The organism is Leisingera sp. ANG59 (genome assembly GCF_013317235.1).
Classification (GTDB): domain Bacteria; phylum Pseudomonadota; class Alphaproteobacteria; order Rhodobacterales; family Rhodobacteraceae; genus Leisingera.
Window position 1 is genome coordinate 166,606 of the sequence record NZ_WLCM01000004.1, and the last position, 228,116, is coordinate 394,721.

196 protein-coding genes, 3 tRNA genes, 3 pseudogenes and 1 riboswitch (1 of these 203 running past the window's edge) are annotated in these 228,116 nt (G+C 62.7%); of the genes and pseudogenes, 116 read left to right on the forward strand and 86 right to left on the reverse strand.

Translation table 11 applies throughout. The annotated features are described in order from the left end of the window. Positions 1–11 precede the first annotated feature (11 nt). The 4 genes from GKC28_RS05185 to GKC28_RS05200 all read right to left on the reverse strand — a co-directional run bounded on the left by GKC28_RS05185 (position 12) and on the right by GKC28_RS05200 (position 3,767). Positions 12–572, reverse strand: a complete 561-nt coding sequence (locus GKC28_RS05185) for a GNAT family N-acetyltransferase (RefSeq protein WP_174145671.1) — start codon at positions 570–572, stop codon at positions 12–14. Then, a complete protein-coding gene (locus GKC28_RS05190; protein WP_174145673.1) occupies positions 547–2,367 on the reverse strand; it encodes a M3 family oligoendopeptidase in 1,821 nt (606 codons plus the stop codon). The genes GKC28_RS05185 and GKC28_RS05190 overlap by 26 nt, the downstream gene beginning before the upstream one ends. A gap of 147 nt (positions 2,368–2,514) precedes the next feature. Beyond that, positions 2,515–3,477 (reverse strand): alpha/beta hydrolase, encoded by a 963-nt coding sequence (locus GKC28_RS05195; protein ID WP_174145675.1) that lies wholly within the window; start codon positions 3,475–3,477, stop codon positions 2,515–2,517. Further along, the gene (locus tag GKC28_RS05200; protein ID WP_174145677.1) at positions 3,477–3,767 is read right to left on the reverse strand and encodes an SCP2 sterol-binding domain-containing protein; all 291 of its coding nucleotides are present in this window, start codon (positions 3,765–3,767) and stop codon (positions 3,477–3,479) included. Before GKC28_RS05200 ends, GKC28_RS05195 begins: the two co-directional genes overlap by 1 nt. 100 nt (positions 3,768–3,867) lie before the next feature. Between GKC28_RS05200 and GKC28_RS05205 the strand changes: the two genes are divergently transcribed. The 5 genes from GKC28_RS05205 to GKC28_RS05225 all read left to right on the forward strand — a co-directional run bounded on the left by GKC28_RS05205 (position 3,868) and on the right by GKC28_RS05225 (position 8,913). Further along, a complete protein-coding gene (locus GKC28_RS05205; RefSeq protein WP_174145679.1) occupies positions 3,868–4,434 on the forward strand; it encodes a tetratricopeptide repeat protein in 567 nt (188 codons plus the stop codon). A gap of 28 nt (positions 4,435–4,462) precedes the next feature. Then, the gene (locus GKC28_RS05210; protein ID WP_174145681.1) at positions 4,463–7,321 is read left to right on the forward strand and encodes a helicase-related protein; all 2,859 of its coding nucleotides are present in this window, start codon (positions 4,463–4,465) and stop codon (positions 7,319–7,321) included. 7 nt (positions 7,322–7,328) lie between these two features. Then, the gene (locus GKC28_RS05215) at positions 7,329–7,703 is read left to right on the forward strand and encodes an RNA-binding S4 domain-containing protein (protein ID WP_174145683.1); all 375 of its coding nucleotides are present in this window, start codon (positions 7,329–7,331) and stop codon (positions 7,701–7,703) included. Positions 7,704–7,765: 62 nt separating this feature from the next. Beyond that, complete coding sequence (gene fdxA, locus GKC28_RS05220; protein ID WP_019294695.1) at positions 7,766–8,104, forward strand: ferredoxin FdxA; 339 nt, start codon at positions 7,766–7,768, stop codon at positions 8,102–8,104. A 299-nt stretch (positions 8,105–8,403) separates the two neighbouring features. Beyond that, positions 8,404–8,913, forward strand: coding sequence for a CarD family transcriptional regulator (locus GKC28_RS05225; RefSeq protein ID WP_019294694.1), 510 nt, complete (start codon positions 8,404–8,406; stop codon positions 8,911–8,913). 70 nt (positions 8,914–8,983) lie between these two features. On the opposite strand, the gene GKC28_RS05230 is transcribed toward GKC28_RS05225, so the two are convergent. Beyond that, positions 8,984–9,742, reverse strand: coding sequence for an adenosylcobinamide-GDP ribazoletransferase (locus GKC28_RS05230; protein WP_174145685.1), 759 nt, complete (start codon positions 9,740–9,742; stop codon positions 8,984–8,986). A 100-nt stretch (positions 9,743–9,842) separates the two neighbouring features. On the opposite strand from GKC28_RS05230, the gene cobT reads away from it, so the two are divergent. After that, positions 9,843–10,859 (forward strand): nicotinate-nucleotide--dimethylbenzimidazole phosphoribosyltransferase, encoded by a 1,017-nt coding sequence (gene cobT, locus GKC28_RS05235; protein ID WP_174145687.1) that lies wholly within the window; start codon positions 9,843–9,845, stop codon positions 10,857–10,859. Positions 10,860–10,916: 57 nt separating this feature from the next. On the opposite strand, the gene GKC28_RS05240 is transcribed toward cobT, so the two are convergent. From GKC28_RS05240 to GKC28_RS05250, 3 genes are all read right to left on the reverse strand, one after another. Continuing rightward, entirely contained in the window at positions 10,917–12,809 is a 1,893-nt protein-coding gene (locus GKC28_RS05240) for a cation:proton antiporter (RefSeq protein WP_174145689.1), read from the reverse strand. A gap of 89 nt (positions 12,810–12,898) precedes the next feature. After that, on the reverse strand, positions 12,899–14,119 hold the full coding sequence (locus GKC28_RS05245; protein WP_174145691.1) for a PAS domain-containing protein: 1,221 nt from the start codon (positions 14,117–14,119) through the stop codon (positions 12,899–12,901). A gap of 66 nt (positions 14,120–14,185) precedes the next feature. Then, complete coding sequence (locus GKC28_RS05250) at positions 14,186–14,641, reverse strand: Lrp/AsnC family transcriptional regulator (RefSeq protein WP_174145693.1); 456 nt, start codon at positions 14,639–14,641, stop codon at positions 14,186–14,188. Between the two features lie 151 nt (positions 14,642–14,792). On the opposite strand from GKC28_RS05250, the gene hppD reads away from it, so the two are divergent. Next, positions 14,793–15,893, forward strand: coding sequence for a 4-hydroxyphenylpyruvate dioxygenase (hppD, locus tag GKC28_RS05255; RefSeq protein WP_174145695.1), 1,101 nt, complete (start codon positions 14,793–14,795; stop codon positions 15,891–15,893). A gap of 172 nt (positions 15,894–16,065) precedes the next feature. On the opposite strand, the gene GKC28_RS05260 is transcribed toward hppD, so the two are convergent. Next, positions 16,066–18,543: a hypothetical protein gene (locus tag GKC28_RS05260; protein ID WP_174145697.1), complete on the reverse strand. Its 2,478-nt coding sequence runs from the start codon at positions 18,541–18,543 to the stop codon at positions 16,066–16,068. A 176-nt stretch (positions 18,544–18,719) separates the two neighbouring features. On the opposite strand from GKC28_RS05260, the gene GKC28_RS05265 reads away from it, so the two are divergent. Next, positions 18,720–19,439: an SIMPL domain-containing protein gene (locus tag GKC28_RS05265; protein WP_174145699.1), complete on the forward strand. Its 720-nt coding sequence runs from the start codon at positions 18,720–18,722 to the stop codon at positions 19,437–19,439. A 59-nt stretch (positions 19,440–19,498) separates the two neighbouring features. Here GKC28_RS05265 and GKC28_RS05270 read toward each other — a convergent pair whose 3' ends face one another. The 4 genes from GKC28_RS05270 to GKC28_RS05285 all read right to left on the reverse strand — a co-directional run bounded on the left by GKC28_RS05270 (position 19,499) and on the right by GKC28_RS05285 (position 24,022). Continuing rightward, the gene (locus tag GKC28_RS05270) at positions 19,499–20,791 is read right to left on the reverse strand and encodes an O-acetylhomoserine aminocarboxypropyltransferase/cysteine synthase family protein (protein ID WP_174145701.1); all 1,293 of its coding nucleotides are present in this window, start codon (positions 20,789–20,791) and stop codon (positions 19,499–19,501) included. Positions 20,792–20,929: 138 nt separating this feature from the next. Then, entirely contained in the window at positions 20,930–21,970 is a 1,041-nt protein-coding gene (locus GKC28_RS05275) for an ABC transporter substrate-binding protein (protein ID WP_174145703.1), read from the reverse strand. Beyond that, complete coding sequence (locus GKC28_RS05280) at positions 21,967–23,358, reverse strand: sensor histidine kinase (protein WP_174145705.1); 1,392 nt, start codon at positions 23,356–23,358, stop codon at positions 21,967–21,969. Before GKC28_RS05280 ends, GKC28_RS05275 begins: the two co-directional genes overlap by 4 nt. After that, entirely contained in the window at positions 23,351–24,022 is a 672-nt protein-coding gene (locus GKC28_RS05285; protein WP_174145707.1) for a response regulator transcription factor, read from the reverse strand. The genes GKC28_RS05280 and GKC28_RS05285 overlap by 8 nt, the downstream gene beginning before the upstream one ends. A gap of 157 nt (positions 24,023–24,179) precedes the next feature. Here GKC28_RS05285 and GKC28_RS05290 point away from each other — a divergent pair, with 157 nt between their 5' ends. The 3 genes from GKC28_RS05290 (at position 24,180) to GKC28_RS05300 (ending at position 27,230) form a co-directional block, all read left to right on the forward strand. Continuing rightward, a complete protein-coding gene (locus GKC28_RS05290) occupies positions 24,180–25,157 on the forward strand; it encodes a tripartite tricarboxylate transporter substrate binding protein (protein ID WP_174145709.1) in 978 nt (325 codons plus the stop codon). Positions 25,158–25,247: 90 nt separating this feature from the next. After that, positions 25,248–25,679 carry a tripartite tricarboxylate transporter TctB family protein gene (locus tag GKC28_RS05295; protein ID WP_174145711.1) on the forward strand — a complete coding sequence of 144 codons (432 nt, stop codon included), beginning with the start codon at positions 25,248–25,250 and terminating at the stop codon, positions 25,677–25,679. 12 nt (positions 25,680–25,691) lie between these two features. Beyond that, on the forward strand, positions 25,692–27,230 hold the full coding sequence (locus tag GKC28_RS05300) for a tripartite tricarboxylate transporter permease (protein WP_174145713.1): 1,539 nt from the start codon (positions 25,692–25,694) through the stop codon (positions 27,228–27,230). Between the two features lie 131 nt (positions 27,231–27,361). Here the strand turns inward: GKC28_RS05300 and GKC28_RS05305 are convergent, their stop codons facing one another. The 5 genes from GKC28_RS05305 to GKC28_RS05325 form a co-directional block, all read right to left on the reverse strand. Further along, positions 27,362–28,870, reverse strand: a complete 1,509-nt coding sequence (locus GKC28_RS05305; RefSeq protein ID WP_174145715.1) for an AMP-binding protein — start codon at positions 28,868–28,870, stop codon at positions 27,362–27,364. Further along, positions 28,867–30,288, reverse strand: a complete 1,422-nt coding sequence (locus GKC28_RS05310; protein ID WP_174145716.1) for an aldehyde dehydrogenase family protein — start codon at positions 30,286–30,288, stop codon at positions 28,867–28,869. Before GKC28_RS05310 ends, GKC28_RS05305 begins: the two co-directional genes overlap by 4 nt. A 68-nt stretch (positions 30,289–30,356) precedes the next feature. Further along, entirely contained in the window at positions 30,357–31,316 is a 960-nt protein-coding gene (locus tag GKC28_RS05315) for a tripartite tricarboxylate transporter substrate binding protein (protein WP_174145717.1), read from the reverse strand. Positions 31,317–31,357: 41 nt separating this feature from the next. Further along, positions 31,358–31,813 carry a tripartite tricarboxylate transporter TctB family protein gene (locus tag GKC28_RS05320; protein ID WP_174145719.1) on the reverse strand — a complete coding sequence of 152 codons (456 nt, stop codon included), beginning with the start codon at positions 31,811–31,813 and terminating at the stop codon, positions 31,358–31,360. Continuing rightward, entirely contained in the window at positions 31,810–33,321 is a 1,512-nt protein-coding gene (locus tag GKC28_RS05325) for a tripartite tricarboxylate transporter permease (RefSeq protein ID WP_174145721.1), read from the reverse strand. Before GKC28_RS05325 ends, GKC28_RS05320 begins: the two co-directional genes overlap by 4 nt. 113 nt (positions 33,322–33,434) lie before the next feature. On the opposite strand from GKC28_RS05325, the gene GKC28_RS05330 reads away from it, so the two are divergent. The 3 genes from GKC28_RS05330 to GKC28_RS05340 all read left to right on the forward strand — a co-directional run bounded on the left by GKC28_RS05330 (position 33,435) and on the right by GKC28_RS05340 (position 35,495). Next, positions 33,435–34,460: a LacI family DNA-binding transcriptional regulator gene (locus GKC28_RS05330; protein WP_174145723.1), complete on the forward strand. Its 1,026-nt coding sequence runs from the start codon at positions 33,435–33,437 to the stop codon at positions 34,458–34,460. Positions 34,461–35,012: 552 nt separating this feature from the next. Continuing rightward, on the forward strand, positions 35,013–35,207 hold the full coding sequence (locus GKC28_RS05335) for a DUF6429 family protein (protein WP_174145725.1): 195 nt from the start codon (positions 35,013–35,015) through the stop codon (positions 35,205–35,207). A 54-nt stretch (positions 35,208–35,261) separates the two neighbouring features. After that, the gene (locus GKC28_RS05340) at positions 35,262–35,495 is read left to right on the forward strand and encodes a DUF6429 family protein (RefSeq protein ID WP_174145726.1); all 234 of its coding nucleotides are present in this window, start codon (positions 35,262–35,264) and stop codon (positions 35,493–35,495) included. Here GKC28_RS05340 and GKC28_RS05345 read toward each other — a convergent pair. The 4 genes from GKC28_RS05345 to GKC28_RS05360 are packed head-to-tail and all read right to left on the reverse strand — an operon-like array spanning position 35,476 to position 38,174. Beyond that, positions 35,476–37,113, reverse strand: coding sequence for an IS66 family transposase (locus tag GKC28_RS05345; RefSeq protein WP_174145728.1), 1,638 nt, complete (start codon positions 37,111–37,113; stop codon positions 35,476–35,478). The two genes, GKC28_RS05340 and GKC28_RS05345, sit on opposite strands and share 20 nt — an antisense overlap. Before the next feature lie 60 nt (positions 37,114–37,173). Further along, positions 37,174–37,524 (reverse strand): IS66 family insertion sequence element accessory protein TnpB, encoded by a 351-nt coding sequence (gene tnpB, locus GKC28_RS05350; protein WP_039133247.1) that lies wholly within the window; start codon positions 37,522–37,524, stop codon positions 37,174–37,176. Next, entirely contained in the window at positions 37,521–37,928 is a 408-nt protein-coding gene (locus GKC28_RS05355; protein WP_174145730.1) for a transposase, read from the reverse strand. The genes tnpB and GKC28_RS05355 overlap by 4 nt, the downstream gene beginning before the upstream one ends. Positions 37,929–37,961: 33 nt before the next feature. After that, the gene (locus GKC28_RS05360; RefSeq protein ID WP_254604151.1) at positions 37,962–38,174 is read right to left on the reverse strand and encodes a transposase; all 213 of its coding nucleotides are present in this window, start codon (positions 38,172–38,174) and stop codon (positions 37,962–37,964) included. Between the two features lie 1,069 nt (positions 38,175–39,243). Here GKC28_RS05360 and GKC28_RS05365 point away from each other — a divergent pair. The 4 genes from GKC28_RS05365 to GKC28_RS05380 all read left to right on the forward strand — a co-directional run bounded on the left by GKC28_RS05365 (position 39,244) and on the right by GKC28_RS05380 (position 44,132). After that, positions 39,244–40,449, forward strand: coding sequence for a YcaO-like family protein (locus GKC28_RS05365; RefSeq protein ID WP_174145732.1), 1,206 nt, complete (start codon positions 39,244–39,246; stop codon positions 40,447–40,449). 2 nt (positions 40,450–40,451) lie between these two features. Continuing rightward, positions 40,452–41,810: a TfuA-like protein gene (locus GKC28_RS05370; protein WP_368041098.1), complete on the forward strand. Its 1,359-nt coding sequence runs from the start codon at positions 40,452–40,454 to the stop codon at positions 41,808–41,810. Positions 41,811–41,834: 24 nt separating this feature from the next. Further along, a complete protein-coding gene (locus GKC28_RS05375; RefSeq protein ID WP_174145736.1) occupies positions 41,835–43,133 on the forward strand; it encodes a hypothetical protein in 1,299 nt (432 codons plus the stop codon). A 147-nt stretch (positions 43,134–43,280) separates the two neighbouring features. Then, positions 43,281–44,132 (forward strand): hypothetical protein, encoded by an 852-nt coding sequence (locus tag GKC28_RS05380; RefSeq protein WP_174145738.1) that lies wholly within the window; start codon positions 43,281–43,283, stop codon positions 44,130–44,132. A 62-nt stretch (positions 44,133–44,194) separates the two neighbouring features. On the opposite strand, the gene GKC28_RS05385 is transcribed toward GKC28_RS05380, so the two are convergent. Then, positions 44,195–45,964, reverse strand: coding sequence for an adenylate/guanylate cyclase domain-containing protein (locus GKC28_RS05385; RefSeq protein WP_368041090.1), 1,770 nt, complete (start codon positions 45,962–45,964; stop codon positions 44,195–44,197). An 84-nt stretch (positions 45,965–46,048) separates the two neighbouring features. Further along, entirely contained in the window at positions 46,049–46,699 is a 651-nt protein-coding gene (locus GKC28_RS05390) for a GNAT family N-acetyltransferase (protein WP_174145740.1), read from the reverse strand. A 292-nt stretch (positions 46,700–46,991) separates the two neighbouring features. Here GKC28_RS05390 and GKC28_RS05395 point away from each other — a divergent pair. The 7 genes and pseudogenes from GKC28_RS05395 to GKC28_RS05425 all read left to right on the forward strand — a co-directional run bounded on the left by GKC28_RS05395 (position 46,992) and on the right by GKC28_RS05425 (position 52,852). Then, positions 46,992–47,068: transfer RNA gene (locus tag GKC28_RS05395), tRNA-Arg, on the forward strand. Between the two features lie 936 nt (positions 47,069–48,004). Further along, positions 48,005–48,835, forward strand: a complete 831-nt coding sequence (locus GKC28_RS05400) for a helix-turn-helix domain-containing protein (protein ID WP_174145742.1) — start codon at positions 48,005–48,007, stop codon at positions 48,833–48,835. A 41-nt stretch (positions 48,836–48,876) separates the two neighbouring features. Beyond that, positions 48,877–49,875 (forward strand): ArsJ-associated glyceraldehyde-3-phosphate dehydrogenase, encoded by a 999-nt coding sequence (locus GKC28_RS05405; protein ID WP_174145744.1) that lies wholly within the window; start codon positions 48,877–48,879, stop codon positions 49,873–49,875. Next, a complete protein-coding gene (arsJ, locus tag GKC28_RS05410) occupies positions 49,872–51,167 on the forward strand; it encodes an organoarsenical effux MFS transporter ArsJ (protein WP_174145753.1) in 1,296 nt (431 codons plus the stop codon). The genes GKC28_RS05405 and arsJ overlap by 4 nt, the downstream gene beginning before the upstream one ends. Further along, entirely contained in the window at positions 51,164–52,183 is a 1,020-nt protein-coding gene (gene arsB / locus GKC28_RS05415; protein WP_174145755.1) for an ACR3 family arsenite efflux transporter, read from the forward strand. Before arsJ ends, arsB begins: the two co-directional genes overlap by 4 nt. Continuing rightward, positions 52,180–52,481, forward strand: a pseudogene (locus GKC28_RS05420) (arsenate reductase family protein); the annotation flags it as partial. The gene arsB and the pseudogene GKC28_RS05420, both read left to right, overlap by 4 nt. Before the next feature lie 8 nt (positions 52,482–52,489). Continuing rightward, on the forward strand, positions 52,490–52,852 hold the full coding sequence (locus GKC28_RS05425; RefSeq protein ID WP_174146056.1) for an ArsC/Spx/MgsR family protein: 363 nt from the start codon (positions 52,490–52,492) through the stop codon (positions 52,850–52,852). Between the two features lie 569 nt (positions 52,853–53,421). On the opposite strand, the pseudogene GKC28_RS05430 reads toward GKC28_RS05425, so the two are convergent. Then, positions 53,422–53,910 (reverse strand): annotated as a pseudogene (locus tag GKC28_RS05430) (tyrosine-type recombinase/integrase); the annotation flags it as partial. Between the two features lie 446 nt (positions 53,911–54,356). Here GKC28_RS05430 and GKC28_RS05435 point away from each other — a divergent pair. From GKC28_RS05435 to GKC28_RS05470, 8 genes and pseudogenes are all read left to right on the forward strand, one after another. Further along, on the forward strand, positions 54,357–55,175 hold the full coding sequence (locus GKC28_RS05435; protein WP_174145759.1) for a hypothetical protein: 819 nt from the start codon (positions 54,357–54,359) through the stop codon (positions 55,173–55,175). Between the two features lie 340 nt (positions 55,176–55,515). Continuing rightward, entirely contained in the window at positions 55,516–55,905 is a 390-nt protein-coding gene (locus GKC28_RS05440) for a hypothetical protein (protein WP_174145761.1), read from the forward strand. A gap of 308 nt (positions 55,906–56,213) precedes the next feature. Beyond that, a complete protein-coding gene (locus GKC28_RS05445; protein WP_174145763.1) occupies positions 56,214–57,674 on the forward strand; it encodes a TolC family protein in 1,461 nt (486 codons plus the stop codon). Between the two features lie 14 nt (positions 57,675–57,688). Beyond that, the gene (locus GKC28_RS05450) at positions 57,689–59,047 is read left to right on the forward strand and encodes a multicopper oxidase family protein (protein ID WP_174145764.1); all 1,359 of its coding nucleotides are present in this window, start codon (positions 57,689–57,691) and stop codon (positions 59,045–59,047) included. Positions 59,048–59,095: 48 nt separating this feature from the next. Next, positions 59,096–59,791, forward strand: coding sequence for a copper-binding protein (locus GKC28_RS05455; RefSeq protein ID WP_174145766.1), 696 nt, complete (start codon positions 59,096–59,098; stop codon positions 59,789–59,791). 101 nt (positions 59,792–59,892) lie between these two features. Continuing rightward, a complete protein-coding gene (locus GKC28_RS05460) occupies positions 59,893–61,188 on the forward strand; it encodes an ABC transporter ATP-binding protein (protein WP_174145768.1) in 1,296 nt (431 codons plus the stop codon). Beyond that, positions 61,185–61,625 carry a cytochrome c gene (locus tag GKC28_RS05465; RefSeq protein ID WP_174145770.1) on the forward strand — a complete coding sequence of 147 codons (441 nt, stop codon included), beginning with the start codon at positions 61,185–61,187 and terminating at the stop codon, positions 61,623–61,625. Before GKC28_RS05460 ends, GKC28_RS05465 begins: the two co-directional genes overlap by 4 nt. Before the next feature lie 402 nt (positions 61,626–62,027). Then, positions 62,028–62,386, forward strand: a pseudogene (locus GKC28_RS05470) (transposase); the annotation flags it as partial. Between the two features lie 106 nt (positions 62,387–62,492). On the opposite strand, the gene GKC28_RS05475 reads toward GKC28_RS05470, so the two are convergent. From GKC28_RS05475 to GKC28_RS05515, 9 genes are all read right to left on the reverse strand, one after another. After that, the gene (locus GKC28_RS05475; protein WP_368041091.1) at positions 62,493–63,428 is read right to left on the reverse strand and encodes a phosphotransferase enzyme family protein; all 936 of its coding nucleotides are present in this window, start codon (positions 63,426–63,428) and stop codon (positions 62,493–62,495) included. Next, the gene (locus GKC28_RS05480; RefSeq protein ID WP_217433992.1) at positions 63,425–64,714 is read right to left on the reverse strand and encodes an aspartate aminotransferase family protein; all 1,290 of its coding nucleotides are present in this window, start codon (positions 64,712–64,714) and stop codon (positions 63,425–63,427) included. Before GKC28_RS05480 ends, GKC28_RS05475 begins: the two co-directional genes overlap by 4 nt. Positions 64,715–64,735: 21 nt before the next feature. After that, entirely contained in the window at positions 64,736–66,223 is a 1,488-nt protein-coding gene (locus GKC28_RS05485; protein ID WP_174145774.1) for an aldehyde dehydrogenase, read from the reverse strand. A 4-nt stretch (positions 66,224–66,227) separates the two neighbouring features. Beyond that, entirely contained in the window at positions 66,228–67,754 is a 1,527-nt protein-coding gene (locus tag GKC28_RS05490; protein ID WP_174145776.1) for a tripartite tricarboxylate transporter permease, read from the reverse strand. Positions 67,755–67,761: 7 nt separating this feature from the next. Further along, a complete protein-coding gene (locus tag GKC28_RS05495) occupies positions 67,762–68,301 on the reverse strand; it encodes a tripartite tricarboxylate transporter TctB family protein (RefSeq protein ID WP_174145778.1) in 540 nt (179 codons plus the stop codon). 60 nt (positions 68,302–68,361) lie between these two features. Next, a complete protein-coding gene (locus GKC28_RS05500) occupies positions 68,362–69,291 on the reverse strand; it encodes a tripartite tricarboxylate transporter substrate-binding protein (protein WP_174145780.1) in 930 nt (309 codons plus the stop codon). Between the two features lie 37 nt (positions 69,292–69,328). After that, positions 69,329–70,570 carry a Tm-1-like ATP-binding domain-containing protein gene (locus GKC28_RS05505; protein WP_174145782.1) on the reverse strand — a complete coding sequence of 414 codons (1,242 nt, stop codon included), beginning with the start codon at positions 70,568–70,570 and terminating at the stop codon, positions 69,329–69,331. Positions 70,571–70,594: 24 nt separating this feature from the next. Beyond that, a complete protein-coding gene (locus tag GKC28_RS05510) occupies positions 70,595–73,057 on the reverse strand; it encodes an FAD-dependent oxidoreductase (RefSeq protein WP_174145784.1) in 2,463 nt (820 codons plus the stop codon). A gap of 152 nt (positions 73,058–73,209) precedes the next feature. Further along, on the reverse strand, positions 73,210–73,989 hold the full coding sequence (locus GKC28_RS05515) for an IclR family transcriptional regulator (RefSeq protein WP_174145786.1): 780 nt from the start codon (positions 73,987–73,989) through the stop codon (positions 73,210–73,212). A gap of 696 nt (positions 73,990–74,685) precedes the next feature. Between GKC28_RS05515 and GKC28_RS05520 the strand changes: the two genes are divergently transcribed. Continuing rightward, positions 74,686–75,156, forward strand: coding sequence for a sigma-70 family RNA polymerase sigma factor (locus GKC28_RS05520; protein ID WP_368041092.1), 471 nt, complete (start codon positions 74,686–74,688; stop codon positions 75,154–75,156). Then, positions 75,157–75,792 (forward strand): ChrR family anti-sigma-E factor, encoded by a 636-nt coding sequence (locus GKC28_RS05525; protein WP_174145789.1) that lies wholly within the window; start codon positions 75,157–75,159, stop codon positions 75,790–75,792. A gap of 37 nt (positions 75,793–75,829) precedes the next feature. On the opposite strand, the gene GKC28_RS05530 is transcribed toward GKC28_RS05525, so the two are convergent. Together GKC28_RS05530 and GKC28_RS05535 are read right to left on the reverse strand one after the other, a co-directional pair. After that, on the reverse strand, positions 75,830–76,555 hold the full coding sequence (locus tag GKC28_RS05530; RefSeq protein WP_174145790.1) for an SDR family oxidoreductase: 726 nt from the start codon (positions 76,553–76,555) through the stop codon (positions 75,830–75,832). Next, positions 76,552–77,322 carry a DUF1365 domain-containing protein gene (locus tag GKC28_RS05535; RefSeq protein WP_174145792.1) on the reverse strand — a complete coding sequence of 257 codons (771 nt, stop codon included), beginning with the start codon at positions 77,320–77,322 and terminating at the stop codon, positions 76,552–76,554. The genes GKC28_RS05530 and GKC28_RS05535 overlap by 4 nt, the downstream gene beginning before the upstream one ends. Positions 77,323–77,443: 121 nt before the next feature. Here GKC28_RS05535 and GKC28_RS05540 point away from each other — a divergent pair, with 121 nt between their 5' ends. Genes GKC28_RS05540 through GKC28_RS05565 form a run of 6 tightly spaced genes read left to right on the forward strand, consistent with a single transcriptional unit; the run spans position 77,444 to position 83,717 of the window. Then, the gene (locus GKC28_RS05540) at positions 77,444–78,793 is read left to right on the forward strand and encodes an NAD(P)/FAD-dependent oxidoreductase (protein ID WP_174145794.1); all 1,350 of its coding nucleotides are present in this window, start codon (positions 77,444–77,446) and stop codon (positions 78,791–78,793) included. After that, complete coding sequence (locus tag GKC28_RS05545) at positions 78,732–79,889, forward strand: cyclopropane-fatty-acyl-phospholipid synthase family protein (protein ID WP_174145795.1); 1,158 nt, start codon at positions 78,732–78,734, stop codon at positions 79,887–79,889. The genes GKC28_RS05540 and GKC28_RS05545 overlap by 62 nt, the downstream gene beginning before the upstream one ends. After that, on the forward strand, positions 79,882–80,373 hold the full coding sequence (locus GKC28_RS05550) for a hypothetical protein (protein ID WP_174145797.1): 492 nt from the start codon (positions 79,882–79,884) through the stop codon (positions 80,371–80,373). The genes GKC28_RS05545 and GKC28_RS05550 overlap by 8 nt, the downstream gene beginning before the upstream one ends. A 2-nt stretch (positions 80,374–80,375) precedes the next feature. Then, the gene (locus tag GKC28_RS05555) at positions 80,376–81,602 is read left to right on the forward strand and encodes an MFS transporter (RefSeq protein WP_174145799.1); all 1,227 of its coding nucleotides are present in this window, start codon (positions 80,376–80,378) and stop codon (positions 81,600–81,602) included. Then, positions 81,599–82,147 carry a DUF3833 family protein gene (locus GKC28_RS05560; protein ID WP_174145801.1) on the forward strand — a complete coding sequence of 183 codons (549 nt, stop codon included), beginning with the start codon at positions 81,599–81,601 and terminating at the stop codon, positions 82,145–82,147. The genes GKC28_RS05555 and GKC28_RS05560 overlap by 4 nt, the downstream gene beginning before the upstream one ends. A 19-nt stretch (positions 82,148–82,166) precedes the next feature. Then, complete coding sequence (locus GKC28_RS05565) at positions 82,167–83,717, forward strand: cryptochrome/photolyase family protein (RefSeq protein WP_174145803.1); 1,551 nt, start codon at positions 82,167–82,169, stop codon at positions 83,715–83,717. A 239-nt stretch (positions 83,718–83,956) separates the two neighbouring features. On the opposite strand, the gene GKC28_RS05570 is transcribed toward GKC28_RS05565, so the two are convergent. The 4 genes from GKC28_RS05570 to GKC28_RS05585 are packed head-to-tail and all read right to left on the reverse strand — an operon-like array spanning position 83,957 to position 88,173. Next, entirely contained in the window at positions 83,957–84,739 is a 783-nt protein-coding gene (locus GKC28_RS05570; RefSeq protein ID WP_174145805.1) for an arginine deiminase family protein, read from the reverse strand. 4 nt (positions 84,740–84,743) lie between these two features. Further along, entirely contained in the window at positions 84,744–86,348 is a 1,605-nt protein-coding gene (locus GKC28_RS05575) for a 5-guanidino-2-oxopentanoate decarboxylase (protein ID WP_174145807.1), read from the reverse strand. Then, positions 86,345–87,529 (reverse strand): pyridoxal phosphate-dependent aminotransferase, encoded by a 1,185-nt coding sequence (locus GKC28_RS05580; protein ID WP_174145808.1) that lies wholly within the window; start codon positions 87,527–87,529, stop codon positions 86,345–86,347. The genes GKC28_RS05575 and GKC28_RS05580 overlap by 4 nt, the downstream gene beginning before the upstream one ends. Then, entirely contained in the window at positions 87,526–88,173 is a 648-nt protein-coding gene (locus GKC28_RS05585) for a TetR/AcrR family transcriptional regulator (protein ID WP_368041093.1), read from the reverse strand. Before GKC28_RS05585 ends, GKC28_RS05580 begins: the two co-directional genes overlap by 4 nt. Positions 88,174–88,270: 97 nt before the next feature. Between GKC28_RS05585 and GKC28_RS05590 the strand changes: the two genes are divergently transcribed. The 4 genes from GKC28_RS05590 to GKC28_RS05605 are packed head-to-tail and all read left to right on the forward strand — an operon-like array spanning position 88,271 to position 91,386. After that, on the forward strand, positions 88,271–89,068 hold the full coding sequence (locus GKC28_RS05590; RefSeq protein WP_174145810.1) for an ABC transporter ATP-binding protein: 798 nt from the start codon (positions 88,271–88,273) through the stop codon (positions 89,066–89,068). A gap of 39 nt (positions 89,069–89,107) precedes the next feature. After that, positions 89,108–89,872 carry a transporter substrate-binding domain-containing protein gene (locus GKC28_RS05595; RefSeq protein WP_174145811.1) on the forward strand — a complete coding sequence of 255 codons (765 nt, stop codon included), beginning with the start codon at positions 89,108–89,110 and terminating at the stop codon, positions 89,870–89,872. 9 nt (positions 89,873–89,881) lie between these two features. Further along, complete coding sequence (locus GKC28_RS05600) at positions 89,882–90,628, forward strand: ABC transporter permease subunit (RefSeq protein WP_174145812.1); 747 nt, start codon at positions 89,882–89,884, stop codon at positions 90,626–90,628. Then, entirely contained in the window at positions 90,625–91,386 is a 762-nt protein-coding gene (locus GKC28_RS05605; RefSeq protein WP_174145813.1) for an ABC transporter permease, read from the forward strand. Before GKC28_RS05600 ends, GKC28_RS05605 begins: the two co-directional genes overlap by 4 nt. A gap of 72 nt (positions 91,387–91,458) precedes the next feature. On the opposite strand, the gene GKC28_RS05610 is transcribed toward GKC28_RS05605, so the two are convergent. After that, positions 91,459–91,800, reverse strand: coding sequence for a hypothetical protein (locus GKC28_RS05610; protein WP_174145814.1), 342 nt, complete (start codon positions 91,798–91,800; stop codon positions 91,459–91,461). A 179-nt stretch (positions 91,801–91,979) separates the two neighbouring features. Between GKC28_RS05610 and GKC28_RS05615 the strand changes: the two genes are divergently transcribed. Genes GKC28_RS05615 through GKC28_RS05640 form a run of 6 tightly spaced genes read left to right on the forward strand, consistent with a single transcriptional unit; the run spans position 91,980 to position 99,581 of the window. Continuing rightward, positions 91,980–94,169, forward strand: coding sequence for a NosR/NirI family protein (locus GKC28_RS05615; protein WP_174145815.1), 2,190 nt, complete (start codon positions 91,980–91,982; stop codon positions 94,167–94,169). 11 nt (positions 94,170–94,180) lie between these two features. Further along, the gene (gene nosZ, locus GKC28_RS05620) at positions 94,181–96,088 is read left to right on the forward strand and encodes a TAT-dependent nitrous-oxide reductase (RefSeq protein WP_174145816.1); all 1,908 of its coding nucleotides are present in this window, start codon (positions 94,181–94,183) and stop codon (positions 96,086–96,088) included. 2 nt (positions 96,089–96,090) lie between these two features. Next, positions 96,091–97,359: a nitrous oxide reductase family maturation protein NosD gene (locus tag GKC28_RS05625; RefSeq protein ID WP_174145818.1), complete on the forward strand. Its 1,269-nt coding sequence runs from the start codon at positions 96,091–96,093 to the stop codon at positions 97,357–97,359. Next, positions 97,352–98,248, forward strand: a complete 897-nt coding sequence (locus tag GKC28_RS05630) for an ABC transporter ATP-binding protein (RefSeq protein ID WP_174145820.1) — start codon at positions 97,352–97,354, stop codon at positions 98,246–98,248. The genes GKC28_RS05625 and GKC28_RS05630 overlap by 8 nt, the downstream gene beginning before the upstream one ends. Continuing rightward, the gene (locus GKC28_RS05635) at positions 98,245–99,066 is read left to right on the forward strand and encodes an ABC transporter permease (protein ID WP_174145822.1); all 822 of its coding nucleotides are present in this window, start codon (positions 98,245–98,247) and stop codon (positions 99,064–99,066) included. Before GKC28_RS05630 ends, GKC28_RS05635 begins: the two co-directional genes overlap by 4 nt. Beyond that, on the forward strand, positions 99,063–99,581 hold the full coding sequence (locus GKC28_RS05640) for a nitrous oxide reductase accessory protein NosL (protein WP_174145824.1): 519 nt from the start codon (positions 99,063–99,065) through the stop codon (positions 99,579–99,581). Before GKC28_RS05635 ends, GKC28_RS05640 begins: the two co-directional genes overlap by 4 nt. Before the next feature lie 13 nt (positions 99,582–99,594). Here GKC28_RS05640 and hisD read toward each other — a convergent pair whose 3' ends face one another. Together hisD and GKC28_RS05650 are read right to left on the reverse strand one after the other, a co-directional pair. Further along, the gene (gene hisD / locus GKC28_RS05645) at positions 99,595–100,872 is read right to left on the reverse strand and encodes a histidinol dehydrogenase (protein ID WP_174145826.1); all 1,278 of its coding nucleotides are present in this window, start codon (positions 100,870–100,872) and stop codon (positions 99,595–99,597) included. A gap of 147 nt (positions 100,873–101,019) precedes the next feature. Next, positions 101,020–101,991: a LysR family transcriptional regulator gene (locus GKC28_RS05650; RefSeq protein ID WP_174145828.1), complete on the reverse strand. Its 972-nt coding sequence runs from the start codon at positions 101,989–101,991 to the stop codon at positions 101,020–101,022. Between the two features lie 207 nt (positions 101,992–102,198). On the opposite strand from GKC28_RS05650, the gene GKC28_RS05655 reads away from it, so the two are divergent. The 3 genes from GKC28_RS05655 to GKC28_RS05665 all read left to right on the forward strand — a co-directional run bounded on the left by GKC28_RS05655 (position 102,199) and on the right by GKC28_RS05665 (position 105,363). Further along, positions 102,199–103,194: an ABC transporter substrate-binding protein gene (locus GKC28_RS05655; RefSeq protein ID WP_174145830.1), complete on the forward strand. Its 996-nt coding sequence runs from the start codon at positions 102,199–102,201 to the stop codon at positions 103,192–103,194. A 100-nt stretch (positions 103,195–103,294) separates the two neighbouring features. Beyond that, positions 103,295–104,101, forward strand: a complete 807-nt coding sequence (locus tag GKC28_RS05660; RefSeq protein WP_174145832.1) for a taurine ABC transporter ATP-binding protein — start codon at positions 103,295–103,297, stop codon at positions 104,099–104,101. Then, positions 104,098–105,363, forward strand: coding sequence for an ABC transporter permease (locus tag GKC28_RS05665; RefSeq protein ID WP_174145834.1), 1,266 nt, complete (start codon positions 104,098–104,100; stop codon positions 105,361–105,363). Before GKC28_RS05660 ends, GKC28_RS05665 begins: the two co-directional genes overlap by 4 nt. Before the next feature lie 67 nt (positions 105,364–105,430). On the opposite strand, the gene GKC28_RS05670 is transcribed toward GKC28_RS05665, so the two are convergent. Beyond that, positions 105,431–107,866: an FAD-dependent oxidoreductase gene (locus tag GKC28_RS05670; protein ID WP_174145836.1), complete on the reverse strand. Its 2,436-nt coding sequence runs from the start codon at positions 107,864–107,866 to the stop codon at positions 105,431–105,433. Between the two features lie 504 nt (positions 107,867–108,370). Here GKC28_RS05670 and GKC28_RS05675 point away from each other — a divergent pair. From GKC28_RS05675 to GKC28_RS05690, 4 genes are all read left to right on the forward strand, one after another. Then, positions 108,371–109,495 carry an extracellular solute-binding protein gene (locus GKC28_RS05675; RefSeq protein WP_174145838.1) on the forward strand — a complete coding sequence of 375 codons (1,125 nt, stop codon included), beginning with the start codon at positions 108,371–108,373 and terminating at the stop codon, positions 109,493–109,495. Positions 109,496–109,647: 152 nt separating this feature from the next. After that, entirely contained in the window at positions 109,648–110,760 is a 1,113-nt protein-coding gene (locus GKC28_RS05680; protein WP_174145840.1) for an ABC transporter ATP-binding protein, read from the forward strand. A gap of 13 nt (positions 110,761–110,773) precedes the next feature. Next, positions 110,774–111,694 carry an ABC transporter permease gene (locus tag GKC28_RS05685; RefSeq protein ID WP_174145842.1) on the forward strand — a complete coding sequence of 307 codons (921 nt, stop codon included), beginning with the start codon at positions 110,774–110,776 and terminating at the stop codon, positions 111,692–111,694. Next, entirely contained in the window at positions 111,691–112,986 is a 1,296-nt protein-coding gene (locus GKC28_RS05690; RefSeq protein WP_174145844.1) for an ABC transporter permease, read from the forward strand. The genes GKC28_RS05685 and GKC28_RS05690 overlap by 4 nt, the downstream gene beginning before the upstream one ends. Positions 112,987–113,056: 70 nt before the next feature. Here the strand turns inward: GKC28_RS05690 and GKC28_RS05695 are convergent, their stop codons facing one another. The 7 genes from GKC28_RS05695 to lpdA form a co-directional block, all read right to left on the reverse strand. After that, entirely contained in the window at positions 113,057–114,061 is a 1,005-nt protein-coding gene (locus GKC28_RS05695) for a helix-turn-helix domain-containing protein (protein ID WP_254604152.1), read from the reverse strand. Between the two features lie 107 nt (positions 114,062–114,168). Beyond that, a complete protein-coding gene (gcvP, locus tag GKC28_RS05700) occupies positions 114,169–117,021 on the reverse strand; it encodes an aminomethyl-transferring glycine dehydrogenase (RefSeq protein WP_174145848.1) in 2,853 nt (950 codons plus the stop codon). Between the two features lie 61 nt (positions 117,022–117,082). After that, a complete protein-coding gene (gcvH, locus tag GKC28_RS05705; RefSeq protein ID WP_174145850.1) occupies positions 117,083–117,448 on the reverse strand; it encodes a glycine cleavage system protein GcvH in 366 nt (121 codons plus the stop codon). Positions 117,449–117,469: 21 nt separating this feature from the next. After that, complete coding sequence (gcvT, locus tag GKC28_RS05710; protein WP_174145852.1) at positions 117,470–118,567, reverse strand: glycine cleavage system aminomethyltransferase GcvT; 1,098 nt, start codon at positions 118,565–118,567, stop codon at positions 117,470–117,472. 69 nt (positions 118,568–118,636) lie between these two features. Continuing rightward, positions 118,637–120,007 carry a sodium:alanine symporter family protein gene (locus tag GKC28_RS05715; RefSeq protein WP_174145854.1) on the reverse strand — a complete coding sequence of 457 codons (1,371 nt, stop codon included), beginning with the start codon at positions 120,005–120,007 and terminating at the stop codon, positions 118,637–118,639. Positions 120,008–120,032: 25 nt separating this feature from the next. After that, positions 120,033–120,977: a lipoyl synthase gene (lipA, locus tag GKC28_RS05720; protein WP_174145856.1), complete on the reverse strand. Its 945-nt coding sequence runs from the start codon at positions 120,975–120,977 to the stop codon at positions 120,033–120,035. Positions 120,978–120,993: 16 nt separating this feature from the next. Continuing rightward, complete coding sequence (gene lpdA / locus GKC28_RS05725) at positions 120,994–122,376, reverse strand: dihydrolipoyl dehydrogenase (protein ID WP_174145858.1); 1,383 nt, start codon at positions 122,374–122,376, stop codon at positions 120,994–120,996. A gap of 173 nt (positions 122,377–122,549) precedes the next feature. Here lpdA and GKC28_RS05730 point away from each other — a divergent pair, with 173 nt between their 5' ends. Continuing rightward, complete coding sequence (locus GKC28_RS05730; protein ID WP_174145860.1) at positions 122,550–123,164, forward strand: helix-turn-helix domain-containing protein; 615 nt, start codon at positions 122,550–122,552, stop codon at positions 123,162–123,164. Positions 123,165–123,287: 123 nt separating this feature from the next. Here the strand turns inward: GKC28_RS05730 and GKC28_RS05735 are convergent, their stop codons facing one another. The 5 genes from GKC28_RS05735 to GKC28_RS05755 all read right to left on the reverse strand — a co-directional run bounded on the left by GKC28_RS05735 (position 123,288) and on the right by GKC28_RS05755 (position 128,740). Further along, on the reverse strand, positions 123,288–124,379 hold the full coding sequence (locus GKC28_RS05735) for an ATP-binding protein (RefSeq protein ID WP_174145861.1): 1,092 nt from the start codon (positions 124,377–124,379) through the stop codon (positions 123,288–123,290). Further along, complete coding sequence (locus tag GKC28_RS05740) at positions 124,351–124,836, reverse strand: response regulator (protein ID WP_174145864.1); 486 nt, start codon at positions 124,834–124,836, stop codon at positions 124,351–124,353. Before GKC28_RS05740 ends, GKC28_RS05735 begins: the two co-directional genes overlap by 29 nt. 93 nt (positions 124,837–124,929) lie before the next feature. Further along, positions 124,930–125,661 (reverse strand): response regulator, encoded by a 732-nt coding sequence (locus tag GKC28_RS05745; protein WP_174145866.1) that lies wholly within the window; start codon positions 125,659–125,661, stop codon positions 124,930–124,932. Positions 125,662–126,135: 474 nt separating this feature from the next. After that, positions 126,136–126,873, reverse strand: a complete 738-nt coding sequence (locus GKC28_RS26340; RefSeq protein WP_368041099.1) for a methyl-accepting chemotaxis protein — start codon at positions 126,871–126,873, stop codon at positions 126,136–126,138. Between the two features lie 121 nt (positions 126,874–126,994). After that, on the reverse strand, positions 126,995–128,740 hold the full coding sequence (locus tag GKC28_RS05755) for a HAMP domain-containing protein (protein WP_254604153.1): 1,746 nt from the start codon (positions 128,738–128,740) through the stop codon (positions 126,995–126,997). Positions 128,741–129,318: 578 nt separating this feature from the next. Here GKC28_RS05755 and GKC28_RS05760 point away from each other — a divergent pair. Beyond that, on the forward strand, positions 129,319–130,032 hold the full coding sequence (locus GKC28_RS05760; protein ID WP_174145870.1) for a serine protease: 714 nt from the start codon (positions 129,319–129,321) through the stop codon (positions 130,030–130,032). Positions 130,033–130,095: 63 nt separating this feature from the next. Here GKC28_RS05760 and GKC28_RS05765 read toward each other — a convergent pair whose 3' ends face one another. From GKC28_RS05765 to GKC28_RS05780, 4 genes are all read right to left on the reverse strand, one after another. Next, entirely contained in the window at positions 130,096–131,274 is a 1,179-nt protein-coding gene (locus GKC28_RS05765; protein WP_174145872.1) for an HlyD family type I secretion periplasmic adaptor subunit, read from the reverse strand. Then, positions 131,271–133,568, reverse strand: a complete 2,298-nt coding sequence (locus tag GKC28_RS05770) for an ATP-binding cassette domain-containing protein (protein WP_174146059.1) — start codon at positions 133,566–133,568, stop codon at positions 131,271–131,273. The genes GKC28_RS05765 and GKC28_RS05770 overlap by 4 nt, the downstream gene beginning before the upstream one ends. A 29-nt stretch (positions 133,569–133,597) precedes the next feature. Then, the gene (locus GKC28_RS05775) at positions 133,598–134,878 is read right to left on the reverse strand and encodes a TolC family protein (protein ID WP_174145874.1); all 1,281 of its coding nucleotides are present in this window, start codon (positions 134,876–134,878) and stop codon (positions 133,598–133,600) included. 72 nt (positions 134,879–134,950) lie between these two features. Continuing rightward, positions 134,951–137,488 (reverse strand): Ig-like domain-containing protein, encoded by a 2,538-nt coding sequence (locus GKC28_RS05780; RefSeq protein WP_174145876.1) that lies wholly within the window; start codon positions 137,486–137,488, stop codon positions 134,951–134,953. Positions 137,489–138,218: 730 nt separating this feature from the next. On the opposite strand from GKC28_RS05780, the gene GKC28_RS05785 reads away from it, so the two are divergent. The 3 genes from GKC28_RS05785 to GKC28_RS05795 are packed head-to-tail and all read left to right on the forward strand — an operon-like array spanning position 138,219 to position 143,010. Next, positions 138,219–140,153 (forward strand): PrkA family serine protein kinase, encoded by a 1,935-nt coding sequence (locus tag GKC28_RS05785; protein WP_174145878.1) that lies wholly within the window; start codon positions 138,219–138,221, stop codon positions 140,151–140,153. An 18-nt stretch (positions 140,154–140,171) separates the two neighbouring features. Beyond that, on the forward strand, positions 140,172–141,509 hold the full coding sequence (locus tag GKC28_RS05790) for a YeaH/YhbH family protein (RefSeq protein WP_174145880.1): 1,338 nt from the start codon (positions 140,172–140,174) through the stop codon (positions 141,507–141,509). After that, positions 141,496–143,010: a SpoVR family protein gene (locus GKC28_RS05795; RefSeq protein ID WP_174145881.1), complete on the forward strand. Its 1,515-nt coding sequence runs from the start codon at positions 141,496–141,498 to the stop codon at positions 143,008–143,010. The genes GKC28_RS05790 and GKC28_RS05795 overlap by 14 nt, the downstream gene beginning before the upstream one ends. Before the next feature lie 84 nt (positions 143,011–143,094). Here the strand turns inward: GKC28_RS05795 and GKC28_RS05800 are convergent, their stop codons facing one another. Further along, complete coding sequence (locus GKC28_RS05800; RefSeq protein ID WP_174146060.1) at positions 143,095–144,207, reverse strand: S-(hydroxymethyl)glutathione dehydrogenase/class III alcohol dehydrogenase; 1,113 nt, start codon at positions 144,205–144,207, stop codon at positions 143,095–143,097. Between the two features lie 356 nt (positions 144,208–144,563). Here GKC28_RS05800 and GKC28_RS05805 point away from each other — a divergent pair, with 356 nt between their 5' ends. Then, positions 144,564–147,071 carry a heavy metal translocating P-type ATPase gene (locus GKC28_RS05805; RefSeq protein ID WP_174145883.1) on the forward strand — a complete coding sequence of 836 codons (2,508 nt, stop codon included), beginning with the start codon at positions 144,564–144,566 and terminating at the stop codon, positions 147,069–147,071. Then, complete coding sequence (gene cueR / locus GKC28_RS05810) at positions 147,068–147,457, forward strand: Cu(I)-responsive transcriptional regulator (protein ID WP_039181103.1); 390 nt, start codon at positions 147,068–147,070, stop codon at positions 147,455–147,457. The genes GKC28_RS05805 and cueR overlap by 4 nt, the downstream gene beginning before the upstream one ends. 109 nt (positions 147,458–147,566) lie before the next feature. On the opposite strand, the gene GKC28_RS05815 is transcribed toward cueR, so the two are convergent. The 4 genes from GKC28_RS05815 to pcaC are packed head-to-tail and all read right to left on the reverse strand — an operon-like array spanning position 147,567 to position 150,158. Then, positions 147,567–148,397 (reverse strand): 3-keto-5-aminohexanoate cleavage protein, encoded by an 831-nt coding sequence (locus GKC28_RS05815; RefSeq protein WP_174145885.1) that lies wholly within the window; start codon positions 148,395–148,397, stop codon positions 147,567–147,569. A gap of 11 nt (positions 148,398–148,408) precedes the next feature. Then, entirely contained in the window at positions 148,409–149,029 is a 621-nt protein-coding gene (gene pcaG / locus GKC28_RS05820) for a protocatechuate 3,4-dioxygenase subunit alpha (protein WP_174145887.1), read from the reverse strand. Next, complete coding sequence (gene pcaH, locus GKC28_RS05825) at positions 149,029–149,766, reverse strand: protocatechuate 3,4-dioxygenase subunit beta (protein WP_174145889.1); 738 nt, start codon at positions 149,764–149,766, stop codon at positions 149,029–149,031. The genes pcaG and pcaH overlap by 1 nt, the downstream gene beginning before the upstream one ends. Then, complete coding sequence (gene pcaC, locus GKC28_RS05830) at positions 149,763–150,158, reverse strand: 4-carboxymuconolactone decarboxylase (RefSeq protein WP_174145891.1); 396 nt, start codon at positions 150,156–150,158, stop codon at positions 149,763–149,765. The genes pcaH and pcaC overlap by 4 nt, the downstream gene beginning before the upstream one ends. A gap of 87 nt (positions 150,159–150,245) precedes the next feature. Between pcaC and pcaQ the strand changes: the two genes are divergently transcribed. The 3 genes from pcaQ to GKC28_RS05845 all read left to right on the forward strand — a co-directional run bounded on the left by pcaQ (position 150,246) and on the right by GKC28_RS05845 (position 156,045). Further along, a complete protein-coding gene (gene pcaQ / locus GKC28_RS05835) occupies positions 150,246–151,172 on the forward strand; it encodes a pca operon transcription factor PcaQ (RefSeq protein ID WP_174145894.1) in 927 nt (308 codons plus the stop codon). 305 nt (positions 151,173–151,477) lie between these two features. After that, a complete protein-coding gene (locus GKC28_RS05840) occupies positions 151,478–153,136 on the forward strand; it encodes a transcriptional regulator (RefSeq protein ID WP_174145896.1) in 1,659 nt (552 codons plus the stop codon). A gap of 254 nt (positions 153,137–153,390) precedes the next feature. Next, on the forward strand, positions 153,391–156,045 hold the full coding sequence (locus GKC28_RS05845; protein WP_174145898.1) for a methyl-accepting chemotaxis protein: 2,655 nt from the start codon (positions 153,391–153,393) through the stop codon (positions 156,043–156,045). Positions 156,046–156,178: 133 nt separating this feature from the next. On the opposite strand, the gene GKC28_RS05850 is transcribed toward GKC28_RS05845, so the two are convergent. After that, a tRNA-Ala gene (locus GKC28_RS05850) sits at positions 156,179–156,254 on the reverse strand. A 185-nt stretch (positions 156,255–156,439) separates the two neighbouring features. Continuing rightward, positions 156,440–156,766, reverse strand: coding sequence for a TIGR02300 family protein (locus GKC28_RS05855; RefSeq protein WP_174145900.1), 327 nt, complete (start codon positions 156,764–156,766; stop codon positions 156,440–156,442). Between the two features lie 101 nt (positions 156,767–156,867). On the opposite strand from GKC28_RS05855, the gene GKC28_RS05860 reads away from it, so the two are divergent. From GKC28_RS05860 to GKC28_RS05905, 10 genes are all read left to right on the forward strand, one after another. Next, the gene (locus GKC28_RS05860; protein ID WP_174145902.1) at positions 156,868–157,554 is read left to right on the forward strand and encodes a M48 family metallopeptidase; all 687 of its coding nucleotides are present in this window, start codon (positions 156,868–156,870) and stop codon (positions 157,552–157,554) included. Positions 157,555–157,636: 82 nt separating this feature from the next. Further along, on the forward strand, positions 157,637–159,496 hold the full coding sequence (locus GKC28_RS05865) for an adenylate/guanylate cyclase domain-containing protein (RefSeq protein ID WP_174145903.1): 1,860 nt from the start codon (positions 157,637–157,639) through the stop codon (positions 159,494–159,496). Positions 159,497–159,550: 54 nt separating this feature from the next. Continuing rightward, a complete protein-coding gene (locus tag GKC28_RS05870; protein WP_174145905.1) occupies positions 159,551–160,207 on the forward strand; it encodes a GntR family transcriptional regulator in 657 nt (218 codons plus the stop codon). Positions 160,208–160,384: 177 nt separating this feature from the next. Further along, entirely contained in the window at positions 160,385–162,493 is a 2,109-nt protein-coding gene (locus GKC28_RS05875; RefSeq protein ID WP_368041094.1) for an adenylate/guanylate cyclase domain-containing protein, read from the forward strand. A 504-nt stretch (positions 162,494–162,997) separates the two neighbouring features. Beyond that, on the forward strand, positions 162,998–164,557 hold the full coding sequence (locus GKC28_RS05880; protein WP_174145907.1) for an ABC transporter substrate-binding protein: 1,560 nt from the start codon (positions 162,998–163,000) through the stop codon (positions 164,555–164,557). Between the two features lie 145 nt (positions 164,558–164,702). Beyond that, positions 164,703–165,683, forward strand: coding sequence for an ABC transporter permease (locus GKC28_RS05885; protein WP_174145909.1), 981 nt, complete (start codon positions 164,703–164,705; stop codon positions 165,681–165,683). Further along, positions 165,680–166,630: an ABC transporter permease gene (locus GKC28_RS05890; RefSeq protein WP_174145911.1), complete on the forward strand. Its 951-nt coding sequence runs from the start codon at positions 165,680–165,682 to the stop codon at positions 166,628–166,630. The genes GKC28_RS05885 and GKC28_RS05890 overlap by 4 nt, the downstream gene beginning before the upstream one ends. Positions 166,631–166,634: 4 nt before the next feature. Then, positions 166,635–167,630, forward strand: a complete 996-nt coding sequence (locus tag GKC28_RS05895; protein ID WP_174145913.1) for an ABC transporter ATP-binding protein — start codon at positions 166,635–166,637, stop codon at positions 167,628–167,630. Continuing rightward, a complete protein-coding gene (locus tag GKC28_RS05900) occupies positions 167,627–168,670 on the forward strand; it encodes an ABC transporter ATP-binding protein (RefSeq protein WP_174145915.1) in 1,044 nt (347 codons plus the stop codon). Before GKC28_RS05895 ends, GKC28_RS05900 begins: the two co-directional genes overlap by 4 nt. Before the next feature lie 14 nt (positions 168,671–168,684). Continuing rightward, positions 168,685–169,605 carry a LysR family transcriptional regulator gene (locus GKC28_RS05905; RefSeq protein ID WP_174145917.1) on the forward strand — a complete coding sequence of 307 codons (921 nt, stop codon included), beginning with the start codon at positions 168,685–168,687 and terminating at the stop codon, positions 169,603–169,605. A 91-nt stretch (positions 169,606–169,696) separates the two neighbouring features. Here the strand turns inward: GKC28_RS05905 and GKC28_RS05910 are convergent. The 7 genes from GKC28_RS05910 to GKC28_RS05940 form a co-directional block, all read right to left on the reverse strand. Further along, positions 169,697–169,773: transfer RNA gene (locus GKC28_RS05910), tRNA-Pro, on the reverse strand. A gap of 174 nt (positions 169,774–169,947) precedes the next feature. Beyond that, on the reverse strand, positions 169,948–171,051 hold the full coding sequence (gene leuB / locus GKC28_RS05915) for a 3-isopropylmalate dehydrogenase (RefSeq protein WP_174145919.1): 1,104 nt from the start codon (positions 171,049–171,051) through the stop codon (positions 169,948–169,950). Positions 171,052–171,174: 123 nt separating this feature from the next. Beyond that, a complete protein-coding gene (locus GKC28_RS05920; protein WP_174145921.1) occupies positions 171,175–172,218 on the reverse strand; it encodes an endonuclease/exonuclease/phosphatase family protein in 1,044 nt (347 codons plus the stop codon). Then, positions 172,215–173,051, reverse strand: a complete 837-nt coding sequence (locus GKC28_RS05925) for a hypothetical protein (protein ID WP_174145923.1) — start codon at positions 173,049–173,051, stop codon at positions 172,215–172,217. Before GKC28_RS05925 ends, GKC28_RS05920 begins: the two co-directional genes overlap by 4 nt. A 374-nt stretch (positions 173,052–173,425) precedes the next feature. After that, positions 173,426–174,031, reverse strand: coding sequence for a 3-isopropylmalate dehydratase small subunit (leuD, locus tag GKC28_RS05930; protein WP_174145925.1), 606 nt, complete (start codon positions 174,029–174,031; stop codon positions 173,426–173,428). 12 nt (positions 174,032–174,043) lie between these two features. Next, positions 174,044–175,447 carry a 3-isopropylmalate dehydratase large subunit gene (leuC, locus tag GKC28_RS05935; RefSeq protein WP_174145927.1) on the reverse strand — a complete coding sequence of 468 codons (1,404 nt, stop codon included), beginning with the start codon at positions 175,445–175,447 and terminating at the stop codon, positions 174,044–174,046. A 53-nt stretch (positions 175,448–175,500) separates the two neighbouring features. Beyond that, positions 175,501–175,599 carry an isopropylmalate isomerase gene (locus tag GKC28_RS05940; RefSeq protein ID WP_226429013.1) on the reverse strand — a complete coding sequence of 33 codons (99 nt, stop codon included), beginning with the start codon at positions 175,597–175,599 and terminating at the stop codon, positions 175,501–175,503. 224 nt (positions 175,600–175,823) lie between these two features. On the opposite strand from GKC28_RS05940, the gene GKC28_RS05945 reads away from it, so the two are divergent. The 3 genes from GKC28_RS05945 to rlmH all read left to right on the forward strand — a co-directional run bounded on the left by GKC28_RS05945 (position 175,824) and on the right by rlmH (position 178,286). Beyond that, entirely contained in the window at positions 175,824–177,200 is a 1,377-nt protein-coding gene (locus GKC28_RS05945) for a mechanosensitive ion channel family protein (protein WP_174145929.1), read from the forward strand. Positions 177,201–177,367: 167 nt separating this feature from the next. Then, entirely contained in the window at positions 177,368–177,739 is a 372-nt protein-coding gene (rsfS, locus tag GKC28_RS05950; protein ID WP_174145931.1) for a ribosome silencing factor, read from the forward strand. A gap of 76 nt (positions 177,740–177,815) precedes the next feature. After that, positions 177,816–178,286 (forward strand): 23S rRNA (pseudouridine(1915)-N(3))-methyltransferase RlmH, encoded by a 471-nt coding sequence (gene rlmH, locus GKC28_RS05955; protein ID WP_174145933.1) that lies wholly within the window; start codon positions 177,816–177,818, stop codon positions 178,284–178,286. 52 nt (positions 178,287–178,338) lie between these two features. Here the strand turns inward: rlmH and GKC28_RS05960 are convergent, their stop codons facing one another. Together GKC28_RS05960 and GKC28_RS05965 are read right to left on the reverse strand one after the other, a co-directional pair. Next, positions 178,339–178,695: a hypothetical protein gene (locus GKC28_RS05960; protein WP_174146061.1), complete on the reverse strand. Its 357-nt coding sequence runs from the start codon at positions 178,693–178,695 to the stop codon at positions 178,339–178,341. Positions 178,696–178,730: 35 nt separating this feature from the next. Then, positions 178,731–179,453, reverse strand: a complete 723-nt coding sequence (locus GKC28_RS05965; RefSeq protein WP_174145935.1) for a DUF599 domain-containing protein — start codon at positions 179,451–179,453, stop codon at positions 178,731–178,733. A gap of 80 nt (positions 179,454–179,533) precedes the next feature. Between GKC28_RS05965 and GKC28_RS05970 the strand changes: the two genes are divergently transcribed. The 7 genes from GKC28_RS05970 to GKC28_RS06000 all read left to right on the forward strand — a co-directional run bounded on the left by GKC28_RS05970 (position 179,534) and on the right by GKC28_RS06000 (position 186,416). Then, a complete protein-coding gene (locus GKC28_RS05970; RefSeq protein WP_174145937.1) occupies positions 179,534–180,982 on the forward strand; it encodes an FAD-linked oxidase C-terminal domain-containing protein in 1,449 nt (482 codons plus the stop codon). A gap of 50 nt (positions 180,983–181,032) precedes the next feature. Then, positions 181,033–182,130 (forward strand): FAD-binding protein, encoded by a 1,098-nt coding sequence (locus tag GKC28_RS05975; protein WP_174145939.1) that lies wholly within the window; start codon positions 181,033–181,035, stop codon positions 182,128–182,130. Between the two features lie 3 nt (positions 182,131–182,133). Continuing rightward, positions 182,134–183,456, forward strand: a complete 1,323-nt coding sequence (gene glcF, locus GKC28_RS05980; protein WP_174145941.1) for a glycolate oxidase subunit GlcF — start codon at positions 182,134–182,136, stop codon at positions 183,454–183,456. A gap of 153 nt (positions 183,457–183,609) precedes the next feature. After that, positions 183,610–184,368 carry a serine protease gene (locus GKC28_RS05985; protein ID WP_217433995.1) on the forward strand — a complete coding sequence of 253 codons (759 nt, stop codon included), beginning with the start codon at positions 183,610–183,612 and terminating at the stop codon, positions 184,366–184,368. Then, positions 184,365–185,180: a serine protease gene (locus tag GKC28_RS05990; RefSeq protein ID WP_174145945.1), complete on the forward strand. Its 816-nt coding sequence runs from the start codon at positions 184,365–184,367 to the stop codon at positions 185,178–185,180. The genes GKC28_RS05985 and GKC28_RS05990 overlap by 4 nt, the downstream gene beginning before the upstream one ends. 134 nt (positions 185,181–185,314) lie before the next feature. Beyond that, on the forward strand, positions 185,315–185,779 hold the full coding sequence (locus GKC28_RS05995) for an Hsp20 family protein (RefSeq protein ID WP_065265735.1): 465 nt from the start codon (positions 185,315–185,317) through the stop codon (positions 185,777–185,779). A gap of 244 nt (positions 185,780–186,023) precedes the next feature. Continuing rightward, positions 186,024–186,416 carry a globin domain-containing protein gene (locus tag GKC28_RS06000; RefSeq protein ID WP_174145948.1) on the forward strand — a complete coding sequence of 131 codons (393 nt, stop codon included), beginning with the start codon at positions 186,024–186,026 and terminating at the stop codon, positions 186,414–186,416. An 8-nt stretch (positions 186,417–186,424) separates the two neighbouring features. Here the strand turns inward: GKC28_RS06000 and GKC28_RS06005 are convergent, their stop codons facing one another. Further along, positions 186,425–187,897 carry an NAD-dependent succinate-semialdehyde dehydrogenase gene (locus GKC28_RS06005; RefSeq protein WP_174145949.1) on the reverse strand — a complete coding sequence of 491 codons (1,473 nt, stop codon included), beginning with the start codon at positions 187,895–187,897 and terminating at the stop codon, positions 186,425–186,427. Between the two features lie 183 nt (positions 187,898–188,080). On the opposite strand from GKC28_RS06005, the gene GKC28_RS06010 reads away from it, so the two are divergent. Together GKC28_RS06010 and GKC28_RS06015 are read left to right on the forward strand one after the other, a co-directional pair. Beyond that, a complete protein-coding gene (locus GKC28_RS06010) occupies positions 188,081–188,866 on the forward strand; it encodes an alpha/beta hydrolase (RefSeq protein WP_174145951.1) in 786 nt (261 codons plus the stop codon). Between the two features lie 190 nt (positions 188,867–189,056). Beyond that, complete coding sequence (locus tag GKC28_RS06015) at positions 189,057–190,265, forward strand: aminopeptidase P family protein (RefSeq protein ID WP_174145953.1); 1,209 nt, start codon at positions 189,057–189,059, stop codon at positions 190,263–190,265. Between the two features lie 79 nt (positions 190,266–190,344). Here GKC28_RS06015 and GKC28_RS06020 read toward each other — a convergent pair whose 3' ends face one another. Beyond that, positions 190,345–191,574 (reverse strand): 50S ribosomal protein L11 methyltransferase, encoded by a 1,230-nt coding sequence (locus tag GKC28_RS06020; protein WP_174145955.1) that lies wholly within the window; start codon positions 191,572–191,574, stop codon positions 190,345–190,347. Positions 191,575–191,890: 316 nt separating this feature from the next. Between GKC28_RS06020 and GKC28_RS06025 the strand changes: the two genes are divergently transcribed. The 13 genes from GKC28_RS06025 (at position 191,891) to rpiB (ending at position 204,846) form a co-directional block, all read left to right on the forward strand. Continuing rightward, on the forward strand, positions 191,891–192,637 hold the full coding sequence (locus GKC28_RS06025; RefSeq protein WP_174145957.1) for a phosphatidylcholine/phosphatidylserine synthase: 747 nt from the start codon (positions 191,891–191,893) through the stop codon (positions 192,635–192,637). Between the two features lie 25 nt (positions 192,638–192,662). After that, a complete protein-coding gene (locus tag GKC28_RS06030; RefSeq protein ID WP_174145959.1) occupies positions 192,663–193,286 on the forward strand; it encodes a class I SAM-dependent methyltransferase in 624 nt (207 codons plus the stop codon). Positions 193,287–193,458: 172 nt separating this feature from the next. After that, entirely contained in the window at positions 193,459–194,541 is a 1,083-nt protein-coding gene (locus tag GKC28_RS06035; RefSeq protein ID WP_174145961.1) for a hypothetical protein, read from the forward strand. 451 nt (positions 194,542–194,992) lie between these two features. Then, positions 194,993–196,114, forward strand: a complete 1,122-nt coding sequence (locus GKC28_RS06040) for a hypothetical protein (protein WP_174145963.1) — start codon at positions 194,993–194,995, stop codon at positions 196,112–196,114. 80 nt (positions 196,115–196,194) lie between these two features. Beyond that, complete coding sequence (locus GKC28_RS06045; RefSeq protein WP_174145965.1) at positions 196,195–196,530, forward strand: hypothetical protein; 336 nt, start codon at positions 196,195–196,197, stop codon at positions 196,528–196,530. Between the two features lie 11 nt (positions 196,531–196,541). Beyond that, on the forward strand, positions 196,542–198,479 hold the full coding sequence (locus tag GKC28_RS06050; RefSeq protein ID WP_174145966.1) for an ATP-binding protein: 1,938 nt from the start codon (positions 196,542–196,544) through the stop codon (positions 198,477–198,479). Beyond that, positions 198,479–198,697 (forward strand): hypothetical protein, encoded by a 219-nt coding sequence (locus GKC28_RS06055; protein ID WP_174145968.1) that lies wholly within the window; start codon positions 198,479–198,481, stop codon positions 198,695–198,697. The genes GKC28_RS06050 and GKC28_RS06055 overlap by 1 nt, the downstream gene beginning before the upstream one ends. Positions 198,698–198,868: 171 nt before the next feature. Further along, entirely contained in the window at positions 198,869–200,230 is a 1,362-nt protein-coding gene (locus tag GKC28_RS06060; RefSeq protein ID WP_174145970.1) for a DUF6638 family protein, read from the forward strand. Between the two features lie 174 nt (positions 200,231–200,404). Then, positions 200,405–200,671, forward strand: a complete 267-nt coding sequence (locus GKC28_RS06065; protein ID WP_174145972.1) for a hypothetical protein — start codon at positions 200,405–200,407, stop codon at positions 200,669–200,671. An 11-nt stretch (positions 200,672–200,682) separates the two neighbouring features. Beyond that, a complete protein-coding gene (locus GKC28_RS06070; protein ID WP_174145974.1) occupies positions 200,683–201,327 on the forward strand; it encodes a DUF1523 family protein in 645 nt (214 codons plus the stop codon). Positions 201,328–201,626: 299 nt separating this feature from the next. Next, positions 201,627–201,826, forward strand: a riboswitch (cobalamin riboswitch). A gap of 104 nt (positions 201,827–201,930) precedes the next feature. Beyond that, the gene (locus GKC28_RS06075) at positions 201,931–203,166 is read left to right on the forward strand and encodes an aromatic ring-hydroxylating dioxygenase subunit alpha (protein WP_174145976.1); all 1,236 of its coding nucleotides are present in this window, start codon (positions 201,931–201,933) and stop codon (positions 203,164–203,166) included. Positions 203,167–203,170: 4 nt separating this feature from the next. Then, positions 203,171–204,256, forward strand: coding sequence for a hybrid-cluster NAD(P)-dependent oxidoreductase (locus GKC28_RS06080; RefSeq protein WP_174145978.1), 1,086 nt, complete (start codon positions 203,171–203,173; stop codon positions 204,254–204,256). A gap of 140 nt (positions 204,257–204,396) precedes the next feature. Continuing rightward, complete coding sequence (gene rpiB / locus GKC28_RS06085; protein WP_174145980.1) at positions 204,397–204,846, forward strand: ribose 5-phosphate isomerase B; 450 nt, start codon at positions 204,397–204,399, stop codon at positions 204,844–204,846. A gap of 30 nt (positions 204,847–204,876) precedes the next feature. Here rpiB and GKC28_RS06090 read toward each other — a convergent pair whose 3' ends face one another. Continuing rightward, entirely contained in the window at positions 204,877–206,454 is a 1,578-nt protein-coding gene (locus tag GKC28_RS06090; protein WP_174145982.1) for a DUF5928 domain-containing protein, read from the reverse strand. Positions 206,455–206,596: 142 nt separating this feature from the next. Between GKC28_RS06090 and GKC28_RS06095 the strand changes: the two genes are divergently transcribed. Further along, complete coding sequence (locus GKC28_RS06095) at positions 206,597–207,415, forward strand: sulfotransferase family protein (RefSeq protein ID WP_174145984.1); 819 nt, start codon at positions 206,597–206,599, stop codon at positions 207,413–207,415. A 340-nt stretch (positions 207,416–207,755) separates the two neighbouring features. On the opposite strand, the gene ilvD is transcribed toward GKC28_RS06095, so the two are convergent. Together ilvD and GKC28_RS06105 are read right to left on the reverse strand one after the other, a co-directional pair. Further along, positions 207,756–209,600, reverse strand: coding sequence for a dihydroxy-acid dehydratase (ilvD, locus tag GKC28_RS06100; protein WP_174145986.1), 1,845 nt, complete (start codon positions 209,598–209,600; stop codon positions 207,756–207,758). A 133-nt stretch (positions 209,601–209,733) separates the two neighbouring features. Continuing rightward, the gene (locus tag GKC28_RS06105) at positions 209,734–210,912 is read right to left on the reverse strand and encodes a benzoate/H(+) symporter BenE family transporter (protein ID WP_174145988.1); all 1,179 of its coding nucleotides are present in this window, start codon (positions 210,910–210,912) and stop codon (positions 209,734–209,736) included. A gap of 105 nt (positions 210,913–211,017) precedes the next feature. On the opposite strand from GKC28_RS06105, the gene GKC28_RS06110 reads away from it, so the two are divergent. The 3 genes from GKC28_RS06110 (at position 211,018) to smpB (ending at position 213,042) form a co-directional block, all read left to right on the forward strand. Then, positions 211,018–211,578: a helix-turn-helix domain-containing protein gene (locus GKC28_RS06110; RefSeq protein WP_174145990.1), complete on the forward strand. Its 561-nt coding sequence runs from the start codon at positions 211,018–211,020 to the stop codon at positions 211,576–211,578. An 81-nt stretch (positions 211,579–211,659) separates the two neighbouring features. Beyond that, positions 211,660–212,514 carry a DMT family transporter gene (locus GKC28_RS06115; RefSeq protein ID WP_174145992.1) on the forward strand — a complete coding sequence of 285 codons (855 nt, stop codon included), beginning with the start codon at positions 211,660–211,662 and terminating at the stop codon, positions 212,512–212,514. Between the two features lie 45 nt (positions 212,515–212,559). Then, on the forward strand, positions 212,560–213,042 hold the full coding sequence (gene smpB / locus GKC28_RS06120) for an SsrA-binding protein SmpB (RefSeq protein ID WP_174145994.1): 483 nt from the start codon (positions 212,560–212,562) through the stop codon (positions 213,040–213,042). Positions 213,043–213,044: 2 nt separating this feature from the next. Here smpB and GKC28_RS06125 read toward each other — a convergent pair whose 3' ends face one another. After that, entirely contained in the window at positions 213,045–214,388 is a 1,344-nt protein-coding gene (locus GKC28_RS06125; RefSeq protein ID WP_254604154.1) for a leucine-rich repeat domain-containing protein, read from the reverse strand. A gap of 30 nt (positions 214,389–214,418) precedes the next feature. Here GKC28_RS06125 and sseA point away from each other — a divergent pair, with 30 nt between their 5' ends. The 3 genes from sseA to GKC28_RS06140 all read left to right on the forward strand — a co-directional run bounded on the left by sseA (position 214,419) and on the right by GKC28_RS06140 (position 216,886). After that, positions 214,419–215,273, forward strand: a complete 855-nt coding sequence (gene sseA / locus GKC28_RS06130) for a 3-mercaptopyruvate sulfurtransferase (protein WP_174145996.1) — start codon at positions 214,419–214,421, stop codon at positions 215,271–215,273. Continuing rightward, the gene (locus tag GKC28_RS06135) at positions 215,273–216,457 is read left to right on the forward strand and encodes an amino acid aminotransferase (protein WP_174145998.1); all 1,185 of its coding nucleotides are present in this window, start codon (positions 215,273–215,275) and stop codon (positions 216,455–216,457) included. Before sseA ends, GKC28_RS06135 begins: the two co-directional genes overlap by 1 nt. Positions 216,458–216,628: 171 nt before the next feature. Next, entirely contained in the window at positions 216,629–216,886 is a 258-nt protein-coding gene (locus GKC28_RS06140; RefSeq protein ID WP_174146000.1) for a hypothetical protein, read from the forward strand. 145 nt (positions 216,887–217,031) lie between these two features. On the opposite strand, the gene GKC28_RS06145 is transcribed toward GKC28_RS06140, so the two are convergent. Together GKC28_RS06145 and GKC28_RS06150 are read right to left on the reverse strand one after the other, a co-directional pair. Then, positions 217,032–218,366, reverse strand: a complete 1,335-nt coding sequence (locus GKC28_RS06145; protein WP_174146002.1) for an ammonium transporter — start codon at positions 218,364–218,366, stop codon at positions 217,032–217,034. A gap of 26 nt (positions 218,367–218,392) precedes the next feature. Further along, the gene (locus GKC28_RS06150) at positions 218,393–218,731 is read right to left on the reverse strand and encodes a P-II family nitrogen regulator (RefSeq protein WP_174146003.1); all 339 of its coding nucleotides are present in this window, start codon (positions 218,729–218,731) and stop codon (positions 218,393–218,395) included. A gap of 272 nt (positions 218,732–219,003) precedes the next feature. On the opposite strand from GKC28_RS06150, the gene GKC28_RS06155 reads away from it, so the two are divergent. Then, complete coding sequence (locus tag GKC28_RS06155; protein WP_174146005.1) at positions 219,004–221,217, forward strand: transglycosylase domain-containing protein; 2,214 nt, start codon at positions 219,004–219,006, stop codon at positions 221,215–221,217. Between the two features lie 218 nt (positions 221,218–221,435). On the opposite strand, the gene GKC28_RS06160 is transcribed toward GKC28_RS06155, so the two are convergent. Together GKC28_RS06160 and GKC28_RS06165 are read right to left on the reverse strand one after the other, a co-directional pair. Further along, a complete protein-coding gene (locus GKC28_RS06160) occupies positions 221,436–222,032 on the reverse strand; it encodes a phospholipid-binding protein MlaC (RefSeq protein WP_174146007.1) in 597 nt (198 codons plus the stop codon). A 2-nt stretch (positions 222,033–222,034) separates the two neighbouring features. After that, complete coding sequence (locus tag GKC28_RS06165) at positions 222,035–222,787, reverse strand: VacJ family lipoprotein (RefSeq protein WP_254604155.1); 753 nt, start codon at positions 222,785–222,787, stop codon at positions 222,035–222,037. 171 nt (positions 222,788–222,958) lie between these two features. Between GKC28_RS06165 and GKC28_RS06170 the strand changes: the two genes are divergently transcribed. From GKC28_RS06170 to GKC28_RS06190, 5 genes are all read left to right on the forward strand, one after another. After that, positions 222,959–224,692, forward strand: a complete 1,734-nt coding sequence (locus GKC28_RS06170; RefSeq protein ID WP_174146011.1) for a type I secretion system permease/ATPase — start codon at positions 222,959–222,961, stop codon at positions 224,690–224,692. Next, positions 224,689–225,993 carry an HlyD family type I secretion periplasmic adaptor subunit gene (locus GKC28_RS06175; RefSeq protein ID WP_174146013.1) on the forward strand — a complete coding sequence of 435 codons (1,305 nt, stop codon included), beginning with the start codon at positions 224,689–224,691 and terminating at the stop codon, positions 225,991–225,993. The genes GKC28_RS06170 and GKC28_RS06175 overlap by 4 nt, the downstream gene beginning before the upstream one ends. A 197-nt stretch (positions 225,994–226,190) precedes the next feature. After that, a complete protein-coding gene (locus GKC28_RS06180) occupies positions 226,191–226,649 on the forward strand; it encodes a RidA family protein (protein WP_019297302.1) in 459 nt (152 codons plus the stop codon). Then, positions 226,646–227,419 carry a glycerophosphodiester phosphodiesterase family protein gene (locus GKC28_RS06185; RefSeq protein ID WP_174146015.1) on the forward strand — a complete coding sequence of 258 codons (774 nt, stop codon included), beginning with the start codon at positions 226,646–226,648 and terminating at the stop codon, positions 227,417–227,419. Before GKC28_RS06180 ends, GKC28_RS06185 begins: the two co-directional genes overlap by 4 nt. Positions 227,420–227,466: 47 nt before the next feature. Further along, positions 227,467–228,116, forward strand: partial view of a GNAT family N-acetyltransferase gene (locus tag GKC28_RS06190; protein ID WP_174146017.1) — the 5' portion only. Its footprint extends 538 nt past the window's final position; only the first 650 of its 1,188 coding nucleotides appear in the window; its start codon is at positions 227,467–227,469; its stop codon lies beyond the right edge, outside the window.

The following is a 228,116-nucleotide window of genomic DNA, read 5'->3' on the forward strand; positions in this document are numbered from 1 at the left end:
GGCGGTCGCGGTCAGTCGTGCTGGAAGCCCCGGCGCAGGATGTGCTGCGGCCCGGCGACGCCATGCGGGTATATGCTGCGGGTGTCGGTGAAGCCGCCTTTCAGGTAGCAGCGGATTGCGGCCGGGTTTTGCAGGTTCACAGTCAGCACCACAGCGTTGCGATCGGGATGCAGCTCGGCCAGATAGGCGGGCAGGGCGGTCACCGCGGCGGTGGCCATGCCGCGGCCCTGAATCCTGTGGTCGATCATGAACGCGCGCAGGCCTAGCTCATCCTGGCGGGCGAATTCATAGGTTTCATGATACAGACGGTCGATTTTGAAGAAGCCAACGACGCTGGAGCCGTCGAGGATGGCATGGAAATCCACACCATCCTCCTGTTCCTGAAAGGCCTGCGCGACGGTGCCGGAGAAGCGGACCTGATCCGGTTCCACGTGGATATGGGCGACCAGATCAAATTCCTCGCGGGCCACAGGGCGCAGGGTAAGGTCTAGGGCTCCGCCCGTTCGCGGGAGAAACGCTCCACAGGAGCGTTTCCGGGACACCCGCTCACTCCTCCATCGCCTCCAGCTCATCAATGAAGCCGGAGATCATGGACAGGCCCTTGTCCCAGAACTTGGGGTCGGTAGCGTCGAGGCCGAAGGGCGCCAGAAGTTCCTTGTGGTGCTTGGAACCGCCCGCCTTCAGCATCTCGAAATACTTGTCCTCGAAGCCTTCGGCACCCGAGGCGTAGACCGAGTAAAGCGCGTTCACCAGGCCGTCGCCGAAGGCATAGGCGTAGACGTAGAAGGGCGAGTGCACGAAGTGCGGGATGTAGGCCCAGAAGGTCTCGTAACCGTCCATGTATTCAAAGGCTTCGCCCAAGGATTCCGCCTGCACCGACATCCAGATGGCGTTGATGTCATCCGGCGTCAGTTCACCCGAGGCGCGGGCGGCGTGCAGTTTGCATTCGAAGTCATAGAAGGCGATCTGGCGGACCACCGTGTTGATCATGTCCTCAACCTTGCCCGCCAGAAGCACCTTGCGCTGCTCCTTGGTTTCGGCCTTGTCCAGCATCTTGCGGAAGGTCAGCATTTCGCCAAAGACAGACGCGGTTTCCGCCAGTGTCAGCGGGGTGGAGGAGAGCATCTCGCCCTGTTCCGCCGCCAGCACCTGGTGCACGCCGTGGCCCAGCTCATGCGCCAGGGTCATCACGTCGCGCGGCTTGCCCAGGTAGTTGAGCATCACATAGGGGTGCACGTTGGTGACGGTCGGATGGGCAAAGGCGCCGGGCGCCTTGCCCGGTTTCACGCCCGCGTCGATCCAGCCGTCCGAGAAGAACGGTGCCGCGATCTCGCCCATGCGGGGATCAAAGGCGTTGTAGGCCTCCATCACGGTCCTTTCAGCCTCTTCCCAGCCAATGGTGCGGGTGTCTTCCAGCGGCAGCGGCGCGTTGCGGTCCCAGACCTGCATCACATCCAGCCCCAGCCATTTGCGCTTCAGCTCGTAGTAGCGGTGGCTGAGCTTGGGGTAGGCGGCAACCACCGCCTCGCGCAGGGCCTCGACGACCTCGGGCTCGACGTCGTTGGACAGGTGGCGGCCGGTCTGCGGGCTGGGCATGCCGCGCCAGCGGTCGATGATTTCCTTTTCCTTGGCCTGGGTGTTGTGAACACGGGCAAAAGTCTTGATGTTCTCAGCAAAGACGCGGGCCAGTTCTCGGGCGGCGGCCTCGCGTTTGCTGCGGTCCTGTTCGGTCAGCAGGTTCAAGGTGCCTTCGATGTTCAGCTCTTCGCCGTTCACGGTGAAGGTGAGGCCGGCGATAGTCTCGTCGAACAGCTTCTCCCAGGCGTCGCCGACGATGCCGAGATCGTGCATGAATTTCTCCAGCTCGTCCGACAGCTGGTAAGGCTTCATTGCGCGGATGCGGCGGAACACGCTGTCATAGCGCGCCAATTCCGCGTTGGCGGCCAGATGCGCGTCCATCACACTGTTTTCGATGCGGTTCAGCTCCAGCGTGAAGAACACCAGCGGAGTTGTGGCAATGGTCACCTTTTCCTGGCAGTCGGACAGGAAGGCGGCACGGTCCGCGTCGGTGGTCAGCTGATAGTAGCGCAGGCCCGCGAAGGACATGAGGCGCCCGGCGATGTTGTTGATCTTCTCGTTGCGCTGCACGCAGGTCAGCAGCCCGTCTGCATCCAGATCCGTTAGCTTGCCCTCGTAATCGGCGGCAAAGGCGGCGCATTCCTGCTCCAGCCACTCCAGGTCGCGGGCCAGTTCAGGGGCGTCCTCGGAGGTGTAGAGGTCGCTGAGGTCCCATTCCGGCAGGTCGCCGAGGCCGCCGGAACCGGCAGAGGCGTTTGCGTCGCGGACGGGGAAGGGAAGCTGGAACATGGGGGCTCCTGTCATGAGAAATGCATTGACCCAACATCTAAGGGCGGGCATGCGGGATCACAAGCAGCCGGATGCCGGGCCGCAAGAGAATGGCATATTCAGGTAAGGAGCACGTAAACGGGGCGTACGCAGCCCGGGCAACGGGGGTTAGCGGCTGTACTGATCAAACAAGCGGCACATGCGGGAAAACACATGGGCGCGGATTTTCGGAGTTTCCATCATAACCTCGTGCTGGGCCCCCTTGATCAGGTCCAGTTCACCGCCGGGCCAGCGGTCCATGCGGCTGCGGATCGCTGCCGGGCTGACGATCTGTTCATCGGTGCCGAGGAAGGTGATGCAGGGCAGGGCGGGGGAGGGCATCTGTTCCAGTTCCGAGCATTCCTCCAGGCTGACCCGCAGCCATTGGATGGTGGGGCCTCCCAGCGCCAGATCTGGCTGTGCGGACAGTTGGGCGTGCATCAGCTTGTACATCTCGGGATCGGTGGTCAGCGTGTTGCCCTCGAACGGGGTAATCTGCACGTATTGCTCCAACGCGGTGGTCGGCAGCAGCCGTTCGTCCAAGCGCAGCAGCGGTGCGATACCGCCAAGTGCGTGAACGAGCGGGCGTAGCAGCGGCGGGATCTGGATACCCCACATCGGGCCGGTGAAGGCGCAGGAATTGACCTCCAGCCCTTCGATCAGCGCCCGCAGGCCGATGGCGCCGCCCATCGAATGGCCAACCAGGTGCCAGGGCCGGGGCAGATCCAATTGCGCGGCCAGTGCGGCCAGCGCCTGCACGTCTTTCTGGAAGTCGGTGAAATGGCCGACATGGCCCAGCCGGCGTTCGGCCAGCATCCGTCCCGCAAGCCCCTGGCCGCGCCAGTCCACGGTCAGCGTGGCATAGCCCCGGGCGGCGAACTCAGCCGCGGCAGGGCCGTATTTCTCTATGTATTCCGTGCGTCCGGGGAACAGCAGGACCGTGCCCTTTGCCTTCCCTTCAGGACGCCAGTGGCCCGCACGGATGCGCAGGCCATCGCAGGTGTGCACCCAGTGGGCTTCCCCGCCTGCCGGTCCCTGCGCGATTTCCGCAAACAGGGGGGCAGGCTGGAGGTCCACCTGGGTGCCGTCCATCAGGCGAGCGCCGAGGCGAGCTGCATTGCCGTGCCCATGTCGCCGTCAATGGTCAGCTTGCCGGACATGAAGGCCGCGGTGGGGTTCAGGTCGCCCTCCAGGATCGACTGGAAAGTGTCGGCATCCGCGCTCATGGTGACATCGGCCTCTTCGTCGGCGACGCGGGCACCGGAGCTGTCCAGCATGATGGCGCCCAGGCCTTCGATCTGGAACTTGGCGGTGGACGCGAACTCGCCTGCATCCAGTTTGCCGTTCAGGGCCTCAGCCGCCTGCTCAAGGGTAACGCTCATCTTGATCCTCAATCTGTTGGGCGCGTGTATAGCACAAACCTGTGAAGCCATAGCAGCTAATACTGGTAAATGCAGCGCGCAGGATTACACTGGGGGCATCATGGTGGCAAATTTCCCAAAGCTCAAAGCTATCGTGGCGGCAACGGCGGCTGCAATCACGCTGGGCCTGCCCGCGGTTTGCGCGGCACAGCAGCTTTCCGCAGATGTGCTGCTGCAGGATCTGGCGCAGTCCGAAGCGTCAGAGGCGGCGGCGATCGACCGCGAACTGCAGGCGCTGTGGGCCAAGAGCGGCTCTCCGGCGATGGACCTGCTGCTGCGGCGCGGGCGCGACGCGATGGAACGCGGTGACCTGCAGGAGGCGGTGGAGCATCTGACCGCGCTGACAGATCATGCACCGGAGTTCGCCCGCGGCTGGTACGAGCGCGCGCGGGTTTATTTCGAAATCGGGCTTTACGGGCCGTCGATTGCGGATCTGGAGCGGTCACTTGCGCTGAATCCCCAGGACTACAACGCGATCTATGCGCTGGGCGTGGTGTTTGAGCAGTTCCGCCAGCCGGAGCGCGCCTATCAGGCCTACCAGCGCGCCAAGACTATACATCCGCACCACGAGGAAGTAAGCAGCGCCCTCGAACGTCTGAAGCCCTCGATCGAGGGCAGGGAACTGTAAGCCCCTTTGGGGCGCGGGGGCTGAAGATATGGCAAGCGCATCACGGATCGTGGCCGTCCTGGGCCCGACCAATACCGGTAAAACCCATTACGCCATCGAGCGGATGCTGGGCTACCGCACCGGGGTGGTGGGGTTCCCGCTGCGCCTGCTGGCGCGCGAGGTCTATGACAAGGTGGTGGCAGCGCGCGGGCCGTCGGTGGTTGCGCTGGTCACCGGCGAGGAGCGGATCGTGCCGCCGCGGGCGCAGTACTGGATCTGCACGGTGGAGGCGATGCCGGAGGGCATGGGCTGTGACTTCCTGGCCATTGACGAGATCCAGCTCTGCGCCGACCCGGAGCGCGGCCATGTGTTCACTGACCGGCTGCTGCGCGCCCGCGGCACTCATGAGACGCTTTTCTTGGGCGCTGACACCATGCGCGGGCCGATCTCCACCCTGGTGCCGGGCGTTGAGTTCGTCCGGCGCGAGCGGATGTCCGATCTGGCCTATGCGGGTTCGAAAAAGATAAGCCGGATGCCGCCCCGGACCGCAATCGTCGGGTTTTCGGTTGATAATGTCTATGCCATTGCCGAACTGATCCGCCGCCAGAAGGGCGGTGCGGCAGTGGTGATGGGGGCGCTGAGCCCGCGGACACGCAACGCGCAGGTGGAGCTTTATCAGAATGGCGAGGTCGACTATCTGGTCGCCACCGATGCCATCGGCATGGGCCTCAACCTCGACATCGACCATGTGGCGTTCTCCTCCACCGTCAAGTTCGACGGCCGCCGGATGCGTCCCTTGGCTCCCAATGAGCTGGCGCAGATCGCAGGCCGCGCGGGCCGCGGCATGAGCCACGGCACCTTCGGTGTCACCGGCGGCGCACGGCCGCTGGATGAGGGCACCGCCTCGGCGATCATGAACCATCAATTCACACCGCTGAAGAAACTGAACTGGCGGTCTGCGGACTTGCAGTTCGGCACCGTTGAGGCGCTGATCAACGCACTCGAATCAAGCCCGTCGAACGAGCACCTGACCAAGGCGCGCGAGGCGGATGATCTGGGGGCGCTGAAAATGCTGTCGCGGGAATCCGCCGTTATTGCCCGCACCACCAACGCGCAATCGGTGAAACTGCTGTGGGATGTCTGCCGGATTCCGGATTTCCGCGGCATCAGCCACGCCGAACATGCCTCGCTTCTAGGGGTGATTTTCGAGCATCTGCACGGCGGCGGGGTGGTGCCGGACGACTGGATGGCCCGCCAGATAAAGCGGATTGACCGCACCGACGGAAACATCGACACATTGTCCAAACGTCTGGCATTTATCCGGACGTGGACATATGTCGCGCAGCGGAATGGCTGGCTGCGTGACGAAAGCCATTGGCGCGGGGAGACGCGCGCTGTAGAAGACAGGTTGTCGGATGCTCTGCACGAGCGTTTGACTCAGCGATTTGTGGACCGGCGCACGTCTGTGCTGTTGCGGCGGCTCAAACAGAAGGAGGCCCTTTTGGCCGAAGTGAATGACAAGGGTGAAGTGACGGTCGAAGGCGAATTCGTCGGCCGTCTGGAGGGGTTCCGGTTCAGCCCGGACAAAGCTGCGCAAGGCACTGAGGCGAAGGCCCTCAAGGCGGCATCGCTGCAGGCTTTGGCGCCGCAATTCCATCTGCGTGCGGACCGGTTCTATAACGCGCCCGACACCGAGATCGATTTTACCGAGCAGGGCGGCCTGATGTGGGGCGAGCATGCGGTGGGCAAGCTGGTTGCCGGCGCCGACGCGCTGAACCCGCAGATCGAGGTTTTTGTGGATGAGGCCGCAGGACCGGATGTCGCCCAGAAGGTCGAACGCCGCCTGCTGCATTTCATCACCCGCAAGATCAATGCGCTGTTCGAGCCGCTGTTGAACCTGCAGAAGGACGAAGAGCTGACCGGCCTGGCGCGCGGCTTTGCCTTCCGCATGGTCGAAAACCTTGGCGTGCTGCCGCGTGCAGGCGTGGCGCAAGAGGTCAAGGACCTGGACCAGGACGCCCGGGGCGCGCTGCGCAAGCATGGCATCCGGTTCGGCCAGTTCACCATTTTCATGCCGCTTCTGCTGAAGCCCGCGCCGACCCGCCTGCGCTTGGTGCTATGGTCGCTGGCCAACGGTCTGCAGGACTTCCCCGAGGCACCGCCCCCGGGTCTGGTCACCGTGCCCTCCATCAAGGACGCGCCCGAAGGCTATGACACCATGTCCGGCTACCGCGCCGCCGGCGAGCGGATGATCCGGATCGACATGCTGGAGCGCCTGGCCGATATGCTGCGCAGCGAAGACAGCCGCGGCGGCTTTGAAGCCAAGGCCGACATGCTGTCGATCACCGGCATGACGCTGGAGCAGTTCGCTGACCTGATGCAGGGCCTGGGCTATAAGGCCGAGAAGGGCGAGCGGCAGAAGGTGAAGGCGGCGGAAGCGAAGCCCGCAGAGGCGGCTGAAGAGGCGCCCGTTGCGGAAGAGGCCGCTGCAGAAGCGCCTGCGGCAGAAGCATCGGAAACACCGGTAGAAGAATCTGCTGGCGAAGCTCCTGCAGCCGAGGTCGCGCCCGCGGCACAGGCCGAGGAAGCCGAAGCCGAAGCGGCTGCTGATGCAGAACCCGAGGTCGAGGTCTTCTTTACCTTCACCTGGGGCGGCAACCGCGGCGGACGCCAAGGCGGCGGCCAGCGCCAGCAGAACCGCCGTCCGCAGGGCGAAGGCAAGCCTGGCGGCAAGGGCAAGCCGCGTGGCGCCAAGGGCGGCGACCGCGGCAAGCCGGGACGCAAGGGCGGCCCGCGCCAGGATCAGGGAGCCAAGACCTACTCCTCGCGTCCTGCCAAGAAGGAAAAGCAGATCGACCCGGACAACCCCTTTGCCGCAGCGCTGATGGGGCTGAAGCAGGGCGATTGATCCTGCCATGGCCGAAGGGGCGCCGAAAATCCGCATCGACAAGTGGCTGTGGCATGCGCGGTTTTTCAAAACCCGCAGCCTGGCCGCCAAACAGGTCAGCGCGGGCCATGTGCGCCTCAACGGCACCAAGGCACTGAAACCGGCTCAGAACGTCGCCCCGGGGGATGTTCTGACCTTCGCGCAAGGCAAAGTGATCCGCGTGGTGCGAGTGGAGGCCATCGGCGAACGCCGCGGCCCGGCCCCGGAGGCCCAGGCGCTGTACTTCGACATGACGGAAAAGCAGGAAAAAGTTCCGGCCAATCCAAAGTTCGAGGGAAAAGGCCGCCCGGACAAAAAAGCCCGCAGGGCGCTTGATCTTACCCGCAAGCCCGAGGGCTTTTGACGCCTTGAAGTGCAGCCGCGTCTGGATTAGCTAGGCGCAAACGGAAAACAGGACTCGGTACAATGACCTATGTCGTGACGGAAAACTGCATCGCCTGCAAATACACCGACTGCGTCGAGGTATGCCCGGTGGACTGTTTCTACGAGGGTGAGAACACGCTGGTCATTCACCCGGACGAATGCATCGACTGCGGCGTCTGCGAACCGGAATGCCCGGCGGACGCAATCCGCCCGGATACCGAGCCGGATATGGATAAATGGGTCGAGTTCAACCGCAAATATGCCGAGCTGTGGCCGGTGATCGTGTCCAAGAAGGATCCGATGCCGGGCTACGAGGAGCGCGACGGCGAAGAGGGCAAGATGGAGAAGTATTTCTCCGAGGCGCCCGGCGAAGGCGGCTGATTCCCTGCCGCACGCGGTGATGCCGCATTTGTGCGGAAAACCGCCGTATTGCTTCGGATTTTCACGGAGCCTTGCCAGCAGGCCGCCTTTCGGGCGGCCCTTTTTTATGATATACTTAGCGGACAATAGACATAAACAATCGGAGTCCGCCCCCGGTGCGCCGTAGCAGTGGCGCGCGTAATGGGCGGAATTTCTGCGGAGAGAATGTCCTGGGGGCTGGTCAAACTGAACTGACCGGAACCGGGAATTTTTTCGCGATAGTGCCGGTGCCGCCCGGCCATGAGTGAGGAAGAACCTGAATGACCAAGTCGAAGAAGCTCGAATTCCGCCCCAATGATTATGTGGTCTATCCGGCGCATGGCGTCGGACAGATCATCTCGATCGAGGAGCAGGAAGTGGCGGGCTTTGCGCTGGAGCTTTTCGTGATCACCTTTGAAAAGGACAAGATGACCCTGCGGGTGCCGACCAACAAGGCAACTGAAGTGGGCATGCGCTCTCTGAGCTCGCCGGATGTGATTGCCCAGGCGATGAAGACGCTCAAGGGCAAGGCCAAGGTGAAGCGCGCCATGTGGTCGCGCCGTGCCCAGGAGTATGAGCAGAAGATCAACTCTGGCGATCTGATCTCAATCGCAGAGGTGGTGCGCGACCTGCACCGCACTGACGACCAGCGCGAGCAGAGCTATTCCGAGCGCCAGCTGTACGAAGCCGCGCTGGAGCGCCTGACCCGCGAAGTGGCCGCGGTCTCCGGAAACGACGAAATCGCGGCTGCCAAGCAGGTGGACGAGGTACTGACCTCCCGCGCTGCGTGACGCCTGCGTTGAACTAGGATTGAGGGGCCGTGCCTGAAGGGGCGCGGCCCTTTTGGTGTTTGAAAGTTTCTTAGCTGTAAATTGCAAGCAAGGTAAGCAAGCCGGTGATCTCGGCCGCTTGCTGTGAGGCGCCAAGGATGTCACCGGTCTGGCCTCCGATTTTGGCCTTGGCCAGCGCGCCCAGCCCGGAAGCGGCGGTCCCCATCGCCAGGGCTGCACCAAAGGCCGCACCGCCGATCAGCAGCAGCGACAGGGAAATGGCCAGCCCGGCGGCGAGCAGGCAGGGCAGGGCGCGGGGGCGGCCCACGGTCTGCGACAAGCCTGCGGACCGGGCGTTCGGCAACGCGGCCATCAGTGCGGGCATCACCGCCCGGCTCAGCATTGCCAGCGCCAGCAGCGGCCAGACGCCGGCAACCGCAAACAGCGCTGTCAGAGCGCTCCAGCGCAAGCCGAAGCCCAGAATCAGCGCAATCACCCCATAGGCGCCAATGCGGCTGTCCTTCATGATTTCCAGCCGCTGCTCGCGGCTGAAGCCGCCCCAGAGGCCGTCTGCGGTGTCGGCCAGCCCGTCCTCATGCATCGCGCCGGTCAGCATCACCTGAACCGCCAGCGCCAGCCCAGCGGCCACCGTTTCGGGCAGGCCGGCTGCAAGTGCCAGCGCGGCCAGCAGCGCTGCGGGAAGGGCAACTGCCAGCCCCGCCAGCGGAAACGCCCAGACCGCCTTGGCCTGGCGCTGGAATGCCTTTGGCGGCAGAGCTGGCAGCGGCAGCCGGGTGAGGAGCACCAGTGCCAGCAGGATGTCTTTTGCCTGGATGTCGTTTTTTCGCATTTGCGGGCCTATTGCAGTGCTTGCGGCGAAGCGGTCAGCGGTTAAACAGGGTCAATCCGCTTTATCCGCGTCCACCACTCAGATGCAACGAGGCTTTCACATGCTGCCAGAGCTTTCCTCCCTTGATGATTTCCGCGCCGCACTTGCTCGCGCGCCTGCCCAGGACCAGACGGCTGCGGCTGGCGCGGCGGCACGCAATGGCCAGCTGACGAAACCGCCGGGAGCGCTGGGGCGGCTGGAGGATCTGGCGATCTGGTACGGCGGCTGGCGCGGCAGCGACCGGCCTGAAATCACCGCGCCCCAGTTGATTGTCTTTGCGGGCAACCATGGCGTCATGGCGCAGGGGGTTTCCGCCTTCCCGGCAGAAGTGACCGAGCAGATGGTGATCAATTTCGAACACGGGGGCGCCGCGGTCAATCAGCTGGCCAAACTGGCAGGCGCCCGCATGGATGTGCATGCGCTGGAGCTGGACCGCCCGACCGCTGATTTCACCCAAGAGCCGGCGATGAGCCAGGACGACCTGCTGGCGGCGCTGAAGGCCGGCTGGGATGCGGTCGACCCGAGCGCGGATCTGCTGGTGGTTGGCGAAATGGGCATCGGCAACACCACGCCCGCTGCGGCGCTGGCCTGTGCCCTGTTCGGCGGTGATGCAGGGGATTGGACCGGCCGCGGCACCGGCGTCGATGATGCGGGGCTGGCAAACAAGACCCGGGTGGTGGGCGAAGGCGTGGCACTGCACCGGAAGGCGATCCGCGACGGGCTGGACGCGCTGGCCTGCCTGGGCGGACGTGAGATTGCTGCCATGGCCGGAGCGATTGCTGCCGCCCGTGTGCTGCGCATTCCGGTCATTCTGGACGGTTACATCTGCTGCGCAGCGGCAGCTTGCCTGCTGCAAACCGCAGACGGGGCGCTGGACCACACGGTCGCGGGCCACCAGAGCGCCGAAAGCGCCCATCCGGCTCTGCTGGCGAAACTGGGCAAGGAGCCGCTTTTGTCGCTGGGGCTCCGCTTGGGGGAAGGGTCCGGCGCGGCGCTGGCGATTCAGGTGCTGAAAGGCGCTGTTGCCTGCCATAGTGGCATGGCCACCTTCGCTGAGGCAGGGGTATCGGACGGCTGACCCCCCGGCGTTCAGGCGCTAAAGGTAAGTTAGCCCCGGCTTGTGCCGGGGCATTTTTTATTCTGCGGCTTCCGAGGATCTCTTGCGCTTGCGTTCGGCCATCTCGAAGATCGCGCTTTCGATGGCTTTCTCCAGCTCCCGCGCCCGCTCGATATAGGCCTGGTTCTGGCTGGCGGGTACGCCAGGCATCCAGTGCTGCGCGAGGTCACGCAGGTTCTGGCGGTCATGGTTGTAGAAAGTTTGCGCCGCCTGCGCAGCCTCATATTCACTGAGGCCGACATTTTCGAGCACATAGCGGCCTGCGCGAACAGAGCTGTCGAACAGCTCGCGCACGATATCGTCGGCACCGGCCTGGTACAGTTCATAGACGTGGTTGCGGTCCTTGGCGCGGGCGATGATGTGCAGGTCGGGATAGGCGCGGCGCACATAGGATACCATCTTGACCACGCCCTCAGGATCATCCAGCGCCACCACAAACACCTTTGCCTTGGCGATGCCCGCGGCCTTCAGCAGCTCGGGCCGGGTCGGGTCGCCCAGGAAGCTTTTGACCCCGAAGCGGCGCATCAGCTGCACCGCCTCCATATCGTGGTCCAGCACCACGGTCTTGAAGCCGCTGGCCTGCACCAGCCGGTTGACGATCTGCCCGAACCGGCCGATGCCCGCGATAATCACCGGGCCTTCCTCGTCGATCTCGTCGGGTTCAGGTTCTTGAAGCGGTTCGCCCATGCGCTTGGACAGCAAGTCATAGGCGATGAACAGCAGCGGGGTGATCAGCATCGACAGGGCGATCACCAGCAGCAGTTTTTCCGACAGCGCCGCCGGCAGGACGTTGAGCTGGGTGGAAAACGCCAGGAGCACGAAGCCGAATTCACCGGCCTGCGCCAGGCTGAGGGTGAACAGCCACAGCCGGCGCCGGCGCAGGCCGAAGGCACGGCCAACAATAAACAGCACCACACCCTTGGCGAAGATCACCAAGAGGGCCAGCCCGATCAGGTCGCCGGGATCGGCCAGGAACTGGCGGTAGTTGATGCCGGCGCCCACGGTGATGAAGAACAGTCCGAGCAGAAGCCCCTTGAAAGGGTTGAGGTCGCTCTCCATCTCGTGCCGGAATTCTGAGTTAGCAAGCACCACACCCGCCAGGAAGGCACCAAGCGCCGGAGATAGGCCGACAAGGGTCATCACGAAGGAGATGCCAACCACGATCATCAGCGCCAGCGCAGTGTACATTTCGCGCAGGTTGGAGGCGTGGATGAAGCGGAACAGGGGCCGGGTCAGATAGATGCCTGCCAGAATGATGAAGGCGATCGCAGCCAGGGTCACCAGCGCCACGGCCCAGCCGGGCAGCCCGTCGACCAGTGACAGCGAGCCATGGCCGCCGCCGTGCCCGCCCACCCCCTCACGGCTGATCGAACCGTCGGCAGAGAATTGCGGGATGGCGTATGTGCCCAGAAGCGGCAGGAAGGCGAGAATCGGAATCACCGCGATATCCTGCGTCAGCAGCACCGAGAATGCCGCGCGGCCGCCACCGGTCTGCATCAGCCCCTTTTCCGAAAGCGTCTGCAGCACAATTGCAGTGGAGGAGAGAGACAGCGCCAGGCCGATAGCTAGGCTGACATGCCAGTTTTCGCCGGCCAGCATGGCTGCGCCCATCAGGACGACGGTCGAGGCCGCAACCTGCATGCCGCCGAGGCCGATCAGCTTGTCCCGCATCGCCCAAAGCGCGCGCGGCTCCAGCTCCAGCCCGATCAGGAACAGCATCATCACCACGCCGAACTCGGCAAAATGGCGCAGATCTTCGGTTTCGGCGCCGGTCAAGCCGAGCACAGGGCCAATCGCGATGCCGGCCGCGAGGTAGCCCAGAACCGAGCCCAGCCCAAGACGTGCCGCCAGCGGCACCGCGATGACCGCGGCACCCAGGTAAATTGTCGCCTGATAGAAAAACTCTTCCATAAAACAGGTATCGCAAGCCTGCCGGTGCCTTGGCAATGGCTTTGCAGCCGCGGGGCAGGCTGTTATGGCAATAGAGCGCCTGCGTGGCGCTACTGCTCCAGCATACGGATGTCTTCGCTGAGCTTTGCGATCCGGTCCAGCCGCCGCGAAATACGTTCCTGGAAGCCGCCAAGCTGGTCGATGATGTCAGCTAGGGTTTCGCCGGAGTCAGTCAGCCGCGCGCTTTCAATCTTGAGCAGCACCCGCGTAGAGCTGAGCCCCAGGAAGTGGCGGTGCATGATCTGGCAGGCGCCAGTGATGCGCGCGGCTTCCTCGTCCACTTCCTTCATGCCGTCCTCAGACCGTTTCACCTGCTCCTTCACCAGGTCACTCAGAATCTTGCGCTCGGATTCCATGTCGGCGTTGCCGAGTTCGCGACGTTCCTTCTGAAGCTGGTTGTCGCATTCTATAAGTACGCGTGCCATGCCTTCGACAAACAGGCTGTCGTTCACCGACGACTTGATCTTGGCGAAGTTGCTGTTCTCTCCCATCACATGGGCGCCGAACCAATCGGACATCTGCCGAGACATGGCGCCATAGTTCTGGGACAGGACTGTCACAGGGCCGCCCGAAGGTTCGATGCGTGAGGCCAGCACCCGCAGGTTATGCGGGATGGTGTGCATGGCATCGAAATCGGCAATCAGCCCATCGGTTTCCTCTGCCAGTTTTTCGGCATCCTGCAGCATGCCTGTCAGCTCTTGAATCCGGGCATGCGGCTGGTTTCCCAGCCCTTGATCCCGCGCGATCAGTTCCTGGCTGAGAGCATGGGCTGCAAATTGATGATAGTTCTCATAGCCTCGGCCTTTGAGCCAGTTGAGCAGGTACTGGGCGCTTTCCTCAGGCTTGACGCCTTCTTCCTTTTCACGCTTCAGCATTTTGGCGTAAAGGCCGCGCACATCATCGAACAGTTTGCTGCTCGGTTTGATGCGGGCAGACAGATAGCCGTCCTGACAGGGGACCACCACGGCGAACACCCAGTAATACAGTCCGTCCTTGGCCTTGTTCTTGACGTAGGCGCCAATGCTTTCACCGCGCTGGATCGTCTCCCAGAATAGCGAGAATACACCCTTGGGCATGTCCGGGTGGCGGATCACCTTGTGCGGCGCACCAGTCAGCTCTTCCCAGGAATAGGCGCCGACGCGGCGGAACACATAGTTTCCGGCCCGGATCACCCCCCGGCTGTCGGTTCGGGAGAAAAACACCTCATTGAGGCCAAATGGGGCCTCGCCGCTGGTTGGGCGGGTTTCAACGCGGCGGTCGACAAAGGACACGGAAGGTTCCACTTTGGGTTACAATAGTCGTTGCCGCATCTTTAGGATCAAATCCTTCCCAGCTGGTTAAGTCGGCAGCGGCGCGTCGCGTTTTAACTGTGCCATCACGATCTGGCTCTGAACCCTCGCAACGCCGGGATGAGGCAGCAGAATCTCGTGTATCAGCGTATTCAGTGCCTGCAAGTCGGTACAGTAGACGCGCAGCAGGTAATCGGCCTCGCCGGTCATCGTCCAGGCTGAAGTGATTTCCGGCTGGCTGGCCACCAGCCTGGCGAATCCCTTTGACTGTTCCGGTCCGTGGCTGCTGAGGTGCACCTGCACGAACCCTTGTACGGCGAGTCCCAGTTTGGTTGGGTTCAGCCGGGCGGCGTAGCCCTCGATGTAGCCTTCTACTTCCAGCCTCTGCCGCCGCCGGCCGGCTTGACTGGGTGACAGGTTCAGCAATTCGCCCAACTCCTGCGCGGTCAGGTGGGCATTTTTCTGCAGCGCTGCGAGCAGCTTGGTATCGGTTGGGTCCAGCATGCGTGTTTTCACCTCTTTTTTGCATAATGGTGCGGAAATCGCGCTTATTTCAAGTTCCTGGCGCGAAAGTATGCGGAAAACCTGCAGCCGATATGCGGTATTCTTGATTCAAGAATTCACATTGTCCTGAATGGCATGAAGGAGACGCGCTATGGGTCCGTTCCCGCACAACGCCCCGAAATCCGAGATCACTCCGGAAAACCCGGCTGGCACAGATGGCTTTGAATTTGTTGAGTTTGCCAGCCCGGAGCCGGAAGAACTGCGCGCACTGTTTGCTCGCATGGGATACGAACTGGTGGGCCGCCGTAAGGGCCAGCCTTTGGTGGAGCTGTGGCAGCAGGGGGATGTCACCTACATCCTGAATGCTGATCCGGAGAGCTTTGCCGCGAAATTCGTGGATGAACACGGCCCCTGCGCCCCGGCGATGGGCTGGCGGGTTGCCGATGCGCAGAAAGCCTTCGAACATGCAGTGTCCAAGGGCGCGGAGGCATATGAGGGCCCGGGAAAGGTCATGGATGTGCCCGCGATCAAGGGTATCGGCGGTTCGCTGATTTACTTCATCGACCAGTATTACGACACCTCGCCCTACAATACCGGTTTCGAATGGCTGAAGCAGTCCAAGCCGCGCGGCGACGGCTTCTATTACCTCGATCACCTGACCCACAATGTCTACAAGGGCAACATGGACAAGTGGTTCAAGTTTTATGAGGAACTGTTCAATTTCAAGGAGATCCGCTTCTTTGATATCCAGGGTAAATACACCGGCCTGTTCAGCCGCGCGCTGACCTCGCCCTGCGGCCGCATCCGGATCCCGATCAACGAGGACCGCGGCGAGACCGGGCAGATCGTGTCCTACCTCAAGAAGTACAACGGCGAAGGCATCCAGCATATCGCGGTCGGCACCGAGGACATCTATGCCAGCACCGATGCGATTGCCGAAAAGGGCCTGAAGTTCATGCCCGGCCCGAACGATGCATACTACGAAATGTCCAGGGAGCGGGTGCACGGCCATGATGAGCCGATTGACCGCATGAAGAAGCACGGCATCCTGATCGACGGCGAAGGCGTGGTGGATGGCGGCGAGACCCGCATCCTGCTGCAGATTTTCTCGAAAACAGTCATCGGCCCGATCTTCTTCGAGTTCATCCAGCGCAAGGGCGACGACGGCTTCGGCGAAGGCAACTTCAAGGCGCTGTTTGAATCGATCGAGCGCGAGCAGATCGAAAGCGGCGAGATCCACGCAGCGGAATAAGCGCTGGCTGACAAACTGGCTAAGCCGGGCCTGTCATGCAGGCCCGGCTTTTTTACGGCTTGGTTATCCGGCTAGAAATTGCAGGCGGGCAACAGTGCTGATGCTTGCCATGCAGCAGGCATTCCTGGAATGCCCATCGCCGTAAGATTCCGAAGGCACTTGTTTTGCGCCCTTAGCCCTTGGGCATTGTAAGGGTGCGGTTGCGGCCGCCCTTCTGATATTGCAGCTGGCTTTCACCAATGGCAATCACCCGGCCGCCGTCGATGCGGTCGCCAACCTGCACTTTCTTGTAGCGGCCCGAGGGCAGGCGCACCAGGGCGCGGCGGTTGGCTGCTGTGCCATAGACTCCGATCAGGTTCAGCTTGCGCAGGTTGATCGCGTTGTTGACGGTGGCGCGGCGTGCGACGGAGGCGCTTGTCGGTATACGCGGCGCCGCCGCGGCTGCGGCCGCAGGCACGGCAGCGGCAATCTGGACCTGGTTCTGCGCATTGCGGCGGGCGCGGTCGACCAGATTAGCGAAATTGGCAGGACGGCCGCGCGGCACAACCGAAGACGCGATGGCCTGTGCCGTGACCGGCAGCTCTTCCTCTTCTGCCGGTTTCAGGCTTGCGGGACGCTGGCGCGGGCGCAGGCTGGCCAGTTCGGCGCGGCTGAGGCCGCCGTTCTGGGCCCGCTCCACCTGTTCCGCCAGATCAGCAGGCCGGGCCTTGGGCCGCTTGCGCGACAGCACCTGATTTCGGGCGGCTTCTTCTGCCAGCGCTTCGGCTGCCGGGTCGCTGCGGTCCGGTGCAGGCGGCGGCGCCTTATTGGGGCGGCCAAGGTAAACGGTGATGCCGTCTGGATTCACCGCCCCTTCCGGTGTTGCCTTGACCAGTCCGCGTTCATCCAAATCAAAGGCTGACCCTGCCGCAGCAGGAGACGCAACGGCGGACGGCACGTCATCCTGATCATAGGACCGAGGATCTGGCAGTGCCACGGCGTCAGCGGCGAATTCGGTCGGGTCGACAGACGCCGTGTATAGCTCATCCAGACCGGGAGCCGCCGGGATGCCGTCGAGCTCCGGCGCCACGGGCCAGATCCCCGTCGCTGCATAGCGCGCGGCCAGGGCCAGTTCATCCATGTGGGGGGATTCGGGGGGGCGCGCGGCGCCAGACTGCAGGGCTTCCGGATCGAGGAAAGCAGTATCGGTTCCTTCCTCCGGCGGTTCGGCACCGTCGGCAGCGGCCTCATCCTCGGCTGTGGGTTCCTCATCTGCGCTGCTGAGTTCGGGGAACCCAGCATTGTTGAGGCCAGGGTCAGGCTGATCCGCCAGCACACTGACCTGCGGTGCGATATCCTCAGCAGGCCCAGAGGCGCTGGAAAGCGGCGCTGAAGCGGTTTCGCCAGTGCTGATGGCAGGGGCAGGCGGAAGGTCGCTGTCGGATTCGGTCAGCGCGGCAAGAAAACTGTCCTCGCGGAACAGCGTCCAAGCGGCAATAGCCGCCAGGACCAGCGCCGCTGCGAGGGCGAAGCCAAGCGAGCGCCGCTTGCCGCCAGCTGCAGCCTTGCGGTCCGGCGCAGTTTCCGGTGGCCGGGCGTGCGCGGCAGGGGACGGCGCGCGCAAGGCGGCTGGAGCGGGCGGAATCGTCCCAGGCAGTCCGGCCTTTTCCTCCCCGGAGGCGGCACTTGCCGGCCCCAGCGGTTTTACCGCTGCAGGCTTCGCCGCGCTGGAACTTCTGTCAGTCAGGACAAAAGGTGCTGGTTTCGCTGCAGGGGGAGACCCGGCGGGAGAACTCCCTTCTGTGCGCTGCCTTTGTCCCGGCACCGGGGAGCTGGTGGTTTCTGGTGCGTCCGGCTTGGTCATTTCCGGAGAAGGAGCGGGCGGCGCAGGCGGGAGCGGCCGGCTTGCGGTTTTTGCAGCAGGCATTTGCTGTTCGGAGTTCGCGTCAGTGGCAGCTTCCAGCGGGGGCTGCGGGTCCGGCGCGTCCGCGCAGTCCGGCTCCGCGCCGGTTTCAGGTGTTTCTTCCGCTTCTGACGTTTCCTCGGCAGGTGCGGTTGGACTGGGCGCGTGTTCAGGCTCAACCGCGGCAGCAATCTGGTCTTCGGCGCCGTTGTCTGGCACAGGACCGGGCAGCTGGACCGCACCGATTACCTTGATCGCGTTGCTGTCGGGTTCAACCTCGGTTCCCCGGATTGCTCGGGTGGTGCCAAAGAACGGTTCTCCCTGAAACCCCCCGTCCTCCGGCACAGCCACGAAACTTGCAGGTCCGAAGCCATGCTCAACCGCAAAGGTCTCTGCCTCATCCAGAGTTTCCAGCGCCACTGCGGCCACATGGGTTACATCGCCGTCAGCGCAAATATCAAAGGCCAGTTCATCCACCGGATAAGGCGTGGCGCCTTCCAGCGCCTGCCGCGCCGCTTCAATCCGTTCTCCGGCGTGCAGGCTGCCGGTTTCAATGCTCAGAAAACGGATCTGGTCATTGGGCAGGATCAGCTTGCTGTAAATCCCTTCCGGTGCCAGCCGCAGAGCGTCGGCGCGCATTGCAGCCAGTGCTGCGGGAAGGTCCTCGGTGTCAAACGGTGTGCTGGCGACACTCCTCCAGCCGTCCTTGGCGCGGTAGATCAGTGCGATCCCGTCGGCGGAAAGCGAAAGAGCAAAGGCCGGTTTCATGCTTTGGGTCAATCCATCCGAATCCATACTGCCCGGCCGCGCCTGGCGCGTCCGGTGTTTTGCCGCGGACCTTAAAGCAGGAACCTGCCGAGTAAAAGGAAAAGACAATTCCAGGCTCTTGCGGGCGGCGGTTTGCCGTCCCCATGTAAGGGCATTGGGAAAAGGAGCTTTTCAGTATGAAGGCAAAGAAACTTCTGGCAGCCGCACTTATGCTGTCGATGAGCACAGGCGCCCTGGCCGCCAGCGAAACGGTGCCGCCGCGTCAGATCACTGTAATCGGTGAAAGCACCCTGAACGTGTCGCCCGAGCTGGCAATGATCACCCTGGGCGTGACGGAGGAGGCCGAGGAGGCTGCCGCCGCCATGGCTGCCGTTTCAGAGGCTATGGCAGCAGTTATTACCCGGCTCAAGGAGGCTGGCATCGCCGCTGAGGACCTGCAGACCCAGCAGATTTCCATGCGCCCCGTCTGGTCGCAGGACCGCTCTTATGACAGCGGCGGGCGGCGCGAGATTACCGGTTTTGAGGCCTCGAACACTCTGATGGTACGGGTGCGCGATCTGGACGGTCTTGGGCCGGTTCTGGACAAGGTTCTGGCTGCAGGCGCGAACCGGTTCCAGGGCTTGAGCTTCGGTGTGTCTGATCCCGCCGCCGTGATTGACCGGATCCGCGGCGAGGCGGTCAAAGATGCCATCCAAAAGGCTCAGCAGCTGGCGGACGCTGCGGGCATGGAGCTGGGACCGGTGCGCACGATCACAGAGCACGGCGGTGGCGGCGGTCGTCCGATGATGGCAATGGAAATGGCCCGCAGCGACGCGATGCCGATCGAGGCCGGGGAGCTGAGTTTTACCCACAATGTCTCGGTTGTCTTCGACATGGCGGTGCCGGGCGGCGAGTAACATAAGAAACAAAAAAGGCCGGGCAGGGGCCCGGCCTTTCTATTGGGATGGAACAGGCCTCAGCCGCAGGCTTTGGCCAACGCTTGATCCAGGTCACGGATCAGATCGTCCGAATCTTCGATGCCGATGGAGACGCGGACCACATTCGGGCCGGCGCCTGCCGCTTCCTGCTGTTCCGGGGTCAGCTGCCGGTGAGTGGTCGAGGCAGAGTGGATGATCAGCGAGCGGGTATCGCCGAGGTTGGCCACATGGCTGAAGATCTCCAGCGAATCCACCAGCTTGACGCAGGCCTCATAGCCGCCCTTGACCGCAAAGGTGAAAAGGCCGCCGGTGCCCTTGGGATAGCAGGCCTGGGCGCGCTCGAAATAGGGAGAGGACGGCAGACCGGCATAAGTGACATACTCGACGCGGCTGTCGTTCTCCAGCCATTCGGCCACCTTGCGGGCGTTCTCGCAGTGCTTTTGCATCCGCAAGCTGAGGGTCTCGATGCCCATCAGCGTGTAATGCGCCGCCTGCGGGTTCATCGTCATGCCGAGGTCACGCAGCCCGATGGCGATGCCGTGGAAAGTATAGGCCAGCGGCCCGAAAGTCTCATGGAACTTGAGCCCGTGATAGGCGGTTTCCGGCTCCGACAGGGAGGGGAATTTGTTATTTGCAGACCAGTCGAACTTGCCGCTGTCGACAATGCAGCCGCCGGTCACGGTGCCATTGCCGGTCAGGTACTTGGTAGTGGAATGCACCACCAGCGTCGCGCCATGCTCGATCGGGCGGCACAGGTAGGGGGTGGCAGAGGTGTTGTCAACGATCAGCGGGATGCCGGCGCCGTCGGTGATATCAGCCAGCGAACGGATATCGGTCACATAGCCGCCGGGGTTGGCCACGGATTCGCAGAACACCGCGCGGGTGTTTTCGTCAATAGCTGCCTTAACCGCCTCCAGATCATCGGTATCGACGAATTTCGCTGACCAGCCGAAGCGCTTGATGGTCTGGCTGAACTGGGTCACCGTGCCGCCGTAAAGCCGGGTCGAAGCCACCACGTTGCAGCCCGGAGCCATCAGCGGGAACAGCGCCATGATCTGCGCCGCGTGGCCGGAGGAGCAGCAGACCGCACCGACGCCGCCCTCAAGCGTCGCCAGGCGTTCCTGCAGCACTGCGACGGTGGGGTTGGTCAGCCGCGAATAGATGAAGCCGACTTCCTGAAGATTGAACAATGCCGCAGCGTGTTCGGCATCGCGGAACACATAGGCGGTGGTCTGGTAGATCGGCGTCTGCCGCGCGCCGGTAGCCGGGTCCGGCTTGGCGCCAGCGTGAATTTGCAAGGTGTCAAAACCATAGGACGGGGCGTCGGTCATCTGTATGTCTCCGTGAAGGGTCTTTTGTTGCGCGCACCTCAGCATGGCTGCACGCGGAAGGCAATCGCACGAATGCCGCAGCGGAAGCCTGCTGCGAATTTCCGGCCGTCTTGCACCGCTGTGACCCTTGGAGGTTGTTCAAGGGCCGGCTCCTTGGCCAAAGGTATCGCTCCAGAACTTGAGCAGCAGCGCGCGCCGGTTGGCATCAAGCGCTACCAGCAGGGATGGTGACAGGGGGATGTTTCTGCGGGCGCTGGCGGTAAGCCCGGATTCGGCGTCTGCGATCTGGGTGACAAGTCCAGCCTGGGCCAGCAGATCCTGCGCCTCTGTGCTCAGCAGGAAATCGAGAAAGTCAGCAGCTGTTTTCTTATGCTTGGCATGCCGCGGGATCATGTAGGCGCGGGACAGGACCAGCGTGTAGTCCTCGGGCAGGATGAGGCCGACCTCCGGTGCGGATGCATTTGCGACGTAGGATCCTAAGACGTTGTAGGCAATCAGAAACCGGCCTTCCGCCACGCCTGAGATAATTTCGGCAGAACAGCAGGTGGCAACGGCATCAACCCGGGCGAAACCTTCCATCAGAGCGCCGAATGTTGTCGCCTCGAGGCTGTCGCTGAAAGCAAACAGATAGCCGAGCCCTGAAACAGCGATGTCATAGGTGGCGATCCTGCCGCGGTAGAGGCCGGGTTCGGCGCGCAGCGCGTCGAGCAGGGCAAAGCGGCTGCGCGGCACCTCGGCGCCGTCAAGCAGCCGCTTGTTGTAGACGATCACCGCCGGTTCTGTGGTAATACCCCACAGCTCGTCGCGCCAGCGCCGCGACGGCGGCAGCGCCAGTGCCGCGGGTGAGCGGTGCGGCTGCGCACAGGCCGCGTTGACCAGCCAGACCATCTGCTGCACGGCCGAGGACAGCACCGCATCGGCAGGCTGGCTGCCATCCCGGCAATCGGCGCGGCTCCGGGCAAAAAGCGCGTTTGAGCCCCATTGCTCGTAGGTGATTGTCAGGTCCGGGTTCAAATCCGCAAAGCGTTTCATGACCGGTTGAATGATGCTGTTGTCGGTGGTGGAGCGGATCAGAAAAGGCACCGGGCCGCTGCCATACCGCACGGTCGCCTCCTGCGCGGCGGCCGAAACAGGCAGCAGCGCGGCAATGAGCGACAGCATCTGCCAGGCCCGCATCATGTTCCAGCCTCCGCGGCGGGCAGGACCAGCGCAGCGCGGAAGCCGCCTCCCTCGTGTCCCATCTCTACCCGGCCGCCAAAGGCAGCGGCCACGGAGTTCACGATCGACAAGCCGATGCCGGTGCTGTTTTCCTGGGCGTCGGCACTGCGGTTGAAGCGGCTGCCAAGCTGCGCGGTGACCTCAGGCGCCGGGCCGGGGCCGGCATCGCGCACCCACAGGATGGCATCGCCGCCGCGTTGCTCTGCACCTATGGCCACTGGCGGAGTGCCGTGCCTGAGCGCATTGACCAGCAGGTTGCCGGCCGCCTCGCCAAGTGAAAATGCATCGGCGCGCACCATCACCGGGTCCACGCCGATCTCCAGCCGCAGATCGCTGCCTGGGGACAGCAGTGCGTGGTCGTTGCGCTCCATGATCTCCAGTGCAACTTCGCGCAGGTCGACGGGCAGGCGCGGCGCACTGTCAGTGCGATGCACCACCAGCGCGCGGCTGAGGAGCTGATCCAAAAGGCTGCCCAGAGACCGGGTGCGGGCAAGCAGCCGGTCCAATGCGCGGCGGCGGGCGGCTTCGCTGGGCTCGGCAATCGCGGTTTCCGCCTGCACGCGCATTGCAGCGACCGGGGTGCGCAGCTGGTGCGCGGTGTCGGAGATCAGGTTGCGCATCGCCTCGACCTGGCCGTCCAGCCGCCCCATGAACCTATTCATGGAACCCAGCACGACCTGCAGCTCTTGCGGCAGTCGGCCGGTGGCAATCGGAGTCAGGTCGTAGGGGTCACGGCGGGCCAGGTCTTCGGTGATGGCATCCAGCGGCCGCAGGGCGGTGCGGATGACCAGCCAGGCCATAATCACCAACGCCAGCCCGGCCACTGCCATGGGCAAAAGCGCGTCCAGCATCAGGTCCGCTATCATCGCCTTGCGCGCCCGGAGTGTCTGTCCGACCACAACCTCGACTGGACCGGAGAAGCTGCGCTCCGCAAAACGGCGGGTGATCCGTACGAAACGCGCGGGTTCGCCGCTGAGCGCGGCTTCGAAGAAATCCGGCCCGCCGGCTCCGGGCTCTGGCAGCTGGACTTCACTCTCGGGATCGACACCGGTTATGAGCATCTGCCCCGGGCCATGAACGGCATAATAAATGCGGTCGTCGGGTGCCTGTGCAAGCAGCTGGAAAGCTGAGACCGGCAAGTCGGCGACAGGGACCCCCTCCTCGATGCGGACCGACTCGGCAATATCTCTGGCGGCCCCCAGCAGGATGCGGTCATAGGCCTGACGCGCGGCCTGCCGGCCGTTCAGCCAGGCGGAGCCGGACACCAGCATCCCGCCCAAGAGCAGGATCAGCAGCACTGCCCCCAGCACCCGGGCCGCCAGCGTGAGCGGCGCGCGCGGCTCAGTCATTCAGATGCAGCCGGTAACCGACCCCCCGCTGGGTGGCGATGCTGACATCGCTGCCCGCGATCTTCTTGCGCAGGCGCGCGATATAAAGCTCGATCGCGTTTTCGCCAACGTCGGCATCGTCGAAACCATAAAGCGAGTCATAGAGCCGGGACTTGGAGAGGTAGCGGCCCTGGTGGCGGATCAGCATATCCAAAAGCGCCGCCTCCCGCCGGGTCAGCTCCAGCAGACGCCCGTTCAGCCGGGCGCTGCGGTCGCTGGGGGAAAAGGCCAGCGAACCGAGGATGACCTGCTCTTCTTTGCGCTCTGCCTGCCTGCGCACCAGCGCCCGCAGCCGCGCCTCCAGTTCCCGCTGGTCGAAAGGCTTGCCCAGGTAATCATCCGCTCCCTGGTCCAGTGCCGCCACCCGGTCGTCCACAGAGGTCAGCGCGGTCAGCATAAGCACCGGTGCCGGGTCGCCCGCCAGGCGCATTTCGCGCAGCAGCGACAAGCCGGAACCGTCCGGCAGGTTGATGTCGAGGATCACCGCATCATAGCGCTGCACGGCGCGGCAGTCTCGGGCGCTTTCGATGTCCGGCGCCAGATCGCAGACAATGCCGCAGCGGGCCAGGTGTGCAATCACGCCCTCGGCCAGATCCTCTGCATCCTCGACCATCAGGACCCGCATCTTATGGCTCTCCGCTTTGCTGAAACCGGCGACAGGTTGGTGACAGCTTCAATGGGTAAACATGTCTAACCCGCAGGAAAGGGGCTGCCAAAGCGATTTCTTGCAGGGGGATTTCCGGCGCTTGGGAGTGCGCCGGCCATGACCTGAGGAGGAACATATGAAATTCACCGTCACCCGCGGCCTGGTTGCCGCTGCCGCCCTGTCACTGTCTGCCCTTGCCGCCGGCGCGCAGGAAAACCCCGAGTGCATCGCCCCGGCCAACCCGGGCGGCGGCTGGGACTTCACCTGCCGCCAGGTCGGCAAGTCGCTGCAGGATCTAGGGCTGATAGACAAGACCATGCAGGTCGTGAACCTGGCCGGCGGCGGCGGCGGCGTGGCCTTTGCCGAGGTGGTCAACAAGCGCGTGGACGATGGCAACCTGATCGTCGCCGCCTCCAGCGCCACCGCAACCCGCCTGGCGCAGGGCGCCTATCCGGGCAACAGCATGGACCAGGTGCGCTGGCTGGCCTCCATCGGCGCCGACTACGGTGTGATCGCGGTTGCCGCTGACAGCGGCATCGAGACGCTGCCGCAGCTCTTGGACACCATCAAGGCCGATCCGTCCTCGGTCTCTGTCGCCGGCGGCTCTGCGGTTGGCGGCTGGGATCACCTGAAGGTGCTGATCGCGGCCAGTGCCTATGGCATCGAAGATGTGCGCACCGTGAAATACATCGCCTTTGACGGCGGCGGCGAGGCCGTGACCCAGCTGCTGGCCGGGTCGGTGCAGGCCTTTACCGGCGACATTTCCGAAGCCAAGGGATTCGTGGATTCCGGTGATATCAAGGTGATCGCGGTGCTGTCGCCAGAGCGCCTGCCGGGTGAGTTCGCGGATTTCCCGACCGCCAAGGAACAGGGCGTTGATGCCATCGGCGCCAACTGGCGCGGCTTTTATGCGCCGGGCGGCATGTCGGACGAGGCCTATGATGCCTGGGTTTCCAAAATCGGCGATCTCTATGCCTCTGACGAGTGGAAAGACGTAATGGCCGCCAACGGCCTGGCGCCGCTGGACCTGCAGGGCGCCGCGTTCCAGGATTTCGTGGCCGGTTCGGTTGCGCAGATCCAGTCGATTTCCAAAGAGATCGGCATCATCAAGTAACCTGCGCCGGGCCAGCCCGGGAGGAAGCCGCGCAGCCATGCGGCCCCTTCGGCGGGCTGGTCCCGCCTGACACCTGAACTGGAGACCGCCATGAGCGATCGTATCTTCGGTGTCTTCGGCATGATCCTTGCTGCCGGCTATGTCTTTGCCGCGCTTGCGATCGAGGAAAGCTTTCTTTCCGATGCCGTCGGCCCCAAGGCCTTTCCCCTGATCATTGCTGCCATCCTCGGTCTGTCGAGCGCCGTGATCGCGCTGCGCCCGGACCCGGAACCGCATTGGCCCGCCCTGGGACGGCTGGCGGAAGTGGCTGCCGCGGTGGTGGTGCTGATCCTCTATGCCGAGATGCTGCCCGTCGCGGGTTTTGTCATCGCCACCGCCTTTGCCGCCGCCTATCTGGCCTGGCGGCTGGGGTCGGGACCGCTGGAGGCGGCAGCCGTGGGCGCGGGCACTTCCGTTGGCATCTATGTCACCTTTCACCTGATCCTGGGCCTGTCGCTGGCCAAGGGTCCGCTTGGCTTCTGAGGAGGGCGGAACATGGAGCTTCTCGCAAATCTTGGCGACGGTTTTGCCATCGCGCTCAGTTGGCAGAACATAGGCCTGGCGCTGCTGGGGTGTTTCCTGGGAACCATCATGGGCGCGCTGCCCGGGCTGGGGCCGTCGAACGGGGTCGCCATCCTGATCCCGCTGGCCTTTACCATGGGGCTGGGGGCGACGCCCTCGCTGATCCTGCTGACCAGTGTCTACTATGGCGCCATGTACGGCGGGCGCATCAGCTCGATCCTGCTGAATATTCCCGGGGATGAGCCGGCCATGATGACATGCCTGGACGGCCACCCGATGGCCAAGAAGGGGCTGGCGGGCGAAGCCCTGTCGCTGTCGGGCATCGCGTCCTTCGTCGGTGCGTTCCTGGCCACCTGGGGGCTGATCCTGCTGGCACCGCAGCTGGTGAAGATCGCTCTGCTGTTCGGCCCGGCCGAGTATTTCGCCCTGTTCGCGCTGGCTTTCATGACGCTGGGCGGCGTGTCCTCTACCAACCAGGCGAAATCGGCCTTTGCCGCGGCGCTGGGGCTGGGACTGGCAACCATCGGCGTCGATACCCAGACCGGCGTGCCGCGCTTCACCTTCGGTGAGGTGCATCTCTATGACGGGCTTGACTTCCTGGTCGCCATCGTTGGCCTGTTTGCCCTGTCCGAGGTCTTCATCTTCCTGGAAACCCGGCACGGCGGATCGGACGCGGCAGGGCGCAAGCTGACCATCGGCAAGCTCTACCCGCCAATGGCGATGATCCGGCAGACCACCCCGACCATGCTGCGGACGTCCTTCCTCGGGTTCATTGCCGGGGTGCTGCCCGGCGCCGGGGCTTCGCTGGGATCGTTCATCTCCTACTCGATGGAAAAGAAGCTGGTCGACAAGGAGGGCACTTTCGGCACCGGCGATCCGCGCGGCGTGGCAGCGCCCGAGGCCGGCAATAACGCGGCTGCCGGCGGCGCGCTGGTGCCGATGCTGGCACTTGGGGTGCCCGGCTCGGGGACAACCGCAGTTCTGCTGGCGGTGCTGCTGGCACTCAACATCACGCCCGGGCCACTGCTGTTCAGCCAGAACCCGGACGTGGTCTGGGGCCTGATAGCGGCGCTGTTCATTGCCAACTTCATGCTGCTGGCGATGAATATCCCGATGGTTGGGCTGTTCACCCGCGTGCTGATGATCCCGTCTCGGATCCTGATGCCGATTGTGGCGATGGTGAGCTTCGTCGGCATCTACGGCATTTCCGGCAGCACCTTCGATCTGTTGGTGATGATCGGCTTCGGTGTGTTGGGCTGGGTGCTGCGCAAGCTGGATGTGCCGCTGGTGCCGGTCATCCTGGGCACGCTCTTGGGCAACGCGATGGAGAACAACCTGCGCCGTGCGGTGACCATCGACAACGGCAACTGGTGGACCCTTGTGGACAGCCCGCTGTCCATCGCGCTTTGGGCGATAGCGATCATCGGGTTTGTGCTGCCGCTGATCGTCGGTGCGCGAGTAAGGGCCAAGATGCACCAGCGCCAGGACGAGGAAGGCGCGATCAGCGACTGACCAAGCGAGCAGCCATTGCAGGGCGCTCTCTGGAATGGCTGCTAGTTTTCTTGAAGCTCGACGGATTCACCCCTTCAGCACTTGGCGACCGCGCCTCATCCCGGGATTTCGGGAGCGCCGGACAAGGTAGCTCAGTCGGAACGGGCTGCGTTGGGAATCGCCGCCAGAATCTTGTTCCGCTGTATTTTTCCTGACGGGCCTTTGGGCAAATCGTTCAGGAAATACACCTCGTCAGGGGACTTGAACTTCCCAAGCTGGGACTGGCAGAGTTCGATCAGTTCCAGCGGCGTCAGTTCCGATCCGCCGCGGATTTTCACGGCGGCTTCAACTGTTTCACCATAGCTTTTGCAGGGGCGCCCGAAGGCGGCGGCCTCGATCACGTCCGGGTGGGAATAGAGCGCCTCGTCGATCTCGCGCGGGGCGATGTTTTCGCCGCCTTTGATGATCAGCTCCTTCAGGCGCCCGGTGACGAAGACATAGCCGTCGCCGTCGATCCGCCCCAGATCGCCGGTGCGCAGCCAGCCGTCGGGTGTGAAGGTTGCGGCTGTGGCTTCCGGGTTGTTCAGGTATTCCAGCATCACGTTGGGGCCGCGCACCGCCAGCTCGCCTGCGCTGCCATTGGTGACGGGCTGAAGGTTTGCATCCAGGATCGTCACTTCGTTGCCAAAGGCGATGCCGGGGGAGCCGATCTTGCGGATGCCCGGGGGCAGGGGGTTCGACAGGATCTGGGCTGCCGTCTCTGTCAGGCCCATGGTTTCGATCACCGGCATGCCGAAGCGGTCTTCAAACGCGCGCTGCACATCCGGGGCCAAGGCAGATGAGGCAGAACGGCCGAAGCGGAGGCGCGCCCTGGTGCTTTCGACGGGGTCCAGGTCCGAATGCAGCAAATGCGAGATGATGGTGGGCACCACCGAGAACCAGGTCGCCTGCGACCAGCCGGCATGAGCCCAGAAACGGCTCGCAGAGAACCGCGTGCACATCGCGAGCGAACCGCCGGAGATCAGCGCGCCCATCACGGTCACGCACAGCCCGTTGATGTGGTAGATGGGCAGCACGCAGAGGCCGCGGTCCTGCGGTGTCAGCTCATGCGCCACGGCGGTGGTCCAGCCGCCCGCCAGCAGGCTGGCGTGGCTGTGCACCACGCCCTTGGGGCGGCCGGTAGTGCCGGAGGTGTACATCAGCAGGGCGTGGTCACCGGCGGAGAGCGGGTGCAGCTCTGCCGGTGACCCGCCAGTTGCTGCCGCCTGGTCCAAAGGGGAGAGAAATGGCAGGCTGGCAGTCTCGTGAAACAGGTCCGTCTGGCTGGGGTGGACAAAGGCAAAGCGGGCGCCGCTGTGCTGCAGGGCGTAGGACACCGCGCTGTTGCCGGCAACCAGGTTGATCATGGTGGCGCGGAAACCGCCGTAAAGCACGCCGAACAGGCATTCAAGCGCTTCGCGCCCGTTGGGGTGCAGGATGGCGATGCTTTCGCCCTTGGCGATTCCCTTGCCGGTCAGGTAGCCGGCGATTGCCTTTGCCGTCTTGCGCAGCTCCTGCCAGCTCAGATCGGGGCCGCCGTCTGGAAAGACAAAGCCGGTGCCGCCCTCTGCGGCGCGTGTGTCGAGCCAGTCGCGGATGGTTCCCTTGGGCGGTTCCCTCATTGCCCCGCCTCCGCCCAGTAGCTGGCAAAGATGTCCTGGAGCGCGGGTTCGCGGGCAGGGATTTCGCGCACGATCCTGGTGGTTTGCACGAAGTGGCGCCAGTTGAGGTTGGTGTCGATGGAATTTCCGCCCCAGCTGCCGCAGCCCATTGACAGGGAGAACGGCATTCCGTTGGTGAAGGCACCACCGGTGGCGAAGGTATGGGCCTGGTTGACGATCACCCGGCAGGCCGGCATCTCGCGGCCCAGTCCGACGGCGCGTTCGTCCTTGGCGGTGTGGATGCCGATCGAGTGGCCCGCGCCCTGGTAGGTGAGGATGCGGGCGGCGATGGCCTTGGCATCCGCGTAATCCGCAGCCCGGTAGACGGCGAGGATGCGGCTCAGCTTCTCGCCGGACAGCGGGTGGTCCGGGCCGATGCCCTTGGTTTCCACCGCCAGGAATTTGGTCTCTGGGGGGACTTTGCCGGTCATGTCCAGCGCGGCCAGCATCCTGCCCGCGTCCTGGGCGATGACCTCGCGGTTCAGATGGCCGTCCGGCCAGAGTCTGGCGATGATGCCATCTGCCTCGGCCTCGGGCACCAGCGCGCCGCCTTCCCGGGCGAGCGCTGCAATGAACTGGTCATAGATGGCATCCACCACCACGACGGAATTTTCCGAGGAACAGGAGGTGGCATTGTCGAAACACTTGGAGGCGGCGATCTTGGCCGCGGCCTCCGCCAGATCCGCGGTTTCATCCACGATCACCGTGACATTGCCGGCGCCGACAGCCACGGCAGGCGTGCCGCAGGACTGGGCGCGGTGGACGTTGTTCTGGCTGCCGGTGCAGATCACCCGGTCAGCGGCCTCCATCAGCGCCTGGGTCTTGGCCTTGGAGCCGGGGGCCGGGATCATCTGCACCAGATCAGGATTGAGACCCAGCTTGGCAAACTCGGCGTGGATATAGGCCAGCAGCAGCTCGCAGGAGGCGACGCCCTTGGGGGAGGGAGCCACGACGATGGCATTGCCGCCCTTCAGCGCGTTGATGATGTTGTTGGCAGGCGTCGCCGCCGGGTTGGTCGAGGGGACAACGGCGCCGATCACGCCGATGGGGCGCATGATTTCGGTTATGCCGGTATCAGGGTTGTCGCTGATGATGCCGTGGGTCCGGGCACCCGCAATGTCGCGCAGCAGGCCCAGCGTCTTGCGGTGGTTCTTGGTGATCTTATCCGGCACGTTGCCGAGGCCGGTGGTTTCCACCGCAAGTTCAGCCAGGGCGCGGTTGCGGGCGGGCTCCATGATGGCCCATCCGGCCGCCAGGGCAGCCTTGTCATAGAGAGCCTGGCTTCCCCTGGCTTCAAAGTCCTGTTGGGCGGTGCGGGCGCGCACCACGATCTGTTCCACCTCGGCGGCGCCGGAGGCGAGTGCGTCCTGAGCGTTCATGTCTTACCTCGATTTCTAGGCCGGGGCGCGCTGCGGCTGTGCGCGCCCCGGAGGAGTTCCGGCTGGGATCAGAGCCCTGCCAGAAGCTCTTTCAGTGTCTGTTCGCGGGCGGCCCACATCTCCTTGACCTCGTCGCGGGTCATGATGTGCATGGGCGAGCCGCCGGCCGCCATCTTCTTGGAGACCCGGTCATTGGCGAACATCGCAGGCACGGTTGCGGCGAGCTTGTCGATCACCTCTTGCGGAGTGCCCTTGGGCACCATCACGCCGCGGAAATTGACGGAGGAGTTGTCGACCTCCAGACCTTGCTCTTGCATGGTGGGCACGTCGGGCAGGAAATCGGAGCGCTGCAGGTCGGCAACCCCCAGGATCCTGACGTTGCCGGCCTCCTGCGCACGGTAGGCATCCGACAGGTTGTTGATGCCGCCCATAACCTCACCGGCGATCACTGCCTTCATCGCAGCGGCGCCGCCGCCCTTGGTCGGGATGTAGGCCATTTTCACGCCAGCGGCCTTTTCGATCTGCAGCGCCGCGATGTGGTGGCCGACAAACAGGCCGGCGCCGGAAAATGTCAGCTTGCCCGGGTTCCCCTGAGCGTAGGCGACCACATCGGCCATCGAGTTGAACGGGCTGTCAGCACCCACGACAAACACTGCCGGGTCGGCGCCCCAGTTGGCGATCGGTTCGAAACTCTCCGCGGAATACTGCACGCCGCCCTTGATCGACTGGGCGATGAAATGGGGCACGTTGTAGGCCGCGAGCGTATAGCCGTCGGCATCGGCCTGGGTCGCAAACCAGTTCCAGCCGACACGGCCGCCGGCGCCGGGCTTGTTGATGATGGCGATGGGCATTCCCAGCGCATCCTCGTTGCCGGCGGTCATGGTGACGATCCGGGCCTGAAAATCAGTTGCCCCGCCAGCCCCGTAGGAGACCATCATCATGATCGGGCGTTCCGGGTATTCCTCGGACATGGCAGCGCCTGCCAGTCCCATCAGCGCGATGGCAGCGCCTGCAATCAGTTTCTTCATTTTCTTCTCCTCCCTATTGGTTTCGGACCGCGTTCCGGCGGTCAGAACAGAATTTCCCGCGGCGTGTAGACGCTCAGCAGTTTGGCAAAGAGGCCGTACATCACCGCCACGAAGACGGCGGTGATCAGCACGCGTTTGACCCAGGTCTTGCCTTCGGAATGCGGCGCCGGGTCGTAGAGCGACAGCAGGATGAAAAACCCGATGGCGGTAGCGGTGTAGAACCCCAGCGCCTTGGCGGCCCAGAAGACATAGACCAGCATCAACGACAGACCCGGAACCATGTTCAGGAACATTGTCCGGGACACGCCGGAGCCGACCTTGCTGAGTCCGAGGGCGGCCTTGCCGAAGGTCCAGCCCGCCAGCACCACAAAGACGGATGCGATCAGGCGGGGAAACAGGAAGGCCTCGGCAGGCTGCTGGGTGTAACTGACCCAGGCGACCCAGATGCCGACGGCAAAGACCAGACCGGAGCCAAGGATGTGCTGAGACCGGTTCATGCCTGGGCCTCCTCTTTGGTGGTGTAGCGGCGGCTGCGCAGCTCCATCCAGGCCGAGTAAGCGATGGAGGCGACAACCACGGCGATCAGGAAGATGTTCAGCCCGCCGGTCAGGAAGTAGGCGGACTTGCCGACGGTGGCGTCGGCGATCATGCCGCCCTGAATGAAGTTCGACTCCGCGATCGGGCCCAGGATCAGGCCCAGCACCAGCGGCGCGGCGGAGAAGCCGAAACGTTCCAGGAAGTACATGCCGATGCCGAGGCAGGCCATCACGTAGACGTCGCCCATCGAGCTTTGCACCGAGTAGGCACCGAAGACGGAGAGGGCGAGCACGATGGCGGCCATCACCGATTGCGGCACCTGGGCGACGCGGGCGGCGAGGCCTGCCACATAGAGGCCGAAGAGGCACATCAGGACCTGGCCCACCAGCATTGAGTTGATGAAGGTCCAGGCCACGTCGGGGTGATTGTCAAAGAGATCGGAGCCCGGGAAAATGCCGTGGATCAGCAGGCCGCCCAGCAGCACCGCGGCGGTGGGGCTGCCTGGGATCGACAGCGTCAGGAGCGGCACCAGCGACGGGCCGACCATGGCGTTGTTGGCGGATTCCGCTGCGATCACGCCTTCGCTGTGGCCGTGGCCGAATTTCTCCTTCTCGGAGGAGAACTTCTTGGTCTGGTCATAGGCCACAAGCCCGGCGATCTGACCGCCGACGCCGGGGATCAGCCCGATGATGGAGCCGGTGATGGTGCCGATGCCAAGGGCGCGCGGGCGGCGCAGCAGTTCGCGGGTGGCGTCAAGCACGGAATGCTTCTGCACTTCGATCACCTCGGCGCCGTCCGCGCGGCGGCCCTTGGCGAACATGGTGAGCACCTGCGGGATGGCAAAGAGGCCGATCAGCGCCGCGATGATGTTGATGCCGCCGCCAAGCGACGGGTGGAAGATGAACCGCTGGGCGCCCATGATGTCGTCGAACCCGATGGTGGCCAGCCACAAGCCGATGCAGCCGGACAGCAGCCCCTTGACCACGGAGGCCGAGTCCAGCGAGCCGATCACCGTGACGCCCAGGATCGCCAGCCAAAACAGATGCGAGGGGCCGAAGGCCAGCGCCCACTGGGCCAGCAGCGGGGTCAGGAAGATCAGCAGCAGCACGCCGAAGATGCCGCCGACCGCGGAGGCCAGGAACGACAGCTGCAGCGCCTTGGCGCCCTGGCCCTGTTTGGCCATCTTGTGGCCGTCCAGCGTGGTGGCGATATTGGCGGGCGCGCCGGGGATCTTCAGCAGGATCGCGCTGACCGCGCCGCCCGCCACGGTGGAGGTATAGGCAGCCCCCAGCAGGATCAGGCCCTGCACCGCCTCCAGATGGAAGGTGAAAGGGATCAGCAGCGCCACGGCCATGGTGGGGGAAAGCCCCGGGGTCGCCCCCAGGATCAGGCCGCCGATGGTGCCGCCCAAAAGCAGCAGGAATGACAGCGGTGAGAAAACTTCTCCGAAGTAAAATATGAAGTCCATTCGGGGCCTCCCAACCCGGCTGATCGCGCTTTTACTTTTGTTGACAAAACAGGTTAGGCCATGAAAATAGTATTGCAAACGTTTTCATTAATCTTGCCGGGGGAGGGGAGATTATGGCGCCGAAACAGAAGGGTAACGTGGATATCGTTGCGGTGGCAAAGGCTGCAAAAGTGTCGCCCTCAACGGTGTCGCGCACCTTCAATCACCCCGATCTGGTAAGCCCGGCGACTCGCAAGAAGATCACCCGTGCGGTGCAGAAACTGGGCTATGTCCGGAACCGCGCGGCGCAGATGATGCACGGCAAGCGGTCGGGCACCATCGGGCTGGTGGTGCCGACCATCAACCACGCGATTTTCGCCGAGGTGATCCAGGCGTTTTCAGACGCCATCGATCAGGCCGGGTTTACCCTGCTGCTGGCGTCGCATGGCTACGACCTCGAACGCGAATACGAAATGGTGCGCAAGCTGATGGAGCACCGGGTGGACGGGGTGGCGCTGATCGGGCTGGAGCATTCCGAGGCCACCTCGCGGCTGATTGCGCAGCAGGAAACACCTGCAATGGCGATTTGGAATTATGCTGAGGATTCCGAATTGCCCTGTGTCGGCGCGGATAATCGCCTGGCCGGGCGGATGGCGGCGGAGCACTTGCTGGAACTGGGGCACCGGGACATCGGCCTGATCTTTCCCGACACCCGCGGCAATGACAGGGCGCAATACAGGTTATCGTCGGTAATGGAGACACTGCAGGAAAATGGCGTATCTGTTCCGGAATACCGCATGTCTGAGGCCCCCTACAGTGTCGCGCAGGCCAAGCTGGCGGCGATCAGCCTGCTTTCGGCGAGAGCCAGGCCGACAGCACTGTTGTGCGGTAATGATGTGATCGCCCAAGGCGCTCTGTACGGCGCGCAAAGCCGCGGCTTGCGGGTGCCCGAGGATGTATCAATTATTGGAATTGGGGATTTCAAGGGGTCAGCGGATATCGAACCGGGGCTGACCACCATACGCATTCCGGCCGAAACCATCGGATCGCTTGCCGGGAAACGATTTACGGCTTACATCACATCGGACACACGCGAACCGTTCAGGCTGCGCTGCGGGCTGGAAAGCATCGTCCGGGGGACAACTGGTTCGGCCGCCTGACGGCAAATCAGAAGATGAGCGGCCGAATGCAGCAGGCTGTTACCGGCGATAGCATTTGGACTTCCGTCCAAACCCGCTGGGAGAACAGACGTAAGTCCCTTTTGCCAGCGTGGTTTCTCCGGAGACGCGTTTGCCGCCCTGAGCGCTTGCGCTGCTCAGGCTGACGGTGAGGCTTAGAGCCACCGCGCAGGCAAATTTGAGCGAATGAAAAAATACCGGCATGCGCCGGGGGGCCGCAGATACTGCGTTCATAAACTGCACCTCGTCCTCATCGGCCCCGGGCTGCTCTTTTGTGCCGGAACGGCACTCGGCAACCAAACGGCCATGTCACTCACTGCGCGGTCTGCGCAGCAACCTTTTTCTAGGTGCATTGACGCTTCTTTTCAATGTGGCTGTGCGAAAATCCGCTCATAACCCTCAACCCTGTGCAGGCCTGCACAGGGAACGGATTTAAACTCAAAGAGTTCTGAACTGCACCTCAGGCGCAGTTCTCCGTAAGGCTCCGGCGAAGACCGCGGTCCCATTGGCGCTGTGATGTGATACCCGTTGTTCATGGAGATCGACGAGGACAAGATCGACGACGCGGTTCTGGGACTGCTCTGGTTGACGCTGCATGATGAGCGTCGCGCCTGGAAGGGAATGGACTGGTCGGCACTGGATCGATTGCATCGGAAGGGTTTGATCCATGACCCGGTTAACCGGGCCAAATCTGTCGTGCTGACTGATGAAGGGCTACAGCGCTNGTAAGGCTCCGGCGAAGACCGCGGTCCCATTGGCGCTGTGATGTGATACCCGTTGTTCATGGAGATCGACGAGGACAAGATCGACGACGCGGTTCTGGGACTGCTCTGGTTGACGCTGCATGATGAGCGTCGCGCCTGGAAGGGAATGGACTGGTCGGCACTGGATCGATTGCATCGGAAGGGTTTGATCCATGACCCGGTTAACCGGGCCAAATCTGTCGTGCTGACTGATGAAGGGCTACAGCGCTCAAAGGCCCTGTTTCAACGGTTGTTCACGCGGCCGCCGCAGTAACGCCCTCACGGGCTTTCCAGTTCCAGGGCAGAAGTTCCGGCACGCGCGAGACGGGCATGTCGGGCAGCCGGGCGAGGACATCGGCCAGCCAGGCCTGCGGATCGATGTCGTTCATTTTGGCCGTGACGATAAGGGTGTACATGGCGGCGGCCCGCTCACCGCCGCGCTCGGAGCCGGCAAAGAGCCATGACTTCCGGCCCAGGGCCACGCCGCGCAGGGCGCGTTCGGCCGCATTGTTCGTCAGACAGATGCGTCCGTCATCGAGGAATGCGGTAAAGGCCTGCCAACGGTCCTTTTTCTCGAACATATAGTTGATCGCCTTGGCCACCTTGTTGTGCCTGGACAGTTTCGCGCGCTCTTCCTGCAGCCAGTCATGGAGATTATCGACCAGGGGACGGGAGAGTTCCTGACGGGCGGCAATCCGGGCATCGGCATCCAGCCCATTGATCTCGCGCTCGATATCGAAGATGGCGTCGATCCGTTTCACCGCTTCCAGCGCGGCCGGCGAGATCTGATGGGCCGGTTTGCCCTTGCGGACATTCCCGGCAATATCCGCAAGTTCGAAGAACTTCCGGCGCGCATGCGACCAGCACAGCGCGCTGGTCACGGGACCCGCATCACGGTCAGCGCGGTAAAGATCGTTGTATCCGCCATAGGCGTCGGCCTGCAGCACGCCTTGCCATCCGGCGAGATGCTGATTGGGATTGGTTGCCGCGCGATCGCGGGAGAAGCGGAAGAACGCGGCCGGTGGCGCGCCACCATTCCAGGGCTGGTCATCGCGCACATAGGTCCAGAGACGGGCCTTTTTTGCACCGCCCCGCGCCAGGAGCGGCACGGTCGTGTCGTCGCCATGCAAGCGGTGGGCGGCAAGCACGTGGGTCTCGATCAGGGCATGGATCGGCTGCAACGCGGCAGTGGCATGCCCGACCAGATCGGCCAGGGTCGACAAGCTCAACTCGACGCCTTCACGGGCGAAGCGTTCGGCCTGCCGGTTCAGCGGCTGGTGCTGTCCATATTTCTCGAAGACCAGCATGGCGATCAGGCTGGGCCCGGCCCATCCGCGCGGGATCGCATGGAACGGGGCTGGCGGCTGGCTGATCTTTTCGCAGGCCCGGCAGGTGAACTTCTCGCGCACGGTCTGGATCACCTTCCACTGCCGCGGGATCACCTCCAGCGTCTCGGTGACATCTTCGCCCATCTTCACGATCCGATCCGAACCACAGCAGGTGCAGGCGGCAGGTGCCTCGACAACAACCCGCTCGCGCGGCAGGTGATCGGGAAACGGCTTGCGCACAGGGTGGCGGCGCGTGAAGGCGCGCACCTTGGTGGCCTTTTCAGCCGCCTGTTCAGCGGCCAGGGCATCCTCGGTTGCCGCCGTTTCCAGTTCTTCAAGCTGCAGTTCCAGTTGATCAATCAGCCGGGCCCGCCGTTCCGACGAGATGCCGTATTTGTCGCGGCGCAGCTTGGCAATCTCAAGCTTGAGTTCCTGGATCATCGCTTCCGAGCAGGACACGACGGCACGGGTCTGTGCCAGCTCGCTTTCCGCAACCTCTGCGCGGGCCTCCGCTGCGGCCAGGGCAGCGCGTAATCTTGCGAGCTCGGAAGCGGTATTCGACATGGCGGATGTCTATCACCCGGGCTCGTGACGCGCCAATCAAAACAGGCCTGTCAGCGCAATTTATCCAGCCTTAGCAGGGCGTTGCGTCCAGCGTGGATTGCGCCAGTCGATCCCCTCCAGAAGATAGCCCAGCTGCGCCGCAGAGATCTGCACCGCCTCGCCGGACCGGCTCACCGGCCAGATGAACTTGCCCGCCTCCAGGCGCTTCAGATACAGCGACATACCCACGCCATCATGCCACAGGATCTTCACCAGATCGCCCTTGCGGCCCCGGAAGCAGAAGAGCTCACCCGCATGGGGATCGCGGCCGAGCCCTTCTTGCACCTGCAGCGCCAGCGTGTTCATGCCCCGCCTCATGTCGGTGACGCCGCCCGCAATCCACACCTTCACGCCTGCCGGAAACGCGATCATTGTCGATCCACCACTGCCAGAATCCGGGCAAGTGCTTCGGGCTCCACGCCCACCGGCACGATGAGCCGGCGCCCGTTCGGCAGGGCTATCTCAACCTGACAGTCCGGAGGCGGACAGGGGTCAACCGGATTGGCCTGCGAAGCGGGAGCTCCCTTTGCCACGGTCACCGGCGCGAACGGCACCGGGCGAGAAGATCCAAGCTCACCGTTTCGATACTGCCGCCGCCAGGTGGTCAGCAGCGACCGGCAAATGCCATGCCGCCGCGCTGTGGCAGCCGCTTGTCGGTGGCCGATAAAGCTCTCCTCCACGATGCGCAGTTTATCATCATCTGACCAATACCGGCGGCGATCACCATCGGCAGCGGAAAGAACTTCGATTTGAGGGCGGTTATTGAAGTCGGACATAAGGCCGGACTTACCATCGGATCGATCCCGGGATCAGGCGGCCGCCGCCGGAGCCTTACCCCGCCGCCAGGTGGTCAGCAGCGACCGGCAAATGCCATGCCGCCGCGCTGTGGCAGCCGCTTGTCGGTGGCCGATAAAGCTCTCCTCCACGATGCGCAGTTTATCATCATCTGACCAATACCGGCGGCGATCACCATCGGCAGCGGAAAGAACTTCGATTTGAGGGCGGTTATTGAAGTCGGACATAAGGCCGGACTTACCATCGGATCGATCCCGGGATCAGGCGGCCGCCGCCGGAGCCTTACGGCATAGCCAACAGAATGAGTGTTGTCTGAGATTCCGTCCCATGAAATGCGTACTATCTGCCTGGCGGTCTTAAGGCGCTCGCGGCGATAGTAAGGGCTAGCGCTGAGGCCTGTGGCGGTGCTGATCAATCCCACCTGAGCGGTCCAGTTTGATCGTAAGTTCATGACCGGCCTTTGATCCACCTGAACGATGGCTTCCGCCGCCGGCAGGCTTTACCCCAGAGCTCTGTGTGGCCGCTTGGTGGTGTAGTTCTAGCGGAAGGTGTCGAGCTTCTGCCTGAGGTCGCCCGGTAGGTATTAATTCTGCAGCAGGACGCGGTTCTTCAAGGTCTAATGCCACCGCTCGATCTTGCTTTGAATTTGCGGATGATATGGCGCACCGTGAACGTGAGGCATCTGCTGTAAACAAAATGGGGGATGAGGCTGGCAGGATCATTGCCGCGCGTCATCCAAAGGGAGCGCCTGAGGGCAAGTCTGCCTAGATTTCGAGGCTGAAGAAGCGTGCTGGGTGGCATTTGTCAAGCAAGGTTTCCGCACGGCTCTTGCAATAGAGGCCGCAGTGCCGGTACTGCGCGCCCTAGGCATACAGTGGCAGGTTAAGTTTGTGTCAGATTGCATGACACATGTGGTTTACCGCGAGGGCTTTCGCGTCCGCATCGTTGCTGTGTTAGGGGATTTTCCCGTACTTCAGCAACGGTTGCCGATTGAAAGGCGGTGCGCGCAACCGAAGGCAAATTGCGTTCCAAACACTCCGGGCCCGCCATCAGGACTTTCGACCGCAGCACGGTGGCAGATCACCTGCTGGGTTAGACCCTGGCCCCCGCAAGTTTCTTGCCTGTTTTCGATTTTCAGCCGCACCTGTAGGTTCGAGGCGGCCAGGTCTACATACTTCTCGCTGCCCCGCTGTTGACCGCTGGCTTGCCGCCGGCCATCCTTCGCCTATGTCTGCCAGCCGCTGTTTTGGACAGCGGCAGACTTTCCGTGGCGGTCATGACAGAGAGGCCCGCCAGATGCCCGAAGCACAGCAGAAAGGCTATCTGCACGACACCCACCGGCTGTGTGATCCAGCGCAGACGCTGGCAACGGTGCGTCCGCACCTGGCGGAAATGGGCATTACCCGGATTGCCAATCTGACCGGGCTTGACAGGGTGGGCCTGCCCACGGTGATGGTCACACGGCCAACCTCCCGGTCGGTTGCCGTGTCGCTGGGCAAGGGGCTGACGCTGGAGGCCGCACAGGCCTCTGGCGTGATGGAAGCTGTCGAGTCCTGGCATGCAGAGCGGATTATGTTGCCGCTGCGCTCCGCCAGTTACCATGATTTGCAAGTGGAGGCCGTGGTTGCGGATGTGACGCGGTTGCCGCGTGTGACTGGCGCCAGTTTTGACCCGCGACGACGGAATTTATGGATTGAAGGAACCGACCTAATAACTGGCGGCCGCCATTGGGTGCCATATGAAATGGTGGACACCGATTATACGGCTCCACCCAGCGGCGGGCAGGGTGCGTTCCCGCGCACGACAAACGGATTGGCGTCGGGCAACAGCCTCGCGGAGGCTTCCTGCCATGCGATTTGCGAACTGATTGAACGCGATGCGATCACCCTGTGGCACCATGCGGCGCCGGGCCCGCGAATTGATCCGACCACAATAGATGACGCACGCTGCCAAGAAGCGCTGGACCGGTTTGTCTCGGCGGGGCTTGACACCGGGATATGGAACATCACTTCTGACATTGGGGTTCCGGCGTTTCTTTGCATGATTTGCGAGGCAGGCAGCCGCCCCGGCCATATCGGCATTGGCAGCGGCTGTCATCCGGACCGGGCTATTGCTTTGCTTAGGGCGCTGACAGAAGCGGCCCAGACCCGGCTGACCTATATTTCCGGCGCACGTGATGATCTGAACCCTGAGGAGTTTACACCAGCTGCTTCCGCTGAGCGAGCATCCTACGTGCGCCGCTTGCTCTCCCGGTCAACGGCCGCCGTCCGGTTTCAGGATTGCCCGGCTTTTTCCTCCCCTACTTTCGAAGCGGATCAGTCCTGGCTTCTGGTCAGGCTGGAAGAAGTCGGACTGAAGCAGGTGCTGACGGTGGACCTGTCGCGTCCAGGCGTGGGGGTATCCGTGGTGCGTGCAGTGATCCCAGGGTTGGAAGCGCCGCACGACGATCCTGATTTCATCGCTGGCGCGCGGGCGCAACGGGCAGCGGAGGCAAGCCATTGAAGGTGGCGGTGTTTGCAGGGCCGACCATCGGGGCGGACGAAGTGCAAGAATTGCTGCCGGGTGCCGTGTTGCTGCCGCCTGCGGGTCAGGGCGATGTCTATCGGGCGGCCCGTCAGGGGATTGATGCTATCGGGCTAATCGACGGCTATTTCGAAGGGGTTCCCTCGGTCTGGCACAAAGAAATCCTGTGGGCGATGGAACAGGGCATTGCCGTGTTCGGAAGCGCCAGCATGGGGGCCTTGAGGGCGGCAGAGCTGTCGGCCTTTGGTATGATTGGCGTTGGCAGGATCTATGAGGCCTACGCCTCTGGCGCGATTATTGATGATGACGAAGTTGCGGTTCTGCACAGTCCCGCTGAACTGGGCTATACGCCGCTAAGCGAGCCAATGGTCTCGATCCGCGCGACGGTGGAACGCGCTGCGGGCGGCTCGGTTCTGGACACGGCGCAGGCGACGGCTGTCTTGCAGGCCGCCAAGACACGTTTCTATCAGCAGCGAACCTGGAAACAGATACTGGCGGATCTTCCAGCGTCTTCCTGGCGGGACCGGTTCGCGGCCTGGCTGACGACGGGGGCGGTAGATGCCAAGCGCGAGGATGCGCAAGAGATGCTTGCGCGGATGGCCACCTTTCCTGACACCGGAAAGGCGACTGATGCTGAATGGCGTGAACAGGTGGAGCAGACCCTAGCCTGGCAAGGTCTGGTGCGCCTTGCTGAGGCGCAGGAGTGCAGCTTGCAGGACGCGGACCGCAGGGTGCTGGACGAATTGCGGCTGGTTCCGGAACGCTATGCTGCGTTCCGGAACCGGGCGGCGCTGCGCTTCCTGGCGCTGAAAGAGGCGCGCAGGTCGGGTATTCAGCTTGGGCAGGAAGTGTTATTGGCGCAGTTGAACAGCCACCGGCAGGCGCACAGCCTGTTCCGTAGCAGGAACCTGCTGATGTGGCTGCAAGCGAATGGGCTGACTGCAGCGCAATACGAGGCGGAATTGGGGAAGGCAGCCCAATCCGCCGCGGTTGTCAGCGCGATGCAGCCCGAATTGGAACCAAGCCTGCTTTCGGAGCTCCGATTGGCAGGTGCTTATGCCGGGTTGAAAGTGCGGGCCGATGCCAAGGAGGAAAAGACAGCGGGTGGGGGTCAGCCGGACATTCCCATGCAGCAGGCGGAACGGTTGCAGATGGTGGCCTGGTATTTCGAAAACTGCCTCCATCAGAACATTCCGGAGGATCTGGAGGCACACGCGGCGGATCTTGGAATTGGCACCGAAGAATTCTTTGAGCTGATCCGGCGTGAATTCCTATATCATCAAGGGTGCAAAACACGACCAGCATCAGGCAGCAGTGATGAGGCAGGACAGGACAAGTGAAACCTCCGCAGGATTGGAGGCGCTATGGACGACACTTTTGAGGCGGCGGAGGAAGCGCCGGGAACGCGGTTCCTGCTGTTTCCGCAATCGCCGTTCCGAACTGACAACCCGGTGCTGGAGCTTGTCGAGATTTCCGCGCCGCCGGGTGCCATCGGCCCTGGACCGTCAGGGCCGAGGATGTACACGGTCAACGCGCTGGGCAAGACAATCCCCTATGGCGCAATTGTTCAAGGGGCTGACGGGCCGGGCATGTACCTGCCGCCATGGCATGGGGACCTGCATGCGCCGCCGCAGCCGGATGAGAACGGGCATTTTCTTCACGTTCTGCCGTCTGACCCGGGGTTTGAGGCCGCGCACCTTTTTGCCGCGGCGCATTTCACCCTGGATGTATGGGAAGCCTACTTCGGTCATGAGATCCCCTGGCATTTCGCTCGTGACTACGACCGGCTGGAACTGTCGCTGCTGCCGAGCCTGGACAATGCCCATATCGGCTGGGGGTTTCTGGAAACCGGCGGCACCAGTGAGTACGGCGGCGAGTATCGTGCCTACAGTCTGAACTTTGATGTGGTCGCGCATGAGATCGGCCACGCCATTATCTACAGCGTCGCCGGGATGCCGGTCTCGGAAGATGTTCCCGGTGAATACTATGGGTTTCATGAATCCGCGGCGGATATGGTAGCGCTGATTGCCTCACTGCATTTCGGCTCGGTGGTTGAGGAGCTGCTAGAAAACACCCGGGGCAATCTGTACACCTTCAACCAGCTGAACCGTTTTGCAGAATTGGCCGGGAACGCGCAAATCCGGATGGCGGCGAACACACGCCTGCTGGACGATTTTGTCTGCGGCTGGAGCAGTGAGCACGCGCTGTCGGAACCTTTGACCGGGGCGATGTTCGACATTCTGGTGGATATCTTCCACGAGCGGCTGCTGGTTCACGATCTTATCACGCCTGAAATGGAAGATCTTTCCGATCAGCTGGAGGAAAGCCCTTATTATGGTGAGGTCATGCAGGCGCTGTTTGACACCCGTTATGATGCTGATCCTGAAGGGTTCCGCCGGGCTCTGCTAGAGGCTCGGGATATCCTGGGCTCCTATCTGGCAGCGGCATGGAGCATGCTGGATGCGGAGACTCTGACCTATGCAGCGGTTGAGCAGGCGCTGTTGCTGATTGACCGAAAATCAACCGGCGGAGCCTTCCACGCGATCATCGAAGGTAACTTTCGGATGCGCGGTATTGGCTTGGTTCAGGCCGGGCCGCGTCAAGACGCAGCGGACGAAGACAGCCATGCGCATTCGGTGCGGACACGGGTGCCGGACGTTTAAGCTGTGTATTAGCTGTAAAATTTATCCAATTTGTGCTACTTTCATCCTGAGGGAGAGTTTTAGGGAAACCGGCAGTTCCAGTTTGCTGCCGGGGCCGCTGCAAAAAGACCTTCTGGTGTTGTTTCAATAGCCACGGGAGTGTGTGCGGTGGCCGAGTCTTTACTGAGTTTTTCTGAAGTGCTGTTATTTGGACGCGTCCTGAAAGATCTGCAGATCGTCAGATCCGATATCAAGATGACGGTCCGTTTGGCGACTGTCGAGAAGGTCAATCTCAATAATATCGACGCTGAGCTGGATGGGGTAGAGATTGCCGAGAACGATATGGTTCTGGTGCGGCGCAACAACGCAAATGAGAATGGCATATATAAAGTCACCGCTGGGGCCGGCAACACGCTGAAACTGGTCTCAGAGATGAAGATATCAGCTGAAGAGCGGGTTGCGGTTCTAGAGGGAACTGAGTTCGGGGACACGGTTTGGACCCAGATCAAAGACATTCCAAAACAAATCTATAAACAAGCGGGGCTTCGCGGCCGCGGCAGGAACAATCTGCTGGATTCCCAGCTCAGCCTGCATGCCAAGTTCGCCCGGATTTACGGGTTTGCCTACGAAGGAACCTATTTTGAACTGCCGGAGCCGACGCTGTTTCTGGTGCACGGTAACGGCAAAAGCGCAACAGATAACTTGCCTGCCAACCAAGGTGCCCGCGCACCGTTGGACCCATCTGTGACCGGGGTGGCTTCCGCTGAGTACCAGTTCTCAAATGACATCGTGGTCTGGGAATATGACAAGGCCGATTACTCCATCCGCATGGATGTGATGACTGGCATGCTGGAGCAGGTGTTGCTGGATGTTTATTTCGGCGGCGGGCCTTACGTCAGCGGCGCCAAGGTGAGCGGCGCGAAAGTCAGTGGTGCCAAGGTTAGCGGCGCGAAAGTCAGCGGTGCCAAAGTCAGCGGCGCCAAGGTGAGCGGGGCAAAGGCACGCGGCTCCGGCGACTGAACCGGCTGGCAAGGGAATGGTGAAGAGCGCTGCCGCTGCTGAACTGTCGGCGCCGCTCTGCTTCAGAACCCTGCCTTCTTCAACCCTTCGACAAAATGCTGGGTGTCTGCCGCCAGACGGTCGGGCTGCACCTTGGCCCAGCGGTCCAGTGAGAAATTCGGGTGGGCTTCGCGGTGCCTGGCGGTCATGTCCTGCGCCAGTTCCATCTTGCCCAGCTGGGCATAACTGGCGGCCAGCATGCGCTGTCCTTCGGTCGGGTTGTTCATCTGGGTCAGCGTGTCGATCACCGCATCATATTCCTTGAGGTTGTAATAGGCGCCGCCCAAGTGCCACAGATACTGATCCGGGAAGTAGGGGTTGAGGCGCATGGCCTGCTTCAGGTTTCTGATCGCTGTTTCATTATCGCCGGAATGGGCCAGAGCATCCGCGTAGTCAGACAGCAGATCGGCGTCATTTGGGTTCAGCGTAAGGGCGCGCTGGTAAGCGCCGATTGCGGCATCGTGCTCTTTGCGGTACAGATGCACGAAACCCAATTCGCCGAAGCCGCGGGCGTCGACCGGATCCAGTTCCACCGCTCTTTGCGCAAACGCCAGAGCTGTATCCAGCGCGTGGTCCGCATCCTTGGCCCAGGAATACCGCCAATCGATATTCATCGTGCGGGAAATTGCTGCCGATGCCCGGGCATAGTCCTGGTCCCGCGCCAAGGCCCTTTCATACAGGTTTTGGGCTTGGTGGTTGTCCTGCCGGGTGTAACGGAAGATGTACTGCTGGCCGCGCAAAACATAGCCATAGGCGGCGAGGTCGGCAGGCGCCGTCTGCGACATCCGTTTGCGCTCCTGTGCTTCGATCAGCACCGCGGTGGCTGCGACAATGGCGTCGGTGACCTCATCCTGTATGGCAAAGATGTCATCAATATCCCGGTCGTAACGTTCCCCCCAGATGGTGCGGCCGGAATCCGCGTCGATCAGCTCAATCGCGATGCGGATCCGGGAGGCTGCCCGCCGGACGCTTCCCCGCGCAACATAGCGCACGCCAAGCTCGCGCGCGGCATCCTGGGGCGGCATTGACCGCGCCTTGAAGAAGAAGGCGGAGTTGCGGGCGATGACAAAGAGGTTCTTGAACTTGGACAGGTTCCGGATGATGTCTTCTGTCAGCCCGTCAGCAAACCAGCTGTCGGTCGGGTCTCCGCCGAGCCTTGTAAAGGGCAACACGGCAACCGAGGGAATGTCTGGCTGTTGCGGCTGCACGAGGTGGTTCGCCGGGCGCAGGGTGGCCGCCATGGCCGCACCCTCGATTTCGCTTCGGACGCAATAAGCCGGAACCGGTTCCGCAATATTCTTGAGCCGCCGCGGACCCAGAAATTCGAAGCCGAATCGCAGCCGGTTGCGGATCTGCTCATAGACAGAGGCACTGACATAGACGCGGCCCGGCTCTGCGATTTCCTGCAGCCGGGCGGCAATATTGACGTTGTCACCGTGGATGCCGCGGTCGTCGACCAGGATTTCGCCCATATGCACACCTGCACGGAACCGCAGCTGCTGATCCTCTGCCCGGCTGCGATTGTTCTGATCCGCGATCCGGTGCAGCTCGACCCCGAATTTGACTGCATCAGTGGCGGTTTCGAACAAGGCCAGTACGCCATCTCCCCGGACTGCAACAACCTGCCCGTCATGCGCTTGGCAGGCGGCTTCCAGCTGCTCCAGCAGCGACTTCAGCGCGCTGTAGGTGTCAATCTCGTTATTTCCCATTAGCCGGGCATAGCCGACCACATCCGCAAACAGCACCGCGCCAAGCTGACGCCGGAAATGCCGTTCCTTGTCTTGGCCGCTCACAAGCTGTCCTCCCCTCGTGAGAATGGCTTAAACCGGCTGCTTGCCGGATCCGGTGCTGTGCGGCGCCAGGCAGACTGAAATTGTTTAGCCGTCTGGCGGATCCTGTGGTCCTGGCGGCCAGGCCCAGCCGGAGTTTCCTGATCCGCGGAAACCGGCTGTGCGGGAGGTTTCTAGCTCCCGGGCGAGGGCCTCGCGGCAGGTGTTCCATTCGCTGCGCAACAAACCAACGCAGATCATGTCATAATACCGGCCGTTTGCGAACCAGGCTTCCCGCATGGTGCCTTCAGTTGTGAACCCGGTCCGTGATGTGATCTGCTGGCTGCGCGGGTTGTCGGCCCGATAGTACGATGTAACGCGATTTAGCCCGATCTGCCGGAAGGCAAAGTCCAGAACCAGCGCCATGGAACGGATGCCGATACCTTGCCGGCGCCGGCTTTCCTCTATGAACAGCGCGATCACAGCATCGCGGTTAACAGCGGATACGCATTCCAGTCCGGTAATACCGCAAAGTTCGCCGGTTTCCGCTGTGATAGCAAACCATTGCCTGCCGGGTTCTTTTGCAGCCCCTGCAGCTTGGCCCCAAGAAGCCTCCATGTCTGCTGAATTGAAAGGAAACCGGACGGAGCGGTCAAAGCGGGCCAGATCGGTGACGTTCTGAAACCAGTCGGCCATCGGGGAGAAGTCACCTTTTTCCAGCGGCCGGAGCCAGAAAGCTTCTGATCGCCGTTGCGGCATTTGCTTTCCCTCTCTTTGCTTTCGGATCCCGTCGGTTGCCCATGCACCCGGAGGACGAGTCCTGAACCAATAATACCACATTCTTTCCCACGTGTGGACGATCACTGCAGGCGTGTTTGCCGTCATCGCTATTCCGCGCCGGCCGCAGGACAAGAACGGGTGACTACTCCGATAAAGCTCCCCCGGTGTTGCAACAAGCGAGTAGGAGGTCCGAGAAGCGCAAAATTTGTTGAAAGCGCTGTCTCTTTTGGGGTTGCGGCACTGCGGCGGTAAGATTACACCCCGCCGCAGTGGACCGATAGCTCAGCTGGATAGAGTACTTGACTACGAATCAAGGGGTCGGGGGTTCGAATCCTCCTCGGTCCGCCACTTCCCAAATTGTCGGGCGACACATAGTTTTGCCATTTGCGACAGAACCTTTCCTTTTTCGTGTCTCCAACATCCCCGCTCGCGCCTCCTGTTCCGCCAGTGGCGAAGCCTTCCCTGATTTTCACTTCGGAAGACCTCGTGTCTTCCGGAGGGCAAAGCAGGGTGGGCGCAGCCCGGACTGCGGCCGGGCGGTGATCTGACACACGGGGCCGGAGCGGTGAAATTGGGAGGGGCCCGCGCCTGGCGCGGGAGGAACCGGATTTCTCCGTGGAGGCTGACGCGCAGCGGCATCAGAACCCGTGTTCAGATTGCCGGCCGGATGGCAGGCGGACCAATCAAACGGAAAATGCCGGGGCAGGGTGGAGCGGGCGCAGCCCGTCGACGCCCTGCCACGACACCTGGGATATGCAATCCGCGCGCCCCGCGCGGATTTCTACTCTTTCTTTCTGAAGCCGCAGCTGCCCAGCTGCCAGACAGTCCAGCCTTGTCCCGCAAAAGGGATCGTTACCTTCTGAGGCGGGAACTGGGTAGTGCAAACGACTTGTGGCCGCGGTGGAAAGTGGCTCGGAACGAGACGCGTTCCGCCGCTCCCGGGCCGCAGGGAGATTGAGCTATCCAGGTTCCGTCCGGATGCCGATGCAGTCGGTATCCGGATAGAGCGCGGTCACGAGCTGAAAGCTCGGGATTTGCCGACCCAAGAAAAGGCGTTCAAGAGTAGCGCAGCCAAGGCCAGGAACCAGCCCGAATGGCAGGAGGAAAGCAGCCGACGAGATCTTCCTCTGCCATTTGCCACGCGGATCGTGAACTCACATATCGCCGGACACAGCCGCCTTTTGCTCGCGCGACTATTGCTTACGCAGAAAATGCTCGCGGGCGCGGCACGGTTCTCGCTGACTGCCTCTTGCGCGGCCCTATTGTTTTGATAAAACCCGAAATATGGAAAAATCGATTCCCCTCCGCCTCTCCGTCTTGGGGCACCCCAAGCGCCTTTCGGTTTTCCGGTTGCTGATGCGCCGGTATCCTGACCTGGTGCCAGCTGGGGAAATCGCTTCGGCGCTGGACGTGAAGTCCAGTACATTGTCGTCCTATCTTTCTGCTTTGATGCAGGCAGGATTGGTGACGCAGACCCGCGAAGGCACCTGGCTTTATTACCGGGCTGAAATAGCCGGCATCCGGGAAACACTGGATGCGCTTCTGCTTGATTGCTGCCGGGGCCGTCCCGAACTGTGCCTGTCTATCCAGCCCAGCCCGACACCAAAGGRCCGATCCATGACAGAYCCGCGATATAACGTGCTGTTCATCTGCACCGGTAATTCTGCCCGCTCGATCTTTGCCGAAACGCTGCTGCGCAGTGTCGGCGGCGAGCGGTTCAATGTAMACTCYGCTGGCACAAAGCCCTCTTCCGAACTCAACCCGTTTGCCATCGAAGTCCTGCGCGGCAAGGGACATGACGTGGACAGCCTGCGCGCAAAGAACGTCAGAGAGTTCATCGGCGACACTGCACCCAAATTCGACTTCGTATTCACTGTCTGCGATCAGGCTGCAAACGAGGAATGCCCRGCTTGGGAAGGGCAGCCGATTTCCGGTCATTGGGGCATGCCGGACCCGGTCAAGGCCGAAGGCAGCGATGCCGAGAAGAGCCTCGCCTTTCAACAGGCYTATGGCTTGCTCAAGAACCGGATCCAGGCCTTTGCGGCTTTGCCCATCGCCGAACTCGACCGCGTYTCGCTGCAAAAGGCTGTGGACGACATCGCACTGAACCACTGAACGGCCTTCTAAGCTGGCGCCCTATAAACAAAGGAAAGACCATGACTGTATACGCATTGAACGGCCTTGGCCGAATGGGGAAGCTTGCCCTAAAACCCCTGCTGGAGAGCGGTGCAAAAATCGCTTGGATCAATGATGCGGTGGGCTCGCCCGAGATGCACGCCCATCTGCTGGAGTTCGATACGGTCCACGGCCGCTGGCAAGCTGATTTTGCCTTTGATGAGAACAGTGTCACCATCGACGGCACCCGCTTGCCGGTTCATTGCGAAAGCCGGATCGAGGATCTTCCGCTGGAAGGCGTGGATGYGGTGATTGACTGTACCGGCGTTTTCAAAACCGAAGCCAAGCTGGCCCCCTATTTCAGCGCCGGCGTAAAAAAAGTGGTCGTCTCAGCGCCGGTCAAGGACGGCGACGCAGCCAACATCGTCTATGGTGTGAATCAGGGCATCTACGAGCCGGAACGCCACCGTATCGTGACTGCCGCCAGCTGCACCACCAACTGTCTGGCCCCGGTGGTCAAGGTTCTGCACGAGGAAATCGGCATCAAGCATGGCTCCATCACTACGATCCATGATGTGACCAACACCCAGACCATCGTGGATCGCCCGGCGAAGGATCTGCGCCGGGCGCGGTCGGCGCTGAACTCTCTGATCCCCACGACCACGGGCAGCGCCACGGCGATCACGCTGATCTATCCCGAGCTGAAGGGCAAGCTGAACGGCCATGCCGTACGGGTTCCGCTTCTGAATTCCTCGATCACTGATTGCGTGTTCGAGCTSGAGCGCGAAACCACTGCGGAAGAGGTGAACGCCCTGTTTAAAACTGCCGCCGAAGGCACGATGTCCGGTATCCTCGGCTATGAGGAGCGGCCGCTGGTCTCCGCTGACTACACCAACGACACGCGGTCGGTTATCGTGGATGCGCCCTCAACCATGGTTGTGAACGGCACCCAGGTGAAGGTCTACGCCTGGTACGACAACGAAATGGGCTATGCGCACCGGCTGGTGGATGTTGCCCGCATGGTGGGTGAAAGCCTGTGACACCTCCCGGCCCGAAAACCGAAGGCAGCCCGCCGGGCGGGGGGCTGCGTGCCTATGCTGCGGTTACGGCGTCGTATTGGGCCTTTATGCTGACCGACGGCGCTCTGCGGATGCTGGTGCTGCTGCATTTCCACACGCTAGGCTTCAGCCCTGTGCAGCTGGCCTATCTGTTTGTACTGTACGAGATCGCAGGGATGGCCACCAACCTGTCCGCCGGCTGGATCGCAGCCAGGTTCGGACTGACTGCGACGCTCTATGCTGGTCTTGGCCTGCAAGTGGCGGCGCTGGTGGCACTGGCGCAGCTGGACCCCAACTGGCAAATCGCCGCATCGGTGGCGTTTGTCATGGCCGTGCAGGGGCTCTCGGGCGTGGCTAAGGATTTGGCCAAGATGGCCTCTAAGTCCGCCGTCAAGCTGCTGGCCCCTAAGGAGGGCGACGGGTTATTCCGCTGGGTTGCGGTGCTGACGGGTTCCAAGAACGCGGTCAAGGGCATCGGCTTCCTGCTGGGTGCGGGCCTTTTGGCGGTGGCGGGATTTACCTGGGCCACTCTTGGCATGGCTGCGGTGCTGGCGGTGATCCTTGCAGCGGTCCTGGTTTCGATGCCTCGGAGCCTGCCGCGGGGACGGAAGGGCGCGAAGTTTTCTGAAGTGTTCTCCAAGTCCGCCAATATCAACTGGCTCTCGGCGGCACGGGTGTTTCTGTTCGGCGCCCGGGACGTCTGGTTCGTGGTCGGAATTCCGGTCTATTTCTACGCCGTTTTCTCGGACGGCAGCGAAGAGGGGAACCGGGCTGCCTTTTTCCTGATCGGCACCTTCATGGCGGTCTGGATCATTTTCTACGGCGCCATCCAAGCTTCCGCTCCGCGCCTCCTGAAGTCTGCATCCCGCAGCGAGGGAGAACTGATCGCGACCGCCCGATCATGGGCCGCAATGCTGGCTGTCCTGCCCGCCGTTCTGGCCGTGGCCGTTCTGGCCGCGGGCCAGCCCGCGCCCTGGCTCACGGTCGTGCTGATTGTCGGGCTCCTGGTCTTTGGCGGGCTGTTCGCCATCAATTCCTCGCTGCACTCCTACCTGATCCTTGCTTTTTCGAAGGATGAGCGGGTCACCATGGACGTGGGCTTTTACTACATGGCCAATGCGGGCGGGCGCCTGTTGGGCACCGTGCTTTCCGGCCTCACCTATCAACTGGGCGGTGTGGCCGCCTGCCTGGGAACCGCAGCAGTGATGGTGGCGCTCAGTGCGCTGGCCGCCGGACGGCTTACTTCCAATCCAGAACATGAGGCCCTGTCATGAGCATATTCGAGAAATACCTCACCCTTTGGGTGGCCTTGGCCATGGTGGCGGGCGTCGCCCTTGGCAATGCCGCGCCCGCGGTGGTTGATGCCATCGCGGCGGCCGAGGTTGCCAGCGTTAACCTGGTGGTGGCGGTGCTGATTTGGGCCATGGTTTATCCGATGATGATCGGAGTAAAACCCTCCAGCCTCAAGGACGTGGCCCGCCAGCCCAAGGGCTTGGCTATTACGCTGGTGGTGAATTGGCTGATCAAGCCCTTCTCCATGGCGGCGCTTGGTGTGTTGTTCTTCGAAGTGGTCTTTGCCCCATTCGTGCAGCCCGCCGATGCGCAACAGTATATCGCGGGCCTGATCCTTTTGGGCGCCGCCCCCTGCACGGCAATGGTCTTTGTCTGGTCTCAGCTTACCAAGGGGGACGAAAACTACACGCTGCTGCAGGTTTCGGTGAACGACMTGATCATGGTGTTTGCCTTTGCACCGATCGTTGCCTTCCTGCTTGGTGTCACCGATATCGAAGTGCCCTGGAGCACGCTGATCCTGTCCGCGGTTCTGTTTGTCGCGCTGCCGCTGGCGGCGGGCCTTTGGACCCGCTCCCGCCTGGCTAGCGAGGCGCGGATCACGGATTTTCTGGCCCGGATCAAACCCCTTTCGGTTATCGGGCTGATTGCGACGGTGGTCATCCTGTTCGGTCTTCAGGGGCAAGTKATCCTGGACCGGCCGGCAGTGATCGCAATGATTGCAGTTCCGATCCTGATCCAGAGCTATGCYATCTTCTTCACCGCCTATGCTGCTGCTTACGCCATGCGGGTTCCGCACAGGATTGCAGCCCCCTGCGCCCTGATCGGAACCTCGAATTTCTTTGAATTGGCTGTGGCTGTGGCAATCAGCCTCTTTGGCCTCCACTCCGGTGCGGCGCTTGCAACAGTGGTGGGTGTTTTGGTCGAGGTGCCGGTGATGCTGACGCTGGTGGCCTTTGCAAACCAGACCCGGACACGCTTTCCGCAGGCAGTATCATGACCCTAATAATTTACCACAATCCCAATTGCGGCACGTCGCGAAATGTCCTGGCCTTCATCCGCGCCGCGGGTGAGGAGCCGGTTGTCGTCGATTATCTCGAAGCTGGTTGGACACGTCCGCAGCTCCTAGGTCTCTTCGCAGCAGCGGGCTTGACCGCTCGGGAGGCGTTGCGCATCAACCGCTCGCCAGCAGAAGAACTCGGCCTCTGCGATGCTGCCGTGGACGAAAGCGCGCTGCTTGACGCCATGGTTGAGCATCCGATTTTGGTGAACCGGCCCCTAGTCTGCAGTCCCAAAGGNGGCCTTCATCCGCGCCGCGGGTGAGGAGCCGGTTGTCGTCGATTATCTCGAAGCTGGTTGGACACGTCCGCAGCTCCTAGGTCTCTTCGCAGCAGCGGGCTTGACCGCTCGGGAGGCGTTGCGCATCAACCGCTCGCCAGCAGAAGAACTCGGCCTCTGCGATGCTGCCGTGGACGAAAGCGCGCTGCTTGACGCCATGGTTGAGCATCCGATTTTGGTGAACCGGCCCCTAGTCTGCAGTCCCAAAGGGGTTCGCCTTTGCCGCCCTTCGGAAACGGTTCTAGATCTCCTGGATCACCTGCCGCCAGGTCCGCTTTTAAAAGAGGACGGCGAAATGGTGATGGACAAGAATGGAAAGCTGCTCGCGTAATCAGTCCAACAACAGCGATATTCGTTTCCTTTCGTCAGGCCTAACACCGCTTGGCCCTTAACGGCAGAATTGTCTGCGCACCCCGTGCATTGCCCACCAATACATCGACGCTCCGCGCTTGAACGTCCGCATTTCCTTCTGCCGTGCAGCGGGTGGTCTTGGGCAATGCAGCGAGTCAACGTGCTGCGAGTGCATGCAGCGAAAAAATGGCTCTTCCGGGTTGGGCTCGGAGCACGATTTCGCCGCGTGCGGCATGAAAGTCTGCTTCAGCCGAAGGAAAACCTATGAGTCGCAAAAGGAAAGACTCGTGCGAACGTAAGTTTTTCATTGTCCTAAAATCAATGTCTTAGCGGCGCCTGGCTGGAAGAACTATGTGTCGCCCGACACAAATTGTCGGGCGACACATAGTATTGCCGTTTGCGACAGAACCTTTCCTTTTTTCGTGTCTCCAACATCCCCGCTCGCGCCTCCTGTTCCGCCGGTGGCGAAGCCTTCCCTGATCTTCACTTCGGAAGACCTCGTGTCTTCCGGATGGCAGGCGGACCAATCAAACGGAAAATGCCGGGGCTGCCCTGTTCGACATGGATCAGCATCCGGTCGCTGTCGATATCGCTGACCTTGAGATTGCAGACTTCAGATGCCCTGAGCCCGGCCCCATAGGAAATGCTGAGCGCCGCCCGGTACTTCAGCCCAGGTCCAGGCGCGACCCGCAGCAGCGCCGCTACTTCCTCGGCGCTGAACACTACGGGGAGCTTGCGCGGCTGGGTGCGGAACTGCATGTGCCGCTTCATCTCGCCCCGCCCGCAGGTCGTCTCGAAGAAGAACCTCAGTGCGATGATGCGGGCGTTGTAGGTCGGCGGCGTGATACCGCGGTCGGTCATGTGAAGCTGGTAGGCGCGCAGATCATCCGGCGTCGCGGTGTCCGGCGACCGTCCCAGAAACGCTGCGAAGTCCTTGATTGCCCGGATGTGCGACTTCTGAGATTTGTCACCCAGTCCCTTGATCCGCATGTCCTCGATCATCCGCGCGCGCAGCGGCGTTGTTCTCTCCTCTGTCATGGGAGCCTCCTGTCTTTCGATTGAGAGGTCCCAATCGTCAGATAGCCGCGCCCATTCCCAAATGCACAGGGGTCAGATCAATGCAAAACGCCTGCCACTGGCGCCAGTGCCGCGCGAGCGGCTTCGTCCTTGTCCGGCATCTTGCCCATTTCTCATCCCGTTCTGAAGGTCTGGTTTGGATCAGAAATGCTTGACAATTGGGGTGGAAATGCCTGGCGGGTGTAAGCAACTTTCCCCAGAAAATGGCTCGCATCGAGTCAGTTTTGCCTGACGTTTGACACCAAATGTCGAATGCCAGGCAAAACTGACCTTTCTGTCAGATTGCTGACCCAATTCCCGTTTTCGGCTCGCGCGGTCTGTTACGTTTGATCTGACTTCCTTCTGGAAAATCAGGGTTGATTTGCAGGCTCAGTCGGCGAAGCCGCCTGTTCCTGCTGATTTGCCACGTGGCGAACGCGGGAGCCCTGCGCGAGTTCCATCTGCGCGGCCATGAAACCCATGTTGAAATCAAAGCCGACCTTAATAACCTTGGGTGGATCTTGGTTCAGATCGGGCAGGAGTGGTTTGTGGCCAAGGCGCTTCAGAATTGTTTCGACGGCATCTCATATGATCAATGGGAAGCGACGGCGCGAGAATTGAGGTTGAGGCATCGTGCGGAGGCGGCCATTCACGAGCAAAACATCTCGGAGGCGCACAACGCAATCCTGGAAATCAATACGGTCGAGCAGAAGCGTTTCGGTGCAGCCCTGAAACGTTTGATACTTGGCGGCCTCCGGAAGGCTAAAGAGGATCTGTTTCTGGGGCTGACAATCCTGCCGGAAGAACATGAGGCATTCGGTTTGCCTGTTGGAGAGGGCCTGGTGGGTCACGTTATTTGCCCTGCTTCCGGAAAACGGACGGTTCAACGCATTCTGACGATGAGCCGGGTTCGGACGAATCTTAAAACCAGCCACGCAAGAAACGTTGGAGGTTTGACGATAAATATTCTGTGCTCAGGCCCAGCCAGTCAAGTCGACGAATTGATTGCCTCGCTGCGCTGCCAGATCATCTATTATGAGGTCTATGTGCTTGCAAAGCTTTTCGAACTGGAAGCCGAGGATCATAGCGGCAACAGCGCGATGCAAAGCCTGCTTTCGATCTTTCGTAGCTGGGCGCCCCAGATCTCTGCCAATGTCGAGCAGCGGATTGCAGTCTTGGATCTATTGGTGAAGCTCTACCCAGGGGTCGGATGCGCTACTAATAGTCAAAGCGACGCTTCGGAGTGATGCGCAATATGTTTATTGGCCGCTATAGGGCAGCTGCGTCCCAGCCTTCAGCTATGATTAAAAGGCAGCAATGGGCCGAAAGGTCTCCTAGGGTTGCGAGTTCTCAGAAGCTGGTATTGCCGGTGCAGAAGGATTGCCCGCTGTGCTGGTCTGTTCACCCCCGAATCACCCTCTCCGGCTGACCTCGACCCTCCTGCACAGGAAGGTTAGCGAGGCTATGAAGCGGGCTGCGATCAGGCCGGAAAACTCAGGAAAAACACCTCTGAAAGACCGAACTTTGTGTATGGAATGCATGATTGCCGCCTTGACGCGGGCCGGTCCTGTCAGGAGAAATACCCGCATGGTGTTTCTGGCACATATCTTCCGGCTGATCAGGGTCGCTGCTGCCTGTGCAGTGATCCTTGCGCTGGGCTTTTCGCTGCCATCCGCGGCGCATGCCATCACCGGCCATCATGGCAACGCCGCGGTCTCGCATCTCGGGGAGAACCATGCCGGTGCAGCCATGCCAGGCGCACCGTTTCACGTCTCCCCGACCGATGCACACGATGGCCAGGATGCGCCCCATAACGCAGACACAGGGAATTGCTGTTCAGGCGCCTGTATGGCGGTTGCGGTACTGTCTTTGCAGCCGGAAGAAATCTCCCTGACGCAGCCTGTACGCTGGAAGCAAGAGAATTCTCAGCTGCCGTCCCTGGAACAGATCGCGCTTCTGAGGCCGCCGAAAATCTGAGGTATCTGAGCCGTTAATACGGCTTCCAACTCTCTCCTGCATCCGCATGCGGGAGCTGTGCAGATATTTCTCAGGAAAAAACACATGAAGTCTCTCTTTCTGGCCGGGGCGGGCGCCCTGCTGCTGGGGGCATGCGCCAAATCGCCGGCGGCGCTGCCCGATACCGCGGCCTTGCAGCATGCTGCGGCGCCATCCGGCCCCTACCGGTCCCTGAATTACCAGTCTCCCTTCAGGGGATTTGAAAACCACACCCCCGGTGGTCCTGGTTCTTGGCGCGGAGCCAACGAACAGCAGCGGGGAGGCCACTGATGAGTCAGAAGATTTGGCGCGTCCTGCTGGCGTCGCCGGTGGTGCTTGCGGCCTGCTCGGCCGAGGTGCCGAGCGCATATACGAGCCCGCAGGCCGGGTTTCAGCAGATTTCCAGCCGGACCTCGGCCGCTATCGGCAAGCGCACGGCCTTCGCCCAAACAAGGGCCCAGAACGAGGCGCTGGCTCAGGAAGTCCGGAAGATGGTGCAGGGAAAGACGATCTCTGCCGATACCGCCGTTCAGGCGGCGCTTCTGAACAACAAGGGACTGCAGGCATCTTACGCCGCAGTTGGTATCTCGGCGGCTGAGGCCTGGCAGCAGATGACGCCGGAGAACCCGGTGGTTGCGATCGGCCTCATGGGGATCGGAGCGCCGGAACTGGGCCTGTACCGGGCGCTGGAATCCACCATCGCCGTGAACCTGCTGGACGTGAAGACCCGCAGGCAGCGCGCCGCGGTGGCGGAGACGCAGTTCCAGCAGGCGCAGCTGAACGCGGTGAACGATACGCTGGCGCTGGCCGGGCAGACCCGGCAGGCCTGGATCAATACGGTGGCCGCTTTCGAGCGGCTGAGCTATCTGCGCCAGGCCGGAGAGACTGCCGCAGCCGGGGCAGAGCTGGCCAGCCAGCTGGGCAAGACCGGCGCGCTGAACAAGGCGGGACAGGCTCGCGAGTTTGCCTTCAACGCGGAGCTTGCTGGCCAAGTCGCCCGTGCCCGGCTGGAAGCGCAGCTTGCCAAGGAGGAACTCACCCGGCTGATGGGGCTGTGGGGCAGCGATGCCGAATATTACGTGCCCGATGCGCTGCCGCCGCTGCCAAAGTCTCTGAGCAGGTTGCCGGCAATCGAGAAGGCGGCGCTGCAGAACCGGGTTGACTTGCAAGTTGCCAAGCTGGGGCTGGAAGCACAGGCCCGGGCCTTTGGCCTGACTGACCGGACCCGGCTTGTCACCGACCTGGAACTGATCGCCGGGGTAGAGTCCGAGCGTGAGCGGGAGGACGGGGAGACCCACACCGAAACCCTGCCGCAGCTGGAACTGGAATTCGCCATCCCGGTGTTCGACACCGGCAAGGCGCGGATGCGCAAGGCGGAGCTTTCCTACATGCAGGCCGCCAACGCGCTGGCGGAACGGGCGGTGAATGTCCGCTCCGAGGCCCGCAGCGCAGAGCTGGCCTACTACTCCTCATATGAAATCGCCCGCCACTACCGTGACGTGCTGGTGCCGCTGCGCCGGACAATCGAGGAGGAAGGGCTGCAGAGCTATAATGGCATGATCACCAGCACCTTCGAACTGCTGACCGATGTGCGTGAAAAACTGGCGGGCTCGCTGGAAGCGGCCAACGCCAAGCGCGACTTCTGGCTGGCTCAGGCAAATGTCAGCGCCGCGATTTACGGCGGCGGTTCCGGCTCAGCCCCGCAGGGCGGCAGCGCGGAAATCGCCGCTGGCGGCGGCGCAGGCCATTGAAAGGATCAAATATCATGATGAACAGACGTCAAATGCTTGGGGCCGGCGCCGCGGGTGCGGCGCTGGTGTCCAGCCAGGCCTGGGGCAAGACCGTGAACATGGGCCTGCCCGAAGCCGCCAGCATGGACAGCGCGGCGACCCAGCCGCCGCTGGCCCCCTCCACCGGGCCGGACTACAACCCGGTGGTCACCCTGAACGGCTGGACCCTGCCGTTCCGGATGAACAACGGCGTGAAGGAGTTCCACCTGGTCGCCGAACCGGTCGAGCGGGAGCTGGCCGACGGCATGATCGCGCATCTGTGGGGCTATAACGGCCAATCCACCGGCCCCACCATCGAGGCGGTGGAGGGAGACCGGGTGCGGATCTTCGTGACCAACAAGCTGCCCGAACATACCTCGGTGCATTGGCACGGAATGATCCTGCCCTCGGGCATGGACGGGGTTGGCGGCCTCAGCCATCCGGGCATCCCGCCGGGCAAGACCTTTGTCTATGAGTTCGACCTGATCAAATCCGGCACCTTCATGTACCACCCGCACGCGGATGAGATGGTGCAGATGGCGATGGGGATGATGGGCATGTTCATTGTGCATCCCAAGGATCCGGCCTTCATGCGCGTCGACCGGGACTTTTTGATCATGCTCAACGCCTTTGATATCGACCCCGGCTCCTATGTGCCGCGGGTGATGGAGATGACCGACTTCAACCTATGGTGCTGGAACAGCCGGATCTTTCCGGACATCGACCCGCTGGTGGTGAACCAGGGCGACCGGGTGCGGGTCAGGACCGGCAACCTGACCATGACCAACCACCCGATCCACATGCACGGCTACGACTTCGAGGTCACCTGCACCGACGGCGGCTGGGTGCCGGAAACCGCCCGCTGGCCGGAGGTGTCGATCGACATTCCCGTCGGTGCCATGCGCGCCTATGAGTTCGACGCGGTGCATCCGGGCGACTGGGCGATCCACTGCCACAAGTCGCACCACACGATGAACGCCATGGGGCACGACATTCCAACCTTCATCGGCACCGACAAGCGCAAGCTGACGGGCCAGATCCGCGAGCTGCAGCCCGAATACATGCCGATGGGCACCGCAGGGATGGCCGACATGGGCGAGATGTCCATGCCGCTGCCCGACAACACCGTGCCGATGATGGCCGGCTGGGGCCCGCACGGCCCGCTGGAGATGGGCGGCATGTTTTCGGTGGTGAAGGTGCGCGAGGGCATCGATGCGAACGACTACAGCGATCCCGGCTGGTACGAAAACCCGCCCGGCACCCAGGCCTATGAGTGGACCGGCGAACTGCCGGACTTTGCCCGCGCAGAAGATGCGAAGACCCGCATTACCCCAAAACCAGCCGCCAAGGGCTGATCCCTTGGCACCAAACTAAATTCATCCAAACCTGACGAGGAGACAGACATGAACAAGATTCTTTCGGCAGCCCTGATTGGCGCTCTTTCCACTGCCCCGGCCCTGGCCGGCGGCAGCCACGGCGGCGGCCACCATGACGAGATGGAAGTGGGCAAACCCGGCGACGCTGCCCTGGTGAACCGGGAAATCGCCGTCACCATGAAGGAGACCGATGACGGTGAAATGCTGTTCGAGCCGTCCAGCTTTTCCTTTGCCAAGGGCGAGACGGTCAAATTCGTGATCACCAACGCCGGTGAGCTAGAGCATGAATTCGTGCTGGGTACGCCCGAGCGCAACGTCCATCACAAGGAGCTGATGGCCAAGATGGACATGGAGCACGACGACCCGAACTCGGTGCGCCTGGATCCGGGCGCAACCGGTGAAATCGTCTGGACCTTCTCGAACCTCGGCACTTTCGAGTTCGCCTGCCTGATCCCCGGCCATTACGAATCCGGCATGAGCGGGCCGGTGGCGGTGCTCGAAGCCGGCGCCACCTTCACTGCGGGTACGGTCAAGAAGGTCGACCCCAAGTCCGGCAAGGTCACCATCAAGCACGAGGAGCTGGTCGATCTGGAAATGCCCGCCATGACCATGGTGTTCCGCGTCGCCGATGACGCGATGCTGGATCAGCTGAAGGTCGGCGACGCGATTGAGTTCGTCGCAGAACGGGTCAAAGGCAAACTGACCCTGACCGCCCTGAAATAACCGGCAGCGGAGGCCGGAATGCCGGCCTCCGCCTTTGTCAAACCCCAGCGGTCCCAGCCAGCGCCCAGGAGCAGAAGAACACTTACTTTTCGGTGCAGCTGGTGAACATCAGACAACAGGCAATCTTTCCCGCGATGCTGGATCTGCATACTCTCACACACGACGCCGCGGGCGCTTTCGGGTTCTGGTATGATGATACCGCACCCGGATGGCTGCACCCGGTGATGCATCTGGTTCTGGTGCTGGCGCCCGCGCTGCTTGTGCTGACCCTGGCAGGCCAGGCCGCCTGGCTGCTGCGTCAGCGTTCCCTGCGGCGGGCGGCACCATTTGCGCCGCCCCAGCTTCCGGCAGGCGGTCTGGAGCCGGGACTGCCACGCCATATCCTGCGCACGACCGGGCAGCAGCAAAAGATTCTGATCCTGTTCAGCCTGACCGCAATGCCGATCCTCTATCTGACACTTGAACTGCCCAAGCAGATAGTGAACCGCGTGTTTGAGGGCGACAGCGGCCCGGTTGTGCTGCTTGATTCCGAGCTTTCGCAAGTTTCGCTGCTGTTTCTGCTCTGCGGCGCCTATCTGGCGGCCATAACGCTCAACGGCCTTAACAAATACTGGTTGAACATCTGCAAGGGGCGGGTAGCCGAAAGCTTTGCGCGCCGGCTGCGGCTGGCCGTCTACCGCCAGTGGCGGAAAGATCAGCCCGCGCGGCGCCAGCCGGCCATCATGCCGGTTATTGGACCCGAGGTTGAACCTGTCGGCGGCTTTGCCTCAGAACTGCTGACCGTCCCGCTGCTGCAGGGCGGCACGCTGGCGACGGTCCTTCTGTTCATGTTTGTGCAGGACCCGATCCTTGCGGCGGCCGCCCTGACGGTGCTTCCGCTGCAACTGATCATCGTGCCGCAGCTGCAGCGGCGGGTGAATGCCGTGTCCCGCAAACGGATCCGCGAGATGCGCCTGCTGGGTGAAAATCTGGACCGGGACATGCGGGCTTCGGGGCAGGGCGCGCTGCCGGTTGCGCGAAGTTTCCGGCAGCTGCAGGACCTGCGCCTGCAAATCCACCGGCTGAAATTCCTGGCCAAGGCGATCAACAACTTCCTGACCGCCCTGACACCCTTCCTGTTCTATTCCCTGGGCGGCTATTTCGTGCTGCAGGAGCGGGTCTCGCTGGGCGCGCTTGTGGCGATGCTGTCGGCACATAAGGAGTTTTCTTCGCCGCTAAAGGATCTTTTCCGTTTCTATCAGCAAAGCGAGGATGTGCGGATCCGCTACCAGGAGATCCGCGCCTTCGCATCCGGCTCCCGCGGGGAGCCCGGACCGGCGGAGGCCAGCCAGCATCAGTATGGCCCGAACCCGGTTCACTTCAATTCATTCACCTATGAAAGAAAGAGACCCTCATGAATAAGATTCTCGCCATCCTCGCGGCCGCAGCCGTGGCAGCGGCGGCGGCCTATTTCGTCTACAGCAGCGCCGGCGGCAACGATGCAACTCCGCAGCGCGCCGTTCCGGAGCCCGGCGCCCCGCTCGCCGAGGTTCAGCTGCCACCGGACCTGAGTGAGGCCGCAAAGATCGGCAAGCGCGCCTTTGACGCGGTCTGCGCCGACTGCCATGGTGACAATGCCGCGGGCCGCAACGGCATGGGGCCGCCGCTGGTCCACAAGATCTATGAACCTTCGCACCATGGCGACGCCGCCTTCTTGCTCGCAGTCCGCAACGGCGTGCGCGCGCATCACTGGGATTTCGGAAGCATGCCTGCTCAGCAGGGGCTGACCGATGGCGACGTCAAAGGCATCACCCAGTACGTGCGGGAACTGCAGAAGGCAAATGGGATCGAATAGCCTGCGGGCTGGAAGCAGGGCCCTGCCGCCCGTTCATGGCACCTACCGCGAACGGGGCGCGGCCGCACTCCGGGGTCAATTCTCGCAGAAATCTATGTCATGCTACCGTTCCAGTGGTTCTCCAAAGGTAAAAAAGCAGTTCCGGAAAATGTGCGGCTTGCAGCAAAAGCTCGCTTTGTGCCGCGAAGTGTGAGTTTGAATCGCTCTCTATGTTGCACTCGCTGCGAATAGCCGGATCGCGGGCTGCAACCGCAGCGTCAGGATACTGTTAGCAAGGTCGGGATTGCGCCGAGAGCGGAATTAGTTAGGCCCGGGCCCCATTGATTTCCTTCTGGCAGCGTGATTCACGGTTCGAAAAACGAGCGGTGAGCGCCTGATCTCTTCCGGCTTACCGACGCGCAGGTGGCGCGCCTGAAGCCCTGTTCGCCAAAGTCCCACGGCAAGCCGCGTGCCGATGAGCGTCGCGTGCTGAGCGGGATTAAGTTCATCAATCGAAATGGGTTGCGAAGACGCGACGCTCCTGCTGAACACGGCCCCCGCAGGACGTTGCGTAAACTCTGGAAGCGGTGGCGCGACAAGGGCATCTTCGCTCAGATGAAGGCTGGATTGGCTGCCGGGCATGGCGAAGAGAAGACCGTGACGATGGGCGCGGCCTGCCGCAAGGCCCACCGGGCAGAGACCAGCATGGGCGTGAAAAAGGGCGGCGCTGCCGCCTGATTGGCCGGACCAAGGGGGGCATGAACACGAAGCTGCACGCGATCTGCGGCAGCCACGGCTGTGTTCAGGCTGGCCTGTACCGCAGTGCCCCGAACCGCGCCGCTGTTCCTATAAGGGTGCCAAAGCCGCCGGCATCGCAAACCAATAAGTTTAGACCGCCAGATAACTTCGGGCCAGCAGACGGGTGGTTTCAACAAAGCGCTGCTGCCGGGCCTTGGAGCCGGGCTCACCCGCGCGGGGGATGATCCAGCCGATATAAGTTGCCGCCCGCAGCAGAAGAAATAGGTCCAGCGCCGCGAGGTCTATCGCGCGCACCGACAGATATCCGGCGATCAGTGCGTCACGCAGCGCCGGGTAGTCCTTTTCCCGCATGTTCTTGAGCAGTGTGGTGGCCAGATCGAACAGCCGGAATCCAAAGCCGCTGTCGTCGAAATCAATGAACTGAAGCTTGTCCCCGTCGGCCATCACGTTTTCGCGCACAAGATCGGCGTGGATCAGGCCGTAGTCCAGACCGCCTTCGATCTGCCGCAGTTCTTTGTCCGCCGTCATGCGGACCGCAGCGAATAGCTCCCGATCTTCGCTTACCAAGGAGGGGTTCTCCCAGAAACGCCCCCAGACAGGATTGCTGCCCAGCAGCCCCTCACGGTCCCAGGAGCAGCGGCTGAAGCCCTTTGGCGGGGTCCAGTGGTCGGAGACTGCGTGCAGGCGGGCCATTTCGCGGCCGATGCCGTGGAAGAGGCTGGTGCGGTCGGCGGTATCCAGATCCTCGCCTGTCCGGCCGATCGGGGCGCCGGAGAGCCAGGTCAGCACATCCACTTGGATCCCGTCAGCCACGTGCAGGAAGCCGCCCGATGCAGAGGGAACCGGGACGGGCACAAGCAGGCCGCCCGCAGCCGCGGCATTCATCCATTGCAGTTCCGACCAAAGCTCAGCATCCGTCCGGTAGCCGGGGCGGTGCAAGCGCAGCGCATAAGACCGGCTGCCGTGATCCACCCGGTAAACCTGGTTTTCGCGGGTGGCAATCAGGCGGGCAGCCGCGCCCTCCATTCCCCAGAGCGCCAGGGATTTCTCCACTGCGGCGGTCACGGCTGTACCGGGATTTCGGCCAGAATTTCGTCCAGCGTGTCGAACAGCAGGTCGGCGTTATCCCTGGAGAAAGGCATCGGCGGGCGGATTTTCAGCGTGTTCTTGTGACGGCCCAGCTTGGAATGGATGATGCCCCGGTGCCGCATGGCGTTGATCACCCGGTCGGTGAAGGCAACGGCCGGTTCTTTGGAGGACCGGTCCAGCACCATTTCAGCGCCGAAAACCAAGCCGGAACCGCGCACATTGCCAATGACATCATATTTCTCCTGCAGCGCTGCCAGCCGGGCGCGGGCATGGGCGCCAACGGTCTCGGCATGGGCCAGCAGGTTCTTGTCCTCGATTTCCTCCAGCACCGCCATCGCCGCGGCACAGGACACAGGGTTGCCGCCGAAGGTGTTGAAATAGCGGTAGCCAGAGCGGAAGGTGGCCAGAATTTCGCTGCGGGTGACGACGCCGCCGACCGGGTGGCCGTTGGCCATCGGTTTGCCCAATGTCATCACATCTGGCACCACGCCCATCTTCTGATGCGCCCACATATGAGTGCCGGTGCGGCCGAAGCCGGACTGCACTTCGTCGCAGATCAGGAGGCCGCCCGCCTTGCGCACCACCTCTGCCGCGGGTTTCAGCCAGCCGTCCGGATTGTTTGGGAAGCCCTCGTTCAGGAAGAAGGGGCAGATCACCAGCGCGGCAAAGCCGGTGCCGGTCTCCTCATGCGCGGCGATCTGTTCGGCCACCGCAGCGGCAAATTTGGTGCCGTCCGGGTCCGGGTTGCGGTAGCTGTCGGGCGCTTCGGCAAAACGGAAATACTGCTCCAGCCCGAAGCCCGCTGTTGGCGTGTTCGAGGAACTGAGCTGGCTGACCAGCGCGGTGTTTCCGTGGTAAGTGGCGTCGGTTGCCACGATGCCGCGCTTGCCGGTCATTGCCTCGGCCATGCGCAGGGCAATGTCGTTGGCCTCCGATCCGGTGCAGGTCAGGATGGCCGTGCCGAGTGACGCATCCATGGTGGCGGTCAGCTTCTCCGTGTAGTCGAGAATGCCATCGTGCAGGTAGCGCGTGTGGGTGTTGAGCGTGGCCGTTTGGCGGCAGATCGCCTCCACCACCCGCGGGTTGCAGTGGCCCACATGCGGCACGTTGTTGTAGCAGTCCAGGTATTTGCGCCCCTCTGCATCCCACAGCCAGACGCCCTCACCCCTGACGATATGCAGCGGCTCATCATAGAAGGTGGAGACATTCGGCCCCAGCAGCCGGGCGCGCCGGTTGATGAGATCCTGGGATCTGGGAGACAGTGTCATGGCGATTCCTTGGGGTTACAGCTGAATCCAGGCGGATTTCAGGTCTGAGTATTTTTCCAGGGCGTGCAGGGACTTGTCATGTCCGTTGCCGGACTGCTTGACGCCGCCCAGTGGCACGGTCAGATCGGAACCGCCGTAAGTGTTCACATGCACGATGCCGGCGCGGATGCCTGCCACCATGCGGTGCGCCCGGCTGAGGTTTGCGGTCCAGACCCCGGCTGAGAGGCCGTAGGTGGTGGCATTGGCAAGGCGGATTGCCTCTTCTTCATCCTTGAAGGTGGTGACGGAGAGCACCGGGCCGAACACCTCGTTCTGGAACAGGTTGTCCTGCGGTTTTACGCCCGCCATGATGGTTGGCTGCATGTAGAAACCGCCGGTTTCCTGCAGGATGCGCTTGCCGCCGCTGCGCAGCTCGGCGCCCTCGGCCTCGGCGCGGGCGGAAAACTCAAGGTTGACTTCCAGTTCAGCCAGCGAGTGCACCGCACCGATCTGGCTGGCGAGGTCGAGCGGGTCGCCAACGCGGAAGGCCTCTGCGTGGCGAGCCATTTCGGTGATGAAATCCTCGGCGATGTCCTCCTGCACCAGCAGCCGCGACCCGGCCACGCAGACCTGGCCAGAATTGCGGAAGATGCCCGTTGCCGAAACCTTGGCCGCCTCGGCCAGGTCCGGCGCATCGCTGAAGACGATGTTGGGGGATTTGCCGCCCAGCTCCAGATAGCAGCGCTTGAGGTTGGAGCGGGCCGAGTATTCAAGCAGCCGCCGCCCGGTGGCGCCGGAGCCGGTGAAGACCATGATGTCTACGTCCATGCTGAGCGCCAGGGTTTCGCCAACCACGCTGCCCTTGCCGGTGACCACATTGAAGACGCCCGGCGGCAGGCCGGCCTCGACCGCCAGTTCGGCGATCTTCAACAGGCTGAGCGAGGCGCTTTCAGCAGGTTTCAGGACAATCGAGTTGCCCGCCGCCAGCGCCGGGGCGATTTTCCAGGCGCCGATCATCAGCGGAAAATTCCAGGGCACGATGGCCCCCACCACCCCGACCGGTGCGTGATGCACCAGGGCCAGCACGTTCTCTGCCGTGGGGGCAACCTGGCCATAGACCTTGTCGATCGCCTCGCCGTAGTAGCGGAAGGTGGCGGCGGCCGAGAGCGCCTCGGCCTTGAGCGCCATGCTGATTTCGGTGCCGTTGTCGCGAACCCCCAGAACAGCCAGGTCCAGCGCCCGGTCCTCGATCAGGTCGCCCAGCTTCATCAGCACCTTCTTGCGGGCGGCAGGGGCCATGCGGGACCAGCGGCCGGCCTCAAAGGACGCCCGGGCGGAGGCGACGGCGCGCTCCATATCGGCAGGGGTTCCTTCGGCCAGGCGGGTCAGCGGCCGGCCGTCAATCGGGGAAATCACCTCCAGCGTGCCGCCGGTCAGAGAAGCCTGCGGCCCGCCATCGATGAAATGGCCCTGCGCCGGCACCTCCAGCTGGCGGAGGGCGTTGATATCGTTCTGGTTCAGCATGCTGTTACCCTTGCTGGCTGGAATGTTCGTAGTTAGGCCCGACGGGCTCCGGCTTTTGCTTGGCCTTCTGCTCGCGGATCAGGGTGCGCACGTGCAGCACCAGGATCCCGATGATCATCACAAAGATGACCGCGGCGATGGGGCGGCTGATGAAATCGATGGGGGTTTTCACCGCCGCCATCGCGGCGCGCAGCTTGACCTCCATGATGCCGCCCAGGACCATGCCCAGGATAATCGGCACGATCGGCAGGTTCAGCCGCTTGAGGATCAGCCCGAACACGCCGAAGCCCGCGGCGATGGCGCAATCGGTGATCGAATTGCGCAGCGAATAGACGCCGATGAAGGACAGCGTCAGGATCATCATGCCCAGGAAACGGGTCGGGATCTGAATGATCTTCAGCAGCAGGTTGGTGGAGAACAGCAGAAACACAAGCACGATCACATTGAGCAGGATCAGCGCCAGATACAGTGCCATCACGAAATCCAGCTGGGTTTCGAACAGCTGCGGCCCCGGGATCACGTTGTGCACATAGAACACCGACAGCATCATTGCGGTCAGCGCCTCGCCGGGGATGCCCAGCGCCAGAAGCGGGATCATTGCCGCACCTGGAACAGCGTTGTTTGCTGCCTCAGATGCGACAAGGCCTTCGGGAGAGCCGTCGCCGAAGGCGTCCGGGTTTTTCGAGGTTTTCTGCGCGTAGGTGTAGGAAAGGAACTGCGCGGTGAACTCGCCGACGCCGGGGATCATGCCCATCAGCACACCAAGGGAGGAGGAGACGGTGGCAATGCGCTTGATCCCCAGCAGCTCTTTCATGCCTGCAAGCATGCTGCCCTGCACATGGGCATCGCCGGGGGCATGGTCTTTTTCGATCAGCAGCAGGAACGCCTGGCTGAGGGCAAAGAGACCCAGCACCACGACAATCAGGTCAAATCCGGAGGACAGCCAGGACTGGTCGAAGGTGAAGCGTTTGGTGTATTTCACCGGCTCCAGCCCGACGGTGTTCAGGAAAATGCCGAAACAGGCCAGCATGCCGGCGGCAAAGGTCTGGCCGCGGTGCGCAACCACCACCAGCAGGATGCCCATGAACGCGGCGAGAAAGATCTCGCGGCTGCCGAAATGCGGGGCAATCACCGCCAGCAGCGGCGACAGCAGGATCAGGCAGATGACAGAGAAGATGCCGCCGAAGAAGGACGCCGTATAGGCCAGCGACAGCGCCCTGTGGCCCTCCTTGCGCCTGGTCATCGGGTAGCCGTCATAGGTCGTCAGTGCATTGACCGGCGTGCCCGGGGTATTGATCAGAATGGCGGGAATGGCGCCGCCGTACATTGAGCTGCCGTAGATACCCAGCAGCAGGGTCAGCCCGACGATGGGCTCAAAGGCAAAGGTGGCGGGCAGCAGGATGGCAATGGCGACTGCGGGTCCGACCCCCGGCAGCGCGCCGATGATGACGCCACCGATGGAGCCGATGGCCAGCGCCATCAGGACTTCCCATTGGGCCAGGATCTGAAAACCGGAAAGAAGCGTGTCCATGGCGGCCTCACAAATAGGTCAGCGCAAAGGCGCGGATCGCCTCCGGCAGATACTGGTAGATTTCGCCTGCGGGGATCTTCACCTGCAGGAACCCGCGGAAGATCAGCGCGACGCAGACAGCAAACAGCGCAGCAAGCGTCAGGTGCAGCGGGCGGCGGAAGCCTGCGCGCAGCGTCAGGAACAGGGCAAACAGGATCGTTGACGGCAGGTAGCCGCAAAGCGGGACAATGGCGACATAGGCCAGAAAGTACAGGACGTACTCAAGCGATCGCAGCCAGAACACGACTTCCTTCAGCCGGCCGTAAATGCGCGGTGAAACGATCGAGCCCAGCAGATGGAAGGCGCCGAAGATCACCATGCCCCAGACCGCAATGCTGGGCCACAGCGACGGCTGTCCGAACCATTTGGTGCGTTTCACCCATTTGGTCTGCTCGCCAAGCTGGCTCAGCAGGAACAGCGCGAACAGCAGGAACACCACGGCAAAGACCAGGTCGCCGGGCCGCCGGTAACGCTGAAACAGCTCCTGAAAATACTTGATGCGTGTCATCGCAGCGCCCTCCTCAAGCCGCGGCGGATGCCGGGGCGCAGCGCGGCGCCCCGGTCCCTGTTATTCGCCGACCAGCGCGTTGACCTCGGCCAGGTCGGTGATGTCCTTCTCGATCTGGCTGGCAGAGGCCTCGGCGTCCTTCCAGTAGAGCAGCACACCGGTTTCCTTCATCAGGTTCTGCGCGGCTTCGGTCTCCAGCGCGGCCTGGGCAGCGGCGGCGATTTTCTCGCGCGCATCCGCCGGGGTGTCCTTGTGCACGAACAGTCCGTTCCACAGCGACAGCTCCAGGCCCGGAACAACCTCGGCCATGGTCGGGACATCTGGGGTGAGCGCAGTGCGCTCGGAACCGATGCTGGCCAGGATCTTGATGCTGTCCATACAGGGCAACAGGGTCTGCAGGGTGCCGTTCACCACATCCACGTCGCCCGAGGCCAGCACGTTGCAGTCCAACAGGTCGTAGGCCGCTTCGCTGGTGAAATCGAAGCCGGATTTGATAGCCGCGGCAAAGGTCACCTTGGTCGGTGCCAGGAAGGAGCCGTAGTGGCCCAGCGAGACGTCATTCTCCGCGCCGTAGGCCGACAGCTCTTCCCAGGTGTCATAGGGTTTGTCCGCCAGGGTCGCGACCACAAACGGATAGGTCAGGAAGATGCCGACCGGATCAAAGGGGTTCGGGCTCAGCTCCGGAATGCCGATCTCAGGGCCGACCACGGGCACCCCGATCACGAAGGAGCCGACCGTATAGCCGTCCGCCGGTGCGTTGGCCACTTCGACAGCGCCGGGGAACGGGCCGCCGCCGCCGCCAGGCTTGTTCACCACCGCCGCAGGAACGCCGTACATTTCCTGGAACTTGTCGGCGATCATCCGGGTCAGCACGTCCTCGAGGTCGCCCGGCGGCCAGGGCACCACGAAGGAAACCGGTTTTTCCGGATACTCCGCCATGGCGGCGGTAGCACTGAGTAAGGCCGCAGCGGCTGCTAGTTTGAGTTTCATTTGGTCCTCCCTTTTGATGTTTATTTTGTTCGGCCGGTTATGCCTTGCCCGGCGGGACAGTCCCTTCCGCCACCCAGCGGTCGAGGATCTCCAGCGCTGTATGCGCGAAGGCAGTGTCGTTGATGTGGGCATCCAATCCGGTTGCCTGAACAGAGGGCGCCACAGTGGCGCTCAGCTCGCTGATGAAGGCTGCCAGCCCTTCAGGGTCGTGGCAGTCGCCGCCGGGGCGGTCCCATTCCTCGATCCCGCCCTTGGGGATGATCAGATGCGTGGGGGATTTGCTTTCGCCCAGCCGGCGGTTCAGTTCGCGGGCGATCTCGCGGCGCTCTTCGGCATTGTAAAACGTGTTCTTGACCAGCTTGTTATGGGTGTGGATCGGGCGGCCCTCGAACTGGGCCGGGATTTCCTGCCAGCCGGCAAAGTCGATCAGGTCCATGCAGCCTGGCGCAACGATTTGCGGGATGCCTGCACGGCCTGCCGACAGGTGCCGGTCACGGCCGGCGTTGACCACCGAACCGGCCATCAGGTTGCCCAGCTCGCAGCCCGCAAAATCCATCACGCAGACAAAGCCGTTCTGCGCCGCAATCTGCTCGAACGCCATGCCGCCCATGCCCATGGCATGGAACACTGCCACCTCGTAGCCCCGCTGCTCCAGTTCCGGTTTCAGCGTCTTGATGTATTTGAGGCAGGAGGTGCCCAGCGATGTGACGCCGATCACCGGCCGCCCGCTGACCGCAGGTTCGGCAGCCCGTGCAGCACCCAGCACGGCGCCCGCCGCCTGGGCAAGAGAGGACCGGCAAATGCTGTTCAGCCCGTAGAGACCGCCCGCCCAGAGGATCATCTGGATATCCGGCGACAGCCGTTCCGCCGGGATCAGCGTCGAGAAGGAGACGGTGGAAACCACATATTTCGGCACCCCGACCGGCAGCGCCTGGCAGACATCCAGCGCCAGGTCGGTGCCCATGGTGCCGCCCAGGATGATCACCCCGTCGATGCCGCCTTCACCGTGCAGCTCCCGGGCCAGCGCGCAGGCGCCCGCCGACATGATGTTCATCGCCACATGCTCGCTGCCGCTGTCGATCGCAGCCTGGATAGAGCTGCCGCCGGCCCTGGCCACATCATGCTTGGAGAAGTCGGTGGGCTGCTCCGGGTCGCCCAGCACGCTGACATCCAGGGTCAGAACCCCGCCGCCCAGGACGCGGATCTTCTGTGCCAGAAATTCCAGCTCGGCGTTCTTGGTATCATAAGTGCCGATGACCATAATGGTCTTGTTGGTCATGTTGTCTTCCCTCCCAGTCGCGGCTCAACCCCGCATGAACTCGCTCTTAGGGTCGTAGAAAGGTGTCAATTGCACCTTAAGCGGGTACATCCTGCCAGCGATCTGCACTTCGAATCCACCTTCGTCGATCCAGGACCTGCTAACGCCGCCCTCACGGTGGAGGCTCGCCAGCCCCACCATTGCCTGCAGACGGAACCCCCAGTCGCCCGAGGTAACATGGCCCACGATCCCGCCATCCTTCCACACAGGTTCATTGTGGATCAGATAGGGCCCGTCCTTGGCGCCGACACCTTCGGCGATGCAGGAGACGGTCCGGTAAGGCGTTGCCGGGCCGGCTGCCTTCTGCGCGGCGAGCCTGGCTTTGCCGAGGAAATCGTCGTCCTTACCAAGCGCCACTGCAAAACCGAGCCCGGTTTCATAGGGGGTGTCGTCCTCGCCGATGTCGTGCCCGAAGTGGCGGAAGCCCTTTTCCAGCCGGCAGGCGTTCATCGCAAACATGCCCATGTGCCGCAGGCCCAGCGGTTCACCCGCCTCCATCAGCGCCTCATAAACGCCGGCTACAAATTCGGTCGGCATCATCAGCTCATAGCCCAGCTCGCCCAGGAACGACCGGCGGATGGCCCAGCCGCGGGCATAGCCCATGTCGATTTCCTGCGCCGCGCCAAAGGGGAACGCCGCGCTCGACAGATCGTCGCCAGAAATCGCGGACAGGATTTCACGCGACTTCGGCCCGTGGATTGAGATCAGGCCATAAGCAGAGGTGGCGTCGAAGATCTCAAACCGCCACTCCGGGTCGGCGTGGTCGCGGATCCAGGCCTGGTCGCGGATCTGGCTGGGGTGGCCGGTGATCACCATGAAGCTCTCCGGCGCAGTGCGGGTGATGGTGACATCGGCCTCAATACCGCCGCGGCTGTTCAGGAACTGGGTATAGACAGAGGTGCCGGTATCCACGTCCATCTCGGCGCCGCAGACCCGGTTCAGAGCGCGCACCGCATCGGGCCCCTGGACCAGGATCTTGGCGTACATCGACTGGTCGATCAGCACTGCCGCGTCCCGCGCCGCCAGGCATTCCGCCTCGACATGCGGCGACCAGTCCTTCCACCACAGGTTCGGCTCTTCGTTCCAGCCCTTCTGGTCCGGATCGTAATACATGGGCATTTCCCAGCCGATCCGTTCGGCAAACGTGGCGCCGGCGGCCTGCAGGCGGTCATGCAGCGGCACCCGGCGCACGCCGCGGGCGCTGTAGACCTGGCGCCCCGCCCAGGAGACACCGTAGTGAAAGCCCACCGATTCCGCGCTGCGGTCGCGGTTGTATTTCGTGTTGCGCTGGAACGGATGCGCCCGCCGCGCCAGCATCGGCCCCATGCCGCGGGACGGCTCGCCGCCGGTCATCCATTCCGCCATCGTCAACCCGACGCCGCCGGAATTGAGGATACCGTTGGAGTTCATCCCGGCGGCCACATACAGCCCTTTTATCTCGCTGGCCGGCCCCAGGTAGGGGCGGCCGTCGGGGGTGAAGCTTTCGGGGCCATTAAAGAAGGTCTGGATACCCATCCCGCCCAGCGCCGGCATCCGCTCGAACATCTTCTCCAGGTTCGGCTCCACATGCTCCATGTCGAAAGGCAGCTCGTCGAATTCGAAATCCTCGGGGATGCCGTCAGCGCCATAGGGCTTGCCGTGTTTCTCGAAAGAGCCGATCAGAAGCTTGCCGGTGTCCTCCTTCCAATAGGTCCGCTCCTCGGCGATGTTCAGGATCGGCTGATCCTTCGGCAGCCCGTCGACCGGCTCGGTCACGATGTAGAAATGCTCGGTTGCGTGCAGCGGCACGGTGACACCATGAGCTTTGGCAAACAGGTGGCTCCACATGCCGCCGGCCAAAAGCACCTTGTCCGTGGTTATCACGCCCTGATCGGTTTCAACGCCTGCGACCTTGCCGCCGCGGACAACCAGCTGCGTGACCTTGGTGTCCTCGAACAGCCGGGCGCCCAGCACCTTGGCGCCCTTGACCATGGCAACGGTCACGTCCAGCGGGTTCACCTGGCCGTTGGACGGCACGAAGAACGCGGATTTCACGTCTCCGGTTTCGATCCAGGGCCATTTCTCCTGCAGCTCCCCGCGGGACAGCAGGAAGCTTTCGATCCCCATGCGGACGGCGTGGTCGTGGCTGCGCAGCAGCTGCTCGTGCCGGACGTCACCGATGGCCAGGTTGATGGTGCCGTTGGGCTTGTAGCCGGTGGCCTGGCCGGTTTCCTCCTCCAACTCGCGGAACAGCCGGGCGGTGTATTTGCCCAGCTCAGTCTGCGCGGTGCTGTCGCGCAGCTGGCCGACAATCCCTGCCGCGTGCCAGGTGGTGCCGCTGGCGACCTTGCGCCGTTCGATCAGAACAGCCGGCACTCCGCGTTTCGCCAGGTGGTACAGCGTCGAGACGCCGATGATACCGCCGCCGATGATCACCACAGGGGCTTGTTCCGGGAGATTGTGAGCCATCAAATTGTTCCTTCAGCCCGCTTGTGCAGGCGATCTGCAGGTTTCAGACCCGGTGCGGAGAGGCGCAGAGGGGCGCAGGTTTCAGCCGCTCAGATGCAGACCTTGTGGCAGAAAGATTCGATTCACAGAAATATTTCGCACCAAAGGTGCGTTTATTGCACCGCCAGTGAAGCCGGGCTGCGCGGCGAGGGCGCACCAGTCAGAGCGGTTTCCAGCTGCCGGATAGCGGCCCCCAGCAGCGCTGCCAGTTCTGCCTGGCGTGCCGCATCTAGGTTCAGGTCCGGAACCGCGATTGCTATGGTGCCTGCCGGATCTTTGCCATCGGTGAAAAACGGCATCGCCACGCTGGCGACCCCAATCTCAACCGTGTTGCGGGCGCAGGAATAGCCGCGATTGCGGGTTTCGCGGAGGACCTCACTCAGCTCAGCTTCATCTGTCACGGTGAAGCGCGTCAGTTTCTCCCGTTTCAGATTCAGCAGCCGCTCCCGGGTGTTGTCAGAACAGAATGCCAGAAACGCCAGTCCGGAAGAAGAAGAGTGGTAGGGGTAGGTTTCCGCAGGCTGTAGATTGATCACATTGCCCCGTGCAGGCAGGGTGAACGACGCGGTCCCCAAGCCCACGGCGCCAGGAATGCCGACATGCACGGTTTCATTTGCCTGCGCGGACAGCCACTGTGTCACTACCTGGGTTGCCTTTACCATCGGTACCGTGGCCTCACGCAGCCGCGCCAGAGACAGGAAGGCGTGGCCCAACCGGTACTTCCGGGTTTCCGGGTTCTGTTCGATGAAACCGTGCTTGATGAGGGACAGAAGCAGTCTGCGCGTCACGGCTTTGTCTTGATCCGTAGCACGGGCCAAATCATTCAAGCCGATTTCAAGGTTCTCCAGCGAAAACTGGCGCAACAGGAGCATCGCTTTGTCCACGGTTTTCATTTGGTTTCCCTCGTGTAGCCCGCTTCCGGAAGTTTCGCTGGTGTCGGGCGTTCACCGCAAACATACCATATGGCTGCAACAGCTGCTGAAATTCTGCACTCCAAGTGCGATTAAAGCACTTGTTAAAAAGCGATCACCAGATCAAGAGCACCAGTTTCAATTCAACTTCGGCTTTGGCGCAGTGCTTTTGCTTTGCCAAACATACTGGCAAGTGGCGCAGTCAGAGGCAGAATGACCTAATGACGATGAATCCCAGAAGGTTTTCAGTGGTCTCGTCGTAGCGGGTTGCGAGAATGACCCCTTCAGAGACGGCTCTTTCCTAATTCGGCATCAGATCTCGTGCCAAGCTGGTTTCCGTCGCAGGTGCCGGTTTGAAACACGCCCTGAAACAGATGCAGCTCCCTTTGGTCAACACGGCTCAGACCTAAGCAGTTGCATTAGGAAGTCTGACGCTACGGAGCGCCCGGATGGTCTGCTTAGGCATTCAAAAATTCCCTGCCCGGTGATCCGGCTTCACCATCGGGTCGTATTCAGATTATGGTGACATTGAACTTGGATAGGCCGCCGGAAGAAACAATTGTGCTTCGGGCAACCCCTGAGGACAAAGCAGCTGTGCCAAAAGATCAATCGTTGTCGCAACTTACCCTATGGCTGCTTGCCGTGCGCGACCAGCGTGACAGAGGGGCATTCGCGGACATGTTCGATTATCTGGCGCCGCGGCTAAAGGGGTTTATAATCCGGAGCGGCTCAAGCCCTGCGCTGGCGGAAGAGATCGTCCAGGACGTCATGCTGACCGTCTGGCGCAAGGCAGCACTGTTTGATCCGCACAAGGCGCAGGCCTCAGCCTGGATATATCAGATCGCCCGCAATCGTCATATCGACATTGTACGCAAGGAAAGCCGGCCAGTGCCGGATGAACTGGGTGAAGATCCCGCCACCGAGCCCGACGCCAGTCAAATCCTGGCCCTGGAGCAGGAAACGGTGCGGTTGAAGCACGCCATTGCGCAACTGCATCCCGACCAGAAAGAGATGATCGTCAAGGCCTATATGGGGCACCTGACGCACCAGGAGATCAGCAGTCAGACCGGCCTGCCCCTGGGAACTGTAAAATCGCGTATCCGGCTGGGACTCGGGCGGCTGCGCAAGGAGCTAAAAGGATTGCGTTGAATGCCTGCAATCACCCACCACATCCCCGATGAAATGATTGCTGCCTATGTCTCCGGCAGCCTGCCGCACGCCTTTTCCATGGTGGTCGCGTCCCACTTGTCCTATTGCCGCGACTGCCAGGCGGCGCTGGGCGCACATCAGGCTGCTGGCGGTGCGCTGCTTGAGACGGGAGACGCCGTGGCGGTTGAAGCGGGTTTGAAATCGAGGGTTCTGGCTGCGCTTGATTCCCATGTTGTGCCGGAACCGGTGTTCGAGGCAAAGGGGATCTATCCGGGACCGGTCATACAAAGACTGAAGGGGAGGCCGCCGCGTTGGAAGTCTCTTGGAATGGGCGTGAAGCAGGACATTCTTTTTGAGGACAGCGAAGGCTCTGCTCGGCTGCTGTTCATCCCGGCCGGGCAAGCGGTGCCCGATCACAGCCACAATGGGCTGGAGTTGACACTGGTACTGCAGGGCAGCTTCAGCGACGAGACCGGGCAATTCGGTGTCGGCGATGTGGAGATAGGCGACGAGAACCTGGAACATACGCCAGTCGCAGATGCGGGCGATCCGTGCATCTGCCTAGCCGCCACTGATGCGCCATTGCGCTTCAGGGCCTTTATGCCGCGACTGCTGCAGCCGCTGTTCCGGATTTGAGGCTTGCTTGAACTGTGTGAGATTTCGGGCGTGCCGCTCATTTCCCGCGGTAGACGATCCAGTCGGGCAGCAGATGCAGCGCCTTGATTGCATAGGAAAAGGGGCGCGGGAAATCGGTGCGGAAGCGGCGCGATCGCATCGCGCCTATCACATGGCGGGCCGCATCCCCAGGCTCCATCAGCTGCGGCATAAGGAAGCTGTTCTTGTCCGTCAGCCGGGTCTTGATGAAGCCGGGATTGACAAGGCGGACGTTAACCCCGCTGCCCTTCAGGTCATGGCGCATGGTTTCCGCCAGGCTGATCAGAGCCGCCTTGCTGGCGCCATAGCCGATTGATGCCGGCAAGCCCCGATATCCGGCCAGAGAGCCGACCAGGGTGATTTCCCCGCGCCTTTGCTTGACAAAGCCGGGCACCACTTCCCCTAGAATACGCAGCGCGCCGACGAAATTCACATCGCTCATCTGCAGTGCGGCGGCGCTGTCCCAGTCCTGGGTCCGCATCGGTTCATATGCGCCTGCGTTGTAGATGACACCATCCAGCGCCCCGGCAGCGCGGGCAGCCTCTGCAACCGAATTCATATCTGACACATCCACAGGAACCGCTTTCGCATGGCGCAACTCCTGTGCCAGATCCTGCAACGAATCTTCGGAGCGCGCCGACAGGATCAGCCGGGCATCTTCACGATCCAGCCGCCGTGCGATTTCGCGCCCGAGGCCTTGGCTCGCACCCACCAGCCAGTAGGTCTTGCCGGCAAACGGCGTCATGCCTCTTTCCCCGAGAATGTGGCGCTGTTGGAAATCAGCGGTTCCGGCGGCTTTGGTTTCTTCAGGAACGGTGCGCGCTTGACCCAGAGCCGCAGCGCCTGCCAGTAGATCAGCGCAACGACGCGGGCCGCCCCGAGCGGCCTGCGCAGGGCAGCGCGCAGCAGTCCTCCAGCAGTGACGGGGCGGCGCAGTCCATTCAGCGTCGCCAGTACCCCCTCTTCGCCATTGGTGTAGGAAATCCGGATGTTGAAGGCTTTATCCGTCATGCCGAAATTGAAGCGGTAGCGCCCTGCAACTTGCTGAAACGGCGAGACATGCATCAGCTTTTCCGCCTCGATCACCTCGCTGCGCCGGATTGGCCGGAAGTCCGGGTGGGCCGCGAAGTAGCAATGGCGGTGGCCGAACGTGTTGTTCACCTCGGCGATGAAGGCGCGCGGGCTGCCGTCCCTCACCGCGATCCAGAAGCTGACCGGATTGAAATGGAACCACAGGAAGCTGGGCTGGGTCAGCAGCAACAGCTCTGCGCCCTCCAGCGCAAAGCCGCGCCGTTCCAGCTCCGCGCGGAACCAGGCGATGCCGCGCCCCTTGCCGCGGGGGCCGCCGTGGCGGCGGTCATGGACCGAGAACAGGTTGAAGCGGTTGCGCGACAGCAGCGGCGGCGCGCCGTCGGTCATGTCGGTCAGGATAAAGTCGACACCGTAGCGGAAGGCGTTTTTCAAACGGCCCCTTCGCGCATGAAATGTCTGGGCTGCCACGTGTTCTATCATGGTTCGGGTACGCTTGCTTTGCCGTCCCGGATCACTTCCTTTGCAGTTTTTTGCGCACGGAGTGATCCGGTTTCTTGCTTGCGGCGTATCCAGTCCGAACAACAGCAAGGAAAGCAGACACATGCTGGACCAGACGCAGGGACGCCGCCGCAGGATTGCCATTGCTGGCGGAGGGATATCGGGGCTTTCCGCAGCATATTACCTGTCCGCCTCGCACGATGTGACCTTGTATGAAGCCGCGCCCAGGCTGGGTGGCCACGCGCGCACCGTTCTGGCGGGCCGGAACGGCGATCAGCCTGTCGATACCGGCTTCATCGTGTTCAACTATGCCACCTATCCCTATCTGACACGGTTGTTTCGCGACCTGGATGTTCCGGTGATCAAGAGCGACATGAGCTTTTGCGCCAGCATCGACGGCGGTCGTCTGGAATACGGGCTGAACAGCCTGCGGATGCTGACTGCCCAAAAACGCAACCTCATTCGCCCGCAGTTTCACAAGATGGTCGCGGATATCCTGCGGTTCGGCAAACAGGCCGAAGCTGCTGCCACCGATGATGACAAGACAATCGGTGAATTGGTGGAGGAGCTGGGACTGGGCAGTTGGTTCCGCAACCACTACCTGATGCCGATGTGCGGCGCGATCTGGTCAACCCCGGTCACCGATGTGGACGCTTTTCCGGCCCGGTCTCTGGTCCGCTTTTTCCGAAACCACGCGCTGCTGGCAGGCTCCGGCAAGCACCAATGGTGGACCGTCAAGGGCGGCAGCATCGAATATGTCCGCCGCCTGGAGGCGGCGCTTGTGGCCCGCGGCTGCGGGATCCACACGTCCAGCCCGGTAAAAAGCGTTGTCCGGCATTCGGACGGGGTTCTGCTGCAGATCCAGCGCGAAGCGCCGCGCCTTTTTGACGACGTCATCTTTGCCTGCCATTCCGATCAGGCATTGGCCATTCTGGGCGCGGATGCCCGGCCTGCAGAGACGGCAGCGCTGGGCGCAATCCGCTATCAGCCGAACACAGCTGTTTTGCACTGCCACGAAGGGCAGATGCCCAAACGGCGCAAATGCTGGTCCAGCTGGGCTTACCGCAGCCAGGAGGGCAGGGTTGGCGTCACCTACTGGATGAACCGGCTGCAAAACATACCGGACAGCGATCCGCTGTTTGTGACGCTGAACCCCACCCAGCCCATTCCGGCGGAGAAGGTCTATGATCAGGTGCAGTTTTCACACCCCGTTTTCGACAAGGCTGCCTTGCGTGCCCAGCACCAGATCCAAGCGATGCAGGGCCAGAACAACACTTGGTTTGCCGGTGCCTACAACCGTCACGGCTTCCACGAAGACGGCATCGCCAGCGCCATGCGGATTGTCCGCATGATGAATGCTTTCACATTCTCCCCGGCCAAAGGAACAGATCATGGCATTGACAGACAAAGCCCTTCAGTCGGAATTTCTGGAAGCCTGCGCGCAATTGCGTGAGGGGCGGCTGACGCTTCGAACGCCGGACGGTGCGCGTTATGAATTCGGCGGAACAGGCCCTGAGGCCGAAATGCAGATCAACGACTGGGCTGCGGTTTCTGCGATGGCGGCGCATGGTCAGGTCGGCCTTGGCGAGGCCTATGTGCAGGGCCTCTGGGACACGCCGTCGGTCGAGGGGCTGATGCGGCTGGCGATGCAGAACCGCGAGCATCTGGGAAGCTACGATCAGGCCAGCCCGCTGAACCGGGCCAAGTTCCGCATCGTCGACACGCTGCTGCGCGCCAACTCCAAGCGCGGTGCCCGCCGCAACATCCGCGCGCATTACGATGTCGGCAACGAATTCTACCAGTTGTGGCTGGACGACGGCATGACCTATTCCTCCGGCCTGTTCGGCGCGGAGGGCGATGATCTGGCGCAGGCCCAAAGCCGAAAGAACGCCCGCATCCTGTCGCGACTGGGGAGCGGCGAGCGGGTGCTGGAGATCGGCTGCGGCTGGGGCGGCTTTGCCGAGCAGGCCTGCGCCGAAGGCCGCGACGTGACCGGTGTCACCATTTCGCGCAACCAGCACAGCTATGCCGAAAGCCGCCTGGACGGGCGCGCCGACATCCAGCTGCGCGACTACCGCGACATTGGCGGCAAATTCGACAACATCGTCTCGATCGAGATGATTGAGGCGGTGGGCGAGCGCTACTGGCCCAGCTATTTCGCCAAGCTGAAGGACAGCCTGGCCGAAGGCGGCCGGGTGCTGCTGCAGGCGATCACGGTGCGGGATGATTTCTTTCAGACCTACCGGACCTCTTCGGATTACATACGCCAATATGTCTTTCCCGGCGGCATGCTGCTGTCCGACCAGGTGATCGCGCAGCAGGCCAGGTCGGCGGGGCTGCAGGTGGCCGATAGTTTTGCCTTCGGAGAGGATTACGCCCGCACCTGCCGGATCTGGGCCGAGCGTCTGGCGGCGCAAAAGCGGCGGATCACGGACCTTGGCTATGGCGAGGCCTTCTTCCGCAACTGGCAGTACTACCTGGAGATCTGCGCCGCTTCCTTTGCGATCGGCCACACCAATGTCGTGCAGGTGGAGCTGGCCCATGCGTAAGCTGCTCCTGGCCCTGTGCCTGCTCGCGGCTCCCTCAGCGGGCTTTACCTCTGCGGTGCAATCGCTGCTGCCGGGGGCCGATCAGCGCGGCGCGGCGACGTTCCGGCTGCTGGGTGTGCCGGTCTATCAGGCGCGGCTGTTCACGCGCGGTGGCGCGCCGCTGGACTGGGGCCAGGATTTCGCGCTTGAGCTGACCTATCAGCGACAGCTGAGCCAGACCGATCTTGTCGAGGCCACCCTGCGCGAAATGCGGCGGCTCGGTCAGGCCGCGCCGGGCCGCGCCCGGTTTGAGGCCTGCTTTCAGGGCGTTGCCCCCGGCGACCGCTATCTTGCGGTGAGCGAAGGTCCGGACCGGATCCGCTTCCTGCGCAATGGCCGCAGCGCCTGCACCCTGTCCCAGCCGGGGATCAAGCGCAGCTTCATGTCGATCTTTGTGGGCGAAAACACTCGCTCTGCCCGCTTCACCCGCGCGCTGCTGGGCTGAGGATGCTGTATCCCCGGGTCAGCCTCTATGCGATGATGCTCGCCTCGGCGGGGATCCCGCTGTACATCCACCTGCCGCAGTTTGCCTCGGTGAACCTCGGGATCGGGCTGGGCGCGCTTGGCGGCATCCTGCTGGCCATCCGGCTGTTCGACCTTGTGCAGGATCCGCTAATTGGCTGGGCCATCGACCGCTGGCCGCAGATGCAGCCGTGGTTCGCGCTGGCGGCCGCTGGCGGGCTGGCGATCGGATTTCCGCTGCTGTTCGGGCTGACGACCGGGCCGCTGGCGGTGGCGAAGCTGGTGCTGGTGCTGCTTCTGCTGTTCTCGGCCTACAGTCTGGGCATGATCCTGCTGTACGGCCGCAGCGCCACGCTGGCCAAGCAATCCACCCCGCGGGAGCTTCTGACGCTGGCGGCCTTCCGCGAAGCCGGGATGTTGAGCGGCGTGATCTTTGCCGCCATCGCACCCGCGATGCTGGCGGGAATGGGGGCCGCGGGGAAGGGCTATGGCGCCTTCGGGTTCGTGCTGGGCGGCCTTGCCCTGTTAACCGCTGCGGCAACCGTGCGGCTCTGGAGGCGCCCGGCGGTCTCCGGCCAGCCGTTGTCAGCCATGGCCCTCGCACAGGCCGGGGCGCTGCGGCTGCTGACGCTCGCGGTGCTGAACAGCCTGCCGGTGGCGCTAACCTCCACCCTGTTCCTGTTCTTTGTCGAAGACCACCTGCAGCTTGCGGGCTACGCCGGGCCGCTGCTGGTGCTGTTTTTCCTCTGCGCCGGCTTGAGCGTGCCGCTGTGGGCGCGCCTCAGCCAGCGGATCGGAGCAAAGCAGACGCTGCTGATCGCCATGCCGTTGGCAATCGCCAGCTTTGCCGGCGCCGCGGCGCTGGGTCCGGGCAGCCTGCCGGGATTTGCCCTGATCTGCGCGGTCTCGGGTGCCACGCTTGGCGCTGACATGGTGCTGCTGCCCGCGATGTTCAGCATCGCGCTGACCCGCGCGGGCCTCAATGCCTCCGCCGCCTTCGGCATCTGGTCCTTTGCGGGCAAGCTGGCGCTGGCGCTGGCCGCCGCGCTGGCGCTACCGCTTTTGCAGCAGCAGGGGTTCCGACCCGGAGCGGACAATAGCCCGCAGGCGCTGCGCGCCCTAGCCCTGTCCTACGCGGTTCTGCCCTGTGTCCTGAAAACCGCCGCCTTCGCCTTTGCCCTGACCCTGCCATCAGAAAGAGCAACAGCATGAAACTCCTGACCCTCTGCCTCGCGATCGCGCTTCTTGCGATGATTGCAAAGACCTATGTGTTCAGCTTCCGCTTTCAGTCGCCGCAGGAATATGAGGGCACCGGCCCGCAGTTTGTTCTGACTGAACACTTGTCCGGCGAGATCCTGTCTGAAGGGGTGATTTTTGGCCCGGCAGGCAAGATGGCAAGCAGCTTTACCGCCCGGATGGTCGGGAATTGGGAGGGTGATACGGGCACCCTCAGCGAAGAGTTCACCTTTTCCAACGGTGCCAGCCAAAGCCGCAAGTGGCACCTTAAGCTGGGTCCCGGAAACACCTTCACGGCAACCGCGGATGACCTGGACGGCGTGGCGCAGGGTGTAGTGTCCGGCTCAACTGTGCGGCTTACCTACAACATTATCCTGCCCGAAAACTCAGGCGGTTACACATTGCAGGCCACAGACTGGCTGTATCTGACCGAGGACGGCGTCATCATGAACCGGGCCGAGATGCGAAAGTTCGGCGTCAAGGTTGCCGAGCTGGTCGCCACCATGCGGCCCGCGCAATGAACCGCCCGGGCGCCGCGGCATGACCGACGAACGCGAACCCGTTGCCGATGGCAACCTCATCCTCATCCTGGGTGATCAGCTCAGCCGCAATATTCCTTCGCTGACGGACGCGGACCCGTCGCGTGACATCCTTCTGATGGCCGAAGTGATGGAAGAGGCCTCCTATGTCCGCCACCACAAGAAGAAGATCGCCTTTGTGTTTTCGGCCATGCGCCATTTCTCCCAGGAGCTGGAAGCCGGCGGCTGGCGGCTGCGCTATGTGCGGCTGGACGATCCCGGCAACTCCGGCAGCCTGACCGGCGAGATCGGCCGGCTGCGCACGGACCATCCGCAGGCGCGGGTGGTGGTTACGGAGCCCGGAGAATACCGGCTGAAGTCCGCGCTGCTGGATTGGGTGGAACAGGCGGGCGTCGAACTGGACATGCGGCAGGACAGCCGCTTTCTCTGCTCCCACCAGCGGTTCCAGCAATGGGCCGAGGGGCGCAAGCAGCTGCGGATGGAGTATTTTTACCGCGAGATGCGCCGCGAGACCGGGTTGCTGATGAATGGCGATCAGCCGGAGGGCGGCAAGTGGAACTTTGACGATGAGAACCGCAAGCCTGCGAGCGGTGGAATGTTCCTGCCGCGCCCGCTGCAAACCACGCCCGACAGCATCACCGAGGAGGTTCTGGACCTGGTTGACGCCCGCTTTGGCGGCAATTTCGGCACCCTGCGCCCGTTCTGGTTCGCAGTGACGCGGACCGGCGCGCTGGAGGCGCTTGAAGGCTTCGTGGAACAGGCGCTGCCGGATTTCGGCGACTATCAGGACGCCATGCTGGAGGGCGAGCGGTTCCTCTACCACTCGGTCCTGTCGCATTACATCAACGCAGGCCTGCTGGAGCCGCTGGAGGTCTGCCGCCGGGTCGAGCGCGCCTATTACGAAGGCCACGCGCCGCTGAACGCGGCGGAGGGGTTCATCCGCCAGATCATCGGTTGGCGCGAGTACATGCGCGGGATCTACTGGCTCAACATGCCGGGCTATACCGAACAGAATTTCCTTAAGGCCACCCGCCCCCTGCCGGAATTCTACTGGACCGGCGAGACCGACATGGCCTGCCTGGCCGCCGCCATCACCCAGACCCGAGAAGAGGCCTATGCGCATCACATCCAGCGCCTGATGGTGACAGGAAACTTTGCCATGCTTGCGGCGGTTGACCCTCGCGAGGTGCATGAATGGTATCTGGCGGTCTATGCCGACGCTTATGAGTGGGTCGAGGCGCCGAATGTGATTGGCATGAGCCAGTTTGCCGATGGCGGTCTGCTGGGGTCAAAACCCTATGCTGCCAGCGGCAACTACATCAACAAGATGTCGGATCATTGCGCAGGCTGCAGCTATGATGTGAAACGCAGGACAGGCAAGGGGGCTTGCCCTTTCAACCCGTTGTACTGGGATTTCCTAGTGCGCAACGCTGACAAGCTGCGCGAAAATCCCCGCCTGCATCAGGTTTACCGGACTTGGGACAGGATGAGCTCTGAACGGCAAAACGCTTATTTGGAAACGGCCCGGCAGCTTCTGGAACGGTATTTTTAAGAATAAATCTCCGTGATTTCACTTTGCTTCACGGCGGGCGCAATGGGGGGGACCGCGTGGCAATTCCCAGATAAGCAAATAAAGGCTGCCAATCTTTGGTGTCTGCGACATGGGAACCGGCGTTCGAGAAATTCCGAGGCTTCCAGACAAGCCGCGCCGATTGCCGGTCGGCGGCCAGGCGGCCCTTGTCTTCATTATTCGAGACCGTCAGGCAAGGGCCGGGGCCAAGAGGCCTGTGATCAGAACCTCAACGACAGGCAGGACATGCCGCCGTCCAGCTTGGCACAGTCTGCGTTATCGATCTCGACGATCTCGTATCCGGCCGTGGCAAGCATCTCCGCCGTGCGCGGAAAACCGGCTGCCATCAGCACCAGATTATTGAAGCGGATGGCGTTCGCCGCAGCTTCCTCGCCGTCGGCCACGTGCAGAACGCGGTAGCCTGCGAAGCAGCCTGAGGCGTCCAGGCGCCTGGTCGAGAGGATCGTCTCAGCGTCCATCAGCGAACAATCAGTTTTGAAATGCAGAACGCCTTCGGGGGTGAACACCTCGCGCAGAGTATGGCCCCATTCCGCGGCGATTTCAGCCAGTTCGGCAACTCCGGCGGCATCCGTGCGGTCGGAACGGCCGACCAGGATCTCCTTGCCGGTCACCAGGATGTCGCCGCCTTCGATATGGCCGGGGCCGGTGATTTCGCGAACGTCGTCGTAGCAGGCGCTCAGGGTGGGAGCCATTTCCGCCACCTCGCCAAGCCGCGACGGCGCGCCGGGGCGCATCAGGATGGTGCCCTGCGGCAGGCAGAGGGCCGTGTCCTCCACGAATTGAGCGTCGGGGAAAGCTTCCAGCGGGTCCAGTTCGATCACTTCGGCGCCGGTGCTGCGCAGCGCGGCGACATAGGCTGCGTGGGCCTTTAGCATTCCGTCGAGGCTGGGGTTGCCAATGTCCTCGGCACGCAGGCCAGCGGTGATGGTGGCGGCAGGGCGGCGGGTGATGGCGCGGGTGAATTCAAAAGTGGGGTTTCGCATGGGGTTACTCCTGGCCCGGAGCGGATCCGGTGATTTCGATTTCGACGATGGAAGGGGTACCGCTGCGGCTGGCCTCGCTGACGGCTGCTGCAACCGCCTGCGGTTCCATCGGGACGCGGGTGTAGGGAATGCCGAAGGAGGCAGCGGCGGGGCCGAACTCCGGCGGAGCAGGGTCGCAACCGACCACTGGGACGTCCACGGCCTCCATTGAGGAAGCGATCTCTCCGTAACCGCGGTTGTTCCAGATGATGAAGGTGATGGGCAGGTTTTCATCCGCCGCGGCCATCATCTCTGGCAGGGAAAACTGTGCGCCGCCATCGCCGGCGATGCAGAGGACATGCGCGGAAGGATCGGCAATCGAGGCGCCGATGGCGGCGGGGATGCCATAGCCCAACGCACCGTAGCCGGTGGCTGCGTTGAACCAGCCGCCGGGGCGGTCGTGGTCATAGAAGAGATTGCCGGCATAGATCGGCTGGGTGGAGTCGCCCACCATCAGGGCATTGGGCACCGCATCGCGCATTGCGTTTAGAACTGCCACTTGCTGGCGGTAGTCCGGGCCGATTTCTTCAAGGGCGGCGGTGCGTGTGCTTGCGGCGCGCTGAGGACCCCGGCTTTGCTTAGTTGCTGACGGGAGAGAGGAGAGCAATGCAGCCACCGCGTCCGCGCTGCGGGCGTGGATGGAAAGCTCAGTCTCGTGGCGAGCCAGCTGGTCTTTGCAGATGTCGACCCGGATCAGCCCGGCCATGGCTGCCATGCTGCCAGTGGTGTACATATCGTAGTCCGTCGGCCCCAGCTCCGTTCCCAAAGCCAGCACGCAATCGGCCTCCTCGATGAGCGCCCGGACGGCTTGCAGGCTGGGGCTGGCCGGAACGGTCAGCGGGTGGGCGTGCATCAACCCGCGGGCGTTGACGGTTTGCACTACCGGGGCGTCAAGGCGTTCCGCGAGCGTCTGGAGGCTCGCGCTGGCATTCTTGGCACCGCCGCCGGCCAGGATCACCACTTTGCCCGCTTTGGACAGGCGGTCCGCGGCGTCGGAGATCTGGCCAGGGTCAAGCTGTGGCCGGGCGGCGGCGGGGGATGCCGGTCCGTCCTGAGACGCAGTGCCCGCCACGTCCAGCGGGATCTCGATGTGGGTTGGGCCGGGACGGCCGGCCGAGAAAGGGGTAAAAACGCGGTCCAACGCGGCTTCCAGCACCTCAGGCCGGGCGACGTGTTCGGAAGCCAGCGCCACGGTCTTGGCTAGCGCGTGCTGGTCGGGCAGCTCATGCAGGTGGCCGTGGCCCTTGCCGAGCGTATTGCTTGCGTTGACACCGGACACCACCAGCATCGGCACCGAATCCGCGCGGGCCTGGGCCATCGGGGTCAGCGTGTTGGTGAGGCCGGGGCCGGTGATGACAAAGGCCACACCCGGCTGGCCGGACACCCTGGCATAGCCGTCGGCCATGAAGCCCGCGCCCTGCTCGTGACGGGGTGTAACGTGGCGAATGCCGGAGGCGGCCAGGCCGCGGTAAAGCTCTACCGTGTGCACGCCGGGGATGCCAAACACGCAGGAAACGCCGCGCGCCTCCAGCCCAGCGACCAGGGCTTCGCCAACTGTCTTGCGGGTCATGCTGCGCCTCGTGCCTTGGAGTTCGCGTGCGCCACGATCCGGTCGAGGGCGGCCGCAAAGCTGGTGTCATCAATTGTCAGGGCAACGCGCACCCAGTCCTTGAGGCCTTCGCCGAAGGCGGAGCCGGGCATTACGGCAACGCCGCTGTTCAGCAGGTCCCAGGCATAGGCGTCGCCGTCCATGCCGGTTGCGGATACATTGATCAGGGCAAACATCCCGGCCTTGGGGCGGTGGACGTGCAGCCGGGTCTCGCCATGCAGGCGCTGTTCCAGCAGGGCGGCACGGGCGGCAAAGCGGGACGCCATGCCCGCGGCCACCGACGAGCCCTCGCGCACCGCCCTTTCGGTCATGTCGGCGATGAAGGGCTGGTTGCCGAACAGCATGGTTTCCGACACCGGCAGCAGGGCGGTGCAGAAGGCCTCCGGCCCGGCGCACCAGCCGCTGCGGAAACCCGGTGCGGCGTGGGATTTTGAGATCGAGGAGACCGAGATGACCCGGTCGGCCAGTGCTGGATCGGAGAGCGGCGAGACAAATTCCGCACCTTCAAACACCAAGTGCTCATAGACCTCGTCGGAGATGATCCAGAGGTCATGCCGCACTGCCAGCTCGCCGATTTCGCGCAAGTCCTGCGGCGTCAGGATGGCGCCGGTCGGGTTGTGCGGGGTGGTGAGCAGGATGGCGCGGCTGCGCGGGGTGATGCGGGCGGCAATATCGCTGGCCTGCATCCGGAACCCGGCTTCCGGGCGCAGCGGAACCGGCACCATGTCCGCCCCAGAGGCGCGGATCACGCCCTCGTAGGTGGCATACATCGGATCGCCTACTAGCACTTCGGTACCGGGTTCGGCAACGCCCTGCAGCACTGCGTACAGTGCGGTCTGGGTGCCGGGGAAGCAGAGGATATTTTCCGGCCCGAAATCCCGCCCGCGGCTGGCGCTGTAGGATTCAGCCAATGCGGCGCGCAGATGCGCCTCGCCGCGGCCGTCGGAATAGCCGGTGCGGCCTGCGTGCATCGCCTGCGCAGCGGCTTCGACCAGTTCCGGCGGAGTGGGCACGTCCGGCTCGCCGATGGTCATCTCCACCAAGTCGGCACCGGCTGCGGCCATCTGCCGGGCCTTTGCGTGCACTTCCCATTTGCCGCCGCCCAGTCCGGCCAGCCGTTCAGTGATTGCTGTCAGCCTCATGTCTTTTCAGCCTCCTGCTCCAAATTCAAACCTGTGATTGCGGCAACCGACTGCCGTCCGATGTCTGCCAGTTCACCCGGCGCAAAGGCGTCCGGAAGGGCGCCGCCCTCCAGCCACAGCCCGTCGATCACCGCGTTGCAGGCAATCGCCAGCTGCCGCAGCCGGGCCGGAGCGGCGGGGCGGCCAGCTTCTTCCAGCGCGGCGGCGATCAGCCCCTCCAGAAAGTCGCGGAAATAGGCATAGGTGCGTTCGTGCGTGGCCTTCATCTGCGGGTCTTGCTGCACCTTGTTGAGGAAACTGGCCCAGAGCGCGATGGACCGCGGATCCACAACCGGCGGCGTCAGCGAGGCATTCACAAAGGCGGTGAGCCTGGCCAGTGCTGTACCGTCCACCCCCGCCGCGGGGGCAAATGTCTGATCGGTCATGGCGGTCATGTGGTGCTCGTAGGCGGCGATGATCAGCTCTTCCTTGGAGCTGAAGTAATGCCGGATCAGCCCCTGGGTGACGTCGGCGCGCTGGGCAATGCCCCGCACCGTGGCGCCGCGCACGCCGTTCTCCGCCACCAGTTCCAGCGTGGCGAGAATCAGCGCTTCCTTCCGCGCCTTGGCGGATTCGCGTTTGAATTTGCGGCGCTCGTCGGTCACCTCAGCTCCTGTTTTTGTGCTGGCGGAAAAATTATACACTTGCATAATTACTCGAGTCGCGGCTTACTGCAATCGGAAAATTCGGGAAGACGCAAAGATGGACACAGCCGCAGCAGCCGCATCAGCTCCGGAAGCCGATACGCGCCGGGAGGCGATCCGGGTCGAGGATCTGCACAAGTCGTTCGGCAATCTGGAAGTGCTGAAGGGCGTGGATCTGACTGCGCATCAGGGGGATGTGGTGGCGATCATCGGCGGCTCCGGTTCCGGCAAATCCACCATGCTGCGCTGCATCAATTTCCTGGAGACACCGAGTTCCGGCAAGATCGTGATCGGCGGTGAGGAAGTTGCGATGCGGAGTGACGGCAGCCCGGCAAATCAGAAGCAGATCGAGCGCATCCGGACCAAGCTGGCGATGGTGTTCCAGCAGTTCAACCTGTGGACACACCGCACGCTGCTGGAAAACGTGATCGAGGTGCCGGTGCATGTGCTGAAAGTGCCCAAGGCCGAGGCCGTCGCGCGGGCGCATGAGCTGCTGAACCGGGTGGGTCTGGGCGGCAAGGAGGGCACTTATCCTGCCTATCTGTCCGGCGGCCAGCAGCAGCGGGCGGCGATTGCCCGCGCGCTGGCGGTGGACCCGTCGGCGATGTTGTTTGATGAACCGACCTCCGCGCTGGACCCGGAACTGGTGGGCGAGGTGCTGACGGTGATCCGCGATCTGGCCGCCGAGGGGCGCACCATGCTGCTGGTGACCCATGAGATGAAATTCGCCCGCGAAGTCGCGAACCACGTTGTCTACCTTTACCAGGGCCGCATCGAAGAGCAGGGGCCGCCTGCCGAGGTCTTTGGCAATCCGCAATCAGACCGGCTGAAGCAATTCCTGAGCTCGGTCGCCTGATCCACTACCACCAAAATAAAAACCAACTGGGAGAAGAAGATGAAACTGAAAGCATTGCTTGCCGCGGCAACCGCGGCTGCCGCTCTGTCCGCTGGCGCGGCTGCTGCTGAACAGGTGAAAATCGGCATCGCTGCCGAACCCTATCCGCCGTTTGCGTCGCTCGACAACTCCGGCAACTGGGTCGGCTGGGAGGTCGAGGTGATTGGCGCTGTCTGCGCCGCGGCTGAACTGGACTGCGTGATCACGCCGGTGGCCTGGGACGGCATCATTCCGTCGCTGACCGGCCAGCAGATCGACGCCATTATGGCCTCCATGTCGATCACCGAGGAACGGATGAAGACAATCGATTTCTCCGATCCCTATTACAACACCCCGGCGGTGATCGTGGCGGACAAGTCGATGGACATTGCGCCGACGCCGGAATCTCTGGCGGGCAAGATTGTCGGCATCCAGGCCTCGACCATCCACCAAGCCTATGCGCAGGAATACTTCAAGGATGCCGAGCTGAAGGTCTATCAGACCCAGGATGAGGCAAACCAGGACCTGTTTGCCGGCCGCATTGACGCGACCCAGGCGGACAGCATCGCGATGGCGGATTTCGTCAACTCCGGCAACGGCGGCTGCTGTGAGATCAAGGGCGCGGTGGCGGATGACCCGGCAATTCTGGGCCGCGGGGTCGGCGCTGGCGTGCGCAAGGGCGACGACGCACTGCGCGAGGCGTTGAACAAGGGCATCGCGGCGATCCTGGCCGACGGCACCCATGAGAAGATCACTGCCAAATACTTCACCACCAGCATCTACTAAGGCGCTGACGTGACCGGACTGCTTGAACTACTGGGCCTCGGCGCCAGCGCGGAGCTGCTGTCGCTGTCGGGCTGGGGAGGCAACCTGCTGCGCGGGCTTGCCAACTCCCTGCAGATCGCCTTCGGCGCCTTTGGGCTGGGGCTGGTGATCGGGCTGTTCGGAGCCTATGGCAAACTCTACGGCGGGAAGGTCACGCGTGATCTTCTCGCCATCTACACCACGGTGATCCGGGCGGTGCCGGAACTGGTGCTGATCCTGATCCTCTATTACGTGGGCAGCGATATCATCAACAAGATCTCCGCCGCTATGGGCGGCGGCCGGGTCGAGATCAACGGCGTTGCGGCCGGCATCTGGGTGCTGGGCGTGGTGCAGGGGGCCTATGCCACCGAAGTGCTGCGCGGCGCCATCAAGGCGGTGCCGACGGGCCAGATCGAGGCGGCGAAATCCTATGGCATGCCGGCCTTCATGATCATGCGCCGGGTGACGATCCCGGCGATGATGAGCTTTGCGGTGCCGGGGCTGGCGAACCTGTGGCTGATCGCCACCAAGGACACCGCGCTTTTGGCGGTGGTCGGCTTCAATGAGCTGACGTTGGAAACCCGCCAGGCAGCCAGCAGCACGCGGGCCTATTTCACCTTTTTTCTGGCGGCCGGGTTCCTGTACCTGATGGTGACGCTGTGCTCCGGCGCGGTCTTTGCCCGGGTTGAGAAATGGGCACGGCGCGGCCAGCCCTCGCTGAAGGGGGGGGCGCGATGATCAGCCTGAAAGACCTGATGCAGCCGCACCGCGTCGTGATGATGCTGGTGTTCGCGGGTATCGTGATCTGGTGCGCCATTGCGCTGCGCTGGGACTGGATACCGAAATACGCGCCGCTGGCGCTGGAGGGCCTGTGGGCCACAGTGTGGATCCTGGCCGTCTCGACTTTCCTCGGCTTCCTGCTGGCGGTGCCGCTGGGATTGGCGCAGGCGGTGGGACCCTGGTACCTGTCGATCCCGGCGCGCACCTTCTGCACCATCATCCGCGGCACGCCGCTGCTACTGCAGATCTGGCTGCTCTATTACGGGCTGGGGTCTCTGTTTCCGCAGTTTCCCTGGATCCGCTCCTCTGAGCTGTGGCCCTACCTGCGGCAGGCCTGGCCCTACGCGGTGCTGGCGCTGACCCTGTCTTATGCGGGCTATGAGGGGGAGGTGATGCGCGGCGCATTTTCCGGCGTGGCCAAAGGGCAGCTGGAGGCCGCGAAATCCTTTGGCATGCCGCGCTTCACTATGTTCCGGCGGATCTGGCTACCGCAGGCGGTGCGCAACGTGCTGCCGACCCTGGGCGGCGAAACCATACTGCAACTGAAAGCGACGCCGCTGGTTGCGACGATCACGGTGATGGAAATCTACGCGGTTTCCTCACGCGTCCGGGCCGATACATTCATCGTTTATGAGCCGCTGTTGCTTCTGGCGCTTGTCTATATGGGCATCGCAGGCGTGATTTCCCTGGCCTTCCGGCGTCTGGAGAAAGGCTGAAACGGCGGGTGTTTAGCTTGTGTTCCGGTCCAAAGGAAGTTGGTCCGGAATTTCCGATTTATCTGACATACATCAAATAACGGCACTGATGTTCCCAGTAGTGTCGGCGGCGAATGCAGCAAGAGAATCTTGTAACAGATGCCGCGCACCCTTTTCATATCTTCCGCTTGCCGCGCCGGCCTTTTCCGGCGGCTGGCGGGGCTGTGCGCGGTTTTCTTGCTGGCACTGCAAGTGGCCTTTCCCGGTGCGGGGCAGGCGGCGAGCGGTGGTGAGTGGATAGAGATCTGCGGCGAGTTTGGGGTAGTAGAAATCCAGATCGCTGGCGAAGACAGCGACGAGGGGCAGGGTTGCCCCAAATGCAGCACCTGCGCCCTTTGCGCGGCTGAGACTGGGGCCGAGGCGGCAGGCATTCATTCAGCTGGCGTGAGCCGGGCGGCAGACTGCTCTGTGCTGCTGCCTGCGGGCACCGCGGTGCAGCCTAACCCGGCACAATACTGGCACGATGGCCGCGGGCCCCCGCTGGTCAAAGAGATAGAATCCGAACGCGCATTTCGCGCGTCCGTGGCAGCCACTCAGAATAAGGGAGAGGCGCCATGGTCCTGACACGCGCCTTCCGGGGCTGGCTGACAGCCCTTGTGATAACCATCGCCGCTGCAATTGCCGCGGCGGCTGAGGCCGACAGCCTCGATTCCTTCCTGACAGAATTGACACCTGCTGACCTAGTGCCCGGCGCCGAGGCGTTTGGCCCGGTGCGCACGGATGTGCCGGTGGCACCGGTGCTGAAGGCGGGCGAGACCGTTGCCTTTGCCTTCCTGACCTCAGATTTTGTCGGGACCACCGGCTACAGCGGGAAGCCGATCCATGTGGTGGCCGCAATTGACACCGATGCGGTGCTGACAGGCGTGAAGCTGGTTAAGCACTCTGAGCCGATCGTGCTGATCGGGATTCCCAATTCCAAGATGGTCAAGCTGACCGAGAGCTATGCGGGTCTCGACCTGAAGGCCGAGGCGGCGGCGGGCGGCGATGCCCATGACCTCGACATCATCTCGGGCGCGACGGTGACGATCATGGTGATCGACGACAGCCTGGTGCGGGCAGGCATCAAGGTCGCCCGCGCGCTGGGCCTGGGCGGTCTGTCACCGGTGCAGGCGGACGGTCCGAAACGCGAGGTGGATATGACCCGCGAGGAAGTCGCGGACTGGACTACGCTGGCGGGCGACGGCTCTGTGCGGCGGATGACGCTGGACGTGGGACAGATCAACGCGGCCTTTGAGGCCAGTGGCGACCAGCGCGCGATCAAGCGGCCAGAGCCGGGAGCGCCGGACGACACTTTCGTCGACATGCATATGGCGCTGGTTTCTGTGCCCTCCATAGGCAAGTCGCTGCTGGGCGAAGCGGAGTACCAGAACCTCAAGGCCTGGCTGGACAAGGACGAGCACGCCATCCTGGTGCTGGGGCGCGGCAGCTACAGCTTCAAGGGTTCGGGCTATGTGCGCGGCGGCATTTTCGACCGCATCCAGATGATCCAGGGCGATGCCTCGGTGCGCTTCTTCGACCGCCAGCACAAGCGGCTGGGCGGGTTGGCGACGGCGGACAGCCCGAGTTTCGCTGAGCTGGACCTGTTCAAGATCCCGGCCGATGCGGAGTTCGACCCGGCCGAACCCTTCCGCCTGCAATTGCTGGTGCAGCGGTCGGTGGGTGCGCTGGAGCGGGCGTTCCTGACCTTTGATCTGGGCTACAAGCTGCCGGAGCAATATCTGCTGCCCGCCGCGCCTGCGCCCAAGGTGGTGGAGGATGACACGAGCGAGGCCGCCGCCAAGGCCGCCCTGTGGCAGCGGATCTGGAAAGACCGCACTGTCGAGATCGGAGTGCTGGGCGTGATGCTGCTGGTGCTGACGGGGGTGTTCTTCTTCCAGTTCCAGGCGACTGTGAATGCGCGCAGCTTCTACTGGTTCCGGATCGGCTATCTGACGGTCACCCTGCTGTTCCTGGGCTGGTACGCCAATGCGCAACTGAGCGTGGTGAACCTGATGGCGCTGGCGGGATCCTTGCGCAGCGGCTTTTCCTGGGATGCGTTCCTGCTGGACCCGCTGGTGTTCATCCAATGGTTTGCCGTTGCCGCCGCGCTGCTGTTCTGGGGCCGCGGTGCCTATTGCGGCTGGCTGTGCCCGTTCGGCGCGCTGCAGGAGCTGACCAACAAGATCGCCCGCGCATTCAAGGTGCCGCAGATCACCTTGCCGTGGGGCCTGCATGAACGCCTGTGGCCTGCGAAATACATGATCTTCCTTGGTCTGTTCGGCGTCTCGATAGTGTCGATCCCGCTGGCCGAAACTTATGCCGAGGTGGAGCCGTTCAAGACCGCGATCATCCTGAAGTTCGTGCGCGACTGGCCGTTTGTGGTCTTTGCAGTGCTGCTGCTGCTGGCCGGGCTGTTCATCGAGCGTTTCTACTGCCGCTACATGTGCCCGCTGGGCGCGGCGCTGGCGATCCCGGCGCGGGTGCGCATGTTCGACTGGCTGAAGCGCTACCACGAATGCGGCCACCCCTGCCAGACCTGTGCCAACGAGTGCCCGGTTCAGGCCATCCACCCCACCGGTGAGATCAACCCGAACGAATGCGTGAACTGCCTGCATTGCCAGGTTCTCTATCAATCCGAAGCCAAATGCCCGGTTGTCATCAAACAGCTGAAACGCCGGGCCAAGACCGGCAGCCCGGCCTCGGACGTCACTCTGGGCCGCCCGCCTGCCAATCACCCCAACGCGAACAGGACAAAAGTTTCCTGAAGGAGGACATCATGTCTGAAGACCTGAAAAACAAACTGCCCGTCACCCGCCGCGGACTTCTGGGGGCCACTGCCTCCGGTGCCGTTCTGGCGGCAACTGGCGTCGGATCCGCACTGCTGGGCGCGAAGCCCGCTCAGGCTGCCGGTTTCGGCCTGGAGCCGGGCGAACTGGATGAATACTACGGCTTCTGGTCCTCGGGCCAGACCGGCGAACTGCGGATCATGGGCGTTCCGTCCATGCGCGAGCTGATGCGCGTGCCGGTGTTCAACCGCTGCTCTGCCACCGGCTGGGGCCAGACCAATGAGTCCCTGAAAATCTTGACCGAAGGCCTGCTGCCGGAGACCAAGGAATTCCTGGCCGCCAACGGCAAGGTCACCTATGACAACGGCGACCTGCACCACCCGCATATGTCGTTCACCGACGGCACCTACGACGGCCGCTACCTGTTCATGAACGACAAGGCCAACACCCGCGTTGCCCGCGTGCGCTGCGACGTGATGAAGTGCGACAAGATCATCGAGATCCCCAACGCCAAAGACATCCACGGCCTGCGTCCGCAGAAGTTCCCGCGCACCGGTTATGTCTTTGCCAACGGCGAGCACGAGGCGCCGCTGACCAACGACGGCCAGATCCTGGATGATCCGTCGCAGTATGTGAACATCTTCTCAGCCATCGATGGCGACACCATGGAAGTCGCCTGGCAGGTGATTGTCTCGGGCAACCTGGACAACACCGACTGCGACTATCAGGGCAAATACGCCTACTCGACTTCCTACAACTCGGAAATGGGCATGACCCTGGCCGAAATGACCGAGAACGAACTGGACCACGTGGTTGTCTTCAACATTGCAGCCATTGAGGCGGCGATCGAGGCCGGTGAGTACGAGGAACTGAATGGCGCCAAGGTGGTTGACGGCCGCAAGGGCGCGCCAGGCAAGCTGACCCGCTACATTCCGATCCCGAACTCGCCGCACGGCATCAACACCGCACCGGACAAGAAGCACGTCTGCGTAAACGGCAAGCTGTCGCCGACCGTTTCTGTGATCGACGTTGAGAAGCTGGACGCGCTGTTTGATGCGGATGCCGACCCGCGCTCGGCCATCGTAGCTGAGCCGCAGCTGGGTCTTGGCCCGCTCCACACCGCCTTTGACAACCGCGGCTATGCCTACACCACCCTGTTCCTCGACAGCCAGGTGGTGAAATGGGACATCGCCAAGGCGATCGAGGCCTATGCGGGTGCCGACGTGGACCCGATTCTCGACAAGGTCGATGTGCAGTACCAGCCGGGCCACAACTCCACCTCGATGGGTGAGACCGCCGAGGCGGACGGCAAGTGGCTGATCTCGATGAACAAGTTCTCCAAGGACCGGTTCCTGAACGTGGGCCCGCTGAAGCCCGAGAACGAGCAGCTGATCGATATCTCCGGCGACAAGATGAAGGTGGTGCACGACGGCCCGACCTTTGCAGAGCCGCATGACTCGATCATCGTGCACCGTTCCAAGGTGAACCCGGCCAGCATCTGGGACCGCAACGACCCGATGTGGGAAGATGCGCGTAAGCAGGCCGAGGCGGATGGCGTCGATCTGGACGACTGGCAGGACACCATCATCCGTGACGGCGACAAGGTGCGGGTCTACATGTCGAGCCAGGCACCGAACTTCAGCCTTGAGAAGTTCACTGTCAAGCAGGGCGACGAGGTCACTGTCTATGTCACCAACTTGGATGATATCGACGATCTGACTCACGGCTTCTGCCTGTCGAACTTCGGCATCGCGATGGAGGTCGGGCCGCTGGCTACCGCTTCGGTCACCTTCATCGCCGAGCGTCCGGGCGTGCATTGGTATTACTGCCAGTGGTTCTGCCACGCGCTGCACATGGAGATGCGCGGCCGGATGCTGGTCGAGCCGCGGAGCGCGTAACTATGAAGCGGCTCCTGCCCAAATCCCTGGTTATGGCCCTCGCCGGCCTGGCGCCCGTTTGGGCGGCGGATTGGGATGTGCCTAACCGGGCAGGAGCCATCGCTGAAACACTGGCGCAGGCGGCGGATGGCGACACCCTCCGCCTCGCCGCCGGCGAATATGCCGAAACCCTGGTGCTGGACCGGCCTGTCATTCTGGACGGGCAGGGCCAGGCCACATTGGAAGGGCAGGGCAAGGGATCGGTGATCACCGTGACCGGGCCGGGCGTTACTGTTCGGAACCTGACCGTTGTTGGCTCCGGCTCCTCGCATCAGGAGATCGACAGCGGCATCAAGCTGACCAAGACCGCGAAGGCACCGCGGATCCTGAACAATGTGCTGCTGGGCAACCTTTACGGCGTGGACATACACGGCGCCAAGGACAGCCTGGTGCAGGGCAACCGGATCGAGGGCCGCCTGGACCGGCACATGAATGCCCGCGGCAACGGGGTCTATGTCTGGAACGCACCGGGCGCAGTGGTGGACGGCAATGACATCCGCTTTGGCCGCGACGGGATCTTTGTGAACAGCTCCAAGAAGAACACGTTTACGAACAACACCTTCCGCGACCTGCGCTTTGCCGTGCATTACATGTATGCCGACAATTCCGAGGTTTCGGGCAATGTCTCGATCGGCAATCACCTGGGCTATGCCGTGATGTTCTCCAAACGGGTCAAGGTGACCGGGAATGTCTCGCTGAATGACCGCGATCACGGGGTGATGCTGAACTACGCCAACCAGGGCGAGGTGCGCGGCAATTATGTGAAGGGGGCCAAGGACAAGTGCACCTTCCTATATAACGCGCACAAGAATGATTTCTCCGGCAACTGGTTCGAGGGCTGCGGGATCGGTATCCATTTCACCGCCGGCAGCGATGGGAACCGGATGGTTGGGAACGCCTTTGTCGGCAACCGGCATCAGGTGAAATTCGTCTCCACCAAATGGGTGGAATGGAGCGAGGAGGGCCGGGGCAATTACTGGTCCGACTTCGCAGGTTTTGATGTGGACGGAAATGGCATCGCCGATGCGCCCTACCGTCCGAATGACAGCATGGACCATGTGCTGTGGACCCAGCCAGCGGCGAAACTCTTGATGGGTTCGCCCGCGGTGCAGCTGGTGCGCTGGTCGCAGTCGGCGTTCCCGGCGTTGCTGCCCGGCGGGGTGATTGACAGCCACCCGCTGATGCGGCCGGAGCGGCCCGGGGCCGCCAGAAAGGTTGAACAGGATGGATAACTCTCCGCTGCAGATCCGCGCGCTGGACAAGTTCCGTGGCAAGACACAGGTGCTGCATGGCATCGACCTGGACATCGCGCCGGGCGAGCGTCTAGCTCTCTTGGGTCACAACGGCGCGGGTAAGTCGACGCTGATCAAGGCAGTACTGGGCCTGATCCGGCATGAGGGCGGAAGCATACGCATCTGCGGTGCAGCCCCCGGCAGTGCTGCGGCGCGGGCCGCCACCGCCTTTCTACCGGAGGCCGTCAGCTTCCACCCGGCGTTGACCGGGCATGAGCAGCTGTCGCTGTTTGCCTGCCTGGCCGGCGAACGCGCGGAGATTGACGGCCTGTTGCAACGGGTTGGTCTGGGCGAGGCGATGCACCGCCGCATTGGCGCCTATTCCAAAGGGATGCGGCAGCGGCTGGGCTTGGCGCAGGTGCTGCTGGGGCGCCCGAAGCTGGCGCTGCTGGATGAACCTACCAGCGGCCTGGACCCGATCTCGCGCCAGGACCTCTATGCCATCATCAATGAGCTGGCCGAACAGGGCGCGGCGGTGCTGATCGCCTCCCACGCGCTGACAGAGGTGGAGGCGCGCACCGACCGCATCGCCATCTTGCGCAAGGGCGTCAAGGTGGCGGATGATACGCTCGCAGGCCTGTCGGCGCAGGCCGGGCTGCCGGTCAAGCTGCGGGTGCAGGCTAGCGGCACGCACGCTGACCGGATCGCAACGGAAACCGGCGGGCGGCGGATCAACGGCGCCTCGGTCGAGATCCTGTGCTCGCCGCAGGACAAGATGGCCGAGCTGCGCAAGATCGCCGCCATGGGCGATGCAGTGGCCGATTTCGATATGGTGCCGCCGCGGCTGGAAGACCTCTATCGCCATTACTCCGGGGAGGACAGCAAATGAGACGTGCCTTTGCCATTGCCCGCGCCGAGATGCTGATCCTGCGCCGCAACCTCTGGTTATTCATGGCGACGCTGATCATGCTCGCCTTTGCGCTGGCGCTGTCCTTTGCCGGATCAGCGCCGACCGGGACGCTGGGGGTGGACATGCTGACGGTCTCCGTGGCCTCGATGACCACGCTGTCGGTTTATTTGGCACCGCTTCTGGCGCTGATGATGGGGTTTGATGCAGTTGCGGGCGACCGCGACCGGGGCAGCCTCGCTTTGCTTTTGGCCTATCCTGCGGGGAGAGCTGAGATCCTCTTGGGTAAGCTGATGGCGCATCTGGCAGCCCTGGCCGTTGCCATGTGCATCGGCTTTGGCGCGGCGGGTGCCGTCGCCGCTTGGTTCGGCGGCGCCGGGGCTGAGAGCCTGCTCGCACTGGGGCGGCTGGTGCTGACCTCGATCCTGCTGGGGGCGGTGTTCCTCGTGCTGGGCTATGCGCTGTCGGCGCTCAGCAGCGGGGCAACAGCCGCGGCGGGTCTGTCTGCGGGTGTGTGGCTGGTGTTTGTAGTTCTTTACGACCTGGGCCTCTTGGGGGCCGTGGTGATGGACAGCGGCGGGGTGTTCACTCAGAAGATCTTCCCCTGGGTGATGGTTGCCAACCCGGCAGATGCGTTCCGGCTGTGGAATGTCGCAGCCTCGGAAAGCGTGGCGCTGTCCAGCGGCATGGCTGGCGCAGCCAGTGCGTTGCCCGGTTGGGCCGCACCGCTGTCGCTCCTCTTATGGCCTGCGCTGGGATTCTTGCTGGCCTGCGCTGCATTCCGGAGGGTGGAGCCATGAAACGCCTGATCCTTGCTGCCGCATTGGTCTTGTCTGCTTGCCAGGAGGAGGAGGCCAAGGCGCCGCCTGCGCCGGTGGAGTTGACGGAGGCGGCGCTCAGCTACTTCTGCCAGATGAATGTCGCTGAACATGGCGGGCCGAAGGGGCAAATCCATCTGGACGGCTTCGCGGCACCTCTGTTCTTTGCCCAGGTGCGCGATCTGGCGGCCTACGTGAAAAGCCCGGAGCGCGATGCGGAAATCACCGCCATCTACGTGAGCGACATGGGCGCAGCGGCAAGTTGGGAACATCCCGGCACTGACAACTGGATTAACGCAAAAGAAGCGCATTTCGTGGTCGGCTCCAACGTCGCGGGCGGCATGGGCGCGCCGGAGGTTGTGCCGTTCGCTTCGCCCGAGGCGGCCGCGCGGTTTACGCAGCGCTATGGCGGCACCGTCGCCGGCTTCGAGGGTATACCTGACGAGGCCGTGCTGGGGCCGGTTGATTTGGGCCAGCAGCTGGAGACCCCGTCCTGAGCGTGAAGCAGCTTCAGACAGTTTCGGGTTGCAGACGCATCTCGGCGGCGATGGCGTGGCCTTCCATCCCCTCCATCCGGCTGATGCGGGCGGTGCGCTGGGCCAGTTCATGCGAGGCGGCGGCATTGCAGCGCTGCCAGGTCACGGTCTTGGTAAACTTGTGCACCGAAAGCCCGCCAGTATAACGCGCGGCGCCGCTGGTGGGCAGCACGTGGTTGGGGCCGGAGGTCTTGTCGCCGAAGGAGACCGTGGTCTCCTTGCCCAGAAACAGCGAGCCGTAGGCGGTGAGGCGGTCCAGCCACCAGTCGAGATCCTTGGCCTGCACCTGCAGATGCTCGGGAGCATAGCGGTCAGCCACTTGTGCGGCTTCTTCACGGCTATCGCACAGGACCACTTCGGCGCGTTCGTGCCAGGCGCGGTGGGCGGCGGAGAGGTTGGGTTCGGGAAGCTGATCAATCAGCGCCTGCGCGCGGGCCATCACACCCTTGGCCAGCGCTTCGCTGGTGGTGACCAGCCAGACCGGGCTGTCAGCGCCGTGTTCGGCCTGGCTGACCAGATCCCAGGCGACGGTTTCCACATCGGCGGTGTCGTCGGCGATGACCAGAGAGTCGGTGGGGCCTGCAAACATGTCGATGCCGACCTCGCCGAACAGCATCCGCTTGGCCTCTGCCACATAGGAATTGCCGGGGCCGACCAGGATGTCGGCTGGCTGGGCGCCAAACAGGCCCCGGGCCATGGCGGCAATGCCTTGCACCCCGCCGAGGTTCAGGATCAGATCAGCACCGCACAGGTCCATGGCATAGACGATGGCGTCGGGAATGCCGCTGCCGGGGCGCGGCGGGGAGACCGCGGTGATATGCGGCACGCCGGCCACCTTGGCGGTGGTGATGGTCATCAGCGCGCTGGCGATATGACTGTAGCGGCCGCCCGGTACATAGCAGCCGGCACTGGACACCGGAATCAGCTTCTGGCCCGCGATCAGGCCGGGGATCACTTCCACTTCGCATTCACCCATCGTGGCCTTCTGCGCCTCGGCGAAGCGGCGGATATTGGCGTGTGCGAACTGGATGTCTTCCTTGGTCTGCTGCGAAACTCGGTTGCAGGCGGCCCGGCGCTGGGCGTCTGTCACCACGATCGGGCCGGTCCAGCCGTCCAGCTTTTCCGCATAGCGGCGCACCGCTTCCTCGCCTTCGCGCTGGATGTTGGCGAGCATCACGGCGACGGTGTCACGGATGTCGCTGCTTTCAGCGGCGGGGCGCGCCGGTGCCTGTTTCAGATAGGTGATTGCCATGGGTCCAAGCTCCTCGAACAGCCGCCGGATGCGCGGGAAGCGCACGGCGCGGTTTGCGCCTAAGACAGCGGCTGGCGGGCCGGACGGTCAAGCCGTGACCCAAGGGTTTCGAAAAACACGGATGTTTGTTTCTAATTGCCCTAGCGGTCAGCCTGCGCCTGAGGGCAGAGTCCGGAACTCCTCGCCCAGCCAAGGAAAGCGCTGGATGATCGGATCGGTAAAGTGATGCCGCAGGGACTTCTGCAGGGCCTCGTGAATCAGCTGCGACGTGGCAGCGGGATAGACGCTGGTGGTGAACAGAGACACTGTTCGGGCAAAGCTTTTCCCCGGAAAGCGCACCACTTTGACTTTTTCGTGGAAGCGCTGGGCGCGGTGGTAGCTGGCGGCGGTGGTGACGGTCCAGCCGCTTCCCTCGGACACCAGGCCGATGATCGACTGGTTGCATTCCAGCTCAAACCTGTTGGGCAGCGCGATTTTGAGCCGGGTCAGCTGGGTCTCGATCTGTTTGCCGATGGTGTGATCGCGGGAATAGCGTAAGAAGGGCAACGGTGCTCCGTGTTTGGTCAGTTCATCGACGCTGCCTGTGTAGCCTGCCGGCACCACTAGAATGAACGGGTCGCGCATCAGCGGGTATTCGATCAGATCGGGCAGCAGCCCTGACGGGCGGGTGGCAACGCCTGCGTCCAGCTTCTGCGCCTGCAGCTTTTCGATGATCTCGTGGCTGGGGCGTGTGTAGTGCCGGAAACTGCAGCGCGGCAGAGCTGTGGAGAGAAACTGGAACAGTTCCGGGCCGACCTCATTGTCAAAATCATCCAGCAGCGCCATGCGCAGGTCGGTAGCATGCTGCCAGCTGCCGGAACGCATTTCCGCCTCGCCGCGCCTGAGCGTCATCAGCCCGTCGTAGACATAACGGGCAAAGACAACCCCTGCGGGGGTCAACCCCATCGGGCGCCGGGTGTGGTCCACCAAGTCTACGCCAAGCGCGTTTTCAAGACTGCGAAGATGGTTGGACACAGTACTGATCGAGAGCCCGGTTTCCGCCGCGACCTTCTGTATCGACCCGGACTTCGAGATCAGCTGGAAAACTTCCAGCCAGCGCAGACTCAGCGTCTTTTGCATTTTCAGCCCTCCCTAGCGGTTTGCATATGCTATCCACAGAAATGCGCCAATACATGCGAAAAAATCGCAACTGAGTTTTACTTTCTCTGCAAGAGTAATTTTATTCTACAGCGAATTCTCTTCCCGGATAAGGTTTGCCGTGCAAAAATCAGAGCCTTAAGGCCCGCATAGAACGAGCCAGGCGTGACAACTGGGAGAACAATTAATATGATCAAAAAGCATCTGCTTTCAACAGCCTGCGCAGCCGCTGCTGCGCTTTCAGCGACACAGGCCTCGGCCCTGGATGAAATCACAGTGGCCTATTTCCTGGAATGGCCGATGCCGTTCCAGTTTGCCAAGGCCAATGGCACTTATGAAGAAGAAATGGGGGTCAAGATCAACTGGGTCTCCTTTGACACCGGTACCGCGATGTCCGCGGCAATGGCCTCGGGCGATGTGCAGATTGCGGTAAGCCAAGGTGTGCCACCCTTTGTGGTTGCGACCTCTGCCGGGCAGGACATCCAGACGGTGGATGTGGCGGTTAGCTACTCCGACAACGACAACTGCGTGGTGGCTGAAGCGCTGGAAATCGACAAGGACAACGCCGGCGAGCTGAACGGTAAGAAGGTCGGCGTGCCGATCGGCACGGCCGCGCATTACGGCTTCCTGTCGCAGATGGCGCACTTCGATGTTGATGTCGGGTCGATGGAGATAGTCGACATGGCGCCTGCCGATGGCGCAGCGGCATTTGCCCAGGGCAACCTGGACATGGTCTGCGGCTGGGGCGGTGCGCTGCGGCGGATGCTGGAGCACGGCAATGTGCTGCTGACAGGCGCCGAGAAGGAAGAGCTGGGCATTCTGGTGTTCGATGTGACCAGCGCACCGGCGGGCTTTATCGCCGATGAGGGCGCCCTTCTGAGCAAGTTCCTGAAGGTGACCGCAGATGCCAACGCAATGTGGAATGCAGGCGACAGCAAGGACGAGATGCTGCCGGTAATTGCCAAGGATGCGGGCATGGATCTGGCTGATGCCGAGGCCACCATCGCCACCTTCAGCTTCCCCTCCGCTGAGGACCAGCTGTCCGAGAAATGGCTGGGCGGCGGCGCTCAGAGCTTCATGAAAGGCGTGGCGGATGTGTTCGTGAACGCAGGAAGCATCGAGGCTGCGCTGGATTCCTATGACGGCGCTGTGGACAGCGGACCGCTGGCTGCCGCGTTGAACTGAGCCAGAACGAACTGGCAAAGACGGACGGCCCGGATTCCGGGCCGTTCGCATCCGCCGTTGCAGGCCGGCTGCATACGGGCGCTAACAGGAAGGGGAAGCGATGTCGGGACTGGACATCAAGAGTGTCTCCATGCGTTTTGACCTGCCCAACGGCAGTTCGGTTCAGGCGCTGAAAGACGTTTCATTGAATTTGCAGGCGGGGGAGCTGCTGTCGGTGCTGGGCCCGTCGGGCTGCGGCAAGACCACGCTGCTGAATATTCTGGCCGGGTTCCTGGCCCCTACCGAAGGCGCGGTGGAGCTGAATGGCCATGTAGTGACCGGCCCCGATGCCGAACGCGGCATGGTGTTCCAGAAGGGCGCCTTGTTTGAATGGATGAACGTCCGCGACAATGTGGAATTCGGCCCCCGGATGAAGGGTATGGGCAAGGCGGAGCGGGAAAAAATCTCGGACCACTTGCTAGAAATCGTCGGGTTGCAGGACTTCAAGGAAAAGGCGGTTTATGAGCTGTCGGGCGGTATGCAGCAGCGTGTTGCGCTGGCCCGCTGCCTGGCGAATGAGCCGGACGTGATCCTGATGGACGAGCCGCTGGGCGCGCTTGACGCGCTGACACGGGAGAAAATGCAAGGCCTGGTGCTGAAGCTGTGGAAGGAGACCGGCAAGACTATCATCCTGATCACCCACTCGGTGGAGGAAGCGCTTCTGCTGGGCGAGCGGCTGATCGTGATGGCACCGCGCCCGGGCCGCATTCACCGCGAATACCAGCTACCCTTTGCTGAGCGCGGCGTGAATGCGGACCTGCGCGACGTCAAGAAATCCGAAGGCTTTGCCGAGACCCGCGATGAGATCCTCTCGATGATCTGGGAGATGGAGGAGGAGATCATGGGCCGGACGGAGCAAGTGGCATGAGCGTACTTCTGTTTTACATCGCGCTGTTTGCCGGCGCCTTTTTCCTGGTCCAGGTTATCCGCAAAGGGATGCAGTCGCGGCAGGACTTCACCAGCCTCAAGACCGTGACCTTCGGCGACGAAAGCGCGGTTACCCCGGACCGGGCGGCGTCGATCATATCGGTTCTGGTGATTTTCGTGATCTGGGCGGCATTCACCGGCTCCAAACTGTTCCCGATCCACGTCCCAGGGCCATTCACCGGTGAGACCACCTTCACCTACACGCTGGAAAACGCCGATGGCGCCACGGATGACGCGGATGTCACCGTGCGGGTCTTCGGGTTTGGCGAGGACGTCCAGAAGTTCGAGGTCGAGGGCGGCGGCGGCTTTGCCGCAAATGACGCGCTGGCGGCGCAAGCGGGGCGTTCGACCACGCTGCTGTTTGACAAGAACGACGAGGCCAAGCGCCGGGACGGCGCAAAGATCGTGGCGATCAACGGAGAGCCGATTGCAATTGGCGGCGCTGTCGACACCGGTGACGGCACCGTGACGCTGACCGGAAAGGGCGCGATCAGTTTTACCCCTGACAGCGGCATGCAGATGAACCCGATCTGGCTGCCGGCCCCGGAAACCGTGATGTCGCGGTTCTTTGAGATCGCCAATGAGGGCTATCAGAACTTCTCGCTGTGGCAGCACCTGGGCTGGTCGCTGCTCAGGGTTGTGGCGGGCTTTGTGACTGGCGCCATCGTGGGCATCCCGCTGGGGTATGCCATGGGCCTGTCCGGCTGGTTCCGCGGCTGGTTCGACCCGATTGTCGAGTTCATGCGCCCGGTGCCTCCGCTGGCGCTGATCCCGCTGGTGATCATCTGGTTCGGCATTTGGGAAACCGGCAAGATCGTTCTCTTGTTCCTTGCGGCGCTGTGGATCATGACCATTGCGGCGCGGGCCGGAGTGTCAGGAGTGAACATCTCAAAGATCCACGCAGCTTATTCACTGGGCGCCTCCAAGTGGCAGATCATGCGCCATGTGATCGTGCCGAACTCGCTGCCGGAAATCTTTACCGGCGCGCGGGTGGCAATGGGGGTCTGCTGGGGGACGGTTGTGGCTGCCGAACTGGTCGCCGCGCAGAAGGGCGCGGGCATGATGATCATCGCCGCGTCCAAGTTCCAGCTGACCGATATCGTGATCATGGGCATCGTGCTGATCGGGATCATCGGCTATGGCATCGACATCCTGATGCGCAAGGCCGAGAACTGGCTGGTGCCGTGGAAAGGCCGCAGCTGATCCTAGCTGCAAGACAAATGAAAACGCCCGGGGAAATCTCCGGGCGTTTTGCTGTTTGGGGAAGGCATCAGCCGCGGATGCGGTCGAAGCCGGGATCATAGGGCGATGGGGCGATAACTGTTGCTGCAACCAGATCGCCGCAGAGGTCGAGCTGCATGCTGCTGCCCTCTGCCGCCAGGTCCGGTTCAACAAATGCATAGGCCAGGTTCATCCCCACCCGGTGCCCCCAATCGCCGGAGGTCACGGTGCCCACGACCTTGTTCCCCTGCATCAGCGAGGCGCCGCCATGAGCCGGGGCGTTGGTGGCACCAACCTGCAATGTGACCAGCTTCTTGCGGTCGCCTTCGGATTGGCGTTTCAGCAAGGCTTCGCGCCCGATGAAATCGCCTTTCTCCAGCTTCACGAAACGGTCCAGCCCGGTCTCGAACGGATCGAATTCGGTAATCAGGTCGGCTTTCCAGTGCAGGAAGCCTTTCTCCATCCTCATCGACTCGACTGCGCGGGCACCGAAAAGTTTGAGCCCGTGCTCCTCACCCGCCTTCCGCAGCGCCAGATAGGCGGCAAGGAGTGAGGCGTTGGGGACATGGATCTCATACGCCAGTTCGCCAGAGAAGCTGACCCCCATCACTGTGGCAGGCGCAAAACCGATGAAGCATTCTCGCACCGACAGCCAGGGGAAGGCCGCTGCCGACCAGTCGCCCCGGGCGCAGGCTGCGAGCACGTTCCGTGCCCGGGGGCCGGCCAGGACCAGGATGGTCTGGTCATTGGTGAGGGAGCGGATCTGCACGTCTTCGCCGGGCCGGATGTGGCTTTGCAGCCAGTCCATGTCGTGGAATTCGCTGGCGGCGGCGGAGCCATACCAGACACGTTCGGGGCCTCTGTCAGAGGCGGGGAGGTTAGCAACGGTGGCCTCGCCCTTGACCATGCCATGGTGGTTCAGCAGGTAGCCAAGCCCGACGCGGCCCGCGCGTTTAGTGACCGTGCCGCAAAACATGCGGTCGACGAAGCTGTGCCGGTCGGCACCGGTGATCTCGAGCCGGTTGAAGCCATTGACCTCGGCCAGGCCCACGTTTTCCTGGACGTTTTTCACTTCCGCCGCGACCACGTCGAATGCCTCGTCAAAGTTGAAGGTGAGCGAGGGGTGGAAATCCGGCGAGGGCTTGATGTACTCGACCCGCTCCCAGCCGTTCACCACGGTGAACTCGGCGCCCTCGGCGGCCAGCACCGGCGTCAGCGGCGTTGTCTTGGCCGACCGGCCTGCCGGGCGGTGCTCATGCGGGAAGTGGAAGCGGAACTCGTTCTGGTAGTCCTCAATGGCCTTCAGCGCGGTCAGCTCCACATTGGCGTGGGTGGTGAAGCGGCGCGGGTCGATGCACCAGGTGTCATAGCAGGCCTCGCCTTGCACGATCATCTGCGCCAGCAGCCAGCCGTGGCCGCCGCCTTCGCCGAGCCCTGCGCGCAACCCGATGGCGCAGAAGGCGTTGCGCTTGCCCGGGATTGGGCCAATCAGCGGCGCACCGTCGATGGTATAGGTGATCGGGCCATTTACAATCGAGCGGATGCCGGTTTCGCGAAGCGCGGGCATCCTCTCGAATGCGCCCTCCAGCACGTCCATCACCCGTTCCAGGTCATCAGGGCAAAGGGCGTTCACAAAGTTCGGGTCGATCCCGTCCATGCCCCAGGTCTTGCAGTCCTGCTCATAGAAGCCGATCAGCAGCCCGTTCTTTTCCTGGCGGCAGTAGTAGTCGGAGATCGGGCAGCGGATCAGCGGCATCCTATGGCCGGCCTTTATGATGCCGGGGATGTCTTCGGTCAGGAAATACTGATGCTCCATCGAAGCGACCGGGTGGTGCACCCCCATCATCGCACCAACCTCGTTCACCCGGTAGCCGCAGGCGTTGACCACGATATCGCAGTCGATGTCGCCGTGTTCCGTATGCACGGTCCAGGTGTCGTCCTTGTGCTGGGTAAGGGCGGTGACCGGCGTGTTGCGGTAGACCTCGGCTCCTGCTATGCGAGCGTGGTGGGCCAGCGCCTGGCACAGTTGCGCCGGGTCGATGTCGCCGTCCAGCGGGTCCCACAGGCCGCCCACCAGGTTATCAGTGGAGATCAGCGGATGGCGGCGGGCGCATTCCTCGGCGTCGATCACTTCGAAATGCACATCCATGCCGCGGGCCATCGAGGCGAAATGACGGTAGCCCTGCATCTGCGCCTCGGTATTGGCGAGCCTGATGCCGCCGTCGCCGTGGTGGTAGTTGATCGGGTATTCCGGGTTATCCGCCAGCGCTTTGTAGAGATTGATCGAGTGGGTTTTCAGCCCGACCATGGTTTGATTCATGCCGAAGTTCGTCACCTGTGCCGCGGAATGCCAGGTGGTACCGCTGGTCAGTTCGTTGCGTTCTACCAGAACGACGTCGCTCCAGCCTTCCTGGGTGAGGTGGTAGAGGGTGGAGCATCCGGCAATGCCGCCGCCAATGACCACAACCTTGGTGCGCGATTTCATGAAACGGGCCTCCTGACAGTTCCCTATTGACTAAGCTGCGGGTCGGCATCGGCGGCAAGACGGTGGAACGCACTTCGCATAAAAACGAAAGAGCGATTGAGCGGTTTGGGAGGATGCCGCAAAAAGGGAACGGCAGCGGAGCGCCTGCGCGCTGCGGCCTCCCGATTTGCCATTGCCTGGCGCTTCTGTTGCTAACTCTTGGCTGTGTCACGATGTTTTTACTTGCCTGGGTCATACAGCTTTTTGCTGGCTGAAGACGCAGGAGCGTTGACGGCCCGCCTTGCGACGCGCACACTGCGACTACAGCGGTAGTTTCTCATCGCAGTTCTGTCGCGGGTGTCCTCAAACCGTGCCGAAACTGGCACCATGTTGCGCAGGTTGACGGGTAATCTGGTCTTATTGTTTTCTAAAACTGTCACTGTTGGAGGCGGGCAAGCCTTCGCAAGGTTTCATCGTTGAAACAACAAAAACAACAAATAGCAGTCCAAAGGGAGAATTGGAAAAATGGCAAACACTGGTAAGTTAACGCGGCGAAGCCTTCTGAAGAGTGCTGGCGCCGCAGCCCTCGCGGCACCGCTCTATTCGAAAAGCGCGCTGGCATCTTCCGGCGAGATCAACATTCTGATGTGGTCGGATTATCTGCCGCCTGAATTCATTTCGGGCTTTGAAGCCAAGACCGGCATCAAGGTGAACTACACCGGCATTGGGTCGAACGAAGAAATCATCAACAAGATGAAGGCCACCAAGGGCCAGGGCTTCGACATCGTTTCACCAACTAACAACCGCTCGCTGCAGTGGGGGCCGCTGGAGCTGTTGAAACCCTTCGACATGAGCAAGGTCAACATCGACGCGGTGAACCCGGCGATGGCCAAAATCGGCACCGATGCCTGGAACTTTGGAGGCAGCGGCGTGCACTGGCTGCCGCACATCTGGGGCACCGAGGGCATCGCCTACCGCACAGACCTGTGGCTGCCGGAAGGCGACGCGCCGTCCTATGGAGACGTCTGGTCGGAAGAAAATGCCGGCAAAACCATGGGCCGCGCACATTCGATGATGCTGGGCGCGGGCCTGTACATGGAGCGAGTCGGCGAGATGGAGCCGGGTTCGATCTGGGCTGCCTATGACGACGAGGAAACCATGCGCAAGGTCTGGGGTCAGGTCACCGATTGGTGTGTGGCGCGTAAGGACCGGATCAAGCTGATCTGGAACGACGCCGATACCCAGAAGAACGGCCTGCTGAACGAAGGCGTGGTGGTCGGCCAGACCTGGGACGGCCCGCCACTCGCACTGAAGTCTGCAGGCGAGCCGGTGCATTACCAGGCGCCGGTCGAAGGCGCGATGGCCTGGGTCGACGGCATGTCGATGCCAGTGGGCGCGCAGAATGAAGAACAGGTTTATGCCTTTATCGATTATGCCTACCAGCAAGAGCCTGCGGGCAAGGCGATCGACAGCCACGGCTATAACTCGCCGGTGCTGGGCGCCGACAGCTTCTCGGGCGATGTCTATAAGAAGAACTTTGCCGAGGCCTATCCAGGCAACTCGCTGGCCAACTTGAACCCATGGCCGGCAGAGGCGCCCTGGTACGCTGACGTGCGCACCGAGTTCGTCAACAAATTCAAGAGCGCTTAAGCCAAGCGCTTAAAGAATCTGGCCCCCGGAACCCTTGGGGGCCAGCCACGTGCCGAGCGGCGCAATCACAAAAGAATAGAAACAGGAAGCAGGCCTTGCGGGGCCGGTGGCGTGCCACCGGAATGGGGACCTGTACCCTGGGGAGAAGCCAAATGAGTGCTGGGGTCGGCGTTGATCTCGAGAACCTCTGGATCCGCTTCGGTGACTTTGTCGCCGTGCGCGATGCCAATGTGAACATCAATGGGGGAGACTTCTTCTCCTTCCTGGGCCCGTCGGGCTGCGGTAAGACCACCATTCTGCGCGCGGTCTCGGGCTTCCTGGAACCAAGCGACGGCAAGGTGCTGATCGGCGGTAACGACATGAAGGGGATCGGCCCGAACAAGCGCCCCACCGCGCTGATCTTTCAGAACCTGGCGCTTTTCCCGCTGATGAAGATTTGGGAAAACATCACCTTTTCCATGGAAATCAAGGGCGCCTCTGCCAAGGAACGCCGTAAGCGCGCAGATGAGCTCTTGGACATGATCGCGCTGCCGGGGCAGGGCGACAAGCTGCCCTCCGAACTTTCCGGCGGCCAGCGCCAGCGGGTGGCCATTGCGCGGGCGCTCTGTGCGGAGCCGGATGTGCTTCTTCTTGATGAACCTCTGTCCGCGCTTGATCTGAAGCTGCGCCAGCACATGCGCACCGAACTGAGGGATATCCAGCAGCGGGTCGGGATTACCTTCATCTACATCACCCACGACCAGGGCGAAGCACTGACCATGTCCGACAACATCGCGGTGATGAAGGCGGGCGTGATCGACCAGATTGGCGACGGTAAGACCATCTACAATGACCCTTCCACCGCGTTTGCAGCGTCCTTCGTGGGGGAAAACAATGTCTTCCGCGGTAAGGTCAAGCGGATCACGGGCGATGAGGCGCTGATAGCAACCAACCGTTCGGGTGAGCTTGTTGCGCGCATTTCCACCGCCAATCAGGGCAAGATGAAGGAAGGCGACGATGCGATGATGTTCATTCGCCCCGAGGCCTTCACACTGGCACCCAAGGGAGCCACGGGTAACCATTTCGTGACCGCCAAGGTTAACCACGAAGAGTTCGAGGGCAATGTCTTCAACATCTTCATGCAAGGTGACGGCGGCAAGGAACTGAAGGTTTCGATCCCCAACCTGGGCCAGTCGTTTGACGACCACACCGGCCAGAACATCACCCTGGAATACAAGACGAAAAACGCCGTCGTCGTGCCTGCCGGTGAGCTGGCCGCGGAATAAGGAGGCCCAAGCCATGCCAAACTTCCTGAGGGAGTTTTTCAAACGTAACGGCACAGGCATGGGCAGCTTGATGCTGGGCTTGGTCCTGTTCTGGACCATTGGCCTCATAATTTTGCCACAGCTGTCGATGCTAGACTTCTCGTTCCGTCCCAACCTGCCGCCGCCGGAAATCGGCGGTCCCAAAGACGTTTATACGCTGGAGAATTACAAATACCTGGTCTACGGCCCCGAAGGCGGCAGCCAGGACTATAACGCGGTCGACCTCAAGGTGTTCTTCCGTACACTGGTGGCCGCGGTCTGCGTCACCATCTTCAACCTGATCCTGTGTTACCCGATCGCCTATTACCTGGCCCAGACCAAGGGCAATCACATCCGTATCTTTGCGCTGATGCTGATCATCCCCTACTGGATCAACGAAATCTTGCGCGCCTTTGCGCTGCGCATCATCTTCGGCGAGACCGGTGTGCTGAACAACATGCTGGTGGGACTGGGTATTTTCGATACGCCCTTCGATTTCATCCGCAACGATATCGCGCTCTATGCCGGTCTGGGCTACGCTTATATCCTGCTGATGATCTTTCCGATCTACAATGTGATCGAGAGCCTGGACCGCAACCAGATTGAGGCGGCGCGGGACATGGGGGCAAGCTGGACCAAGATCCATCGCCGCGTGGTTATCCCCTATGCCAAGCCGGGCATATCGTCGGGCTGCACCATGGTGTTTATGCTGTCGGCCGGCGCTCTTGCGGCCCCGCAGATTCTGGGCGGCCCGTCGTCCTTGTGGTTCACCCAGCTGATCTACCAGCAGTTCAATGACAACTCGGACTGGCCGCAGGGCGCTGCCTATGCGGTGGTACTGCTCGTCACCTGTATCCTGCTGGTGCTGGCCGTCATGCGCCTGTTCAAGGTGAACATGGGGGATATCGGCAAATGAAGAACTTCACCTTTATGCGCCTGAGCCTCTGGGTTTATTTGGCGATCTTCTTTGCCTATCTGCTGGGCCCGCTGGTGATTATGTCGGCAACTGCCTTCAACTCGCCTTCGTTCCCGCGGATGACCCCCTGGGAGTGCCTGACGTTCGAGTGGTTCTCAGCCCTGTTCCAGGACGAGCGGATATTGAACGGCATCTGGAATTCGGTCCTGGTGGGAGCGGGCACGGTAGTGCTGTCGGTGGCGATGGGCCTGGCGGGGGCGCTGATGCTCACCCAGATCTGGCCTAAGCTTCGGGCGACCTACTATACCGTTATCATCGCACCGATCCTGATCCCGGGCGTTGTGCTCGGTATCTCGACCCTTGTGTTCTGGGACCGGATCAACCGGATGCTGGGCCTTGGTGCCGACAGCTTCCTGTCGAACGGCCTGTTCCTGACCATCATCGGCCAGTCCACCTTTATCGCCAGCTATTGCATGCTGGTGCTGGTGGCGCGCTTGCAGCGCTATGACATTGCACTGACGGAAGCGGCGCTGGACTTGGGAGCAACCCATGCCCAAGCTTTCCGCAAGGTGCTGTTGCCGTTCATGCGGCCGGCCATTGCCTCGGCGGCGGTGCTGGCCTTCCTGGCAAGCTTCGAGAACTACAACACCACAACCTTCACCTTCGGCGAGTACCCGACGCTGACCATCGAGCTGGCGCAGAAGGTCCGCTACGGCATCACCCCGGCGATCTCGGCCCTCGCATTTATCATCGTGGTACTTACGGTCTTTGCGGCGCTGTTCAACGAGGCCAGCATCCGCCGTAAGCAGCTGGTGGCCGAGGCGCGCAAGAAAGCCACGGTGGAGGAACTGGAGAGCGGCAAGCTGCGGCTGCCGGGCTTTCTCAGCTCCAACATGGCGGCGGTGGCGCTGGTGGTTGTGGCCTGTGCGACGGTGGCGGTGGTCGGCACCGCGTCGGTCTACAGCCCGCAGCAGTGCATTGCTGATGTGCAAGAACAGAAGCGTCTGGAGACCGAGGAGCGCATCAAGGAACTGCGCCGCCTGCGTGAGCTGCGACGGCAGCAACAGCTGGAAAAGCAGGGCGACGCCGCGCCGGCGCAAACTGCCCCCTCCACCAGCTCCGGCAACAACTCTGGCTTCGGCGGCGTGTTTGCCCCGGGCAGCCTGTCGGGTGAGGGCGAAGCTGAGACCGAGGCAGGGCAGGAGCCGCAGGGCAACAGTTCCGGGTTCGGCAATGTCTTTGACCCGAACGCTTTGTCTGGTGACGGCGGGGACAGCGGTTCCGGCAACTGAACGGTAGCGTTCTGATAAAACAAATGCGGCCCGAGAGGGCCGCCTTTTGCGTTTCTGGGACCTGCAGGTATCAGGCCATAGAGCCTGCCGGGTGCCGATCAGCGTAATACTGTTTTCGGAAGGCCTGCGGGCTCGTCTTGTATTCGCGCTTGAACCATTCCGTCAGGCTGCTGCGGGAGCCGAAACCGGTGGCGGCGACGATCTCTGCTAGCGGCAGAGTGGTGTGCAGCAACAACTGTCGTGCCTTCTCAATCCGCAGCTTGCGGTAGGCCGCCAGCGGGCTGGTCTGCGCCTTCTGCTGGAACCGGCGCTCCAGTTTGCGCGGCGACACTCCGGCCTGCTGGGCGATGTCGCGGATCAACAGGGGCTCTTCCAGGTTCTGTTGCATCAGGTCGAGGATCTTGACCACCAGCGCGTCGCCGCCGGCGGTCTGGCGCAGCTGCAAGGAGACCTTCGACTGTTCCGAGGCCGGGCCAAAGGCGAGGCCCAGGTAATCGCAGACCGCATCGGCAATAAAGGCACCGCGGTCGGCGCGCAGGAAATTGGCCAGCAGCCGCAGGGCGGCAAAGCTGCTGACGGCGGTGCTGATGCGGCCCGATGTGGTGGTCAGAGTGCCAGCCGGGGCGCAGATCATATGTTCTTCTTCGGCTGCTGCGGCAAAATTCGCGTGCACAGCGGTTTCAACCGCGGCATTCAGGCCGGTTTCCGGCAGCAGGAAAATGGCGCTGCCGGCAAACAGGCAGCGCTGCGCCTGGCGGCAGATCCGTTGCAGGCTGGCCTTCTCGCCGGAGTTCAGCGGCCAGCGGCTGGAGATGCCGCCGAGGAAAATGACGGTCTGCGGCTTCCAGCCGTCCGGCACGGCGCGCATCTGCAACGCCAGATTGCGCACCGCGGTGCGGTAGCCGCTGTCGGGGAACAGATCGTTGGCGGCGCGGAAGACTTCGCAGATCATCTGGGCCGCGGCGGGCGAGTCCGGCTGCGGCAGAATGATTTCGACATCGTGAAAGCGGGCCAGGGCGGCGCCGTCAGCGGTTTGCCGGGAAGCTGGCACGGTCAGCGGTTCGAGACGGGACATCATTCTCTCCTCTGAGCGGGACATGCATGGATGCAGCGGTGCAAAAGGGGCTGCGGGGATGCCCCGCCGGACACACCGGCGGGGCAGCAAGCCAGGAAGTTCTGGTCTTACTCTTCTTCGTAGTCCGACATCGGCGGGCAAGTGCAGACCAAGTGACGGTCGCCATAGGCGTTGTCCACCCGGTTCACCACTGGCCAGTATTTGTCGACGCCGAGGTTGCCCGGCGGGAAGCAGGCCTGCTCGCGGCTGTAGGGACGATCCCATTCGCCGACCAGGTCGCGCACCGTGTGCGGCGCGTGCTTGAGCGGGTTGTTCTGCGCATCGATTTTGCCCTCGATGATATCCTGCGCCTCCTGACGGATCGACAGCATGGCATCGCAGAAGCGGTCCAGTTCGTCCTTGGGCTCGGACTCGGTTGGCTCCACCATCAGCGTGCCGGCCACTGGCCAGGACATGGTCGGAGCGTGGAAGCCCGAGTCGACCAGGCGCTTGGCGATGTCGTCCACGGTGACGTGGCCTTCTTCGTCCAGCGGGCGGGTGTCCAGGATGCACTCATGCGCCACACGGCCCGTTTCCGACGTGTATAGGATCTTGTAGGCATCCTTGAGGCGGGCTGCGATGTAATTGGCATTCAGGATCGCAACTTTGGTCGCCTGGGTCAGGCCCGCGCCGCCCATCAGCAGGCAGTAGGCCCAGCTGACCGGCAGGATCGAGGGCGAGCCGAACGGAGCCGCCGAAACCGGACCCACTGCGGTGCCGTATTCCGGGTGGCCCGGCAGGTGCTCTTCCAGATGCGCCTTGACGCCGATTGGACCCATGCCGGGGCCGCCGCCGCCATGCGGAATGCAGAAGGTCTTGTGCAGGTTCAAGTGCGAAACGTCGCCGCCGATCTTGCCTGGCTGCGCGAGGCCCACCATGGCGTTCATGTTGGCGCCGTCGATATAAACCTGGCCGCCATGCTCATGAGTGATCTGGCAGACTTCCTGCACGGTTTCCTCGAACACGCCGTGGGTCGACGGGTAGGTGATCATGCAGGCCGCGAGGTTGGCAGAGTGCTCTTCTGCCTTGGCGCGGAAGTCAGCGACGTCGATGTTGCCGCTGTCGTCCGATTTCACCGGAACCACCTTGTAGCCCACCATCTGTGCCGACGCCGGGTTGGTGCCGTGCGCGGAGGTCGGGATCAGACAGATGTTGCGGTGTGCTTCACCCCGGGCCGCGTGATAGTTGCGGATGGTCAAGAGGCCCGCGTATTCGCCCTGCGCACCGGAGTTCGGCTGCTGGGAGATCGCGTCATAGCCGGTGATCTGGCAGAGCTTGTCGTTCAGATCAGCGATCATCTGGTGGTAGCCCTGCGCCTGGTCTTCCGGGCAGAAGGGGTGCAAGTTGCCGAATTCCGGCCAGGTGACCGGGATCATTTCGATGGTCGCGTTCAGCTTCATGGTGCAGGACCCCAGCGGGATCATTGCACGGTCCAGCGCCAGGTCGCGGTCGGCCAGGCGGCGCATGTAGCGGGTGATTTCTGCCTCGGCCCGGTTCTTGTGGAAGATCGGGTGGGTCAGATACTCGCTTTCACGCAGCGCATAGTCGGGCAGGCGGTAGGCGCGGTTCTTGACGCTGTCGTCCTTCTTCTCGATGCCGAAGGCACCCCAGACCGCTTCAATGGTTTCCGGGCGGGTCTGCTCGTCCAGCGAGATGCCGATGTGGCTGTCGCCGATCTTGCGCAGGTTCACACCGCGGGCAACGGCTGCTTCCATGACGGTTTTCTGCAGCGGGCCAACTTCGACGGTGATGGTGTCGAAGAAGACTTCCGGCTGCACCTTGAAGCCGTGCTCTTCCAACCCGGCGGCCAGGCGCGAGGTCTTGCGGTGCACAGACTGGGCAATAGCCTTGATGCCGTCCGGGCCGTGGTAGACCGCGTACATCGACGCGATGACAGCCAGCAGCGCCTGTGCGGTACAGACGTTGGAGTTGGCCTTTTCGCGGCGAATGTGCTGTTCGCGGGTCTGCAGCGCCAGCCGGTAGGCCTTATTGCCGCGGGCGTCGACCGACACGCCGATGATGCGGCCGGGCATGGCGCGCTTCAGCTTGTCGGTGGTTGCCATATAAGCCGCGTGCGGGCCGCCATATCCCATCGGAACTCCGAAACGCTGGGTGGAGCCGATGGCAATGTCAGCGCCCATCTCGCCGGGCGACTTCAGCAGCGCCAGCGCCAGGATGTCGGCGGCCACAACGGCAATGCCCTTGTGCTCGTGGATGGCTTCGATTTCCTTGGTGAAATCGCGCACATGGCCGTAGGTGCCGGGGTACTGGAAGATCGCGCCGAAGACTGCGCCCGGATCCAAATCGTCGGGATCTGCAACCACAACGTCGATCCCCAGGGGCTCTGCACGGGTCTGGATCACGGCAACGGTCTGCGGGTGGCAGTTCTTGTCGACGAAGAAGGCCGCGTTGTTCGCCTTGGAGCGCGAGCCGCGGTGCGCCATTGCCATAGCTTCGGCAGCGGCGGTGGCTTCATCCAGCAGCGAAGCGTTGGCGATGTCCAGGCCGGTCAGGTCGCTGACCATGGTCTGGAAGTTCAGGAGCGCCTCAAGACGGCCCTGGGAGATTTCGGGCTGATAGGGGGTATAGGCGGTGTACCAGGCCGGGTTTTCCAGGATGTTGCGCAGGATCGGCGCCGGGGTGGTGGTGCCATAGTAGCCCTGGCCGATCAGCGAGGTCAGCACCTTGTTCTTGGAGGCCACCTGCTTCATGTGGAAGAGGGCGTCGCGCTCGGTCATTGCCGGGCCCCAGTCCAGCGCCTCTTTCTGGCGGATGGCGGGCGGCACGGTGGCGTCGATCAGCTCGTCCAGGGTCTTGAAGCCGATCACCTGCAGCATATCCCGCATCTCGGTCGGAGACGGGCCGATATGGCGCCGGTTGGCGAAGTCATAGGCTTCGTAATCGGTAAGTTTGAAGGCCATTACATGGGTCCTTGTCTGGGGCAATGGACCCCGCCGGGCAGTTCCGGCGGGGAAGGGGTGCTTAGCCGATCAGGGCTTTGTAGCCGTCCAGATCCATCAGATCTTCCAGCTGGGAGGCGTCGGAGATCTTGATCTTGTAGATCCAGGCGTCACCTTCCGGGCTTTCGTTCAGGGCACCGGGGTTGTCGGCCAGGGCTTCGTTCACCTCGACCACTTCGCCGTCCAGCGGCGCGTAGATTTCGGAGGCTGCTTTCACCGACTCGATGACGCCGATCTCGCCGCCCTTTTCGAACTCCTCACCCGCTTCGCGCTGTTCAACGAAGACAACTTCGCCCAGCTGGTCGGCGGCATGCTGGGTGATGCCCAGGGTTGCCACGTCACCTTCGACGGTGATCCATTCATGCTCTTCAGAGTAATAGGTGGCCATGTTGACTCTCCTGATGATGTCTTAGCGTTTGTAGTTCTGAGTAACGAAGGGCAGGGCGACAATTTCAGCCGGCTGCGCCTTGCCGCGGATGATGAGATTCACCTTGGTGCCAGCCGCGCTTTGATCTGCCGCAACATAGCCCATGGCAACCGGGCCGCCGACCGTGGGGCCGAAGCTGCCAGAGGTGATGGCGCCCAAAGTATCGCCGTTTTCGTTTTGAATTTCCACGCCTTGACGGGCGGGGGCGCGGCCTTCGGGCTTGATGCCGACCAGTTTCTTGGCGGCGCCTTCGGCCAGTTCCTTCTGGATCCGGTCGGCACCGGGGAAGCCGCCCTCTTCCTTGCGGCGCTTCTGGATTGCCCAGGAAAGCGACGCTTCGATCGGCGATGTCGACTGGTCGATGTCGTTGCCATAGAGGCAGAGGCCTGCCTCCAGGCGCAGGCTGTCGCGGGCGCCAAGGCCTGCGGGCTCGCAGTCGTCATGGGCCAGGAAAAGTTTGGATACGCGGATCGCGTCGGTTTCCGGGATCGAGATCTCGTAGCCGTCCTCGCCGGTGTAGCCCAGGCGCGAGATGCGGCATTCGACGCCGCCGATCTCGGCAAGGGTGGTTTCCATGAACTTCAGCTCACGGGCGGCAGGGCACAGCTCGCCGACAACGTCCTCGGCCTTGGGGCCTTGCACGGCAACCAGCGCGCGGTCGAAGATCTCGGTCACTTCAACGCCGTCCAGATTGGTCTGCATGTGCGGAATGTCCTGGTGGCGCAGGGCGGCATTCACCACGACAAAGTAATGGTCACCGGCGTTGGAGACGATCAGGTCGTCCATGATGCCGCCTTCTTCGTTGGTGAAGAAGCCGTAGCGGGCCTTGCCTTCCTTCAGGGTGGCATAGGCCTGCGGGCAGAGCGTTTCCAGCTTCTCGCCCACGTTTTCACCGCACAAGATCACCTGGCCCATGTGGGAGACATCGAACAGTGCAGCCTTCTCGCGGCACTGCTTGTGCTCGCCCATGATGCCCATGGGATACTGGACCGGCATTTCCCAGCCGGCGAAGTCGACCATCTTGCCGCCAAGTTCGACGTGCAGGTCATAAAGCGGGGTGCGTTTGGGTGCGTCGGTCATCCTGTGCAGCCTTTGAATTACTAGGGTTTCGGGGTGGGGGAGGGCGCAGGGAGCGCCCTCCCTAAGAGCTTACTCGGCAGCGTGGCCGGCTTCTTCCGATTTGCCGCCGGTGGCAAAGAACTCTTTCGTCACTTTGAAGACGATCGGGCTCAGCAGCGCCAGGGCAATCAGGTTCGGGATGGCCATCATCGCGTTCAGCGTGTCAGCCAGCAGCCAGATGAAGCCCAGGTCGGCGGTGGCACCGAAGTAGATCGCGATGATCCACAGGATGCGGTAGGGCAGCATGACTTTCACGCCGAACAGGAATTCCATGCACTTCTCGCCATAATAGGACCAACCCAGGATGGTGGTGAAGGCAAAGATCGACAGCGCGATGGCGATCAGGTAGCCGCCGAAGCCCGGCAGCGAGGTTTCAAACGCCAGCGAGGTCAGTGCCGCGCCGCTTTCGCCCGAGGTCCAGGCACCGGAGGCGATGATCGCCAGGCCGGTGATCGAGCAGACGATGATGGTGTCGATGAAGGTGCCCAGCATCGCGATCAGGCCCTGGTTGACCGGACCTTTGGTTTCCGCCGCCGCGTGGGCGATCGGGGCCGAGCCGAGGCCTGCCTCGTTCGAGAACACGCCGCGCGCCACGCCAAAGCGGATCGCCGCCCAGACCGCCGCACCGGCAAAGCCGCCTTCGGCTGCCGACGGGGTGAAGGCATAGGTAAAGACCATCGCAAAGGCGTCGCCGATGGCATCCGCATTGATGATCAGCACGATCAGGCCCGCAACGATGTAGCTGACGGCCATGAAGGGCACCAGCTTGCCGGCCACCGCGCCGATGCGGGTGATGCCGCCGAGGATCACAGCGCCGGTCAGCACCATCAGCACGATGCCGGTGATCGACGGGTTGAAGCCGAAGTTGGTTTCCAGAACCTGTGCAACGCCGTTGGCTTGCACGCCGTTACCGATGCCGAAGGCCGCAATGGAGCCGAACACGGCAAAGGCAACGCCCAGCCAGGCCCATTTCGCGCCGAGGCCGTTCTTGATGTAATACATCGGGCCGCCGACATAGTTGCCTTCTTCGTCGCGCTCGCGGAATTTCACAGCGCAGACCGCTTCAGAGTATTTGGTGGCCATGCCGACCAGCGCGGTCATCCACATCCAGAACAGTGCGCCGGGGCCGCCGAGGAAGACGGCGGTCGCAACGCCTGCGATGTTGCCGGTACCGATGGTGGCCGACAGCGCGGTCATCAGCGCGTTGAACGGGGTGATCTGGCCTTCGCCAGTGCCTTCACGGCCTTTGAACATCAGGCCAAAGCCCATGCCCAGCTTCCGGATCGGCATGAACTTCAGGCCGACCTGAAGGAAAAAGCCGACGCCCAGAATGAGAACCAGCATCATTGGCCCCCAAACCACGCCGTTTACGGCTCCTACGATTGAATTTAACGCTTCCATGGGTCTCCTCCCGCTTGCGTTAAGGTTAAATGCCCTTTGCCAAGGCCATCTGACGGGCCTCTTGCAGGGCGGCAAAATCTTCATCCGCGTGGAACGAAGAGCGGGTCAGCGGTGTCGCTGACACATGCAAAAAGCCCTTGGAACGCGCGATCTGTTCCAGCTGCGCAAATTCCTCCGGCGACCAGAAGCGGTCGATCGGGTGGTGTTTGGCTGTGGGCTGCAGGTACTGGCCCACGGTCAGGAAATCGACCTGGGCTGCGCGCAGATCGTCCATCACCTGGCGTACGTCGTCCAAAGTCTCGCCCAGGCCGACCATGATGCCGGACTTGGTGAACAACTGCGGGTTGGCGCGCTTGGCGTCATCTAAGAGCCGTAGCGAGGTGTAATAACGCGCGCCGGGGCGCACGCGCGGGTACAGCCGCGGCACGGTTTCCAAATTGTGGTTGAACACATCGGGCTCGGCCTCGAACACAATCTGCGCTGCCTCGCCCTTACCCAGGAAGTCCGGGGTCAGCACCTCGATGGTGGTGCCGGGGTTCTGGTGGCGGGTGGCGCGGATGGTCTGGGCGATATGCCCGGCACCGCCGTCATCCAGATCGTCCCGGTCAACCGAGGTGATCACCACGTGGCGCAGGCCCAGTTTCTTCACCGCTGCTGCAACCCGGCCCGGCTCAAACGCATCGAGCGTGTCCGGCTTGCCGGTGGTCACGTTGCAGAAGGAGCAGCCGCGCGTGCAGACTTCGCCCATGATCATCATGGTGGCGTGGCGCTTGGACCAGCATTCACCGATATTCGGGCAGGCGGCCTCTTCGCAGACGGTGGCCAGATCATGCTCCCGCATCAGCTTGCGGGTCTCGTAATACTCAGCGCTTTCGATCTTCTTCTTGCGGATCCACTGGGGTTTGCGCGGAATGGCGCTGTCGGCCTTGTGTGCCTTTTCCGGGTGGCGGGGGCGCAGCTGGATCGTCATTTGGCAAAACTCCGGATCAGGCGTGAATGGCGCGGCCAAGCGCGTCGAGGCAGGCTTCCTTCACCGCCTCACCCATTGCCGGGTGCGCGTGGCAGGTACGGGCAACCTCTTGAACGGTGGCGCTCTTGGCCATTGCCAACACCAGTTCAGCGATCAGGTCACCGCCATGCGCGCCGCAAATATGGGCGCCAAGGATCTTGCCCTCTGGCGTTGCCAGCACCTTTACTGCGCCGTCGGTTTCACCGGTGGAGCGGGCGCGGGAGTTGGCCATGAAGGCAAATTTGCCGGCGATGTAGTCCGTGCTTGCCTCTTTCAGCGCTTCCTCGGTCTGACCGACGGAGGCAACCTCCGGGTCGGTGTAAACCACGCTTGGGATGGTGTTGTAATCCACATGGCCGTGTTCGCCTGCCAGCATCTCGACACAGGCAGCGCCGTCTTCCTCGGCCTTGTGTGCCAGCATCGGGCCGGGCACGCAGTCGCCGATGGCAAAGATGCCCGGGACGGAGGTGGAGAAGCGCTCGTCCACTTCGATGAAGCCGCGAGAATTGATGGAAACGCCCAGGCCTTCCAGGCCCAGTCCGCGGGTCACCGGGCGGCGGCCGATGGCAACCAGCACCTTGTCCGCTTCGATCTGTTCTTCCTTGTCCTTGCCGACGCGGTCCAGCGTCAGGGTCAGGCCGTTATCGCCCTTCTCGACGGTTTTCAGCGCGCGGCCCAGCTGGAACTTCAGTCCACGCTTGCTCAGCGCCCGCTGGGACAGCTTGGCGATCTCGCCGTCAATGCCGGGAAGGATACGGTCGAGGTATTCCACAACCGTCACCTTGGAACCGAGGCGTGACCAGACCTGACCGAGTTCAAGCCCGATCACGCCGGCGCCGATCACCACCAGATGCTCAGGCGCGGCTTCAAGCGCCAGCGCACCAGTGCTGCTCATCACGTCCACCTCGTCGATCTCCACGCCAGGGAGGGGGCTGGGTTCCGAACCGGTGGCAATCAGAATGTTCTTTGCGGTGTAGCTGTTCTCGCCCACCTGCACCTGGCCGGGCGCCGGAATGCTGGCCCAGCCTTCGATGTGGTCAACGCCGTTCTTTTTGAATAGGAAAGCGATGCCCTTGGTCAGGTCGCCGACAATCTTGTCCTTGCGTGCCATCAGCGCACCCAGATCCAGGCTGGCGCCCTCGACGGCGATGCCATGCGCGGCCAAGTGGGACAGATCCGCATATTTTCCGGAGGAGGTCAGCAGCGCCTTGGAGGGGATGCAGCCAACGTTGAGGCAGGTGCCGCCTAGGGAGCCGCGGCCTTCGACGCAGGCCACCTTCATGCCTAGCTGCGCGGCGCGGATTGCTGCGACATAACCGCCCGGGCCAGCTCCGATCACAATCAGATCATATGCGCTCATGTGGTGTCTCCTCCGAAAAGCGGTTCAGGACCGGCACGTATTCAGTCGTATACGACGTTGCGTCTCCTATAGGAAACTTTTTCCCTATTGCAAACAAAAAGTGCGGTCTCGGAAATTTTGACCCGCAGATACATCAAAGCTAAGCTGTTTGCGGATCAGGAGAATTCGCAGAAATGGAACCAATTCCCTCAGAAGAAACAGGGCTCGGCCCCGATGTGGTAGAAGCCCCGGACGGGGAAGTGCTGGGTAAAATGATTCGGGATGCCCGCAAGGAAAAGGGGCTGACGCTGGAGGAAGCGGCCAAGGCTGCGGCCATCGGCAGGTCTACTTTGTCCAAGATCGAGAACAACCAGACCCGGCCCAGTTTCGAGATCATCCGCCGTCTGATGCAGACCCTGGAACTGGAAACGCCGCAGCTGTTTGTGCAGTCCAGCCAAAGCGGTGTGACCGGGCGCCGGGACTTCACCCGCACGGGAGAGGGCGAGCACAAGGAAACCTCGACCTACGATCACGAGCTCTTGTGCAGCGAGCTGACCAGCAAGCGCATGGTTCCTTATATCAGCACCATCAAGGCGCGCGATGTGACCGAGTTCGACAATTGGGTGCGCCATCAGGGCGAGGAGTTTATGTTTGTGCTGAGCGGTGAACTGGTCCTTTATACTGAGCATTATCGGCCGCTGCGCATGGGGGCGGGTGACTCTGTGTATTACGACAGCGGCATGGGTCATGGCTGCGTCTCGATCAGCGAAGAAGATGCCAGAGTCCTTTGGGTGTCGCTGGAAGGGTAGCGCCCCTGCAGGGCCAATCAGCGAAATTTCATCGGAGGCGGCACGTCCAGCGGACCGGTAGCCACAACAAAACTCCGTAGAGCTAGACTGAAGAAAGCGGTTCTTCCCTGAGAGCACGTGCTGTTAAGTCGTATCGCCGGCAGGCAGGGGGCCCAGGTTGACCGTAAAGCGGATTGTGGTGCCGGTTTCCGTTTGCGGATCGCACCAGATCAGGCCCTTGTGGCGCTTGGCGATTTTGGCGCAGGTCGCCAGGCCCAGACCGGTGCCGGGCTGCTCGCTGCCGCGCTGCAGCCGCTTGAAGGGTTCAAAGATATTCTCCCGGTACTCCGGCGGCACGCCAATACCATTGTCGGCAACAGAAATCATCAGTCCGGATTCGGCAGGTTCGGCAACTACAGATATTTCAGGCGTTTTGCCGCCGCTGTATTTTATAGAGTTGCCGATCAGGTTTTGCAGCAGCTGCACGATGTCTGGCGGGAAACACAGCACGCTCAATCCACTCGACTGCCAGTTTAGCCGGGCGCCCGATTCCGCAAGATCCTGAGCCAACACTGCTCGCAAGCTGTCAAACAGACTTTCAACGGTGACATGTTCCGCTCGGCCTTCGCTGTGGGGATTGATATGGCTGGCCAGCCGTTCAATCAGTTCGGACGTTTTGTTTACTGATTTCTTCATCAGGTCGAACTGCCTGGCAACTTCGTCCAGGTCACCGTTCTCGTATTCCTCCTGGATCTGTTCGCTCAGAAACTTAATGGCCCGCAGGGGGGCTCGCATGTCATGGACCAGCACATCCGAGAACAACCTCAACTCGTTTTGCTGCTCTTGGATACGCCAACGCATGTCTGAGACCTTCAGCCCGTTCGATATCATCCGATTGAGCGCTTCCGCGCTGAGAGCTGATTTGGGAATGTAGTCGCTGGCCCCGGCCAGAATGACGCTTTTGGCGATTTCTTCGTCTCCGTGGCCTGTGGTCATAAACAGCACGGCCCGCGGCCAGGCCTCGTTCAGCCGCGCGATCAGATCCAGACCGGTCCCATCGGGAAGCAGGTAATCCAGGAAAATCACATCTGTTGGACGCCCGGCGTGTTCCAGCGCTTTTTCGCCGCTTTCGGCTTCGGTGATACTGGCGCCGGGGTGTGTTTGCGTCAGAAGCCGACGTAACATCTTCCTGTCTCCGGCGTCATCGTCAATGAGCAGGATATTCAGAACTGTCATCAGCCACCTTTCTGGTTCGATCCTCGGGTAGTACGTCAATGCGCCAAAAATTGCCGACCGTTGCCATGAGACCGGCAAACATGCCGCCAGCTTTAGACTTCAGAAGGTACCCTGCGACGTTTTTGGTATAAGCTTCGAAGATGTCGCGCTTGTCATCCGAGGTTGTTAGCACAATGGAAAGGGTCTTATGCAGCAACGGGTCGGCTCGGACTTCCCGCAATGGCTCAATCCCGTTCCAGTGCGGCATTCTGATATCATTCAGGACCAGGAAATGAGGCGGTGGCACGTGGTTTATCTTGCTGCTTAGGAAAGCCAAAATGTCAAAGCCGTTCGCAACCCGTATAACCGTATTGGCGCTTTTTGCCTTTTCGTAAGCCCGGTGCAGTGCCTTGGCGTCATCGTCCTCCGCAAGGATAATGTTCAGGGCCGGGCGATTGGGAGTAGAGGGACACTGCAATCTACAGTTACTCCTTTAGCCTAGGGGTTCTGACAAATGAACCAGAGACAGAAACAACGGTTCCTCCGATCGGACTTCGGCGTACAAATGTTCCTATTGCAGGAGGTTAGGAGATACCCGGGCGGTCACTTCCCGGGTGGCGTCAATAACGCTGTCCAAATCATCCATGAATGCCACCAGATCTTTGCAGCTGCGCTCAAGCATCGTCACATCCGCCAGAATAGAGGGAGAAACACTATCGCCCTGACGAGCTTGAGATTTCACAACCCTGACCCCCGCAAGTGTCCGGCTCAGTAACAGCCGGAGATCGGGACCGCAGCCGACAATGAAGCGTTGGAAAATCCGCCTCAGCTCCTTTTCCGAAGCCCGCGCGCTGGACAGCTGGCCATAAAGCGCCCGCCGTTCGATGGCGGAGGCAATCGACTTGATCAGAGCGTCCACCGACAGCTCTTCTTTTACGATGTAGTCCGCACAGCCGCGGCGCATTGCTTCGACGGCGGTCTGATAGCTGGTGACGCTCGTCAGCATAATAGGTACAGCTTGCACCTGATCTTCGTGGGTCAGCAGTAGCTTCAGGGCATCAAGGCCTGTGTCCATGCCCAGGTTATGGTCGAGAAACACCAGGTCATACTGTTCCGCGTCCAGCTGCCGGCTCATCTCGTCCAGATTTGCAGCCTCAAAGAACTCCGCCTCCATTCCGGCCTTGCGGCACAGTTTCTTCAAGCGCAGCCTGTCAATCTCGTCATCATCAACTGAAAGGATGTTGAGGATCACGGGTTGCAAAAATGGTGGCGCAGTCACCTCGGGAAGACCATTGTTACTCATCCTGTACCCCTTAAAATTGACATGGTCCTTGGGGCAAATGGTGCCCAAGTATAATCACTCATAAGTTGAACGTATCATATTTGATCGCGCTCGGGGTCATTATCTAAAGAGATTTGTTAAAGAAAACTGAGTGGAACAAAGGGGCTGGAGGATTTTGCGTTTCTTCTACGAGGGGCGATGAGATTTTCTGAAAATTTCATAGAGCCTAGCCGCAAACTGACCGCTTCAGATTTGCCGGAAATTTTGGACTGATGGCGGCAATCACAACGCTGCGGCTATGCGTTGTTCAAAGGCGATCGATCAGGATGGCGGCTGCGGTAAGGGCGGGGCGACAAGCTCTCGGATCACTTCTCCACCTCGACAGAATCTAGGGCAGCCAGTAGCCCCAAGGCTATTCCTTTTCGGCAGAGTGCCTGCCGCTACTGGACAGTCTGAAGGCGCCGCGGATTTTTGCGCGGCGCCTCCGTTGAGTTGTCAGAAGTCCTGCCAGAGATCGCGGGAGGCATTGCCGCTGCTGGCGGCTGCGGGTGCCGGGCTGGCTTCGACCTCCCAGTCGCCCTCGCCATGCGCCGAAGGCGCGGGCTTGGCGGCCGGGGCGGCAGCGGGCGCCGCTGCCGGAGCCGGGCGGGCGGGGGCCGCGCCGCCGGAGACCCGGAAATGCGCCACCAGCTCGGCCAGCTTGCCGGCATCGGTGTTCAGCATGTGGCCCGCCGCGGTGGCCTCTTCCACCATCGCCGCGTTCTGCTGGGTGACCTGGTCCAGCTGGGTGACGCCGGTATTGATCTCATTGAGGCCGGTGGACTGCTCCGCCGCGCCTTCGGCAATGCCGGAGACCAGCTGCGAGATATGGGTCACCTGCTCGACGATGCTCTGCAGCGCCTCGCCCGCCTTGCCGACAAGATCCACGCCGCGCTCCACCTGTTTGGAGCTGTCGGAGATCAGCGTCTTGATCTCCATCGCCGCATCCGAGGAGCGCTGCGCCAGCGCCCGCACCTCGCTGGCGACCACCGCAAAGCCCTTGCCGGCCTCGCCCGCCCGCGCCGCCTCGACGCCGGCGTTCAGCGCCAGCAGGTTGGTCTGGAAGGCGATGTCGTCGATCACGCTGATGATCTGGCTGATGTGGTTCGAAGACTGCTCGATCTCGGTCATCGCCGAAACCGCGCTTTGCACCACCTCGCGGTTGTTCTCCGCCTCGGTGCGGGCCTCGGCCATGGTGGCCTCGACGCTGCGGGCGCCGTCGGCGGCGGATTTCACGCTCGCGGTCAGCTCATCCAGCGCCGCAGCGGTCTGCTCCAGCGTCGCCGCCTGGCTTTCGGTGCGGTGCGACAGGTCGTCAGAGGCCTGGCTGATCTCGGCAGCGCCGTTGCGGATGCTGCCGGAGGCCTCGATCACCTGCTGCACGGTGGTGCTGAGGTTGCTGACGGTGCTGTTGAAGTTCTGCCGCAGCTGCTCGTATTCCTCCGGGAAGGCAGAGCTGATCGGCTGCGAGAAGTCGCCATCGGCGAGCTGCATCAGGCCGGCGCTCAGGCTTTCGACCACCTGCTGCTGCTGGCGCTGCATCTCGGCGCGTTCTTCCTCGGCNGTCAGAGGCCTGGCTGATCTCGGCAGCGCCGTTGCGGATGCTGCCGGAGGCCTCGATCACCTGCTGCACGGTGGTGCTGAGGTTGCTGACGGTGCTGTTGAAGTTCTGCCGCAGCTGCTCGTATTCCTCCGGGAAGGCAGAGCTGATCGGCTGCGAGAAGTCGCCATCGGCGAGCTGCATCAGGCCGGCGCTCAGGCTTTCGACCACCTGCTGCTGCTGGCGCTGCATCTCGGCGCGTTCTTCCTCGGCGGCGCGGGCCAGCTTCAGGTCGTCCTGCATGGAGACCAGCGTCTTGCCGATCTTGCCGATCTCGTCGCCGCGGTTGGCGGCCTCGACCTCGGTCTCCAGGTCGCCGGAGGAAACCGCCTCCATGTCGGCGCAGATCCGGTCGATCGGCTTGGTGATCGACCGCGCGAACAGCCAGCCGAAGAAGGACACCAGGGCGGCGCAGGCGAGGGAGATCAGGATCATGATCCGCTGCTGGACGCCGGCTGGAGCAAGAACCTCCGCCCGGTCAAGTTCCGCGACCAAGCCCCACTGCACATTACGGAAGCTGACTGGTGAGGACACTGCTGTGACTTCACGACCGCCATCCTTGGTGATGAAGGGATAGAAGGTCGCCGCTGTGTTAGCCTCCGTGCCTCTTGGCGCGGCCGAGGGAGATACAAGGGCACCTTGGATATGAGGCAGTGCCGGCAAGTCTTCCAGCAGTCCATGGCCGCCTTCGAGGCGTGATGGAGTGCGAGCCTTGAGGTCTTGCCCGGCAAGGTACATGTCAAGCGTTTGCAGATCGCCTTTGAAGCTGGAGGTAATTGCAGCGATTTCGTCGATCGCAACCTGCAGCGCGAAAATGCCTATGTAGCGTCCCCCGCTGTCCAAAATACGGGTTGCCGCGAAGGCTGCAGGGGCGTTTGCACTGGGAGCATAGGAGGCGATGTCGGAGAAGTATACGTGTTCCTTCTCTCCCTCCGAAGCCAGGCGGAAGGCCTGGGCCAGACCGGTCTCCGCGTAAGGCCCGGTTTTGAGGCTGGTAGCGTAGTCTGCCTCTTTGGCGACAGAGAAGATCACGTCGCCCTCCGGGCTGATCAGGAAGATGTCGTAAAACCCTAGGCGCTCCATCATTTTTTCGAAGGCCGGGTGATTGCGTTCGAAATGGATGTCATAGGGCGATGCGGCAGAGGCAAACATCGACAGGTTCTCTACGTTTTCTTGGCCGCTGCCGCCACGGCTGTCCCATGTAATGCCCATGTCTTTCATCGCCTTGGCGGTGGAAGGGACAGAAGAGACCGTCAAGACTGCGGCTTCTATCGACTTTAGATATGCTTCCAGCGCTGCTTCCCGGTCGCGGACAAGGGATTGCAGGACAACCTCCGCGTTATGAACAACGCTACGGCGGAAATAGTTGCTGCTGAAAGCAATGAGAGCGATTGTTACCGTTAGCGCAGTGCCGACGATCAGCAGGGGCAGTTTGTGTGCCAATTTCAGATTGCGGATCATTTTGAACTTAATACCTCCGGCAGGCGTCCGCCGCTCAGATGATGCGGACGAAGAACAGGAATATTGCCTGATACAACGTCAGATTGATTTTTGTTCCGTTAATACGGGATAGAAGGGATAAAAAATATCACAATGATTGTATTTTCCAGACGGCCTGCCCTCCCTAGACAGTCATTGGCTGAGCCCGCGTTATGGATTTGATCTGATCAGAAAGCGCAGGACTGGTTAACGGCCGAAGGCAAGTGCTCGGCGGGAAGGGGCGGTGGCGTTGCGCTTTTGCCGCCGGGGTGACTTCGAATCGCGGCAAACAGGGGCGTCCCTGGCTGGACTTGGCACTTTATTTGCTTCCGAATTTTCTTTTTTTGTTAACAGGTTGGAAAAAACATTAACGTTTTGTTTACTTTTTCTGGCCAAGCGGCAGGCTTTTTTGCCATGGTTAAGCATCAATAACCGGGGGGTTAGGGAATTGTTAACGCTGCCGCATTCTGTCCACCTTTTGGTCTCAGCCCGGCTACTTTGGGTCTCATTCCAGCCGCACGCCTGAATGACGATGCCGATGTGGGAAGCTGGAGTGGGTTATGAGACTGACTATTGCTGCAATTGCGGCATGCCTGTCCCTGGGCATGCCCATAGGCGTGGCTGCGGATGAGCCGCTTGCTCGCGCCGAATCGATACAGGGGCTGGAGGCCGTCGGACGGCTGAACATCGCCAACAAGAGCATGTGCACCGGGGCGCTGGTGGCACCCAATCTGGTGCTGACTGCCGCGCATTGCCTGTACGATCCCAGGACAGGCGCCAGGGTTGATCCGCAGAGCATCTGGTTTGAGGCCGGCCTGTCCGGGCGCCGGGCTGTTGCGCTGCGGCAAGTGGCGAAGGCTGTTGTGCATCCGCAATATCAGTACCACCCGTCCGGTACTCATCAAATCGGCAGCGACCTGGCGGTTCTGAGGCTGGACCGGCCGATCAGCAGCCAACAGATAGCACCGCTGGCCATGGATTGGGGGGCTGCGCGGGGCGATACCCTGGACGTGCTGTCCTATACGCAGCATCACGCGACACGGCCCAGGCTAAAACGCTCCTGCAGCGTTCTCGCCCGCAAAAGCCGTACTTTGGTGATGTCCTGCCTGGTGGATTTCGGTGCCTCGGGATCGCCGGTGCTGGAACTGAGCCCGGGCCAAGCGCCGCGGCTTGTTTCGGTGATTTCGGCCAAGGCTGCCATAGGCAGCCGCCGGGTGTCGATCGGCACCGCTCTGGATTCGACGCTCAGCGACCTGATCCGCCGGGCGGGCTGACCCGCTGCTTCCCGGTTGCGAATTCCGAGGGGGTGTTCCAAACTGGAGCGGCCTCTTGTTTCATCAGGGCTCGCGCAGCGCCTCGCGGGATTTGTAGAGCGGTTTCAGCAAGTATTGCAGCACAGTCTTGGCACCGGTCTGAAGTTCAGCCGCGGCCCGCATGCCGGGGCGGATCTCGATCGACTGCTGGCGTTCGGTGAAACCGGATTTGTCGACCCGCACCGTTACCCGGTAGTAGGGCTCGGCGCGCGGGTTGCGCTCATCTTCGAATGTATCGGCCGAGACGAAATCCACCTTGCCGCGCAGCGAGCCGTAGATGGTATAGTCATAGGCCGAGAGCTTAATGGTGGCGTCCTGGCCAGGCTGCACGCTGGCGATGTCTTCCGGCTTCACCCGCGCCTCGACAAATAGTTCCTCACCCAGCGGGATGATTTCCAGGATCTCCTCACCCGGGCGGATGACGCCGCCGATCGTGGTGACCGCTAGGCTATTGACGATCCCCGCCATGGGCGAAGTGATGATGGTGCGGTTCAGCTGATCCACGGCCAGCCTCTGCTCCTGCCGCAGGGTGGTTATCTCCCGCAGCGTCTGGGCGTATTCTTCGGCTTGTTCCAGCTCCGCCTGGGTGCCGATTTCGGTGTATTTGGCGCGCGCATCGGTGGCCGCCTTGCGGGCCTTGTTCACCTCGATCAGCGCCACGATCTTCTGCTTGTAGAGCTTCTCCATATTCGCCAGTTCGGCGTTCAGCTGATCCATGATCTGCCGGGCGCTGTCGCGACGGCTGGCAAAGTCTGTCTGCCGCGCGGTCAGCAGGCCGCGTTCAGAGGCCAGAATACCGGCGGAACGCTGTGCCAGCATATCCGGCACAATGAATTCAAATGCGCCTTTCATTTGCGCCTCCAGCCGGTGGCGCCTGATCTCCAGCGCGTCGATCTGGTTTTGCAGCTCATCGGCAGCGGTGCGGAACTTGGTGTCCTGCAGCTTGGCCAGCACCTGGCCCGCAGTCACGATGTCACCCTGGCGCACATGCAGCTCCGCGAGGATACCGCCCTCCAGGTTCTGCACGATCTGCGCGCGGGAGGAGGAGACCACCTGACCCTCGCCGCGTACGATCTCGTCGATGGAGGCAAAGGCGGCCCAGATAAGAAAGGTCAGCACCACGGCGAGAACCAGATAGATGATGCGGCTGGCGCTGCGCGGTGTCTGGGCATCGCCGTAAGGGTCGTTCAGCGCCGTGCTCATTTGCCTTCTCCTGCGGCCAGATGCGCCAGAACCTGGTCGCGCGGGCCGTCCACCACCATCCGGCCGGACTGCAGGATCAGGGTGCGGTTGGTCAGTGACAGGATCGGCATCCGGTGGGTGGCGATCACCGCCGTGCGGCCCTCCAGCCAGTTTTCCAGGCGGCTGACCAGAGTGCGTTCCAGCGTCTGGTCCAGCGCCGCGGTGGGTTCATCCAGCAGCACGACAGAGGGGTTTTGCAGCCACAGCCGTGCCCAGCCGATCGACTGGCGCTGCCCAATCGACAGCCCGTGGCCGCCGTCGCTGATCTCCAGGTCCAGACCCTTGTGGTGGTTGCGGACATGGGCGCCGAGGCCGGCAAATTCCAGCGCCTCCATCAGCCGGTCGTCGTCGCGTTCCAGCTGGTTGAGGTTCAGGTTGTCGCGCAAGGAGCCGGCAAACAGCCGCACGTCCTGGCTGAGGTAGCCGATGTTCGCCCGCAGGTCGCGCGGGTCGATCTGCGCCATGTCGGTTCCGTCCAGCAGGATGCGGCCCCGGTCGGGGGCATAGAGGCCGGACAGCAGCTTAAGCAGGGTGGATTTACCAGAGCCGTTGACGCCCAGCACCGCAACCCGCTGGCCCGGAGTGACCGCCACCACCTGCACATCCAGTGTCGGTGCCGCGTCATCCTCATAGCGGAACAGGATCTCGCGCAGCTCAAACCGGCCCTCGATCTTCTGGCGGCGCAGGTAGGTGCGTTCCTTCTCTTTTTCCTGCGGTGCCTGGGCGATTGCATCCAGCCCCTCCAATGCAGCCTTGACGTTGCTCCAGCGTGCCAGGGTTGCTGCGAACTGTGTCAGTGGTGCCAGCGTGCGGCTGGTCAGGATACCGGTTGCGATGATGGTGCCGACAGTGAATTCACCGGCAAACACCAGCAGTGTACCCAGCACTACCGCGGTAATATAGGTGGCCTGCTGTACCCCCTGAGACCAGTAGGTCAGGGCGCTGGACAGCTTGCGCTGCTCGGTTGCGGAATGCGACGACAACGTGTTCAGTTCATCCCACAGCCGCAGCACCCGCTCCTCGCCGCGCTGGGTCTTCACGGTGTCGAGCTCGGTCACCACCTCATGCAGCAGCCGCCCGGCTTTGGCATTCGCGCCTTGGGTCTGGCGGGTATAGGCGATCATCTTTTTCTGCATGAAATAGGCAGGCAGCAGCATCAGGATGCCGCCGGCAATGATCACCCAGACCACCGGCCCGGCGATGGAGGCAACAAGCAGCAGGAACACCGCGATAAACGGGATATCGGCCAGCGTCGAAATCGTGGAAGAGGTAAAGAATTCCCGCACCGAGCCGAAGTCGCGCATCGCGGCAAACAGACCCGATGGCGGCAGCGGCTTCTTGTCAGAGCGCATGCCGATCAGGCGGCGCATCAGGTTGTGCTGCACCGACAGCTCGATTTGGCGTCCGGCCGCGTCAGTAAGCCGGGCGCGGGCCAGTTTCAGCATCGCTTCCAGTGCAATTGCCAGAAAGGCGCCGACGGCAAGCACCCACAAAGTGGCGTGCGATTGGTGCGGCACCACCCGGTCATAGACCTGAAGGGAGAACAGCGCGACGGACACTGCCAGGATGTTTGCCACCAGCGAGCCCAGCATGATCTCTCCCACCTGACGGCGGTACTTGGGAAACTCGCTCCAAAACCAATGGCCCGGGTCTATTTGCGGCGTATGCTTGGCCGCCATCTGGCCGAGCGAAGGGCGGGCCGACAGCACGGTGCCGGTAAAATAAGGGCTGAACTCTTCCAGCGGCACTTCGGTGCGGTTTTCCGGACAGGAAGTGTCATAGATCGTCAGCCCATCATCGGCCTGGCTCAGCACCAGCACGCATTGGCCGCCGGACATGATCGCCAGCGCGGGCCAAAGGGTAGGGGCAAGCCGCTGCTTTTCGAGGATTTTGGGCAGCAGCCCGGTGGATTGCAGCGCCTTGGTCAGCGTGTGGAGGGACAGGTCCCCCGGCGTTTCCTTCCACAGGAAGGCTGCGACGTCGCTGACTGCCACCTCGCTGCCCTTCAGCGCGGCAAGGGTCGCAATCAGGCTGGCCCGGTGCTGGATGCGGGCTGCCGCCCCTTCCAGCAGCGAGCCGACTTCGGGCTGGGGATCCTGGGGCTTGGGCCGGTTGTTTGTCTTTGGCTTCAGCTTGGCACTGGGGCTGGGTGCCGGGGCAGGGGTGTTGGCCTGCTGCATCCTGCCTTGCGGTGCGGCCTGCGGGCCGGAAACAGGCACGGCCCGCAGCACCGGCTTCATGCCGGCGGCGGGCATCGGGTGGGGCGGCTTTTGCGTGGTGTCGGTCAAATCTTGTCCCCATCAGCCAGAAGCCCAAGGTCGCGTGCCAGTGCCAGCTGGATCAGCACCACCTCGTATTTTGCGTCGATATAGGCCTGCTCGCGGCGTACCAGTTCTTCATAGACCTGGATCACTTCCATTACCGGGCGCTGGCCTGCCTCGAATTGCTTCTGGAACAGTTCATATGTCTCGCGGCTGCGGCGCACCAGCGCGGCAGTCTCGCCCTCCTGCCGCTGGTAGGAGGCGATTTGCTGCATCTGGCGGCTGTAGGCGCGCCGCGCGGCTTCCTCTGCCTCGGCCACCTGACGCTGGGCGGCCACCTTGGAGGCTTCCAGAGCCTGGATCGCGGCAGGAGTGCCTAGCCCCAGCGGTTGCCCGGCGCCCAGAGTAATCCCGGCACCGGAGCCATCTGTGGTTACATTTCCAGCCGCAGAAATTTGCGGCAGCAACCCGGCGCGCCCGGATTTGGCCTGGGCAATGGTGCGCTCCGCTTCGGCGCCGGCCTTGAGCACTGACAGGAACTGCCCCTGTTCAGGCGGTGTGCCGATCGACAGTTGCGAAGGTTTCTGGTCGAAACTCTGCCCCGTCATTGCCTGCAATTCGGCGCGTGCGGTGGCGGCAGCGTCCCGGGCAGTGGCGGTCGCAGTGCGGATGCCGCTGATCTTGCTGTCCACCACGTTGAGGTCGGCGCGGTTGGAGACGCCACCATCGACCCGGCCCTGCACGATGCGGCGGAACTCTTGCATCCGGCGCAGTGCGCGGTCGCCATAGGCAGCCTTCTCATCGCCGCGCAGGGCAGCGGCATAAAGCCCGACGGCGGTTTCCACCCGGCTGTTCATGTCCTGAGACAGGCTTACGGCGGCGACCTCAACATCGGCGGCGGCAAACTCGCGCTCTGCCTTGCGGCGGCCGTTGTCGAACAGCACCTGCTCGATCAGCAGCCCGGCCACCAGATCGCCCAGGTCAGTCAGGCTGACAGAAGGCCCCAGCGTCGGAAACCAATTCTTGGACGCAGCCTCCGCCCGCAGCTTGGCGCTGACCAGTTCTGCCTCGGCTGCGCGGGAGGAGGCGGCAATGGCGGCTGCGGCCACCTGTCCGTAGGCGCTGTCCTCCGCCAGCAGCGAGCGGCGCTCCATCAGGGCGCTGATCACTTCGGAGGTGGTCTCGCCCGTTTGTGTGAAATTGCTGTGCGGGCCGCTGGCTTCCGCATCGCCAAAGGGTGCCGGTGCGCAGGCCGAAAGGCTGCACATCGTTGCGATGGCGCAAAGAAAGCGTCCCGGTTGCATCCTGCCCTTTGCCCTTTTGTTCCAGGCTTTTGATATTTTGGACCCGGCAGCAGAAGCCGCCAGGCCGGTAGATCAGATCACGGTGTTGACGTCTTCATCGACCAGGATCGTAGTGCCGTCGTCGCCCAGAGTGTAAACGTCGTAGGTCTCGCCGTCGACCGTCTGGGTGCCGCTGGCCGTCGCTCCGGTGATGGTCAGCGTGTCGTCCGAGCCGCCATGCACGGTCAAGGTATCGGAGTTTCCTGAAAGCGCGTTGATGTCGGCCTCGGTCAGGGTGAGGTTGACGTTGTCCGCATGCACCAGGTTCAGCTCGTCGATGTTGAATTGCGACAAGCCTGCGTGGTCGAGAACCGTGGCATCTGCACCGTCTTCAAAAACAACCATGGTGCCGGAACTGTTGCCTGCATCATCGACGCGGTTCACCACCAGGTTCGACCCGTCCGGCACCGTCTCGTCAAAGCTGAACAGGGTGCTGCCGCCGCCGAGGTCCGTGGAGGTTCCGGTAACCTCCTCCACCGCGCCGCCGCTGGTCAGCTCGTGCGCGGTATCGCTGTCCTTATAGTCATCGCTGAAGAAACCAGTGACTCCAGCCCCCGTGTCGATGATATTACCGACATTCGGTGCATCGTAATCAGTATCGACTTCAAAGGTCTCAGTCAGAGTTGCGGTATTGCCTGCCGGGTCCGTCGCCGTGATAACCGCGCTGCTGCTGTAGGTTCCTTCGGGCAAATCCTCTACGTCGAATTCCACGCTCCAATTGCCATCGGCATCTACGCTTGCACTGCGCGTCAGGCCTTCAATGGTGACATCGACCGAGGAGCCGGGCTCGACTGTTCCGGTCAGGGTCAACCCCGCAGCGCGTTCGGCGATGTTGACGATGTCGTCGTCGGTGATGCTGTCTGCCTCAAACGGCACAACTTCCGTGTCGATGGTCAGGGTGTCAGTGATTTCTGCAGTGTTGCCTACAGCATCCGTGGCTGTGACGGTGACATCTGCTTCATAGCTGCCTTCCGGGATGTCGGAGTCGGCGAAATCCACGGTCCAGTTGCCGCTGCTGTCAACGGTTGCAGTTTCGGTTGCGCTGCCCAGCTGCACAACCACGGTGGAACCCGGCTCCACGGTGCCTGTCAGGGTCACGCCGTCGCTGTGCTCGTTTTCATTGACGATACCGTCGCCTTCGACGCTGGATGTATCCACGGTGAGGGGATCAACCAGAGTGTCCACGCGCAGATCGGCAGTGGCCGTCGCTGTATTGCCTGCTGCATCGGTGGAGGTGACGCTGACAGTGGTGTCATATTCACCGGTGGGCAGGGAGCCCGCTTCGAACTCTGCGGCCCAGTTGCCGCTGGAGTCCGCGGTTGTTGTGCGGGTCACGCCTTCGACGGTGACACTGACCGCGGCACCCACTTCGGCAGTGCCGGTCAGGGTTACCCCGTCGCTGGCCTCTGCATTGTTCACAATGTCGTCGCCGCCGGCCTGGTTCGCATCAATCGCCACCGATGTGATGGTGTCCACCCGTACCGTTCCGGTGACGGTTTCGGTGTTGCCATAGGCATCGGTCGCCGTGGCGGTCACGTCAGCGTCGTATTCACCCGACAGGATCTCGGACGCTGCAAAATCGGCGCTCCAAGTGCCATCGCTTGCGGCTGTAACCGTGCGTGTCACCCCTTGGAAGGTGACGTCAACAGTTGCGCCAGCTTCAGCGGTGCCTGTCAGGGTCACCCCGTTCGCGGCCTCTGCGCCATTGATCATGTCATCGCCGCCGGCTTGGCCATCATCAATTGCAACAGCAGTCTCGGTATCGATACGGATGGTGGAATTGGCCGTTGCCGTGTCGCCGGAGGTGTTTGTCGATGTGACGCTGACCGGTGCATCGTACTCGCCGCCGGTAATTTCAGAAGCCGCGAAGTCCGCGCTCCAGATACCGTCATCGGTGGCGGTCACAGTCCGGGTTACTCCCTGAAAGGTCACTTCCACGGTGGAACCGGCTTCCGCGGTGCCTGTCAGAGTCACCCCGGATGCAGCTTCGGCACCGCTGATTGCATCATCGCCGCCAGCCTGGCCGCTGTCGATGGTTACAAAGGTGTTGCCGTTGGAGCCACCTCCGCCGCCACCGCCACCGCCGCCTCCGACAATGGCTGCGGCGCCAGCTACACCTGCTGCAGCGCCGGCCGCGCCAAGGCCACCGAATAATGGAGCAGCCAGCGGCGCAACCACTGGTTCGATCCGGTCGACGTCCAGAAAGACCATGTCGTCATAGGCGCTCCACTTGCCGGCCAGATCGAGCGGCTCGTAGGTGGCAAACAGCATACCGCCGGATTTGTCCTCCAGCACGACTTCTATGAACTCGCCTTCCTGGCTAAGGAACAGGTTTTTGCTGCCCGTTGCACCGAAGGAGTAATAATTCTCGAGTACCAGCTCCTGGCCGTTTGCCAGCATGATATGAAGGTTGTTGCCCTGCCGGGAGTAGCTCTCAACATCAGCGGGTCTTAGATTCAGAGAGAAATCCTTGGAATGAGACGCGTCAAGACTTGCCGGCGTTCCCTCGGAAAAATTTCCATGCTGCGTAGTGCCCGCCATATCGCGGGTGATATATGCGACCGTGCTCATAAATTTACCGCCCATCTATAAGCGCCGCGGCCCGGAATTCGGCCATCGGCGTGTGGTTTCGTTTGCCTGTATTTTGCCCAGCTGCCGTCTTTTGCGGCCATTTTGAGCCTACAATGTGACAATTTTCTCAGGCCTGTCCAGTGTATGCGCAGTGCATTTGAGGACATTTGGTCGCCGACCGTGTCCTGTCTGCCGCAGATTTTCTACGGTTTTCCACGCTTGAGTGATGCCGCTCCGGTCGCTTTCACGCGCTGAAGAAGGGCGGAGGCCAGCCGCGGATGCCCGGCGGGGCAGCTTTTGAAGGGGCTGCAAATGCTGGGGCGACATCTTCGTGAGGCTGGTTTCAGGAGGGGAGTATGGCGCGGAAACCGTTGAAGTGCCGCGATTCAAAAGGGGTGTTTGCCGACAGTGATCGCTGCGATGTGATGTAAATTTCCCGCAAAAGTTTCTGGCAATTAATTAAAAGTACACCACTTTCAGATAGTAAGAAGTTCGTAATTGGTGTAAGCTCGAGAGTAAGTAACACGACGCCGATAGCCCTGGTTTCCGGGCGCAGGCCGCCGCCAAGAGCGGCCAGCCGGACGTAACACCGCCAGTAACGGCGCCGAGCAGAAATCAGAACTCAACACTGACGCGGACATCCATGCCCACGTGCGGGGCACTCTCTGTCCGTGCGCGATCTTAAACGCCAGGAGGAACGGCGCCAGTTAACCAGGAGGCTTGATCCAAGATGAAAGACATTGCCGAACTTTTTGCAGAGCAGTACGGCGAAACGCGCGAGCAGGAAATGCCGCTGCAGGAGTATTTGAACGCCTGCCGTGACGATCAAAGCCTGTACGCAAACGTCGCCGAGAGGATGCTGAAGGCAATTGGCGAAGAGGAACTGGTGGACACGTCCAAGGACGCGCGGCTCGGGCCGATCTTTCAGAACCGGACGATCAAACGCTACAGCGCCTTCTACGATTTCTTCGGCATGGAAGACACGATCGAGCGGATCGTCGGCTACTTCCGCCACGCGGCGCAGGGATTGGAAGAGCGCAAGCAGATCCTCTACCTGCTCGGCCCGGTCGGCGGTGGCAAATCCTCGCTGGCGGAACGTCTGAAGCGCCTCGTAGAAGATCAGCCCATTTATGTGTTGAAGGCCGGCGACCAGATTTCGCCGATCTTCGAAAGCCCGCTGGGCCTGTTCGACCCGGTCCGCATGGGCAAGGTTCTGGAAGAGGAATACGGCATTGCCCAGCATCGGCTGCCGGGGCTCATGTCGCCGTGGGCGGTGCAGCGGCTGGATGAATTTGACGGCGATATCAACAAGTTCTCGGTTGTCCGCCTGTATCCGTCGCGTCTGCGCCGGATCTGTGTGGCCAAGGTGGAGCCGGGTGATGAGAACAACCAGGACATTTCCACTCTGGTTGGCAAGGTCGACATCCGCCAGCTGGAGCATTTCAGCCAGGACAATCCGGACGCCTACAGCTTCTCGGGAGGTTTGAACCGGGCGACCCAGGGTATCCTGGAGTTTGTCGAGATGTTCAAGGCGCCGATCAAGATGCTTCACCCGTTGCTGACTGCGACCCAGGAAGGCAACTACATGGGCACCGAAAGCTTCGGAGCGATTCCGTTCAACGGTCTGATCCTTGCGCATTCGAACGAAAGCGAATGGCAGTCGTTCAAGAACAACAAGAACAACGAGGCCTTCATCGACCGGGTGTCTATCGTCAAGGTGCCCTACTGCCTGCGCGTCTCGGATGAGACCTCAATCTATAAAAAGCTGATTGAGCACAGCGAATTGCGCGATGCACCCTGCGCGCCGGAGACGCTGAAGATCCTGAGCCGCTTTTCTGTGCTGACCCGCCTGAAACCGCATGAGAACTCCAACCTCTATTCCAAGATGCGGGTCTATGATGGTGAAAGCCTGAAGGACACCGACCCCAAGGCCAAGACGGTTCAAGAGTACCAGGACCGTGCAGGTGTCGATGAGGGCATGAACGGCATCTCCACCCGTTTCGCTTTCAAGGTGCTTTCCACCACCTTCAATTTCGATACCAACGAGGTGGCGGCGGACCCGGTGCATCTGATGTATGTGCTGGAGCAGATGATCAAGCGCGAGCAATTTCCTCAGGAGACGGAGCAGAAGTACCTGGAGTTCATCAAGACCGAGCTGGCGCCCCGTTACGAGGAGTTCATCGGCAATGAAATCCAGAAGGCGTACCTCGAAAGCTATACCGAATACGGGCAGAACGTTTTTGACCGCTATATTTCATACGCTGACGCCTGGATCGAAGAGCAGGACTACAAGGATCCTGACACCGGCCAGCTCTATAACCGCGAGGTGCTGGATGCGGAGCTCAGCAAGATTGAGAAGCCGGTCGGTATCGCCAACCCCAAGGACTTCCGCAACGAGGTGGTCAAGTTCGCCTTGCGCCACCGTGCCAACACCGGCTCGAACCCGGCCTGGAACTCCTATGAGAAGCTGCGCGACGTGATCGAGAAGCACATGTTCAGCCAGGTCGAGGAACTGCTGCCGGTAATCTCCTTCGGCTCGAAGAAGGACAGCAAGACCGAAAGCAAGCACCAGGAGTTCGTCGAGCGGATGCGCGGCCACGGCTATACCGACCGCCAAGTGAGGCGCTTGGTCGAATGGTACATGCGGGTCAACAAGGCGGGCTAAAGAGGAGCGCTGTGCAACATGCATCATTTCATCGACAGGCGCGCCAACCCAAAGGGCAAGAGCCTCGGGAACCGCCAGCGGTTTCTGCGTCGGGCCCGGGAGAATATTAAGGAGCGCGTCGATCAGTCGGTCCGGGGGAAGTCGATCCAAGGCGGCAGCGGTGTTCCGGACGAAGGCGAAAAGGTCACCATCCCGACCCGGGGGCTGAAGGAGCCGCGGTTCTTCCATTCTTCTAAGGGCGGAATGCGCCGCCATGTGCTGCCCGGCAACAAGGAATTTGTTGTCGGCGACACCATCAAACGGCCGCAGGGCGGCGCCGGACAGGGCGGCCGCCAGGCATCAGAAGACGGGGATGGCGAGGATGAGTTTTCCTTCACCCTGACCCAGGAGGAGTACCTGGAAATCCTGTTCGAGGGGCTGGAGCTGCCGGATCTGGTGGAAAAGGCCACAGTGGAAACCGAGACCATCGGCACCCGCCGCGCTGGCCTGACCACTGCAGGCACCCCCAACAACCTGAACCTGGTACGCACCATGCGCAACTCGCTGGGCCGCCGCATCGCCCTGCAGCGTCCCACCGCTAAATCCCAGCGCGCACTGGAGGAACAGATCGCCGAACTGGAGGCGCTGGATGAGCGCACCCCGCCGCAGGAGGAATTCCTGGAGGCACTGAAAAAACGGCTGGAAGGCATCATCCGCAAGCGCAAGGTGGTCGGCTACATCGACCCGCTGGATCTGCGTTACGACACCTTCGTGCCGGAAAAGATCCGCAACTCCCGAGCCGTGGTATTCTGCCTGATGGATGTATCCGGCTCCATGCAGGAGCGCGAAAAAGACTTGGCCAAGCGCTTTTTCCTATTGCTGCATCTGTTTTTGGAACGCTGCTATGAACACACGGAGCTGGTGTTCGTGCGCCATACACACCACGCTCAGGAAGTGGATGAGGAAACTTTCTTCTATGCTCGCGAGACCGGCGGCACCATCGTCTCTACCGCGCTGGAGAAGATGAAGGAGATCATCGAGGAACGCTACCCGCCGGACGAGTGGAACATCTATGGCGCCCAGGCCTCAGACGGTGAAAACTTCGGCAATGACTCTGTGCGCTGCAAGAACCTGCTGTTGAACGACCTGTTGCCGGTCAGCCAGTTCTACGCCTATGTGGAAATCGTCGATGAAGCGGCGGAGATGCTGCTGAACAACCCCGAAGCAGGCGAAGATCTGTGGCAGAACTATCGCGAGGTGAAGGCGCAGGCGCAGCATTTCGAAATGCAGCGGGTCTCGCAGCCGGGCCACATCTATCCGATTTTCCGGGAATTCTTCCTCCCCAAGGTGAAAGGGATGCAGCATGCGGGCAGCTGAAACGGCGCGCGAGCCGCTGTTTGACGGGCCGGAATGGACCTTTGAACTGATGGAAAAGGCGCGCGACGCGATCGAAGAGATCGCGCTCAAGGACCTTGGACTGGACGTCTATCCCAACCAGATCGAGATCATCTCGGCTGAGCAGATGCTGGACGCCTATTCCTGCGTCGGCCTGCCGCTAATGTATCAGCACTGGTCTTTTGGCAAGCATTTCGCCCGCGACGAGGCGCTTTACCGCACTGGCCGTCAAGGGCTGGCCTACGAGATCGTCATCAATTCCAATCCCTGCATCAGCTACAACATGGAAGAAAACACCATGGCGATGCAGACGCTGGTGATGGCGCATGCGGCTTTCGGGCACAATCATTTCTTCAAGAACAACTACCTGTTCCAGCAATGGACAGATGCCGAGGGTATTCACGACTACCTGGCGTTCGCCAAGAACTACATCGCCGCCTGCGAGGAGCGTTATGGCCCGATGGCCGTGGAAGAAGTGCTGGACGCCGCACATGCGATGCAGTCGCAGGGCGTATTCCGTTACGGCCGCCCGCCCAAGCCCACCAGTGAGGAACTGGTAGCGATGCAGAAAGTGCGCGAGGGGTATGAAAGCGGCCAGAGCGTGCTGGACATCTGGACCGACTCGACACTTGGCCGGGACAAGCTGGAACTGGTCGAGGACGCCGACTACAGCGCGCGGCGCAAGATGATGAACCTGCCGCAGGAGAACATCCTGTATTTCCTGGAGAAACACAGCCCGGTGCTGGAGCCCTGGCAGTGCGAAATTCTGCGCATCGTGCGGATGCTGGCGCAGTATCTTTACCCGCAGAAACAGACCAAGGTGATGAACGAAGGCTGTGCGACCTTCGTGCATTACTACATCATCAGCAAACTGTATGAGCAGGGCCAGATCACGCAAGGTGCCTATATGGAGATGCTGCACAGCCACACCAATGTGGTGATGCAGCCGGAGTATGACGATCCGCGGTTTTCCGGCATCAATCCCTATGCGCTGGGCTTTGCGATGATGGACGACATCCGGCGCATCTGCCAGAACCCGACCGACGAGGACCGGGAGTGGTTCCCGGACTTTGCCGGCAACCCGGATTGGCGCAGGGTGCTGCGGGATGCCTGGGCTAACTACCGCGACGAAAGCTTCATCCAGCAGTTCCTGTCACCGAACCTGATCCGAAAGTTCAAGCTTTTCACCCTGACCAACGATGCGGAGCTGCCCAATCTTGTGGTCAGTCAGATCCACAACCGGGCCGGCTACAAGGCAATCCGCCGCGATTTGGCGAAACAGTATGACCTCGCCTATCTGGAGCCGGACATCCAGGTCACCGATGCCGACCTGCGCGGCGACCGGGAGCTAAAGCTGACCCACACCGTGCGCGATGGCATCCATCTGGACGAGGATGATCAGGAAGAGGTGCTGAAGCATCTGCGCAGGCTCTGGGGTTATGACGTCCGGCTTGACGCAGTGGAGGCCACCACCGAAAACTGACGGCAGGGCCATTCCTGACCATTGTTCAAATGAAAACGCAGGCCCGAGGGCCTGCGTTTCATCTGTTTCGCATGAATCCCGGGATCAGAACTCGACCACCGCGCGGATCGACTTGCCTTCGTGCATCAGGTCAAAGCCTTCGTTGATCTGATCCAGCGTCAGCTTGTGGGTAATCATCGGGTCGATCTCGATCTTGCCGTCCATGTACCAGTCGACGATCTTCGGCACGTCGGTGCGGCCCGATGCGCCGCCGAACGCGGTGCCGCGCCAGCTGCGGCCGGTGACCAGCTGGAATGGGCGGGTGGAAATCTCGGCCCCGGCAGGCGCCACGCCGATGATGATCGACTCGCCCCAGCCCTTGTGGGCGCATTCCAGCGCGGTGCGCATCACGTTCACGTTGCCGGTTGCGTCAAAGGTATAATCCGCACCGCCGCCGGTGAGCTCGACCAGATGCGCCACCAGATCGCCCTCGACCTCGGCCGGGTTGACGAAATCGGTCATGCCGAAGTGTTTCGCCATCTCCACCTTGCCCGGGTTCAGGTCGACGCCTACGATCTGGTCGGCGCCGGCCAACCGCAGGCCCTGGATCACGTTCAGGCCGATGCCGCCGAGACCGAAAACCACCGCGCGGGAGCCAATTTCCACCTTGGCGGTGTTGATCACAGCGCCAATGCCGGTGGTGACGCCGCAGCCGATGTAGCAGACCTTGTCGAACGGTGCGTCATCACGGATTTTCGCCAGCGCAATTTCCGGAACCACAGTGTGGTTGGCAAAGGTCGAGCAGCCCATGTAGTGGTGGATCGGGGTGCCGTCCTGCATCGAGAAGCGGGTGGTGCCGTCCGGCAGCAGGCCTTGTCCTTGCGTCGAGCGGATCGCCTGGCACAGGTTTGTCTTGGGGTTGAGGCAGTATTCGCACTCGCGGCACTCAGGCGTGTAGAGCGGGATCACGTGGTCGCCGGGCTTCAGGCTGGTCACGCCTTCGCCGACCTCGATCACGACGCCCGCGCCCTCATGGCCCAGGATCGCTGGAAAGATGCCTTCCGGGTCATCGCCGGAGCGGGTGAATTCATCGGTGTGGCACAGGCCGGTTGCCTTGATTTCCACCAGAACCTCGCCCGCCTTGGGGCCTTCGAGGTTCACCTCCATGATTTCCAGCGGTTTGCCGGGGGCAACCGCAACAGCGGCGCGGGTCTTGATCATGTGACTGGTCCTTCGTCCATATTCTCCGGGGCCGGGCCGCCGCAGGGCGGGTCCGGGGTGAATGCGTTGCCAGCGGCAGGGCCGCGGGTCGGAATGACCCAGCGTTACATTTGCAGACTGGCGCGCGCAAGCATTGCCTCAGCACCCTAGCAGTCCCTGTGTGCATAGCTTTGCCCCGAATGCGACAGCTGAGCGGCGGTCCGCGCCATCTGTTTAGGAAGAAAAAACTGCGTATTCCAGCAGCTTGCCTGCAGGCTTCCAGTTTTGGGAAGGAATCTTGCCGCGGGGCCTTGACCTTCCACTGACTGGAACCCTCATATGGCCTAACATAGGACAAAACCCGCAGGTCTCCCATGTCAGAAAACACCCGTATTTCACTGCAAATCACCAATCTGAGCTGCGCAGGCTGTGCCGGACGCGCCGAACGTGCCCTGGCTGCGGTCGAAGGGGTTGAGACGGCCTCGGTGAACCTTGCAAACGCAACTGGCCAGGTCGAGGCCGCGCCGCAGGTGCAACTGGTTCAGCTGACGGATGCGCTCAAATCCGCGGGCTACCCGGCGGCGGAGTCGGATGTTACCCTGGCGCTCAGCGGTATGACCTGTGCGTCCTGTGTGGGGCGGGTGGAGCGGGCGCTGCTGGCGGTGCCAGGCGTGCTGGAGGCGCGCGTCAACCTGGCCAGCGAAAGCGCGCAAGTCCGGTTTCTGACCGGGGTGGTCCGTGCCGCGGATCTGGCCCGCATGGTTACAGAGGCAGGCTATCCCGCCCGTCGCAGCGGCGCGGCGGAGGATGAGGCGGAACAGGCCAGTCAGCGCAAGGCGGATGAGATTGCTGTGCTGGGCCGCCAAGTGCTGATCGCCGCATTGCTGACGCTGCCGGTGTTTCTGATCGAGATGGGCGGCCATATGCTGCCGGCGCTTCACCACTGGGTGGCGGCAAACATCGGCATGCAGAACAGCTATATGCTGCAGTTTGCCCTGACCACCGCGGTGCTGGCGGGGCCAGGGCGGCAGTTCTATACTAAGGGGATCCCGGCACTGTTCCGGGGGGCGCCGGATATGAACGCGCTGGTGGCGCTGGGCACCTCGGCCGCTTACGGGTTCTCGGTGATCTCCACCTTTGCGCCCGCGCTGCTGCCCGCGGGCACCGCCAATGTCTATTACGAGGCCGCGGCGGTCATCGTGGTGCTGATCCTCACGGGCCGCTTTCTGGAGGCCCGCGCCAAAGGCCGCACCGGTGCCGCGATCCGCAAACTCGCGGGATTGCAGCCCAAGACCGCCATGGTGGTCTCCGGCGGTGAAGCCACTGAAACCCCGGTGGAAGAAATCGGCACCGGCTACCTGATCCGCGTCCGCCCAGGCGAGCGGATCGCGGTGGACGGCGAGATCACCTCCGGCAATTCCTATGTCGATGAAAGCATGATCTCCGGAGAGCCTGTGCCGGTTGCCAAGTCGCGCGGTGACGAGGTGACGGCGGGCACGATCAACGGCAATGCGTCGCTGGAGTTACGTGCGACCCGTGTGGGGCGCGACACAGTTCTAGCTCAGATTATCCGCATGGTGGAGCAGGCGCAGGGCGCCAAGCTGCCGGTGCAGGGGCTGGTCGACCGGATCACCCTGTGGTTCGTGCCTGCCGTCATTGCTGTGGCTGCGCTGACCGTGCTGGCCTGGTCGCTGTTCGGCCCGGCGCCGTCGCTGCCGCTGGCGCTGGTGGCCGGCGTCTCTGTGCTGATCATCGCCTGCCCCTGCGCGATGGGGCTGGCCACGCCGACCTCGATCATGGTGGGCATCGGCCGCGCCGCCCAGATGGGGGTGCTGTTCCGCAAGGGCGACGCGCTGCAGCGGCTGCAGGAGATCAATTTGGTGGCGCTCGACAAGACCGGCACCCTGACCGAAGGCCGCCCGGCGCTGACTGAGCTGATCTGCGCCGAGGGATTCACCCGCGAGGAGGTCCTGCGCCTGGCCGGTGCGGCTGAGGCGCAGTCCGAACACCCCATTGCCCGCGCCATCACGGCAGCGGCCGGCAAGGGGCTGCCCAAGGCGGACGCCTTTGAGGCGATCCCGGGCTACGGCCTGCGGGCAGAGGCAGAGGGGCGCGAGGTTCTGGTGGGCGCTGCCCGGCTGATGGTGCGCGAAGGCATTGCGCTTGGCGCGCTGGCGGCGGAAGGCGCGCGGCTGGCGGAACGCGGTGAAACTCCGCTGTACGCAGCCATTGACGGGCAGGCGGCGGCGGTGATCGCGGTGGCCGACCCGATCAAGCCGGGCACCCCTGCGGCGATCAAGGCGTTTCACGATCAGGGGCTGAAGGTGGCGATGATCACCGGCGATGCGGCCGCGACGGCGCAAGCGATTGCCAGGCGGCTGGGCATTGACGCGGTGAAAGCCGAATGCCTGCCGGCGGACAAGGTCAAGACGCTGCAGGAGCTGCAGGCGGAGCATGGGGCGCTGGCTTTTGTCGGCGATGGCATCAATGACGCGCCGGCGCTGGCAGCGGCGGATGCCGGCATCGCCATCGGCACCGGCACCGATGTGGCCATTGAGGCGGCAGACGTGGTGCTGGTTTCCGGCGATCTGCGCGGGGTGGTCAATGCGCTGACCGTCAGCCGCGCCACCATGCGCAACATCCGCCAGAATTTGGGCTGGGCCTTTGGCTATAACGTGCTGCTGATCCCGGTGGCCGCCGGGGTGCTCTATCCCTTTGGCGGGCCGTTGCTGTCGCCGGCATTGGCTGCGGGCGCGATGGCGCTGTCGAGCGTGTTTGTGCTGTCCAATGCCCTGCGCTTGCGCCGCCTGAAACCTGCCATAGATGAGGAGCAGGCCGCATTCGCGGCCAAGGATGCCGGCAAGCAGGAGGCGCGCGCATGAACATCGGGGACGTATCCAGCCGCTCAGGCCTGCCCGCCAAGACGATCCGCTACTATGAGGATATCGGCCTGATCAAGCCGCACCGAAGCGCCAACGGCTACCGCTGCTTTGCCGAGACCGATCTGCACAAGCTGGCGTTTCTGGGCCGGGCCCGGGCGCTGGGTTTCACCATCGAGGACTGCCGCACCCTGATGGCGCTGTACGAGGACGAAAGCCGCGCGAGCGCCGATGTGAAACAGCTGGCGCAGGAGCATCTGGCCAAGATCGAGGAGAAGATCGCGGATCTTCAAGCGATGCACGACACGCTTGGCGAGCTGGTCAACAGCTGCGCGGGCGACAGCCGCCCGGACTGCCCGATCCTCAAGGACCTGTCCGGCGAGGGGTGATCCTTCCGGCGGGGGAGGCGTGGTGTACTCCCGCGCCCTCGGCTGCCCTGGCGGGCCGCCTGGCGGCCTTGGGCATGGCTTCGGGCCTTACGACCCGAAGCGGGCGTCCTTAGGCGGGTCGCAGCTCCAGGATCTCGCGGGCCTGCTGCCAGGTGGCGACGGGGCGCTCGTATTTTTCACACAGCTCTGCTGCGCGTTTCACCAGCGCAGCGTTCGAGGGCGCCAGGGTGTCCCGGTCCAGCCGCATGTTGTCCTCCAGCCCGGTGCGGGTATGGCCGCCCGCGGCGATGGACCATTCGTTGACCAGGATTTGCCCCGGCCCGACGCCGGCGCCGCACCACTGGGCCTCTGGCGCCAGCCGCTGCATGGTTTTGACGTAGTAATCGAACACGTCCTTGTCGACCGGCATCGCGTTCTTCACCCCCATCACGAACTGCACGTAAAGCGTGCCGGGGATGCGCCCCTCGCGGTTCATCTTCACCGCCTGGTGAATGTGCGACAGGTCGAAGGCCTCGATTTCCGGTTTCACCTCATAAGTGCGCATCTCCGATGCCAGCCAGTCCACCAGGTCCGGGGAGTTTTCGTAGACCCTGGTTGGGAAATTGTTGGACCCCACCGACAGCGACGCCATGTCTGGACGCAGGGGCAGCATGCCGCCGCGCTCCCGGCCCGCGCCGGAGCGGCCGCCGGTCGACAGCTGGATGATCATGCCAGGGCAATGTTTCTGCAGTCCCTCCATCAGACGCGCGAATTTCTCTGGGTCGGAGGTTGGCGTCTGGTCGTCGTTGCGCACGTGGCAATGGGCAATCGAGGCGCCAGCCTCAAACGCCTCATGGGTGCTTTCGATCTGCTCTTCGATGGTGACCGGCACCGCCGGGTTGTTCTCCTTGGTCGGCACCGAGCCGGTGATGGCGACACAGATGATGCAGGGTTTGCTCATGGAATTCCCCTTCAGATGTCAAAGAACACGGTCTCATCTTCGCCCTGCAGGCGGATGTCGAAACGGTAGACAGGTTTGCCGCCGCGCAGCGCACGCTTGGCGATCAGGGTGGCGCGGCGGCGCTCCCACTCTATCACATTCAGCACCGGGTCGGCAGCGTTGGCCTCGGGCTCATCCTCGAAATAGAGCCGTGTGTTCAGCCCCACGTTGATGCCGCGGGCGACGATCCACAGGCTGATATGCGGTGCCATCATCTGGCCGCTCCGGCCCGCGACAGCCCCGGGTTTCACGGTGTCAAAGCCCCATTCGCCGGTCTCAAAGTCGGTAATCACCCGGCCCCAGCCGCGGAAACCCTCCTCCACCCCGCCTGAATGCTCGGGGTGGGCATAGACGCCATCCGCATTGGCCTGCCAGGCCTCCAGCAGCACGTCCTTGACCGGCGAGCCGGTACCGTCCGTCACCATGCCTTCGACCCGGATCCGCTCACCCTTGGCGTTGGGGCCGGCAATGTCCCGGCCAAGCTCCTGATCGTAGATTTCGAACCCTGCTGCGCCGGGTGCGAGGCCGATATGGACATAAGGCCCGGCGGTCTGCGAGGGTGTTTCTTTCAAATAGTCCAGCTTCTGGCGCATCAGTTCCCCTCCAGCCGGTTTTCGAACAGCGTGGACCGCCGCCCGCGCAGCACGATGTCAAAGCGGTAGGCGATGGTGTCGAGCGGGATGGTCGCGTTCATGTCGAGCCGGGCCACCAGCATCTCCACCGCCTCTGGATCCGGGATGGTGTTCACGATCGGGCAGCGGGCAATCAGCGGGTCGCCCTCGAAGTACAGCTGGGTGATCAGCCTCTGGGCAAAGCCGCTGCCAAAGACCGAGACATGGATGTGCGCAGGCCGCCAGTCGTTCACCCAGTTGCGCCAGGGGTAGGCGCCGGGCTTCACGGTGCGGAAATGGTAGCGACCGTTTTCATCCGTCAGGGTCCGGCCGCAACCGCCGAAATTCAGGTCCAGCGCGCCGAGGTAGGTGTCCTTCTTGTGCCGGTAGCGGCCGGAGGCATTGGCCTGCCAGACCTCCACCAGCGTGTTCGGCACGGGACGCGCGTTTTCGTCCAGCACCCGGCCATGCACGATGATGCGCTCGCCGATCGGACTTTGGCCGGGTTGGGCGAAATTCGTCAGCAAGTCATTGTCGGCGGGGGCAATGTCGTCGTGGCCGAACACCGGTCCGGTGATCTCGCTGGCGGTGTTTTCCAGGCTGATCAGCGGGAACTGCGGTGAGCGGGTGACTGAGGTCTTGTAATTCTGCGACAGGGCAGCGGGATGCCAGCGGCGGTCCCTTTGGTAGAACTCTCCTGGCTGTGGTGGCTTGGTCATGGGGTTTCCCCTCCCTCGCTGTCCATTTCGGCGTAGGTCTGTTTGGCTAGTTTCAGCGCGCGGTTGGCCCGCGGCACCCCGGCATAGATGGCTACATGCTGGAAGGCCTCAAGCACGTCCTCCCGGCTGGCACCGGTTCGGGCGGTGGCGCGGATGTGCATCGGAATTTCGTCAAAATTGCCGGTAGCTGCCAGCAGCGCCAGCGTCAGCATCGAGCGTTCTCGTAAGGAAATCCGATCTGAGGCCCAGACCGTGCCCCAGGCAGCCTCAGAAATCAGCTCCTGAAACGGCTGGTCCAGCGCGGTCTTGGCTGCCTCCGCCCGGTCCACATGAGCATCGCCCAGTACTTGGCGGCGCACCTGCATGCCGCGGGTGTAGCGGTCTTGCGTCATTCCGGCCTCCCTGTTCCGAAACAATATCGCATACCGCAAGTGGTCTGTATAATCTTCAATTAGGCATGAAATGATAACTGTAGAGATATGCGCCTTTCCTCATCCTTGAAGCTGCGCCATTTGGAGGTTTTCGTTGAAGTGGCCCGCAAGATGAGTGTCACCCAGGCGGCGGATGCGCTGGGCATGACCCAGCCCGCAGTCACCCGGGCGCTGCGCGAGCTGGAGGCGGTCTGCGGCAAGCCGCTGGTGGAAAAGCATGGCCGCGGCATCCGGCTCAGCAGCTATGGTGAGTTGTTTCGCGATCACGCCGGCCGCAGCCTGGCGCTGGCCCGTGACGGTGTTGCGCTGCTGCGCGGCCTGGATGAGGCGGAAGGGCCGCTGGTCGCAATTGGCGCCCTGCCAACGGTGGAGGCGGATCTGGTGCCGGACACGTTATCCGGGCTGCGCAACAGCGGTGCGCCGGGGCGCTTCATGGTGATGTCCGGTGATAACCAGTACCTCGTCGACCAGTTGCGCCGGGGCAGCCTGGATCTGGTTGTAGGCCGGATGCCAGCTCCGGAAGCTATGGCTGGGATCGGGTTTGATCCTCTTTATCGCGAGCGTGTGGTTGCAGTTACTGCAAAAAATCATCCGCTGGCCGGAGCCAGTCGCCTGCCATTCTCCGCCTTCGAGGACTACCCGGTGCTGATACCGTCTGAGGGCTCGGTCATCCGGCCGCTGGTGGAGCAGATGTTTCTGGAGCAGGGACTGGAGTTGCCGCGCTATCCGGTAGAAACTGTCTCCTCAGCCTTTGGACGGCGTTTTGTGCTGGAGCATCAGGCGATCTGGATCATCAGTAAGGGTGTGGTGCGGCCGGATCTTGCTGCGGGCACGATGGTGGCCTTGCCCATGGACACCGGCGGCACTGTTGGGCCGGTGGGCCTTTGTGTCCGGCTGGAGCACCAGCTGTCGCCGGCCGCTGCCCGGTTCTGCGAGGCGCTGCGAAGCACTTGCGTAAGGCTGGGGCTGGCCTGAACCGGTACCGGTCTGAGGCAGATTGGCAGAAATTGTTAAAAAAATACACTTTTTGTGTGGTTTTTGATGACGCGGAGCTGAAGTGGAAGTTGAGTGCAGTTCTCGCACACCGCTCATGTTGAGGTTGCCGGGAGGCGTATGTGCATGTTTTTTAGCGATTAAGTGAGCTTTTTTGCCCATCGCAGGCTTATGTGCGGCAATGCAATTCATTAACAACTTTAATCAGTAATTGCAAAACAACCTAAAGGCGTGCATTATAACGATACTTTAATATTGAATGTATCACGCGTTGTGTGGGGGTGCGAATGACTGTCCTTTTGAAAATCCGCCGCTTCGGAGCTTTTGGGGTGTTCCACTCGGATGGTGCGGGCGTGCAGCTCGGCGCCAAGCACCAAGCTCTTGTGGCTTTGCTGTCCACCGCCGAGGGCGGAATCCGGACCCGGGCCTTTCTCGAAAAGACATTGTGGTGCCTGGCACAGCCGGAACAGGCCAAGGCCAGCCTGCGTACCGCTCTGTCGACGCTAAGGCGGCACCTTGGGCCGGAAGCGGCCAAGCTGCTTTATGCCAACCGGGAGCGAGTCATTCTGGATCTGACACGGGTGGAGCTGGACACTTGCACGGGCGGAACTGAATTCATGGAAGGCTTTGAATTACCGCATGAGTCCGTGTTTAACGCTTGGCTGCAAGAGGCGCGGGCAGAATTGACCCGCAGGCCTGCAGCCCCCTCAGCGCGAACGGGCACGCCGCCAGGCCGGGTCATTCTGGACGGGCTGTTGCCTTCAATTGCGGTGCTGCCCTTCGCGCACCGGCACCCAGGCCAGTCATCTGCCCCCTTAGGCTCACTGGTGTCAGAGGAACTTTCCCGCTGTCTGTCGCGCAGTTGGGCGTTTTCCGTTACCTCGTATTTGGCGTCGCGCCAGTTTAAGCCTGAAACCGTGCGTCCGGCTGAAGTCTCATCAGTGGCCGGAGCCGATTATCTGGTGTCGGGCGCTGTAACCTGCGGCGGCGACCGGTTTCACGCCGAGATAGATTTGCATGACGCTTTGCGGGAGAAGGTGATCTGGTCGCGCAGTTTCGAAGGCTCACTGGCCAGTCTTATGGAGGGCCGCAGTTCGGTCCTGCGAAACGCCACTTTGCAAATTGGTCAAACTGCTGCCGGAGAGGCCGTGCGGTTGGCGGACTTCAAGCCTCTGCAGGATCTGGAAAGTCATACTCTGCTGATGGCGTCCATTTCCTTGATTCAGGAAATGGACGTGCAGAAGTTCCAGCAGGCTTACAGTATCCTTTCGCACCTGCTGGAACGGGAGCCGGGCCACGCGCTGCCCCTGACCTGGATGGGGTTCTGGCATGTGATGCGGGTTGAACGGGGGTTGTCGCACGACCGCTTGGAAGACAGCCGTCTGGCGAGTCAGCTGGCCGAGGCAGCAATTGAGGCGGCGCCGGGCTTTTCCTTGGCTCATACTCTTAAAGGGTTGATCTTCAGCCATCTCACTTTCCGGTTCGATCAAGCTCTTGATGCCTATGATCTTGCTCTGCGCGACAATCCAAACGAGGCACTGGCACTGCTCCTCAAGGGGGCCACGCTGGCCTATCAGGATATGGCCGACGAGGCAGTGCAGATGACCGACGCTGCGCGGCGGCTGACGCCCTTGGGGCCGCAATGCTATTACTTTGATGCGTTGTCTGCCCTGGCGAATTTGTCAGCGCGTAAATATGGCCGCGCCATTGAATTGGCGGACCGCTCGCTGCAGGCCAAGCGCGCGTTTCCTGTGCCGCTGCGTTCCAAGGCGATTGCGCTGCAGCTGTCGGGCCAGGATCAGGAAGCCCGCCACACGGTCCAAAAGCTGCTTGAGGCAGCTCCGGAATTCTGCCTGTCGCAGTTCCAGCGCGACAACCCGGCCGCAATGAGCCCGGCGGGCCAGGAATGGGCATGTGCCCTGCGGCAGGCAGGAGTGCCGGAATAAGCTCTCCGGAAACCGTTTGCGGCATCACGCCCCACGGTTTGATGCCCCTGCGCGCGCCACGCAAAGCGCGGGGGGCTTCTTGTCCGGGCAGGCAGATCGCTAAAATCCGTAGCAACTTGTGCGGCACTCTCACCCTTTTTTTACGTCTTGCGGCCCTTCTGTAGAGGATATGCGGGTCTCCTGCCCACCGGCTGGGCCCGTGCCGCATGAATTGCCCGGGGCGCGGAATACGGGCGGAAGACTTGGGTGATAGAATGAGTTCGAAGAAAGACCTCTTGGCGAAACGCAGGTTCCGGCCGTTTTCAAGCATTGGTGCCAAGATCACGCTTATCCTGATGGCGATGGGCGGGACCGCCGCGGTCGGAGGCATTCTTGTCACCTTGGTGTTCGCCCAGACAGGCCGCCAGATGGAGGTTCTGACTGGCGAGAAGGTGCCGCAACTGGAGCTCAGCAGCCATATGGTTAATGCCGCAAGCCAGGCCAAAAATGCGATGATTGGCGTCCTGCAGGCGGGCTCGGCTGAGGAGCTGTCCGCGGCGCAGGAGGCTTCTGCGGCAGCGGTATTGATGCTTGAGGGAAGTGTTTCAGAACTTCCGGCAGCGGAGCGGGTGCAGTTCGCACCTGAGGCGGCGGAGGCCTCGGACCGGTTGAACAACCTGATTGCCTCTCGGCAGGCGGCATTCCGGAATCAGGCCTGGATCGACACTCAGACCGCGGATTTGCAAACCCTCAGTCAGGCGGTTCAGGAAAAGCTCGTGCAGGTGGCTGCAGGGGCGCGTGATAGCCTTATGGACGGTGGTGAGGAGACAATCATTCAGGTCGATGAGGTTCTGAATAATTTGGTGGATCAGCAGTTCGGAAGCCTGCAGACACTGCTGGAGGCGCGCGCTGATATCAGTATTCTGTCCGGTGCGGCGCTGGCTTTGGGGCATGTCCGCGATGTGCCGACCAAACGCGCGCTCAAGAAAATGGCAACTGATGCTCTGAAACGTCTTGAACCAGTGCTTGGCCGACTTGAGGAGCTGGGGCTTGATGCATTCCGCGCCAAGAAAGTGACCGAAGCTGTTGATCTGTTCCGCTATACCCTGACAGCCAGCCGCAAAGAGCTGAAGGAAGGCCGCAAGCAGGTGCTGAGCGCCCGCAACGCCAGTGTTCGTCCGTTGACACAGGCGATGGAGCGTATGGTGTTTACTTTGTCCGTGGCTGCTACGCAGGCCAGTGCCGACAACAGAACCGCCATTCAGGGCCTGCTGGACAATCAGGTCGATGTGCTCTTGCGGCTTCTGGAAATCAATGGATGGATCAGCGCCTTCCAGGTTGCCGCGCTGGATATGGCGGCGGCTCAGAGTATCGAGGCGGCCAATGCCGCAGCGGCACCTCTGCAGGAAGCTGCGGCTGCACTGCAGGGTTACACCGGGTTCGGCGATGGAGTTTTTGCGCAAGAGCTGGAGGGCATGATTGCTCTGGCTGATCCTGCCCAGGGCCTGCCGGGATTCAAGGTCGCGTCGCTGGAGGCGGCAGCCGAAGCTGCCAGAGCGTCCGAGGCCACGGTGGAGGCGGTTCTGCAATTTGCCCGCCGCGCAACCGCGCTTGGCAACGGAAGCCAGCAGGAAATCGCCTCGATTGCAAACGGGTTGGCCGCCGATGTGAAGGCGGCACAGCGGCAGCTGCAAATTCTCGCAGCGGTCGCTGCCGGGGTGTTTGTGGCAGCCTTGATCCTGACCCGGATCCTGATTTTACGGCCGTTGGCGGACATCAGCGGCACAACTGAACGCCTGGCTGCGGGCAATCTGCGTCCGGTGCAGGGCTATGAGCGCTCCAGCGATGAAATCCGCCGCATTGCAACGGCCCTTGCCGTGTTCCGTGACGGACTGGTGGAAAAGGCTGAGGTCGAGGCCGCCGCCAATGAGGAGCGCAATGCCAGGCTGGCGGAGCAGACTGCCGCAGTGACTGCCATCGGTGACGGTCTGGAGCGGCTGTCGCAGGGCGATCTGACCTTCCGCATTCGCGAGGAGATGGGCGAGGGGTATGCAAAGCTTCGCGACGATTTCAATTCTGCGCTTGAAAAGCTCGAAGCCTCGGTCCGCAGTCTCAGTGCCAACGGTCAGTCCATTGCCGGCGTCAGCAGCGAAATCTCCGCCGCTTCCCGCGACCTGTCGGAACGCTCCGAACGGACCGCGCAAACCCTGGCTGGCACCGCGGCTGCGGTGAACCAGCTGTCGGTGTCGATTGCCGGTACCGCCCAAGCCTCAGGTGAGGCTTCCTCCTCAGTCGAAGCTGCGCGCCGCAACGCAACTGACAGCATTGAGGTCGTGAAGCGCACATATGGTGCCATGGAGGCGATCAAGGAAAGTTCTGAGAAAATCTCTCGTATCATCGGCATGATTGAAGCGATTGCACAGCAAACGAACCTTCTGGCTTTGAACGCCGGGGTCGAAGCTGCCCGGGCGGGAACTGTTGGCAAGGGCTTTGCAGTGGTGGCTTCCGAAGTTCGAACGCTGGCGCATCGTTCCAAGGAAGCAGCAACCGAGATTGCAGCCCTGGTCGATGAGGCGGGCCAGAATGTTGAACTGGGTGCTGACCTTGTCGAGCAGACCCGTGCAGCTATCGGTGAAATCTCCGAATCCGTTGCTAGTGCCGCCGACCTGATGAAGGCTATTTCGCAGGCATCGTCCGAACAGTCCGGCAGCCTGCAGGAGATCAACTCGGCTATGGCGAACCTGGACGATGCCACCACCCGGAACGCGGGCCTATTCGAGGAGGTGACCTCCTCCAGTCACGGGCTGTCCAAGGAAGCTCAGGCCATGGCAGGCGCGCTGGGCGCATTTCGCACCAATGCAATCGCACCAGAACAGGCTTGGGAAGGCGCAGAGCGGCCTGAGGAGGGGTCTTGGCGGCTGCAGGCCTGACCCAAATATTAAACCGGCCGCCAGCGCGGCGGCTGGCACGCTAAAGTGCAGTTGGGCGCAGCTGTTGATCGAAAGAAAAGAGGCTCCAAAACATTGCCCGGTACTGCTGTTGCTTCACTAATTTTTGAAGATTTGGTGGAGCCTAGCGGGATCGAACCGCTGACCTCCTGCATGCCATGCAGGCGCTCTCCCAGCTGAGCTAAGGCCCCAAACCTGTCCGCTTTCAGTGTCCGTTCCGTTTCCGGTGCGGTCCGTCTTGCGGTGTGAGCGTCGTTTACGGGACGGCGGCGCGGGCTGCAAGCGGAAAAATGCACCGGGTCCGAAATTTTTTACCGCCGGCCAGGGCGGACGGTCCGGGGACGGCGGAACGCGCCCCCGAACCGCTTGAACGGCCTCAGGAATCGTCGTCCGGCGACGACATGTCGGCGATGTCGTCGAGCGAAACGTTGTCATCATCATCGTCATCGTCCAGGACATCATCGCCCAGATCGACATCGACGTCCTCGTCATCTTCCAGGACCACGTCATCCGCGTCCAGGTTCTCTTTGGCTTTCAGGGTGGCCGCGTCTTCGGCATCTGCTTCGATCATCCGGGTCTTGCCGGTATCCAGCTCGACGACCTCGCCCGTGTAGGGGCTGACGATCGGGTCCTTGTTCAGGTCATAAAAGCGCTTGCCAGTGGTGGGGCAGACGCGCTTTACACCCCATTCTTCCTTGGGCATGTGGATCCCCTTGATTTACTGGTGAGTCGTATCGACGATTCCGGTGCCTTGCCATATGAGGGGGGCACTGTCAAAGCCAAAGCCTGGAAAGGGGCGCATGCATGGCCGAACATCTCCTGCCCGGGAACCCGCCAGTGCCGCTGACGCTGCGCCGCTCGGGCCGCGCGCGGCGGATCAGCCTGCGGATCTCTTCGCTGGACGGGCGGGTGACGCTGACCCTGCCCAAGGGGCTGCCGGAGCGCACCGCGCTGGCCTTTGCCGAGGAGAAGGCGGACTGGATCCGGGCCAATCTGGAAAAGCACCCGGATGCCGTCGAGGCCGTCTTTGGCGCGGTGCTGCCGATTGACGGCCAGGACCGGGTGATCGCGCCGGCCCCGGGGCGGCGCATCCAGCTGGAGGCCGGCCGCGTTGCGGTGCCGGGGCCTGCACCGGGACGGCCGCTGCAGCGGTATCTGCGGGAACTGGCGCGCAACCGGCTGGCGGAGGCCTCTGATTTCTACGCCGCCCGGTTGGGTAAAGGCTACAGCCGCCTGACCCTGCGCGACACCCGCTCGCGCTGGGGTTCCTGCACCGCGGACGGCGGGCTGATGTATTCCTGGCGGCTGATCCTGGCGCCGCCTGCGGTGCTGCGCTACGTCGCCGCCCATGAGGTGGCGCATCTGCAGGAAATGAACCACTCGCAGGCGTTCTGGGACACGGTGGAGCACATCCACGGCCGCTGGCAGGACCAGCGCGCCTGGCTGCGCGAAAACGGCGCCAGCTTGCACCGCTACCGTTTCGGCGAATGAAATCAGGACTTTGAGCCGGCGGGCGCGCGGGCTAAGCTGGCTCCAGTTGCAGTTGCCAGTTCCCCGGTTCAGAGGCCGCCCCGTGTCAGACAAGCCGCAAAGACGCCTTGCCGCCATCTTCATGCTGGATGTCTCCGGCTTCAGCCGGATGATGGCCGAGGACGAGGCCGGCACCCTGAACCAGGTGCTGGCGCAGCAGCAGACCCTGATCGCGCCGGCCATCCGCAGCCATGGCGGCCGCATCGTCAAGCTGATGGGCGACGGGGTGCTGGCGCTGTTTCCCAGCGTGATCTCGGCAGTGGAGGCGGCGGCGCACATCCAGGCGGATGCGGCGCGGACCCGCCACCTGCCGCTGCGGATCGGCATCAATCTGGGCGAGGTGCTGATTGCCCAGGGCGATGTCTTCGGCGACGAGGTGAACATCGCCGCCCGGCTGGAGAGCCTGGCGCGCCCCGGCGGCGTGGCGCTGTCGGCGGCGGCTTATGACCAGGTCCGCAACCGCATTCCCTATGATTTCGAGGATTTCGGCCGGCATGAGGTCAAGAACCTTCCCGACCCAGTGCAGGTCTATTTTCTGGGCGAGGAGCTGACCTCGCTGCCCTCCCTGCGCCGCAGCACCCAGCCGCCGAAACTGCCGGAACCTGCACCGCGCCGGGGAATGCGGCCTGCGATGCTGCTGCTGGCGGGCTGCCTGGGTGCGGCCGCCGCCGCGGCCGGGATCTGGGGCTGGCAGCAGGCGGCCCGGCAGGGCAGCGCCGCAGCCCCGGCGGCAGGCCGGCCCGCCGCCTCGGCGTTTGAGGGCAGCCCGGTGATCGCGGTGCTGCCGTTCACCGCAGATGCGCTGCAGCCGGAGACCGCGCGGATGCTGTCGCAGGACGTGACCCGAAGCCTTGCCGCCGCCAGCGATGTCCGCATCGTTGCGCCCGGCAGCAGCCGCGCCGCCGCGGGCTTGCTGCCGGGCGAGGCCGCGGCGCTCCTGGGGGCGGATTTCGTGGTCGCGGGCCATCTGCCCGGCACCCTGCTCGACGGGGTGCGCCTGGAAATCCTCCAGGCGGCTGCAGGCAGCGGCGGCGAGGCCGGGGCAAAGCCGCTCAGCATCCTGCCGCCGCGGCCTCAGGAGGCCGCTGCGCCCCTTGCTCAGCAGCTTGCCGCAAGCATCATCCGCTATTTCGGCAGGCCGCTGCCGGAGCTGGATCTTCCTGACGTGCCCGATGGCGCTTTGCTGCAGCTGTTCACCGCCCGCAGCCTGAGGCAGCACGGCAACCGCGAAGGTGCGGAGCTGGCCCTGCGCCGGGCGCTGCGGATGGCGCCGGACTGGCCGGAGGCGCAGGCGCTGGCGGCGCTTTGGCATCTGGACCTTCTGACCGGCCCGGCGGCTGACCTGCCGCAGCGCGCGGCGGAAGCGGCGGAGATCGCGGCTGGTCTGCCGCCGCAGTCTGCCGTCCTGCAGTTGCGGGCGCTGGCGGCGCAGTTTGCGGGCAGGTCCGATGCGGCGCTGCAATTGGCCGAACAATTGGCAGAGGCCTACCCCAACGATGCCCAGGGGCAGCTTCTGCGTGCCTGGCTGCTGCATCTGGCAGGGCAGGCGGGCGGCGCACAAAACGTGCTGGATCATGTCAGCCGGCTCGACCCGCTGCCGCAGCCGATGGTGCTGACGGTGCAGTCCGCCATCCACCTCGCGGCGGGGCAGGATGCAGAGGCCGCCGCAGCCGCGGCTGAGGCGCTGGCGCTGGAGCCCGCAGCACAGCTGGCCTGGGTGCTGCACTGCGCCAGCCTGGCCGCATTGGGCAGTTTTGACGAGGCCGCCGCCGCCTGCGCCCGACTCAAGGGCGCGCCGCTGACGCTGGATCAGGCGGCGGCGGCCTTTCCCTATTCCGCAGCAGCGCCGCGGCGGGCCTTGCGCACCGGCCTCAGCCTGGCAGGTCTGGCGGGCCGGCCTTGAGAGCGCGCGCAAATGCGCGGTTGACCGCGGCGGGATTTGTGATCACATGACCGGATGAACCAGCCCGTTCGCCCCGCCCAGGAAACCGCCTCCGCTCCGGCCCATGACCGCGTCTACCGGGCGCTGCGCACCCGCATCATGCACGGCGAGATCACCCCCGGCGCCGCCCTGACCCTGCGCGGTATCGGCGGCGAATTCGGCGTCTCGATGACGCCTGCGCGCGAGGCGGTGCGCCGCCTGGCCGCCGAGGGCGCGCTGTTCCTGTCCTCCTCGGGCCGGGTGACCACGCCGGAACTGACAAACGAGCGGATCGAGGAACTGGCCGCCCTGCGCGCGCTGTTGGAGGTGGAACTGGCCAGTCGCGCCCTGCCACGCGCCCACATGGCGCTGATCGACCGGCTGCAGACGATCAATTCCAACGTCGCTGAGATGGTCTCCAAGCGCGATGCAGTGGGCTATATCCGCACCAACTTGGAATTTCATCGCACTCTCTACCTGCGCGCTCAGGCGCCGGCCATGCTGGCGATGGCGGAAACCGTATGGTTGCAGCTTGGTCCCACCATGCGGGCGCTCTATGGCCGGTTGCGCCGCACCGATCCGCCGCAGAACCACCGCCTGATCATCGCCGCGCTCAAGGCGGGGGATGAGCCCGGCCTGCGCCTGGCGGTACGCTCCGACGTGACCCAAGGCTTGCGGCTGCTGGCGGGCTAGGGGTGTATTGAAGCCGGTTCCCATGAAGGGACCGAACTGGTACACTCCAACCCTATGAAAAGCCCTTCAAATCGCCGCCTGGCAGCGATCATGGCTGCGGATGTGGCGGGCTATTCCTGACTGACCGCTGCGGATGAATAAGGCACGGTAGCCGCTCTGCACGCCATCCGAAGCGAAGTGGTCGAGCCGGTCACGGAACAGCACGGCGGCCGCATCGCGAACACCGCGGGCGACAGTTTCCTGATTGAATTCCGCAGTGCCGTTGATGCGCTGCGCGCCGCCCTCAGCATCCAGGACCAGTTGCAGACCCGGAATGCCGGTGTGGCAGCGGACCGTGCCATCCTGCTGCGGATCGGCCTCAACGTCGGGGATGTCATCTCCAACGGCGGCGACATCCTGGGCGACGGCGTCAACGTGGCTGCCCGGCTGGAGGCGCTGGACGAGCCGGGCGGGATCACGGCTTCGCAGGCAGTTGTCAGCTATGCGCGTAAGAGCATTACCGCCGACTGCATCCCAATGGGTCCGCAGATGGCCAGGAATATTCCGGAACCGGTGGAGGTCTTCTGGATCGGCAAGTTCGGAGATACCGCAAAACAGAAAAAGCGTGCCCAGTTCCCGCGCGCCGGGCTGGCTGTGGGGATTGGCGGTCTCGCAGCTGCCGCTGCGGTTTTTTGGATCGCGCCCTGGCAGTCAGACCCGGATCAAGCAATCGCAGCGCGAATGGCCTTTCCGCTGCCGGATCTGCCCTCGGTTGCGGTGCTGCCGCTGGCCGACGCCACCGGCGACAGCGGCAGTGCAATGCTAGCGGATGGATTCTCCGAAGACTTGATCACTGACCTGTCTCGAATTTCTGGCCTGTTCGTGATCTCCGGAAACAGCTCCTTCGCCTATCAGAACCAGCAGATCAGCCCCGCGCAATTTGCCGAGGAAATGGGCGTGAGGTATGTGGTCGACGGCAGCTTGCGCCGCACTGCCACGGCGTTCCGGGTCAACATCCGGCTGACGGATACATCCAGTGGCCGGCTGGTTTGGGCTGACCGGTTTGACGGCCCGCTGCAGGAACTCTTTTCTGTCCAGAACCGTATAGCACCGGATATCGCCAAGGCGCTGGAACTGCGGGTGGATGAGGGAGAGCGCACCGGTATCGAGCAGGTGGACACCGCCACCATTGCCGCGCGCGAGGCGTTTCAGCAGGGCTGGGAGCTCTATGCGCGGTTCAACGAACAGGACAATCTGGCCGCCATTCCGCATTTCGAACAGGCGGTGACGCTGGATCCGGGCTATGGCCGCGCCTGGGCTTTTCTGGCAATGGCACATCTGCGTCCGCATATTTTCCATAACTGGAGCGGTTTTGCAGAACGCGCCGGTGAAATGCATATCTGCCTGTTCTACAAATATTTTCAGGAAGTTGTCCGTCACGACACGCCGCTCAAGCACGTTATCCGGGCGATGGTGCTTTTGAACCTGCATGATTGGGACAGTGCCCGGGGCAGCAGCCAGGGAACTTTTGAAGCGCGCCAGGAGGCCGCCAGGGCCATTGCCCTCCAGCCTAGCGATCCGGAGGCGCATCTGGCCATGGCCTGGGTTTTGATTGCGGCGGGCCAGCCGGAAGAGGGGCTGGCCTTTGTCCAGGCAGCCATGCGGCTCGATCCCAAACATCCCAGCCATTACGTCCTGTTTCAAGCTGCAGCTCACTTCGCGAAGGGGGAGTACGATTTGGCGGCAGACAGGCTGCTGGCAGAGCTGGAGCTCAATCCGCAGGCCAGGGAACTGATGCCAATAGCAGCCTCGGTTCTGGCGCTGAAAGGAGAACAGCGGCAGGCAAGGGCAATGGTGGAGCGCTGGCAGAAAGGCAAGGAAGAGGCTCTCCTGCCGATGGCGGTGGAGCGCCACTTCTTCATCGTGCGATGGATTGGCAATAGCCAGCACTTGAACCGGCGCCTGTCGGACGGGTTGCGGCTTGCGGTCCTGCCGCCGGGGACAACGGTGGCCAGCCTCAGGGCCGGGCTGACGCTGGCAGACGCCAGCTCCCAGCGGCAGGCGGCACGGGCACTGGGCCTGTTCGGCGCCGGTGCAGCGCCCGCGGTGCCGGAACTGATAGAGCTGCTGGACAGCCCCTCCGCTTTTGTGCGCAAAGACGCTGCCAACGCCTTAGGCGGTATCGGTGCTGCCGCAGAAGCGGCACTGCCTGCGCTGGACGCCCTCGCGGGCTCCGGCCTGGCCGGAAAACGCGCGGCCCTGGCTGCGGAGCGGATCCGCAGCAGTCTGGCCGAGGAGGAGCTCTGACGGGGCTCTTCTCCGGTTCAGCTACTTTCGACGCGCTTATAAATGGCACAGGCGGACAGAACAGGTCGGACCTCAGCTATTGCTGAGTTCATTTTCAACAGGGCATCGCAGAGGCCGGTGTGCCGGAGCCTCTTTGTCGCTTGAGGTTGTAGACTGCACCGGACCCTTGAGGGTTAAGTTGTCGCGCTGGACCCGGCGCCGTACCGATCAATTTCAAACAAACGGTACCCGGTCGGCGCTGCAGATCGGGACTGGAAGTGGGCCTTCAAGGAGGCAGACGGGTATCTGTGGATTGCGCATAGCACCGCTCTGAGAGGTCAGGATTGACACAGGCAGATGCAGTTAGAACATAAAGCCGGCAGGGGTAAGGCTCTGATCTGAAATTGGTATTCCAGGGGTGCATGGCTCTGATGTGCAACCTGCATACCCTATGCGATATCGGCATTTCACAGTTTGCGCGCCACGGGCTAGCGTTTGCGGCATAATCACAGGGGAGTATGCCTAATGACGAAATTTGTCAGAAGCCTGGCGGCTGCTGCGGTGGTGGCGATGGCACCGGTTGCCTATGCCGAAACCACCGTGCGGGTTGCCTACGACGCTGACCCGGTCTCGCTGGATCCGCATGAACAGCTGTCCGGCGGCACGCTGCAGCTGTCGCACATGGTCTTTGACCCGCTGGTGCGCTGGACCAAGGACCTGCAGTTCGAACCGCGCCTGGCCGAAAGCTGGGAACAGATCGACGAGACCACCATGCGCTTCAAGCTGCGCAGCGGCGTCACCTTCCACAGCGGCAATGCGCTGACTGCCAAGGATGTCGACTGGACCTTTGACCGTCTGAAGGCAAGCGACGACTTCAAGGCGATCTTCGCACCGTTCACCGATGTCGAAGTCGTTGACGACATGACCTTCGATCTCAAGACCGCGGAGCCCTATCCGCTGGTCCTGCACACCGCGACCTACATCTTCCCGATGGACAGCGCGTTCTACACCGGCACCACCGAGGACGGCAAAGACAAGTCCGAGATCGTCAAGCATGGCGATAGCTTTGCCTCGCGCAACATTTCCGGCACCGGCCCGTTTGTGGTTTCCGAGCGTGAGCAGGGCGTGCGCGTCGTGTTCGACCGCTTCGACGGCTACTGGGACGCTGATGCAGGCAATGTCGACAAGATCGTTCTGACCCCGATCAAGGAAGACCCGACCCGCGTGGCGGCCCTGCTGTCCGGCGACGTGGACTTCATCGCGCCGGTTCCGCCGACCGACCTGAAGCGCGTGGAAGAGGCCGAGGGCGTTGACCTGATCACCATGCCCGGCACCCGTATCATCACCTTCCAGATGAACCAGAACCGCGTCGAAGCCTTCAAGGACGCCCGTGTCCGCCAGGCAATCGACTATGCTGTCAACAACGCAGGCATCGTTGACCGCATCATGCGCGGCTTCGGCACCGTGGGCGCACAGGCCAGCCCGGCCGGCTACCTTGGCTACAACGAAGCCCTGGCTCCGCGCTTCGACCTGGAGAAAGCCAAGGCGCTGATGGCTGAGGCAGGCTATGCCGACGGCTTCTCGATCACCATGATGGCGCCGAACAACCGCTATGTGAACGACGACAAGATCGCCCAGGCGGTGGCTTCGATGCTGGCGCAGATCAACATCAAGGTTGACCTGCAGACCATGCCCAAGGCGCAGTATTGGCCGACCTTCGACGAGCGCGCAGCAGACATGATGATGATCGGCTGGCATGCGGACACCGAAGATTCCGCCAACTTCCACCAGTTCCTGACCGCCTGCCCGGATGAAGCAACCGGCAACGGCCAGTATAACTCGGGCAACTACTGCAACGAGGAAGCCGACGCGCTGATGAATCAGGCCAACGCGGAAACCGATCCGGCCAAGCGTGCGGAAATGCTGCAGAAGCTGGAAGGCATCCTCTATGATGAAGCGGCCTTTATCCCGCTGCACTGGCAGAACCTGGCATGGGGTTCCAAGTCCGGCATGAACTCGGCGGACATCGTGAACGCGCTGAACTTCCCCTACTTCGGTGACCTGGTTGTCGAGACCGGCAGCTAAGCACTGAAAAACCCGGGCCGGTCTCCCCCGGCCGGCCCGGACCTTTTGAATAACAAGCGGCCGCCAAGGCTGCACCTGCAGGATCCGCGCCCCCGCCAGGACGCACAAGCCTGCGCTGTCATTAAACTCTACAAAGGTCAGGACGATGTTTGCCTATCTCGCAAAGCGAGTCATTCAGGCGATTGCCGTGATGTTCGTCATCTCGCTGATTGCCTTTGCCATCCAGGGCAACCTGGGCGACCCGCTGCGCGAGCTGGTCGGGCAGTCGGTCTCGGAAGAAGTACGCCAGCAGCTGCGCGACGAAATGGGGCTGAACGACAGCTTCGTGACGCAATATCTGCGGTTTGCAGGCAATGCGCTGCAGGGCGACCTGGGCACCTCCTATTTCTTCAAGGAGCCGGCGCTGGACGTGATCCTGAAGAAGCTGCCCGCGACGCTGGAGCTGGTGTTCGGCGCCACGCTGATCATCGTCGGCTTTTCGGTGCCGCTGGGTATCTATACCGCGATCAAGCCGGACAGCATCCTGAGCCGCATCATCATGGGCCTGTCGATTGTCGGCATCTCGATCCCGGTGTTCCTGACCGCCATCCTGATGATCTTTGTGTTCTCCGTCGAATACGGCTGGTTCCCCTCCTACGGGCGCGGCGACACCGTGCATGTCTGGGGCTATTGGGAGACCAATTTTGCCACCGCTGACGGCTGGATGCATATCATCCTGCCCTCGATCGCGCTGGCCTCCATCATGCTGCCGTTGTTTGTCCGCCTGATCCGGGCCGAGATGATGGAAGTGCTGCAGTCCGAATACGTCAAATACGCCAAGGCCAAGGGCATCAACCCGTGGCGCATCTACTTTGTGCACGCGCTCAAGAACACGCTGTTACCGGTGATCACTGTGGGTGGTGTGCAGATCGGCACCATGGTCGCCTACACCATCCTGACAGAAACGGTGTTCCAGTGGCCGGGCATGGGCTTCATGTTCCTGGAGGCGGTGAACCGCGTCGATACCCCGCTGATCGTGGCTTACCTGATTGTTGTCGGCTTCATCTTTGTGGTCACCAACACCATCGTCGACCTGATCTATGGCCTGGTGAACCCGACCGTGAATATTGCGAGGATGGGCGCATGAGCACCGAAACGCTGAACCCGAAGTCCGAGCCCTCGCGCTGGTCCAAGATCTGGAACTCCAACATGGGGTACAGCTTCCGCCGCAACCCGGTGGCGGTGTTGAGCATGATCGTGTTCCTGCTGATTGCACTCGCGTCCTTCCTGGCGCCGGTGATCGCGCCTTATGATCCCTATGATCCGGCGCAGATCGACATCATGAACTCGGAATACCCGCCTGCCTGGGTCAGCGGTTCGCTGCCGGAGTTTGTGCTGGGCACCGACGACCAGGGCCGCGACCTTTGGTCCACCATCCTGTACGGGACCCGCCTGTCGCTGCTGATCGGCATTTGCGCTGTGGCACTGCAGGCGTTCCTCGGCATCTCTATCGGCCTGATTGCGGGATATGTCGGCGGTCGTCTCGACAGCTTGCTAATGCGGCTTGCTGACATCCAGCTGTCGTTCTCCACTTTGATGGTGGCGATCATCTTCCTGGCGGTGACGCAAGCGATGTTCGGAACCGACACCTTCAACAAATATGCGGTGGTGTTCCTGATCGCGGTGATCGGGGTGGCGGAATGGCCGCAATATGCCCGGACCGTCCGTGCGACCGTGCTGGCCGAGAAAAAGAAGGAATACGTCGACAGCGCCCGGGTGCTGGGTTTCGGCCCCATGCGGATCATGGTGCGGCATATCCTGCCGAACTCGCTGTCGCCGATCTTTGTGATCTCCACCGTGCAGGTCGCCAACGCGATCATCTCCGAGGCGTCGCTCAGCTTCCTGGGCCTGGGCATGCCGCCGAGCCAGCCGTCACTGGGCTCGCTGATCTCTTCCGGTTTCGACTACATCTTCTCCGGCAGCTGGTGGATCACCGCTATTCCCGGCGTGGTGCTGGTGGTGCTGGTTCTTGTCATCAACCTGCTGGGCGACTGGATGCGCGACGTCCTGAACCCGAAACTCTACAAGGGGTAACGCGATGAGCCTTCTTTCCGTTCGCGACCTCACCGTCAAGTTTGCAATGCGCGACCAGACGGTCACCGCCCTAAACGGCATTTCCTTCGACCTTGCCAAGGGTGAGCGACTGGGCATCGTTGGTGAAAGCGGCGCCGGCAAGTCAATCACCGGCTTCTCGCTGATGAACCTGCTTAGCCGCCCCGGCTACATCGACAGCGGCAAGATCCTGTTCGAGGGCGAGGATGTCGTTCAGATGAACGACAAGCGCCTGCGCAACCTGCGCGGCAACCGGATGGCGATGATCTTTCAGGATCCGATGGTGACGCTGAACCCGGTGCTGACCATCGGCCAGCAGATGATCGAGACGCTGATGGCGCACCGCAAGCTGAGCCGCGAGGAAGCGCGCCAGATCGCTATCGTCAAGCTGCGCGAGGTCTATATCCCGTCGCCGGAGGAGCGTCTGGAGCAATACCCGCACGAGCTGTCGGGCGGCATGCGCCAGCGGATCATCATTGCGATTGCGCTCTTGCTGGACCCGCAGCTGATCATCGCGGATGAGCCGACCACCGCGCTGGACGTGACCATTCAGGCCGACATCATGGAACTGATGCTGGAGCTGTGCCAGTCCAACCAGGTGGGGCTGATCCTGATCACCCACGACCTGGGCGTGGTCAGCCAGATGACCGAGCGCACGCTGGTGATGTATGCCGGCCGCATTATCGAGGCCGGGCGCACCCGCGAGATCATCAACGACCCGCAGCACCCCTATACCCAGGGCCTGATCAACGCGCTGCCGCAGCAGACGGTGCCGGGTCAGCGGCTGAAGCAGATCCCAGGCAATATGCCTGGCCTGGCCAGCATACCCGCTGGCTGCGCCTTCAACCCGCGCTGCAAGTACGCCACCGACCTGTGCCGCAGCCGGGTGCCGGAAATCGTGCAATACGGCGAGGTCGCAGTGGCCTGCCACGAGGTGCAGCGCCTGCACAGCGATGAAGACCGTCAGGAGGCACGGGCATGAGTGACGCAAAGAAAGACCGCCCGCTGCTGGAGATCAAGAACCTGGAGAAGCGGTTCGACCTCGATCACGGTTTTCTGGAGACCCTGAAGTTCAAACAGGGCCGGGTCGTGCGTGAAAGCCGATCGGTCCATGCGGTGAACAACATTTCGCTGGAGGCCCGCAAGGGCGAGGCTCTGTGCGTGGTGGGCGAATCGGGCTGCGGCAAGTCCACCGTAGCGCGGTTGGTGGCGGGCCTGCTGACCCCGACGGCGGGGGAGATCCATTATGGCGGCCAGCGCATCGACAACCTGTCGCGCGGCGCTATGCAGCCGCTGCGCAAGAAGATCCAGATGATCTTCCAGAACCCCTATGCCTCGCTCAACCCGCGCATGACCATCCGGCAGGCGCTGGAGGAGCCGGTGCGCCACCACTATCCCAGCGCCTCGGCGGCGGAGGTGCGCGACAAGGTGACAGAGGTGATGCTGTCGGTGGGCGTCGATCCTAGCTGGGCCAAGCGCTACCCTCATGAGTTTTCCGGCGGCCAGCGCCAGCGGATTGCCATCGCCCGCGCCCTGACGGTGGATCCGGAGTTCATCATTGCTGATGAGCCGATCAGCGCGCTGGACGTGTCCATCCAGGCGCAGGTGCTGAACCTGATGCTGGAAGCCAAGGAAAGCCGCGGCCTCACCTATCTGTTCATCACCCACGATCTGAGCGTGGTGGAGCACTTCGGCACCCGGGTTGCGGTTCTTTACCTCGGGTCGGTTTGCGAGGTTGCGGACACCGCGACATTGTTCTCCAGCCCAAAACACCCCTATACTCGGGCCTTGCTGTCCGCGGTGCCGCAGCTGAAGGACGACCGGCCGAACCATATCCGCCTCAAGGGCGAGATCCCGACGCCGATCAACCTGCCCACAGGCTGCCCGTTCCAAAGCCGCTGCGCCTTTGCGGACGCACGATGCAAGAGTGAAAAGCCCAAGGCCATTCACCAGCCCGACGGCAGCATGGTTGCATGCCATGCCGTCGAAGAAGACAGGCTGGATGCGGTGGCCGCCGGTTAAAACGGGACGCCCAGTTGGATATCATCTGGCTCAAGGATTTCGAGGCTTTGGTCGCGTGCAAGAATTTCTCGCGCGCGGCTGAGGAGCGCAATGTCAGCCAGCCGGCCTTTTCGCGCCGGATTCGCGCGCTGGAGAATGAGATCGGCGTGCGGCTGATCAACCGCGAGACGCTGCCGCTGACACTGACGCCGGCGGGGGAAGTGTTCCTGTCGCAGTCGCGCATCATGCTGCGCACCTACGAGGAGACCATCGAACGCTGCCAGACCATCGACGCAGCGGGCGAAAATGTGATCCGCTTTGCCGCCTCGCAGTCGCTCTACATGACCCACTACAAGGCTTTGATTGCGCCGCTCGCCAGCGAGGGCGGGGTCGACACTGACCTCAATTCCACCTCCTGGGCCGCCGACCAGTTCGTCAGCGCGCTGCAGCAAGGCTATTGCGATGTGATCCTGACCTACTGGCACCCGTCGATGGATTTCCTAGGGCCCTTGGAGGTTGCCAACTTCGAGTATCTGACGCTTTCGACCGACCGTTACGTGCCGGTGTCCCGCACCAGCCCGGACGGCGGCGCCGAGTTTGCCTTCAAACTCGGCAGCAAGGATGCGGTTCCGCTGCTTTCCTATGGTGCTGTCTCGGCGCTGCGCTCAGTGCAGGAGTTTGCCCTGACCCAGCTTTTGCCCGGGCAGAAGGTGTTTGTGGTCAACCAGAACGCGCTGGCCAACAGCGTCAAGGCAATGATCCAGGAAGGCTTCGGCATGGGCTGGCTGCCGCTGAGCCTGTGCCGCGAGGAAATCGCCTCCGGCCGGTTCGCCATTGTCGACGAGCGGCTGGGCACCGATCTTGAAATCCGTCTATACCGCGATCCGCGCAGTACCAAGCAGACGCTGGATGTGCTGTGGAAACAGCTGAAACGCTCAGCGATGAAAGCGGCCTGAGCGCCGGCCCGCCGACAGGCCTGTTTGACGTCCGCAACCAAATAATTCTGCCCCGGAAACAACAAAGGCGCCCGAAGGCGCCTTGTTTTATTGGTCGGAGTGAGAGGATTCGAACCTCCGACCCCTGCCTCCCGAAGACAGTGCTCTACCAGGCTGAGCTACACTCCGACCGTGGAGGGCGAAATAGCCCAGGGCGCGGGGTTTGACAAGGGCGATTTCACAGAAAGATGCGGTTTTCGGGAAATCTTTTTCGCGTCTGCCGGCGCGGTGCTGCCAGCCACGAAAAAGCCCCGCTCAGTTTGCCGGGCGGGGCTATCTTGACTTCTGATTAATAGCTTAAAGTCAGATACTTGCATCCAGCGCAGCCACAACAGCATCGCCCATCTGGCTGGTGGAGACAGGCTCCACGCCTTCGCTGGCCAGCAGGTCCGCAGTACGCACGCCGTCGGCCAGCACCTTCTCGACCGCGGCTTCCAGGCGGTCGGCCTCAGCACCCTGATCGAAGCTGTAGCGCAGCGCCATGGCAAAGCTCAGGATGCAGGCGATCGGGTTCGCCTTGCCCTGGCCCGCGATGTCCGGCGCAGAGCCGTGCACGGGCTCATAAAGCGCCTTGGGTCGGCCGTTGGCCATTGGTGCGCCAAGCGAAGCGGAGGGCAGCATGCCAAGCGAACCGGTCAGCATTGCCGCGCAGTCGGACAGGATGTCGCCGAACAGGTTGTCGGTCAGGATCACATCGAACTGCTTGGGCGCACGGACCAGCTGCATGGCACCGTTGTCGGCGTACATGTGGGACAGCTCGACCTCCGGGTAATCAGCAGACACGCGGGTCACCACCTCGCGCCACAGGATGCCGGATTCCATCACATTGGCCTTCTCCATCGAGCAGACCTTCTTGTTACGGCGCATTGCCAGCTCGAACGCGGAGCGTGCGGCCCGTTCGATCTCGCTTTCGGTGTAACGCTGGGTGTTGATGCCGACGCGCTCGTTGCCTTCCTCGAAGATGCCGCGCGGTTCGCCGAAGTAGACGCCGGAGGTCAGCTCGCGCACGATCATGATGTCGAGGCCCGCGACGATGTCCTTCTTAAGCGAGGAGAAATCGGCCAGTGCATCAAAGCACTGCGCCGGGCGCAGGTTGGAGTAAAGGTCCATCTCCTTACGCAGGCGCAGCAGGCCGCGTTCGGGTTTCACGGAGAAATCCAGGTTGTCATAGGCCGGGCCGCCGACCGCGCCGAGCAACACCGCGTCGACCTCCTGCGCCTTGGCCATGGTCTTATCCGCCAGCGGCTTGCCGTGCTTGTCATATGCGGCGCCGCCGACCAGATCCTCGCTCACATCGAACTGCAGGCCGCGCTTGTCGCCGAACCAGGTGATAATCTTGCGCACCTCGGTCATGACTTCGGGGCCGATCCCGTCACCGGGCAGAATCAGAATCGATGGATTGGGCATGGGGTCCTCCAAAAAACAGCTGGCAAGGGCGTAGCGGGACAGCGGGGCAGGGTCAATAACAGCCCTTGGAAATAAAGGAGAAAGATGAGGATTAGCCCGCGCAACGAAGTTGTGGCGGGTAGGTCAGTCCAGAAGCAAATCCACCCAGACCAAGCGGTGGCGGCTGGCGATTGCCGCCGGGGCGTTATGGCTGTCCGGCCACAACACGCCGCTGCCGGTGACGGTCAGCCCAGAAGAGGGCAGCACATAGTCCACCCGCATACGGCCGGCGCTTTGCCACTCCACGGTGGCAGTACCGCGCTGGGGGCTCCGCGGGCGGGGATCCTGAAGGCGGGGGTCCGCCAGGAGGCTCCCGATGGCTTCCTTGCGGCCCTCACCGTGCCCCGGATCGAGATTGGCATCGCCCGCAATCACAAAGGGAGGTTCGGGTGCAGGCCCAAGAGCGCCGTCCAGCAGCAGTTGCCACAGCCGGACTTCATCGTGGTTGCGTCTGCCATTGCGGTCTTCCGGCCCGTCAAACAGCGGCGGAGTGGAATGAAAAGTCATCACTTTCAGGCGGCTGCCATCCGCCAGTAGCAGCGGGACCAGCCAATGAGCTGTTGCGGGCAGGCGCTGCACGGCTTGCGCTTCGGCGGAGGGGAAGGGGCGGCCGTTCGCGTGTTGCGGCAGCAGGGCACCCGGCAGGTCCTTCCACAGCAGAGAAGAAAAGTCGCGGATGCCGTCATGATCTACTGGCAGCCGGGACAGCAGCGCAATGCCGCCCTGGCCACGGAACCTTCCGTACCCTTGATTGTCGCGCGGTTCGCCGGTTTTACCATTGCCGTCCAGGTCCAGCGGGGCAGGCGGGGGCAGGCCGGAATTGGGTTGCAGCGCAACACGGTAAGGGTAGTCCAGGCCCCTGTCCGCCAGCAGCGCGGCCAATGCTGCCAGCGCCCGGCCTTCGTAGTCCCAGTCGATCCCCTGCAGTGCCAGCACATCCGGCTGCACGGTGGTGATCACCTCCACCACCGCAGCGACCTGCGAATCGCTGCCGCCGGTGATGTCTCGCAGCAGCAAGCCCGGACCGTCACGCGACAATTCGGTGTTGAAAGTCGCAATGCGGAGGGTATCTGTCCAGCCTGTCCCGGTAGCAAGGATCAGGAGAAGACCCGCCGCCAGCTGCCTCATGCGGTTTGCAGGTCCTCATCCGCGCCGAGGCTGGCAGCGCGCCGTTTCAGCGCAATCAGCCCGGCGATGCGCAGCATCGCCATGCCGCGCATGATCATTGAAGCAGGGACCAGCGCCCAGGCGCTGATCATCCAGATCAGCATATGCGGTGATGCCAGAATGCCCGGATCCACGAGGCCGGAGGCAAGTTTGACCGCGGCGGGCAATGCAAAGGGCAGAAGCGCTCCACCGGCAATATTGACGCGGCCGTCGCGTTGCAGGCGCTGCACCACATCGCCGCCGGTTGTGGGATCGAACAGTGGCAGGTTGACCCAGACATTGAAGGCGCCGTTGCCCACCGGCCAGTGGCCGATCCGGATGACCAGCGCAAAGGTGGCGATGGTGGTTGCGGCCACAGCACTGGCAAGCCCGGCTGCGTCACGTGCCATCAGCACAACCGGTTCCGGCATCTGCGGCGGCATCATCAGAACCGTCATCTGCACCGGTGAATAGGCAAAGTCGAGATGCACGCCGAGCCAGCTGCCCAGCTGATGCACCAAAGCGGTCAGCCCAGTTGGCGCCACCGGGTGTGCTGCCAGCAGGCTGAGCGTGCCGACGGTGGCACCGGCAGCCGCAAAGCGCATCCGGTTGATTGGCGGAGCGTTTCGGAATTCAACGAAACTGGGGAAATGGGAGGCATATTCGCTGAAGGCCAGGGCACATCCCAATAGTGCAATAAACAGGATGATTTCCGGTGACTCGGTGGCCGACGCCGGCAGAATCAGCGTCGGCATCGCAAACAGCATGGCCACCAGTAAGCCGCGGAACGCCGCGCCCGTGATACGTGCAAACACGTCTTTCATTCCCTTCAAACCAGCGCGGGCGTTTTTTGCCTCTTGCGTCCGGATTTGAAGCCCCCCGGTAGAGTGGGCCGGGGTGCTCTGCCTCATTTTTGCCCCATTGTGCCCGGCTGGCGGCTTTTCGCTCAAGGGGGCGCGGTAAATACGAGGCCACTTTCCGCGCCGCACTGGTGCGGGATTGCATCAGGGTTTCGGTTCAATTTGAGGGTATTGGCCGCGCGACTACTATATGCTGTGTGTGCACGTGGATGACGCACAACGTCCTTATCGATGCGCAATTGCGGCGGAAATGGGGCGCGAATCTGGCGGGGCAAAAAGAAAACCGCCCCGGGCAGGGCGGTTCTCGGTATTACAGCGGTCGGCCGGGATCAGACCCAGGGGCGTTCCTGCGCGGCCTTGGTCTCAAAGGTCTTGATCGAGTCGGCCTTTTCCAAAGTCAGGCCGATGTCGTCCAACCCGTTCAGCAGGCAGTGCTTCTTGAAGGGGTCCACGTCGAACTTGATGACTTCGCCGTCCGAGGTGGTGATCTCCTGCGCTTCCAGGTCCACGGTCATGCGGGCGTTCTCGCCCTTCTCCGCGTCCGCCATCAGGATGTCGACGTGCTCCTGCGGCAGCACGATCGGCAGGATGCCGTTCTTGAAGCTGTTGTTGAAGAAGATGTCCGCGAATGAGGTCGACACGATGCACTTGATGCCGAAATCGGCAATCGCCCAAGGCGCGTGCTCCCGGCTGGAGCCGCAGCCGAAGTTGTCACCGGCCACCAGGATCTCAGCGTTTCGGTACTGCGGCTTGTTCAGCACGAAATCCTCGATCTCGGTGCCGTCGCGGTTGTAACGCATCTCGTCGAACAGGTTCTTGCCGAAACCGGTGCGCTGAATGGACTTCAGGAACACCTTCGGGATGATCATGTCGGTGTCGATGTTGACCAGCGGCATCGGTGCGGCAACGCCTTGGATCTTTGTGAACTTTTCCATGCTTCTGGCTCCTTACATCAGCTCGCGCACGTCGGTCAGCTTGCCGGTCAGGGCAGCGGCGGCAGCCATGGCAGGGGACACCAGGTGGGTGCGGCCCTTATAGCCCTGGCGGCCTTCGAAGTTCCTGTTCGAGGTTGCGGCGCAACGCTCGCCCGGGGCCAGCTGGTCGGGGTTCATCGCCAGGCACATGGAGCAGCCCGCAAGGCGCCATTCGAAACCGGCGGCCTCAAAGATCTCGGCCAGGCCTTCTTCCTCGGCCTGGGCGCGGACCAGGCCGGAGCCCGGAACGATCATGGCGCGCATGCCGTCCTTGATCTTCTTGCCTTTCACCACTTCCGCCACGGCGCGCAGGTCCTCGATGCGGCCGTTGGTGCAGGAGCCGATGAACACGGTGTCGATCTCGATGTCGGTCAGCTTCTGGCCGGGGGTGAGGCCCATGTACTCGATCGAGCGGCGGGCCGCCTCGACCTTGCCGCCGGTGAAGTCCTCGGGGTTCGGCACCACGCCGGTGATCGGCAGCACGTCCTCGGGCGAGGTGCCCCAGGTCACGACCGGCTCGATGTCCTCGCCCTTCAGGGTGACGACCTTGTCGAAATGGGCGCCTTCGTCGGTGTAAAGCGTCTTCCACCAGTTCAGAGCGGCTTCCCACTGGGCGCCTTTCGGAGCGTGCGGGCGGCCTTTGACATATTCAAAGGTGGTCTCGTCCGGTGCGATGAGGCCGGCGCGGGCGCCGCCTTCGATCGCCATGTTGCAGACGGTCATGCGGCCTTCCATCGACAGATCGCGGATCGCTTCGCCGCAGTATTCGATGACATAGCCGGTGCCGCCGGCGGTGCCGGTCTCACCGATCACGGCGAGGGTGATGTCCTTGGCGGTGACGCCCGGCTTCAGCTTGCCGGTGATCTCCACCTTCATGTTCTTGGACTTCTTCTGGATCAGCGTCTGGGTGGCCAGCACGTGCTCCACCTCGGAGGTGCCAATGCCATGCGCCAGCGCGCCGAAGGCGCCGTGGGTGGCGGTGTGGCTGTCGCCGCAGACCACGGTCATGCCGGGCAGGGTCCAGCCCTGTTCGGGGCCGACGATGTGCACGATGCCCTGGCGGATGTCATCCACCGGGTAGTAATGCACGCCGAATTCCTTGGCGTTCTTGTCGAGCGCCTCGACCTGGATGCGGCTTTCCTCGTTCTCGATGCCTTTGGCGCGGTCCAGGGTGGTCGGCACGTTGTGGTCCGGCACCGCGATGGTCTTTTCCGGGGCGTGCACCTTGCGGCCGGCCATGCGCAGGCCCTCGAAGGCCTGCGGGCTGGTCACTTCGTGGACCAGGTGGCGGTCGATATAGAGCAGGCAGGTGCCGTCCTCTGCTTCATGCGCAACATGCGCATCCCAGATCTTGTCATAGAGTGTCTTGGGGGACATGGGTCCTCTCCCGTGATGTATTGGGTATGCTGGCTTTGGGCTGGGCAACGGCCTTATAGGCGCGCCAGGACCGTGCGGGCGGCGCCAAAGAACCGTTCGCGCAGCCGTGCGCGGTCTTGCAGTTCGATCTTTTGCGCCAATACGAGGGTCATGGCTGTCAGATACATCCCGGCGGGCCGGCAATCAAGATTCGTTCTAAGGGCGGAAAGGAATGCTCCAACCCGCCCAGCCTGCGCGGCACCGGGCGTGCACCCCCTGTGCACCCCCAGTGCACCGGCAGGCGCCCTTTCCAGCCGGTTGGAGTGCCGGGCGGGAAGGCTCTTTCCTTGATCCGGGCGCCGCCGGGCGGCAGACTGAGAAAAAAGAGGGGCGCGCGATGGAGCCGGAAGAGCAGACACCACCCAGAGACGCGATCGCGGAAAGCACCGCCGAAGCACTGGAGCTTGGCCAGCAGCTGTGGGAACTGGCGGCGGAGGGCATTGAGCTTTTGCTAAGGCCCTGGAATGCCTATCAGGCGGGGATCGTGCTGGCTGTTTTTGTGCTTGCCACCCTGATCGCGCGGCCGCTGAAAAGCGCTTTTCACGACTGGTTGCGTGCACGGGAGGGCTGGCCGCGCTGGCGGATACGGACCGGGCTGGTGGTACATAAGCGGATCCGGGGCATTCTGTTTGTACTGCTTATCTGGATGGTTGTCCTGATCATGCAGGAGATGACCTGGCCCAGCCGTTCGCGGCTGCTGACGGTCATCGCCAACCTGTCGCTGGCCTGGCTGATCGTTTCCTTTGCCACCAGGCTGGTCGGCAACCCGCTGCTGCGCAATCTGGTGAAATACGGCGCCTGGATCTGGATCACCCTGCGTATTCTCGGCATCACCGAAGATGCGGTGCATTTGATGGACGGGGTCGCCATCAGTTTCGGCGATCTGAGGATCTCGCTGTTCCTGGTAGTGCAGGCGGTGGTGATTTTGGGGGTGATGCTGACGCTGGCGCGGGTCATTTCCTCGGTGGCGGCGAACCGGATCCGCGCCAATTCCGACATCTCCCCCTCGATGCAGGTGCTGGCGGCCAAGCTGGCGCAAATCCTGCTGTTCGGCGGCGCCTTCTTTATCGGGCTGAAAGCGATCGGTATCGACCTCACTGGTCTTGCGGTGTTGTCGGGCGCCATCGGCGTCGGTCTCGGGTTCGGCCTGCAGAAGGTGGTGTCGAACCTGGTGTCGGGGCTGATCATCCTGTTGGACAAATCGATCAAGCCGGGGGATGTGATCTCGCTGGGGGACACATTCGGCTGGATCAATTCGCTGGGCGCGCGCTATGTCTCCGTCGTGACCCGCGACGGGCGGGAATACCTGATCCCGAACGAGGATCTGATCACAACCCAAGTGGTGAACTGGTCGCATTCCGACAATTATGTGCGCCTGGACCTGCATTTTGGCACCGGCTATGGCGACGATCCTCACAAGGTCCGCACGATCGCGATTGAGGCCGCCTGCGGCGTCAAGCGGGTGCTGCAGTACGGCAGCAAGAAACCGGTCTGCCACATCACCGGCTTTGGCGACAGCAGCGTTGATTACGTGCTGCGGTTCTGGATCGATGACCCCACTGGCGGCCTCACCAACATCCGCGGCAATGTCTATCTGGCACTGTGGGATGCGTTCCAGGCAGAGGGCATTTCGATCCCGTTCCCGCAGCGCGAGGTGCGGATGCTGAACGACCCGCTGCCGGTGAGGGTTGCACCCGGGGACAATGACGGATAAAGCACAGGGCTTGCATCGCCGGGGGCGGGTTTCATTGAAAATTTACCCACTGGTTGCTACATTATTAACAGGCCCGGCGCCGGGGCTTGGCGGCGCGTTGCAAGGAGGACTATGTCCTGTCACCCGTACCTCAAGCGGCGGATGCCGCTGTTAATGGGGCAGCCGTGATGGCCGCCCAGTCCCAGCCCACCAGCGAACAGCTGCTGGAGCGGATTCTCTCCTCACTCAGCGATGACAAAGCCGAAGATGTTGTGCAGATCGACCTGCGCGGCAAGACTTCGATCGGCGACTACATGGTGCTGGCTTCCGGCCGCTCCACCCGCCAGGTCGCGGCGATGGCGGAAAAGCTGACCGACCGGCTCAAGCAGGAGTACCGGATCACTTGCAAGGTCGAAGGCAAGGATGCCGGTGACTGGGTGCTGATCGACTCCGGTGATGTGATCGTCCATATCTTCCGCCCGGAAGTGCGCGAGTTCTACCAGCTCGAGAAGATGTGGATGCCCGGAGGCACCGCGGCAGCACCGGCAGCCGAGGGCTGATCCAGGGCTGATTTGATGCAGGCCCGCGCATGGGTGCGGGCCGGAATGCTTCAGGCCCGGCGAAATCAGGACTGTCATGCGTCTGCATATCATTGCGGCCGGGCGTCTGCGCTCAGGACCGGAAAAATCCCTCATCGACGATTACCTGACCCGGTTCGACCGGACCGGCCGCGCGCTGGGCCTTGGGCCTGCGCGGGTGGTGGAGATCGAGGACAAGAAAAATGCAGGCATGGCGGCGGAGGCCGCACTGCTGCGCAAGGCGCTGCCCAAGGGCGCAGTGGTCTGCACCCTGGATGAGCGCGGCAAGGTAATCTCCTCCCCGGATTTCGCGGATAAGCTGGCAGGCTGGCGCGACAGTGGCCGCCAGGATCTGGCGCTGATCATCGGCGGCGCGGACGGCATTGATCCCTCTTTGCGTGCCGAGGCCGATTTCTCGATCTCCTTCGGCAAGATGGTCTGGCCGCATATGCTGGTGCGGGTGATGCTGGCGGAGCAGATCTACCGCGCCGCAACGATTCTGGCAGGCAGCCCGTATCACCGGGTGTGAATGCGCTTTAAGGCGCATGCTTGCGGCGCGAGTATTTTGGGCAAGATGAAAGTCAGGGCAGGGGGAGAATGTATGTTTCTTCGCCCCAGCCATCCACTATGCAGCGCGCCTGGATTTGCACCTGCGTTGTGCCGTTCGGCACCTGCACGCCGCTCAGGGAGCGGGTGAAGGGCTGTTCGTGTTCGTGCGGATGTGCCAGCACGCGCAGTCCCAGCTCGTTTCCGTTCATGTCCAGCACCCGCCAGCCGTCGGCGTAATGCTCCCATCCGGTGTCGGGATGGGAGAGGGTGACGCTGACGGTCCAGCTGCCGCCGGATTGGCGGGCGGTGGCGTTCTCGATCACCGGCTCGTCGGCAAAGGCGGGCAGGGGGGCAGCACTGAACGTGCAGATTAGAAGCAAATGTCTCATGCCCGCACCATAGCTTTGCGGGCGGAGCGGCAGTTTCACGAAACCGTGTCCCCTTTGCTTTCCGGCGGGATGCGCAGCAGGATCCGGCGGGAGTGCGAGACGAATTCCCGCCGGTACAGCACCGCCACGGTGATCAGCGCCGCCCCGCCCAGCGGCAGGGCGCCAGCCAGCCAGGCCACCGCGGCCAGGGCGAAATAGGTCGACCGCATGCCGCGGTTGAAACTGCGCGCGGCGGTGATGCTGATCTCAGCCGCCTGCGCGGCGCGGGGATAGGCGAGGTCATCAGTGGGATCATTCGGCACTGCCGCCATCAGCACCGCGCAATAACCGAACAGGCGGTGCGCCCAAACGAATTTCAGAAACGCATTGGACAACAGCAGCAGCACCACCAGGATCTTGACCTCCCAGACAAAGGCGGGGGCGCTGTCCTGGATCAGGTCCTCGGCCACCCCCGCCAGCTGCTCGGTATTGCCGATCAGGGCCAGCCCGCCGCCGATGGCAATCATCGCGGCAGAGGCAAAGAAAGCGGTCGCTTGACGCAGATTGCCCGCCAGCTGCGCGTCGAAGATCCGCGGGTCGCGCTCCACCATCCGCTTCATCCAGTCGCGCCTGAAATCCTCCATCAGAAGGGAGACAGAGAGCCGTCCGGCGGGCGGGTTCTCGATCCGCCAGCCGATCCACAGCCAGCCTGCGATCAGCAGGGCCAGCGCGGCGAGGTCAAGGAGGGAAAACTGCTGAAGGCGGGTGGTCCAGATCATGGGCTGACCCTAGCGCGGCAATCCATCCCTTGCCAGATGTGTAAAATTGGTAATATTATCTTACCAAAGAGGAGGCCAAAATGGAAATGCCATCCCCAAACCCCGCCATTCTGGCCCGCAAGGGGCGGCTTGCTGAGCGGCTCTTGGCCGTGCTGCCTGCGGATGCAGTGATTCAGGACGAGGCGGAAACCCGCGCCTATGAGTGCGATGCGCTGACCGCCTACAAGTGCCCGCCTTTGATGGTAGTGCTGCCGCGAAGCACGCAGGAGGTTTCGGAGGTGCTGCGCATCTGCCACGAGGAAGGCGTGCCGGTGGTGCCGCGCGGGGCGGGCACCTCGCTGGCAGGCGGGGCGCTGCCGACCGCGGATTGCGTGATCCTGGGCGTGGCGCGGATGAACGAGGTGCTGGAGACCGATTTGGAGAACCGGATCATCCGGGTCCAGACCGGCCGCACTAATCTCAGCGTTTCCGGGGCGGTGGAGGAAGAAGAATTCTTCTACGCCCCCGACCCCTCTTCGCAGCTGGCCTGCGCCATCGCGGGCAATATCGCGATGAACTCCGGCGGGGCGCATTGCCTGAAATACGGAGTGACCACCAACAACCTGCTGGGTGCGACCATGGTGATGATGGATGGCACCGTGGTGGAGATCGGCGGCGCGCATCTGGATGCGGGCGGGCTGGATCTGCTGGGCGTCATTTGCGGCAGCGAAGGGCAGTTGGGGGTAGTGACCGAAGCGACCCTGCGCATCCTGCGCAAGCCTGAGGGAGCCCGCCCGGTGCTGATCGGCTTTGACAGCAATGAGGTGGCCGGCGCCTGTGTTTCGGGTATCATCAAGGCGGGCGTCTTGCCGGTGGCCATTGAATTCATGGACCGCCCCTGCATCAAGGCCTGCGAGGCCTTTGCCAAGGCAGGCTATCCGATGTGCGAGGCACTGCTGATCATAGAGGTCGAGGGCAGCGAATCCGAGATCGGCCACCAGTTGGGGCTGATCACGGAGATCGCCCGCTCTCATAACCCGGTGGAGCTGCGCGAGGCCGGCGATACCGATGAGGCCGCCCGCATCTGGCTGGGCCGCAAGTCGGCCTTTGGCGCCATGGGGCAGATCAACGATTACATGTGCCTGGATGGCACCATTCCGGTGTCCTCGCTGCCCTTTGTGCTGCGCCGCATCGGCGAGATGAGCAAGGAGTTCGGGCTGGATGTGGCCAATGTCTTTCACGCCGGCGACGGCAACATGCATCCGCTGATCCTGTTTGACGCCAACAAACCCGGCGACCTGGAAACCTGCGAGGCCTTCGGCGCCGAAATCCTGAAGCTGTGTGTCGAGGCTGGCGGCTGCCTGACCGGCGAGCATGGCGTGGGGATCGAGAAGCGCGATCTGATGCTGCATCAGTACACTGAGGCGGATCTGGAGGCGCAGTTGAAGGTCAAGGACGTGTTTGACCCCAAGTGGCTGCTCAATCCGGCCAAGGTATTTCCGCTGTCGGTGACCGCAAGCCGCCGGACCCTCAAGCTGGCTGCCGAGTGATGGGGGCTTTGCCCCCAAACCCCCAGAATGTTTGGACAAAGAAGAAGATGATGACACCAGGGAGCGAGGCGGAACTGGCCGAAGCCGTTGCAGGCGCAAGCGGGCCATTCAGCATTCAGGGCGGCGGCACCCGCGGGCTGGCGGTGGAAGGCGAGGTCCTGAGCAGCCGCGGACTGTCCGGGGTTGAGCTTTATGAGCCTGGTGCGCTGACGCTGGTGGTGAAGGCAGGCACGCCGGTTGCCGAGGTGGAGGCGCTGCTGGCCGCGCAAAAACAGCGGCTGGCGTTCGAGCCGATGGACCACCGCGGGCTGCTGGGCACAGATGGGGAGCCAACCATTGGCGGGGTGATCGCGGCAAATGTCTCTGGCCCCCGGCGCATCCAGGCGGGCGCCGCGCGGGATCACCTTCTGGGCGTGCGGTTCGTGGACGGTTCCGGCCAGGTGGTGAAGAACGGCGGCCGGGTGATGAAGAACGTGACCGGCTATGATCTGGTGAAGCTGATGTGCGGCGCCCATGGCACCCTGGGGGTGCTGACGGAAGTGTCGCTGAAAGTGCTGCCGCGGGCGGAGGCTTCTGCCACCGTGACTGTGACCGGTGTCGATCTGCCCGGAGCGGTCCGGATGATGTCGGCGGCCTTGGGCTCCCCTTATGATGTCACCGGCGCGGCCTATGACGCCGGCACCTATCAGGCGCATGTCCGGGTGGAGGGGTTTCAGGACTCCGCCGCCTACCGCAGCGCCAAGCTGGTGGAGTTGCTGTCGCCTTTCGGGCTGGCGGAGGTGCAGGAGGATGCCGGAGACCTGTGGCAGGGTATCCGCGATGTATCGGCCTTCCACGAGCGGGCGGGAGATGTCTGGCGGATTTCGGTGAAGCCTTCGGATGCGGCGGATCTGGCCCCGCGGCTGGAGGCGGAGGCGCTGCAATTCGACTGGGGCGGCGGGCTGATCTGGGCGCTGGTGCCAGAGGGCACAGACCTGCGCGCCCGTATCAACGTGCCGGGCCATGCCACGCTGGTGCGGGCCGCGCAGGGCACCCGTGCGCGGCTCGGCGTGTTCCAGCCGCAGCCCGGTCCCCTGGCAGCAATCTCAGCGGGGCTGCGATGCCAGTTCGACCCGCGCGGCATTCTCAATCCGGGACTGATGGGGTAACACATGCAGACCACATTCACCGAAGAACAGCTGCGGGACCCCGGCACCAAACGCGCCAATGATATCCTGCGGTCCTGCGTGCATTGCGGCTTTTGCACCGCGACTTGCCCGACTTACCAGGTGCTGGGCGATGAGCTCGACAGCCCGCGCGGCCGGATCTACCTGATCAAGGACATGCTGGAGAACGAACGGGTGCCGGACGCCAAGACGGTCAAGCATATTGACCGCTGCCTGTCGTGCCTGGCCTGTATGACCACTTGTCCCTCGGGCGTGCATTACATGCATCTCGTGGATCATGCCCGCGCCTATATCGAAAAGCACTATGACCGCCCGTGGAGCGACCGCGCGCTGCGCTGGCTGCTGGCGCGGATCCTGCCCTATCCGGGCCGGTTCCGGCTGGCGCTGTTGGGGGCCAAGCTGGCGAAGCCATTCAAGGGGTTGCTGCCGGATCCCCGGCTGCGCGCGATGCTGGATATGGCGCCCGCCACCATCCCGCCGGTCAGCCGCAATGACGACCCGCAGAGCTTTGCGCCGAAGGCGCCACGCAAGAAGCGTGTGGCGCTGATGACCGGCTGCGCGCAGAAGGCGCTAAATACCGATATCAACGACGCCACCATCCGCCTGCTCACCCGGCTGGGCTGTGAGGTGGTGGTGGCCAAGGGCGCGGGCTGCTGCGGCGCGCTGACCCATCACATGGGGCGCGAAGAAGAGAGCCATACCGCCGCGGCGAAGAATATTCGCGCCTGGACGGCAGAGATGGACGGGCAGGGGCTGGATGCCATTGTCATCAACACCTCCGGCTGCGGCACCACGGTCAAGGATTACGGGCATATGTTCCGCAATGATCCGCTGGCGGCGGATGCTGCGCGGATCTCAGGAATTGCCATGGATGTCTCCGAATTACTGATGCAGCTGGAGCTGGCGGAGGGCGAGGACAAGGGGCTGACGGTGGCCTATCACGCCGCCTGCTCGCTGCAGCACGGGCAGCAGATCAAGGCCCACCCCAAAACACTGCTGAAGCGTGCCGGCTTCAAGGTGGTGGAGCCTGCCGACAGCCATTTGTGCTGCGGCTCGGCGGGCACCTACAACCTGATGCAGCCGGAAATCTCCGCCGAGTTGAAGGCGCGCAAGGTGAAAACGATGGAGGCGAAACAACCTGATCTGATTGCCGCGGGCAACATTGGCTGCATGATGCAGATCGGCTCCGGCACTGAATTGCCCATCGTGCATACGGTGGAACTGCTGGATTGGGCCACCGGCGGCCCGCCGCCGCCTGCGCTGACTGCGTTAGGCACACGTGCGCCGGAGGTGCCTATCCTGCGTTAAAGCCGCCACTGGAAAGAATGGGGCTGCAATCACCGTCTGCTTGCCGTAATTTTGCCTGAACAGACAAATAATCTCCCAGCCGGTGGATAAGAGGAGACCCATGTGAGGCAGTGGATTCTTGCGGTTGCAGCACTGCTGCTGCCAGCCGCGGCGATGGCGCAGGACAGCCGTTTGCAGCGAATGGAGACGCTGGATGCGGGCCGCAAGTGGGAAGCTGTCGGGCGGCTCGATGTGAATGGCGAGGGGTTCTGCACCGGCGCGCTGATCGCCCCGGACCTGGTTTTAACCGCCGCGCACTGCCTCTATGACAGCCGCACCAAGGCGCCGATCGACCCCGTCACCATTGAATTCCTGGCCGGCTGGCGCAATGGCCGCGCCTCGGCTTATCGAAGCGTGCGCCGGGCTGTGCAGCATCCGTCCTATGTTTACGACGGTGAATTGTCGACGGACCGGGTGCGCAACGACATTGCTCTGCTGCAATTGCAGCGTCCGATCCGCAACACGACTGTCACCCCCTTTGAAACCGAGGAGCGCCCGCGCAAAGGGGCAAAAATTGGGGTTGTCTCTTATGCCCATGACCGCTCGGAGGCGCCTTCGTTGCAGGAGGTCTGTGCGGTGATGGCCCGCCAGCAGGGCGTGCTGGTGATGTCCTGCGACGTGGACTTCGGCTCTTCCGGCGCACCGGTGTTTTCTTTTGAGAATAGCATCCCGAGGATTGTTTCGGTGATCTCCGCCAAGGCGGAAGTGCGCGGCGAACAGGTGTCTCTGGGATCTGCCCTGGCCGAGGAACTGACTTTGCTGCAGGCGCAGCTGACCGGCGTGAACACAGGCGGGCAGATGCCGCCGGGTGTGGGCCGGGTGAAAGCGGGCGAACGTTCCGGTTCCTTTGGTGCGAAGTTCATCAAGCAATGATCTGGCGGGCGCTGTTACTGGGAGCTGCCGTGCTGGCCTATGCCGCGAGCGCAATGGCACAGGGAACCGGCCTGCGCCGCCTGACCGATCGGGATGACCTGTTCGGCTGGGAAGCTGTCGGACGGCTTGAGCTGAACGGTCAAGGCTATTGCACCGGTACGCTGATTGCGCCGGAACTGGTGCTGACGGCGGCCCACTGCGTTTACGACAAAAACAACGGCTTGCGCCCGGCAGGTCAGATCAGGTTCCGCGCCGGGCTGCGTGACGGGGTTGCGGTTGCCGACCGCCAGGCGCTGCAGATCGCAGCCCACCCCGGTTATGATCCGCGCCGCCGCCTGAATATGGAGAACATCCGCCATGATGTGGCGCTGATCCGCTTGGCGGAGCCAATTCCCAGCAGCCAGGCGGCTGCCTTTGCGCTGCATTCGGGCAAGGAATACGGCAGCGGTATTTCTGTGACCTCCTATGGCCAGGGCCGGGCTGAAGCGCTGTCGCGCCAGCGGGAATGCAACCTGATGGGAGAGCACAAGGGCGTGCTGATGATCGACTGCAATGTCACCTTTGGCTCCTCAGGGGCGCCGGTGTTCTCGCAGGCCGGCGGGCGCGGGCGGATTTTGGCGCTGGTTTCGGGCGGCGGTAATTTCCAGGGCGAGAAGGTCGCCTTCGGAATGAAGCTGCCTGAACGGGTGGCCGAGCTGAAGGCGCAGCTGCGCCGCAATCCAGTGGCTTTGCCGGACCGGCGGATCAAGCGGATCCGCGTCGGCAGCGGCACCTCTGCAGGCGGTGCAAAATTTGTCAGCGTCGGTGACTGAAAAACCTCTTGAAGCCGCATTTTCCGCTTCCTATCTCAGGATTATCCGGGCAGCCGCTGATTGGGGTCCGGAGCAAAACCAGCCTGTCCCTGCGGGGAGGGCACCCTGAAATCGCTCATCAATGAGGATGGAAAATGCGTACTTTTGATTTTGCACCGCTGCACCGTGCCACCATCGGCTTTGACCAGATCGCCAGCCTGATGGACCGCGCCCTGAGCGCCGACGCCGCCCAGTCCAGCTACCCGCCCTACAACATCGAGAAGACCGACGCCGACAGCTACCGTATCTCAATCGCTGTTGCGGGTTTCTCTGACGAGGACCTGAACGTCGAAGTGAAGGAAAACGCGCTGGTCGTGTCCGCCAAGAAAGCAGAAGACGGCGACGGCCGCACCTTCCTGCACCGCGGTATTGCCACCCGCGCATTCGAACGCCGTTTCACCCTGGCCGACCACGTCCATGTGACCGGGGCCAGCCATGAAAACGGCATGCTGCATATCGACCTGCACCGCGAGGTGCCGGAGGCGCTGAAACCGCGCCGGATCGAAATCTCCTCCTCCCGCCCGAGCCGCCCGGAGATCGAGGCCAAAGCGGTCAACTGATCCACTGGACAACGGTTCGTGCGCACGAAGCCCCCTGGTTCTGCCAGGGGGCTTTTTTGTCACGGGAGCTTATCAATAACGGCAGGAACCGACGTCGGATGGGGGTACTTTAGCAGGTTTTGCTTAGTTCTTGAGAAGACGTTTTTGGCGCTGTTTTTGGCGCAAACGCACATATCTTATTCATAGAAGCGCATGTAACCATTGGGCGACTTTCACATTTTGTTATCAAGTCTAGGAGAAGTGCGTGGACCCTCGGGATGTCGAAATCGTCAACGGAAGCTTCGCGAGTATTTTTTCTCAGAAAGCTGCGCTTGCCGATCATTTTTATAAGCATCTGTTTATAGAGTTGCCGCACGTACAGCCTTTGTTTGGAGGTGAACTAGCGAAACAAAAGGAGATGTTTTCAATTATGCTTGCCGCAGCAGTGAGGAGCATTTCGGACGAGCGTGATCTCGGTAAGCTATGTGAAGGCTTGAAATCATCTCACGCGGCCTATGGTCTCGGAAGCATGGAAGCTGCGAAGGCGTCGAAATCTCTGATGCAAGCTTTTAAGGATGTCTTGGGCAGCGAATTTGACAAGGAGCTCGAAGGCGCTTGGGAAAGGACCATCGCCCGGTTAATTCAGGCGATGGTCTAGAGGTCTAATCAGACCGACATGCAGATGTATTTCATCTCCAGATAGTCCTCGATGCCGTGGTGGCTGCCTTCGCGGCCCAGGCCGGACTGCTTGACGCCGCCGAACGGCGCCACCTCGGTGGAGATGATGCCGGTGTTGACCCCGACGATCCCGTATTCCAGCGCCTCGGCCACCTTGTACACGCGGCTGAGGTCCTTGGCGTAGAAATAGGACGCCAGGCCGAAGATGGTGTCATTGGCCATTGCGATCACCTCGTCCTCGTCCTCGAACTTGAACAGAGGGGCGAGGGGGCCGAAGGTCTCATCGGTGGCAAAGGCCATCTCCTGGGTCGCGCCCTTGACGATGGTCGGCTGGAAGAAGCTGCCGCCCAGCTCCGACGGGTTGCCACCCAGGATCACTTCGCCGCCTTTCGAGGTCGCATCGGCAATATGCTCCTGCACCTTCTCGACCGCTTCCTTGTTGATCAGCGGGCCGAAGTGGATGCCGTCCTTGAGGCCGTCGCCGACGTTCATCTTCTCCACTGCAGCTTTCAGCTTCTCCGCAAAGGCATCGTAGACGCCAGCCTGCACATAGATGCGGTTGGCGCAGACACAGGTCTGGCCGTTGTTGCGGAACTTGCACATGATGGCACCTTCGACGGCGGCATCCAGATCAGCGTCGTCAAACACGATGAAGGGCGCGTTGCCGCCCAGCTCCATCGAGCACTTCATGACAGTGTCCGCGGCCTGGCGCAGCAGGATGCGGCCGACCTCGGTGGAGCCGGTGAAGGTCAGCTTGCGCACCGCGTCGTTCTCGCAGAATTCCTTGCCGATGTCGGAGGCGCGCGAGGACGGCACCACGCTGAACACGCCCGCCGGGATGCCGGCGCGGTCTGCCAGCACCGCCAGCACGATCGCCGACAGCGGGGTCTCCGCCGCGGGGCGGGCGACAAAGGCGCAGCCCGCGGCCAGCGCCGGGCCGGCCTTGCGGGTGATCATCGCGTTGGGGAAGTTCCAGGGGGTGATCGAGGCAGCAACGCCGATCGGCTGCTTCAGCACGGTAATGCGCTTGTCGCGCTGATGACCGGGGATGGTTTCGCCGTAGATCCGCTTGGCCTCTTCCGCAAAGAACTCAATGAAGGAGGCGCCATAGGCGATCTCGCCGCGGGATTCCGCCAGCGGCTTGCCCATCTCGGCGGTCAGGATCACCGCCAGGTCTTCCTGGTTCTCCATCATCAGGTCGTACCACTTGCGCATCGCATTGGCGCGTTCCTTGCCGGTCCACTTGGCCCAGTCCTTTTGCGCGGCATGAGCCTGGGCGATGGCGCCCGCCACCTGCGCGCGGCTGGTGTCGGCCACTTGGGCGATCACGTCGCCGCGGGCGGGGTTGCTGACGTCAAACGTGCCTTCGCCATCGGTAAACTGGCCGCCGATGTAGGCGCGGGTTTCCAGCAGGCTGGGGTCATTGAGCAGGGATTTCAGGTCTGTGGTTGCGTCGAGCATTGCGGGCCTCCCGGGTGTTCTGTTGCTGGAATGGAAATCAGCTGCGCATTGATATGTCCAGAAGGATTGATGAGTCCAGAATTTGATCAAATTTCCGGCAAAGAATTTTGGGTCAAGCAATTTGACATGTGCTGTGCCAGACTGTCTGGTAGCCGCAAAGAATAAGAACAGGGGAGATTGGGCATGGAATTGGATGATGCCTATGCCAACGGGGCCTATATCGAGAATGCAGACAAGTACCCGCCGCGCTGGGCGGCCTCGGCAGAGGATTTCCGCAACAGCCTGCACGAGCGAGCCCGGCTGGACATCCCCTATGGCGAGGGGGAACGGCAGAGATTCGACCTGTTCCTGCCTGAAGCCCCCCCTAAGGGCCTGTTTGTCTTTGTCCACGGCGGCTACTGGCTGGCCTTTGACAAGAGCTCCTGGTCGCACTTGGCCCGTGGCGCGCTGGCGCATGGCTGGGCGGTGGCGATGCCGTCTTATGACTTGTGCCCGGACGTGCGGATTGCCGATATCACCCGTCAGATCGCGGCCGCTGTGACGCGGATTGCAGAGGAAGTTGACGGTCCGATTTCCTTGGCGGGCCATTCTGCGGGCGGCCATCTCGTGGCGCGGATGCTGGACAGGGCGCTGCTGCCGCCTGAGGTGGGCGAGCGGATCAAGACGGTGATCCCGATCTCTCCGCTGGCGGATCTGCTGCCTTTGCTGCGCACCTCGATGAATCAGAAATTCAAAATGGATTCCGCAGCCGCCGTGGCAGAAAGCCCGGTGGAGATGCAGGACCGTTACCCGGCGGAGGTCACCGTCTGGGTCGGCGGCGAGGAGCGCCCGGCGTTTCTGGATCAGGCGATCTGGCTGGTGGAGGCCTGGGGTGCGGATCATGTGATTGCCTTCGGCAAGCACCATTTCAACGTGATCGATCCGCTTGCGGATCCGGACAGCGATCTGGTGGCGCTGATCGTGAATTGAGCACGGCGGCGGTGGGCGGAATCGCCCACCCTATGGGGCGTAAAAAACTTCTTGCCAGAATCCGCTTTCCGCCGCATCTTCCGGCTTAAGGGCCAGGCGATGGCGTCGCCGCATGGAATACATGCCAGCCCCCACATTCCAAAACTGTCCTGAACGCCGGGACCTTTCTTGTAAGAAGGAAGGGTCTGATATGACTGCACGTCCTGAAATGTACCGTTTTCACAATGGTGAGAAGGCGCCGCTGCAATTTGCTGTCTCCGAGTATGAGGCGCGGATCGCGGGCCTGCGCAAGATCTTGGCCGAGACCGGGGTGAGCGCCGCGGTCTTCACCTCGATGCACAACATCTCCTACTACTCGGGCTTCACCTATTGCGCCTTCGGGCGTCCCTACGGCCTGGTGGTGACTGCCTCCGAGGCCGTGACCATCTCGGCCGGCATTGACGCGGGCCAGCCCTGGCGCCGCTCGTTCTGCGACAACATCACCTACACCGACTGGCAGCGCGACAATTTCTGGCGTGCGATCAAGTCTGTAAGCGGCGAAGGAGTTGTGGTTGGCTACGAAAGCGACCACCTGACCCTGCTGCAGAAGGGCAAGCTGGAAGCCTTCCTGGCGCCGTCCAGGCTGGTTGACCTCTACGAGCCGACCATGCGCCAGCGGATGGGAAAATCCGCAGCCGAGCTGGACATGATCCGGGCCGGGGCCGCGGTGGCTGACGTGGGCGGCTTTGCGATCCGCGATGCGGTCAAGGAAGGCGCGCGGGAGATCGACGTGGCGATGGCCGGCCGTGATGCGATGGAGCTGGAGATTGCCAAGCGCTTCCCCGATGCCGAGTACCGCGATACCTGGGTCTGGTTCCAGTCCGGCATCAACACTGACGGCGCCCACAACCCGGTGACGGGCCGCCGACTGGAGCGCGGCGACATCCTGTCCTTGAATACTTTTCCAATGATTTCAGGGTACTACACGGCTCTGGAACGCACCATGTTCGTGAAGGAAGTGGATACTGAGTCCCTGCGCATCTGGGAGGCCAATGTGGCGGCCCATGAGCTGGGTATTTCGCTGTTGAAGCCGGGTGCGAGCTGTGCGGAAATCACCCACAAGATCAACGCCTTCTTTGAAGAGCGGGATCTGCTGCAGTACCGCACCTTCGGCTATGGCCATTCGTTCGGCGTCTTGTCGCATTACTATGGCCGCGAGGCGGGCCTTGAGCTGCGCGAGGACATCGACACGGTGCTGGAGCCGGGCATGGTGATCTCGATGGAGCCGATGCTGACCATCGCCGACGGCCAGCCGGCGGCCGGCGGCTACCGCGAGCATGACATCCTGATCATCCACGAAGACGGCAACGAGAACATCACCAAGTACCCCTACGGGCCGGAGTTCAACGTCGTCGGCTGAGGCAGGATGAACACGAAAATTCAGGGGGTGCCATGCGTGCACCCCCTGTGCACCGGGCAGGCGCCCCGCGGGTTCGAAGCTAGTGAAAGGCTTGGCCTAGGGGATGAGCATTCGGGGCCTCTGACGGCGGGCGAACCGGGGCTTGCGGAGCCGCCGCGCCAGGGCCGAGCAGCTGGCGGTGCGCGATCCACCCCCGGGTCATCCACAGGGCGGCGGCGGCAGGCTCCTCTGCAGCCTGCAGCAGGTCTTGTACTGACAGGCTCAGCCGGGCAGCGTCGTGCTGGGCGGTCACTCTCAGGCGGTCGCCGGCCTTTGCCGTTTCCGGATGGTCCAGCAGGAAGGCAGTGCGCCCCCAGTGGCCGCCGGAGTGCAGCCCGTTCGCCACCTGTATGCCGGGGGCCAGATCCATTTCAAAGCTGACCAGCACCGCGTGGATGCTGCCTGCCGCGGTGCAGGCGAGTTCCGTTGTGCTACGCGCCGGATTGATGTCCGGCCGGGTGAAGTCAAACGCGAACAGTTCTGTTACCGGGCCCAGGGGGCGCAGTCCGCAGGCTTCGAAATCGTTTGGGGTAAGCTGCGCGACGCGCGCAAAGCGGTGAAAGGCGCTGAGGTCGAAGCCCTCAGCCTGCTGCGGGCGCCAGAGGTCCAGCAGCTGGCGGCTTTCTACCGGCTGGGCCAACAGCGTTCCTTGTTCCGGGATCGCGCGCGCGTCTGGCTTGGCAAGCGCGGCCATGGCATGGGTGAGTGTGGCAAGCGCGCCTTCGCCGAGGAGAACGGTGTCAACGATTTCCGAGATCACCACATCTGCCCGCTCCGGAATATCCTCGCCCACCACAATGTCATGCGACCACTTCGGGATCACCGTGATGCGGTCGCTCAGGCCGTTGTCCGCGATCACTTGCGTCGCGGCCTGGGCGATCAACGGCTGCTGCTCGCAGGTGTAGACATGTTTTGCACCGGCGCGCGCCGCCAGCATGGCCGTCAAACCGGCGCCGCAGCCGATGTCCAGAACCACGTCGCCGGGCTTGACCTTGGCCTCGAGGGCCCTGGCGTAGGCGCTGTTACGCGCTGTGTCCGCGAGCATCGGAAAATGCCAGCGCGGAACAAATGTCTGGTGGAGCCGTTCCTGCAAGACCTGTGCTTCGTGGTGGCGGGGATCGATGCTGAGAGCTTCGGCGAGGAGCCGTGCGGTCCGGATGCCGCCATCGGTCAGGGGTTCGGACTTTGCGGACTGGAGGAGTCTTTCCGCGTCCCGGGAACTGTGATGGCAGGATTCTCGAGCCGGATCAGGTGTTTGTCGTTCAAGCAACTTTTATTTTTCCTCATTTGAAGCAAATGCCGTTGAATGGCATAATCGTCTTGGGCATCTAACAAATGGTGAAGGAGGCGCGCGGTTTGCGCGAATGTCCTGTCATCGCGTCCGGCCGGTGCCGCTGCCCCAGCGGCTGGCGGCTTCCGGACGGCTTTTCACCAGACGGAACGAGGGCTGATCCCGCACTGCAGGCACGACCGTTGCACCGCGGCGGGTCTTGGGGCATATGTGCGCCACGGCATAGCCTGCCCGGATGTTACCCTCTTGCCGTGGCGCACACACACGCCCCGCGAGGAAGGAAAGAGCCACCGCCATGTATGACGCCCCGGAAAAGAAGAAATCCGAATTTGCGCTGATCCAGCTGATGCCGAACCTGATGACCATCGGCGCCATTTGCGCCGGGCTGTCGGCGATCCGCTCGGCCGTTTTCGGCAATTACGCACTAGCGGTCATGCTGATCCTGCTGGCGGCGGTTCTGGACGGGCTGGACGGGCGTCTGGCGCGGGCGCTGCGCAGCGTCAGCAAGATGGGGGCGGAGCTGGACTCGCTGGCCGATTTCCTGAACTTCGGCGTGGCGACGCCGCTGGTGATTTACCTGTGGGCGCTGCAGGACATGCGCGGCATCGGCTGGATCTCGGTGCTGGTGTTCTCGGTCTGCTGCGTGGTGCGGCTGGCGCGGTTCAATGTTTCTGCCAAGTCAGAGGAAGACGCGCCGAAGCTGCGCAAGGGGTACTTCGAGGGCATCCCTTCGCCTGCCGGGGCGCTGCTGGCGATGCTGCCGATGTTTGCCTCCTTTGCCTATGGCAGCCGCGAACCGGTGCTGCATGAGCTGCTGATTTGTCTCACCATGGTGCTGGTTGGGCTGGCAATGATCAGCCACATCCCGACCTGGTCGCCGAAAGCAGTTAAAATTTCACGTGAGAATGTTAAGTACTTGCTTGTGGGCTTTGCCTTCATGGCTGCGGCATTACTGACCTATGCATGGACCGTGCTGGTTGTGCTATGCCTCGGCTACCTTGCGATGGTGATTTGGGGGCTGGTTTCCAAGCCAAAGGGCTAGCCCAATACGTCCGGGGAGGGACGAATTGGATATCAAAGCAGTTGAGGAATCATACGCGCGCTGGGCGCCGGTGTATGACAGGACATTCGGCGCAGTGACGCGCTCTGGCCGCCGCAGGGCGACCCGTTACATCAATTCCCGCGAGGGCAAGGTTCTGGAGGTCGGGGTCGGCACCGGGCTGTCGCTGCAGCATTACGCGCCGCATCTGCAGGTGACCGGCATCGATTTCAGCCACGACATGCTGAAGAAGGCGCGAGGCAAGGTTCAGGAGCAGGGGCTGAAACAGGTCGAGGCGCTGCGGCAGATGGATGCCCGGCAGCTGGATTTCCCGGACAATTCCTTCGACACGGTGGCGGCGATGCATGTGCTGTCGGTGGTGCCGGACCCGGAGAAGGTGATGCATGAGATTGCGCGGGTGCTGAAACCCGGCGGCAAGCTGGTGGTCACCAACCATTTCAAGAGCGGCAAGGGGGTGCGGGCGTCGCTGGAGAAGCTCTCAGCCCCCCTGGCCAATGTGATTGGCTGGCATTCCGATTTCGCGCTGGAAACGGTGCTGCAGGAGGACCGGCTGCAGGTTGAGGTGCAGGAGGCCATTCCGCCCTTCGGGATGATGACATTCCTGGTGCTGGGCAAGCAGCAGACCATGTGAAACAGCCAGTTTCCGCACTGCGGCCCCGGGGGATCCTCCGGGGCTTTTCTTTGTGCGGCCTGTCTGCAACAGTGCATTTGAAACGGGTGGAATTGCACCGCCCCAGGGGATGTAAAATCCATTTACATCCCCATATCAGGATCAGGTATTTGACAGGGAAGGAGCGGATGCGATGAGTGTGTCCCAATTTGAGAAAATGGTGGCGGACAGCCAGGAAAAGGTGCGCGAGTCGCAGTCCAGGATCGAGGCGCTGACCTCGCGCATCGAGGCGGCGCGCAGCAAGATCGAGGCGGGCGAGGATGCCAGTATCGACATTGAAAACGCCACCCTGGAAGACGTGCACGCGCACACCGAGGTGATGAACGCCAACATCGCCGAGCTGATCATGGGGCTGGATGATGTGACTGCGGCGTTCTCCAAGGATTTCGACGAGATGCGCAACAAGACCGGCTGGGAGAGCTTTGTCGGCTTCTTCAGCCGCGGCAAGTCGGACTTGATGCGCCAGGAGCGGATGCGCACCGCCAATATCGACGACAAGCTGCAGGATCTGATTGCCAAGTCGGATGTGATTGTGAAGCTGCTGGAGGGCCAGCTGGCCACCCTGGAAGAACAGCGCGAGAAGGTGCAGGTGAACCTGTCCGCAACGCTGGACGACCGCGAGTTCACGGTGCAGGAGCTGGAGGGGGTGCGCGCTGAGATCGTGGCGCTGGATCCGCAGATCATCGAGCTGGAGAACAAGATTTCGGTCGAGCAGGACGCGGCGGCGCGCACCAAGCTGGAGACCGAGCTGGCCGACATCAACGCCAAATACAACGCGCTGGTGCAGGAGGAGCAGGTGAAGCTTGCCAAGTCCCAGACGCTGGAGCGCTATATCGAGAAGGGCAAGACCTGGGTCGACAGCCTGCAGAACCAGGCGGCGACGCAGATGGTGCTGATCAACAAGCTGCAGACAGACACCCAGCAGCGGGTGGTGCTGTATGACGCGCTGACCAAATCGCTGAAGACCGCGCAGCAGCAGGATGTGGCGCATCGGATCAACGAGATCGGCGTGCAGACCGACAAGGAAGCTCAGACCGCGATGGCGGCGATCGGCACGGCGACCAACCAGAAGATGGCCGACATGCTGGAAGCGCATGAAGGCAACATGGTGTTCGCCCGCGACGTGCTGGAGAAGAAGGCCAAGGCGGATGAACGCTTTGCCCGCCGGTTTGCGGCGATCGTCGAGAAGCACGACAAGAACCTGTATGGGGGGTGAGGTTTCATACCGGCGGCCCGTCTCTCTGCTTAAATGGGCTCTGGGAATTGCGGGTCTTGCTATCGTATTCCCCCTGACCTCCTCAGCACTTTTTCAGTTTGAGATGGAATGGGTAAGAAAGATTGGAGCGGGGTTTGGCTTAGCGGCTTATTTTGTAAGTTTCTTGATGCTGGGACTTTCAGCTTTGCTTGCCGCTTGGTCCGTCGCTTGGCTGGGGCTTACCTTCGTTCTCAATCGTGCCGAAAGTCAGAAGGACTGACTTCGGTCACGAAAACTGACTGATTACCTTTTCCGTTAGTGCAACAAAGAAAAGATTGATGGAAACAGCTAGAGTTGAGTTCGCACGAAACACAGGACGGCTCCCGGCCGCGGGTGGGGGCGTAGCGCCCGCCCGGGGGGGCGGCCGGGCGCTGTCCGTGCCGCAAGCGGCACGTCCGGGAAGGGGAAATGTATGACCGATCCCTCCCGCGACCACGCAGGCCTCAGCGATACCTTCGCCTCGCGCCGGTATTTCAAGAAGTTCGAGACCATCATCCGGCATCTGACCCGGGTAGCGGCGGCGATGCAGGCGGAGGGGCGGCTGTCGAAATCCGATGTGAAGGTGCTGACCGCCTACCTGATGCGGCTGAACTTCACCTTCCGTGCGCTGAGCATGAAGTACCTGATGGCCGGCCGCGACACGGGCCGCTTCTTCGGCAGCCTGGCGATGGACAAGCGCGACAGCGGCTTTCCGGTCGCGGCAGAGCTGATGACCATGGCCAATGACGCCCAGCAGGCGGAGCGGCACCTGTCCAATATGGCCAGCGAGGAACAGCTAAAGGACGATATGGTGCGCACCATCATCTCGGACCGGGCGGTGCCGTCGAAGCTGCAATTCGCGCTGTCGCAGCGGCTGTATTATCAGGAGCTCTTGAAGGGGCAGCTGTTCTGGACCCAGAACGATCCGGTCTGCGAATGGCTGGAAAACATCGGCGAGCGGCGGCGGCGCTTTCTGCTGCACTGGGCGGCCTATGACAGCCAGGTGAACCTGCCGGTGATCTACCTGATGGAGCTGGAGGACAGCGGCAAGGTGGCGCTGCCCAAGGATGAGCGCCGCTGGCCGGAGGTGCAGGCGCATCTGATGGCGCAGGCGCTGGCGGGGCTGAAACTGGTGACCATTGCCAAGGGGTTTGACGAGGATTTTGACGACCTCCACCCCAAGCATCTGCGCCGCTTTCATGTGGGGCCGATGTATTCCTCTGCCTATACCGAGCAGTCCGGGCCGCTGCACCGGGTGCTGGAGGAGGCGGAGGCGCCCGCGGGCCAGGACTGGGCGCTGGCCTGGACGCTGGAGGAGCTGGAAAGCGAAGACGTGCGAGAGGAGCGCGCGGGCTGGTTCGGCACCGTGGAGCGGGAGGTCTTTGCGCTTGATCCCTTTGGCGGGTGGGGCGCGGATACCGGTGCAACCCGGACCCAGCGCGCCATCATCCTGCCGCAGCGCCCGTTTCAGGTGCTGGCAGAGCTGGATCCGCCGGGGTTTGGAGATGTGCAGAAGTTCGTGGTGAGCGAGGCAGGGCAGGTGCTGCGGTATTAACACTTGTGCGTGTTGTGCGTGGGGGAGCCTCCGGCAGGAGTATTTTGGCAAAGAAGAAGTTTGTACTTGGTGGAGGTTAAATGCGGATTGCGGGCATACTGTCGCTGCTGGCTTTGACAGCAGGTTGCAGCGGGTACTTGGCTCAGGACTTGGATGAGTTCAAAGCGGAGACTTTAAGCCGCTACCCCGCAGGAAGCAGTGTCGAAGACCTGCAGCGTGGACTTAGTGGGCGCGGTTTCAAAGAAAGTGGCTCTGCTTTCAAATCAGCACCGCACCGGCCCAAGCCTTTGTCGCATTGCATGCGGAAGAGGCTGGCTTATGGCTTCTGGGCGGGAGGAAGCCGCTTGGTGTGCTACCGTGCCGAAACAGGGAAAATTGAAGAAATTGAGATTTATCAGTTGGTCGCGGGCCTCTGAAGGAGAAAGAGATGAGCATTTCAGGCAATCAGATGGAGCTGCGGGAAGAAGACATCCGCAAGCACTACGACGCGGCGGCAGCGATGCTGGAGGGGTTCGACCACACCCCGCGCATCGCCAAGCCGCAGGCGGAGGGCAAGGCGCCGGAGCGCTCGCCCGGGATTGCCCGCACGCGGCGGTTCCGCTCCACCACGCCGGGGCTGGTGACGCGCTCCACCGCGCGGCCCGAAGGGGTGCATCTGATTGCCCGCATCGAGGCGGCGGATGAGGATGATCCGCTGACCTCGCCCCTTCAGGCGACCTTGCAGCACGCCTTGCGCCGGGCGCTGGCGGTTTCGCTGGCGATGGGGGAGGCTTATGCGGATGTGTCCGGCCTCGCGGATCTGAAGCGGGCCAATCTGGCCGGGTCGCTGGATGCCGCGCGCAAGGGGGAGTTCACCGAACTGCTGGCGGCGGAGGCGCTGATTGCGGCGCATGTGTTTGCCAATGCCGCGGCTTATCTGCTGGCGCCGCATGGGTCCGAGGCGCAGGCCGAGGTGGGCGAGGCGGAGGAGCTGCTGACCGACAACGCGCCGCTGGCCTTGCACGGGGCGCTGTGGGAGCTGGACCAGAAGCTGGCGCTGCATGCGCCCGATGATGCGCATCTGATTGCGGCCACTGCGGCCTATGCCGAGCAGCTGATGGAGAAGGCGGCCTTGCGGGCCCAGAACGCACCGCGGCTGGAGGCGTTCACCGCGGCTTCTTGGCGGGTGGAGGCGGATGACCTGACCATCAATGGCTTTGAACCGGCGGCCAAGGCGAAGTCCACCACCCTGACGATGGCGTTCAAGAAACCGCATGAGGTGGTGGGCAACCATATCGCCAAATATCAGGCGATGCGGCTGGCCAAGATGCTGATGGCCTATGATTTCGACCGCCGCCTGAACCCCTTTGCCGAGATGGGCGGCTTCATCTTCACCTTCATGGGGGACGGTAAGCCGGGGACCGGCAAGACGACGCTCATTCAGATGATGGCGGGGCTGATCCACGACTATTGCCAGAACGCGGGCTATGCCTTCCGCTATCAGAACTTCGGCATCGACAATATCGACAGCTACCAGGGCAAGTCGGGGCAGAATGCCAAATCGTTCATCCAGAACGTGATCGACCCGGGCGTGATCGGCTTTGGCACCATCGACGACATCGACCAGATTGCGGGCAAGCGCGGCGACCGCCAGTCCTCGGCGGGCCAGCAGGAGGTGACGGCGGTGTTCATGGAGGCCTTTGCCGGCGCCAATACGGTGGTGCGCGGCAACTGCACCTTTGGCATGTTCTCCAACTACCCGGAGAATGTGGACGACGCGCTGCGCCAGCGGGCCGGGGCGCGCTTCCTGGTGGACGGGCCGCAGACGCGGGAGGATTACATCGACATCCTGACGCTGCTCATGGGCAAGAATCACAGCATTCCGTTGGGCGAGCACGATCTTTATGGCGCGCAGGAGATCAAGAAGGCGGTCGCGCGGTCGTTCGAGGCGCACAACCGCCCGCAGGAGCCGGGGCTGGCGGAGGTTTTTGGCCGGGTGCAGGATCAGATCGGCGAGCTGGATGATCTGGCCAAGCTTGGCACCTATCTGAAGGCGATCCAGGCAGCGGATGAGCGGTTCACCGGCCGCGCCATCAAGAACATCACCGATGCGGTCAAGGTCCGGGCGATGGATTTCGAGCTGCCGGATGAATGGATGGAGAACCCGGAACTGTTCCTGTTCAAGGACTACGAGACCAAATCCGCGATGATTGCCGAGCTGCGGGTGCCGATCACGGTCGACATGGTGGTGCAGGAGATCAACCGCTACGCCGACAGCGAGTTCCGCTATGCCGACAAGTCGGATGAGGTGGCGATTGAAAACATGGTGCGCGACTTCGGCCGCCAGGAAGAGGCGAAGAGGCGGTATCTGGAGGGGCAGGGGTGATGGCACTGCTGACCCGCTGGTGGATTTGGATGATCGTGCTGCCTTTTGCGGCCGGAACGATGCTGTTCTTTTTGGTCACTCGCCAAGGCCTGCCTGAAGACGCCATGTTCTATGCGGCTTGGGGGCAAAGCGTTGGAGCGTTTCTGCCAATTGGTGTCTTCTGTGGACTGCTTGCTTTGGTAGCGCGCTATGTTCTGCGGAAGAAGGAGGGCCGCTGACGTGAGCGTGTCGCGCAACATGAGGGCAGTGCCTGTCCGCGGGCGGAAGCGGAGCGCCCGCCCAGGGGGGCGGACGGGCGCTGCCCGAGCCGCAAGCGCCTCGGGCGGAGAGGTTGTACGCCGGTGTTCAATATGGGAGCGCAGCTTCCGTATTGCGGAAAGGAGGACTGCATGAAACGCCTCATCCAGCATGGCCTGATGTTCGGCAATCTCTTCCATGTGGCCTCGCCCGCGCTGGTGGAGCGCTATAACCGCGCGCTGAAGCATCTGACCGGCAAGACTACGGCTCTGACGGATTTCCACGTCGATATCTCAGGATTTTCGCCCGAAATAGGCGATGAGCTGGGGGATGATCACTATCTGAACCATGCGGGGGTGAACCGGCAATTCATTCTCTTGAGCACCGAGCAGAAGCGCTGCCCGCTGCTTCACGTGAAATTCTCCACCAGCCGCGACATTCTGCGCCGGTTCATCGAGGTCAACGAACGCCAGCTGTTTGCGCTGACCGCGACGGATGCTGTTGCCGGCGAGCTGGTGAATTCGGTGTTTGAGGTGTCCTCACCCGCGAAACTGTTCGACATCCGGCAGGTGCGGATCGAGGCGGATACCACCCGCGGCACACTGCGCCATGCGGACCACCTCGCGGAGCTGGTGGAGCGGTTCAAGACCGGGGAAGATGCCTGGTTCGATGACGCTCTGATTGCTGAGATGATCGCGACCGCGGAACAGACCGGCGATGTGACCCGCAATCCGGTGCATCTGGAGCATGAGGTCTTTGAGCAGGGCAGTTTCTGGACCGCGCATTTCGGCGGGCTGTACCTGTTTCAGGACGTGGAGCATCCCGCGGTGATTGCCAGCGGGGCAAAGCCCGAGGGCGTGCCGCTGCGCCATGTTTTTGATCTGTCCCAGAGAAATGCGATTGCCAAGTTCCTGGAGCTGAACGGGCTGGCAGAGCCGGTGATCCGGGCGCGCGGCGTCGATGGCGCGGCGATCCTGCGGCAGAAGATGGGGTTCCTGGCGGTGTCCGTGCTGACAGAAAAGGGCCGAGAGCTGACCGGCCTGTCACGGTCCGACCTGCGGCGGATGGCAGCGCGCCATGCGGATGAGCTGCCGGTGGAGTTCGAGGGGCTGGCGGCGCTGGTGCGCTGGGCCGAGGGCGGCGGCAAATGGCCGAAGATCACCTCGGACCATCCGGCCTATTTCTATTCCTTGCGGGCGTCGGACACGCCCTGCCGCGATCTGGTCAACATGCTGCTGGCGGAGCTGTGCCCGCATGATTTCCGGCAGTTGTTCATCTGCCACAAGGAGGAGTTTTACCGCCAGTACCGCGGCTGGCCGGAGACCAAGAAGGCCTATGCCGCGGAGTTCCTGGCGCGGGAGTATGCGGTGGACAAGGCCGGCGCGCGCGAAGCGCTGTTCGGGCACGAGCCGGATATGGAGGGGCGGATGCCAAGTCTGCCACGGATGCAGCGCAAGGGGATAGTTGAGCGGGTCGGCCCCTGGGGTGCTGTGAACCGGGTGAGGGGGCGATAGGATGGAGCGCTTTAAGAAGTATCATTCTTCCCAAGCCGCTTGCGGCTGGGTTCACGCCCGTCGCGCCCCCGTCATGCCGGAGGCGTGCTTTCAGCACGACGGTGGGCGTGAAACGCTCACCTTCGGGACGGGGCGCGAACCTGTGTTGGATGTGAAAACCCAGGAGCAACAGTGATGTTCGGTTTTATCCGCCTCGTCCTTATCCTGCTGGTGATCCTGACCGTGGTCTACGCCGCGGTGTCGCTCTATTCGCGCGAGATGCGGCGGCTGAAGCTCAAGCGGCGCTGGAAAGAGAAGGGGTTGACCGGCGACCGTGCGGCCTTCATCCAGCGGGGGCTGAAACAATACGACAACTCGTTCCGGCGCAAGCTGATCCTTCTGGTCTATATCATCCCGCTGGGGGCGCTGGCGCTCCTGATCTACGTCATTAACTTCATGTGAGGTCCACCCCCATGCGTTTCATCAAATGGGCTTTCCTGATTTCCTTCTGGGTGCTGTTCGGCGCCTTCCTGCACTACACGCTTCCGCAGTACGACGTGGTGCGGATCGTCAACACCTACGAGGAACGGCAGGAGCTGAACGACTGGACGCGGGTTTTCTGGTCCAAGCCTGACGACCAGTCGGCACAGCTGATCAACCGGGATGTGCAGTTCATCCAGGCGGTGCGCGCCAACGGCCGCAATATGGTTTACCGGAACGAGGACACCGGCTGGAACTGGCCGCCGTATTTCAAGTTCGACACCGCGAACCTGTACACGGACGCCAATGACAGCATCTCGACCAAGGCGAACCCGGAATGGGTGGCGGTGATGCATTACGGCTGGCGCAACGAGTTCCTGTCGATCTTCCCCAATGCGGTGACGATCAAGCCGGTGGCGGGGCCGGAAGACAAGCCAACCAACTGGTTCTCAATCATTTCCCTGGTGCTGCTGGCAGCGCTTCTGTGGGCCATCTATGTGCGCTGGCGCCGGTTCCGCCGGGCGCGGATCGACCCGATGATCGAAAGCGCCGAGGACAGCCTGTACGCGGCGGGCGACGCCATCGCCGAACGCAAGGGCCGGTTCCGGCGCTGGCTGGACACCTGGAAATCGAAGTGAGACAGGGCCGCCGGTCGGGCGGCCCTTTTTGCCTCCTGGCGCAAGCCGGCGATCAGCCGGGCACCCAGCACGTGAACCGGTGGCTTGCCCGGCATGTCACAGGGGCGGGGTCCGCCGAATCGATTCGCCGTTGCAGCCGGCGGTTAAGCGCATGAAAGATAAGCGCTTGCCGCAAACGGGCTGGCGGATGCCGGTTTGAGATTCTGGACATCCCTGTCCCTGCCGGCACGGCAAACCTGCATGTCTTTTTCCGGTTTTGGCGGGTCGGATTTGTCTCCGCCTGCGTAGCGGGATTGGGGCAAATTCCGCTCCAGCAAGGTGCCGCCCCTTGGGGCGGAGAATTGGGAAGCTGGTGAAACTCCGGCACTGCCCCCGCAACGGTGACCCCGGGCAAGGCATGGCAAAAACCACTGAAGCGCGTGCTTCGGGAAGGTGCCAGGCCCCGCCGCCGAATGGCCCCGGGACAGTCCGGAAACCAGCCTTGCCAGAAAACGTCAACCGCGGGCGGCGGCGGGGCGGTTGCGGGCGTGTGGCCTGCAATCCCTCTCCTCATGCCCGCACCAAGCCAACCTGCCGCGGGGATGCGGCAAAGGAGAGAAGCAGATGCTTCAGGACAGCGAGATCCTGGCCAAACTGGTGGCCCGTCAGAAAAACTACTCCATGGAACAGGCGTTTTACACCGATCCGGGCGTGCTGGATCTGGACATGCGCCAGATCTTCTACCGTGAATGGCTGTTTGCCATTCCCGCCTGCGAAATCCCGAAGGCGGGCAATTTCGTGACCCATCAGGTCGGCGCCTACAACGTTATCATCGTGCGCGGCACCGATGGCGAAGTGCGTGCCTTCCACAACGCTTGCCGCCACCGCGGCTCTGTTGTGTGCAAGGCCAAGAAAGGGAACTCGCCCAAGCTGGTCTGCCCCTACCACCAGTGGACCTACGAGCTGGACGGCTCGCTGCTGTGGGCGCGCGACATGGGCCCGGATTTCGATGCCTCCAAGCACGGGCTGAAACCGGTGCACTGCCGCGACCTGGCCGGCCTGATCTATATCTGCCTGGCGGATGAGGCGCCGGATTTCGATGCCTTCGCCGCGGTTGCGCGCCCCTATCTGGAGCCGCACGACCTGGGCAATGCCAAGGTCGCTTATGAAAGCTCGATCATCGAGAACGGCAACTGGAAGCTGGTCTGGGAGAACAACCGCGAGTGCTATCACTGCGGCGGCAACCATCCGTCGCTGTGCCGGACCTTCCCGGAAGATCCGTCGGTGACCGGTGTCGAGGGCGGCGAGACCCCGCCGCACCTTCAGAAGCACTTTGACCGGATCGAGGCGGCGGGTGTGCCGGCGCAGTTCCAGATCGACGGTCGCGGCCAATACCGCGTCGCGCGGATGCCGCTGAACGAAGGCGCCGAGAGCTATACCCTGGACGGCAAGGCGGCGGTGGCCAAAAAGCTGGGCCGGGTGCCGTTTGCCGATGCGGGCACGCTGCTGAAGTTCCACTACCCGACCACCTGGAACCACTTCCTGCCGGATCATTCCATTGTGTTCCGGGTGACCCCGATCAGCCCGACCGAGACTGAGGTCACCACCAAATGGCTGGTGCACAAGGATGCAGTGGAAGGTCAGGACTATGACCTGAAGCGGCTGACCGAGGTCTGGGTTGCCACCAATGACGAGGATCGCATCGTGGTGGAGGACAACCAGCGCGGCATCAACTCGCCCGCTTACCAGCCCGGCCCGTATTCCGAAGTGCAGGAAAGCGGCGTGATCCAGTTCTCCAACTGGTATGCCGACCACCTGACCCGCGCGCTGACCGGCCGCCACCTGATCGCGGCGGAGTAAGCGCATGGGACTGCAGGCCAATTTCGAGACGCTGGACGAGACCCTGGCGTGGAAGGACGACGAGATGCTGGAATGCGTCTCTGTCGTGCCGGAGGCACCGAACACCACCACCTTCAGCTTCCGCGCGCCGTCCGGCGCGTGGTTCAAGTATCAACCGGGCCAGTTCCTGACGCTGGAGCTGCCGGTGCCGGGCGGGACGGTCTGGCGGACCTACACCATCAGCTCCTCGCCGTCGCGGCCGCTGTCGATCTCGGTGACGGTGAAGGCGCAGGCCGACAGCATCGGCACCCGCTGGATGCTGGACAACCTGCGCCCGGGCATGTTCCTCAAGGCTTCCGGCCCGGCGGGCGTGTTCACTCTGCCCAAGCGGCCGAACGGCAAGTTCCTGTTCATCTCCGCAGGCTCCGGCATCACGCCGAGCCTGTCGATGACCCAGTATCTGTTCGACCGGGGCCAGTCGCCCGATGTCTGCTTCATTAACTGCGCCAAGCGGCCCAGCGAGATTATCGCCCGCCAGCAGCTGGAAAGCATGGCGTCGCGGGTGCCGGGCATCAAGCTGAACTTCGTGGTGGAAGAGGACGACCCCTATCAGGTCTGGACCGGTTACCGCGGCCAGCTCAATCAGATCATGCTGGGCCTGATCGCCCAGGACTATCTGGAGCGCGAGGTCTACTGCTGCGGGCCCGAGCCGTTCATGCAGGCAGTGCGCGACATGCTGAACGGCCTCGGCTTCGACATGGAGAACTACAACCAGGAAAGCTTTGGCGCACCGGTGGAAACCGAGGCAGACGCGCCGGAGCTGGACGATGTGGTTCCGGAAGAGACCGCTGCCGCCGAGATCAGCTTTGCTGCGTCGGGCGTCACCGCAACCTGCACCGAGACCGACACGGTGCTGGCGGTGGCCAAGGCCTCCGGCCTCAACATCCCGTCGGGTTGCACCTTCGGCATCTGCGGCACCTGCAAGGTCAAGAAGACCGCGGGCGACGTGCATATGGTCCACAACGGCGGCATCTCGGAGGAGGACATCGAGGCAGGGTACATCCTGGCCTGCTGCTCCAACCCGATCGGCCGGGTCGAAGTGGAAATCTGACGCCATGGAGGGCCTTCGCGGGCCCTCCCATTTTTGCTGGTCCGGCGGCTGCGGCAACAAAGTGATTGACGCCGCGCCCATCCCTTGGTCAACACGGGGCGAAGCCTCATACCCCCGTTGCGACACAGGACCACCAGACCATGACTGCCAGCAAACGCATTGCCCTTTCCAGCGACCACGCCGCCATCGAGCTGCGCAAGGCCGTTGCCGCCCATATCGAAGCTCAGGGCTGGGAGGTGCAGGACATCGGCCCGCAGACCCCCGAAAGCACCCATTACCCCAAGCACGGCGCCGCCGCGGCGGAGCTGGTGGCCTCCGGCGAGTGCGCGCTTGGCATCGTCCTGTGCGGCACCGGTCAGGGCATCATGATGGCGGCCAACAAGGTGAAGGGCATCCGCTGTGGAGTCTGCTCCGACACGTTCTCGGCCAAAATGATCCGCGCCCACAACAACGCCAACATGCTGTCGATCGGCGCACGCGTGGTCGGCGAAGGGCTGGCGCTGGAAATCGTCGATGCCTTCCTGGGTACAGAGTTCGAAGGCGGCCGTCACGGCACCCGCGTTGACATGATCAAGGCGCTGGAAGACTGAGTTTCTTCTGCGCGGCGAAGCAGCCCCGTGTCAGTCTGCAAACAGATGGCTGGTCCCGGCAACCTGCCGGGCCTTGTCTTCAGCCAGGCCGAGGAAGCGGCTGAGTTCGCCCGCGTTTTCCTCCGTGCTGCTGCTTTCCCGCATCTTGTAAAGCTGACTGAAGCCCGCATCGCGGATGCGGTCGCTTTCATGCAGGATGTCATTGCGGATCGTTGGCAGCAGCCGCTCCAGCGTCAGCTGCGGCGTTTGCTCTCCCGCCAAGCCGACCCGGTGGGCATGGCCGATCAGGTAGTCGTCGCTGAAGTCGCATTCGATGTGCAGAAAGCGCGTCGATGACCGGTCCGAATGAAAATCATTCATCAGGTCGATGGCACCGGGGTCCAGGCAGATGATCAGCTGGTCGGATTCATAGTATTCGAACAGCATCCGCGTCAGGGCGCGGCGGTGGCGGGTGCGTTTCATCAGCGCCGCCTGAATGCCACCGAGGTCGGGCAGCGGGGTGTCTTCCTCGTTGAACAGGTATTCGATCGCCGGGATGTTGGTGACCTGGCGGATCTGCTCCAGCAGGCGTTTCGCGACATGCCATTTCTTGCAGACCACGATCAGCAATTCGCGCTCGCGGCCCAGGGTGCTTTCGGTTTCCCAGAACCGCGGTGCAAACCGGCGCCCGTCGCGGCCGCGCTGGGCCAGGAACTTGTAGAGGCTTCTGCCTTCATTGGAGATCTGGAACTCCACCCCCTGCGCCGCATAAAGCCGCCCGAGCCGTGACTTCAGCTCCTTGGCCTCGGGGCTGATCTTGCGGGCGAACAGAAAATCCTGGCTAAGAAGGAGGTCGTAGTGATCGTTGTAGAAGTTGACCGGCATCCCGTAGTCGGTGAACATCAGAAAGGTGAGGGTGCGGGCCTCGATTTCCGCCTCCGGGATGAGGTGGCGCACCAGGGTCTGAAAGAAGGTTTCATCCGGGATCCAGGTGGTGCGGAAGAAGCGCATCACGTCGCGGCGCTTGCGGATGAACCCCAGGATCCATTCGACGGTGCGGCGGCGCAGGCACCACCACTGGCTGCCGATCTGCACCTGAATATCAGCGGGAATCTCACGCTGCAGCCCCAGCCGTTTCTGCAGGCCGTGGCTCCAGTAGAACAGCTGCTTGTGCTTGCGCTCGTTGAAGAAGTGCCGGTAGATCAGCCGGTCCTCCTTCATGCCGGTCTTGATCCAGTCGCTTTCGAAGAAGTCGAAGCTCTCGATGAAATCCTTGTCGTGCTCGTCAAGGAACCGGTGGGCGTATTCCGCCGTTTTCACCGCCATGCAATCGCCCGACAGCATGTAGAAATGGGTGGCGCGCGGAAACTCCTCCACGGCGCTGCGCAGCGCATGCAGCGTGGCCTCGACCAGCGACCATTCCCCCCAGCCGCATTTAATCCGCTTTTTGGCAAAAGCGACGTTGGGGTTGTCCGCCAGTTCCGACCGGATCCTCTGGTAGTCTTCCGGCGCCGCCCGCCCGTCGAAGTGAATCGCCATGCAGTCGCCGGCCGCGGTCAGCCGCTCAGCCTGCTGGATGATCGCGTCGGGGTCTTTATGGCACAGCAGAATATATGCGATTTTTGCCATGTGGGGGACGGACTGCCTTGTTCTGCCTGATTGTTTACCTTGATAAGCGCGCCGGGCACACGAATAAACCAGATAGTTCCCGTTTCGGTAAACATATGCGATTACTGCTGGGAACAGGCAAAGAAGGACAAGAGGGCAGCAGATGGGGTTTCCCGGCACCTGGATGACGGAAAGTGAGAGTGTGGTCTACCGGGTGGTGCCGAAATGCGCCTGCTCGACGATCGGGCAGATCCTGTATTACTCCGATCATGGGCGGTTCTTTGACGGCGACATTCACGATGCCAAGAACGGCCTGCACAAATGGGCGCTGGAGCACAGCCAGGAGCCGATCACCCGCAATGTGCAGGGGCAGCGGTCCTATGCGTTCACCTGCGTGCGCAATCCCTACACCCGTATCCTGTCGTCTTTCTTTGACAAGATCTGCGGCATCCAGCGCAACGGCCGCCGCTACCGCGGCAATCTGGTGCCCAAGCTTGCCTATGAATACGGGATCGAGGTCGGCGGCGATGACGGCAAGCAGGAGTTCGACCAGATCGCCAGCTTCCGCCGGTTTTTGCTGTTCGTGCGAGACACCATCCGCTGGCGCCGCCCGATGGACCCGGACATCCACTGGTCGGCGATGTCGGGGCATGTGTCGACCTTCATCCATAACGGCGGGCGCTACAACCGGATCTTCTGGACCGAGGCGTTCAATGACGGGATGCAGGGGGTGCTTGATGCGATCGAGACGCCGCATCCGGTGGACTTGGCGGCGATCCCGCGCTTCAACGAAAGCGAAGGCCACGGCCCCAAGCGCGCCCATCCGGTCGAGGATTACTTCGACGACCTGTCGATGCATCTGGTCTACGAAATCTACAAGCGCGATTTCGAGCTGTTCAAATACGATTTCGAAAACCCGGCCAACAAGATGCCGGTGGGGGAGATCGACCTGGACGAGGTGCACGCCAAGCTGGGGGAGTAGGCGGACCGGGGTGCGAGGGGGAGCTCCCGCGCCTTCGCGCAGCATCAAAGATGCAGCTCAAAGCCTTGGGCCGGGCGCCGCTGGCGCGGCGCGGGCGGGTGCCTCATCTGGCAGAGCAGCTTCTCCTTTGCCGAAATACTCCCGCCGGAGGCGCGCCGTGCGCCAGCACGCCACGCCCAACGCCGCGGGGCGTGCTGGCGTCAGCCAGCGGGCCAAAGCGGGGGCGGGAGGGCTTGGCTGATGCAGGACGTTTACTGAGAAGCGGTTTCAGGCGCGGGACGCAAAAGAAAACCCGCCGCGTTTGAGCGGCGGGTTTGGTGTGTTTAGTGACCGGATGGCCTCAATCTTCGTCCGGCAGCGCGCGCACGGCGCCTTTGGCCGCCGAAGTGGCCAGCAACGCATAGGCCTTCAGCGCCTTGGAGACCTTGCGCTTGCGCGGCTCGGCCGGTTTCCAGCCCTTGGCGTCCTGCTCCTCGCGCCGCACCGCCAGCTCCTCGTCGGAGACCGCCAGGTGGATGGTGCGGTTGGGAATGTCGATCTCGATCTTGTCGCCTTGGCGTACCAGGCCGATGGTGCCGCCTTCGGCTGCCTCAGGCGAGACATGGCCGATCGACAGGCCCGAGGTGCCGCCGGAGAAGCGGCCGTCGGTCAGAAGCGCGCAGGCTTTGCCGAGACCCTTCGATTTCAGGTAGGAGGTCGGATAGAGCATCTCCTGCATGCCGGGGCCGCCGCGCGGGCCCTCGTAGCGGATCACCACCACGTCGCCTTTCTTGACCTTGCCGGTGAGGATGTCGTTCACCGCCTGGTCCTGGCTTTCGCAGACATAGGCGGAGCCGGTGAACTTCAGGATGTGCTCATCAACGCCCGCGGTCTTCACGATGCAGCCGTCCCGCGCGATATTGCCGAACAGAACCGCCAGCCCGCCGTCCTGGCTGAAGGCGTGTTCCTTGGCGCGGATCACGCCGTTCTCGCGGTCGGTGTCCAGCTCTTTGTAGCGGTTGGCCTGGGAGAACGCCTGCGTGGTGCGCACGCCGCCCGGTGCCGCCTTGAACAGGTCAAGCGCCTTGGGGTTGTCCGTCACCTTGATGTCCCAGTTGGCAATCGCCTCGCCCATGGTGGCGGTATGCACGGTGTGGCAGTCCTCGTGCAGCAGCCCTGCGCGGCTCAGCTCGCCCAGGATCGAGAAGATGCCGCCGGCGCGGTGCACGTCCTCCATGTGGACGTTGTGGATGTTCGGCGCGACCTTGCACAGGCAGGGCACCCGGCGGCTGAGGCGGTCCATGTCGGACATGGTGAAGTCCACCTCGCCCTCGTTGGCAATCGCCAGCAGATGCAGAACGGTGTTGGTGGAGCCGCCCATGGCGATGTCCAGGCTCATGGCGTTCTCGAACGCCTCAAAGGTGGCGATCTCGCGCGGCAGCAGGCCCTTTTCCTCGTCCTGGTAGTGGCGCTTGGTGATCTCGACGATCTTGCGGCCGGCTTCCAGGAACAGCTCCTTGCGGTCGGCGTGGGTGGCGAGCGTCGAGCCGTTGCCCGGCAGCGCAAGTCCCAGCGCCTCGGCCAGGCAGTTCATCGAGTTGGCGGTGAACATGCCCGAACAGGAGCCGCAGGTGGGGCAGGCGTTTTCCTCGATGTGCTTCACCTGCTCGTCGGTGAATTTGTCATCCGCGGCGGCGACCATGGCGTCCACCAGGTCGATCTTCTTCATGTCCAGATCGGCGATGTCGATCTTGCCCGCTTCCATCGGGCCGCCGGAGACGAAGATCGCCGGGATGTTGAGGCGCATGGCGGCCATCAGCATCCCCGGAGTGATCTTGTCGCAGTTGGAGATGCAGACCATCGCGTCGGCGCAATGGGCGTTGACCATGTATTCGACGCTGTCGGCGATCACCTCGCGCGAGGGCAGCGAGTAGAGCATGCCGTCATGGCCCATGGCGATGCCGTCATCCACCGCGATGGTGTTGAACTCCTTGGCGACGCCGCCGGCCGCCTCGACCTCGCGGGCGACCATCTGGCCCAGGTCCTTGAGGTGGACGTGGCCGGGCACGAACTGGGTGAAGGAGTTGACGATGGCGATGATCGGCTTGCCGAAATCATCGTCCTTCATGCCGGTGGCGCGCCACAATCCGCGCGCGCCCGCCATGTTGCGGCCATGGGTGGAGGTTCTGGATCGGTACTTTGGCATCAGGCTGGTTCCCTTAGTCTTTGCCCTCAGGGACACGATTTGCGCAATAAAGGCAACCGGGCGGGGCTCTCTTCGGTAATATTGGCGCAGATTGCGCCGGATTTAAGTGGCGAAATGTCTCTGGCGGTGGTTCTCAGGCGCGTACCGGGGCGGGTTCGGGGGCTTTTAGCCAGTGATTCACCGCAAGCCCCAGCACCAGCGCCCAGAACGGCGCCCCGATTCCCAGGAAACTGATGCCGGAGACCGTGGTCATGAAGGTGATCAGCGCCGCCTCGCGCCCCTGCGGTTCCGCCAGCGCGGCGGACAGGCTGTTGCCGATGGTCGCCAGCAGCGCCAGGCCCGCAACGGTGGCGACCAGCGCCTTGGGGGCGATCAGGAACAGGCTGATGACGGTGGCGCCGCCGAGCCCCACCAGAGTGTAGACGAGGCCCGTCATCACGCCTGCCAGATAGCGGGTGTGCGGGTTCTCATCCGCCTCTGGCCCGGCGCAGATCGCGGCGGTGATGGCGGCGAGATTGAAGGCAAAGCCGCCGAAGGGCGCCAGGACCAGCGAGGCCAGGCCGGTGATGGTCAGGCTGGCAGAGACCGGCGGTTCATAGCCGCAGGCCTTCAGCGCCACCACGCCGGGCATGTTCTGCGAGGACATGGTGACGATATAGAGCGGCAGGCCGATGCCGATCAGCACCGGCAGCGAGAAGGCGGGCATGACGAACTCCGGCCGCGCCAGCGTCAGGTCCAGCGCCTCCAGGCTGCCAAAGGCGCCGGTGCCTGCGCACCAGGCCACGCCTGCCGCCAGCACCGCGGGGATACAGTAGCGGGGAAACAGTTTGCGCCCCGCGAGGAAGGTGAGGCCCATCACCGCCACCAGCGCGGTATCGGTCTGCAGCGAGGTGAAGGCCGAAAGGCCGAACTGGAACAGGATGCCTGCCAGCATGGCGCTGGCCAGGCTGTCCGGAATCAGGCGGGAGAGGGCGGCGAACCAGCCGGTGATGCCGGTGAGGGTCAGCAGCACTGCGCAGAGCAGGAAGGCGCCGACCGCCTCCGCCAGCGGCACGCCGTTGAGGCTGACTGCGAGCAGCGCCGCGCCGGGCGTCGACCAGGCGGTCAGGACCGGCATCCGGTACATCAGCGACAGGATCAGGCTGGTGAGCCCCATGCCAAGGCCCAGCACCAGCATCCAGCTGTTGGCCTGGGACTGGGTAGCGCCCACCGTCTCGATCGCCTGAAAGATGATGGCGACCGAACCGGTGTAGCCGACCAGAACGGCAACCGCGCCGGAGACAAGATGCGAGAGCTTCAGATCCTTAAGCATGCGGGTTTTCCTGTGGCGCCGGATAGGGTAGGGGTTTCGTGCGTTATAGCGCACACTACATTCCGTGCGTTATAGCGCACAAGACTTTTTTGACGGGCAGAGACAATGAGCGATGACGGCATCACCCTGAACCTGCGGGAAATCCGCGCGGCGGCGGGGTTTAGCCTGTCCAAGGCAGCGGAGGCGACCGGGGTCAGCAAGGCGATGCTGGGGCAGATCGAGCGCGGCGAATCAAGTCCGACGATTGCCACGCTGTGGAAGATCGCCAAGGGGTTCCACCTGCCGCTGACCGCCCTGATCGGCGAGGCAACCCGGCCGGTGGGGGAGGCCGCCGGGGTTTATGAGACGGTGCAGTTTCCCGGCAGCATCGGGGTCAAGATCGTGTTTCCCTTCGACCCATTCCTGGGGGCCGAGACCTTTCAGGTCACGCTGAAGCCGGGGCAAAGCCATCAGTCGCAGCCGCATGACACCGGGGTGACGGAGGAGGTCTTTGTGCTGCATGGCTCGATGGAGGTGCTGAAGGACGGGGAATGGGTGCCGTTGGAGGCAGGCCAGGGCCTGCGCTTTGCCGCTGACCAGCCGCATGGCTACCGCAGCCTCGAGACCGGCGCGGCCTTCCTCAACATGCATCATTACCGGCAGGCGGGTCTGACGCAGCGGGATTGATGTGCTTCACTTGTGTATTTTCTCCAGGCTGCCTACCACTTGCGCAAGTGATTGAGTTTTAGGGATTTGAGGAACACCGTAATGGACACGCTGCGCGGAAGCCTCCTGATGGTGCTGGCCATGGCGGCTTTTGCGCTGGAGGACATGTTCATCAAATCCGCCGCCGCCAGCCTGCCGGTGGGGCAGATCCTGATCCTTTTCGGCCTCGGCGGCATGGCGGTTTTTGCAGGCCTGGCGCGTGCGCAAGGTCACGCCCCCTGGCACCCGGGGTTCGGCACGCGCCCGATGCTGTGGCGTTCCCTGGCGGAGGTCGTGGGGCGGCTCTGTTTCACCCTGGCGATTGCGCTGACGCCCTTGTCCTCTGCCTCGGCCATCCTGCAGGCGACGCCCTTGGTGGTGGCCGCAGGGGCGGTTGTGTTCTTTGGCGAGACCGTCGGCTGGCGGCGCTGGCTGGCGATCGGGCTGGGGTTTGCCGGGGTGTTGCTGATCCTGCGGCCGGGGCTAAGCGGATTTGAACCGGCCTCGCTGTTTGCGGTGGCAGGCACGCTGGGGTTCGCGGGCCGCGATCTGGCCACCCGCGCAGCGCCGAAGGACATGAGCAACCATCAGCTGGGGTTCCTGGGATTTGCCATGCTGGTGGTGGCAGGCGTCATTGCCTTGGGCTGGACCGGCGGTGCGGCCTGGCCTGAAGCGCGCAACTGGCTGGATATCGCGGCGGCCACGGTGATCGGGGTGATTGCTTATAACGCGTTGTCGGGGGCGATGCGGGCAGGGGAGATCTCGGTCATCGCGCCGTTCCGCTACACAAGGCTGGTCTTTGCCATGGTGCTGGGGGTGCTGGTGTTCGGTGAACAGCCCGATGCGCTGACCCTCATTGGCAGCGCGGTGATCGTCGGCAGTGGTGTTTTCACGCTGCTGCGCAGCCGCAAGGCGTAAGCGCCATCTTGCGCCCGCCGCAGCGCGGCCTTACATCTGCCGCCCATGGCCAAGAAGAAGCAGACATCAGACCCGAACTACAAGGTGATCGCCGAAAACCGGCGGGCACGCTTCGATTACGCGATCGAAAGCGATATCGAATGCGGCATCGTGCTGGAAGGGTCCGAGGTCAAGGCGCTGCGCGGCAATGGCACCAATATCGCCGACAGCTATGCCGCGGTGGAGGAGGGCGAGCTGTGGCTGGTGAATTCCTACATCCCGCCTTATGCGCAGGCCAAGGTGTTCAAGCATGAGGAACGCCGCCGCCGCAAGCTCTTGGTGTCGCGCAAGGAACTGTCGGACCTGTGGAACCTGACCCAGCGCAAGGGCATGACCCTGGTGCCGCTGGTGATCTATTTCAACCACAAGGGCCGCGCCAAGATCAAGCTGGGCATCGCCAAGGGCAAGAAGCTGCATGACAAGCGCGAAACCCAAGCCAAGCGCGATTGGGGCCGCCAGAAGCAGCGGCTGCTGAAGGACGCGCGCTGATCCTAGGGCGTCCTGGTGATGTATCTGGCAATCTGATCTTTTCCCAGAAGCCTCCTTTGCGACCGGCTGTCCGGACCGGCATAGAGGATCCGGAGGTTCTCGGTCTGCAGCAGCGGGAGGAGGAACTCTTGAGGCAGGCCAATGGCCCGCAGGATGGACAGCTGCTTCAGGCCTTTGAGCGGTTCCAGGTCCAGGATGCCCGTCCCGGAAATGCCAAGTTCCTTGAGCTCCTGCATGTGCCGGACCGGTGCCAGATTGGTCACGGCGGTGTCAGCGGCTGAGAGTTCCTGCAAGCGTATCCCTGCAAGCGGCTCAAGGCTGGCGACTGCGCTTCCGTCCAATACCAGTCGGCGAAGCAGCTTGAGCTCTGACAGGGGAGCAAGGTCCCGGACCTGCGTGTCTGCAAGGTCCAATTCCGCCAGGCTGCTTGCTCCTGTCAGGGGGGTCAGGTCGGCCACGCGGCTGCCTGTCAGGATCACGGTGTGAAGGGCAGGCTTGTTCTGCAGCCCCTCCAGGCTTTGCAGGCGGCTTCCGTCAGCACGCAGCATTTCCAATCCGCTGGAGGCAGCCAGCGGCGCCAGGCTTTCGACCGGGCATCCGGAGATCCAAACCACGCGCAGGTTCGCGGCAGAGAGCGGTGCCAGATCCGAAATCCCGGTGTTGAACGCCAGAAGAAACTCCAGCGTTTCGACCTCTTCCAAAGGTGCCAGGTCCCTGACGCCGGAATCGGCGATATTCAGGCTTTGCAAGCGCGTATATCTGCGCAGGAAAGAGAGATCGGTCACCTCCCTGATGCCCCAGACGGACAGGTGCTCGAGTCCGGTCATGCGCGACAGCGGAGTGAAGTCGCGGGCTCGGACAGAATCAAGGCTCAGCCGCCTGAGTTCTGGCAGCCGGGTCAGAGGTGCCAGGTCGGATACCGTGAGTCCCACCAGTGCCAGATTCTTCAGATTGGGAAGCTGAGCTAAAGGAGACAAGTCTACCTGGGCCTCAAATCCCGGCTCTGCCATCAGCGACAGATCGGTCAAATGCTGAAACCGTATCAGCGCCTGCAGGTCTGGCGTGCCTGTGCCTATCCGGACATTTGCCTTTAAATCACTGTCTTTTATGCATGTGCTTCCGAATGCTGTACAGCTGGCATGCACGGGAAGCGGTGCGGACAGCCAGGCAGACAATAAGAAAAATGCAAGAAAGCTGCGCAAGCCGGGCATTCGAATACCTTTTCTGAAACGTGCAGCAAGTATGCAGGTGACTTGTTGCTGCTCCGTAAAACACGCGCAAGATGCTTGCATTGGCAGGTGAGGGGACAGGATAGCTTGCACCGCCCAGCCACGGGATGTACCCATGGCGCTATATGCAGATAGGGAGACGCTTTGATGCAGGACGATCCGAAGACGCTGGTTTCCACGGACTGGCTTGCCGCCCATCTGAAGGACCCGGATCTGCGGGTTCTGGACGCATCATGGTATCTGCCGCAGCAGGGGCGGGACGCCAAGGCGGAGTATGAGGCCGGCCATATCCCCGGCGCGCGGTTCTTCGATATCGACGAGATCTCCGACAACCGTTCCGACCTGCCGCATATGGTGCCGCCGGTTGAGAAATTCATGTCCAAGCTGCGTGCCATGGGCGTCGGCGACGGCCATCAGGTGGTGGTCTATGACGGCGCCGGGCTGTTTTCGGCGGCCCGCGTCTGGTGGCTGTTCCGGCTGATGGGGCAAAACAATGTTGCAGTGCTGGATGGCGGTTTCCCGAAGTGGCAGGCCGAGGGCCGTCCGGTTGAGGACCTGCCGCCGGTGATCCGCGACCGCCATATGACCGTGCGGGTGCAGAACCACATGGTGCGCGATGTGACCCAGGTCTCTGCCGCGGCCAAGCTTGGCGATCATGAAATCATCGATGCCCGCTCCGCCGAACGGTTCCGCGGCGACGCGCCGGAGCCGCGCGAGGGCCTGCGCGCGGGCCACATTCCGGGCTCCCGCAATGTGCCGTTCGGCCAGGTGCTGAAGGCCGATGGCACCATGAAGGATGCCGAGGGCATCCGCGCCGCCTTTGAAAGCGCCGGCGTCGATCTGAATAAACCTGCGATTACTTCCTGCGGTTCGGGCGTCACCGCCGCCATCCTCAGCCTCGCCCTGGAGCGGATCGGCAAGACCGATCATTCGCTTTATGACGGGTCCTGGGTGGAATGGGGTGCCTTCCCGACCCTTCCCGTTGCTACCGGAGAGAACTGATGTTCGAGACCCTGAAACCCCAGCCCGCCGACAAGATCCTGGCGCTGATGCAGATGTACCGCGACGACCCGCGCGCGGACAAGATCGACCTTGGTGTCGGCGTCTACAAGAATGCCGAGGGCATCACCCCGGTGATGCGCGCGATCAAGGCGGCTGAGCACAAGCTGTGGGAAGAGCAGACCAGCAAGGCCTATGTCGGCCTGGCGGGCGACCCGGCCTATGCGGATGCGATGATCAAGCTGATCCTGGGCGATGCGGTTGCGCGCGAGAACATCGCGGCGGCAGCGACCCCCGGCGGCACCGGCGCCGTGCGCCAGGCGTTTGAGCTGATCAAGATGGCCAACCCCAAGGCCCGCGTTTTCGTGTCGGACCCGACCTGGCCGAATCACGTGTCGATCCTGAAATATGTCGGCATCGAAACCGTCGTCTACCGCTACTTCGACCGCGAAACCCGCGGCGTGAACTTCGATGGCATGATGGAAGACCTGAAGGGCGCGCAGAAGGGCGATGTGGTGCTGCTGCACGGCTGCTGCCACAACCCGACCGGCGCCAACCTGAACGAGGTGCAGTGGAAAGAGGTCATTGCGCTGCTGAACGAGCGCGGCCTGATCCCGATGATCGACATCGCCTATCAGGGCTTTGGCGACGGTCTGGAAGAAGACGCGCTGGGCGTGCGCCTGGTCGCTTCCTGCTGCCCCGAGACGCTGATCGCGGCCAGCTGCTCCAAGAATTTCGGCATCTACCGCGAGCGCACCGGCCTGCTGATGGCGGTCTCCAACGATGCCTCCGCGCAGGCGCTGAACCAGGGCACCCTGGCCTTCCTGAACCGCCAGAACTACTCCTTCCCGCCGGATCATGGCGCCCGTCTGGTGACCATGATCCTGAACGACGACGCGCTGCGCGCTGACTGGGCTGCTGAGCTGGAAGAGGTGCGCCTCGGCATGCTGGGTCTGCGCCAGAGCCTCGCGGATGAGCTGCAGCGCCTGACCGGCTCCGACCGGTTCAGCTTCATTGCCCAGCACCGCGGCATGTTCTCGCTCCTCGGCACCACGCCGGAGCTGGTTGAGAAGATGCGGGTCGACAACGGCATCTACATGGTTGGCGACAGCCGTCTGAACATCGCGGGCCTTAACGCACAGACCGTGCCGGTACTGGCCAAGGCGATCGTTGACGCCGGCGTCTGAGCCTCCGGCACTTTAGAATTTTGAAACGCGCCCCTCTCGGGCGCGTTTTTTTCTTGGCGCGGGGCCGGAGATCGCTTGACGCCGGGTCATGCATCACGGTGCGACGGAAGCGGCAGCGGCCCGCGTTTGTGCTTGCAGATGTCATAAGCAACACAGCCTAGGAGACCTGAAATGACCCTCGCAAAATCTGCCCTCGCCCTGATCCTGTCCGCCGCCGTGGCCCTGCCGCTTGCTGCGCCCGCTTTTGCCGCAAACGGTGAGGTTATCGACCGGGTGGAAAACCGCGCCGACCGCCGCGAGAACCGCCGGGATGAAGCGGTCGATACCGGCGTCTGGGACGTGGTGGAAGATCATCTGGACCGGGCCGAAGACCGCCGCGATTACCGCGACCAGAAGGCGCCCAAGGTGATTGTGGTCCCCCAGAGCTGAGACCGCGGCCTGCGCCGCGGCAGCGGCGCCTGGCCCCAAAGGTGGGAATCACCTGTGATGATCCTGCTGCTGGCGGGAGCCACCCGCGGCAACGGAAGCGCGGCGCCTGAAACAGGCGCCGCGCAATTTTTTACCGGGGCCGGACTTAGCTCGGCGAGAACTCCGGGTAGGCCTCCATGCCCAGTTCCGCCATGTCGAGGCCATTGACCTCGTCCTCTTCCTCGACCCGGATGCCCAGGGTGGCGCGCAGGATGATCCAGACCACGGCAGAGGCGGCGACGGTGAAGACACCCACCACGGCAATGCCAGTCAGCTGGGTCAGCAGGCTGGCTTCGGGGTTCGACAGAACCACGGCCACGGTGCCCCAGATGCCGCAGATCAGGTGAACAGGGATGGCACCGACCACATCGTCGATCCGCAGCTTGTCCAGGAATGGCACCGCAAAGACAACGATCACACCGCCGATGGCTCCGATCAGGGTCGCGAGGCCCAGGCCCGGGGTCAGCGGCTCGGCGGTGATGGCCACCAGGCCGGCCAGCGCGCCGTTCAGGATCATGGTCAGGTCCGGCTTGCGGAACAGCAGCTGGGTCAGCACCAGCGCGGCCACTGCGCCGCCTGCCGCAGCGGCGTTGGTGTTGGAGAAGATGCGGCTGATGTCAGCCACGTCGCCGATCGAGCCCATCGCCAGCTGCGAGCCGCCGTTGAAGCCGAACCAGCCCATCCACAGGATAAAGCAGCCCAGGGTCGCCAGCGCCAGATTGGAGCCGGGCATCGGGATGGTCTTGCCGTCCTTGTACTTGCCGATGCGCGGGCCGAGGATCAGCGCGCCGGTCAGGGCCGCCCAGCCGCCCACCGAATGCACCACGGTGGAGCCTGCAAAATCCAGGAAGCCCATCTGATCCAGGAAGCCGCCGCCCCATTTCCAGCTTGCCTGGAACGGGTAGATCACAGCGGTCAGGATGATGGTGAAGATCAGGAAGGGCCACAGCTTGATCCGCTCCGCCAGGGTGCCCGACACGATCGAGGCGGTGGCCGCGCAGAACATCAGCTGAAAGAAGAAGTCGGAGCCGGTGGCGGCATAGGAGTAATCATCGGCGCCTTCTGCGGTGATGCCCACCGCCTCCAGCACACCGGGGCCGAAGACGCCGGACAAGACGCCGTCGACGGCCCAGTTGCCCAGCGGATACATCAGGTTGTAGCCGATCAGCCAGTAGAACACCGCGGCCAATGAAAACAGCGCCATGTTCTTAGTCAGCTGCATGGTCACGTTCTTGGACCGCACCAGGCCGGCCTCTAGCATGGCGAAGCCCGCCGCCATCCAGAACACCAGGCAGCCACCGATCAGGAACAGCAGCGAGTTCAGGATGAACACGGTATCGGTCGCCGGATTCACACCCGGGGCAGGGCCGTCCTGGGCCAGCGCCAGGCCCGGCAGCGCGCTCAGCGCCAGGGCCGCAAGGGGGAGTTTCAGGGTCTTCATTAGTCTTTCCTCCATGCCGGGCGCGGTTACAGCGCCTCGAGGTTGGTTTCGCCGGTGCGCACCCGCACGGCCTGTTCCACATCCAGAACAAAAATCTTGCCGTCACCGATCTTGCCGGTGCGGGCGGTCTCGGCGATGGCGCTGACGGCCGCCTCGGCCTGATCCGCAGGCACCACCAGCTCCAGCTTCAGCTTCGGCACGAAATTCACTTCGTATTCCGCGCCGCGGTAGATTTCGGTGTGGCCGGCCTGGGCGCCAAAGCCCTTGATTTCGGTGACCATCAGCCCGCTCACGCCAAGACCGGTCAGCGCCTCGCGGACCTCGTCCAGCTTGAAGGGCTTGATGGCGGCAATGATCAGTTTCATCTCTGCATCCCTTAGTTTTCGCGCTGCCCCGGCCCCATGCCGATGCATTGTGCACCTGCAGCAAAACCGCCGCCCCGAGTCGTGCAAAGCCAGGGGCAGCAAGATTCCGCGCGTCTTTCTGCGAGCGCACAATAATTTTGCGCCTTTTGCCCGGTTCGCTTAAAAACCGGCCATCTGGCAAAGGGGGAAAGGTCCGGATTCTGCCCCCTCAACAATCCGGCGCGGGCAGGGTATGGTCCCCGGACAACGGGCAAACCGGGCAGGAACAGACGATGGCTCAAGGATCCGGGCGCAAGCCCTTGGTGGCAGAGAAACGGTATTCGACAGGTGGCAAGGGCAAACCGGCCGCCAAGAAACCTGCGCGGAGGAAGCCCTCTTCCAAGGCTAAAAAGCCGGGCCTGCTGGGGCGGCTGTTCGGCCGCAAGAAGACCCGCACCAGGCCGGTGCGCAAGAAACGCGGCATGATCGGCTGGCTGCTGGCGCCCTTTGCCTTTGTGTTCCGGCTGGCCTGGGGCTTTACCTGGCGTGTCGGCATGGTTGCCTGCGGGCTGGTGGGCCTGGCGGTGGCCTTTCAGTATGCCCGCCTGCCGGATGTCTCAGCCTACCTGGACGGCCGCGCCCGCGGCTCCGTCACAATTCTGGACCGTGAGGGCGAGGTGTTTGCCTGGCGCGGCGACCAGTTCGGCGGCGTGGTGACGGCGGAGACGGTTTCGCCGCATCTGAAAAATGCCATTGTCGCGACCGAGGACAAGCGGTTCTACCGCCACTTCGGCCTGTCGCCGCGGGGCATCGCCAGCGCTGTGCGCATCAACCTGAACGAAGGCCGCGGGCCTCTGTCGGGCCATGGCGGCTCCACCATCACCCAGCAGGCGGCAAAACTGCTCTGCCTCGGCAAGGTCTACGACCCGGCTGAGTGGAAGAGCGAAAGCGCCTATGAGGCCGACTGCCGCAAGGGCTCGCTCTGGCGCAAGGGGACCGAGGCGATCTTTGCCCTGGCGATGGAAGCCAAATACACCAAGGACGAGATCCTCTCGATCTACATGAACCGCGCCTATATGGGCGGCGGCGCCTATGGCGCCGAGGCCGCGGCGCAGCGGTATTTCGGCAAATCCGCCAACCAGCTGAACCCGGCAGAGGGCGCGATGCTGGCGGGGCTGCTGACCGCTCCCTCGACGCTGGCGCCGACCAACAATCTGCAGCGCTCGCAGGACCGGGCCGCCACCGTTCTGCGGCTGATGCAGGAGCAGGGCTATCTGACCACGGCGGAGATGCAGAGGTATCAGGACAGTCCAGCAGAGCTGAGCGAAGCCGCGGCGGCGCGGGCAGGCGGCTATTTTGCCGACTGGGTGATGGACAGCATTCCGGACTTCCTGGGCGACCAGACCACCGAGGATGTGGTGATCCGCTCCACCATGGATCAGCGCCTGCAGGCCGCCGCAGAAGAGGCGCTGAAGTACGTTTTTGAGAACAAGGTCCGCGAGGGCTCCAAGGCGCAGGCCGCGATTGTGGTGATGAGCGCCGATGGCGCGGTGCGCGCCATGGTGGGCGGGCGCAAGACCCGCGTGTCGGGTGTGTTCAACCGGGCCACCCAGGCGAAGCGGCAGACCGGGTCGGCGTTCAAGCCCTTTGTCTATGCCACCGCGCTTGAGCTTGGCTATTCGCCATATGACAGGGTGCTGGATGCAAAGTACTGCCTGAACATTCCCGGCTCCGGCCAGTGGTGCCCCGACAACTACACCCGCAAGTTCTATGGCGAGGTGACGCTGGCGCGCGCGCTGCGGGATTCGCTCAACGTGCCGGCGGTCAAGATCTCGGAGGCGGTGGGCCGCGACAAGGTGAGCCGGGTGGCCAAGGACTTTGGCATCGATAGCGATCTCGCGGCCGGGCCTGCGCTGGCGCTGGGCGCCTCGGAAAGCAGCCTGCTGGAGATGACCGGGGCCTATGCCGGCATCCTCAACGGCGGCTCCTCGGTGACGCCTTACGGGGTGACTGAGCTGAAGCTGGTCGAGGACAGCGACGCGCTGATGGGTGCCAGCGGCGGCATCGGCGAGCGGGTGATCCGCACCGAGGCGGCGCAGCAGCTGGTCTGGATGATGGAGAAGGTGATTGCCGGCGGCACCGGCCAGCGGGCGCAGATCCCGGGCTGGCAGGCGGCGGGCAAATCCGGCACCACTTCGGCCGCCAAGGACGCCTGGTTCATCGGCTTCACCGCCGATTACGTTGCCGGTGTCTGGATGGGCTATGACGACAACACGCCGCTGTCGGGGGTGACCGGCGGCGGCCTGCCGGCCGAGATCTGGCGCGAGACCATGGTGCGGGTGCATGAGGGGCTGGAGCCGAAGCCGCTGCCGATGCTGGAACCCGCTCCGATCGCACCGCCGCCTCAACAGCCCCGCCAAGAGCGCCGCCGCCGCCAGGGGCCGAACCTTGGCCAGGAACTGGGCCGTGCGGTCGACAGTATCCTGCGTGACATCCTGGGCAACTGACGGGATCACCGGCTCGGGGCGCTCCCGTCCGGCGCCGCACCTGGGGGCGGCGTGCGCCCGGCCCGCCGGGCCGGGTGCCAGGGCCCACATGAGCAAGGCATCTTTAATGCTGCAGCAAAGGGCTGAAGTGCCGCGCAGCACCTGGAGCAGCAGGCACACTGCTTAAAAGAGAAGGCCCCCCGGAGGGAGCCTGTCTCAATGCCCGGAATGGTGCCGGTTCAGCTCAGGCGCTGCAGTTCGGCGATCAGCGCGTCAATGTCGCCCTTCTTGCTGTCCAGGATCGCGCCGATCTCGGTGCGTTCGGTCAGCAGCAGGTTCACACCCTCGATGAACATGTTGAAGAACAGGTCGCGGCCGGAGCGGTCCGACACAAGGAAGGTCACCTCAAACGGCGATTGGCCCTTGAGGTAGGCAATGGTGCTTACCTCATACCATTTCTTCACCTTCTTCACGCCCTTCACTTCCAGCTTGCCGCCGATGAATTCGCGGAACCGTTTGCCGTATTTGCGCGAGATGTAGCCCTGGAAGGCATTCGAGAATGCCTTCTTCTGGGCAGGGGAAGCACGGCGCCCATCGGCTCCCAGCGCATAGGCTGCGATATAGGACGTGTCGCTGTATTGCTGGAAGATCCGCTCGAAGTCCCGGAACATGGCGCTTTCGCTCTTGCCGGAGTCGATCACCCGGTTGATGTCGGCAACCAGGCGATTGATTAATGTGCTGGCACTGCTTTCGGTCAGCGCCCACAGGGGCTGGGGTGCGGCTGTCAGTGCGGCAGCTCCGGCGCCGAGGCCGGTCAGGAATTTGCGGCGGTCCATATTCAAAATCCTTCAGTGTTCAGTTCGAACGGATCGATTTCCTTGATTTCCTTTGCATCCCCCAGCTGGAACCGGCGGTTCTGCAGGTAGATCAGCCGCGACTGCGCATAGCTGTCGGCGCTCTCGTAGAGAATCGAGTCGATTGTGTCGGAATAGTTGCCACGATCGCCCATGCGGCGCACGATCTCGGCGTAGATGGTTATATTGTCGGCAGTATTCTGCTCGACATGGCCCAAGGGGTTGGTGAAGAAATCAACCGCTACCCCCACAGCGTCGCGGCTGGTGGACGGGCCAAGCAGCGGCAGCTCCACATAGGCGCCCTCGCCGACGCCCCATTTGTGCAGCGTTTCGCCAAAATCGGTATCGACCGCAGGCACCTTGAACTCAGTGGCGGGGTCAGCCAAGCCCCCAAACCCCACGGTCGAATTGATCACGAAACGCGAAAAAGCATTGCCCGCCGTTTTCAGATCGCCCTGCAGCAGCGCGTTGACCATCTGGCCGGGCATCGACAGGTTTTCAGCGAAGTAAGAGAAGCTGGTGACCATCGGCGCGGGGACAATCGCCACATAGCCCTTGGACGCAGGGCGGAAGGCGAGCCGGTCGACACCACGGTTGAAGGCGTGAATGGTCCGGTTCGTCCGCTCATAAGGGTCGAACACTTCGCCGGAGGCGCGCGCAACCGGATCCTGGGTGGCGCAGCCAGCGGCAAAGGCGGCCAAAATCAGCGCAGGTAAAAATTTAAGCGGTCGCAACATCAAGGGCATTCGGATAAGTGTCCAATTGGAACTGGAACGGGCGCATTGGAGGGCAAATAAGGGGTCTTGCGCCGTATTCCAGTCTGATTACATTTTTTTGCCTGGCCATGCCACAACTGGTACAATTCCAGCCCTGACTTGAAGCTATCGAACCACTATTGCAGTCTGAGCATGAATAAAACCCTTTACAAAAACGGATATGAGGAACTGCGGCAGGTGCGGCGGCAAAGCCGCGGCCTGTACTGGTTCACCGGGGTCTTCAGCTTCTTCGTGAACTTGCTGATGCTGACCGGCCCGCTGTACATGATGCAGGTCTATGACAGGGTGCTGGGCAGCCGGTCGGAGGCAACGCTGCTGGCGCTCTCGCTGCTGGTGGTGTTCCTCTACGGCATGATGGGGCTGCTGGATTATGCCCGTGGGCGGATCATGGCGCGGGTGGGCGCGCGGTTCCAGGCGGCGCTGGACAAGCGGGTGTTTGACGCAATGATCCGCCGTTCGGCGGTGGCGCAGGATCCGGTGGCGCAGACCGGCCTGTCCGACCTGGAGGCCGTCCAGCGGCTGATTGCCTCGCCGGTGCTGACCGCGGCGTTTGATCTGCCGTGGACGCCGGTGTTTCTCGCGGGGATCGCGTTGTTCCACCCCTGGCTGGGATTGCTGGCGCTGGCTGGCGGTGCGGTGCTGGTGGTGATTGCGCTGTTGAACCAGATGTTCACCCGGCTGCCCCAGCAGAAGGCGAGCATGACCGGCCACAAGGCCAATCTGATGTCCGAGGAGATCCGCAACGAGGCGGAGATGATCCAGTCGATGGGCATGCGCGGCGCCTCGTTCGAGCGCTGGAAACAGGCCCGCGATGCGGCGCTGGCCGACAGCGTGACGGCCAATGACACCGGCGGCGGATTCACCACTTTGACCAAGACGCTGCGGCTGTTCCTGCAATCGGCGATGCTGGGGCTGGGCGCCTATCTGGTGCTGCAGAACCAGGTGACGCCGGGTGCCATGATCGCAGGCTCTATCCTGATGGGCCGGGCGCTGGCGCCGATAGAACTGGGGCTGGGCCAATGGGGGCTAGTGCAGCGGGCGCTGAAGGGCTGGCACAATCTGGCGGAGCTGCTGGACAAGGTGCCGGAGGAGGATGCGCGCACCGCGCTGCCCAAGCCGAAGGCGCTCTTGGAAGTGCAGGGGCTGGCGGTGGTGCCGCCGGGCAGCAACACGCCGCTGCTGCGCAACGTAAATTTCCGGGTGCAGCCGGGCCAGGCGATCGGGGTGATCGGGCCGTCGGGATCGGGGAAGTCGACCCTGGCACGTGCCTTGACCGGGGTCTGGCGGCCTGCAGCCGGGTCTGTCCGGCTGGACGGCGCGTCGCTGGATCAGTACGCACCGGATGTGCTGGGCGGCCATATCGGTTACCTGCCGCAGCGGGTGCAAGTATTTGACGGCACCATCGCCCAGAACATCGCCCGCCTCAATCAGCAGCCTGACGCAGAGAAAGTGGTGGAGGCGGCCCGTAAGGCCGCCGCGCATGAGATGATCCTGAAATTGCCCGATGGCTATGACACCCGTGTCAACGCCACCGGCGGGCGGCTGTCGGGCGGCCAGATGCAGCGGGTCGGGCTGGCCCGCGCGCTGTTCGACGATCCGGTGATCGTGATCCTGGATGAGCCGAACTCCAACCTCGACAACGAGGGCTCGATCGCGCTGAATCAGGCGATCAAGCAGATCAAGGCGGAGGGACGCTCGGTTCTGATCATGGCGCACCGTCCGGCGGCGATCCAGGAATGCGATATGCTGCTGGTGATCGACAAGGGCACTCAGACTGCTTTTGGCCCCAAAGACAAGGTGCTGCAGGAAATGGTCGCCAACCACCAGAACATCCGCCAGGCCACTGGCACGGGAGGCGTGCGATGAGCGTGGAAAGCAACTGGCCCGCGCGGCGGCCGCTGATGATTGGTGTGATTGCCCTTCTTGTGCTGGTGGGCGGCTTCGGCTCCTGGTCGGTGCTGTCGTCGATATCCGGCGCCGTGGTGGCAACGGGGCGTATTGAGGTCGACCGCAACCGGCAGGTGGTGCAGCATCTGGATGGCGGCATTGTTGACGAAATCCTGGTGGATGAGGGCGATACGGTTGCCGAAGGAGATACCCTGATCCGGCTGGATGCCAACGAGCTGACGTCGCAGCTGGTGATCGTGGAAGGCCAGCTGTTCGAGCTAATGGCGCGGCGCGGCCGGCTGGAGGCGGAACGGGACGAAGCGGCGGAGGTGACCTTTGATCCCGAGCTGCTGAAGGCGGCTGAAACCCAGTTGGAGGTGAAGGATCTGGTCGAAGGCCAGCGGCGCTTGTTTCAGGCCCGCAGGGACACCACCGCACGTGAGATTGAGCAGCTTGAGAAACGCCGGGCGCAGATCCAGGAGCAGATCCGCGGGATCCAGGCGCAGCAGAAATCCATGAAGGTGCAGCTGGATCTGATCGGTGAGGAACTGGGCAACCAGCAATCGCTCTTGGACCGCGGTCTGGCACAGGCGGCCACCGTTCTGAACCTGCGCCGCACGCAGGCCAGCTTGGACGGCCAGCTGGGAGAACTGGTAGCGGCCGAGGCACAGGCAGAGGGGCGGATCACCGAAATCGACATCGAGATCCTGAAGCTGGGCACCGGCCAGCGTGAGGAGGCGATCACCCGATTGCGCGACCTGCGCTACCAGGAGCTGGAGCTGGCGGAGACCCGCCGCTCCCTGCAGCAGCGGCTGGCGCGGCTGGACATCACCGCACCGGTCTCGGGTGTTGTCTACGGGCTGCAGGTGCAGACCCCGCGCTCGGTGATCCGGCCGGCCGACCCTGTGCTGTATCTGGTGCCGCAGGACCGGCCGCTGGTGATTGCAGCACAGGTTGCGCCAACTGACATCGATCAACTGTTCACCGGGCAGGAAGTGACCTTGCGGTTCTCGGCTCTGGACCAGCGCTCGACACCGGAGCTGTTCGGCCGCGTGACCCAGGTCTCCGCGGATGCGTTTGAGGACCAGGGCAGCGGCATTTCTTATTACCGGGCCGAGATTGAGCTCAACCCCGGAGAGCAAGGCCGCCTGCCAGCGGGCACGGTGCTGATTCCGGGGATGCCGGTGGAAAGCTACATCCGCACCGCCGACCGCTCGCCGCTGGGCTATCTGGTCAAGCCGCTGGCGGATTACTTCAACAAAGCCTTCCGTGAAAGCTGAGGCGGCAGCCGGAAATCCGCACGAATTCCGGCCGTGGACAAACCGGTTTCCATGGACGTTTCCCTTGCAGGGAAACGGTTTGGTGCTGGCTGCCGCGCTTGACGGCGGAAAGCCTCGCCATGGCATCGCATTTTCCCTTTCCGAAACCTGCCGTGGCGGGTAGCGTCCCGGCAATTGAAGACTCGGAGGAATGTGCCATGAGCATCGAAGCAAAACTGAAAGAGCTGGGTGTGACCCTGCCTGACGCGCCGGCACCGGCCGCCAACTATGTGCCTTATGTCGTAGCTGGTGACATGGTCTATATCTCCGGCCAGATTTCGGCGGATGAAAACGGGCTGATCACCGGCACCTTGGGTGCTGACATGGACGTTGATGCAGGCCAGGCCGCTGCCAAGCGTTGCGCGATCGCGCTGCTGGCACAGCTGAAGGCCGCCTGCGGCGGCGATCTGGAGCGTCTGGTACGCGTCGTGAAACTGGGCGCCTTTGTCAATTCGACCGCCGATTTCACGCAGCAGCCGCAGGTGGTGAACGGCGCCTCCGACTTCCTGGTCGAAGCGCTGGGCGACATCGGCCGCCATGCGCGGTCCGCCGTCAGCTCGCCCTCGCTGCCGCTGGGCGTTGCGGTTGAAATCGACGGGGTGTTCCAGATCAAATGACGCCGCCCCTGCCTGCCGCATTCCTGACCGTCCCGCTGGCCCACCGCGCGTTGCATGATGTTGCAGACGGGCGTCCGGAGAACAGCCGGGCTGCTGTCCGTGCAGCAATTGCGGCAGGCTACGGGATCGAGATCGACCTGCAGCTGTCCAAGGACGGCTGCGCCATGGTTTTTCACGACTATGACCTGGACCGGCTGGCCGAAGGCTCCGGTCCGGTCCGCGCGCTGACGCGCGAGGAGCTGCGCGCCGTTCCGCTCAAGGGCGGGGACGGCGAAGGCATCCCTGATCTTGGGGAAGTCCTGGAGCTTGTTGCAGGACAGGTGCCGCTGCTGATCGAACTGAAGGACCAGCACGGCGAAATGGGTCTTACCGGCGGTGTGCTGGAACAGGCCACGGTTGACGCGCTCTGCGGCTACGACGGTCCGGTGGCGCTGATGTCCTTCAACCCCAATTCCGTGGCGGAGCTGGCCCGGCTGGCGCCGGACACCGCGCGCGGCATCACCACCAGCGCCTATGACCCGTCCGAATGGCCGGAGCTGCCCAAGGCGGTTTGCGATGACCTTCGCGCCATTCCGGATTTTGACCGCAGCGGGTCCAGCTTTATCAGCCACGAGGCCGGCGATCTGGCGCGCCCGCGGGTACAGGCGCTGCGCAGCGCCGGAGTGCCGGTTCTGTGCTGGACCATCAGATCACCCGCCGAGGAAACCGCGGCGCGGGCCTTTGCCGACAATGTGACATTTGAACAGTACCTTTCGCCGCTAACATCTTGATCGCTTTGGCCCGCACCCCACATCTTGAAGCGGTGCGGAGGAATTGCATGGCTCAGGCGCATATCGACATCCGGGTGCTGGCGTCGCTGTCGCAGATCACGGCAGAGGACTGGGACGCCTGCGCCTGTCCCGAAGCCGCGGACGGCGGACGTCCGCTGGATCCCTTCACCACGCACCGGTTCTTGAGCGCACTGGAAGACAGCGGCTCAGTCGGGCCGGGCACCGGCTGGCAGCCGCAGTATCTGACGGCCTATCAGGAGGGGCAGCTGATTGCTTGTGCCCCGCTCTATGCCAAGGGGCACAGCCAGGGCGAATACATCTTCGACCACAACTGGGCGCATGCCTATGAGCAGGCGGGGGGGCACTATTACCCCAAGCTGCAGATCGCGGTGCCCTTCACCCCGGCCACAGGCCGCCGGTTCCTGGTGCGCCCGGGATTTGATGGCATTGGCCATTCGGCGCTGCTGCAGGGTGCGGTGCAGCTGGCAGCTGACAACAACCTGTCGTCGCTGCATGTGACCTTCTGCACCCAGGATGAAGCGCGGCTGGGCGAGGAGATGGGCCTGATGCTGCGCACCACGCAGCAGTTCCACTGGCAGAACGACGGCTACGCCGATTTCGAGGCCTTCATGCGGGCTCTGTCCTCGCGCAAGCGCAAGAACATACGCAAGGAGCGGATGCAGGCCCAGTGCTTTGG

Excerpts from the sequence above, each read along its gene's own strand:
- GKC28_RS05365 (WP_174145732.1), top strand. The coding sequence starts at position 39,244 with ATGCCCGAAGCACAGCAGAAAGGCTATCTGCACGACACCCACCGGCTG.
- GKC28_RS06095 (WP_174145984.1), top strand. The coding sequence starts at position 206,597 with ATGGGGTTTCCCGGCACCTGGATGACGGAAAGTGAGAGTGTGGTCTAC.
- GKC28_RS05595 (WP_174145811.1), top strand. The coding sequence starts at position 89,108 with ATGAAACTGAAAGCATTGCTTGCCGCGGCAACCGCGGCTGCCGCTCTG.
- GKC28_RS05555 (WP_174145799.1), top strand. The coding sequence starts at position 80,376 with ATGCTGTATCCCCGGGTCAGCCTCTATGCGATGATGCTCGCCTCGGCG.
- GKC28_RS06175 (WP_174146013.1), top strand. The coding sequence starts at position 224,689 with ATGAGCGTGGAAAGCAACTGGCCCGCGCGGCGGCCGCTGATGATTGGT.
- GKC28_RS05855 (WP_174145900.1), bottom strand. The coding sequence starts at position 156,766 with ATGCCCAAGGAAGAATGGGGTGTAAAGCGCGTCTGCCCCACCACTGGC.
- GKC28_RS06060 (WP_174145970.1), top strand. The coding sequence starts at position 198,869 with ATGAAACGCCTCATCCAGCATGGCCTGATGTTCGGCAATCTCTTCCAT.
- GKC28_RS05275 (WP_174145703.1), bottom strand. The coding sequence starts at position 21,970 with ATGATGCGGGCCTGGCAGATGCTGTCGCTCATTGCCGCGCTGCTGCCT.
- GKC28_RS05945 (WP_174145929.1), top strand. The coding sequence starts at position 175,824 with ATGGAGCCGGAAGAGCAGACACCACCCAGAGACGCGATCGCGGAAAGC.
- GKC28_RS05490 (WP_174145776.1), bottom strand. The coding sequence starts at position 67,754 with ATGGACACGCTTCTTTCCGGTTTTCAGATCCTGGCCCAATGGGAAGTC.
- GKC28_RS05270 (WP_174145701.1), bottom strand. The coding sequence starts at position 20,791 with ATGACCGACGCCCCGTCCTATGGTTTTGACACCTTGCAAATTCACGCT.
- GKC28_RS05455 (WP_174145766.1), top strand. The coding sequence starts at position 59,096 with ATGAACAAGATTCTTTCGGCAGCCCTGATTGGCGCTCTTTCCACTGCC.
- rlmH (WP_174145933.1), top strand. The coding sequence starts at position 177,816 with ATGCGTCTGCATATCATTGCGGCCGGGCGTCTGCGCTCAGGACCGGAA.
- GKC28_RS05240 (WP_174145689.1), bottom strand. The coding sequence starts at position 12,809 with ATGGAAGAGTTTTTCTATCAGGCGACAATTTACCTGGGTGCCGCGGTC.
- GKC28_RS05450 (WP_174145764.1), top strand. The coding sequence starts at position 57,689 with ATGATGAACAGACGTCAAATGCTTGGGGCCGGCGCCGCGGGTGCGGCG.
- GKC28_RS05285 (WP_174145707.1), bottom strand. The coding sequence starts at position 24,022 with ATGCGGGTCCTGATGGTCGAGGATGCAGAGGATCTGGCCGAGGGCGTG.
- GKC28_RS05870 (WP_174145905.1), top strand. The coding sequence starts at position 159,551 with ATGAACCAGCCCGTTCGCCCCGCCCAGGAAACCGCCTCCGCTCCGGCC.
- GKC28_RS05575 (WP_174145807.1), bottom strand. The coding sequence starts at position 86,348 with ATGACCCGCAAGACAGTTGGCGAAGCCCTGGTCGCTGGGCTGGAGGCG.
- GKC28_RS05495 (WP_174145778.1), bottom strand. The coding sequence starts at position 68,301 with ATGACACGCATCAAGTATTTTCAGGAGCTGTTTCAGCGTTACCGGCGG.
- GKC28_RS05680 (WP_174145840.1), top strand. The coding sequence starts at position 109,648 with ATGAGTGCTGGGGTCGGCGTTGATCTCGAGAACCTCTGGATCCGCTTC.
- GKC28_RS06180 (WP_019297302.1), top strand. The coding sequence starts at position 226,191 with ATGAGCATCGAAGCAAAACTGAAAGAGCTGGGTGTGACCCTGCCTGAC.
- GKC28_RS26340 (WP_368041099.1), bottom strand. The coding sequence starts at position 126,873 with ATGGCCGAGGCCCGCACCGAGGCGGAGAACAACCGCGAGGTGGTGCAA.
- GKC28_RS05205 (WP_174145679.1), top strand. The coding sequence starts at position 3,868 with ATGGTGGCAAATTTCCCAAAGCTCAAAGCTATCGTGGCGGCAACGGCG.
- GKC28_RS05615 (WP_174145815.1), top strand. The coding sequence starts at position 91,980 with ATGGTCCTGACACGCGCCTTCCGGGGCTGGCTGACAGCCCTTGTGATA.
- GKC28_RS05445 (WP_174145763.1), top strand. The coding sequence starts at position 56,214 with ATGAGTCAGAAGATTTGGCGCGTCCTGCTGGCGTCGCCGGTGGTGCTT.
- GKC28_RS05440 (WP_174145761.1), top strand. The coding sequence starts at position 55,516 with ATGGTGTTTCTGGCACATATCTTCCGGCTGATCAGGGTCGCTGCTGCC.
- GKC28_RS05715 (WP_174145854.1), bottom strand. The coding sequence starts at position 120,007 with ATGGAAGCGTTAAATTCAATCGTAGGAGCCGTAAACGGCGTGGTTTGG.
- cobT (WP_174145687.1), top strand. The coding sequence starts at position 9,843 with ATGCTGCCAGAGCTTTCCTCCCTTGATGATTTCCGCGCCGCACTTGCT.
- GKC28_RS05690 (WP_174145844.1), top strand. The coding sequence starts at position 111,691 with ATGAAGAACTTCACCTTTATGCGCCTGAGCCTCTGGGTTTATTTGGCG.
- GKC28_RS05310 (WP_174145716.1), bottom strand. The coding sequence starts at position 30,288 with ATGAACGCTCAGGACGCACTCGCCTCCGGCGCCGCCGAGGTGGAACAG.
- pcaC (WP_174145891.1), bottom strand. The coding sequence starts at position 150,158 with ATGACGCAAGACCGCTACACCCGCGGCATGCAGGTGCGCCGCCAAGTA.
- GKC28_RS05505 (WP_174145782.1), bottom strand. The coding sequence starts at position 70,570 with ATGACCAACAAGACCATTATGGTCATCGGCACTTATGATACCAAGAAC.
- glcF (WP_174145941.1), top strand. The coding sequence starts at position 182,134 with ATGCAGACCACATTCACCGAAGAACAGCTGCGGGACCCCGGCACCAAA.
- rpiB (WP_174145980.1), top strand. The coding sequence starts at position 204,397 with ATGACTGCCAGCAAACGCATTGCCCTTTCCAGCGACCACGCCGCCATC.
- GKC28_RS05535 (WP_174145792.1), bottom strand. The coding sequence starts at position 77,322 with ATGATAGAACACGTGGCAGCCCAGACATTTCATGCGCGAAGGGGCCGT.
- GKC28_RS06055 (WP_174145968.1), top strand. The coding sequence starts at position 198,479 with ATGGCACTGCTGACCCGCTGGTGGATTTGGATGATCGTGCTGCCTTTT.
- pcaH (WP_174145889.1), bottom strand. The coding sequence starts at position 149,766 with ATGACCAAGCCACCACAGCCAGGAGAGTTCTACCAAAGGGACCGCCGC.
- GKC28_RS05315 (WP_174145717.1), bottom strand. The coding sequence starts at position 31,316 with ATGAAGAAACTGATTGCAGGCGCTGCCATCGCGCTGATGGGACTGGCA.
- GKC28_RS06080 (WP_174145978.1), top strand. The coding sequence starts at position 203,171 with ATGGGACTGCAGGCCAATTTCGAGACGCTGGACGAGACCCTGGCGTGG.
- leuC (WP_174145927.1), bottom strand. The coding sequence starts at position 175,447 with ATGTCCCCCAAGACACTCTATGACAAGATCTGGGATGCGCATGTTGCG.
- GKC28_RS05190 (WP_174145673.1), bottom strand. The coding sequence starts at position 2,367 with ATGTTCCAGCTTCCCTTCCCCGTCCGCGACGCAAACGCCTCTGCCGGT.
- GKC28_RS05640 (WP_174145824.1), top strand. The coding sequence starts at position 99,063 with ATGAAACGCCTGATCCTTGCTGCCGCATTGGTCTTGTCTGCTTGCCAG.
- GKC28_RS06065 (WP_174145972.1), top strand. The coding sequence starts at position 200,405 with ATGTTCGGTTTTATCCGCCTCGTCCTTATCCTGCTGGTGATCCTGACC.
- GKC28_RS05485 (WP_174145774.1), bottom strand. The coding sequence starts at position 66,223 with ATGCTGAACCAGAACGATATCAACGCCCTCCGCCAGCTGGAGGTGCCG.
- GKC28_RS05655 (WP_174145830.1), top strand. The coding sequence starts at position 102,199 with ATGATCAAAAAGCATCTGCTTTCAACAGCCTGCGCAGCCGCTGCTGCG.
- GKC28_RS06045 (WP_174145965.1), top strand. The coding sequence starts at position 196,195 with ATGCGGATTGCGGGCATACTGTCGCTGCTGGCTTTGACAGCAGGTTGC.
- rsfS (WP_174145931.1), top strand. The coding sequence starts at position 177,368 with ATGGCCGCCCAGTCCCAGCCCACCAGCGAACAGCTGCTGGAGCGGATT.
- GKC28_RS06155 (WP_174146005.1), top strand. The coding sequence starts at position 219,004 with ATGGCTCAAGGATCCGGGCGCAAGCCCTTGGTGGCAGAGAAACGGTAT.
- GKC28_RS05745 (WP_174145866.1), bottom strand. The coding sequence starts at position 125,661 with ATGAGTAACAATGGTCTTCCCGAGGTGACTGCGCCACCATTTTTGCAA.
- GKC28_RS05280 (WP_174145705.1), bottom strand. The coding sequence starts at position 23,358 with ATGACTGAGCCGCGCGCGCCGCTCACGCTGGCGGCCCGGGTGCTGGGG.
- GKC28_RS06005 (WP_174145949.1), bottom strand. The coding sequence starts at position 187,897 with ATGCTCGACGCAACCACAGACCTGAAATCCCTGCTCAATGACCCCAGC.
- GKC28_RS05340 (WP_174145726.1), top strand. The coding sequence starts at position 35,262 with ATGGAGATCGACGAGGACAAGATCGACGACGCGGTTCTGGGACTGCTC.
- GKC28_RS05985 (WP_217433995.1), top strand. The coding sequence starts at position 183,610 with ATGGCGCAGGACAGCCGTTTGCAGCGAATGGAGACGCTGGATGCGGGC.
- GKC28_RS05325 (WP_174145721.1), bottom strand. The coding sequence starts at position 33,321 with ATGGACTTCATATTTTACTTCGGAGAAGTTTTCTCACCGCTGTCATTC.
- GKC28_RS06040 (WP_174145963.1), top strand. The coding sequence starts at position 194,993 with ATGACCGATCCCTCCCGCGACCACGCAGGCCTCAGCGATACCTTCGCC.
- GKC28_RS06015 (WP_174145953.1), top strand. The coding sequence starts at position 189,057 with ATGACTGCACGTCCTGAAATGTACCGTTTTCACAATGGTGAGAAGGCG.
- GKC28_RS05675 (WP_174145838.1), top strand. The coding sequence starts at position 108,371 with ATGGCAAACACTGGTAAGTTAACGCGGCGAAGCCTTCTGAAGAGTGCT.
- lpdA (WP_174145858.1), bottom strand. The coding sequence starts at position 122,376 with ATGAGCGCATATGATCTGATTGTGATCGGAGCTGGCCCGGGCGGTTAT.
- GKC28_RS06185 (WP_174146015.1), top strand. The coding sequence starts at position 226,646 with ATGACGCCGCCCCTGCCTGCCGCATTCCTGACCGTCCCGCTGGCCCAC.
- GKC28_RS06125 (WP_254604154.1), bottom strand. The coding sequence starts at position 214,388 with ATGGGTACATCCCGTGGCTGGGCGGTGCAAGCTATCCTGTCCCCTCAC.
- GKC28_RS05465 (WP_174145770.1), top strand. The coding sequence starts at position 61,185 with ATGAATAAGATTCTCGCCATCCTCGCGGCCGCAGCCGTGGCAGCGGCG.
- GKC28_RS05500 (WP_174145780.1), bottom strand. The coding sequence starts at position 69,291 with ATGAAACTCAAACTAGCAGCCGCTGCGGCCTTACTCAGTGCTACCGCC.
- GKC28_RS05840 (WP_174145896.1), top strand. The coding sequence starts at position 151,478 with ATGACTGTCCTTTTGAAAATCCGCCGCTTCGGAGCTTTTGGGGTGTTC.
- GKC28_RS05200 (WP_174145677.1), bottom strand. The coding sequence starts at position 3,767 with ATGAGCGTTACCCTTGAGCAGGCGGCTGAGGCCCTGAACGGCAAACTG.
- GKC28_RS05550 (WP_174145797.1), top strand. The coding sequence starts at position 79,882 with ATGCGTAAGCTGCTCCTGGCCCTGTGCCTGCTCGCGGCTCCCTCAGCG.
- hppD (WP_174145695.1), top strand. The coding sequence starts at position 14,793 with ATGGGTCCGTTCCCGCACAACGCCCCGAAATCCGAGATCACTCCGGAA.
- GKC28_RS05520 (WP_368041092.1), top strand. The coding sequence starts at position 74,686 with ATGTTCGATTATCTGGCGCCGCGGCTAAAGGGGTTTATAATCCGGAGC.
- GKC28_RS05375 (WP_174145736.1), top strand. The coding sequence starts at position 41,835 with ATGGACGACACTTTTGAGGCGGCGGAGGAAGCGCCGGGAACGCGGTTC.
- GKC28_RS05515 (WP_174145786.1), bottom strand. The coding sequence starts at position 73,989 with ATGAAAACCGTGGACAAAGCGATGCTCCTGTTGCGCCAGTTTTCGCTG.
- GKC28_RS05295 (WP_174145711.1), top strand. The coding sequence starts at position 25,248 with ATGAGCGATCGTATCTTCGGTGTCTTCGGCATGATCCTTGCTGCCGGC.
- GKC28_RS05565 (WP_174145803.1), top strand. The coding sequence starts at position 82,167 with ATGACCGACGAACGCGAACCCGTTGCCGATGGCAACCTCATCCTCATC.
- GKC28_RS06025 (WP_174145957.1), top strand. The coding sequence starts at position 191,891 with ATGTATGACGCCCCGGAAAAGAAGAAATCCGAATTTGCGCTGATCCAG.
- GKC28_RS05815 (WP_174145885.1), bottom strand. The coding sequence starts at position 148,397 with ATGAGCAAACCCTGCATCATCTGTGTCGCCATCACCGGCTCGGTGCCG.
- GKC28_RS05560 (WP_174145801.1), top strand. The coding sequence starts at position 81,599 with ATGAAACTCCTGACCCTCTGCCTCGCGATCGCGCTTCTTGCGATGATT.
- GKC28_RS05660 (WP_174145832.1), top strand. The coding sequence starts at position 103,295 with ATGTCGGGACTGGACATCAAGAGTGTCTCCATGCGTTTTGACCTGCCC.
- GKC28_RS05685 (WP_174145842.1), top strand. The coding sequence starts at position 110,774 with ATGCCAAACTTCCTGAGGGAGTTTTTCAAACGTAACGGCACAGGCATG.
- GKC28_RS06105 (WP_174145988.1), bottom strand. The coding sequence starts at position 210,912 with ATGCTTAAGGATCTGAAGCTCTCGCATCTTGTCTCCGGCGCGGTTGCC.
- GKC28_RS05960 (WP_174146061.1), bottom strand. The coding sequence starts at position 178,695 with ATGAGACATTTGCTTCTAATCTGCACGTTCAGTGCTGCCCCCCTGCCC.
- GKC28_RS06115 (WP_174145992.1), top strand. The coding sequence starts at position 211,660 with ATGGACACGCTGCGCGGAAGCCTCCTGATGGTGCTGGCCATGGCGGCT.
- GKC28_RS06145 (WP_174146002.1), bottom strand. The coding sequence starts at position 218,366 with ATGAAGACCCTGAAACTCCCCCTTGCGGCCCTGGCGCTGAGCGCGCTG.
- ilvD (WP_174145986.1), bottom strand. The coding sequence starts at position 209,600 with ATGCCAAAGTACCGATCCAGAACCTCCACCCATGGCCGCAACATGGCG.
- GKC28_RS05880 (WP_174145907.1), top strand. The coding sequence starts at position 162,998 with ATGACGAAATTTGTCAGAAGCCTGGCGGCTGCTGCGGTGGTGGCGATG.
- GKC28_RS05625 (WP_174145818.1), top strand. The coding sequence starts at position 96,091 with ATGAAGCGGCTCCTGCCCAAATCCCTGGTTATGGCCCTCGCCGGCCTG.
- nosZ (WP_174145816.1), top strand. The coding sequence starts at position 94,181 with ATGTCTGAAGACCTGAAAAACAAACTGCCCGTCACCCGCCGCGGACTT.
- GKC28_RS05605 (WP_174145813.1), top strand. The coding sequence starts at position 90,625 with ATGATCAGCCTGAAAGACCTGATGCAGCCGCACCGCGTCGTGATGATG.
- GKC28_RS06140 (WP_174146000.1), top strand. The coding sequence starts at position 216,629 with ATGACCCTCGCAAAATCTGCCCTCGCCCTGATCCTGTCCGCCGCCGTG.
- GKC28_RS05230 (WP_174145685.1), bottom strand. The coding sequence starts at position 9,742 with ATGCGAAAAAACGACATCCAGGCAAAAGACATCCTGCTGGCACTGGTG.
- GKC28_RS05790 (WP_174145880.1), top strand. The coding sequence starts at position 140,172 with ATGCATCATTTCATCGACAGGCGCGCCAACCCAAAGGGCAAGAGCCTC.
- GKC28_RS05885 (WP_174145909.1), top strand. The coding sequence starts at position 164,703 with ATGTTTGCCTATCTCGCAAAGCGAGTCATTCAGGCGATTGCCGTGATG.
- GKC28_RS06135 (WP_174145998.1), top strand. The coding sequence starts at position 215,273 with ATGTTCGAGACCCTGAAACCCCAGCCCGCCGACAAGATCCTGGCGCTG.
- tnpB (WP_039133247.1), bottom strand. The coding sequence starts at position 37,524 with ATGATCGCGTTTCCGGCAGGCGTGAAGGTGTGGATTGCGGGCGGCGTC.
- GKC28_RS05540 (WP_174145794.1), top strand. The coding sequence starts at position 77,444 with ATGCTGGACCAGACGCAGGGACGCCGCCGCAGGATTGCCATTGCTGGC.
- GKC28_RS05780 (WP_174145876.1), bottom strand. The coding sequence starts at position 137,488 with ATGAGCACGGTCGCATATATCACCCGCGATATGGCGGGCACTACGCAG.
- GKC28_RS06160 (WP_174146007.1), bottom strand. The coding sequence starts at position 222,032 with ATGGACCGCCGCAAATTCCTGACCGGCCTCGGCGCCGGAGCTGCCGCA.
- pcaG (WP_174145887.1), bottom strand. The coding sequence starts at position 149,029 with ATGCGCCAGAAGCTGGACTATTTGAAAGAAACACCCTCGCAGACCGCC.
- GKC28_RS05320 (WP_174145719.1), bottom strand. The coding sequence starts at position 31,813 with ATGAACCGGTCTCAGCACATCCTTGGCTCCGGTCTGGTCTTTGCCGTC.
- GKC28_RS05730 (WP_174145860.1), top strand. The coding sequence starts at position 122,550 with ATGGAACCAATTCCCTCAGAAGAAACAGGGCTCGGCCCCGATGTGGTA.
- GKC28_RS06170 (WP_174146011.1), top strand. The coding sequence starts at position 222,959 with ATGAATAAAACCCTTTACAAAAACGGATATGAGGAACTGCGGCAGGTG.
- GKC28_RS05215 (WP_174145683.1), top strand. The coding sequence starts at position 7,329 with ATGGCCGAAGGGGCGCCGAAAATCCGCATCGACAAGTGGCTGTGGCAT.
- leuD (WP_174145925.1), bottom strand. The coding sequence starts at position 174,031 with ATGGAAAAGTTCACAAAGATCCAAGGCGTTGCCGCACCGATGCCGCTG.
- GKC28_RS05300 (WP_174145713.1), top strand. The coding sequence starts at position 25,692 with ATGGAGCTTCTCGCAAATCTTGGCGACGGTTTTGCCATCGCGCTCAGT.
- GKC28_RS06070 (WP_174145974.1), top strand. The coding sequence starts at position 200,683 with ATGCGTTTCATCAAATGGGCTTTCCTGATTTCCTTCTGGGTGCTGTTC.
- GKC28_RS05795 (WP_174145881.1), top strand. The coding sequence starts at position 141,496 with ATGCGGGCAGCTGAAACGGCGCGCGAGCCGCTGTTTGACGGGCCGGAA.
- GKC28_RS05185 (WP_174145671.1), bottom strand. The coding sequence starts at position 572 with ATGAGCTGGAGGCGATGGAGGAGTGAGCGGGTGTCCCGGAAACGCTCC.
- GKC28_RS05990 (WP_174145945.1), top strand. The coding sequence starts at position 184,365 with ATGATCTGGCGGGCGCTGTTACTGGGAGCTGCCGTGCTGGCCTATGCC.
- GKC28_RS05305 (WP_174145715.1), bottom strand. The coding sequence starts at position 28,870 with ATGAGGGAACCGCCCAAGGGAACCATCCGCGACTGGCTCGACACACGC.
- GKC28_RS05845 (WP_174145898.1), top strand. The coding sequence starts at position 153,391 with ATGAGTTCGAAGAAAGACCTCTTGGCGAAACGCAGGTTCCGGCCGTTT.
- GKC28_RS05895 (WP_174145913.1), top strand. The coding sequence starts at position 166,635 with ATGAGCCTTCTTTCCGTTCGCGACCTCACCGTCAAGTTTGCAATGCGC.
- smpB (WP_174145994.1), top strand. The coding sequence starts at position 212,560 with ATGGCCAAGAAGAAGCAGACATCAGACCCGAACTACAAGGTGATCGCC.
- GKC28_RS05900 (WP_174145915.1), top strand. The coding sequence starts at position 167,627 with ATGAGTGACGCAAAGAAAGACCGCCCGCTGCTGGAGATCAAGAACCTG.
- GKC28_RS05390 (WP_174145740.1), bottom strand. The coding sequence starts at position 46,699 with ATGCCGCAACGGCGATCAGAAGCTTTCTGGCTCCGGCCGCTGGAAAAA.
- GKC28_RS05345 (WP_174145728.1), bottom strand. The coding sequence starts at position 37,113 with ATGTCGAATACCGCTTCCGAGCTCGCAAGATTACGCGCTGCCCTGGCC.
- GKC28_RS05530 (WP_174145790.1), bottom strand. The coding sequence starts at position 76,555 with ATGACGCCGTTTGCCGGCAAGACCTACTGGCTGGTGGGTGCGAGCCAA.
- GKC28_RS05355 (WP_174145730.1), bottom strand. The coding sequence starts at position 37,928 with ATGTCCGACTTCAATAACCGCCCTCAAATCGAAGTTCTTTCCGCTGCC.
- GKC28_RS05770 (WP_174146059.1), bottom strand. The coding sequence starts at position 133,568 with ATGCCCGCCGCCGGCATGAAGCCGGTGCTGCGGGCCGTGCCTGTTTCC.
- GKC28_RS06110 (WP_174145990.1), top strand. The coding sequence starts at position 211,018 with ATGAGCGATGACGGCATCACCCTGAACCTGCGGGAAATCCGCGCGGCG.
- GKC28_RS05570 (WP_174145805.1), bottom strand. The coding sequence starts at position 84,739 with ATGCGAAACCCCACTTTTGAATTCACCCGCGCCATCACCCGCCGCCCT.
- GKC28_RS06050 (WP_174145966.1), top strand. The coding sequence starts at position 196,542 with ATGAGCATTTCAGGCAATCAGATGGAGCTGCGGGAAGAAGACATCCGC.
- GKC28_RS06165 (WP_254604155.1), bottom strand. The coding sequence starts at position 222,787 with ATGTTGCGACCGCTTAAATTTTTACCTGCGCTGATTTTGGCCGCCTTT.
- GKC28_RS05890 (WP_174145911.1), top strand. The coding sequence starts at position 165,680 with ATGAGCACCGAAACGCTGAACCCGAAGTCCGAGCCCTCGCGCTGGTCC.
- GKC28_RS05210 (WP_174145681.1), top strand. The coding sequence starts at position 4,463 with ATGGCAAGCGCATCACGGATCGTGGCCGTCCTGGGCCCGACCAATACC.
- GKC28_RS05360 (WP_254604151.1), bottom strand. The coding sequence starts at position 38,174 with ATGTCCGACTTCAATAACCGCCCTCAAATCGAAGTTCTTTCCGCTGCC.
- GKC28_RS05805 (WP_174145883.1), top strand. The coding sequence starts at position 144,564 with ATGTCAGAAAACACCCGTATTTCACTGCAAATCACCAATCTGAGCTGC.
- GKC28_RS06075 (WP_174145976.1), top strand. The coding sequence starts at position 201,931 with ATGCTTCAGGACAGCGAGATCCTGGCCAAACTGGTGGCCCGTCAGAAA.
- GKC28_RS05635 (WP_174145822.1), top strand. The coding sequence starts at position 98,245 with ATGAGACGTGCCTTTGCCATTGCCCGCGCCGAGATGCTGATCCTGCGC.
- GKC28_RS06150 (WP_174146003.1), bottom strand. The coding sequence starts at position 218,731 with ATGAAACTGATCATTGCCGCCATCAAGCCCTTCAAGCTGGACGAGGTC.
- GKC28_RS05995 (WP_065265735.1), top strand. The coding sequence starts at position 185,315 with ATGCGTACTTTTGATTTTGCACCGCTGCACCGTGCCACCATCGGCTTT.
- gcvT (WP_174145852.1), bottom strand. The coding sequence starts at position 118,567 with ATGACCGACGCACCCAAACGCACCCCGCTTTATGACCTGCACGTCGAA.
- GKC28_RS05940 (WP_226429013.1), bottom strand. The coding sequence starts at position 175,599 with ATGACCCTCGTATTGGCGCAAAAGATCGAACTGCAAGACCGCGCACGG.
- fdxA (WP_019294695.1), top strand. The coding sequence starts at position 7,766 with ATGACCTATGTCGTGACGGAAAACTGCATCGCCTGCAAATACACCGAC.
- GKC28_RS05330 (WP_174145723.1), top strand. The coding sequence starts at position 33,435 with ATGGCGCCGAAACAGAAGGGTAACGTGGATATCGTTGCGGTGGCAAAG.
- GKC28_RS05610 (WP_174145814.1), bottom strand. The coding sequence starts at position 91,800 with ATGAATGCCTGCCGCCTCGGCCCCAGTCTCAGCCGCGCAAAGGGCGCA.
- hisD (WP_174145826.1), bottom strand. The coding sequence starts at position 100,872 with ATGGCAATCACCTATCTGAAACAGGCACCGGCGCGCCCCGCCGCTGAA.
- GKC28_RS05860 (WP_174145902.1), top strand. The coding sequence starts at position 156,868 with ATGGCCGAACATCTCCTGCCCGGGAACCCGCCAGTGCCGCTGACGCTG.
- GKC28_RS05670 (WP_174145836.1), bottom strand. The coding sequence starts at position 107,866 with ATGAAATCGCGCACCAAGGTTGTGGTCATTGGCGGCGGCATTGCCGGA.
- leuB (WP_174145919.1), bottom strand. The coding sequence starts at position 171,051 with ATGCCCAATCCATCGATTCTGATTCTGCCCGGTGACGGGATCGGCCCC.
- GKC28_RS05735 (WP_174145861.1), bottom strand. The coding sequence starts at position 124,379 with ATGACAGTTCTGAATATCCTGCTCATTGACGATGACGCCGGAGACAGG.
- GKC28_RS05250 (WP_174145693.1), bottom strand. The coding sequence starts at position 14,641 with ATGCTGGACCCAACCGATACCAAGCTGCTCGCAGCGCTGCAGAAAAAT.
- GKC28_RS05590 (WP_174145810.1), top strand. The coding sequence starts at position 88,271 with ATGGACACAGCCGCAGCAGCCGCATCAGCTCCGGAAGCCGATACGCGC.
- GKC28_RS05975 (WP_174145939.1), top strand. The coding sequence starts at position 181,033 with ATGACACCAGGGAGCGAGGCGGAACTGGCCGAAGCCGTTGCAGGCGCA.
- sseA (WP_174145996.1), top strand. The coding sequence starts at position 214,419 with ATGCAGGACGATCCGAAGACGCTGGTTTCCACGGACTGGCTTGCCGCC.
- GKC28_RS05695 (WP_254604152.1), bottom strand. The coding sequence starts at position 114,061 with ATGTCCCGTCTCGAACCGCTGACCGTGCCAGCTTCCCGGCAAACCGCT.
- lipA (WP_174145856.1), bottom strand. The coding sequence starts at position 120,977 with ATGACGATCCAGCTGCGCCCCCGCCACCCGGAAAAGGCACACAAGGCC.
- GKC28_RS05525 (WP_174145789.1), top strand. The coding sequence starts at position 75,157 with ATGCCTGCAATCACCCACCACATCCCCGATGAAATGATTGCTGCCTAT.
- GKC28_RS05760 (WP_174145870.1), top strand. The coding sequence starts at position 129,319 with ATGAGACTGACTATTGCTGCAATTGCGGCATGCCTGTCCCTGGGCATG.
- GKC28_RS05970 (WP_174145937.1), top strand. The coding sequence starts at position 179,534 with ATGGAAATGCCATCCCCAAACCCCGCCATTCTGGCCCGCAAGGGGCGG.
- GKC28_RS05510 (WP_174145784.1), bottom strand. The coding sequence starts at position 73,057 with ATGGCTCACAATCTCCCGGAACAAGCCCCTGTGGTGATCATCGGCGGC.
- GKC28_RS06010 (WP_174145951.1), top strand. The coding sequence starts at position 188,081 with ATGGAATTGGATGATGCCTATGCCAACGGGGCCTATATCGAGAATGCA.
- GKC28_RS05195 (WP_174145675.1), bottom strand. The coding sequence starts at position 3,477 with ATGGACGGCACCCAGGTGGACCTCCAGCCTGCCCCCCTGTTTGCGGAA.
- GKC28_RS05630 (WP_174145820.1), top strand. The coding sequence starts at position 97,352 with ATGGATAACTCTCCGCTGCAGATCCGCGCGCTGGACAAGTTCCGTGGC.
- GKC28_RS05785 (WP_174145878.1), top strand. The coding sequence starts at position 138,219 with ATGAAAGACATTGCCGAACTTTTTGCAGAGCAGTACGGCGAAACGCGC.
- GKC28_RS05775 (WP_174145874.1), bottom strand. The coding sequence starts at position 134,878 with ATGCAACCGGGACGCTTTCTTTGCGCCATCGCAACGATGTGCAGCCTT.
- GKC28_RS06090 (WP_174145982.1), bottom strand. The coding sequence starts at position 206,454 with ATGGCAAAAATCGCATATATTCTGCTGTGCCATAAAGACCCCGACGCG.
- GKC28_RS05225 (WP_019294694.1), top strand. The coding sequence starts at position 8,404 with ATGACCAAGTCGAAGAAGCTCGAATTCCGCCCCAATGATTATGTGGTC.
- GKC28_RS05665 (WP_174145834.1), top strand. The coding sequence starts at position 104,098 with ATGAGCGTACTTCTGTTTTACATCGCGCTGTTTGCCGGCGCCTTTTTC.
- GKC28_RS05965 (WP_174145935.1), bottom strand. The coding sequence starts at position 179,453 with ATGATCTGGACCACCCGCCTTCAGCAGTTTTCCCTCCTTGACCTCGCC.
- cueR (WP_039181103.1), top strand. The coding sequence starts at position 147,068 with ATGAACATCGGGGACGTATCCAGCCGCTCAGGCCTGCCCGCCAAGACG.
- GKC28_RS05260 (WP_174145697.1), bottom strand. The coding sequence starts at position 18,543 with ATGAAACCGGCCTTTGCTCTTTCGCTTTCCGCCGACGGGATCGCACTG.
- GKC28_RS05765 (WP_174145872.1), bottom strand. The coding sequence starts at position 131,274 with ATGAGCACGGCGCTGAACGACCCTTACGGCGATGCCCAGACACCGCGC.
- GKC28_RS05650 (WP_174145828.1), bottom strand. The coding sequence starts at position 101,991 with ATGCAAAAGACGCTGAGTCTGCGCTGGCTGGAAGTTTTCCAGCTGATC.
- GKC28_RS05545 (WP_174145795.1), top strand. The coding sequence starts at position 78,732 with ATGGCATTGACAGACAAAGCCCTTCAGTCGGAATTTCTGGAAGCCTGC.
- GKC28_RS05290 (WP_174145709.1), top strand. The coding sequence starts at position 24,180 with ATGAAATTCACCGTCACCCGCGGCCTGGTTGCCGCTGCCGCCCTGTCA.
- gcvP (WP_174145848.1), bottom strand. The coding sequence starts at position 117,021 with ATGGCCTTCAAACTTACCGATTACGAAGCCTATGACTTCGCCAACCGG.
- GKC28_RS05580 (WP_174145808.1), bottom strand. The coding sequence starts at position 87,529 with ATGAGGCTGACAGCAATCACTGAACGGCTGGCCGGACTGGGCGGCGGC.
- pcaQ (WP_174145894.1), top strand. The coding sequence starts at position 150,246 with ATGCGCCTTTCCTCATCCTTGAAGCTGCGCCATTTGGAGGTTTTCGTT.
- GKC28_RS05920 (WP_174145921.1), bottom strand. The coding sequence starts at position 172,218 with ATGAGGCAGCTGGCGGCGGGTCTTCTCCTGATCCTTGCTACCGGGACA.
- GKC28_RS06035 (WP_174145961.1), top strand. The coding sequence starts at position 193,459 with ATGAGTGTGTCCCAATTTGAGAAAATGGTGGCGGACAGCCAGGAAAAG.
- GKC28_RS05265 (WP_174145699.1), top strand. The coding sequence starts at position 18,720 with ATGAAGGCAAAGAAACTTCTGGCAGCCGCACTTATGCTGTCGATGAGC.
- gcvH (WP_174145850.1), bottom strand. The coding sequence starts at position 117,448 with ATGGCCACCTATTACTCTGAAGAGCATGAATGGATCACCGTCGAAGGT.